At 29.3% G+C, this 230,686-nt stretch carries 261 protein-coding genes, 13 tRNA genes and 1 riboswitch (1 of these 275 cut by a window edge); of the genes, 126 read left to right on the top strand and 148 right to left on the bottom strand.

From position 1 onward, the window contains the following. The 8 genes from trkA to VP90_RS01335 form a co-directional block, all read left to right on the top strand. Positions 1-753 carry the 3' portion of a Trk system potassium transporter TrkA gene (gene trkA / locus VP90_RS01370; RefSeq protein WP_262589257.1) on the top strand. It extends 639 nt beyond the left edge of the window, so 753 of the gene's 1,392 nt are visible here — the last part of the coding sequence; its start codon lies off the left edge, out of view; its stop codon occupies positions 751-753. 4 nt (positions 754-757) lie between these two features. Further along, positions 758-2,161 carry a potassium transporter TrkG gene (locus VP90_RS01365; RefSeq protein WP_262589256.1) on the top strand — a complete coding sequence of 468 codons (1,404 nt, stop codon included), beginning with the start codon at positions 758-760 and terminating at the stop codon, positions 2,159-2,161. A gap of 29 nt (positions 2,162-2,190) precedes the next feature. Next, positions 2,191-2,267, top strand: a tRNA-Arg gene (locus tag VP90_RS01360). A gap of 125 nt (positions 2,268-2,392) precedes the next feature. Then, entirely contained in the window at positions 2,393-3,433 is a 1,041-nt protein-coding gene (locus VP90_RS01355) for an amino acid ABC transporter substrate-binding protein (protein WP_262589255.1), read from the top strand. A 63-nt stretch (positions 3,434-3,496) separates the two neighbouring features. Further along, complete coding sequence (locus VP90_RS01350; RefSeq protein ID WP_262589254.1) at positions 3,497-4,648, top strand: amino acid ABC transporter permease; 1,152 nt, start codon at positions 3,497-3,499, stop codon at positions 4,646-4,648. Continuing rightward, positions 4,649-6,091 (top strand): amino acid ABC transporter permease, encoded by a 1,443-nt coding sequence (locus VP90_RS01345; protein ID WP_262589253.1) that lies wholly within the window; start codon positions 4,649-4,651, stop codon positions 6,089-6,091. It abuts the gene before it with no gap. 2 nt (positions 6,092-6,093) lie between these two features. Next, positions 6,094-6,828 (top strand): amino acid ABC transporter ATP-binding protein, encoded by a 735-nt coding sequence (locus VP90_RS01340; protein WP_316963573.1) that lies wholly within the window; start codon positions 6,094-6,096, stop codon positions 6,826-6,828. A 146-nt stretch (positions 6,829-6,974) separates the two neighbouring features. Next, on the top strand, positions 6,975-7,346 hold the full coding sequence (locus tag VP90_RS01335; protein ID WP_262589252.1) for a helix-turn-helix domain-containing protein: 372 nt from the start codon (positions 6,975-6,977) through the stop codon (positions 7,344-7,346). Between the two features lie 65 nt (positions 7,347-7,411). Here VP90_RS01335 and VP90_RS01330 read toward each other — a convergent pair. Then, positions 7,412-7,487 (bottom strand) — tRNA-Asn (locus VP90_RS01330). A gap of 50 nt (positions 7,488-7,537) precedes the next feature. Continuing rightward, positions 7,538-7,611 (bottom strand) — tRNA-Cys (locus VP90_RS01325). A 122-nt stretch (positions 7,612-7,733) separates the two neighbouring features. Here VP90_RS01325 and VP90_RS01320 point away from each other — a divergent pair. From VP90_RS01320 to VP90_RS01305, 4 genes are read left to right on the top strand one after another with little or no spacing between them, the layout of a single operon-like run. After that, positions 7,734-10,361 carry a valine--tRNA ligase gene (locus VP90_RS01320; protein ID WP_262589251.1) on the top strand — a complete coding sequence of 876 codons (2,628 nt, stop codon included), beginning with the start codon at positions 7,734-7,736 and terminating at the stop codon, positions 10,359-10,361. After that, entirely contained in the window at positions 10,361-12,079 is a 1,719-nt protein-coding gene (ilvD, locus tag VP90_RS01315) for a dihydroxy-acid dehydratase (protein ID WP_262589250.1), read from the top strand. The genes VP90_RS01320 and ilvD overlap by 1 nt, the downstream gene beginning before the upstream one ends. After that, complete coding sequence (locus tag VP90_RS01310) at positions 12,079-13,284, top strand: sugar phosphate nucleotidyltransferase (RefSeq protein ID WP_262589249.1); 1,206 nt, start codon at positions 12,079-12,081, stop codon at positions 13,282-13,284. Before ilvD ends, VP90_RS01310 begins: the two co-directional genes overlap by 1 nt. 7 nt (positions 13,285-13,291) lie before the next feature. Beyond that, positions 13,292-14,134 (top strand): EamA family transporter, encoded by an 843-nt coding sequence (locus VP90_RS01305; RefSeq protein WP_262589248.1) that lies wholly within the window; start codon positions 13,292-13,294, stop codon positions 14,132-14,134. On the opposite strand, the gene VP90_RS01300 is transcribed toward VP90_RS01305, so the two are convergent. Continuing rightward, the gene (locus VP90_RS01300; protein WP_262589247.1) at positions 14,131-14,316 is read right to left on the bottom strand and encodes a hypothetical protein; all 186 of its coding nucleotides are present in this window, start codon (positions 14,314-14,316) and stop codon (positions 14,131-14,133) included. The two genes, VP90_RS01305 and VP90_RS01300, sit on opposite strands and share 4 nt — an antisense overlap. 84 nt (positions 14,317-14,400) lie before the next feature. Here VP90_RS01300 and VP90_RS01295 point away from each other — a divergent pair, with 84 nt between their 5' ends. The 7 genes from VP90_RS01295 (at position 14,401) to phoB (ending at position 21,593) form a co-directional block, all read left to right on the top strand. Then, positions 14,401-15,558, top strand: a complete 1,158-nt coding sequence (locus VP90_RS01295) for an ATP-binding protein (RefSeq protein ID WP_262589246.1) — start codon at positions 14,401-14,403, stop codon at positions 15,556-15,558. Positions 15,559-15,663: 105 nt separating this feature from the next. Beyond that, positions 15,664-16,683: a substrate-binding domain-containing protein gene (locus tag VP90_RS01290; protein WP_262589245.1), complete on the top strand. Its 1,020-nt coding sequence runs from the start codon at positions 15,664-15,666 to the stop codon at positions 16,681-16,683. 111 nt (positions 16,684-16,794) lie between these two features. Next, positions 16,795-18,198, top strand: a complete 1,404-nt coding sequence (gene pstC / locus VP90_RS01285) for a phosphate ABC transporter permease subunit PstC (RefSeq protein WP_262589244.1) — start codon at positions 16,795-16,797, stop codon at positions 18,196-18,198. Beyond that, positions 18,191-19,453, top strand: coding sequence for a phosphate ABC transporter permease PstA (gene pstA / locus VP90_RS01280; RefSeq protein ID WP_262589243.1), 1,263 nt, complete (start codon positions 18,191-18,193; stop codon positions 19,451-19,453). Before pstC ends, pstA begins: the two co-directional genes overlap by 8 nt. Then, positions 19,453-20,214: a phosphate ABC transporter ATP-binding protein PstB gene (pstB, locus tag VP90_RS01275; protein WP_316963572.1), complete on the top strand. Its 762-nt coding sequence runs from the start codon at positions 19,453-19,455 to the stop codon at positions 20,212-20,214. Before pstA ends, pstB begins: the two co-directional genes overlap by 1 nt. Before the next feature lie 3 nt (positions 20,215-20,217). Continuing rightward, the gene (gene phoU, locus VP90_RS01270; RefSeq protein ID WP_262589241.1) at positions 20,218-20,910 is read left to right on the top strand and encodes a phosphate signaling complex protein PhoU; all 693 of its coding nucleotides are present in this window, start codon (positions 20,218-20,220) and stop codon (positions 20,908-20,910) included. Between the two features lie 2 nt (positions 20,911-20,912). Next, positions 20,913-21,593 carry a phosphate regulon transcriptional regulator PhoB gene (gene phoB / locus VP90_RS01265; protein WP_262589240.1) on the top strand — a complete coding sequence of 227 codons (681 nt, stop codon included), beginning with the start codon at positions 20,913-20,915 and terminating at the stop codon, positions 21,591-21,593. Here the strand turns inward: phoB and VP90_RS01260 are convergent. The 5 genes from VP90_RS01260 to VP90_RS01240 all read right to left on the bottom strand — a co-directional run bounded on the left by VP90_RS01260 (position 21,582) and on the right by VP90_RS01240 (position 25,060). Continuing rightward, positions 21,582-22,238 carry an MIP/aquaporin family protein gene (locus VP90_RS01260; protein WP_262589239.1) on the bottom strand — a complete coding sequence of 219 codons (657 nt, stop codon included), beginning with the start codon at positions 22,236-22,238 and terminating at the stop codon, positions 21,582-21,584. The genes phoB and VP90_RS01260 overlap by 12 nt on opposite strands. Beyond that, positions 22,228-22,659 (bottom strand): arsenate reductase ArsC, encoded by a 432-nt coding sequence (locus VP90_RS01255; protein ID WP_262589238.1) that lies wholly within the window; start codon positions 22,657-22,659, stop codon positions 22,228-22,230. Before VP90_RS01255 ends, VP90_RS01260 begins: the two co-directional genes overlap by 11 nt. Further along, positions 22,659-22,883, bottom strand: a complete 225-nt coding sequence (locus VP90_RS01250) for a DUF6552 family protein (protein ID WP_075506507.1) — start codon at positions 22,881-22,883, stop codon at positions 22,659-22,661. The genes VP90_RS01255 and VP90_RS01250 overlap by 1 nt, the downstream gene beginning before the upstream one ends. Before the next feature lie 56 nt (positions 22,884-22,939). Then, complete coding sequence (locus tag VP90_RS01245) at positions 22,940-23,821, bottom strand: phytanoyl-CoA dioxygenase family protein (protein ID WP_262589237.1); 882 nt, start codon at positions 23,819-23,821, stop codon at positions 22,940-22,942. A 132-nt stretch (positions 23,822-23,953) separates the two neighbouring features. After that, a complete protein-coding gene (locus VP90_RS01240; protein ID WP_262589236.1) occupies positions 23,954-25,060 on the bottom strand; it encodes a zinc ABC transporter substrate-binding protein in 1,107 nt (368 codons plus the stop codon). A gap of 70 nt (positions 25,061-25,130) precedes the next feature. Here VP90_RS01240 and VP90_RS01235 point away from each other — a divergent pair, with 70 nt between their 5' ends. The 4 genes from VP90_RS01235 to VP90_RS01220 are packed head-to-tail and all read left to right on the top strand — an operon-like array spanning position 25,131 to position 28,103. Continuing rightward, positions 25,131-25,877: an ATP-binding cassette domain-containing protein gene (locus VP90_RS01235; RefSeq protein ID WP_262589235.1), complete on the top strand. Its 747-nt coding sequence runs from the start codon at positions 25,131-25,133 to the stop codon at positions 25,875-25,877. A gap of 1 nt (position 25,878) precedes the next feature. Further along, the gene (locus tag VP90_RS01230) at positions 25,879-26,682 is read left to right on the top strand and encodes a metal ABC transporter permease (protein ID WP_262589234.1); all 804 of its coding nucleotides are present in this window, start codon (positions 25,879-25,881) and stop codon (positions 26,680-26,682) included. 24 nt (positions 26,683-26,706) lie between these two features. Further along, positions 26,707-27,105 (top strand): Fur family transcriptional regulator, encoded by a 399-nt coding sequence (locus VP90_RS01225; protein ID WP_262589233.1) that lies wholly within the window; start codon positions 26,707-26,709, stop codon positions 27,103-27,105. Beyond that, positions 27,105-28,103 (top strand): Ldh family oxidoreductase, encoded by a 999-nt coding sequence (locus VP90_RS01220; RefSeq protein ID WP_262589232.1) that lies wholly within the window; start codon positions 27,105-27,107, stop codon positions 28,101-28,103. Before VP90_RS01225 ends, VP90_RS01220 begins: the two co-directional genes overlap by 1 nt. On the opposite strand, the gene xth is transcribed toward VP90_RS01220, so the two are convergent. Both xth and VP90_RS01210 read right to left on the bottom strand, forming a co-directional pair. Then, positions 28,095-28,871, bottom strand: a complete 777-nt coding sequence (gene xth, locus VP90_RS01215) for an exodeoxyribonuclease III (RefSeq protein WP_262589231.1) — start codon at positions 28,869-28,871, stop codon at positions 28,095-28,097. The two genes, VP90_RS01220 and xth, sit on opposite strands and share 9 nt — an antisense overlap. Further along, positions 28,871-29,188: a HesB/IscA family protein gene (locus VP90_RS01210; protein WP_262589230.1), complete on the bottom strand. Its 318-nt coding sequence runs from the start codon at positions 29,186-29,188 to the stop codon at positions 28,871-28,873. The genes xth and VP90_RS01210 overlap by 1 nt, the downstream gene beginning before the upstream one ends. Positions 29,189-29,238: 50 nt before the next feature. On the opposite strand from VP90_RS01210, the gene VP90_RS01205 reads away from it, so the two are divergent. The 13 genes from VP90_RS01205 to secF are packed head-to-tail and all read left to right on the top strand — an operon-like array spanning position 29,239 to position 40,031. Beyond that, positions 29,239-30,357, top strand: coding sequence for a deoxyguanosinetriphosphate triphosphohydrolase (locus VP90_RS01205; protein WP_262589229.1), 1,119 nt, complete (start codon positions 29,239-29,241; stop codon positions 30,355-30,357). Further along, a complete protein-coding gene (argS, locus tag VP90_RS01200; RefSeq protein WP_262589228.1) occupies positions 30,354-32,087 on the top strand; it encodes an arginine--tRNA ligase in 1,734 nt (577 codons plus the stop codon). The genes VP90_RS01205 and argS overlap by 4 nt, the downstream gene beginning before the upstream one ends. Continuing rightward, positions 32,087-32,350, top strand: coding sequence for a hypothetical protein (locus tag VP90_RS01195; protein ID WP_262589227.1), 264 nt, complete (start codon positions 32,087-32,089; stop codon positions 32,348-32,350). The genes argS and VP90_RS01195 overlap by 1 nt, the downstream gene beginning before the upstream one ends. Continuing rightward, positions 32,340-33,290, top strand: coding sequence for a glycoside hydrolase family 3 N-terminal domain-containing protein (locus tag VP90_RS01190; RefSeq protein WP_262589226.1), 951 nt, complete (start codon positions 32,340-32,342; stop codon positions 33,288-33,290). Before VP90_RS01195 ends, VP90_RS01190 begins: the two co-directional genes overlap by 11 nt. Positions 33,291-33,299: 9 nt before the next feature. Then, positions 33,300-34,043, top strand: a complete 744-nt coding sequence (locus VP90_RS01185; RefSeq protein WP_262589225.1) for a segregation and condensation protein A — start codon at positions 33,300-33,302, stop codon at positions 34,041-34,043. Next, positions 34,036-34,737: an SMC-Scp complex subunit ScpB gene (scpB, locus tag VP90_RS01180; protein ID WP_262589224.1), complete on the top strand. Its 702-nt coding sequence runs from the start codon at positions 34,036-34,038 to the stop codon at positions 34,735-34,737. The genes VP90_RS01185 and scpB overlap by 8 nt, the downstream gene beginning before the upstream one ends. Positions 34,738-34,784: 47 nt before the next feature. Next, positions 34,785-34,985 carry a twin-arginine translocase TatA/TatE family subunit gene (gene tatA, locus VP90_RS01175; protein WP_262589223.1) on the top strand — a complete coding sequence of 67 codons (201 nt, stop codon included), beginning with the start codon at positions 34,785-34,787 and terminating at the stop codon, positions 34,983-34,985. Between the two features lie 5 nt (positions 34,986-34,990). Further along, entirely contained in the window at positions 34,991-35,209 is a 219-nt protein-coding gene (gene tatB, locus VP90_RS01170; protein WP_262589222.1) for a Sec-independent protein translocase protein TatB, read from the top strand. Then, positions 35,202-35,972, top strand: a complete 771-nt coding sequence (gene tatC / locus VP90_RS01165) for a twin-arginine translocase subunit TatC (RefSeq protein ID WP_262589221.1) — start codon at positions 35,202-35,204, stop codon at positions 35,970-35,972. The genes tatB and tatC overlap by 8 nt, the downstream gene beginning before the upstream one ends. Then, complete coding sequence (gene serS / locus VP90_RS01160) at positions 35,965-37,224, top strand: serine--tRNA ligase (protein ID WP_262589220.1); 1,260 nt, start codon at positions 35,965-35,967, stop codon at positions 37,222-37,224. The genes tatC and serS overlap by 8 nt, the downstream gene beginning before the upstream one ends. Before the next feature lie 53 nt (positions 37,225-37,277). Next, on the top strand, positions 37,278-37,568 hold the full coding sequence (gene yajC / locus VP90_RS01155) for a preprotein translocase subunit YajC (RefSeq protein ID WP_262589219.1): 291 nt from the start codon (positions 37,278-37,280) through the stop codon (positions 37,566-37,568). A gap of 13 nt (positions 37,569-37,581) precedes the next feature. Continuing rightward, a complete protein-coding gene (gene secD / locus VP90_RS01150) occupies positions 37,582-39,135 on the top strand; it encodes a protein translocase subunit SecD (RefSeq protein ID WP_262589218.1) in 1,554 nt (517 codons plus the stop codon). Continuing rightward, positions 39,135-40,031, top strand: coding sequence for a protein translocase subunit SecF (gene secF, locus VP90_RS01145; protein WP_262589217.1), 897 nt, complete (start codon positions 39,135-39,137; stop codon positions 40,029-40,031). The genes secD and secF overlap by 1 nt, the downstream gene beginning before the upstream one ends. Here secF and VP90_RS01140 read toward each other — a convergent pair. Then, positions 40,028-40,630 carry a urate hydroxylase PuuD gene (locus VP90_RS01140; RefSeq protein WP_262589216.1) on the bottom strand — a complete coding sequence of 201 codons (603 nt, stop codon included), beginning with the start codon at positions 40,628-40,630 and terminating at the stop codon, positions 40,028-40,030. The genes secF and VP90_RS01140 overlap by 4 nt on opposite strands. A gap of 50 nt (positions 40,631-40,680) precedes the next feature. Then, entirely contained in the window at positions 40,681-43,533 is a 2,853-nt protein-coding gene (uvrA, locus tag VP90_RS01135) for an excinuclease ABC subunit UvrA (protein WP_262589215.1), read from the bottom strand. An 89-nt stretch (positions 43,534-43,622) separates the two neighbouring features. Here uvrA and ssb point away from each other — a divergent pair, with 89 nt between their 5' ends. From ssb to VP90_RS01105, 6 genes are all read left to right on the top strand, one after another. Then, the gene (gene ssb / locus VP90_RS01130) at positions 43,623-44,075 is read left to right on the top strand and encodes a single-stranded DNA-binding protein (protein ID WP_262589214.1); all 453 of its coding nucleotides are present in this window, start codon (positions 43,623-43,625) and stop codon (positions 44,073-44,075) included. Between the two features lie 5 nt (positions 44,076-44,080). Beyond that, positions 44,081-46,660: a DNA gyrase subunit A gene (gyrA, locus tag VP90_RS01125; protein WP_262589213.1), complete on the top strand. Its 2,580-nt coding sequence runs from the start codon at positions 44,081-44,083 to the stop codon at positions 46,658-46,660. Continuing rightward, positions 46,660-47,154 (top strand): pantetheine-phosphate adenylyltransferase, encoded by a 495-nt coding sequence (gene coaD, locus VP90_RS01120; RefSeq protein WP_262589212.1) that lies wholly within the window; start codon positions 46,660-46,662, stop codon positions 47,152-47,154. The genes gyrA and coaD overlap by 1 nt, the downstream gene beginning before the upstream one ends. Next, entirely contained in the window at positions 47,147-47,707 is a 561-nt protein-coding gene (locus VP90_RS01115; RefSeq protein ID WP_262589211.1) for a peptidylprolyl isomerase, read from the top strand. Before coaD ends, VP90_RS01115 begins: the two co-directional genes overlap by 8 nt. Positions 47,708-47,715: 8 nt before the next feature. Further along, a complete protein-coding gene (gene tgt / locus VP90_RS01110) occupies positions 47,716-48,828 on the top strand; it encodes a tRNA guanosine(34) transglycosylase Tgt (protein ID WP_262589209.1) in 1,113 nt (370 codons plus the stop codon). A gap of 152 nt (positions 48,829-48,980) precedes the next feature. Continuing rightward, a tRNA-Lys gene (locus VP90_RS01105) sits at positions 48,981-49,056 on the top strand. A gap of 10 nt (positions 49,057-49,066) precedes the next feature. Here the strand turns inward: VP90_RS01105 and VP90_RS01100 are convergent. Further along, entirely contained in the window at positions 49,067-49,894 is an 828-nt protein-coding gene (locus VP90_RS01100) for a M48 family metallopeptidase (RefSeq protein ID WP_262589208.1), read from the bottom strand. A gap of 112 nt (positions 49,895-50,006) precedes the next feature. Between VP90_RS01100 and VP90_RS01095 the strand changes: the two genes are divergently transcribed. Continuing rightward, positions 50,007-50,663, top strand: coding sequence for a DUF502 domain-containing protein (locus VP90_RS01095; RefSeq protein WP_262589207.1), 657 nt, complete (start codon positions 50,007-50,009; stop codon positions 50,661-50,663). On the opposite strand, the gene recG is transcribed toward VP90_RS01095, so the two are convergent. Then, positions 50,660-52,711, bottom strand: a complete 2,052-nt coding sequence (recG, locus tag VP90_RS01090; RefSeq protein ID WP_262589206.1) for an ATP-dependent DNA helicase RecG — start codon at positions 52,709-52,711, stop codon at positions 50,660-50,662. The two genes, VP90_RS01095 and recG, sit on opposite strands and share 4 nt — an antisense overlap. A 23-nt stretch (positions 52,712-52,734) precedes the next feature. On the opposite strand from recG, the gene VP90_RS01085 reads away from it, so the two are divergent. Then, complete coding sequence (locus tag VP90_RS01085) at positions 52,735-52,992, top strand: succinate dehydrogenase assembly factor 2 (RefSeq protein WP_262589205.1); 258 nt, start codon at positions 52,735-52,737, stop codon at positions 52,990-52,992. A gap of 5 nt (positions 52,993-52,997) precedes the next feature. On the opposite strand, the gene VP90_RS01080 is transcribed toward VP90_RS01085, so the two are convergent. Continuing rightward, positions 52,998-53,087 (bottom strand) — tRNA-Ser (locus tag VP90_RS01080). An 85-nt stretch (positions 53,088-53,172) separates the two neighbouring features. Between VP90_RS01080 and rarD the strand changes: the two genes are divergently transcribed. Genes rarD through VP90_RS01035 form a run of 9 tightly spaced genes read left to right on the top strand, consistent with a single transcriptional unit; the run spans position 53,173 to position 61,609 of the window. Beyond that, a complete protein-coding gene (gene rarD, locus VP90_RS01075; RefSeq protein ID WP_262589204.1) occupies positions 53,173-54,051 on the top strand; it encodes an EamA family transporter RarD in 879 nt (292 codons plus the stop codon). Beyond that, positions 54,038-55,039: a lytic murein transglycosylase gene (locus VP90_RS01070; RefSeq protein ID WP_262589203.1), complete on the top strand. Its 1,002-nt coding sequence runs from the start codon at positions 54,038-54,040 to the stop codon at positions 55,037-55,039. Before rarD ends, VP90_RS01070 begins: the two co-directional genes overlap by 14 nt. Continuing rightward, complete coding sequence (locus VP90_RS01065) at positions 55,029-55,868, top strand: SPOR domain-containing protein (protein ID WP_262589202.1); 840 nt, start codon at positions 55,029-55,031, stop codon at positions 55,866-55,868. The genes VP90_RS01070 and VP90_RS01065 overlap by 11 nt, the downstream gene beginning before the upstream one ends. Then, entirely contained in the window at positions 55,861-57,012 is a 1,152-nt protein-coding gene (locus VP90_RS01060; protein ID WP_262589200.1) for a D-alanyl-D-alanine carboxypeptidase family protein, read from the top strand. Before VP90_RS01065 ends, VP90_RS01060 begins: the two co-directional genes overlap by 8 nt. Then, positions 57,005-57,619, top strand: coding sequence for a dTMP kinase (gene tmk / locus VP90_RS01055; RefSeq protein ID WP_262589199.1), 615 nt, complete (start codon positions 57,005-57,007; stop codon positions 57,617-57,619). The genes VP90_RS01060 and tmk overlap by 8 nt, the downstream gene beginning before the upstream one ends. Then, entirely contained in the window at positions 57,616-58,545 is a 930-nt protein-coding gene (locus VP90_RS01050; protein ID WP_262589198.1) for a DNA polymerase III, read from the top strand. Before tmk ends, VP90_RS01050 begins: the two co-directional genes overlap by 4 nt. Continuing rightward, complete coding sequence (gene metG / locus VP90_RS01045; protein ID WP_262589197.1) at positions 58,538-60,079, top strand: methionine--tRNA ligase; 1,542 nt, start codon at positions 58,538-58,540, stop codon at positions 60,077-60,079. Before VP90_RS01050 ends, metG begins: the two co-directional genes overlap by 8 nt. Beyond that, the gene (locus VP90_RS01040) at positions 60,072-60,833 is read left to right on the top strand and encodes a TatD family hydrolase (RefSeq protein ID WP_262589196.1); all 762 of its coding nucleotides are present in this window, start codon (positions 60,072-60,074) and stop codon (positions 60,831-60,833) included. The genes metG and VP90_RS01040 overlap by 8 nt, the downstream gene beginning before the upstream one ends. Positions 60,834-60,838: 5 nt before the next feature. Next, positions 60,839-61,609, top strand: a complete 771-nt coding sequence (locus VP90_RS01035; protein WP_262589195.1) for an MBL fold metallo-hydrolase — start codon at positions 60,839-60,841, stop codon at positions 61,607-61,609. On the opposite strand, the gene VP90_RS01030 is transcribed toward VP90_RS01035, so the two are convergent. From VP90_RS01030 to VP90_RS01020, 3 genes are read right to left on the bottom strand one after another with little or no spacing between them, the layout of a single operon-like run. Continuing rightward, entirely contained in the window at positions 61,604-62,146 is a 543-nt protein-coding gene (locus VP90_RS01030; RefSeq protein WP_262589194.1) for a glutathione peroxidase, read from the bottom strand. The genes VP90_RS01035 and VP90_RS01030 overlap by 6 nt on opposite strands. After that, complete coding sequence (gene nhaA, locus VP90_RS01025; RefSeq protein ID WP_262589193.1) at positions 62,143-63,324, bottom strand: Na+/H+ antiporter NhaA; 1,182 nt, start codon at positions 63,322-63,324, stop codon at positions 62,143-62,145. Before nhaA ends, VP90_RS01030 begins: the two co-directional genes overlap by 4 nt. Positions 63,325-63,330: 6 nt before the next feature. After that, on the bottom strand, positions 63,331-63,804 hold the full coding sequence (locus VP90_RS01020; protein WP_262589192.1) for a zinc-ribbon domain-containing protein: 474 nt from the start codon (positions 63,802-63,804) through the stop codon (positions 63,331-63,333). A 94-nt stretch (positions 63,805-63,898) separates the two neighbouring features. On the opposite strand from VP90_RS01020, the gene VP90_RS01015 reads away from it, so the two are divergent. From VP90_RS01015 to VP90_RS00980, 8 genes are all read left to right on the top strand, one after another. Further along, positions 63,899-63,975: transfer RNA gene (locus VP90_RS01015), tRNA-Pro, on the top strand. Between the two features lie 5 nt (positions 63,976-63,980). Next, positions 63,981-64,262 (top strand): ETC complex I subunit, encoded by a 282-nt coding sequence (locus VP90_RS01010; protein WP_262589191.1) that lies wholly within the window; start codon positions 63,981-63,983, stop codon positions 64,260-64,262. A 3-nt stretch (positions 64,263-64,265) separates the two neighbouring features. After that, positions 64,266-65,258 (top strand): putative transporter, encoded by a 993-nt coding sequence (locus tag VP90_RS01005; RefSeq protein WP_262589190.1) that lies wholly within the window; start codon positions 64,266-64,268, stop codon positions 65,256-65,258. After that, on the top strand, positions 65,258-66,205 hold the full coding sequence (gene glpX / locus VP90_RS01000; RefSeq protein ID WP_262589189.1) for a class II fructose-bisphosphatase: 948 nt from the start codon (positions 65,258-65,260) through the stop codon (positions 66,203-66,205). The genes VP90_RS01005 and glpX overlap by 1 nt, the downstream gene beginning before the upstream one ends. A gap of 41 nt (positions 66,206-66,246) precedes the next feature. After that, a tRNA-Glu gene (locus tag VP90_RS00995) sits at positions 66,247-66,321 on the top strand. A gap of 18 nt (positions 66,322-66,339) precedes the next feature. Further along, entirely contained in the window at positions 66,340-66,603 is a 264-nt protein-coding gene (locus VP90_RS00990; protein WP_262589188.1) for a GIY-YIG nuclease family protein, read from the top strand. Next, the gene (locus VP90_RS00985; protein ID WP_262589187.1) at positions 66,578-68,701 is read left to right on the top strand and encodes a glycosyltransferase; all 2,124 of its coding nucleotides are present in this window, start codon (positions 66,578-66,580) and stop codon (positions 68,699-68,701) included. The genes VP90_RS00990 and VP90_RS00985 overlap by 26 nt, the downstream gene beginning before the upstream one ends. Positions 68,702-68,706: 5 nt before the next feature. Then, the gene (locus tag VP90_RS00980) at positions 68,707-69,561 is read left to right on the top strand and encodes a hypothetical protein (RefSeq protein ID WP_262589186.1); all 855 of its coding nucleotides are present in this window, start codon (positions 68,707-68,709) and stop codon (positions 69,559-69,561) included. A 1-nt stretch (position 69,562) separates the two neighbouring features. On the opposite strand, the gene VP90_RS00975 is transcribed toward VP90_RS00980, so the two are convergent. Further along, positions 69,563-70,519, bottom strand: a complete 957-nt coding sequence (locus VP90_RS00975) for a site-specific integrase (protein ID WP_262589185.1) — start codon at positions 70,517-70,519, stop codon at positions 69,563-69,565. A gap of 83 nt (positions 70,520-70,602) precedes the next feature. Here VP90_RS00975 and VP90_RS00970 point away from each other — a divergent pair, with 83 nt between their 5' ends. The 3 genes from VP90_RS00970 to VP90_RS00960 are packed head-to-tail and all read left to right on the top strand — an operon-like array spanning position 70,603 to position 71,532. Continuing rightward, positions 70,603-70,803, top strand: coding sequence for a DUF6356 family protein (locus tag VP90_RS00970; RefSeq protein WP_262589184.1), 201 nt, complete (start codon positions 70,603-70,605; stop codon positions 70,801-70,803). 35 nt (positions 70,804-70,838) lie between these two features. Next, positions 70,839-71,276, top strand: coding sequence for a GNAT family N-acetyltransferase (locus VP90_RS00965; RefSeq protein ID WP_262589183.1), 438 nt, complete (start codon positions 70,839-70,841; stop codon positions 71,274-71,276). After that, positions 71,257-71,532, top strand: a complete 276-nt coding sequence (locus VP90_RS00960; protein ID WP_262589182.1) for a methylated-DNA--[protein]-cysteine S-methyltransferase — start codon at positions 71,257-71,259, stop codon at positions 71,530-71,532. Before VP90_RS00965 ends, VP90_RS00960 begins: the two co-directional genes overlap by 20 nt. Before the next feature lie 543 nt (positions 71,533-72,075). On the opposite strand, the gene VP90_RS00955 is transcribed toward VP90_RS00960, so the two are convergent. Genes VP90_RS00955 through rplM form a run of 7 tightly spaced genes read right to left on the bottom strand, consistent with a single transcriptional unit; the run spans position 72,076 to position 77,309 of the window. After that, positions 72,076-72,927 carry a DMT family transporter gene (locus VP90_RS00955; RefSeq protein WP_262589181.1) on the bottom strand — a complete coding sequence of 284 codons (852 nt, stop codon included), beginning with the start codon at positions 72,925-72,927 and terminating at the stop codon, positions 72,076-72,078. 16 nt (positions 72,928-72,943) lie between these two features. Continuing rightward, on the bottom strand, positions 72,944-73,846 hold the full coding sequence (locus VP90_RS00950; protein WP_262589180.1) for an AEC family transporter: 903 nt from the start codon (positions 73,844-73,846) through the stop codon (positions 72,944-72,946). Continuing rightward, a complete protein-coding gene (locus VP90_RS00945; protein ID WP_262589178.1) occupies positions 73,846-75,138 on the bottom strand; it encodes a homoserine dehydrogenase in 1,293 nt (430 codons plus the stop codon). Before VP90_RS00945 ends, VP90_RS00950 begins: the two co-directional genes overlap by 1 nt. Beyond that, complete coding sequence (locus VP90_RS00940; protein ID WP_262589177.1) at positions 75,135-75,359, bottom strand: hypothetical protein; 225 nt, start codon at positions 75,357-75,359, stop codon at positions 75,135-75,137. The genes VP90_RS00945 and VP90_RS00940 overlap by 4 nt, the downstream gene beginning before the upstream one ends. After that, positions 75,356-76,378, bottom strand: a complete 1,023-nt coding sequence (argC, locus tag VP90_RS00935) for an N-acetyl-gamma-glutamyl-phosphate reductase (RefSeq protein WP_262589176.1) — start codon at positions 76,376-76,378, stop codon at positions 75,356-75,358. Before argC ends, VP90_RS00940 begins: the two co-directional genes overlap by 4 nt. A 33-nt stretch (positions 76,379-76,411) precedes the next feature. Further along, complete coding sequence (gene rpsI, locus VP90_RS00930; RefSeq protein WP_262589174.1) at positions 76,412-76,849, bottom strand: 30S ribosomal protein S9; 438 nt, start codon at positions 76,847-76,849, stop codon at positions 76,412-76,414. Between the two features lies 1 nt (position 76,850). Next, on the bottom strand, positions 76,851-77,309 hold the full coding sequence (rplM, locus tag VP90_RS00925; RefSeq protein WP_262589173.1) for a 50S ribosomal protein L13: 459 nt from the start codon (positions 77,307-77,309) through the stop codon (positions 76,851-76,853). A 141-nt stretch (positions 77,310-77,450) separates the two neighbouring features. After that, a riboswitch (SAM riboswitch) is annotated at positions 77,451-77,517 on the top strand. 2 nt (positions 77,518-77,519) lie between these two features. On the opposite strand from rplM, the gene VP90_RS00920 reads away from it, so the two are divergent. After that, entirely contained in the window at positions 77,520-78,848 is a 1,329-nt protein-coding gene (locus tag VP90_RS00920) for an O-acetylhomoserine aminocarboxypropyltransferase/cysteine synthase family protein (RefSeq protein WP_262589172.1), read from the top strand. A 27-nt stretch (positions 78,849-78,875) separates the two neighbouring features. Here the strand turns inward: VP90_RS00920 and VP90_RS00915 are convergent, their stop codons facing one another. Continuing rightward, complete coding sequence (locus tag VP90_RS00915) at positions 78,876-79,901, bottom strand: COX15/CtaA family protein (protein ID WP_262589171.1); 1,026 nt, start codon at positions 79,899-79,901, stop codon at positions 78,876-78,878. Between the two features lie 43 nt (positions 79,902-79,944). On the opposite strand from VP90_RS00915, the gene VP90_RS00910 reads away from it, so the two are divergent. Further along, entirely contained in the window at positions 79,945-80,235 is a 291-nt protein-coding gene (locus VP90_RS00910; RefSeq protein ID WP_075506733.1) for a chorismate mutase, read from the top strand. Position 80,236: 1 nt separating this feature from the next. Here VP90_RS00910 and VP90_RS00905 read toward each other — a convergent pair whose 3' ends face one another. The 6 genes from VP90_RS00905 to VP90_RS00880 are packed head-to-tail and all read right to left on the bottom strand — an operon-like array spanning position 80,237 to position 82,751. Then, the gene (locus VP90_RS00905; RefSeq protein ID WP_075503509.1) at positions 80,237-80,428 is read right to left on the bottom strand and encodes a 50S ribosomal protein L33; all 192 of its coding nucleotides are present in this window, start codon (positions 80,426-80,428) and stop codon (positions 80,237-80,239) included. Next, entirely contained in the window at positions 80,429-80,791 is a 363-nt protein-coding gene (locus VP90_RS00900; protein ID WP_262589170.1) for a MerR family transcriptional regulator, read from the bottom strand. Next, positions 80,784-81,083 (bottom strand): HU family DNA-binding protein, encoded by a 300-nt coding sequence (locus tag VP90_RS00895; protein WP_262589169.1) that lies wholly within the window; start codon positions 81,081-81,083, stop codon positions 80,784-80,786. The genes VP90_RS00900 and VP90_RS00895 overlap by 8 nt, the downstream gene beginning before the upstream one ends. Next, positions 81,084-82,085: a phosphate acyltransferase PlsX gene (plsX, locus tag VP90_RS00890; protein WP_262589168.1), complete on the bottom strand. Its 1,002-nt coding sequence runs from the start codon at positions 82,083-82,085 to the stop codon at positions 81,084-81,086. 13 nt (positions 82,086-82,098) lie between these two features. Continuing rightward, positions 82,099-82,281: a 50S ribosomal protein L32 gene (rpmF, locus tag VP90_RS00885; RefSeq protein WP_023853776.1), complete on the bottom strand. Its 183-nt coding sequence runs from the start codon at positions 82,279-82,281 to the stop codon at positions 82,099-82,101. A gap of 2 nt (positions 82,282-82,283) precedes the next feature. Then, entirely contained in the window at positions 82,284-82,751 is a 468-nt protein-coding gene (locus VP90_RS00880) for a ubiquinol-cytochrome C chaperone family protein (RefSeq protein ID WP_262589167.1), read from the bottom strand. Here VP90_RS00880 and bamE point away from each other — a divergent pair. After that, entirely contained in the window at positions 82,750-83,235 is a 486-nt protein-coding gene (bamE, locus tag VP90_RS00875; RefSeq protein ID WP_262589166.1) for an outer membrane protein assembly factor BamE domain-containing protein, read from the top strand. The two genes, VP90_RS00880 and bamE, sit on opposite strands and share 2 nt — an antisense overlap. Here the strand turns inward: bamE and VP90_RS00870 are convergent. The 11 genes from VP90_RS00870 to VP90_RS00820 form a co-directional block, all read right to left on the bottom strand. Continuing rightward, positions 83,222-85,327 carry a sodium-translocating pyrophosphatase gene (locus VP90_RS00870; RefSeq protein WP_262589165.1) on the bottom strand — a complete coding sequence of 702 codons (2,106 nt, stop codon included), beginning with the start codon at positions 85,325-85,327 and terminating at the stop codon, positions 83,222-83,224. The two genes, bamE and VP90_RS00870, sit on opposite strands and share 14 nt — an antisense overlap. 76 nt (positions 85,328-85,403) lie before the next feature. Next, on the bottom strand, positions 85,404-86,363 hold the full coding sequence (gene thiL, locus VP90_RS00865) for a thiamine-phosphate kinase (protein WP_262589164.1): 960 nt from the start codon (positions 86,361-86,363) through the stop codon (positions 85,404-85,406). Beyond that, the gene (locus VP90_RS00860; protein WP_262589163.1) at positions 86,356-86,757 is read right to left on the bottom strand and encodes a transcription antitermination factor NusB; all 402 of its coding nucleotides are present in this window, start codon (positions 86,755-86,757) and stop codon (positions 86,356-86,358) included. Before VP90_RS00860 ends, thiL begins: the two co-directional genes overlap by 8 nt. Beyond that, positions 86,754-87,143 carry a 6,7-dimethyl-8-ribityllumazine synthase gene (gene ribH / locus VP90_RS00855; RefSeq protein WP_075506742.1) on the bottom strand — a complete coding sequence of 130 codons (390 nt, stop codon included), beginning with the start codon at positions 87,141-87,143 and terminating at the stop codon, positions 86,754-86,756. The genes VP90_RS00860 and ribH overlap by 4 nt, the downstream gene beginning before the upstream one ends. After that, a complete protein-coding gene (gene ribB / locus VP90_RS00850) occupies positions 87,143-88,243 on the bottom strand; it encodes a 3,4-dihydroxy-2-butanone-4-phosphate synthase (protein WP_262589161.1) in 1,101 nt (366 codons plus the stop codon). The genes ribH and ribB overlap by 1 nt, the downstream gene beginning before the upstream one ends. After that, positions 88,230-88,823: a riboflavin synthase gene (locus VP90_RS00845; RefSeq protein ID WP_262589160.1), complete on the bottom strand. Its 594-nt coding sequence runs from the start codon at positions 88,821-88,823 to the stop codon at positions 88,230-88,232. Before VP90_RS00845 ends, ribB begins: the two co-directional genes overlap by 14 nt. Further along, positions 88,816-89,928 carry a bifunctional diaminohydroxyphosphoribosylaminopyrimidine deaminase/5-amino-6-(5-phosphoribosylamino)uracil reductase RibD gene (gene ribD, locus VP90_RS00840; protein ID WP_262589159.1) on the bottom strand — a complete coding sequence of 371 codons (1,113 nt, stop codon included), beginning with the start codon at positions 89,926-89,928 and terminating at the stop codon, positions 88,816-88,818. The genes VP90_RS00845 and ribD overlap by 8 nt, the downstream gene beginning before the upstream one ends. Beyond that, positions 89,909-90,367, bottom strand: a complete 459-nt coding sequence (nrdR, locus tag VP90_RS00835) for a transcriptional regulator NrdR (protein ID WP_075506746.1) — start codon at positions 90,365-90,367, stop codon at positions 89,909-89,911. The genes ribD and nrdR overlap by 20 nt, the downstream gene beginning before the upstream one ends. A 3-nt stretch (positions 90,368-90,370) precedes the next feature. Then, complete coding sequence (gene glyA / locus VP90_RS00830) at positions 90,371-91,678, bottom strand: serine hydroxymethyltransferase (protein WP_262589158.1); 1,308 nt, start codon at positions 91,676-91,678, stop codon at positions 90,371-90,373. 6 nt (positions 91,679-91,684) lie between these two features. Continuing rightward, positions 91,685-92,110, bottom strand: a complete 426-nt coding sequence (gene rpiB / locus VP90_RS00825; RefSeq protein WP_075506748.1) for a ribose 5-phosphate isomerase B — start codon at positions 92,108-92,110, stop codon at positions 91,685-91,687. Position 92,111: 1 nt separating this feature from the next. Then, complete coding sequence (locus tag VP90_RS00820) at positions 92,112-92,750, bottom strand: aspartyl/asparaginyl beta-hydroxylase domain-containing protein (RefSeq protein ID WP_262589157.1); 639 nt, start codon at positions 92,748-92,750, stop codon at positions 92,112-92,114. A gap of 73 nt (positions 92,751-92,823) precedes the next feature. Between VP90_RS00820 and hemB the strand changes: the two genes are divergently transcribed. Next, positions 92,824-93,813 carry a porphobilinogen synthase gene (hemB, locus tag VP90_RS00815; RefSeq protein ID WP_262589155.1) on the top strand — a complete coding sequence of 330 codons (990 nt, stop codon included), beginning with the start codon at positions 92,824-92,826 and terminating at the stop codon, positions 93,811-93,813. Here hemB and recO read toward each other — a convergent pair whose 3' ends face one another. From recO to dapA, 10 genes are read right to left on the bottom strand one after another with little or no spacing between them, the layout of a single operon-like run. After that, complete coding sequence (gene recO / locus VP90_RS00810; protein WP_262589154.1) at positions 93,814-94,494, bottom strand: DNA repair protein RecO; 681 nt, start codon at positions 94,492-94,494, stop codon at positions 93,814-93,816. Between the two features lies 1 nt (position 94,495). Next, on the bottom strand, positions 94,496-95,161 hold the full coding sequence (rnc, locus tag VP90_RS00805) for a ribonuclease III (protein WP_262589152.1): 666 nt from the start codon (positions 95,159-95,161) through the stop codon (positions 94,496-94,498). Further along, complete coding sequence (gene lepB / locus VP90_RS00800) at positions 95,161-95,898, bottom strand: signal peptidase I (protein ID WP_262589151.1); 738 nt, start codon at positions 95,896-95,898, stop codon at positions 95,161-95,163. Before lepB ends, rnc begins: the two co-directional genes overlap by 1 nt. Further along, on the bottom strand, positions 95,898-96,281 hold the full coding sequence (acpS, locus tag VP90_RS00795) for a holo-ACP synthase (protein ID WP_262589150.1): 384 nt from the start codon (positions 96,279-96,281) through the stop codon (positions 95,898-95,900). The genes lepB and acpS overlap by 1 nt, the downstream gene beginning before the upstream one ends. Next, positions 96,281-97,000 carry a pyridoxine 5'-phosphate synthase gene (locus VP90_RS00790; RefSeq protein ID WP_262589149.1) on the bottom strand — a complete coding sequence of 240 codons (720 nt, stop codon included), beginning with the start codon at positions 96,998-97,000 and terminating at the stop codon, positions 96,281-96,283. The genes acpS and VP90_RS00790 overlap by 1 nt, the downstream gene beginning before the upstream one ends. Further along, a complete protein-coding gene (gene pyrE / locus VP90_RS00785; protein WP_262589147.1) occupies positions 96,997-97,584 on the bottom strand; it encodes an orotate phosphoribosyltransferase in 588 nt (195 codons plus the stop codon). The genes VP90_RS00790 and pyrE overlap by 4 nt, the downstream gene beginning before the upstream one ends. Further along, a complete protein-coding gene (locus VP90_RS00780; protein WP_262589146.1) occupies positions 97,541-99,286 on the bottom strand; it encodes a RelA/SpoT family protein in 1,746 nt (581 codons plus the stop codon). The genes pyrE and VP90_RS00780 overlap by 44 nt, the downstream gene beginning before the upstream one ends. Positions 99,287-99,306: 20 nt before the next feature. Then, positions 99,307-99,825, bottom strand: a complete 519-nt coding sequence (gene folK / locus VP90_RS00775) for a 2-amino-4-hydroxy-6-hydroxymethyldihydropteridine diphosphokinase (RefSeq protein ID WP_262589144.1) — start codon at positions 99,823-99,825, stop codon at positions 99,307-99,309. Continuing rightward, a complete protein-coding gene (gene smpB, locus VP90_RS00770) occupies positions 99,791-100,261 on the bottom strand; it encodes an SsrA-binding protein SmpB (protein ID WP_262589143.1) in 471 nt (156 codons plus the stop codon). The genes folK and smpB overlap by 35 nt, the downstream gene beginning before the upstream one ends. Continuing rightward, a complete protein-coding gene (dapA, locus tag VP90_RS00765; protein ID WP_262589142.1) occupies positions 100,261-101,136 on the bottom strand; it encodes a 4-hydroxy-tetrahydrodipicolinate synthase in 876 nt (291 codons plus the stop codon). The genes smpB and dapA overlap by 1 nt, the downstream gene beginning before the upstream one ends. A 43-nt stretch (positions 101,137-101,179) precedes the next feature. On the opposite strand from dapA, the gene VP90_RS00760 reads away from it, so the two are divergent. Beyond that, positions 101,180-103,366: a lytic transglycosylase domain-containing protein gene (locus tag VP90_RS00760; RefSeq protein ID WP_262589141.1), complete on the top strand. Its 2,187-nt coding sequence runs from the start codon at positions 101,180-101,182 to the stop codon at positions 103,364-103,366. Here the strand turns inward: VP90_RS00760 and VP90_RS00755 are convergent. Next, a tRNA-Ser gene (locus VP90_RS00755) sits at positions 103,367-103,458 on the bottom strand. Between the two features lie 67 nt (positions 103,459-103,525). Between VP90_RS00755 and VP90_RS00750 the strand changes: the two genes are divergently transcribed. From VP90_RS00750 to VP90_RS00735, 4 genes are read left to right on the top strand one after another with little or no spacing between them, the layout of a single operon-like run. After that, a complete protein-coding gene (locus tag VP90_RS00750) occupies positions 103,526-104,779 on the top strand; it encodes a sarcosine oxidase subunit beta family protein (protein ID WP_262589139.1) in 1,254 nt (417 codons plus the stop codon). Then, positions 104,779-105,054, top strand: a complete 276-nt coding sequence (locus VP90_RS00745) for a sarcosine oxidase subunit delta (protein ID WP_262589138.1) — start codon at positions 104,779-104,781, stop codon at positions 105,052-105,054. The genes VP90_RS00750 and VP90_RS00745 overlap by 1 nt, the downstream gene beginning before the upstream one ends. A 5-nt stretch (positions 105,055-105,059) precedes the next feature. Next, the gene (locus tag VP90_RS00740) at positions 105,060-108,065 is read left to right on the top strand and encodes a sarcosine oxidase subunit alpha family protein (RefSeq protein ID WP_262589137.1); all 3,006 of its coding nucleotides are present in this window, start codon (positions 105,060-105,062) and stop codon (positions 108,063-108,065) included. Continuing rightward, positions 108,058-108,621 (top strand): sarcosine oxidase subunit gamma, encoded by a 564-nt coding sequence (locus VP90_RS00735; protein ID WP_262589136.1) that lies wholly within the window; start codon positions 108,058-108,060, stop codon positions 108,619-108,621. Before VP90_RS00740 ends, VP90_RS00735 begins: the two co-directional genes overlap by 8 nt. 3 nt (positions 108,622-108,624) lie before the next feature. On the opposite strand, the gene VP90_RS00730 is transcribed toward VP90_RS00735, so the two are convergent. Genes VP90_RS00730 through gatC form a run of 7 tightly spaced genes read right to left on the bottom strand, consistent with a single transcriptional unit; the run spans position 108,625 to position 115,273 of the window. Next, on the bottom strand, positions 108,625-109,152 hold the full coding sequence (locus tag VP90_RS00730; protein WP_262589135.1) for a thermonuclease family protein: 528 nt from the start codon (positions 109,150-109,152) through the stop codon (positions 108,625-108,627). Then, entirely contained in the window at positions 109,152-110,489 is a 1,338-nt protein-coding gene (locus tag VP90_RS00725) for an MATE family efflux transporter (RefSeq protein ID WP_262589134.1), read from the bottom strand. Before VP90_RS00725 ends, VP90_RS00730 begins: the two co-directional genes overlap by 1 nt. 19 nt (positions 110,490-110,508) lie before the next feature. Further along, positions 110,509-111,414 (bottom strand): rhodanese-related sulfurtransferase, encoded by a 906-nt coding sequence (locus tag VP90_RS00720; protein ID WP_262589133.1) that lies wholly within the window; start codon positions 111,412-111,414, stop codon positions 110,509-110,511. Next, the gene (locus tag VP90_RS00715) at positions 111,414-112,064 is read right to left on the bottom strand and encodes an O-methyltransferase (protein ID WP_262589132.1); all 651 of its coding nucleotides are present in this window, start codon (positions 112,062-112,064) and stop codon (positions 111,414-111,416) included. The genes VP90_RS00720 and VP90_RS00715 overlap by 1 nt, the downstream gene beginning before the upstream one ends. Before the next feature lie 4 nt (positions 112,065-112,068). Beyond that, entirely contained in the window at positions 112,069-113,532 is a 1,464-nt protein-coding gene (gatB, locus tag VP90_RS00710) for an Asp-tRNA(Asn)/Glu-tRNA(Gln) amidotransferase subunit GatB (protein WP_262589131.1), read from the bottom strand. Beyond that, positions 113,529-114,986, bottom strand: coding sequence for an Asp-tRNA(Asn)/Glu-tRNA(Gln) amidotransferase subunit GatA (gene gatA / locus VP90_RS00705; RefSeq protein ID WP_262589130.1), 1,458 nt, complete (start codon positions 114,984-114,986; stop codon positions 113,529-113,531). The genes gatB and gatA overlap by 4 nt, the downstream gene beginning before the upstream one ends. Beyond that, on the bottom strand, positions 114,986-115,273 hold the full coding sequence (gene gatC / locus VP90_RS00700; RefSeq protein WP_075506772.1) for an Asp-tRNA(Asn)/Glu-tRNA(Gln) amidotransferase subunit GatC: 288 nt from the start codon (positions 115,271-115,273) through the stop codon (positions 114,986-114,988). Before gatC ends, gatA begins: the two co-directional genes overlap by 1 nt. Positions 115,274-115,323: 50 nt before the next feature. On the opposite strand from gatC, the gene ruvX reads away from it, so the two are divergent. From ruvX to VP90_RS00665, 7 genes are read left to right on the top strand one after another with little or no spacing between them, the layout of a single operon-like run. Beyond that, on the top strand, positions 115,324-115,779 hold the full coding sequence (gene ruvX, locus VP90_RS00695) for a Holliday junction resolvase RuvX (RefSeq protein WP_262589129.1): 456 nt from the start codon (positions 115,324-115,326) through the stop codon (positions 115,777-115,779). A gap of 42 nt (positions 115,780-115,821) precedes the next feature. Further along, entirely contained in the window at positions 115,822-116,760 is a 939-nt protein-coding gene (locus VP90_RS00690; protein WP_262589128.1) for an aspartate carbamoyltransferase catalytic subunit, read from the top strand. Beyond that, a complete protein-coding gene (gene pyrC / locus VP90_RS00685; protein WP_262589127.1) occupies positions 116,761-118,047 on the top strand; it encodes a dihydroorotase in 1,287 nt (428 codons plus the stop codon). Positions 118,048-118,049: 2 nt separating this feature from the next. Continuing rightward, entirely contained in the window at positions 118,050-118,628 is a 579-nt protein-coding gene (plsY, locus tag VP90_RS00680; RefSeq protein WP_262589126.1) for a glycerol-3-phosphate 1-O-acyltransferase PlsY, read from the top strand. A 37-nt stretch (positions 118,629-118,665) separates the two neighbouring features. Continuing rightward, positions 118,666-121,251, top strand: a complete 2,586-nt coding sequence (gene topA / locus VP90_RS00675; protein WP_262589124.1) for a type I DNA topoisomerase — start codon at positions 118,666-118,668, stop codon at positions 121,249-121,251. Next, complete coding sequence (locus VP90_RS00670) at positions 121,248-121,568, top strand: hypothetical protein (RefSeq protein WP_262589123.1); 321 nt, start codon at positions 121,248-121,250, stop codon at positions 121,566-121,568. Before topA ends, VP90_RS00670 begins: the two co-directional genes overlap by 4 nt. A gap of 3 nt (positions 121,569-121,571) precedes the next feature. Then, positions 121,572-122,033 carry a RidA family protein gene (locus VP90_RS00665; RefSeq protein ID WP_262589122.1) on the top strand — a complete coding sequence of 154 codons (462 nt, stop codon included), beginning with the start codon at positions 121,572-121,574 and terminating at the stop codon, positions 122,031-122,033. Between the two features lies 1 nt (position 122,034). Here the strand turns inward: VP90_RS00665 and VP90_RS00660 are convergent, their stop codons facing one another. Continuing rightward, positions 122,035-123,330 (bottom strand): UDP-glucose dehydrogenase family protein, encoded by a 1,296-nt coding sequence (locus tag VP90_RS00660; protein WP_262589121.1) that lies wholly within the window; start codon positions 123,328-123,330, stop codon positions 122,035-122,037. Next, positions 123,327-124,142 carry a sugar phosphate nucleotidyltransferase gene (locus VP90_RS00655; RefSeq protein ID WP_262589120.1) on the bottom strand — a complete coding sequence of 272 codons (816 nt, stop codon included), beginning with the start codon at positions 124,140-124,142 and terminating at the stop codon, positions 123,327-123,329. The genes VP90_RS00660 and VP90_RS00655 overlap by 4 nt, the downstream gene beginning before the upstream one ends. A 4-nt stretch (positions 124,143-124,146) precedes the next feature. Here VP90_RS00655 and VP90_RS00650 point away from each other — a divergent pair, with 4 nt between their 5' ends. After that, the gene (locus VP90_RS00650; protein WP_316963568.1) at positions 124,147-124,992 is read left to right on the top strand and encodes a pantoate--beta-alanine ligase; all 846 of its coding nucleotides are present in this window, start codon (positions 124,147-124,149) and stop codon (positions 124,990-124,992) included. Here VP90_RS00650 and mgtE read toward each other — a convergent pair. Beyond that, positions 124,989-126,362, bottom strand: coding sequence for a magnesium transporter (gene mgtE, locus VP90_RS00645; protein ID WP_262589117.1), 1,374 nt, complete (start codon positions 126,360-126,362; stop codon positions 124,989-124,991). The genes VP90_RS00650 and mgtE overlap by 4 nt on opposite strands. Positions 126,363-126,423: 61 nt before the next feature. On the opposite strand from mgtE, the gene lipB reads away from it, so the two are divergent. Then, positions 126,424-127,041, top strand: coding sequence for a lipoyl(octanoyl) transferase LipB (gene lipB / locus VP90_RS00640; RefSeq protein ID WP_262589115.1), 618 nt, complete (start codon positions 126,424-126,426; stop codon positions 127,039-127,041). Here lipB and VP90_RS00635 read toward each other — a convergent pair. The 42 genes from VP90_RS00635 to VP90_RS00430 all read right to left on the bottom strand — a co-directional run bounded on the left by VP90_RS00635 (position 127,019) and on the right by VP90_RS00430 (position 156,569). Next, on the bottom strand, positions 127,019-127,936 hold the full coding sequence (locus VP90_RS00635) for an RluA family pseudouridine synthase (RefSeq protein WP_262589114.1): 918 nt from the start codon (positions 127,934-127,936) through the stop codon (positions 127,019-127,021). The two genes, lipB and VP90_RS00635, sit on opposite strands and share 23 nt — an antisense overlap. A 10-nt stretch (positions 127,937-127,946) precedes the next feature. Continuing rightward, the gene (gene rplQ / locus VP90_RS00630) at positions 127,947-128,390 is read right to left on the bottom strand and encodes a 50S ribosomal protein L17 (protein ID WP_262589113.1); all 444 of its coding nucleotides are present in this window, start codon (positions 128,388-128,390) and stop codon (positions 127,947-127,949) included. Further along, positions 128,390-129,418, bottom strand: a complete 1,029-nt coding sequence (locus VP90_RS00625) for a DNA-directed RNA polymerase subunit alpha (RefSeq protein WP_075506787.1) — start codon at positions 129,416-129,418, stop codon at positions 128,390-128,392. The genes rplQ and VP90_RS00625 overlap by 1 nt, the downstream gene beginning before the upstream one ends. Next, positions 129,418-129,867 (bottom strand): 30S ribosomal protein S11, encoded by a 450-nt coding sequence (gene rpsK / locus VP90_RS00620; protein WP_075506788.1) that lies wholly within the window; start codon positions 129,865-129,867, stop codon positions 129,418-129,420. Before rpsK ends, VP90_RS00625 begins: the two co-directional genes overlap by 1 nt. 2 nt (positions 129,868-129,869) lie before the next feature. Then, a complete protein-coding gene (gene rpsM / locus VP90_RS00615; protein WP_075506789.1) occupies positions 129,870-130,253 on the bottom strand; it encodes a 30S ribosomal protein S13 in 384 nt (127 codons plus the stop codon). A gap of 55 nt (positions 130,254-130,308) precedes the next feature. Beyond that, the gene (locus VP90_RS00610; RefSeq protein WP_262589112.1) at positions 130,309-130,872 is read right to left on the bottom strand and encodes an adenylate kinase; all 564 of its coding nucleotides are present in this window, start codon (positions 130,870-130,872) and stop codon (positions 130,309-130,311) included. Then, the gene (gene secY / locus VP90_RS00605; RefSeq protein WP_075506791.1) at positions 130,873-132,153 is read right to left on the bottom strand and encodes a preprotein translocase subunit SecY; all 1,281 of its coding nucleotides are present in this window, start codon (positions 132,151-132,153) and stop codon (positions 130,873-130,875) included. A gap of 9 nt (positions 132,154-132,162) precedes the next feature. Next, entirely contained in the window at positions 132,163-132,615 is a 453-nt protein-coding gene (gene rplO / locus VP90_RS00600; RefSeq protein WP_075506792.1) for a 50S ribosomal protein L15, read from the bottom strand. Next, positions 132,615-133,130, bottom strand: coding sequence for a 30S ribosomal protein S5 (rpsE, locus tag VP90_RS00595; RefSeq protein ID WP_262589110.1), 516 nt, complete (start codon positions 133,128-133,130; stop codon positions 132,615-132,617). The genes rplO and rpsE overlap by 1 nt, the downstream gene beginning before the upstream one ends. Positions 133,131-133,132: 2 nt before the next feature. Then, on the bottom strand, positions 133,133-133,489 hold the full coding sequence (gene rplR / locus VP90_RS00590) for a 50S ribosomal protein L18 (RefSeq protein WP_262589109.1): 357 nt from the start codon (positions 133,487-133,489) through the stop codon (positions 133,133-133,135). After that, positions 133,489-134,028 carry a 50S ribosomal protein L6 gene (rplF, locus tag VP90_RS00585; RefSeq protein WP_262589108.1) on the bottom strand — a complete coding sequence of 180 codons (540 nt, stop codon included), beginning with the start codon at positions 134,026-134,028 and terminating at the stop codon, positions 133,489-133,491. Before rplF ends, rplR begins: the two co-directional genes overlap by 1 nt. Next, on the bottom strand, positions 134,028-134,423 hold the full coding sequence (gene rpsH, locus VP90_RS00580) for a 30S ribosomal protein S8 (protein WP_262589107.1): 396 nt from the start codon (positions 134,421-134,423) through the stop codon (positions 134,028-134,030). Before rpsH ends, rplF begins: the two co-directional genes overlap by 1 nt. An 11-nt stretch (positions 134,424-134,434) precedes the next feature. Next, entirely contained in the window at positions 134,435-134,740 is a 306-nt protein-coding gene (gene rpsN / locus VP90_RS00575; protein WP_075506797.1) for a 30S ribosomal protein S14, read from the bottom strand. A 2-nt stretch (positions 134,741-134,742) separates the two neighbouring features. After that, positions 134,743-135,297 carry a 50S ribosomal protein L5 gene (gene rplE / locus VP90_RS00570; protein ID WP_262589106.1) on the bottom strand — a complete coding sequence of 185 codons (555 nt, stop codon included), beginning with the start codon at positions 135,295-135,297 and terminating at the stop codon, positions 134,743-134,745. Continuing rightward, on the bottom strand, positions 135,297-135,542 hold the full coding sequence (rplX, locus tag VP90_RS00565; protein WP_262589105.1) for a 50S ribosomal protein L24: 246 nt from the start codon (positions 135,540-135,542) through the stop codon (positions 135,297-135,299). Before rplX ends, rplE begins: the two co-directional genes overlap by 1 nt. Position 135,543: 1 nt before the next feature. Then, positions 135,544-135,912: a 50S ribosomal protein L14 gene (gene rplN, locus VP90_RS00560; protein WP_008544079.1), complete on the bottom strand. Its 369-nt coding sequence runs from the start codon at positions 135,910-135,912 to the stop codon at positions 135,544-135,546. After that, on the bottom strand, positions 135,912-136,148 hold the full coding sequence (rpsQ, locus tag VP90_RS00555; protein WP_262589104.1) for a 30S ribosomal protein S17: 237 nt from the start codon (positions 136,146-136,148) through the stop codon (positions 135,912-135,914). The genes rplN and rpsQ overlap by 1 nt, the downstream gene beginning before the upstream one ends. Further along, positions 136,141-136,332: a 50S ribosomal protein L29 gene (rpmC, locus tag VP90_RS00550; RefSeq protein WP_075506802.1), complete on the bottom strand. Its 192-nt coding sequence runs from the start codon at positions 136,330-136,332 to the stop codon at positions 136,141-136,143. The genes rpsQ and rpmC overlap by 8 nt, the downstream gene beginning before the upstream one ends. Next, entirely contained in the window at positions 136,333-136,743 is a 411-nt protein-coding gene (gene rplP / locus VP90_RS00545) for a 50S ribosomal protein L16 (protein ID WP_075506803.1), read from the bottom strand. Further along, positions 136,743-137,423 (bottom strand): 30S ribosomal protein S3, encoded by a 681-nt coding sequence (gene rpsC, locus VP90_RS00540; RefSeq protein WP_075506804.1) that lies wholly within the window; start codon positions 137,421-137,423, stop codon positions 136,743-136,745. The genes rplP and rpsC overlap by 1 nt, the downstream gene beginning before the upstream one ends. After that, positions 137,407-137,805, bottom strand: coding sequence for a 50S ribosomal protein L22 (gene rplV, locus VP90_RS00535; protein ID WP_262589102.1), 399 nt, complete (start codon positions 137,803-137,805; stop codon positions 137,407-137,409). The genes rpsC and rplV overlap by 17 nt, the downstream gene beginning before the upstream one ends. 2 nt (positions 137,806-137,807) lie before the next feature. Further along, positions 137,808-138,098 carry a 30S ribosomal protein S19 gene (gene rpsS / locus VP90_RS00530; RefSeq protein WP_075506806.1) on the bottom strand — a complete coding sequence of 97 codons (291 nt, stop codon included), beginning with the start codon at positions 138,096-138,098 and terminating at the stop codon, positions 137,808-137,810. Beyond that, entirely contained in the window at positions 138,098-138,937 is an 840-nt protein-coding gene (gene rplB / locus VP90_RS00525; protein ID WP_075506807.1) for a 50S ribosomal protein L2, read from the bottom strand. Before rplB ends, rpsS begins: the two co-directional genes overlap by 1 nt. A gap of 3 nt (positions 138,938-138,940) precedes the next feature. Beyond that, positions 138,941-139,234, bottom strand: coding sequence for a 50S ribosomal protein L23 (rplW, locus tag VP90_RS00520; protein ID WP_262589101.1), 294 nt, complete (start codon positions 139,232-139,234; stop codon positions 138,941-138,943). A gap of 1 nt (position 139,235) precedes the next feature. Beyond that, complete coding sequence (gene rplD, locus VP90_RS00515) at positions 139,236-139,859, bottom strand: 50S ribosomal protein L4 (RefSeq protein WP_262589100.1); 624 nt, start codon at positions 139,857-139,859, stop codon at positions 139,236-139,238. Then, the gene (gene rplC, locus VP90_RS00510) at positions 139,859-140,569 is read right to left on the bottom strand and encodes a 50S ribosomal protein L3 (RefSeq protein ID WP_262589099.1); all 711 of its coding nucleotides are present in this window, start codon (positions 140,567-140,569) and stop codon (positions 139,859-139,861) included. The genes rplD and rplC overlap by 1 nt, the downstream gene beginning before the upstream one ends. A 2-nt stretch (positions 140,570-140,571) precedes the next feature. Beyond that, a complete protein-coding gene (gene rpsJ / locus VP90_RS00505) occupies positions 140,572-140,880 on the bottom strand; it encodes a 30S ribosomal protein S10 (protein WP_023853699.1) in 309 nt (102 codons plus the stop codon). Beyond that, a complete protein-coding gene (gene fusA / locus VP90_RS00500) occupies positions 140,880-142,958 on the bottom strand; it encodes an elongation factor G (protein ID WP_262589097.1) in 2,079 nt (692 codons plus the stop codon). The genes rpsJ and fusA overlap by 1 nt, the downstream gene beginning before the upstream one ends. 6 nt (positions 142,959-142,964) lie before the next feature. Beyond that, positions 142,965-143,435, bottom strand: coding sequence for a 30S ribosomal protein S7 (gene rpsG, locus VP90_RS00495; protein ID WP_262589096.1), 471 nt, complete (start codon positions 143,433-143,435; stop codon positions 142,965-142,967). Next, entirely contained in the window at positions 143,435-143,806 is a 372-nt protein-coding gene (gene rpsL, locus VP90_RS00490; RefSeq protein ID WP_075506813.1) for a 30S ribosomal protein S12, read from the bottom strand. Before rpsL ends, rpsG begins: the two co-directional genes overlap by 1 nt. Before the next feature lie 169 nt (positions 143,807-143,975). Further along, the gene (rpoC, locus tag VP90_RS00485; RefSeq protein ID WP_262589094.1) at positions 143,976-148,148 is read right to left on the bottom strand and encodes a DNA-directed RNA polymerase subunit beta'; all 4,173 of its coding nucleotides are present in this window, start codon (positions 148,146-148,148) and stop codon (positions 143,976-143,978) included. Further along, on the bottom strand, positions 148,148-152,233 hold the full coding sequence (gene rpoB / locus VP90_RS00480) for a DNA-directed RNA polymerase subunit beta (protein ID WP_262589093.1): 4,086 nt from the start codon (positions 152,231-152,233) through the stop codon (positions 148,148-148,150). Before rpoB ends, rpoC begins: the two co-directional genes overlap by 1 nt. Before the next feature lie 56 nt (positions 152,234-152,289). Beyond that, complete coding sequence (rplL, locus tag VP90_RS00475; RefSeq protein ID WP_262589092.1) at positions 152,290-152,655, bottom strand: 50S ribosomal protein L7/L12; 366 nt, start codon at positions 152,653-152,655, stop codon at positions 152,290-152,292. A gap of 6 nt (positions 152,656-152,661) precedes the next feature. Next, entirely contained in the window at positions 152,662-153,180 is a 519-nt protein-coding gene (gene rplJ, locus VP90_RS00470; RefSeq protein WP_262590524.1) for a 50S ribosomal protein L10, read from the bottom strand. Between the two features lie 5 nt (positions 153,181-153,185). Then, a complete protein-coding gene (rplA, locus tag VP90_RS00465; protein ID WP_262589091.1) occupies positions 153,186-153,875 on the bottom strand; it encodes a 50S ribosomal protein L1 in 690 nt (229 codons plus the stop codon). Next, positions 153,875-154,300, bottom strand: a complete 426-nt coding sequence (gene rplK, locus VP90_RS00460) for a 50S ribosomal protein L11 (protein ID WP_262589090.1) — start codon at positions 154,298-154,300, stop codon at positions 153,875-153,877. Before rplK ends, rplA begins: the two co-directional genes overlap by 1 nt. After that, positions 154,300-154,830: a transcription termination/antitermination protein NusG gene (nusG, locus tag VP90_RS00455; RefSeq protein ID WP_262589089.1), complete on the bottom strand. Its 531-nt coding sequence runs from the start codon at positions 154,828-154,830 to the stop codon at positions 154,300-154,302. Before nusG ends, rplK begins: the two co-directional genes overlap by 1 nt. Then, the gene (secE, locus tag VP90_RS00450) at positions 154,830-155,021 is read right to left on the bottom strand and encodes a preprotein translocase subunit SecE (protein ID WP_262589088.1); all 192 of its coding nucleotides are present in this window, start codon (positions 155,019-155,021) and stop codon (positions 154,830-154,832) included. Before secE ends, nusG begins: the two co-directional genes overlap by 1 nt. Before the next feature lie 17 nt (positions 155,022-155,038). After that, positions 155,039-155,114, bottom strand: a tRNA-Trp gene (locus VP90_RS00445). Between the two features lie 10 nt (positions 155,115-155,124). Continuing rightward, entirely contained in the window at positions 155,125-156,315 is a 1,191-nt protein-coding gene (tuf, locus tag VP90_RS00440) for an elongation factor Tu (RefSeq protein WP_262589086.1), read from the bottom strand. A gap of 48 nt (positions 156,316-156,363) precedes the next feature. Further along, a tRNA-Gly gene (locus VP90_RS00435) sits at positions 156,364-156,437 on the bottom strand. A gap of 46 nt (positions 156,438-156,483) precedes the next feature. Next, positions 156,484-156,569: transfer RNA gene (locus tag VP90_RS00430), tRNA-Tyr, on the bottom strand. Positions 156,570-156,699: 130 nt separating this feature from the next. Here VP90_RS00430 and rlmB point away from each other — a divergent pair. Together rlmB and VP90_RS00420 are read left to right on the top strand one after the other, a co-directional pair. Further along, positions 156,700-157,443, top strand: coding sequence for a 23S rRNA (guanosine(2251)-2'-O)-methyltransferase RlmB (rlmB, locus tag VP90_RS00425; protein ID WP_262589085.1), 744 nt, complete (start codon positions 156,700-156,702; stop codon positions 157,441-157,443). Positions 157,444-157,476: 33 nt separating this feature from the next. Next, a tRNA-Thr gene (locus VP90_RS00420) sits at positions 157,477-157,552 on the top strand. Positions 157,553-157,704: 152 nt separating this feature from the next. Here VP90_RS00420 and VP90_RS00415 read toward each other — a convergent pair. The 5 genes from VP90_RS00415 to VP90_RS00395 all read right to left on the bottom strand — a co-directional run bounded on the left by VP90_RS00415 (position 157,705) and on the right by VP90_RS00395 (position 161,058). Beyond that, positions 157,705-158,475 carry an NAD kinase gene (locus VP90_RS00415; protein WP_262589083.1) on the bottom strand — a complete coding sequence of 257 codons (771 nt, stop codon included), beginning with the start codon at positions 158,473-158,475 and terminating at the stop codon, positions 157,705-157,707. 4 nt (positions 158,476-158,479) lie between these two features. Then, a tRNA-Leu gene (locus VP90_RS00410) sits at positions 158,480-158,565 on the bottom strand. 44 nt (positions 158,566-158,609) lie between these two features. Continuing rightward, positions 158,610-159,902 (bottom strand): NAD(P)H-dependent oxidoreductase, encoded by a 1,293-nt coding sequence (locus tag VP90_RS00405; protein ID WP_262589082.1) that lies wholly within the window; start codon positions 159,900-159,902, stop codon positions 158,610-158,612. A gap of 5 nt (positions 159,903-159,907) precedes the next feature. Next, on the bottom strand, positions 159,908-160,309 hold the full coding sequence (locus tag VP90_RS00400) for a gamma-glutamylcyclotransferase family protein (RefSeq protein WP_262589081.1): 402 nt from the start codon (positions 160,307-160,309) through the stop codon (positions 159,908-159,910). Continuing rightward, positions 160,309-161,058, bottom strand: a complete 750-nt coding sequence (locus tag VP90_RS00395; RefSeq protein ID WP_262589080.1) for a competence/damage-inducible protein A — start codon at positions 161,056-161,058, stop codon at positions 160,309-160,311. Before VP90_RS00395 ends, VP90_RS00400 begins: the two co-directional genes overlap by 1 nt. A 20-nt stretch (positions 161,059-161,078) precedes the next feature. On the opposite strand from VP90_RS00395, the gene sfsA reads away from it, so the two are divergent. From sfsA to grxD, 9 genes are read left to right on the top strand one after another with little or no spacing between them, the layout of a single operon-like run. After that, positions 161,079-161,777: a DNA/RNA nuclease SfsA gene (gene sfsA / locus VP90_RS00390; protein ID WP_262589079.1), complete on the top strand. Its 699-nt coding sequence runs from the start codon at positions 161,079-161,081 to the stop codon at positions 161,775-161,777. Continuing rightward, positions 161,770-162,540, top strand: coding sequence for a type I methionyl aminopeptidase (gene map / locus VP90_RS00385; protein ID WP_262589077.1), 771 nt, complete (start codon positions 161,770-161,772; stop codon positions 162,538-162,540). Before sfsA ends, map begins: the two co-directional genes overlap by 8 nt. A gap of 3 nt (positions 162,541-162,543) precedes the next feature. Further along, a complete protein-coding gene (gene purB, locus VP90_RS00380) occupies positions 162,544-163,836 on the top strand; it encodes an adenylosuccinate lyase (protein WP_262589076.1) in 1,293 nt (430 codons plus the stop codon). After that, positions 163,836-164,621: a phosphoribosylaminoimidazolesuccinocarboxamide synthase gene (gene purC / locus VP90_RS00375; protein ID WP_262589075.1), complete on the top strand. Its 786-nt coding sequence runs from the start codon at positions 163,836-163,838 to the stop codon at positions 164,619-164,621. Before purB ends, purC begins: the two co-directional genes overlap by 1 nt. Continuing rightward, a complete protein-coding gene (purS, locus tag VP90_RS00370; RefSeq protein ID WP_262589074.1) occupies positions 164,618-164,860 on the top strand; it encodes a phosphoribosylformylglycinamidine synthase subunit PurS in 243 nt (80 codons plus the stop codon). The genes purC and purS overlap by 4 nt, the downstream gene beginning before the upstream one ends. 3 nt (positions 164,861-164,863) lie before the next feature. Beyond that, positions 164,864-165,547: a phosphoribosylformylglycinamidine synthase I gene (gene purQ, locus VP90_RS00365; RefSeq protein ID WP_262589073.1), complete on the top strand. Its 684-nt coding sequence runs from the start codon at positions 164,864-164,866 to the stop codon at positions 165,545-165,547. Then, positions 165,544-167,736, top strand: coding sequence for a phosphoribosylformylglycinamidine synthase subunit PurL (purL, locus tag VP90_RS00360; RefSeq protein ID WP_262589072.1), 2,193 nt, complete (start codon positions 165,544-165,546; stop codon positions 167,734-167,736). Before purQ ends, purL begins: the two co-directional genes overlap by 4 nt. Further along, complete coding sequence (locus VP90_RS00355; RefSeq protein WP_262589071.1) at positions 167,736-167,966, top strand: BolA/IbaG family iron-sulfur metabolism protein; 231 nt, start codon at positions 167,736-167,738, stop codon at positions 167,964-167,966. The genes purL and VP90_RS00355 overlap by 1 nt, the downstream gene beginning before the upstream one ends. Continuing rightward, entirely contained in the window at positions 167,966-168,298 is a 333-nt protein-coding gene (gene grxD / locus VP90_RS00350) for a Grx4 family monothiol glutaredoxin (RefSeq protein WP_262589070.1), read from the top strand. The genes VP90_RS00355 and grxD overlap by 1 nt, the downstream gene beginning before the upstream one ends. Positions 168,299-168,306: 8 nt before the next feature. On the opposite strand, the gene rpsD is transcribed toward grxD, so the two are convergent. Genes rpsD through VP90_RS00305 form a run of 9 tightly spaced genes read right to left on the bottom strand, consistent with a single transcriptional unit; the run spans position 168,307 to position 178,182 of the window. Further along, complete coding sequence (gene rpsD, locus VP90_RS00345) at positions 168,307-168,924, bottom strand: 30S ribosomal protein S4 (protein ID WP_075506111.1); 618 nt, start codon at positions 168,922-168,924, stop codon at positions 168,307-168,309. A gap of 40 nt (positions 168,925-168,964) precedes the next feature. Next, the gene (locus VP90_RS00340) at positions 168,965-169,678 is read right to left on the bottom strand and encodes an RNA methyltransferase (RefSeq protein WP_262589069.1); all 714 of its coding nucleotides are present in this window, start codon (positions 169,676-169,678) and stop codon (positions 168,965-168,967) included. Continuing rightward, complete coding sequence (locus tag VP90_RS00335; RefSeq protein WP_262589068.1) at positions 169,678-170,541, bottom strand: urea carboxylase-associated family protein; 864 nt, start codon at positions 170,539-170,541, stop codon at positions 169,678-169,680. Before VP90_RS00335 ends, VP90_RS00340 begins: the two co-directional genes overlap by 1 nt. A gap of 2 nt (positions 170,542-170,543) precedes the next feature. Continuing rightward, positions 170,544-172,145 (bottom strand): citramalate synthase, encoded by a 1,602-nt coding sequence (cimA, locus tag VP90_RS00330; protein ID WP_262589067.1) that lies wholly within the window; start codon positions 172,143-172,145, stop codon positions 170,544-170,546. Further along, positions 172,142-173,497 (bottom strand): cysteine--tRNA ligase, encoded by a 1,356-nt coding sequence (gene cysS, locus VP90_RS00325; RefSeq protein ID WP_262589066.1) that lies wholly within the window; start codon positions 173,495-173,497, stop codon positions 172,142-172,144. The genes cimA and cysS overlap by 4 nt, the downstream gene beginning before the upstream one ends. Before the next feature lie 45 nt (positions 173,498-173,542). Further along, positions 173,543-174,280, bottom strand: a complete 738-nt coding sequence (nadE, locus tag VP90_RS00320; RefSeq protein WP_262589065.1) for an NAD(+) synthase — start codon at positions 174,278-174,280, stop codon at positions 173,543-173,545. Between the two features lie 39 nt (positions 174,281-174,319). After that, positions 174,320-175,699, bottom strand: a complete 1,380-nt coding sequence (locus VP90_RS00315) for a class II 3-deoxy-7-phosphoheptulonate synthase (RefSeq protein ID WP_262589063.1) — start codon at positions 175,697-175,699, stop codon at positions 174,320-174,322. 35 nt (positions 175,700-175,734) lie between these two features. Further along, positions 175,735-177,555: a glutamine--fructose-6-phosphate transaminase (isomerizing) gene (glmS, locus tag VP90_RS00310; protein WP_262589062.1), complete on the bottom strand. Its 1,821-nt coding sequence runs from the start codon at positions 177,553-177,555 to the stop codon at positions 175,735-175,737. 3 nt (positions 177,556-177,558) lie between these two features. Next, entirely contained in the window at positions 177,559-178,182 is a 624-nt protein-coding gene (locus VP90_RS00305) for a DapH/DapD/GlmU-related protein (RefSeq protein ID WP_262589061.1), read from the bottom strand. A gap of 69 nt (positions 178,183-178,251) precedes the next feature. Here VP90_RS00305 and VP90_RS00300 point away from each other — a divergent pair, with 69 nt between their 5' ends. The 4 genes from VP90_RS00300 to VP90_RS00285 are packed head-to-tail and all read left to right on the top strand — an operon-like array spanning position 178,252 to position 182,493. Then, a complete protein-coding gene (locus tag VP90_RS00300; RefSeq protein ID WP_262589060.1) occupies positions 178,252-178,917 on the top strand; it encodes an HAD family hydrolase in 666 nt (221 codons plus the stop codon). A 53-nt stretch (positions 178,918-178,970) separates the two neighbouring features. Beyond that, positions 178,971-180,473: an MmgE/PrpD family protein gene (locus VP90_RS00295; protein ID WP_262589059.1), complete on the top strand. Its 1,503-nt coding sequence runs from the start codon at positions 178,971-178,973 to the stop codon at positions 180,471-180,473. Next, complete coding sequence (gene prpB / locus VP90_RS00290) at positions 180,473-181,369, top strand: methylisocitrate lyase (RefSeq protein ID WP_262589058.1); 897 nt, start codon at positions 180,473-180,475, stop codon at positions 181,367-181,369. Before VP90_RS00295 ends, prpB begins: the two co-directional genes overlap by 1 nt. After that, complete coding sequence (locus VP90_RS00285) at positions 181,369-182,493, top strand: bifunctional 2-methylcitrate synthase/citrate synthase (protein WP_262589057.1); 1,125 nt, start codon at positions 181,369-181,371, stop codon at positions 182,491-182,493. Before prpB ends, VP90_RS00285 begins: the two co-directional genes overlap by 1 nt. A gap of 14 nt (positions 182,494-182,507) precedes the next feature. On the opposite strand, the gene VP90_RS00280 is transcribed toward VP90_RS00285, so the two are convergent. Both VP90_RS00280 and VP90_RS00275 read right to left on the bottom strand, forming a co-directional pair. Next, positions 182,508-183,521 (bottom strand): ribonucleotide-diphosphate reductase subunit beta, encoded by a 1,014-nt coding sequence (locus VP90_RS00280; RefSeq protein WP_262589056.1) that lies wholly within the window; start codon positions 183,519-183,521, stop codon positions 182,508-182,510. Beyond that, a complete protein-coding gene (locus VP90_RS00275; RefSeq protein WP_262589055.1) occupies positions 183,512-185,449 on the bottom strand; it encodes a ribonucleoside-diphosphate reductase subunit alpha in 1,938 nt (645 codons plus the stop codon). Before VP90_RS00275 ends, VP90_RS00280 begins: the two co-directional genes overlap by 10 nt. 179 nt (positions 185,450-185,628) lie before the next feature. Here VP90_RS00275 and VP90_RS00270 point away from each other — a divergent pair, with 179 nt between their 5' ends. Further along, positions 185,629-187,083, top strand: a complete 1,455-nt coding sequence (locus tag VP90_RS00270) for a phosphomannomutase/phosphoglucomutase (protein WP_262589054.1) — start codon at positions 185,629-185,631, stop codon at positions 187,081-187,083. A gap of 103 nt (positions 187,084-187,186) precedes the next feature. Here VP90_RS00270 and VP90_RS00265 read toward each other — a convergent pair whose 3' ends face one another. From VP90_RS00265 to VP90_RS00245, 5 genes are read right to left on the bottom strand one after another with little or no spacing between them, the layout of a single operon-like run. Beyond that, positions 187,187-187,588 (bottom strand): HIT domain-containing protein, encoded by a 402-nt coding sequence (locus VP90_RS00265; RefSeq protein ID WP_262589053.1) that lies wholly within the window; start codon positions 187,586-187,588, stop codon positions 187,187-187,189. Positions 187,589-187,590: 2 nt separating this feature from the next. Next, on the bottom strand, positions 187,591-188,376 hold the full coding sequence (locus VP90_RS00260; protein ID WP_262589052.1) for a sulfite exporter TauE/SafE family protein: 786 nt from the start codon (positions 188,374-188,376) through the stop codon (positions 187,591-187,593). A gap of 40 nt (positions 188,377-188,416) precedes the next feature. Continuing rightward, a complete protein-coding gene (gene dusA, locus VP90_RS00255; protein WP_262589051.1) occupies positions 188,417-189,409 on the bottom strand; it encodes a tRNA dihydrouridine(20/20a) synthase DusA in 993 nt (330 codons plus the stop codon). Positions 189,410-189,433: 24 nt separating this feature from the next. After that, entirely contained in the window at positions 189,434-189,970 is a 537-nt protein-coding gene (rpoZ, locus tag VP90_RS07705; protein WP_262589050.1) for a DNA-directed RNA polymerase subunit omega, read from the bottom strand. Positions 189,971-190,015: 45 nt separating this feature from the next. Next, on the bottom strand, positions 190,016-191,224 hold the full coding sequence (locus VP90_RS00245) for an MFS transporter (protein WP_262589049.1): 1,209 nt from the start codon (positions 191,222-191,224) through the stop codon (positions 190,016-190,018). 11 nt (positions 191,225-191,235) lie between these two features. Here VP90_RS00245 and VP90_RS00240 point away from each other — a divergent pair, with 11 nt between their 5' ends. The 4 genes from VP90_RS00240 to VP90_RS00225 all read left to right on the top strand — a co-directional run bounded on the left by VP90_RS00240 (position 191,236) and on the right by VP90_RS00225 (position 194,759). Next, entirely contained in the window at positions 191,236-192,111 is an 876-nt protein-coding gene (locus VP90_RS00240) for an NAD(P)-dependent oxidoreductase (protein ID WP_262589048.1), read from the top strand. A gap of 3 nt (positions 192,112-192,114) precedes the next feature. Beyond that, a complete protein-coding gene (locus VP90_RS00235; protein WP_262589047.1) occupies positions 192,115-192,744 on the top strand; it encodes a pyridoxamine 5'-phosphate oxidase family protein in 630 nt (209 codons plus the stop codon). Positions 192,745-192,916: 172 nt separating this feature from the next. Then, positions 192,917-193,741, top strand: coding sequence for an inositol monophosphatase family protein (locus VP90_RS00230; protein ID WP_262589046.1), 825 nt, complete (start codon positions 192,917-192,919; stop codon positions 193,739-193,741). A 103-nt stretch (positions 193,742-193,844) separates the two neighbouring features. Then, entirely contained in the window at positions 193,845-194,759 is a 915-nt protein-coding gene (locus tag VP90_RS00225; RefSeq protein WP_262589044.1) for an ROK family protein, read from the top strand. 8 nt (positions 194,760-194,767) lie between these two features. On the opposite strand, the gene VP90_RS00220 is transcribed toward VP90_RS00225, so the two are convergent. Next, on the bottom strand, positions 194,768-195,715 hold the full coding sequence (locus tag VP90_RS00220; RefSeq protein WP_262589042.1) for a sugar-binding transcriptional regulator: 948 nt from the start codon (positions 195,713-195,715) through the stop codon (positions 194,768-194,770). Positions 195,716-195,864: 149 nt separating this feature from the next. Between VP90_RS00220 and VP90_RS00215 the strand changes: the two genes are divergently transcribed. The 5 genes from VP90_RS00215 (at position 195,865) to VP90_RS00195 (ending at position 201,472) form a co-directional block, all read left to right on the top strand. Then, positions 195,865-197,172, top strand: a complete 1,308-nt coding sequence (locus VP90_RS00215; RefSeq protein ID WP_262589040.1) for an ABC transporter substrate-binding protein — start codon at positions 195,865-195,867, stop codon at positions 197,170-197,172. 77 nt (positions 197,173-197,249) lie between these two features. Beyond that, positions 197,250-198,110 carry a carbohydrate ABC transporter permease gene (locus VP90_RS00210; protein ID WP_262589039.1) on the top strand — a complete coding sequence of 287 codons (861 nt, stop codon included), beginning with the start codon at positions 197,250-197,252 and terminating at the stop codon, positions 198,108-198,110. Between the two features lie 2 nt (positions 198,111-198,112). After that, a complete protein-coding gene (locus VP90_RS00205) occupies positions 198,113-198,925 on the top strand; it encodes a carbohydrate ABC transporter permease (RefSeq protein ID WP_262589038.1) in 813 nt (270 codons plus the stop codon). Next, positions 198,926-200,350, top strand: a complete 1,425-nt coding sequence (locus VP90_RS00200) for a mannitol dehydrogenase family protein (RefSeq protein WP_262589037.1) — start codon at positions 198,926-198,928, stop codon at positions 200,348-200,350. A 9-nt stretch (positions 200,351-200,359) separates the two neighbouring features. Further along, positions 200,360-201,472: an ABC transporter ATP-binding protein gene (locus tag VP90_RS00195; protein ID WP_262589036.1), complete on the top strand. Its 1,113-nt coding sequence runs from the start codon at positions 200,360-200,362 to the stop codon at positions 201,470-201,472. 45 nt (positions 201,473-201,517) lie between these two features. Here the strand turns inward: VP90_RS00195 and VP90_RS00190 are convergent, their stop codons facing one another. Both VP90_RS00190 and VP90_RS00185 read right to left on the bottom strand, forming a co-directional pair. After that, complete coding sequence (locus VP90_RS00190) at positions 201,518-201,808, bottom strand: DUF1330 domain-containing protein (RefSeq protein ID WP_262589034.1); 291 nt, start codon at positions 201,806-201,808, stop codon at positions 201,518-201,520. Between the two features lie 11 nt (positions 201,809-201,819). Beyond that, positions 201,820-202,332: a gamma carbonic anhydrase family protein gene (locus VP90_RS00185; protein WP_262589033.1), complete on the bottom strand. Its 513-nt coding sequence runs from the start codon at positions 202,330-202,332 to the stop codon at positions 201,820-201,822. Between the two features lie 20 nt (positions 202,333-202,352). Between VP90_RS00185 and VP90_RS00180 the strand changes: the two genes are divergently transcribed. The 4 genes from VP90_RS00180 to VP90_RS00165 are packed head-to-tail and all read left to right on the top strand — an operon-like array spanning position 202,353 to position 205,722. After that, positions 202,353-202,907: a thioredoxin family protein gene (locus tag VP90_RS00180; RefSeq protein WP_262589032.1), complete on the top strand. Its 555-nt coding sequence runs from the start codon at positions 202,353-202,355 to the stop codon at positions 202,905-202,907. Then, complete coding sequence (locus tag VP90_RS00175) at positions 202,907-203,989, top strand: glycosyltransferase family 4 protein (RefSeq protein WP_262589031.1); 1,083 nt, start codon at positions 202,907-202,909, stop codon at positions 203,987-203,989. The genes VP90_RS00180 and VP90_RS00175 overlap by 1 nt, the downstream gene beginning before the upstream one ends. Then, positions 203,989-204,825, top strand: a complete 837-nt coding sequence (locus VP90_RS00170; RefSeq protein WP_262589030.1) for a class I SAM-dependent methyltransferase — start codon at positions 203,989-203,991, stop codon at positions 204,823-204,825. Before VP90_RS00175 ends, VP90_RS00170 begins: the two co-directional genes overlap by 1 nt. A 9-nt stretch (positions 204,826-204,834) precedes the next feature. Continuing rightward, the gene (locus VP90_RS00165; RefSeq protein WP_262589029.1) at positions 204,835-205,722 is read left to right on the top strand and encodes a DMT family transporter; all 888 of its coding nucleotides are present in this window, start codon (positions 204,835-204,837) and stop codon (positions 205,720-205,722) included. Here the strand turns inward: VP90_RS00165 and VP90_RS00160 are convergent. The 3 genes from VP90_RS00160 to VP90_RS00150 are packed head-to-tail and all read right to left on the bottom strand — an operon-like array spanning position 205,719 to position 208,694. After that, positions 205,719-207,218 carry a tripartite tricarboxylate transporter permease gene (locus tag VP90_RS00160; RefSeq protein WP_262589028.1) on the bottom strand — a complete coding sequence of 500 codons (1,500 nt, stop codon included), beginning with the start codon at positions 207,216-207,218 and terminating at the stop codon, positions 205,719-205,721. The two genes, VP90_RS00165 and VP90_RS00160, sit on opposite strands and share 4 nt — an antisense overlap. Then, positions 207,215-207,685, bottom strand: a complete 471-nt coding sequence (locus VP90_RS00155; RefSeq protein WP_262589026.1) for a tripartite tricarboxylate transporter TctB family protein — start codon at positions 207,683-207,685, stop codon at positions 207,215-207,217. The genes VP90_RS00160 and VP90_RS00155 overlap by 4 nt, the downstream gene beginning before the upstream one ends. A 28-nt stretch (positions 207,686-207,713) precedes the next feature. Then, complete coding sequence (locus VP90_RS00150) at positions 207,714-208,694, bottom strand: tripartite tricarboxylate transporter substrate binding protein (RefSeq protein WP_262589025.1); 981 nt, start codon at positions 208,692-208,694, stop codon at positions 207,714-207,716. 80 nt (positions 208,695-208,774) lie between these two features. On the opposite strand from VP90_RS00150, the gene VP90_RS00145 reads away from it, so the two are divergent. Further along, the gene (locus VP90_RS00145; RefSeq protein ID WP_262589024.1) at positions 208,775-209,848 is read left to right on the top strand and encodes an AbrB family transcriptional regulator; all 1,074 of its coding nucleotides are present in this window, start codon (positions 208,775-208,777) and stop codon (positions 209,846-209,848) included. Here the strand turns inward: VP90_RS00145 and VP90_RS00140 are convergent. Next, positions 209,838-210,779 carry a glycosyltransferase family 9 protein gene (locus tag VP90_RS00140; protein ID WP_262589023.1) on the bottom strand — a complete coding sequence of 314 codons (942 nt, stop codon included), beginning with the start codon at positions 210,777-210,779 and terminating at the stop codon, positions 209,838-209,840. The genes VP90_RS00145 and VP90_RS00140 overlap by 11 nt on opposite strands. 32 nt (positions 210,780-210,811) lie before the next feature. On the opposite strand from VP90_RS00140, the gene VP90_RS00135 reads away from it, so the two are divergent. Continuing rightward, on the top strand, positions 210,812-211,201 hold the full coding sequence (locus VP90_RS00135) for a DUF6165 family protein (RefSeq protein ID WP_262589022.1): 390 nt from the start codon (positions 210,812-210,814) through the stop codon (positions 211,199-211,201). Here the strand turns inward: VP90_RS00135 and VP90_RS00130 are convergent. The 8 genes from VP90_RS00130 to VP90_RS00095 are packed head-to-tail and all read right to left on the bottom strand — an operon-like array spanning position 211,191 to position 217,915. Continuing rightward, positions 211,191-211,979 carry a phytanoyl-CoA dioxygenase family protein gene (locus tag VP90_RS00130; RefSeq protein ID WP_262589021.1) on the bottom strand — a complete coding sequence of 263 codons (789 nt, stop codon included), beginning with the start codon at positions 211,977-211,979 and terminating at the stop codon, positions 211,191-211,193. The two genes, VP90_RS00135 and VP90_RS00130, sit on opposite strands and share 11 nt — an antisense overlap. Position 211,980: 1 nt before the next feature. Next, entirely contained in the window at positions 211,981-212,658 is a 678-nt protein-coding gene (locus tag VP90_RS00125) for an ABC transporter permease (RefSeq protein WP_262589020.1), read from the bottom strand. Then, entirely contained in the window at positions 212,658-213,350 is a 693-nt protein-coding gene (locus VP90_RS00120) for an ABC transporter permease (RefSeq protein ID WP_262589019.1), read from the bottom strand. The genes VP90_RS00125 and VP90_RS00120 overlap by 1 nt, the downstream gene beginning before the upstream one ends. A gap of 44 nt (positions 213,351-213,394) precedes the next feature. Next, positions 213,395-214,246, bottom strand: coding sequence for a transporter substrate-binding domain-containing protein (locus VP90_RS00115; RefSeq protein ID WP_262589018.1), 852 nt, complete (start codon positions 214,244-214,246; stop codon positions 213,395-213,397). A 57-nt stretch (positions 214,247-214,303) separates the two neighbouring features. Continuing rightward, positions 214,304-215,344 carry an adenosylmethionine decarboxylase gene (gene speD / locus VP90_RS00110; RefSeq protein WP_262589017.1) on the bottom strand — a complete coding sequence of 347 codons (1,041 nt, stop codon included), beginning with the start codon at positions 215,342-215,344 and terminating at the stop codon, positions 214,304-214,306. Continuing rightward, entirely contained in the window at positions 215,344-215,979 is a 636-nt protein-coding gene (locus VP90_RS00105) for a class II aldolase/adducin family protein (protein WP_262589016.1), read from the bottom strand. The genes speD and VP90_RS00105 overlap by 1 nt, the downstream gene beginning before the upstream one ends. Further along, positions 215,976-217,046, bottom strand: a complete 1,071-nt coding sequence (mtnA, locus tag VP90_RS00100; protein WP_262589015.1) for an S-methyl-5-thioribose-1-phosphate isomerase — start codon at positions 217,044-217,046, stop codon at positions 215,976-215,978. Before mtnA ends, VP90_RS00105 begins: the two co-directional genes overlap by 4 nt. Continuing rightward, positions 217,043-217,915, bottom strand: coding sequence for an S-methyl-5'-thioadenosine phosphorylase (locus VP90_RS00095; protein ID WP_262589014.1), 873 nt, complete (start codon positions 217,913-217,915; stop codon positions 217,043-217,045). Before VP90_RS00095 ends, mtnA begins: the two co-directional genes overlap by 4 nt. A gap of 33 nt (positions 217,916-217,948) precedes the next feature. Between VP90_RS00095 and VP90_RS00090 the strand changes: the two genes are divergently transcribed. The 3 genes from VP90_RS00090 (at position 217,949) to VP90_RS00080 (ending at position 220,071) form a co-directional block, all read left to right on the top strand. Then, positions 217,949-218,476: an adenine phosphoribosyltransferase gene (locus tag VP90_RS00090; protein ID WP_262589013.1), complete on the top strand. Its 528-nt coding sequence runs from the start codon at positions 217,949-217,951 to the stop codon at positions 218,474-218,476. 143 nt (positions 218,477-218,619) lie between these two features. Further along, the gene (locus tag VP90_RS00085) at positions 218,620-219,570 is read left to right on the top strand and encodes a site-specific integrase (RefSeq protein WP_262589012.1); all 951 of its coding nucleotides are present in this window, start codon (positions 218,620-218,622) and stop codon (positions 219,568-219,570) included. 108 nt (positions 219,571-219,678) lie between these two features. Further along, positions 219,679-220,071, top strand: a complete 393-nt coding sequence (locus VP90_RS00080; RefSeq protein ID WP_262589011.1) for a hypothetical protein — start codon at positions 219,679-219,681, stop codon at positions 220,069-220,071. Positions 220,072-220,115: 44 nt separating this feature from the next. Here VP90_RS00080 and VP90_RS00075 read toward each other — a convergent pair whose 3' ends face one another. From VP90_RS00075 to VP90_RS00065, 3 genes are all read right to left on the bottom strand, one after another. Further along, on the bottom strand, positions 220,116-221,537 hold the full coding sequence (locus VP90_RS00075) for a hypothetical protein (RefSeq protein WP_262589010.1): 1,422 nt from the start codon (positions 221,535-221,537) through the stop codon (positions 220,116-220,118). A gap of 319 nt (positions 221,538-221,856) precedes the next feature. Then, on the bottom strand, positions 221,857-222,024 hold the full coding sequence (locus VP90_RS00070; RefSeq protein WP_262589009.1) for a hypothetical protein: 168 nt from the start codon (positions 222,022-222,024) through the stop codon (positions 221,857-221,859). After that, a complete protein-coding gene (locus VP90_RS00065; RefSeq protein WP_262589008.1) occupies positions 222,008-222,208 on the bottom strand; it encodes a hypothetical protein in 201 nt (66 codons plus the stop codon). Before VP90_RS00065 ends, VP90_RS00070 begins: the two co-directional genes overlap by 17 nt. A 174-nt stretch (positions 222,209-222,382) precedes the next feature. Here VP90_RS00065 and VP90_RS00060 point away from each other — a divergent pair, with 174 nt between their 5' ends. The 10 genes from VP90_RS00060 to VP90_RS00015 all read left to right on the top strand — a co-directional run bounded on the left by VP90_RS00060 (position 222,383) and on the right by VP90_RS00015 (position 229,573). After that, complete coding sequence (locus VP90_RS00060; protein WP_262589007.1) at positions 222,383-222,727, top strand: hypothetical protein; 345 nt, start codon at positions 222,383-222,385, stop codon at positions 222,725-222,727. Further along, a complete protein-coding gene (locus VP90_RS00055; protein WP_262589006.1) occupies positions 222,705-223,055 on the top strand; it encodes a hypothetical protein in 351 nt (116 codons plus the stop codon). The genes VP90_RS00060 and VP90_RS00055 overlap by 23 nt, the downstream gene beginning before the upstream one ends. 72 nt (positions 223,056-223,127) lie before the next feature. Beyond that, positions 223,128-224,201, top strand: a complete 1,074-nt coding sequence (locus tag VP90_RS00050; protein ID WP_262589005.1) for a DNA cytosine methyltransferase — start codon at positions 223,128-223,130, stop codon at positions 224,199-224,201. Between the two features lie 5 nt (positions 224,202-224,206). Beyond that, entirely contained in the window at positions 224,207-225,214 is a 1,008-nt protein-coding gene (locus VP90_RS00045) for a restriction endonuclease PLD domain-containing protein (RefSeq protein ID WP_262589004.1), read from the top strand. Positions 225,215-225,242: 28 nt separating this feature from the next. Next, complete coding sequence (locus tag VP90_RS00040) at positions 225,243-226,235, top strand: HIT domain-containing protein (RefSeq protein WP_262589003.1); 993 nt, start codon at positions 225,243-225,245, stop codon at positions 226,233-226,235. Between the two features lie 19 nt (positions 226,236-226,254). Beyond that, positions 226,255-226,983 carry a hypothetical protein gene (locus VP90_RS00035; RefSeq protein WP_262589002.1) on the top strand — a complete coding sequence of 243 codons (729 nt, stop codon included), beginning with the start codon at positions 226,255-226,257 and terminating at the stop codon, positions 226,981-226,983. A 111-nt stretch (positions 226,984-227,094) separates the two neighbouring features. Further along, positions 227,095-227,346: a hypothetical protein gene (locus tag VP90_RS00030; RefSeq protein WP_262589001.1), complete on the top strand. Its 252-nt coding sequence runs from the start codon at positions 227,095-227,097 to the stop codon at positions 227,344-227,346. Further along, positions 227,334-227,507, top strand: a complete 174-nt coding sequence (locus VP90_RS00025; RefSeq protein WP_262589000.1) for a hypothetical protein — start codon at positions 227,334-227,336, stop codon at positions 227,505-227,507. Before VP90_RS00030 ends, VP90_RS00025 begins: the two co-directional genes overlap by 13 nt. Before the next feature lie 213 nt (positions 227,508-227,720). Continuing rightward, entirely contained in the window at positions 227,721-229,325 is a 1,605-nt protein-coding gene (locus tag VP90_RS00020) for a hypothetical protein (protein WP_262588999.1), read from the top strand. A 59-nt stretch (positions 229,326-229,384) separates the two neighbouring features. Further along, entirely contained in the window at positions 229,385-229,573 is a 189-nt protein-coding gene (locus tag VP90_RS00015; protein ID WP_262588998.1) for a hypothetical protein, read from the top strand. A 21-nt stretch (positions 229,574-229,594) separates the two neighbouring features. On the opposite strand, the gene VP90_RS00010 is transcribed toward VP90_RS00015, so the two are convergent. Both VP90_RS00010 and VP90_RS00005 read right to left on the bottom strand, forming a co-directional pair. Next, complete coding sequence (locus VP90_RS00010) at positions 229,595-230,137, bottom strand: hypothetical protein (RefSeq protein ID WP_262588997.1); 543 nt, start codon at positions 230,135-230,137, stop codon at positions 229,595-229,597. Positions 230,138-230,140: 3 nt separating this feature from the next. Further along, positions 230,141-230,629: a hypothetical protein gene (locus VP90_RS00005; protein WP_262588996.1), complete on the bottom strand. Its 489-nt coding sequence runs from the start codon at positions 230,627-230,629 to the stop codon at positions 230,141-230,143. Positions 230,630-230,686 lie beyond the last annotated feature (57 nt).

The raw sequence follows: 230,686 nt of genomic DNA, 5'->3' as shown, positions 1-230,686 counted from the left end.
ATAAATTCAATCCAAATGTCTGAAACAATGGAAGCATTTGGTCACAATGAAAAAGTTTCTAAAAAAATTCTTATAGTTGGTGGAGGTAATATTGGTTTTAATTTAGCCAAAAATATTGAAGAAAATTTAGATGCTGCAAGAGTAAAAATTATTGAAAAAAATAAAGATAGGGCTGAATTTCTTGCAAGTGAACTAAACAATACAATAGTTATCAATGGAGATGCGTTAGATGAGGAAGTTTTAGCTGAAGCAAACTTAGAAGAATCAGAGACTGTTCTAGCTCTTACAAATGATGATGAGGATAACTTAATGGTAAGTGTTTTAGTCGAAAAATTTGCAAAAGATGAAAAAGAAATTGATGACAAAAGAACAATGGCATTAATTAATAAGCCAAATTATTCATTATTACAGAACTCACTCAAAATTGACGATTTGATTGATCCTAGAATGAATACTGTTTCTAGTATTTTAAAACATATACACAAAGGAACAATTGAAACAGCATATACAATAATGAATGGGGAATATGAGGTTATAGAGGCTGAGATTATTGAGACATCCGAATTAATCAACAAGGAATTAAAAAATTCCAACCTTCCTGAGGAAATTCGAATAGGTGCTGTACTTAGAGATGCTAAAGTAATTATACCTAGATCTGACTTTGTATTTCAAAAAGATGATAAAGTAGTTTTTTTAGCTAAAAAAGACTCAATCTCAGTTGTTGAAAACATTTTTAGAATTAGCTCAATTTAATTAAATGCCAATGCTTCGGGTAAAATATTTAAGTTTTTTCTTTCTATTAATTTCAGCTTTTTCATTTTTAAATATTATCTACTCTTATTATTTCAACTTATACTTAAACTTAAATACATATTACTTTAGCTTAGTAATATCTGGTTTAATTAGTTTTTTGTTCTATAAAATTGATACCTCGAATAAAAAACCTACAATATTTGAAAAAATATTAACTGTGCTTTTGGGATACTTTGTTATGCCATTAGTATTATCCATACCATTTTATTTTAGTATTTATAATTTAACATTTTTAAATGCATTATTTGAAGCAGTCTCTGGTTTTACTTCAACTGGATTTACAATATTTGAAAATATAAAACATATTGATCAGGGTTTAGTAATATGGAGATCATCAATTCAATGGATAGGGGGTTTATACTTTTTATTTTCAATAATTTTTTTGATTGATATTTACGATGAAAGCTTAAAAAAATCTCTCACAAATTTTTTATCATTTAATACAACTGAAATTTTAAAACAAACAATTAAAATATTTATTTTATATTTAAGCTTAACTTTAGCTATTTTTATAATTCTTAATATATTTGGAATTAGATCATTTAATTCATTAAATTTAGCAATGACGATTATTTCATCAGGTGGTTTTTTACCTGTAAACGATCTCACAACTATACTTGTACAAAATTCACAGATAATAATTTTTTCTTTATTAATGCTAGTTTCTTTTTTTAGTATTTTCTTTGTATATAATTTAATATTTTTAAGAAAAAATATTAATTTTTTTCACGAGGATATTCACCTATTTTTATACTTAGTAATAACTATCGGAATATTTTTTATATTTTTTAGTTATGATAACACTTTTTCTTATAGTTTTTTATCTTTAGTGAGTAGTATTTCTAACATTGGAATTTCATTGAATGTTGAACAAACAAAACTTCAATTTTTGTATTTACTTTTGGTTATAATTGGAGGTTCATTTATTTCAACAAGTTCAGGATTAAGATTTTTAAAAATTTACTCTTTAACAAAATATTCTTTAAATCAAATACTTTCTTTTAGTAGACCCAAAAATGTTTTTATGAATAAGCTAGTATTTTCTAAAATTAATTTTGCAACTCAAGATATTAATAAGTATTTCCTTACAATTGTGATTTTTATAATTTCACTTTTTTCATTAACGATTTTTTTATCTTTGAGTGAGATCAATTTTGAATATTCATTTAAACTAGCAATATTAACATTAATGAATACCGTTAACTCTGCAGCTTACGGAATAAGTGATTTTGATTTCCAAAGTTTACATTTTATTACTAAATATATTCTTATTTTCTTTATGATTATTGGTAGAATTGAATTGTTATCTTTATTATTGATAGCTAAAAAATTTCTGTTTAAATATTAAATTTGTAATATATATGTATTTCAAATATTGCGCCCTTAGCTCAGCTGGATAGAGCATCGGTTTTCTAAACCGAGGGTCGTAGGTTCGAATCCTTCAGGGCGCGCCATTCTTTAGTCTTTTGACCATAATTTCCTCTTGAAGTAGTTTTTCTAAAGTGGTTTAATCCTGCAAATTCAAAATAAAGTTTTGAATTATTTGTTAACAAATAAAAATAACTAAAAAGGAAGAATAATGTTTAAATACTTAAAACAATTAACTTCTTTAGTAGCAATGGTTGCAGTGTTGTTTACTTTTACAACAGAAACTATGGCTGCTAAAAAATCTAAAACACTTAAAAACACTCAAAAGAAGGGTTTTGTAAGATGTGGAGTATCTCAAGGTCTTCCAGGATTTTCTAATGCTGATGCAGCAGGAAATTGGACTGGTATCGATGTTGATGTATGTAGAGCGGTAGCTGCTGCAGTATTAGGTGATGCAAACAAAGTTAAGTTTACACCATTAAGTGCTAAAGAAAGATTTACAGCTTTAACTTCTGGTGAGATTGATATCTTATCAAGAAACACAACTTGGACTCTTTCAAGAGATGCGGATATCGGACTAACTTTCGTTGGAGTAAACTTCTACGATGGTCAAGGTTTCATGGTTAGAAAAAGTTCTGGTATTACTTCAACAAGCCAATTCAAAGATGGTATCTCAGCTTGTACAAACATTGGTACAACAACTGAGTTAAACATGAGAGACTTCTTTAATTCTAAAGGAATTTCTTATGAGCCAGTTGCTTTTGAAAAAGCTGACGAAGTCGTAGCTGCTTATGATGCAGGTAGATGTGATACTTACACTACTGATAAATCAGGTCTTGCCGCACAAAGAACTAAAATGACTAACCCAGATGATCACATTGTATTACCTGAAACTGTTTCTAAAGAGCCTTTAGGACCAGTTGTTAGACAAGGTGACTCAGTATGGGAAGATATCGTTAGATGGTCTTTAAATGCTATGATCGAAGCTGAGGAGTATGGAATTACTTCAGCTAATGCAGATATGATGAAATCTTCAGACAATCCAGCTGTTAAAAGATTAGTTGGTGCTGAAGGTGAATTAGGTGCTGCTTTTGGTCTAGATAATGAGTGGAGCTTAAGAATTATCAAGCAAGTTGGTAATTACGGTGAAAGCTACAAAAGAAATATAGCTGACACTGGAATTTTACCAGACAGAGGTCCAAATGAATTATGGACTAAAGGTGGAATTCTTTACGTACCACCTGCAAGATAATTGCATATTTAACTAATTAAAAAGGGCTAGATTTTTCTAGCCCTTTTTTTTATAAGCTCTTAAATGAACTTCAAATTACAAAAAATAGTTCCCCAGTTAGTTACAGTTTTAGCAGTTATACTAGTTTTTGGTTTCTTTAGCTATAACGCCCAAGTCAATATGGAAAATAGAGGTATTGATTTTGGATATGGTTTTTTATCTCAAGAATCTTCATTTGATGTTCAATTTTCTTTAATTGAATATGACGGATCACATTCTTATTTTAGAGCTTACTTAGTTGGATTATTAAATACTATTTTAGTTTCTGTAATTGGGATTATATTTGCAACAATGCTTGGAGTAATTGTTGGGGTTGCTAGACTTTCTCCAAACTACCTTATTAATAAATTTGCAGCATTTTATGTAGAATTTTTCAGAAATATTCCATTACTTTTACAAATATTTTTTTGGTATTTTGCTGCTTTAAGAGCATTACCACTACCTCAAGATGCCGATGCAATGTTTGGTGTTTTCTTTTTAACTATTAAAGGCCTGTATGTTCCGGCTTTTGTTTGGGAAAACTTTAATGTTTTCTTTTATTCAATAGTTGCAGCAATAATTGCTATTGTAGTTATCAGAATTCATGCGAGAAAAGTTCAAGAAACGCAAGGTAAACAGTTACCAGTTTTATGGATATCTATAGCATTAATTTTTATATTACCTTTATTAGGTTTTGTTATTGGTGGGGTAAGTCTATCGTTTGAAATTCCAAAATTAAAACAACTTGCAACAACATCGTTTATTTATGAAGGTGGCGTAAGTTTACCTCCTGAATTAATAGCATTAACTTTATCTTTAGCATTATATACAGCAACTTTTATTGCAGAGTGTGTAAGAGCTGGAATTCAAGGTGTTGGAAAAGGACAAAAGGAAGCCGCTGCATCGATTGGTTTAAACCCAAATCAAGTTTTAAAATTAGTAGTAATGCCTCAAGCTTTAAGAATTATAATCCCACCTACTACTAACCAATATTTAAATTTAACTAAAAATTCATCATTAGCAGCTGCAATTGCTTATCCAGATTTAGTTTTAGTATTTGCAGGTACAGCTTTAATGCAAACAGGAAAAGCTATTGAAATCGTTTCTATTACAATGCTTACTTACTTAAGTTTGAGCATATCAATTTCTATATTGATGAATTGGTACAATAAAAAAATTGCTATTAAGGAAAAATAAATGTCAAAAATTAATTTTTTAAGACCAGATAAAGAAAATTTAAATACATTTCTGTATTTAGGTTCTTTGTTGTTTTTTATTAGTGTTTTAGATGTATTTTTGAATTCTTTTTTTAATGTTAATATTACGGGTTTCTTACCAACTTTGTTTAGTTTTCTGATACCTTTAGTGATTGGATTTATAGGTCTTCATTTTATTAGGATTGAACATAGCGGTTATAAATTTTTAGATAGTTTAAACAAAAATATTAATACCAATAGTTTTAATGCTGTTCTTTCATTGTTAATTATTTTTGTAATCATTAAAGCGACACCACCAATACTAAGTTGGTTTTTTGTTGATGCTAGTTTTGCAGGAGATAGTAAAGATGTTTGCTCGGGATCTGGTGCATGCTGGACATATATCAAAGTTTGGTTTAACAGATTTATGTATGGAATGTATCCAAATGCTGAGCAATGGAGAATAAATTTATCTTTTATTTCTTTAGCTTTACTTGGATCAGTTGGATATTTTGCGACAGAGAAATTTAAAAAGTATTTAACTTTATACTATGTAGTTATTTATCCCTTTATAGCTTTCTTATTTATTTTCTTTTTTATATCAGGTGGGCCGGTGTTTTTTGATTTCTCTTACGGTATAATTGCTGCGGTTGTTTCAATCATTCTTGGATTTTTTATTCCAAGCAGATTTAAATTTTATTATTTTTTAATTGTTCCATTGACCATCTATATAGTTCTTAAATACTTTGTTTTTTATGAGGAGTTAATAGAGCTTGGTAAACTTGATGGTTTAAATTGGGTTGAAACTGGTGCATGGGGAGGATTATCTCTAACATTTATCATCTCATTCTTTTGTTTAATTTTCTGTTTTCCTATAGGAATGGCTTTTGCACTTGGAAGAAGATCTGAATTACCGTTGATTAGATATATATCAGTAGGCTTTATTGAATTTTGGAGAGGTGTACCCTTAATCACAGTTCTATTTATGTCTGCTGTAATGTTTCCAATGTTTTTACCGGAAGATTTTTTCATAGACAAATTAGTTAGAGCAATTATTGCTATTTCATTATTTGAAGCTGCATATGTTGCAGAAGTTATAAGAGGGGGCTTACAAGCTTTACCAAGAGGTCAATACGAGGCAGCAAAATCACTAGGTATGGGATATTGGAAGATGCACATATTTGTGATTTTACCTCAAGCACTTAAATTAGTAATTCCAGGTATTGCTAATACCTTCTTAGCTTTAGTAAAAGATACACCTTTAATATTTGTCGTTGGATTATTAGAGATAGTTGGAATGTTAAATTTAGCAAAAACTAATCCAGAATGGTTAGGATTTGCAATGGAAGGCTACGTATTTGCAGCAATAATTTTCTGGATTATTTGTTATGCAATGAGTAAGTATAGCTATAATCTAGAACAAAAATATAAAACAGAGCGATAATTATGTCTGACAGTATTATTCAAATTAAAAATGTAAATAAATGGTTTGGAGATTTCCAAGTATTAAAAGACATAAATTTAGAAGTTAAACCAAAAGAAAAAATTGTAGTTTGTGGACCATCTGGTTCTGGTAAATCTACATTAATTAGATGCATAAACAGATTAGAAGAGCACCAGCAAGGAGATATTATTGTTGATGGTAATACTTTAACTGAAGATACAAAAAATATAGAACAAATTAGAGCTGAAGTTGGAATGGTATTCCAGCAATTTAACTTATTCCCACATTTATCTATTGTAGATAACTGTACGCTTGCTCCAATTTGGGTAAAAAAAATGCCTAAAAAAGAAGCTGAAGAATTAGCACTAAAACATTTAGAAAGAGTTCAAATTCTTGATCAAGCTCAGAAATTTCCAGGTCAATTATCAGGTGGTCAGCAACAAAGAGTTGCAATTGCGAGAGCACTATGCATGGAACCAAAGATAATGTTATTTGATGAGCCAACATCCGCACTTGATCCTGAAATGATTAAAGAAGTTCTTGATGTAATGGTTGATTTAGCCAATCAAGGTATGACGATGATCGTTGTTACACACGAGATGGGCTTTGCTAAAGAAGTTGCAGATAAAATGATCTTTATGGATGAGGGCATGATAGTAGAGAAAGCTGATACAAAAGAGTTTTTTGCCAATCCAAAGAGTGATCGTACTAAGCTTTTTTTAAGCCAAATTTTGTAAAATTTTTTTAAATTCCAATCTTAACAATTGCTTGACAAGTTTTCAGTTTTTATGTGTTTTTTTGAAAAATAAATAAATTTTTCTATTGCAGTAGTTGAAATAAATTTGTTCAATAGACTTTTAAAATTTAATTAAGAGGGGTCTTAATGGAAGATAATTTCAACAAACATTTAGGGAACAAGCTTAAGTTAAGAAGATTGGCTTTAGGTTTAACCCAAACAAAAGTAGCAAAAGCAATTAACGTAACATTTCAACAAATTCAAAAATATGAAAAAGGAACCAACGGAGTAAGTTCAATAAGATTACTTCAACTTTCAAATTATTTAAAAGTGCCGATCAATTATTTCTTCGAAGATTTTTCAGAATATTTAGTTAATTTAGAAAAATCACAAGAAGGACATATGAATGTTAATTATAATTTTTTAGCAAAAGTTTATTCAGAACTTAATGCTGATCAAAAATTAAAATTTAACAAAACACTACAAATTTCAGGATCTAATATTTCCAAAGCAGTTTAATAATAACCAAAATGGGACCCCTTTGGTTATTTGTTTATTCTTAATATTTTAGATTAATTTTTTTTTGGCTCCTCGGGCAGGACTCGAACCTGCGACCAATTGATTAACAGTCAACTGCTCTACCAACTGAGCTACCGAGGAATGTAAAAATCACAACTTACTTTTTTTTAAAACTAAAACAAGAATTTTTTTGGAGGCAACGCCCGGAATCGAACCGGGATACAAGGATTTGCAATCCTCTGCGTAACCATTCCGCCACGTTGCCTTCTTGTTTTAGACGAATAGCTTCAGGCCTTTTTATATTAAATTTTTTATATTAGTCTATTAAATAACGTTCCAAATTGATTATTGTTAAATAAGATTATTAAATTATAAACTTTAAAATCAATGAGTAACGATAAATATATCCATTCTGAAGTTGAAAATAAGATTTATTCATATTGGGAAAAAAATGAATTATTTAAACCAAAAGAAAATTCTAAAAAATTTTCAATAGTAATTCCTCCACCAAATGTAACTGGAAGTCTTCATATGGGTCATGCATTAAATAATTCTATTCAGGATTTATTAGTTCGTTATCACCGGATGAATAACTATGAAACTTTATGGCAACCAGGAACAGACCACGCTGGTATTGCAACGCAAGCATTGGTAGAGAAAAAACTCACTTCAGAAAAAATAGATAAGAATGAGATTGGGAGAGATAAATTTATTGAAAAAGTTTGGGAGTGGAAAGAGCAATATGGTGACATAATAATTAATCAATTAAAAAAACTTGGTTGTTCTTGTGACTGGTCAAGAAATGCATTCACAATGGATGAAAACTTATCTAAATCAGTTATTAAGGTTTTTGTAGAACTTTATAATAAAGGTTTAATTTACAAAGATAAGAAATTAGTTAACTGGGATACTGTTCTTAAGACAGCTATTTCAGATTTAGAAGTAGATCAAAGAGAGGTAAATTCAAAAATTTACTACATTAAATATCCTATAGATGGAACCAGTGAATTTATAACTATAGCAACTACAAGACCTGAAACAATGTTTGGTGATACAGCTATAGCTGTTAATCCAAAAGATGAAAGGTTTAAATCATTCGTTGGTAAAACAGTAACAATACCAATTGTTGGTAGAAACATAAAAATTATAGAAGATGATTATGCTGATCCTGAACAAGGTACAGGTGCATTGAAAATAACTCCTGCACATGATTTTAATGATTATGATGTTGGTCAAAGAAACAACCTTGAAATCATAAATATTTTTACTGAAGAAGGCAAGATAAATGAAAATGCACCTGAACACTATAAAGGTCTTGATAGATTTGAAGCTAGAAAAAGAATTTTAAAAGAACTCAAAGAAAAAGAATTTTTTGTAAAAGAAGAAAATATAAAAAATAAAGTTCCATATGGAGATAGATCTAATTCTATAATTGAACCTTTTCTTACAGAACAATGGTTTGCTGATGCTGGTAAATTATCTGTTAAAGCTAAAGAAGTTGTTAATTTAAAAAAAACAAATTTCTTTCCTGAAAATTGGTCAAAGACATATTTTCAATGGATGAATAATATCGAGCCTTGGTGTATCTCTAGACAGTTGTGGTGGGGACATCAAATACCAGCATGGTACGGGCCAGATAATAAAATTTTTGTAGCTATAAATGAAGAAGAAGCAAAATCACAAGCAAAAAAATATTACAAAAAAGAGGTAGAATTAAATAGAGATCCTGATGTTTTGGATACTTGGTTTTCATCTGGCTTATGGCCTTTTGCTACTTTAGGGTGGCCAAAAGATGATGATTATTTAAAGAAATTTTATCCAACCTCAGTATTGGTAACTGGTTTTGATATTATCTTTTTCTGGGTTGCTAGAATGATAATGTTTGGAACAGAGTTTTTAGATAAAGAACCGTTTAAAGATATATATGTTCACGCACTTGTAAGAGATGAAAAAGGACAGAAAATGTCTAAATCAAAAGGAAACGTAATTGATCCTTTGGACTTAATTGAAAAATATAGTGCTGATGCATTGAGATTTACCTTGCTTTCAATGGCTTCACCTGGAACAGATGTAAAATTATCAGAAGATAGAGTTAAAGGTTATAGAAATTTTCTAAATAAATTGTGGAATGCTAATAACTTTTTAATAACAAACGAATGTGATTTTAAAGATATTGATGATTTACCTAATTTAAACGTAAATATTAATAAGTGGATATATTCAGAGCTAATAGAGACAAAGAATAAAATTCAAAAAAATCTTGAGGATTATAGATTTGATGAAGCTGCAAAAAACGCTTATCAGTTTGCATGGCATTCGTATTGTGATTGGTATCTAGAGTTATCTAAAACTATCTTATTTTCAGATGATAATGATGCAAAAGCTGAGGTTAAAAAAGTATCATCTTATGTATTCAAACAAATATTAATCTTACTTCATCCATTTATTCCGTTTGTAACAGAGGAAATATGGCTAAAAGACCAATTTGATAAGAATGGTAGTGATTATTTAATGCATAAAAATTGGGTAATTGGAGAGACTAAGAAAGATGATAGCACTGAGCAGGTAGAAAATATCATTAATATTATTTCAGGGCTTAGATCCTTTAAAAATGAGCTTAATGTTAGCCCAGGGTCATTTATTGATGTTTCAGTTAAAGGTATTAACGATAATCAAAAAGAATTTATTAACAAAAATGAGGTTATTTTAAAAAAACTTGGAAGAATAAATAACATACTTGATGATGATTTAGAAAAACCTGCTGCAACAATGGTTGTCTCGGGTGACTTATTTAAAATTTATTTTGATAAAGATGTGGATTTAAAACTAATCAAAGAAAATTTAACAACTAAACAAATTAAATTAGAACAGGAAATGAATAAAATTTCTCAAAGATTAGAGAATAAAAGTTTTATAGATCGTGCACCAAAAGAGATTGTTGAACAAGAAAAAACTAATTATAATAATTTAAAGAATGATATTGAAAAAATATCAGTAACAATAAAGGGTATATAATGGCAAAATTTAATAAAAAGAAACTTCCAAGTAGACATACATCATTAGGACCAGATAGAGCACCACATAGATCTTTTTACTATGCAATGGGTGAAACCGAAAAAGATGTAGCAAAACCTTTTGTTGGAGTAGTTTCAACTTGGAATGAAGCGGCGCCTTGTAACATTGCTTTAATGAGACAAGCACAATCTGTTAAAAAAGGTGTCAGAGCAAATGGTGGAACTCCAAGAGAATTTTGTACAATTACTGTTACTGATGGGATTGCAATGGGTCATGAAGGAATGAAATCTTCATTAATATCAAGAGAAGTTATTGCAGACTCTGCAGAACTTACTGTTAGAGGACATTGTTACGATGCATTAGTTGGTATTGCTGGTTGTGATAAATCTTTACCAGGTTTAATGATGTCAATGGTTAGACTTAATGTACCAAGTGTATTTATTTATGGTGGATCTATTCTTCCAGGAACTTACAAAGGAAAAGATGTAACTGTAGTAGATGTATTTGAAGCCGTCGGAAAACATTCATCAGGTCAAATGTCTGCAGCAGAACTTAGAAAATTGGAATTAGTTGCTTGTCCGAGTGCAGGTGCTTGTGGAGGGCAATTTACTGCAAATACAATGGCATGTGTATCAGAAGCAATTGGTTTAGCATTACCTTATTCTGCAGGAACTCCAGCTCCTTATGAGGAAAGAGATAAGTACGCAAAAGAAAGCGGTAAAATGGTTATGAACCTTTTGCAAAAAAAAATTAAACCAAGAGATATTGTAACAAGAAAAGCTTTAGAAAATGCTGCAACTATTGTTGCTGCAACAGGTGGATCTACAAATGCAGGTCTTCATTTACCAGCTATTGCTAATGAAGCAGGAATTAAATTTGATTTAATGGATGTTGCTAAAATATTTAAAAGAACCCCTTATCTTGCAGATTTAAAACCAGGTGGAAAATATGTTGCTAAAGATATGTGGTTAGCAGGTGGTGTACCAATGTTATTAAAAACTTTATACGAAGGTGGATATATTCATGGTGATTGTATGACAGTTACAGGTAAAACTATGAAAGAAAATCTAAAATATATTAAGTTTAATCCTAAACAAAAAGTAATGAGATCTTACAAAGATCCATTGTCACCAACAGGTGGTGTTGTTGGATTAAAAGGAAACTTAGCTCCAGAGGGAGCAATTGTTAAAGTTGCAGGACTTAAGAAATTACAATTTACTGGAATAGCAAGATGCTTTGATAATGAAGAAAGCGCTATGAAAGCTGTTCAAAGTAGAAAGTATAATGATGGCGATGTTATTATAATTAGATACGAAGGACCAGTTGGTGGTCCAGGTATGAGAGAAATGCTATCTACAACTGGTGCAATTTATGGTCAGGGAAAAGGGGAGAAAGTAGCCCTTATAACTGATGGAAGGTTCTCTGGCGCTACAAGAGGCTTTTGTGTGGGTCATGTGGGCCCTGAGGCCGCTCTAGGGGGTCCTATAGGTCTATTAAAGAACGGAGATATCATAGATATTGACGCTAAAAAAGGAACTATCAATGTAAGACTTTCTAAAAAAGAATTAACATCAAGAAGAAGAAAATGGAAAGCTAAAAAATCTGACTTTGGATCAGGAACTTTGTGGAAATATGCGCAAACTGTTGGACCAGCATATTTAGGTGCTCCAACTCATCCAGGTAAGAAAAAGGAAGTTAAAGACTACTCAGAGATTTAATGAAAATAAGACCAGTTATTTTATGTGGCGGTGCTGGTACTCGTCTTTGGCCAAATTCTAAAAATCATCAAGCTAAACAGTTTATTGATTTTGGTAATTGGACTTTACTTGGAAAAACCTTAGAGAGAACAAAAGCATCAATTTATGATGCGCCTATAATAAGTACGAACAAAAAATATCTAAGTAAAGTTAAGCAACATTTAAGAAAAAATAAAATTAATAAATACAAAATTGTTGTAGAGCCAGCTAAAAGAAATACAGCCCCAGCTATTTTAAGCACAGCTTTAATAAAAGATATTCCTGATAATCAGCCACTTATGTTTTTTACAGCTGATCATCTGATTGAGAAAATGAGCATTTTTAACAAAGCTATCAATAAAAATAAGTCCAATCTTAATGAAAATAATATATTTGTGTTTGGTATTAAACCAAAATCTCCAACAAGTGATTATGGTTATTTCTTAACCAAAAAAATTAAAGGAAACATAAATAAAGTAATTAGATTTATTGAAAAACCTAAAGAAGCAAAAGCAAAAGAAATCATTCGAAAAAGTGGATATTGGAACTCAGGAATGTTTTATCTTAGAAAAGATTCAATCATCAATAATTTTAAAAAATATAACCCAACTATATATAGAAATTGTGTAACAGCAGTTAATAAGGCAAAATATAAATCAAATATTTATCATTTAAATAAAGCCTCATTTATAAAAGCAACTGCTAAATCTTTTGATTATGCAATCCTTGAAAAAACAAAAGAAATTAATGCAATTAAATTAGACATACCTTGGTCAGATCTTGGAAGCTGGAAAGAAATTTTAAAAATGTATGACAAAAATAAAAACAAATACATTAAGAAGAAAAATGTTTATTACAGACCATGGGGTAGATACACAAACCTATTTGAAGGTAAAGAGTTTTTAATTAAAGAACTTTATGTAAAACCAAAAGGCATTTTAAGTTTGCAAAAACATCATCACCGTGCTGAACATTGGTTGGTTACTCAAGGAAATGCTAAAATAACGCTTAATAAAGATATAATTACTAAAAAACCTGGAGAGCATATATTTATTCCATTAGAAGCAATTCACAGAGTTCAAAATCCTGGAAAAAAACCAGTTAAGATTGTTGAAGCTCAAGTAGGTTCAATTTTAAAAGAAACTGACATTGTAAGATTTCAAGACGTTTACGGTAGAGTAAAATAAATAAATAATGGACACCACAGTCTTTTTTGTAATTTTATTGGCAACTATTATGCATGCCATTTGGAATGCAATGGTTAAACATCATCCAGATAAGGCTATAGCGGTTCTAGCTATTGTTTTAGGTCATATACCTTTAGCTTTAATTTGTATCTTTTATTTTCCTTTACCCGGAAAAGAGTCACTTCCATATATAATAGCCAGCGTATTAGCTCATCAAGGTTATCAATGGTATATGCTTAATTCTTACAAGGTAGGGGATTACACTAATGTCTATCCAATATTTAGAGGCTTTGGTCCTTTATTAGCTACATTAATCTCCATAATATTTCTTGGTGTTGTATTTAAAATAGCAACTCTAGTTTCAATATTATTGATTTGTGCAGGAATAATGTTTCTTGGGTTATTTGGTTCTAAAAACCAAAATCAAATTGAGATCATTAAATACTCACTACTTACTGGATCATTTATAGGGCTTTATTCATTGATAGATGGATATGGTGCAAGAGTAAGTACATCAGCAATGTCCTATATTAGTTTTTCCTTTTTATTTAGTGCTTTAGTTTTTCCTATCATTTTAAAACTTAACAAACATGAGAATATTTTTTTAAAGGTTTTTAAAGATGCCAAAATGATATTTTGGGTAGGAGGATCTATATCTTTTATTATCTATGTAATCGTTGTTTGGGGTTTCACAAAAGCTCCAATTCCTCTAGTTGCAGCTCTAAGAGAAACAAGTATTTTTTTCTCAATATTTATTGGTTATTTCTTCTTAAAAGAAACTATCAATCTTAAAAAAATAATCTCTATTTTGCTTATAGTTATTGGGGTGATTGGTATTAAGCTATTTTAAATATAGTTGAATAATTTAAGAATAATTATTGTATTCAAAAGCAACAACATTATTGGAACAATGGTTCTTATTAGTTCCATAATATGATTTACTCTATCAAGTTTTCTCTCCAATTTTCTAATTGGACTCATGTTATTCCATTCTTTTTTAGTAAATCCGTATTTATTTTGATTGTTTTTCATGACAAAAAAATGTTTTAACGATTTTTTACAAAAAATCAAATTTTTGATTATTTACTAATAGTATTTACGTAATACTATAATCTTATGGATCTTTTATTAATAATTTTAGTCTTAATTATTGTTATATTAACATTTTTGTTATTAAAAAAAGAAAGAGTATTTGGAATTAATACTGAAGATAATTCTGAAAAAGAAAAAGTAAAAATTATTGAAAGCAAAGATTATAGAAAGAATTTATATGATTTGCTAAATTACATTCCTGAAGCTGTATTAATTTTAGATAAAAGTAAAAAAATAATTTTTAGCAATAATTCCTCGAATAAACTTTTTCAAATAAAATTAAATGAAAATATAAGTGGATTTTTACGTAATCCAGATCTTTTAAATTCTATTGATAAAGCTTTTCAAGGTACAAATGTTACTGATTTGGAAATTGAAATCAGAAATCAAGCACCTCAAAGATTAAATATAACCGCTTATTTAGATCATAATAATATTTTCTTTGATGAACAATCATGTGTTTTATTAATTAGAGATTTAACTGAATTCCATAAATTTCAGCAGCTAAAATCAGATTTTGTAGCCAATGTTTCTCATGAACTTAGAACACCATTACAGTCAATTAAAATGGGTCTCGAGACCTTTGATAATAACTCAGAATTAAAAAATAACTCTGCAATGAATGATTTATTACCTGTGATGATATCTCAATCAGAAAGAATGGAAAATTTAATTAGAGATTTATTATCATTATCAAAAATTGAGCTTCAAGAACACATAAGACCAACTCATGAAATAGATTTAATAGAATTGTTAGATTATGTAATTAAAACATATGAAAAAATAATCAGTAAAAATAATATTCAAATTAAATTTAATAAAATTGAAAATTTTAAAATAATTGGTGATAGAGATAAATTAATTGAAATTTTTACAAACCTTATTGATAACTCAATTAAATATAGTGACAAAAATAAAGAAATTACAATTTCAGCAAAAAAAGATGGTGAACTTAATATTGTTTCAATAGCAGATCAGGGAATAGGTATACCAAAAGAATCTTTGCATAGAATCACAGAGAGATTTTTTACAGTTGATCCTAGCAAAAGTCGTAGTGTTGGAGGAACTGGGCTTGGTTTAGCTATTGTTAAACATTTAGTTTCGCAACATAGAGCTGAAATGGATATTAATAGTGTAGAAAATCAAGGGACAACTATAGATATCAAATTCAACTCACTATAATACAACTAAAAAGTTAGTGGTTGTAACAAAAGTTTAACCTTCCTTTAATAAAATATTTAAGAATCAAATCTATTTAGTTCGCATATGAAACTAAAAAGGAGAATTATGAAAAAAGTAATAAGTGTAATATTTGGATTTCTTTTAGTATTAAGTTTTACAACAACTAGTTACTCAAGAGATCAAATCAAAATTGTAGGATCTTCGACTGTATATCCTTACGCAACAGTGGTTGCAGAAAAATTCGGTAAAAGTGGGAAGTTTAAAACCCCTGTAATCGAAAGTACAGGTACTGGTGGTGGAATGAAATTGTTCTGTGCTGGTGTAGGTGTTAACCACCCAGATGTAACAAATGCATCAAGAGCAATTAAACCAAAAGAAAAAGCATTATGTGAAAAAAATGGTGTATCTAAAATTATTGAAATTGTAGTAGGTAATGATGGTATTTCTTTCGCTCATGCAGTAAGTGCACCAGATGCTAATTTTTCAAAAGAACAATTATGGAGAGCATTAGCAGCTAAAGTTGATGTTGATGGTAAACTTGTTGAAAATCCTTATAAAAAATGGAGTGATATTGATGCAAGTCTTCCTAACAAAAAAATTGAAATTTTAATTGCACCCCCAACTTCAGGAACGAGAGATGCTTGGAATTCATTAGTGATGGGTAAAGGTTGCTCTAAAACAGCAAAATCTTTATTTGGTGATAAAGCTAAAAAAGAATGTGCAAAAATGAGAGAAGATGGTTATGCAGTTGAGGCTGGTGAAAATGACACTCTTATTGTACAAAAATTAACATCAAACCCTGATGCTTATGGTTTCTTTGGTTACAGTTACCTTGTGGCAAATAAAGATAAGGTAAAAGCAGCTTCTATTGAAGGTGTACAACCATCTCTGGAAGGTATTCAAGATTACTCATACCCAATTGCAAGACCATTATTCTTTTACGTTAAAAAAGCACATATTGGTGTTGTTCCTGGTATTGAGGAATACTTAAAAGAGTTTACTTCTAAAAAAGCTATGGGTAACAGAGGATACTTGGGAAAAATTGGATTAGTTCCTTTAGCATCTGACAAGTACAAAGTTACTCGAACTGCAGCATTAGATTTAAACACAATAAGTATTAATTAATTAAAATCTTATTTTCAAAAAAAGGCCAGTTTATCTGGCCTTTTTTTTTATTCAATCTAGAATTTAATTTGTAACAAAACTGTAACATTTAAAAGATAAACATCATTTCGAATGAACTTCGTCTTAATATTCTTAATATCAATATTTTCATTATCTTTATTTTTTTACGGTAAATCAAAAACTAAAAGTATCTCAATAAACAAAAATATTAAATTAAACGCACTTCCAAAATTTTATGGATACTACCTGGTATTATGGTGCTCGATACCTTCTTTAGTGTTCTTGGTTATCTGGACATTATTCGAACCAGTAATTATTAAATCAATAATTATTGAAACTGCTGCAAATAAGGGAGCTATTTTTAATGATAAGAATGAAGCAAATTTAGTTTATGAAAAAATTAAAGCTATTTATGCTGGTACTTTTTTTGGAGATATAGATATTATTTTAAAAGAAAGTGCAATTTCATATGCAAAATTTATTAATATTTTTACTAATTCAAAAATAGTATTAATTTTTACTATTGTCATTGCTTCAGTAATTTATTCGTTAAAAAAAATTAAAAATAACAATAAAGCAAGAGATGATGTTGAAAAAATTTTAAAAGGATTATTATTTGCTTCATCTCTAATTGCAATTTTAACCACTTTAGGAATAATTTTTTCACTTTTATTTGAAAGTATAAAGTTTTTCTCAGTGATAAATATTTTCGATTATTTATTTGGGACTAATTGGAGTCCTCAGAGAGCTTTTGTTAGTGATGCCTCTGCAATCACAGCAGCCGAATACGAAGAGCTTAAAGATGCATTTGGATTTATTCCATTGATTGCAGGAACCTCATTTATTGCTTTAATTGCCATGTTAGTTGCAGTTCCAATTGGGTTATTTTCTGGAATTTATATGGCAGAATACGCTTCACTAAAAATAAGGAGAATATCAAAACCAATAATTGAAATCTTAGCTGGTATTCCAACAGTTGTTTATGGATTTTTTGCAGCCCTAACAGTTGGTCCTTTTTTTAGACAAATTGGTGAAAATTTAGGATTAACCGTATCATCTGAAAGTGCTCTCGCAGCGGGATTAATAATGGGTATTATGATTATTCCTTACGTGTCATCGTTGTCTGATGATGTTATTAATTCGGTGCCACAATCTTTAAGAGATGGTTCTTATGCAATAGGTGCAACAAAGTCAGAAACGATAAAAAAAGTTGTTATACCCGCTGCATTGCCAGGTATCATTGGCTCAGTTTTACTTGCAGTATCAAGAGCAATTGGTGAAACAATGATTGTTGTTATGGCAGCTGGTCTTGCAGCAAATCTAACTATTAATCCATTAGAATCCACAACAACTATAACCACTCAGATTGTAATGATTTTAGTTGGTGACCAAGAGTTTGATAGTCCAAAAACTCAATCTGCTTTTGCTTTAGGATTAACTTTGTTCATAGCAACCCTTGTCCTTAATTATATAGCACAAAGAGCTGTTAAAAAATATCGAGAGAAATATGACTAAAGAACAAAGATTAAAAAAAAGACATAATGCTGAAAAAAGATTTAGATTTTATGGTCTAGCATCAATTTTTGTAGCATTGTTGTTTGTTATTATTTTGGTTCACAATATTTTTTCAAAAGGAAGTTCTGCATTCATGAAAACTGCAATAAATGTTGAAGTTTTTTTTGATCAAGAACTTTTAGAAATTCAAAATGGAGCTACAGAGAATGAGATTTTAGATGCTGATTTTTATGATGTTACTATTGAGAGTTTGTTAAAAGTTTATCCTGCTAAGGATTTAGATCAAGAAAATCAATTGATTGACTTATTCACAACAGATGCTGAGATTGAAATTAAAAGAGCTTTTTTAGAAAATAATAATTTAATTGGAAAAACATTCAATGTAGAGATTACAGCATCAGATGATATTGATCAGTTACATAAAGGAAATTATCCAAGAGATTTACCAGAAGACAGAAGAAGAATATCTGATTTCCAATTAGTTATTTATGATACGTTAGTTGAAAATAAAAAAATTATTAAGAATTTTAATAATTATTTTTTTAAAAATGGAGATTCTCGTGATCCTGAACTTGCTGGTATTGGTGGTGCTTTAGTTGGATCTTTTTACAGTATAATTATCTGTTTACTATTAGCTTTTCCTGTTGCAGTGTTAGCTTCAATTTATTTAGAGGAATTTGCTCCCAAAAATAAGATTACTGATTTTATAGAAATTAATATCAATAATTTAGCTGCTGTTCCCTCAATAGTTTATGGTTTATTAGCTTTACAAATATTATTAGCCACAATCCAATTGCCAAGATCCACACCATTAGTTGCTGGAATAACTTTAGCTTTAATGACATTGCCTAGAATTATTATTCCATGCAGAGCATCCTTAAAAGCTGTTCCACCATCTATTAGAGAAGGAGCTTTAGCCGTAGGTGCTTCTAAATTTCAATCCGTATTTCATCATGTTGTTCCTTTAGCGTTGCCAGGAACTTTGTCAGGAACAATTATAGGATTAGCACAAGCTTTAGGAGAAACAGCTCCATTAATTTTAATTGGTATGGTTGCATTTGTAGTTGATATCCCCTCTACACCAATAGATCCTTCAGCCTCTCTGCCTGTCCAAGTTTATTTGTGGTCTGAGTCTGCTGAAAGGGGATTTGTAGAGAAAACATCTGCTACTATCATGATGTTATTAAGTTTTTTAATTGTAATGAATTTCTTAGCGGTATATTTAAGACAGAAATTCGAGAAAAGATGGAATTAATGAACGAAGTAAAAATTAAATCAACTAACTTAAATGTTTATTACGGTGAGAAGCAAGCGTTGTTTGATGTTAATTTAGATTTAAATGAAAAAGAGGTTACAGCTTTAATTGGTCCATCTGGTTGTGGAAAATCTACTTTTATTCGATGTCTGAATAGAATGAACGATGTAATTGATATCTGTAAAGTTACTGGAAATATTGAAATTGATGGTATTGAAATTAATGACAAAAATTTAGATGTAGTATCTTTAAGGGAGAGAGTAGGAATGGTCTTTCAAAAACCAAATCCATTTCCTAAAAGTATTTATGACAACATTTCATATGGTCCAAAAATTCATGGCAAGGGTGAAACCAAAAGTGAGTTAGATGAAATTGTTGAGAGTAGCTTAAAAAAAGCTGCTTTGTGGGAAGAAGTAAAGGATAGACTTGACGAACCAGGTACAGGACTTTCTGGGGGTCAACAACAACGACTTTGTATAGCAAGAGCAATCTCTGTAAATCCTGAAGTTATATTAATGGACGAACCTTGTTCAGCATTAGATCCTATAGCAACAGCAAAAATTGAAGAATTAATTGATGAACTTAAAAAAACATATACAATTGTGATTGTAACACACTCAATGGCCCAAGCAGTTAGAGTTTCACAAAAAACAGGCTTTTTCCATCTAGGTAAGTTAATTGAGGTAGGTAAAACAGAGAAAATTTTTAAAAATCCTGACAATAAAATGACACAAGACTATATTACAGGTAGATTTGGATAAATTATGAGTAATGAGCACACAGTAAAATCATACGAAGAAGAATTAAGATACTTAATTGATTCAGTAATTAAAATGGGAAGTTTAACCGAGTCTCAAATGGTTGACTCTATGGATGCTGTAATCAAAGTTGATAAAGACTCAATTGATAAAATTATTAAAAGTGATGAAGAAATAAATAAATTCAGATCCAAAATAGATACTCAGATTATGACATTACTAGTCAAAAGAGCACCTATGGCTATTGATTTAAGAGAAACAATCAGTTCTTTAAAAATATCTCAAGACTTGGAAAGAATAGGTGATCTATCTAAAAGTAACGCAAAAAAAGTCAAACCATTACCATTAGATTTACCTGAGGAGTTATTGGGAAATTTAAAGAGATTAGGAGATTTAGTAATTAAACAATTAAATGATGTACTAGATAGTTATGTAAATAAAAATTATGACAAAGCTAAAGAGGTATGGGAAAAAGATGAACAAGTTGATGATTTGACCTATATAGCCATGGAAAGTGTTATTGATTTTCTCTCAAAAGATAAAAAGAATTTAGATTTTTCAACTCATTTGATTTTTGCAACAAAAAATCTTGAAAGAGCTGGAGATCATATAACTAATATAGCAGAAACAATTTGTTTTTTAATTAAAGGTGAATACTTAAAAGGTAGCAGACCTAAAGGAAAAGTTATTCAACAATAAAAATGAATGGTAAGATATTTATTATTGAAGACGAACCTTCAATAATTCAATTAGTTCAACATAATCTAGAAAAAAACGGTTTTATTGTATCATCATCATTAAATGGCAATGATGGTTTAAAAGAATTAAAAAAATTTCAACCTGATCTACTATTATTAGATTGGATGTTACCTGATCTTTCAGGGGTAGAAATCTGTAAAAGTATAAGAAAAGATAATATTTTTAAAAGTTTACCAGTGATTATGCTAACCGCTAAAGGTGAAGAGGAAGACAAAATAAAAGGTCTAGATAGTGGTGTAGATGACTATTTAACTAAACCATTCAGCTTTAATGAATTAATGGCAAGAATGAAGGCTGTGTTAAGACGATCTAATCCAAATATAGTATCTGACAGTTTAGAGTATGAAGATCTAAGCTTAGATAGAATTGAAAAAAGAGTGTTTAGAGATCAACAAGAAATTAAGCTTGGACCAACAGAATTTAGATTGTTGGAATTTTTTTTAACTAATCCTAAGAGAGTTTATTCAAGAGATCAAATTTTAGAAAATGTTTGGCCAAATAATGTGAATGTTGAAAGCAGAACTATTGATGTCCATATCAGAAGATTAAGACAATCTGTTAATTTAAAAAATAAAAAAGAATTAATTAGAACTGTAAGATCTTCTGGTTATTCACTTATTTAAAAAAACTTTTTTTACTAGATAAACAGCTATTATCATTCCAATCAATTCAGCCATTATATAAAATGGTGTATTTAAATAATTTATACCGGTAAATGATTCTGTAAAAGTTCTAGCTATTGCAACTGCAGGATTTGCAAATGATGTTGATGAAGTAAACCAGTAACCAGCTGTAATATATAAACCAACTGAAGCAGCTACAGAAATTTTACCTGATTTCATTGAACCAAAAATTATCATTATAAGACCTAAAGTAGCTACTATTTCTGATACAAATATATAAACGCCATCTCTTGATTTTGTTGATAGCTCAAATATTTGATGTTCAAAAAAGAAGTTAGCTAAAGCAACCCCCAACATACACCCTAAGATTTGAGCAGAAATATAAAAGGGAAGTAATCTTTTTTTTAATTTTCCAGTAAATGTCATTGCAATACTAACAAATGGATTAAAATGAGCACCAGATACATCAGCAAATACTGTAATTAATACAAATAAACCGGCACCTGTTGCTATAGTATTGGCTATTAGCATTACAGCTATATCGTTAGTCAGATTTTCTGCCATTAAGCCTGATCCAACTATGATCATTACTAGAAAACAACTTCCAATAAATTCTGAAAGAAAATATCTATTTTTATTTTTCATTTACCCAATCTTTAATTTTACTACTAATAATATTAAATGTGCTTCTAATAATTATTTGTTTTTCTTCATTATTTGCATTTTGAAGTTTAGATACAGGATCTTCTATATCCCAATGTGTTATTTGTTCCTTTTGAGGCCAGATAGGGCACACCTCATTATTTGCGTTATTGCAAACGGTAAATACGTGGTCCATTTTTATTTCATTATTTATAAATTCTTCAAAGTTTTTAGAACTATAATTGCTTAGATCGTAATTTTTGTTTTTCTCTAAAAAATTTTTTACATCTTCATTGATTTTTCCAGAAGGATTACTTCCAGCACTAAAAGCTTTAAATTTGTTTGAGTATTCGTAATTTACAATACTCTCAGCTATAATACTTCTTGCAGAATTACCAGTGCATACAAATAATATATTTTTCATTAAAAAATAATTTTATAAATACCAATTACAAATAGTGGAATTTGTAATCCAAAATTAGTTAAGATAGCCTTATCCTTTAATAAAAACCCTGAAATTGTCCATCCAACAACACCAAGTCCATGAAAATATATATTCAGTGGATAAATATTAAGATTTGTAAGTAAAATACCAGTTAATACTAAAAATGTACTTATCCATTTAAGATATTTTTTTAAAAATAACATTCAAAATTTATATGAATGTTATGTTAAAGATTTATTACAAAGAACTTTAATGTAATTTAATTTTTTTGGAGTTCATAGATTGAAACGTAGTGTTTCTTTTTAGGTAGTGGGATTATTGTTGGAACTTTAGTTAATCTTGGTTTTATTGATTTATTTCCTACAATAATATTTTTATCATAATTTTCTAAATTGACTTCAGGATGAGGGTTTCCATCATTGATTAATGGCCAAGCATCACAAGCTCTATAACCAAATAAAATTAAGGGTCTTGAGTTATTCATAAGATTATGTCCAGACCCATGAACTGATCTACAATGAAAAAAAACAACTGTTCCAGCAGCTCCAGTTATAGAAACACTATCTTTAGTTCCTATTTTATTTTTTTTAGTATCTATTTTTCCAACAAAATAATTATCTTTGCTGTGGTGGCTGTATAATTTCTTTTTGTGTGAATTTTTTATTATTTTAAGAGGCCCATTTTTCTCATAGCAATCATCTAAATATATACCAACTGTGATTAAATCATCGTTAGTATGAGGGTAAAAAGCCCAATCTTGGTGCCATCCAATTTCACTTCCTTTTTTCTTATTTGGAAGTTTAAAGTTTAATTTACCAAGATGAAATCTAACTGTTCCACCTAACAATTTTTTAGCTATGGATATAATCTTTTTATCTCTAGATAATTCATAGAAGATTTTATGCCTATTCTGAGGGTTATTTAGTCTTAATATTTCTTTATTCCTTGATGAGTCTGAATTGTAAACAAAATGGTAATTATTATAGGATTGAGTTCCATTTGCACCATTACCATTTTTTTTCTTTTTCTCTTTTGAAATTACTTCATTAACAATTTTATTTATTTTGTTTATCTTTGTTTGAGAAATTAAATTTTCTTTAACAAGAAAGCCATTTTTTTTAAATAAATTTAAATCCTTCATAAAATCAAATTATAAAGAAAATAAATCCTCTTAGAAAAAATTACAATGCTTATTGTATTATAAAAATATCAGTGAATGTTATATTTTAATCCGAGAATTTAAAAAAATTCCCAGATTAAACCTAATTTTTAATTAACAACCTTTGAAAGATGCAGACATATTTCTAATTAAATTGAAATATAGATCTTTACCTGGATCTAATGTTGCACCTAGAGGATCCAGAACACCAGTTTTAATCTTCATATCTTTTGCAACTGCATTGATAATATCAGGATTAAATTGAGGCTCTGAGAACACACAAGCTACTTTATCATGCTCGATAATTTCTCTAATTTCAGCTAATTGTTCTGCTCCAGGCATTACATCTGTATTAACAGTAAATGCACCTAATACTTTAACGTTAAATCTTTCCTCAAAATATTGATAAGCATCATGAAATACAATTGAAGAAACACTGTTACTTAAGTCTGTCATTACGTCAATTGTAAGTTTATCGATTTCTTGTAAAGCTTTAGCTAAATTACTTTTATAGTTAGCTTCATTTTTTGGATCATTTTCAATTAAATGTTCTGCCATTTCATTTAACATAGCTTTTGCGTTAATTGGGTCCAACCAAATGTGTGGATCAAATTCACCATGTGCATGTCCATCATGATCATCATGTCCATGGTCGTCATGATCATCTTCTTTTTTACCATGATCGTCGTGATCGTGGTCGTGATCATCTTCTTTTTTACCGTGGTCATCATCATGTCCATGGTCGTCATGATCATCTTCTTTTTTACCATGATCGTCGTGATCGTGGTCGTGATCATCTTCTTTTTTACCGTGGTCATCATCATGTCCATGGTCGTCATGATCATGTTCGTCAAAAATATTTCTTTCTCTAAATTTTAATACTTGTAATCCTTTGATTTCTATTAGTTCAATTTTTTCAGCTTTTTTTGCGATTGAACTTAACGGTTTTTCTAAAAAATTTTCTAAATCTTCTCCTACCCAAAACACAAGATCAGCATTTTGAAGCATTTTTGCATGAGAGGGCTTCATTGCAAATCCATGAGGTGAGCTATAACCATCCACTATTAGATCTGGTTTACCTACATCATCCATTAAATAACTTGCTAATGAATGTATTGGTTTAATAGAAGCAACTACTTTGATTTCAGCATTTGCTGATGAAAATATAGTTAAAAAGGATATTAATGAAAAGATTATTGGTAATTTTTTTAGATTTATCATAAGTAATTATTTAAAAGTTGTTATATTATAACATTATGTAATAATATAACATTTACAAGTCAAGGAATAAATGAACTCTGAGAATAAAACTTTGGTTCAACTAAATAATGCAGGCTTTCGACAAAATGGAAAGTGGTTGGTAGAAGGTGTTTCGTTAAAAGTTGAAAAAGGAAAAATTGTAACTTTAATTGGTCCTAACGGATCAGGAAAAAGTACAACTGCGAAAATTGCTTTAGGAATTTATAAAAATATAGAAGGGAATGTTGAAAAATATACTAACAAGATTGGATATGTTCCTCAAAAAATATCTATAGATTGGACATTACCTCTTCGTGTTTATGATTTTATGCTGTTAACAGAAAATATTGATGAGGAAGTGATAGATGAAGCTTTAAATTTAACTGGTGTCATTCACTTAAAAAATAAAAATTTAGGAAATTTATCTGGTGGTGAGTTTCAAAGAGTTTTAATAGCAAGGGCTATTTCAAAAAAACCAGAATTATTAGTTTTAGATGAACCTGTTCAGGGTGTAGATTACACAGGTGAAATTGCTCTTTATGAATTGATTAAAAAAATTTCAGACACTCTTAATTGTGGAATTTTATTAATTTCACATGATTTACACACTGTCATGACAGCTACTGATCATGTTGTTTGTCTAAATGGTCACGTTTGTTGTTCTGGTACACCAATGGATGTGGCAAAAAATAACGAATATAAAACCTTATTTGGTGAAAAAGCATCTCAAATTCTTTCTGTATATGAACATAAACATGATCATGTTCATTCAGAGGAAGGAGAAATAGAGAAAAATTAATATGTTTGATGATTTTTTTATTAGAGCTTTAGTTGCGGGAATAGGTGTGGCTTTAGTTACTGGCCCCTTGGGTTGTTTTGTAATTTGGAGAAGATTATCTTATTTTGGTGATACACTCTCTCACTCAGCTTTATTAGGAGTAACCATGGCTTATTCTTTAGAGTTAAATATAGCTTTATCTGTTTTTGTAATTTCATCTGTAGTTGCTTTAATTCTTATTCAACTTCAAAAAAAAACTAATCTACCTGGTGATGCTTTGCTAGGTTTGTTAGCCCATTCTTCTCTAGCAGTAGGCTTGGTTGTGATAGGATTTTTAACATTTATTAGATTTGATATAATGGGTCTATTGTTTGGCGACATATTAGCCGTTACTACAAATGACATACTAATAATTTGGATAGGTGGCGCTTTCATTTTGCTGATTTTAAAATTGATATGGAAACCTTTATTTGCTTCGACTGTTAATTATGAATTAGCAGAGGCAGAAGGATTAAATCCTGAGCGAGCTAAAGCCGTATTCACAATTTTAATGGCAGCGATCATCGCAATTTCAATAAAAATGGTAGGATTATTGTTAATAACCGGAATGCTAATCATTCCAGCAGCTATGGCTAGAAACATCTCAGACAGCCCTCAGAAAATGATATTCTTCTCAATTATAGGTGGTTTATTATCTGTAATACTAGGACTGTTTTCCTCACTTGAGTTTAATACAGCCTCAGGACCATCAATAATTGCTGCATCATTATTTTTATTCATTTTGTCTTTATTTAAAATAAAGCAATCCATTCAATTGAAAAACTAATGACTAATTGATAAGAATTTATAAATGCAAAAAGAACACAATCTTTCTAAAAACCAAAAAATAATTTTTGATCTTATTGATAAATCTGGCGAACCCATGAAGGCTTATTCAATTCTTTTTAATGTTCAAAAAAAAGGGATTAAAGCACCATTACAAGTTTATAGAGCTTTAGATAAATTAGTTGAAATTGGAAAAATCCATAAGATCGAAAGTAGAAATGCTTTTATTGTATGTCAAAATTCTAGTTGCCAAATTTCGAAAGCAACAGCTTTTTCTATTTGTGAAAGCTGTGAAAAAGTTTCAGAGATAAATAATTCAAAACTTTCAAAATATTTATCAAATTTTGAAGATGACTCAGGAATGAGATACAACAAATATAATTTAGAATTTTTTGGTTTATGTAAAAAGTGTAAATCGAAGTAATGAGCACAGTACCTTTAACCTTAGATGAAATATTTGAACTTGCCAAAAAAACTCTTTTGGTTAATGGCTGCGATGATGAAACAGCATCAATTTTATCAGATTTAATAAGAAATGCAGAAAGAGATGGTTCAGTATCACATGGTTTATTTAGATTGCCTGCATACGTAACTGGTCTTAAAAGTGGAAAAATTAATGGAAAAGGTAAACCTGAAGTTAAAAAAATATCTCCATCAGTAATTAAAGTTGAAGGAAATAATTGTTTAGCACCTGTTGTTTTAAATAAAGGTTTGCCAGAATTAGCTAAAGCTGCAAAAGAAAATGGTGTTGCAGTATTAGCAATAAACAATTCACATCATATGGCTGCTATGTGGCCTGAAACAGAAAAGTTAGCTGAAGATGGTTTAGTTGCTTTTGCATGTACGTCTTACAAGCCTGCTGTTGCACCAGCAGGAGCAATAAAACCATTATTTGGAACTAACCCAATTTCATTTGCTTGGCCAAGACCTGGCAAAACTCCAGTTGTTTACGATATGGCAACTGCATCGATGGCAATGGGTGAAGTTCAGGTTGCTAAAAGAGAAGGGCACAAAGTTCCACTTGGAACTGGTTTGACTAAAGATGGAAAAGAAACAACTGATCCAGGTGAAATTGCTGATGGTGGAGTATTATTACCTTTTGGTGGTTACAAAGGTTCTGCAATTGCTATGATGGTTGAATTATTAGCAGGAGCTTTAGTTGGTGATAATTTTAGTTATGAAACAGCTGCTAAAGATAATAATGATGGGGGTCCTCCAAGTGGCGGTGAATTTATATTAGCAATAAGTCCAGATAAAACTTCAGGAACTGATTGGCAAAAACATGCAGAAGAATTTTTTGAGAAGATGAAATCAATGGGTGAAGTAAGATTACCTGGCGAAAGACGTCATAAAAATAGATTGGACACTGGCCCAAGAAATATAAACGAAGAGTTAGTTAATAAAATAAAATCTTTAAGTTAAAGTAATTTCAATAGGAGTGTGGTCAGAGGGTTTTTCTCTTCCACGAGGGTCTTTATTGATATTTATATCCTTAATTTGATCAATTAATGAATTAGACACTAAAAAATGATCAATTCTCATGCCATTATTTTTTTGCCAGGCACCTCTCATGTAATCCCAAAATGTATATCCTTCTTTCTCTTCATTAAAATATCTATACACATCATTGAAACCTAGATTTATCATCTCTCTAAATTTTTTTCTGATTTCCAACCTATATAAAGCGTCATCCTCAAAACTTTTTACATTATAAACATCTTCTGCTGAAGGAATAATATTAAAATCACCTGCAAGAATTAAATTTGGATTTTTCTTAGATAAAGTTTTTAGTTGTTTGATTAATTGATCTAGCCAATTTTTTTTGTAGTCATATTTTTCAGTATCAACAGGGTTTCCATTTGGAGTGTATATGTTTATTATTTGAATAGTTTTTTTTTTATGTTCAAATTCAGCAGAAATTATTCTTGATTGTTTTAATTTATCTTTAATTAAATCAGTTCTAATATTTTTTAATTTATTTTTAGAAATAATTGCTACACCATTATAACTTTTTTGACCAAATACGTGGCTTTCATAATCCATTGAAGAAAAATCATCATAAGGAAAATTGATATCTTCGGTTTTGATTTCCTGCATCATTAAAATATCTGGTTTATATTTTAATAAATAACTTTTGATATTTTCAATTCGTGCTCTTACAGAATTGACATTCCAGGATGAAATCAGCATTAAAGTGAGAAAGAAACACCACAACCACAAGAGGATTTTGTTTGTGGATTAGATATTTTAAATTGTTCACCTATTAACTCAGAAACATAATCAACTTCAGATCCTTTAAGTAAATCTGCAGAAGTTTTATCAATTAAAATATTTTGATAATTTAAATCGTCGTCTTGTTTTGATTTATCAAAAGTGAATTCGTATTGAAATCCTGAACAACCACCACCTTTAATAGCGATTCTAAAAAATGAACCTTTGTCTTTTTTTGCTAACAAACTTTCTATTTGTTTTAACGCATTATCTGTAAATTTAATTTCTTTAATCATGTCTCAACACTGATATTACTAATATAATACTTAATTATTTTAATTAAAGGATGAAAAAAGACGCTTTGTTAGGGGTATACAAAAGTAAAGGGAGACTAATTAAGGAAGCTAACTCAAAATATCGATCTCCTTTTCAAAGAGATAGAGATCGTATTATTCACAGCGCATCATTTAGAAGGTTAAAACACAAAACCCAAGTATTTGTTAATACTGAGGGGGATCATTTTAGAACAAGGATTACTCACTCAATAGAAGTTGCTCAAATTGCAAGATCAATAGCTAAATATTTAAAATTAAATGAGGATTTAGCCGAAACTTTAAGTTTAGCACATGATTTAGGCCACACGCCGTTTGGTCATGCTGGAGAGGATGCCTTACATGAATGCATGGAGGATTATGGTGGTTTTGATCACAACCTTCAAACTTTAAGAATAGTTATGTTTTTAGAAAACAAGTATTTTAAGTTTAAGGGATTAAACTTAACTATAGAAACGTTAGAAGGCCTTCTTAAACATAACGGACCTGTAGAGGATATTGCTTTAGTTAATAAGTTAATAGGGATAAAAACTTTTAAAGGTAAAATTAAATATAATTCATTTCCCTCTCTTGAAGCTCAAATTTCAGCAATTTCAGATGATATTGCATATAACAATCACGATATTCAAGACGGTATAAAAGCCAATCTTTTTAAAATGGAGGAATTGGTCGAAATAGATTTTTTTAAAAATATTCATAAAAAATATAAAAATAAAATTACTAATAAAAATTATAAAATTGCAATTTATCAAATAATAAGAGACTCAATTGATCTCATGGTTAGAGATTTATTGATCAATACCCAAAAAAATATTCAAAAACTTAAGGTAAAATCCTCAAGAGATGTATCTAAATCTAATGAGTTAATCGTTTGTTTTTCTAACCAAATTAAGAATGCAGAAAAAGAAATTAAATCTTTCTTAAGAGACAAAATGTATGACAACAAGTCAGTATTGAAAAAAAATCATAAAGGTAAATTAATAATTAAGAAATTGTTTAAAATGATTAAATCAAATCCAAGAAAATTTTTGTCCAAAGATCAATTGACTAAAGACAAATATAGAGCTATTTCAGATTTTATATCCGGTATGACTGATAGATATGCTATTAACCTTTATAACGATAATAAATGAATATTTTTGAATTATATTTAGATAAAATTAAATCTGTTATTGTTGATTTGAATAAAAATAATAAACTAGAAATTCCAGAGAATTTTAATGGAATTAATGCAGAAATACCTCCACCAAAATTTGATTGTGATATTTCAACAAATGTTGCGATGGTTTTATCAAAAATCAATAAAACCTCACCATTACAGCTCGCAGAAAAACTTACTCCCGAAATTAAAAATAATGACAGTGAAATTGAAACAATATCTGTAGCCAAACCAGGATTTATTAATATTAAATTTAAACCATCTTATTGGTCAAATTTTATTAAAAATATCACAGATAATGCAGATAGTTTTGGAATAAATGACAAGGAGAAAAAAAATAATTATTTAGTAGAGTTTGTTTCAGCAAACCCAACAGGTCCTTTACATGTAGGACACTGCAGAGGTGCTATTCTAGGAGATGTTATCTCTAATGTTTTAATTTTTAATAAACACAAAGTTACAAAAGAATATTATGTTAATGATTATGGTAACCAAATTATAAATTTTACTAAATCAGTATATTATAGAATTAGAGAAGTTCATTTTAAAGAAACATTTCCTGAAGATAATCCTGATTTGTATCCTGGGGATTATCTAATTGATTTTGCAAAAAATATAATTTCAAATAATTCAGATCTTAAATTTGATAATTTTGATGAAATTAGAGATAAATTAACAGTCTTATCAATAGAGCAGGCGCTTCTGCTTATCAAAAACAATCTTAATAGCTTGGGTATTAAACATGATAATTTTGTTAGTGAAAAAAATATCGTATTAAACAATGAAGTTGAAAGTGTAATAGATTTTTTAGAAAAAAATAACTTTATTTATAAAGGAAAAATCAAAGCCCCAGCTGGTGAAGATAACAAAGATTGGGTTGAAAGAGAGCAATTATTATTTAAATCAACAGAATTTGGTGACGATAAAGATCGTGCACTTCAAAAATCTGATGGCACATGGACTTATTTTGCAAGTGACGTTGCTTATCATAAAAATAAAGTTGATCGAAATTTTGATTACTTAATCAATATACTTGGAGCAGATCATGCAGGTTACATAAAACGTATTACCTCCTCAGTTGAAGCACTGTCAGGAAAAAAAGATACATTAATTTGTAAAATTAGTCAGTTGGTAAAGTTAATTAAAGAAAACAAGCCTTTCAAAATGTCTAAAAGAAAAGGAGATTATATTACCGTAGATGACTTGATTGAAGAAGTTGGAAGAGATGCAACAAGATTTATTATGCTTAACAGAAGTAGTGATGTTGAATTGGATTTTGATTTCGATGCAGTCAAAGAAAAATCTAAGGACAATCCATTATATTATGTCCAATATTGTTACGCTAGAATTTCATCTGTATTTAGACATATAGATAAAGACTTAAATTCAAAAATTGAATTAAATGATTTTAATTTTGAATATTCTAATGATGAAATTAAAATTTTAAAAAAATTATCTGAATGGCCAAAATGTATTGACGCAGCTAGTACAAAATTAGAACCACATAGAATACCTGTTTACTTATACGATCTTGCATCTGAATTTCACTCGTATTGGAATTTAGGAAAACAATTTCCAGAAAAAAGGTTCATTAATGATCAAAAAACAGTCTCACCAGATAAATTGATCTTTTTGAAGGCTATTTCTAATGTAATAAAAACAGGAATGGATATTGTTGGTGTTGATACACCAAATCAAATGTAATGCTTAAAGAAATAAAGTACTTAATATTTGTTTTGGTAATACTTTTATTTATTTTTTTTACAGGAAAATATTATTTTTCAGATGAACACAAAAAAAAATCATACAGATCTCATCAAAATATTGATGAGAAAATAAAATTATATTCAAAAAATTTACCAGTTTTAGAGAATGATACTCAAAATGTAATTGAGTATGTTAAGCAAACAAACAAAAAGAAAAAGAAAAAGTTTAATTTTTGGAAATTATTAGACAATGATAAGTAAAAGAAAATCTTTTATAGTTGGTTTAAAATCAACAAAATTATCTAAAAATGAAATTTTATTTCTAAAAAAATATAAACCATGGGGAATTATCCTATTTACTAGAAATATTAAATCTTTTGATCAAGTTAAAAAATTAACCTCTAGCATTAGAAAAATTTTTAAGGATAAAAAATATCCAATTATGATTGATCAAGAAGGAGGAAGAGTAAACAGATTAAGAAATTTAATTTCCTTTGATAATATGACATCTGAATATTTTGGAGATTTGTTTAATAAAGATAAAAAAAAATTTGAAATCGTTTATAAGTTATTTGTAGATAAGACTTCTTATTTATTGAATTTAATTGGTGTGAATATTAACACTGTTCCAGTTTTAGACCTTAGAGTTAATGGTGCAAGCAAGGTAATTGGTGATCGATCTTATTCAAAAAATAAAAAAATTGTCTCTAAATTAGGGGATATTTGTATCGAATTATTTCAAAATAACTCAATAGGAACTGTAATGAAGCACATACCCGGTCATGGTTTAGCAAAAGTCGACAGTCATTATTCAACACCGATTATTAACAAAACATATGTATATCTTCTTAAAAACGATTTTTGGACATTTAAAAAGAAGAAATGTTTATTTGCAATGACAGGTCATGTTGTTTATTCAAAAATTGATAAAAATAACACTGCCACTCACTCTAAAAAAATAATTAATATTATTAGGAAAAATATAGGATTTAAGAATATTTTAATTTCAGATGACTTATCAATGAAGAGTTTAAGTGATGATTTAAAACTTAATACTATTAATTTATTCAGCGCAGGTTGTAATATAGCACTTCATTGCAATGGAAATATGAAAGAAATGAAGATAGTCGCAGAAAATTCACCTCAAGTGAATAGTTTTATTCTTAAAAAAACATCTCAATTTTATAAAATTTTAAGTTAATATCTTTCCATGTCCACTAATGATTCTGAATTATTTAATGTCGATATAAATAATTATAATGGACCATTAGATGTACTTTTAGATTTAGCAAAAGCTCAAAAAGTTGATCTAGAAGAAATATCTATAACTAAGTTAGCAGATCAATTTCATGAGTATATTACTAATGAAAAAAACTTAAATTTAGAAATTGCTTCTGAATATCTTTTAATGGCTACATGGTTAGCCTATTTAAAATCAAAATTACTTTTACCTGGTACTCCAGAAGAGGAATTTAAAGTACAAGAAGTTGCAGAAAAGTTAAAATTACAGCTAAAAAAATTAGAATTAATTAGATTATTATCTGAACAAATGCTTAAGAGAAAAAGATTAGGTAGAGAGATAAGAACTAGAGGCATGAAAGGAAGTATTAGATCAATTTATAGTACTGAATATAATTTAAGCTTATTTGAACTAATGAAAGCTTACTCAACAATAATAATGACTAAAGATTTTCAAAAAATGAATATTCCAAAACTTCCTGTGTTCACAACTGAAGATGGGATTAAAACAATTAGAGAATTTTTTGGCAAACTATTTGAATGGAAAAAACTTGATGAATTAATCCCAAGTAATTTTAAAAGTGGTTCAAAATACAAGAAAACTGGTAAGGCTGGAATTTTTGCTGGATCATTAGAATTAGTTAAAGAAGGAAATTTATCAATCAAACAAGATAAATTGTTTGATGAAATATATGTAAAGGAAATAAATGATTAAAAAAGCAAAATCTTCAAAAGATAATGTTTTAAAGTTTCCATCAAAATTGTCAGATTTAGACAAAGAGATAGAAGCAATTATTTTTGTGGCAGCTGAGCCTTTAGATGTAGACACTATAGAAAGTAAAGTTTCTAAAAAAGGTAACGTTCCAGAGTCTTTAGAAAAATTAAAACAAGAATATTCCAACAGGGGAATTAATTTAATTTGTATAAAAGATAAGTGGTCTTTTAGAACATCACCAAATTTATCAAGTTTGATGTCCCAAGAGAAAACTGTTGAAAAGAAACTGTCTAGAGCTGCAGTAGAGACATTGGCTATAATTGTTTATCATCAACCGGTTACGAGAGCTGAGATAGAGGAAATAAGAGGAGTTGCTTTTGGTACTAATACTTTAGAGATATTAATGGAATTAAATTGGGTAAAACCAGGTGGTCGAAAAGATGTTCCAGGTAGACCAATTCAGTACATAACTACTGATGATTTTTTAAGTCATTTTAACATACAAAAATTATCTGATCTTCCAACAATTGATGAATTAGGAGCTGCTGGTTTAATTGATAGTTCAAGCGTTGATAATGCTATTTTTGGAACTGGAAAGTTTTACAAAGAAAAGCAAGAAGAGAAAAAAGATGATATTTATTCCAATATAGATGAAATGCTTAATAGCACTCTAGAACCTGAAGAGAAAGATTAATAAAAAAGTAACTTTCAAAATAACCTTAAAAAGGTTATAAGTTTTTCATGAGTATAGGAATTTGGCAAATAGCTATTGTAGTTATATTGGTTGTTTTATTGTTTGGAAGAGGAAAAATTTCAAGCTTAATGGGTGATGTAGCTAAAGGTATTAAAAGTTTCAAAAAAGGAATGGCGTCAGACGTAACTGACGATACAGAGCCAAAAAATATATCTGACGATAACAAAGACTCGGATAACAAAAATTAATTTAAATGCCTACTATCGGTTGGTTTGAAATTTTAATTGTTGTTGCTATTGCTATAATAGTTCTTGGTCCAAAGGATTTTCCAGTAATGTTAAAAAAAGCAGGCTCGTGGATCGGGTCAGCAAAAAGATACGTTAACAATATTCAAAATGAAGTATCAAATCTAGAGATAGATGAAGAAAAAATTGATAACGAAATAAAAAAAGAAATTAAAAAAGATGAGTAATGAAGATCAGGAAGGTGGATTTGTAAGTCACCTTACAGAATTAAGAAAAAGATTGATAAATAGCTTTATCTTTTTATTTATCTTTTTTGTGATTTGTTACTTATTTGCAGAACATATCTATGGTTTTCTTGTTGATCCATTTGCAAGAGCTGTAAAAGAAGACGGTTCTGATAGAAGATTGATATTTACAGCTTTACAAGAGACCTTTTTAACATACCTTAAAGTATCATTCTTCACAGCTTTTTTTGTTACATGTCCTTTTATCTTGATGCAAATTTGGAAATTTATTGCACCTGGTTTGTACAAACATGAAAAGGTGGCAATTCTGCCTTACCTTATATTAACACCAATATTATTTTTTTTAGGAGGTATGCTGGTTTATTATTTGATAATGCCCCTTGCGATTAAATTTTTTCTTTCATTTGAAAGCACAGGTCTTTCTACAAATTTACCAATCCAATTAGAGGCTAAAGTTAATGAATATTTATCACTAGTTATGAAATTAATTTTTGCTTTTGGTATCAGTTTTCAGCTACCAGTCGTTTTAAGTTTATTAGCTAGAATCGGAATAGTTGATAGTCAATTTTTAAAAGAGAGAAGAAAATATGTAGTTGTTATTATATTTGCAGCAGCTGCATTGTTAACACCACCAGATCCAATAACTCAAATAGGTTTAGCAATACCTTTATTAATTCTGTATGAATTATCAATATTTTCAGTAAAATTTATAGAAAATAAAAATTTACAAAAAGAAGATGCATAACATTAAAGAAATACGAAAAGATTTTTCTAAATTTCAAAAATCTCTTGAAAAAAGAAACTTAGAAGTAGATTTTGAAAAAATACAAAAATTGGATGAACAAAATAGAAATTTAATTCAAAAAAAAGAAAGTTTAGAAAAAGAAAAAAAAGATATTTCTAAATCAAAAGATGAGAGCTTGTTTAAGAAATCTAAAGAAATCAGCAAGGAACTCGACAAAATTGTAGAAGATCAAAAACAAATTAAGTCTGATTTAGATAGTATTCTGTCTAGCATACCTAATATACCGCATGAAGATGTTCCAAATGGTAAAGACGAAAATGATAATAAAGAAATATTAAAATCAGGAGAGATACCTAATTTAGAATTTAAACCTAAAACACATTACGAATTAGGTGAAAAACTAAATATGCTTGATTTTGATTTAGCTACAAAAACTACTGGTTCAAGATTTGTATTTGTAAAAGATAAATTGGCTCTTTTAGAAAGAGCAATATCAAATTTTATGCTTGATACACATATTCATCAAAATGGTTATCAGGAGATATCACCACCATTAATGGCATCAGAAAGCACTATGTACGGTACCGGACAGTTGCCAAAATTTGAAAATGATCAGTTTGAAATTAAATTTGACGAAGGTTCAGATAGAAAATTTTTGATACCAACAGCAGAGGTCATTTTAACCAATATTGTTAAAGATAAAATGATTGATCTTAATAATTTACCAATGAGATTTGTAGCTTCAACTCCTTGTTTTAGAAAAGAGGCTGGAAGCTATGGAAAGGATACAAGGGGTATGATTAGACAGCATCAATTTTACAAAGTTGAAATGGTAAGCATTGTTGAGAATGAAAAATGTTTAGAAGAATTAGAGAGAATGACAGATTGTGCAACTGACATACTAGATAAATTAGAGTTACCTTATCGGAAAGTAATTTTATGTTCAGGTGATATGGGTTTTAGCGCAGAGAAGACCTATGATATTGAGGTATGGTTGCCATCAGAAAATAAATATAGAGAAATATCATCATGTTCATCTTGTTCAACGTTTCAAGCACAGCGTATGAAGGCAAGATACAAAAACAATAATAAGGAAAATGTTTTTGCAGGTACGTTGAATGGAAGTGGTTTAGCTGTTGGAAGAACTCTGATTGCAATTATGGAAAACTATCAGCAAAAAGATGGTTCTATTATAATTCCTAAAGTTCTAAGACCTTATATGAACAATATGGAATTGATTTCTAACAATTAAAGTTGTTTTAATTAGTGAGATGGTATAAGAATGCCATAATTTAAAGGAGATTTATGGAAGGTTCAGGAATAGGTCAATTTATACCGCTAATTTTAATTTTTGTTATTTTTTATTTTTTCTTAATCAGACCACAGCAAAAAAAAGTTAAAGAGCATAAAGCAATGGTCGAAGGTTTAAAGAGAGGAGATAAAGTAGTCACTTCAGGTGGTATAACAGGAAGAGTAGAAAGATTAATCGATAACGACAAAGTAGAAGTTGAAATAGCTGAAAATGTTAAAGTAGAAATCGTTAAAGCTACAGGTATTCAAAGTCTCTTAAACAATACTCCAGAAGTTAAAAAATAATCAATTAAGATAAGTGCTTTATTTTTCTAAACTAAGAATCTTATTTGTAACTTTATTTTCTTTATTATTTATTTTAATTGCGTCATCAAATTTATTTAAGTTCGATGATAGTTTTTTTAATAAGAAAATAAACCTTGGTTTAGATTTACAAGGTGGTTCTTACCTTTTACTTGAAATTGATAATGAGCCTGTAATTGAACAAAAATTACAAAATTTAACAACCACTATTAGAAATTATTTCAAAGAGAAAAACATCAAAATTAATAATATTAAAATTGATAATCAAAATATTTTTTTCAATGTTGCTGATTTAGACAAACAAGCAGTACTAGATGTGTTTCAAGATGAAAATAGTGATCTAAATCCTTATTACCCAAGATTTAAATCACACCAACTTGATATCGAAGATAATGGTATCAATTTAAAAGTAAGTTTTTCAAGACAAGGCATAATCAATCTTAAAACTTCATCGCAAGATCAAGCAATAGAAATTGTAAGAAGAAGGGTAGATGAAGTCGGTACTAATGAACCAAATATTTTAAAAAGAGGTAATGATAGAATACTTGTTGAACTTCCTGGGTTAGATGATCCTCAAAGAATTAAATCACTATTGGGAAAAACTGCAAATCTTACATTTAGATTTGTAACCAATGATGAAAGTGACAGATTTGGTGTTGAAAAGTTAAAATTTGAAGATGGCTTGGAAGAGGCAACAGTAAGCAAAAGAATAATCATCAGTGGTGAAAATCTATTAGATGCACAGCCAAAAATGGACACTCAAAACAATCAAACTATTGTTTCATTTACATTAGATAGAGTAGGTGCCAAAAGATTTGGTAAAGCAACATCTACTGGTATTGGAAAACAATTGGCCATTGTTTTAGATGGAAAAATAATTAGTGCACCTGTTGTTAGAGATACAATAGCAAGTGGGTCTGGACAGATCAGTGGTGGATTTACTTTCCAAAGTGCAACAGATTTAGCTTTATTATTAAGGTCTGGAGCATTACCTGCTCCATTAGAAATTATAGAGGAAAGGACTGTAGGTCCTGATCTAGGACAAGATTCGATTAATGCAGGAATGATTGCGTTAGCTATAGGTTTTTTATTAGTTATTATTTTTATGTTTGTTAAATACAAAGTTTTTGGATTAATCACTAACGTAACATTAATAATTAATTTATTTTTATTACTTGGTATTTTAACTTTATTTGAGGCAACACTAACTCTTCCAGGTATAGCAGGGATAATTTTAACCGTTGGTATGGCTGTTGATGCAAATGTTTTAATCTTTGAAAGAATTAAAGAAGAACTTAAGGATGAAAGTAATAATATTTTAGCTTTTGATGGAGGTTACACAAAATCAAGAACAGCAATTATTGATGCAAATATTACTACTTTATTAGCAGCTATAATTTTATTTTTTATGGGGTCTGGTCCAGTAAAAGGATTTGCTGTTACTCTAGGTGTAGGAATATTTACAACTCTATTTTCAGTATATTTTATAGCAAGATTGTTCACTAGTCTTTATGTGACAAGAAATAAAAATAAGGAAAAACTAATCTAATGATAGCTTTTAATAAATACTATAATCACTTTAACATACTATCTATATTCTTAATTACAGCATCACTTTTATTACTAATTTTTAAAGGTTTAAATTACGGTATAGACTTTAAAGGTGGAACATTAATTGAACTAAGGTCATCAGATAGCAAAATTAGCGTAAGTTCGTTGAGAGATAAATTTAATCAAATGGATTTAGGAGATGTTTCTGTTAAAAAATTTGGAAATGATACTGATTTTCTAATTAAATTTGAAAATAAAGATAATAAAAAAAACATTATTGAAGAAATTAAAAAGGATTTAGATAGTTCTTTTGGAAATAACTATGACTTTAGAAGAGTTGAGAACGTAGGTCCTAAAGTTAGTGCTGAATTGCTTAAAGCTGGCGTGATAGCAATTTCTTTATCTCTAGCTGTAATGCTTATTTATATTTGGATACGTTTCGAGTGGCAATTTAGTTTGGGTGCAATTTTGGCATTATTTCACGATGTAATAGTTACATTGGGAATTTTTTCATTATTTAGTCTTGAAATTAATTTATCAATTATTGCAGCTGTTCTAACTATTGTTGGTTATTCTATGAACGACACAGTTGTAATTTTTGATCGTGTTAGAGAAAATTTGAGAAAATATTCAGACATTAAAATTTTTGAATTAACAAACATTTCAATTAATGAAACTTTATCTAGAACAATAATAACCTCAGCTACAACTTTGTTAGCTTTATTGGCGATATTCTTTTTTGGTGGCGAAATTTTAAAAGGTTTTTCTTTAGCAATGATACTTGGTGTTGTGTTTGGAACTTATTCTTCGATTTATATAGCTAATACAGTTTTAGTGAGATTAAGAGTATCACAAAAAACAGTCTTAAGAGAAGACGATAATAAAACTGTTTAATATAAGTTTTGAGCAGCTACCATTGAAAGTAACATTGGTAGAGATAAAAGTGTATTTGTTCTTGAAAATAACATCGCAGTTTTAGCAGATTTAGCTTTAGTTTCCGGATCAGCTTCAACTATTCCTAAAGCTCTTTTTTGGTTTGGCCAAATTACAAACCAAACATTAAAAGCCATTACAATACCTAACCACATACCAATTCCTATTGCTGTATGTTTTGGAACACCAGATCCAATGCTAAAAGTCATAGCATCATGTAAATATCCATTTAACAGAGCTAGAATTAATCCTGAAAGAACAGTAAACGCAGCTGCCCATCTAAAATAAAATAATGCAGCAGGAGCAATTACTTTTCCAATAGCAGGTTTTTGTTCATCAGGTATTTTTCCCATATTTGGAATTTGAACAAAATTAAAATACCACAATAATCCTATCCACATTATTGCAACAACAACATGAATGTATCTAAATAACCAGCTCCAAAAAAGAGTATCGAATGCAATACCATCATTTAAATAGGAAAGACCTAAAAACAATATAATTGCTAACGCAAGCGATGCATGAATTGTTTTAGATAGTGATGATAATAAACTGCTCATGATTCTTAATTAATATACACTAAATTTAGATTTTTTATAAGTTTTTATATTTAGTACAAAAGAGGTTTTAAAAACTGGCCTGTGTAGCTTTCTTTTACTTTGCAAACTTCTTCAGGTTTACCTTCTGCAACAATTTTACCACCTTTAACACCGCCTTCAGGACCCATATCAACTATATGATCAGCTGTTTTTATAACATCTAAGTTATGCTCTATTACAACTACGGTGTTTCCTAATTTCACGAAGGTGTGAAGAATTTCTAGTAATTTTTTAATATCGTGCTGATGTAGTCCAGTTGTTGGTTCGTCTAATATGTACATGGTTCTACCAGTAGATCTTTTTGATAATTCTTTAGCTAGTTTAATCCTTTGTGCTTCACCACCTGATAGTGTAGTGGCTTGTTGTCCAATTTTAATGTAACCAAGTCCAACTTTTTTTAGGGTTAATAATTTAGATTTAATATTTGAAATGTTTTCAAAATATTCACAACCTTCATCAACAGACATATCTAAAACATCGGCTATACTTTTTCCTTTAAACTTAATCTCTAAAGTTTCTCTGTTGTATCTCGTTCCTTTACACTCATCACACTGAATATAAACATCAGGCAAAAAGTGCATTTCATAAGTAATAACTCCATCACCTTCACAGGCTTCACATCTACCGCCCTTAACATTAAATGAGAATCTTCCTGGTTTATAACCTCTAGTTTTAGACTCGGGTAAACTAGTAAACCAATCTCTTATAGGACCAAAAGCTCCAGTATATGTGGCTGGGTTAGATCTTGGAGTTCTACCAATAGGGGATTGATCTATATCAATAATCTTATCAATTAATTCGACACCCTTATAACCTTTAAATGCTTTTGGAGTTTTTCTAGCTTTATTATTAAGTGTTAAGTTTAATGCATGAAATAATGTTTGTAATACTAATGTAGATTTACCACTACCTGAAACACCTGTTACACAAGTGAATGTGCCTGTAGGAATTTTAAGATTAACATTATTTAAATTATTCCCACTAGCACCATTTATTTCTACAAATCTTCCATTTTTGGCTAATCGTCTAGTTTTAGGAATTTCAATCTTTTGTTTATTTGCAAGATACTGTCCAGTTATGCTCTTCTTATCCTTTTTAAGTTCTTCATAAGTTCCTTGAGCTGTTATTTGACCACCATTCGTACCTGCTTCAGGTCCAAGATCAATAATATGATCTGCGTTTTCCATAGTTTCAGTATCATGTTCAACAACAATTACTGTATTCCCAAGATCTCTTAGTCTTTTTAATGCATTTATTAATTTAACATTATCTTTTTGATGCAAACCAATTGATGGTTCATCTAAAACATATAATACTCCTGTTAAACCAGATCCAATTTGTGATGCTAATCTAATTCTTTGAGCTTCTCCTCCTGATAAAGTTCCAGACTCTCTCGAAAGTGTTAAGTAATCTAAACCAACATTAAGTAAGAAATTTAATCTTTCATTTATTTCTTTTAGGACATGTTCTGCAATTTTAAATTGTCTTTTGTCTAAATTATTTTCTAAGCTTTTAAACCATTCAGCGGCATCATGAATTGATTTTTTAGTAACCTCACTAATATTTAAATCATTAATCTTAACACATAATGCTTCTTCTTTAAGTCTATCACCATTACAAGCTTCACATGCAGTATCAGATTGATATTCGGCTATTGCTTCTCTTTTCCACTCACTATCAGATTCCAAGAAACGTCTTTCAAGATTATTAATCACTCCTTCAAAGGTTTTTTTATATGAATATTTTTCATATCCATCATCATAATTAAATTTAATTTCGTCCTCATCTGAACCATATAAAATTATATCTTTTATTTTTTTTGGAAGCTTTTTCCATTTTTCATCAAGAGAAAATTCATAATGTTTTGCAAGAGAAGCCAAAGTTTGCGCATAATATAAAGTTGTCGATTTAGCCCATGGTTCAATTGCTCCATCCGCTAAACTTTTACGATCATCTGGAACTACTAAATTTGGATCTACGTTTAATTTCATTCCTATACCTTCACATTCTTCACAAGCACCATAGGGACTATTAAATGAAAACAATCTTGGTTCTATTTCTTCGATAGTAAAACCACTTTCTGGACAAGCAAACTTTGTGGAGTAAATTAATTTTTCAATTTTTCTAAATTTTTGAGGAAGAGTTTCATCTTCGTATTCAACAAAAACCAATCCATTAGCTAAATTTACAGCTGTTTCTACGCTTTCAGCTAATCTGTTTCCAAGTTTTGAATTAAGTACAATTCTATCAACTAGAATTGAAATGTCGTGTTTTAATTTTTTATCTAGGTTAGGAGATTTTTCTATATCGTATAATACATTATCAATTTTTATTTTTCTAAATCCACGTCTCTTATAGCTTAAAATATCTTTTTTATATTCACCCTTACGACCCCTAACTACTGGAGCATAAATATAAATTGTAGATTTTTTTGGTAATTTTTTAATTAAATCAACAATTTGAGTAATTGTTTGAGAGGTTATTGGCTTACCTGTAAAAGGAGAATAGGGTATGCCTGCTCTTGCATAAAGAACCCTCATATAATCATAAATTTCTGTAACAGTTGCAACAGTCGATCTGGGATTTTTTGAAGTGTTTTTTTGTTCGATTGCTATGGCTGGACTTAAGCCTTCAATTAAATCAACATTAGGCTTTTTCATTTTATCTAAAAATTGACGAGCATAAGCAGATAAGCTCTCGACATATCTTCTTTGACCTTCTGCATAAATGGTATCAAAAGCTAATGAAGATTTTCCTGACCCAGACAAACCTGTTATCACTACAAATTTATCTTTTGGAATTTCTACAGTCACATTCTTCAAATTGTGTTCTTTAGCGCCCTTAATAACTATCTTTTTCATCATATTTTTAGTTGCTTTGAGTCAATAAAATTAATATTCAGAAGAATTGTGATATAAATCTTATTAATTAATTTAACAAATATTAAAATATTATGGCTGGAAGTTTAAATAAAGTATTATTAATTGGTCGTTTGGGCGCAGACCCTGAAATTAAACAAATGGTAAACGGAAAGAGTGTAGCTAGACTAAGTCTTGCAACCAGTCAAACATGGAAAGATAAAAATACTGGTGAAAGAAAAGAAAAAACTGAATGGCACCGTATAGTTGTATTCAATGAAGGATTGGTAAATGTTGTTCAACAATATTTAAAAAAGGGCGCACAAGTTTATGTAGAGGGACAACTGACAACACGTAAATGGAAAGATGAACAATCTGGCCAGGATAAGTATTCAACAGAAATTGTTATACAAGGTTACAATTCTTCACTTACAATGTTAGGTGGAGGAAATACAGGTGGTGGAATTCAGAATGACACAACTCAACAAAACAATATTGAGGATTCTTCTCAAGTGTCAAATGATATGGATGACGAAATACCATTTTAATTTCTATGCAAAAAACTGAAGAACCAAAAGATAAGAATATTAATCTAATCTCTATGCATGACGAGATGAGCTCGTCTTATTTGTCTTATGCTATGAGTGTTATTGTAAGTCGTGCATTACCTGATGTAAGAGATGGATTAAAACCAGTTCATAGAAGAATTCTTTATGCAATGCACAAAGGTGGTTATGATTGGTCTAAACAATTCAGAAAATCAGCAAGAATAGTCGGGGATGTAATTGGTAAATATCATCCTCATGGTGATCAATCAGTATATGATGCTTTAGTTAGGATGGTGCAAGATTTTTCAATGAGCTTACCTTTAGTTCAAGGACAAGGTAATTTTGGATCCATAGATGGTGATCCAGCTGCTGCTATGAGGTATACCGAAACAAGATTATCAAAAGTTTCACAATATTTGATTGATGATATCGAAAAAAATACGATTAGTTTTAAAAGTAATTATGATGAAACAGAGAAAGAACCTAGCGTATTACCTGCGCAATTTCCAAATTTGTTAGTTAATGGGGCTGGAGGTATAGCTGTTGGAATGGCAACTAGTATTCCTCCTCATAATCTAGGTGAGATAATTGATGGTACTTTAGCTTTAATAGACAATAAAGATATTAAAATAAAAGAGCTAATGAAACATATTCCAGGACCAGATTTTCCGACTGGAGGAGTAATAATCGGCAAAGATATAATTAAACAAGGTTACAACAATGGTAGAGGCTCATTTAAAATTAGAGGTGAAGTATCAGTTGAAAGCTTAAAGAATGGTAGAGATAGATTAGTAATTACTTCAATTCCATACCAAGTAAATAAAGCTGTACTAAATGAAAGAATTGCACAATTAGTTAGAGAAAAGAAAATTGAAGGTATTAAAGACATAAGAGATGAGTCTAACAGAGAAGGTATAAGAGTTGCTATTGATTTAAGAAACGGTGTTGAGCCAGAAACAATTAAAAGACAGCTTTACAAAAATACTCAAATAGAGAGCTCTTTTGGTTTTAACACTTTAGCAATAGTAGAAGGGAAACCAAAAACATGTACATTAAAAGAATTTCTTTCTAATTTTTTATCTTTTAGAGAAGATGTAGTAATCAAAAAAACAAAATTTGATCTTCAAAAAGCAGAGGAAAGAGCTCATATCTTAATTGGTCTATCTGTTGCAGTAGAAAATTTAGATAAAATTATAAAAATCATTAGATCTTCCAAAACACCTGAGGATGCAAAAAATGCTATTCTTAAAACTAAATGGAAAATAAACAAATCACAAAAGCTAATTTCTTTAGTAGAGGGAAAAAAAGGTAAAAATATTTATTCTTTATCTGAGCCACAAGTTTTAGCTATCTTAGAATTAAGATTACAGAAGTTAACAGCTCTTGGTATAAACGAAATTGAAGTTGAGATTAAAAAATTAGCTGAATTAATTGCAAAATATAAAAAAATTATATCCTCTAAAAAAGAGCTTTTGAGAGTAATAAGCGAAGAATTAAAAAATATTAAAGAAAAATTTGCTGTTCCTAGAAGAACTAAAATTATTGATGCGGTATTAAATTACGACATCGAGGAAACAATCCAAAAACAATCTGTAATTATTACAGTAACTTTACAAGGGTATATTAAAAGAGGATCATTAAATAATGTGAAGCAACAAAAAAGGGGTGGAAAAGGTAAATCTGGAATTACTACCAGAGATCAAGACTCTGTAATACAAACTCTTTCGGTAAATACTCATACATCAGTTTTATTTTTTTCAACAGAGGGGCTTGTTTATAAAATTAAAGCTTGGAAAATACCTGAGGGATCATCGGCTTCAAAAGGTAAATCCTTATTTAATATTCTTCCGCTAAAGAGTCATCAATCCATTAGTTCAATTATGCCAATGCCTGATGAAGATACAGACTCAAAAAATTATCAAATTATTTTTGCAACATCACAAGGTAAAGTTAGAAAGAATAGTTTAGAGGATTTTTCATCCATTAATGCTTCAGGAAAAATTGCAATGAAACTTGACAACAACGATAAAATTGTTGGAGTTAAAATTTGTAAAGATGATCAAGACATAATTCTAAGTACTAAATTTGGAAAATGTATCCGTTTTGAAGCTAGAAAATTAAGAGTATTTAAGGGAAGGTCTTCTAAAGGAATAAAAGGTATTGAACTTGCTTCTGGAGATCAAATTGTTTCATTATCAGTAATTGATAATGATAAATTGAGTAAAAATGGAAAAAAATCAAAAGATGAAAAATCAGAATTAAAAGCAAAAGAAAAATTTGTTTTAGCAATAAGTGAAAACGGTTATGGTAAAAAGACTTCTCATATTGACTACAGAGTTACTAATAGAGGAGGAAAGGGCATTATTGGAATTATAAATTCACCAAGAAATGGAAATATAACATCATCTTTTCCTGTATTTGAAGGTGATGAAATTCTAATATCTACAAATAAAGGAAGAGTTATTAGAGTGGCGGTTAAAGAAATAAGAACTGCTAGTAGAAATACCCAAGGTGTAAGAATAATAAAATTATCTGGTGATGAAAAAGTTGTTTCTGCAATTAAGATTGATGATAATTTAATTTAATGAGTAAAATTGCTATTTATCCAGGAACTTTTGATCCAATTACTTATGGTCATATAGATGTTATTAAAAAAGCACTAAAGCTTTTTGATAAAATAGTAGTTGGGGTTTCGGATGTAAGTAATAAAAATTATTTATTCTCTTCTGAAGAAAGAATAGAAATTGTAAATAAAGCTTTATTCAAGGATTTAAAATTAAATAAAAAAAAAATTATCGTTGTTTCCTTTGGTTCACTAACTACAGATTTGTGCAAAAAATATAAATCAAATATCATATTGCGTGGCTTAAGAGCCGTATCTGATTTTGAATATGAATTTCAACTTGCAGGAATGAATAGAAAGCTTAACCAAAATATTGAAACAATTTTTTTAATGTCAGATGTAGAAAATCAAATTATATCTTCTAGATTTGTTAAAGAAATTGTAAAATTGAATGGAAATATTAAAAAATTTACTACCAAAAGCACAATAAAATCTTTAAAAGAAAAATATGAATAGAATTTTATCGTACATATTTATTTTATTTTTTATTAGTGCAAATCAATTAATAGCTGAGGAGAATATAATGATTTTAAAACTTAAAGATGGTGATGTAAAAATTGAATTATTTGAGGACGTGGCACCAAACCATGTCAAAAGAATTAAAGAATTAGCTAACAGTGGAAAATATGACAACGTTGTATTTCATAGAGTGATAGATGGTTTCATGGCTCAAACAGGTGATGTTAAATTTGGAAATTCAGAGTCTAAGGAATTTGACTTAAGAAGAGCAGGTATGGGTGGATCTGATATGCCTGATTTAGAGCAAGAGTTTAATAGTTTACCTCATGACAGAGGCACATTATCTATGGCTAGAGCTCAAGATCCAAATAGTGCAAACAGTCAGTTTTTCATTTGTTTTCAACCAGCTCCTTTTTTAGACAGACAGTATACTGTTTTTGGTAAAGTTGTTGAAGGAATGGAGTTTGTAGATAAAATTAAAAGAGGTGACCAAAATAATAATGGCGCTGTAACAGATCCTGATAAAATTATAAGCTTTAAATCTTTGTAAAATATTAAATGGCATTAAAAAATTTTGCCTTTAAAGTTTTAAACAAAGATAAATTTGCAAGACGTGGTGTTATAGAAACTCATAGAGGTGAGGTTAATACACCAGCATTTATGCCTGTTGGTACACAAGCAACAGTTAAAGCTTGTACAATCGATGATATAAAGAAAACTGGATCAGAAATAATACTATCTAACACATATCATTTAATGATCCGTCCTGGAGTGGAAAGAGTTGAGTCAGCAGGTGGTTTACATGAGTTCATGAATTGTGATTTACCAATACTTACAGACTCAGGTGGTTTTCAAGTAATGTCTCTATCAAAGTTAAATAAAATAGATCGCGAAAAAGGGGCCATATTTAATTCACACGTCGATGGAAAAAAATTTTATTTAAGTCCTGAAGAAAGTATTAGGATTCAATTGGGTTTAAACTCAGATATTGTAATGATAATGGATGAGTGTCCAAAAAAAACTGAAGATTATAATTTAATAAAAAAATCTATGGATCTATCTTTGTATTGGGCTGAAAGATCTAAAAAAGCATTTGGAAACAATCCTCACAAAGCTTTATTTGGAATTATTCAAGGAGGATTATTTAAAGATTTAAGATTAAAATCACTTGAAGGTCTTACAAACATCGGATTTGATGGCTATGCAGTCGGAGGATTAGCTGTAGGTGAAACTCAAGATGAAATGTTTACTACTTTAGATGGTATTAAAGAACATTTACCAGATGAAAAACCTCATTATTTAATGGGTGTTGGTACACCATCAGATATTTTAGGTGCTGTAAAAAGGGGTATAGATATGTTTGATTGTGTTCTTCCAACCAGATCAGGTAGAACAGGTCTTGCTTTTACTTGGAATGGACGGGTAAATATTAAAAATAATAAATATCAATATGATAACACACCGTTAGATCCTAATTGTGAAAATTTAAATTTAAATAAATATTCAAAAAACTATTTAAATCATTTGTTTAATACCAATGAAATATTAGCATCAATGCTATTAACACTTCATAATATAAATTTTTATCAAGAATTAATGTCTGAAATCAGAAAAAATATTATGAATAATACCTTCGATGATTTTCATGATAAATACATTGATAAGTTGTAGTTTTATTAACTGTGCTATTATGTGTACAACTTTGTAATGAAAATCCTTAATTTATAACGAATTCTTTTTATAAAAATTACATTGAACGAATTGAAATATTAAAATTTATCTGTATACAAACCATATTCATTTTCATAAAAATGAATCTTTGTGGGCCGTTAGCTCAGTTGGTAGAGCAATTCCCTTTTAAGGAATGGGTCGATGGTTCGAGTCCATCACGGCTCACCACTATTTGAATTTAACTTATTTCAATCGGTGGATAATCAAGAATTACCTCATTCATCCAATCATTTAACTGTTTAATTCTAGTGTCAGATGAAGGGTGAGTACTCATAAATTGGGGAGGTTCTTTTCCTTTATTAAATTCTTTCATTCTTTCCCAAATTTTAACTGTTTCTCTAATATCATATCCAGATAAAGATGAGAAAATCATACCAAGATAATCAGCTTCGCTTTCTTGTTTTCTACTAAATGGATTCATAATTCCAAGTTGTGCCAACAAACCAACTGTATCCATTCCAGTTGTTCTGTTGATATCTGATAAAACTCCTCCACTAGCGATATCTATAATTCTTGCACTAGTATTCAGCAAAACTCCTCTACTTGCTCTTTCAACTGAATGTTTTGCAACTGCATGAGCAACCTCATGTCCCATTACTGCAGCCAGACCATTAGTATTTTTTGTAACATCTAGTATACCTGTATACACTGCAATTTTTCCACCTGGCATACACCAAGCATTTCTAACTTTTTTATTATCTATTAGTATATATTCCCAATCAAAGTTCGAAGTTGGGTCATTTAAATTAGATCTATAAAAATATTCGCTTATTGAATCTTCCATTTTTTTTCCAATTTCTTTTATTTCATTTAAAGTTTTTGTATCATCGCTCATTTTCTCTTTTTCTTTAACTTTCTCATAAATTTGAGCAGCTTGAGCATTTAATTTAGCTTCAGGTATTAATTTTAATTGTTTTCTGTCAGTAATTGGAGCACTGGTGCAAGAAGTTAGAAGTAAGCTTCCACAACCACATCCAACATATGTTAAAAATTTTCTTCTATTCATTTCATTCTAAAATTGGTAATAATTTATCATTATGAATCTTAATAATAAAATTTTAGTTGTATTATTTATCATTGCAATAATTTTTGTTACATATTCTAGTTATAGTTAATAAATGAAAGAAACCAAAAAGAAACCTATAAAAAAAAGAGAAATTATAGGTCTATGGTTTTATATATTATCTTTAAAAATTAGGAATTATTTTTTTACAGGTGTTGTCGTTTTAATACCAATAGGACTAACTATTTATTTAAGTAAATTTTTAATAAATACGTCTTCAAAAATTTTACCGTCTCAAATAAATCCAAATTATTATTTGCCATTTAATATACCTGGACTTGAGATAATTATTTCAATTATTTTCATAACAATCATTGGATTTATATCTTTATCTTATTTAGGAAAAAAATTTCTTCAATTAATAGACAGTTTATTCAAAAAAATACCACTCCTTGGAACTTTTTGGTCTGCAATTAAACAAATGTCACAATCATTTAAAGAAAGTGGCAGTAAAAGTAAGAGTGTTGTTCTTGTTGAATATCCAAGAAAAGGTGTATGGGCTGTAGGTTTTGCTACTAAAGAAAATTCTGGAGAAATTTCTGAAAAAACAAATCAAAAATTAATAAACGTATTTGTTCCAACAACTCCAAATCCAACAAGTGGTTTTTTGCTAATGTTCCCAAAAGACGAAGTTATATTTTTAAACATGACTTTTGAAGAAGCTTCTAAATTTATTGTATCAGCTGGAACAACAACAACAGAAAAAAATTAAGCGATATCGTTAATTATATCTGCTCTATCGTACAATTTAATTAATGGTTTAAACTTACTTAAATTTTCATTTTCAAGTTCAATTCTTTTTATTTCTTTTTCAGCTAATTCAAATAAGTCACTATTCTGTATTGGGTCTGCTAATTTGAAATTTTTAACACCACTTTGTTTAAAACCCAATATATCACCAAAACCCCTGATCTTCATATCTTCCTCGGAAATAACAAATCCATCATTGGTCTCTTTTAATATGTTTATTCTTTTTTTAGCATTTTCACTCAAATTTGATTTGAACATCAAAATACAAGTTGCTTCCTTCTCTCCACGACCAACTCTACCTCTTAATTGGTGGAGTTGAGATAAGCCAAACTTATTTGCATTTTCAATTACAATTACATTGGCATTTGGAAAGTCTATTCCAACCTCAATAATAGTTGTAGATACTAATATTTTAAATTCTTTATTTAAAAATTTTTTTAAAATATCATCTTTTTCATTTATATCTGTTTTTCCATGAAGAATAGAAACTTGTTTTGGGAATAATTTTTTTAAATATTCAAATTTTTGAATTGCAGAAGTGTGATCTAATTTTTTAGACTCTTCAATTAATGGACAGACCCAAAATATTTGATTACCTGAATTAATTTCTTTTTTTATAAACTTAATTACATCATCAATTTTACTTTCTAATTTACTGTAAGTTTTTATCATTTTACGGTTTTTTGGTTTTTCTCTAATAATTGACAAATCCATATCGCCATAAATTGTCATTGTTAAAGTTCGTGGAATAGGTGTGGCAGTCATTAATAATACATCACAATCATTCCCACCTTTGTCAGATAATCTTTTTCTTTGATTAACACCAAACTTATGTTGTTCATCAATAATAATTAATCCTAATTTTTTAAATCTAACTGTTTTTTGAAAAATAGCATGAGTACCAAAAATTATATTAATCTTATTATTTATTAGTTCATTGAGGATAAATTTTTTTTCTTTGTAGCTAGACTTACCAGAAATTAACTCTGTTGATATGTTTGATGGAAAAATTTTTTTTGCTAAATTATAATGTTGTCTTGCTAATATTTCAGTAGGGGCCATAACAGCTACTTGGAAACCAGAATTGATAGTATTAAATGCAGCTAATAATGAGACAATTGTTTTTCCACTTCCAACATCGCCTTGCAATAATCTAAACATTTTAGTTGAGGATGATAAATCTTCATTAATTTCGTTAATCGATTTAATTTGATCGTCAGTTAATAAAAACTCTAATTTATTAATGAGTTGTTTTTGTTTATTTAAATTAATAATTTTATTTTTTTTTTTAACTTTCTTAATTTTTTTTCTTATTTCTGAATTAACTAAAAATGTTGCAAATATTTCATCAAAGGCAAGTCTTTGATAAAAATGATCTTTGTATTTTCCTATATTCTCATGTTTGTGCAATTCTTTAATTGCATCATTCCAATTGATATTATTGAATTTATTTAAAATTTTGCTCGAGTGCCATTCTTTTAAATTAGGTAATTTATCTATTATTTGTTTTATAATTTTATTATAAATTTTCTCAGATATTCCCTCAGTTAATGAATATTTATTATGAACTTGTTTAATTAAACTTGAGTCCTCAGATACATACTTAGGGTTGGTAATTTGATATTTATTTTTAAAGTAGCCAATTTTGCCACTTACCGTTATTTCTTTTCCTAATGGTAGTATTTTTTTAATATATCCCTCATAACTATTAAAAAAGACACAATCTAACTCACCTGTTTCATCTGAACATTTAACTCTATTTGGTAATTTTCTAATTCTTGGAAACAAATATTTATTTGCTACAACGGTAACAGTTTGATTTTCACCGATCTTTAAATCTTTTACTTTTGTTGATAAACTTCTATCTGTATAAGCTTTTGGAAGTTTCCAAAGTAAATCAAAAATATTATTTATATTCTTTTTCTTGAGTAAATTTGTTGTTTTTATACCAACACCATTTAAAGCTGTTAGATCAGATAATAAATATTCAAAATTAGTTTTATTATCCATAATAAATTAATTATATTCTAATAATGAGGCTCAATATAGATGAATTAAAAAAAAAAATTATTTATCGTTCCAATTATCGAGGTACCAAGGAAATGGATAAGCTCTTAGGTAAATTTGTAAAAAAATACATTGATGATTTGCAAAAAGAGGATTTAATTGATTTAGATAAATTTCTTAATATTGATGACACAAATTTATATAATTTCTATAATGGTTTTGATACTGAATTTGAAATAGAAAAAAACAATATTAGCTTGTTGTTTAAAAATTTTAAATATTAAGATGATGGCGGAGAGACTGGGATTCGAACCCAGGAAAGAGTTGCCCCTTTGCCGGTTTTCAAGACCGGTGCTTTCAACCGCTCAGCCATCTCTCCGTGAGCAAGGTTTTATAATTATAATTATTTAATTCAACCATAAAATAGTCGAAAAAAACTCATTAACGACTAATATCAAAGCCTCATGAACAAAGAATTTAATAAAGGGCTTTTACTTGCTGGATTTGGATCTTTTTGGTGGGGTTTTTTTGGAGTTTTATATTTTAAATATATTACTTTTATTGGTTATATTGAACTAGTAGTTCACAGATGTTTATGGACAACTTTGACTTTAATATTAACAACTTTCTTTTTTTCAAAGTGGGATATTTTTTTTAAGATAATTAAAAGTAAACAAAATCTTGTTTATCTTTTTATGTCAGGGTTTTTGATTTTTATGAATTGGGGTGTATGGATTTATGCAATCGCCACCAACAGAATAATAGATGCGAGTTTTGGTTATTTTATAATGCCAATATTAAGTGTTCTTCTTGGTTATATTTTTTTTAAAGAAAAATTAAATAATAAAAGAATTTTTTCAATTACTTTAGTTATTTTATCAATTTTATATTTAATTTTTGTAAGTCTAAAATCACTTCCTTGGGTTGGTATACTTGTAGCACTAAGCTGGGGCTTTTATAATTTAGTAAGAAAAAAGGTTAATGTTGATACTGATATTGGACTTTTAATAGAAAGTTTATTTATATTACCAATTGCAATTGTTGCATTTTATCTTATTGCAGTTAATGGTTACAATGATTTCTCGTTATCCAACCCTTCAATGATGTTAGTAATATTGTTGGCAGGTCCAATGACAGTAATACCTTTATTTTTATATGTAAGAGGAGTTGAATTATGTGGATTAGGACCGACTGGGATGATTTTCTATATCACTCCAACTCTTCAATTTTTACTAGGTTTTTTTTATTACGATGAAGTTTTCTCATTTAATAAACTAGTAAGTTTCATTTTAATCTGGATTGCGGTAATAATATATTTGAGAGATTTATATGAAACTAATTAAACTTATACTTATTTTGTTTCTTTTTTTTCATTCAAACACATTAGCAGATATCAATATAGAATTCGAAAAATGGAAAAATAATTTCAAAAAAATTGCTCTAGAAAATAATATTTCTGAAGAAACATTTGATCTAGTTATGTCTAATACTAAGTTTTTACCCAATGTAATTAAATATGATAGATATCAACCAGAATTTTATGAAGATACAAAAACTTACATATCAAAAAGAACCTCTGACCAAAAAGTAAAAAAAGGAAAAAAACTTTATATAGATAATTTAAATTTAATTACCTCTGTTGAAAATGAATTTAACATAGAAAAAGAACTTCTCTTATCATTAATGGGTATAGAAACAAATTTTGGAACCTATGTTGGCAAAATGGACATTCTTTCTTCACTAGCTACATTAAGTTTTGACAAAAGAAGATCAGAATTTTTTACCAAAGAACTTTTAATACTTTTAAATTTAATTGAGAAAAATCAAATTGATTATAAAACATTATATGGTTCTTGGGCGGGTGCTTTTGGTTACTTCCAATTTATGCCTTCTACTATGAAAAATTATGCAACAGATTATGATGGCAATGGTTCAATAAATTTAAAAAGTAACCCTGATGCCTATGCTTCAGCGAGTAATTATTTAAAGAAAATAGGTTGGAAATCTAATGAACCATGTTTTTATAGAATTGATCTGAATAATGATATTCCAAAAAAATATTTAAATATTTCTGCAAAAAAATTACATGATAAGAAACAATTAAAGTTTTTTAGACAATACATTCAGAACAATTCAATTATATCAAATAATTATGATGAATTAGAAGTTGCAATAATAACACCAGATAAAGATATAATTCCTGATGCGGAAACTTTAAATCCAGCTTATGTGGTATTTAGTAATTATGAAATAATTTTACAATGGAATAGATCTTTAAGATTTGCTTTAGCAGTCTGCACATTAAAGGATAAATTCAAAAATGAACTTTAAAAAAGTATTACCATTATTGTTGTTTATTTTTTTTGTGGGATGCAAACAATTAGAAACAACTCAAAAAAAAACTATTAAAACAGAACCTGATATATCAACAGCAGAAACAACTTTAAAATCTTCAAATGAAAATGATGAAGATAGTTCTAAATATATTTTTGATAGAGAGTATACCAACCAAGGCTTTGCATTAATTTATGACGAAAATCTCTTTAATGAAAAAAGTATTTCAAAAAAATTAGATAACAGAGGTTTGTTTATTTTTCATACCAAAATTATAAAAAATTCTTTTGTGAAAATTACTAACCCTGAAAATACAAAAACTGTTATTGCACAAGTGATATCTAATAAAGCAATTTTTTCAAATTTTTATAATTCAGTAATCACCAAAAGAATTGTTGATGAATTGTTGCTTGATGAAAATGAACCTTATGTTGAATTATCTCTAATTTCTAATGAATCAACTTTTGTAGCCAAAAAAGCTAAAACATTTGATGAAGAAAAAAAAGTAGCTCAAAAAGCTCCTGTAGATGGAATAACCATAGATAATTTAGGAAACGTAGAGAAAAAGGAATTGCCAAAGACTACTCAAAGTAATTTTCTATATTCAATAAAAATTGCAGATTTTTATTATAAAGATTCAGCTGAAAATATGATCCAAAGAATTAAAGACGAAACAAAGATAACAAATCCTATTATAAAAAAATTATCTCAAACAAAATATAGGGTATTATTAGGTCCATTTAATGATATAAAAAAAATTCAAGAGTCATTTGACGAAATAGAAAAGCTAAATTTTGAAAACCTAAAAATTATTAAAGATGTTTAAAAAATTAAATTTAATTATTTTAATATTCATTTTATTTGCATCTAAATCATTTGCAAATTTTGATGTGAAAGCAAAAACTGCAATAATTCAAGATTATCATTCTGGAGAAATTCTTTTTGAGAAAGAAGCGGACTTATCAATTTATCCTGCATCCATGACGAAAATCATGACTTCAATCATTGCCTTCGACTTAATTAAGTCAGGAGATTTAAGTATGGACGAAAAATTTATTATTTCAGAAAAAGCTTGGCGATTATCTACAGCTGGTTATTCCTCAATGTTTATAATGGTAGGGGATGAGGTCTCGGTTGAAAATTTACTAAAAGGTATAATCATAGCATCTGGTAATGATGCTTGTATTGCATTAGCAGAAGGCATAGCGGGTACAGAGGAAGAGTTTTCAATCTTAATGACAGCAAAAGCTAAAGAATTAGGAATGGACAATACAAATTTTTCTAATTCATCAGGAATTAATCATCCCGATAACAATTCAACAGTTAGAGACATAATGATCATGTCTAGATACCTAATTAAAGAACATCCAGAATTTTATAAAATGTTTGCAGAAAAAGAATTTACTTGGGATAGAACGGGTGGAGATCCAATAACACAAGGTAATAGAAATCCTTTGTTGTATAAAAATCTTGGAGCAGATGGTATCAAAACTGGTTATTTGGCTGTAGAAAAATATTCATTAGCTTCATCTATAGAGAGAAATGGAAGAAGATTAATTGCTGTTGGTAGTGGTTTTAATTCCAAAAATGCCAGATCAAAAGAAAGTACTAAAATGTTAACTTATGGACTTACAAATTTTGATTTAGTTAAAATTACTGAAGCTAATAAACCTTTTCAAAAAATAGAAGTATGGTTGGGAAAAGAAGATACAGTTGATGTTTATACAAATGAAGACATTTACAAAACTATTAAAAAAGCCAAAAAAAAATTGTTAAAGGTTTCTGTAAATTATGATGGTCCTGTAGAAGCACCAATAAATAAAGATCAAAAAGTTGCAACATTAAAAGTAGTTTATGACCAAGAATTAGTAGGTGAGTATGATTTGCTTGCTTTAAAAGAAATTAAAAAAGTAAATTTCTTTTCTAGATTGCTTAAATCATTAAACTACTTAATTTGGGGCGATGTCTAAGAAGCCAATAATTGTTTTTGAAGGTATAGAAGGCAGTGGCAAAAGTCATCATATTAAAATTGTTTCAAGGTATTTCGACAAAAATAAAGTTAAATATTTAAAAATAAGAGAACCTGGAGGGAGTTTAAATTCTGAAAAAATTAGACAATTAATTTTAAATAAGAAATCGAATTTTAATGTAAAAACTGACTTACTTTTATATCTAGCTGCCAGAAGTGAAAATATTAATCTTATTAAAAAATATTATAAAAAAAGAGTTATCTTAATTGATAGATTCATCGACTCTACAATAGCTTATCAGCATTACGGCATGGGTGTTGATGTTAAAATTATAAATATAATTAATAAATATTTATTAAAAAATATTAAGGTTAATTTTACATTTCTTAATGTTGTAAATAAAAAAAATCTTTTCTTAAGATTAAAAATGAGAAAATCTTTGAATAGATATGATCAATTTAATAGCAGTTTCTATAATAAAGTTCAAAATGGATTTCTTAAGTTATCAAAACTAAATAAGAAAAAATATAAGATAATTGATTCAAATTCAGATATTAAGATAAATGAAAAATTAATTATCAATCAAGTTAAAAAGTTAATTAAATGAATCTAAATTCATCTACACAACAGAATTTGTATAAACATCAAGAGATTTTTAAACATTTATCCAAATTATATTTAAATAATAAATTGCCGAATAAAATACTTTTATCTGGTGAAAAAGGTATAGGTAAAGCAACATTAGGTTATCATCTAATAAATTTTGTATTATCAGTAGATGAAGAGCATTCTTATGATGTTGAAAATAATAAAATTAATTTAGAAAATAAATCATTCAAACTTATACAAAATAAATCTAATCCAAATTTTAATCTTATTGACGTTGCTGAAAACAAAAAAAACATTGATATAAATCAAATAAGAGAATTAATTGTTAACCTAAATAAATCTTCATTTAATAATAAAAAAAGATTTGTTTTAATAGACAATATAGAATTATTAAATTTGAATTCTATTAATGCATTACTAAAGGTGTTGGAAGAACCTAATAAAAATATTAATTTTATCTTAATTAATAATAACAAAAGAGTTTTACCAACTCTTAAATCTAGATGTTTAAATTTCAAAATTTTTTTAACGAATGCTCAATCTATTGAAATTGTTAATAAATTAATAAACGATGATGTTTATAATTTTATAAATCAAGATTTAGTAAATTACTTTACAACACCAGGCAAATTATATGAATTATTAAAACTTGCAGAAAACTTTGATTTAGATCTTAAGGATTATAATTTAGACACTTTTTTGCAAAGTCTAATATCAAGTAAGAATTACAAAAAAAACAAACCAATTATTCAATTAATATATTCTTTTATTGAAGTTTATTTTAGAAACAATATATCTACGAAAAATATTAAATTATTTCACCTTTATCATTATTTTTTAAAAAAAATAAATGATACTAAAATTTATAATTTAGATGAAGAGACATTATTTATGGAATTTGAAGATAAAGTTTTAAATGGATAAAAATTTTTATATTACTACACCTATTTATTATCCATCAGCTAAACCTCATATGGGTCACGCCTACTCAAGTATAGCTGCTGATTTTTTTGCAAGATTTAAAATCATTGATGATTATGTAGTACATTTTTTAACCGGTACAGATGAGCATGGTTTAAAAATTCAAAGATCAGCTGAACGAGCAGGGGCGACTCCTCAAAAATTTTGTGATCAAATAAGCAAAACTTTTCGAGATCTTTCAGATATTCTAAATTTATGCAACACTGATTTTATTAGAACAACCGAAGAGAGGCATAAAAAAACAGTGCAATATCTTTGGTCTGAACTTGAAAAGAATGATGATATTTATCTATCAAATTATTCTGGTTGGTATTCAGTATCAGATGAAGCTTTTTATAGCGAAGATGAGATAGAAGAAATAGATGGTAAAAAAATAGCTATATCATCAAAATCACCTGTCGAATGGATTGAAGAAGAGTCGTATTTTTTTAGACTTTCAAAATGGGAAAAACCTCTTTTAAAATATTATGAAGATAATCCTGATTTTATTTATCCAGTGTCTCGACGAAATGAAGTTATTAGTTTTGTAAAAAGTGGTCTAAAAGATCTATCAGTTAGTAGGAAAAGTTTTTCATGGGGTATACCAGTTCCAAGTAATAAAAATCATGTAATTTACGTTTGGCTAGATGCACTTACAAATTATTTAAGCGCACTAAATTACCCAAATAAAGATGATGAATTATTCAAAAAATTTTGGCCTGCATCAATACATTTAATTGGCAAAGATATACTTAGATTTCATGCTGTTTATTGGCCAGCTTTTTTATTAGCTGCCAAGATTGAAGTGCCAAAAAGAGTTTATGGTCATGGTTGGATTTTATCCGGAGAGGAAAAAATGTCCAAATCTAAAGGGAATATTTTGGATCCATTAGAAATAATTAATGAGTATGGGTTAGATCCATTAAGATATTATCTAATCAAAGAAGTTTCTTTTGGAAATGATGGTAATATTTCTCAAGAAAGATTGGAAGATTGTATAAACAGTGATTTAGCAAATAACTATGGTAATTTATGTCAAAGAGTTACCGCTTTTGCGATCAAAAATTGTGATGGAAAAATTCCTTCTGAAATTAAATTTCTAGATGAAGATTTGTTAATTTTAGACAAGTATAAAAAAAATTTAGATAATATTAGATCTAAAATTGATCATCAAAATATTAACTTTTATATAGACTACATTGTTAATTCACTATTTGAGGCAAATAAATATTTTAATGATCAAGAACCGTGGAAAAAAAAAGATGACCAAATCAGATTAAACACAATTGTCTATACTACATTAGAAATTGTTCGAAAAATAAGTTTCTTATTATATCCAATTATTCCAGAGTCTTCTTTAAAAGCACTAAAAATTTTTGATATCAATGAAGCTCAAATAAAATTAAATTCCCTTACAGATAATGAGTATTTAACTAAAGGAAATAATATTAATAAAATTGATATATTATTTAAAAAAATAGAAAAAAATAATGATTGATTCTCATTGTCACTTAGATCACGAACCTTTGTTGAGTGATTTAACAAATGTTTTACAAAGATCAAAAGATGTGGGTATTAAAAAACTATTAACAATATCAACCTCCTTTGAAAGTTTCTCTAGAGTTAAGGAACTAGTTAATAGAGATGAGATGATTTATGGTACAATTGGAATTCATCCACATGAAAGTTCTACCAACACAATTACTGCCAATCAAATTATTGACAACTTAAAAAATAATAAAAAAATTATAGGTGTTGGTGAAACTGGATTAGATTTTTATTATAATAATAGTGAAAAAAATAAACAAATTGTAAGTTTTAAAGAACATATTCAAGCATCAATAAAAACTAATGTTCCTTTAATTGTTCATTCAAGAAATGCTGAAGATGAAACATTTGAAATTCTAAATCAATATAAAGATGAGAATATTAAAATTTTAATGCATTGTTTTACTGGTTCAAAAGAATTTTCAGAAAAATTATTATCTTTAAATTCTTACTTTTCTGCTAGTGGAATAATTACTTTTAAAAATTCAGTAGATTTACAAGAGACATTTAAATCAATCCCAAATGAAAATATTTTAATTGAAACCGATAGTCCCTTTTTGGCGCCAGTGCCAAATAGAGGGAAAAAAAATGAACCATCATTTATCGATTTTACAGCTGCAAAATTAGCAGAAATAAAGAACATTTCTAAAAATGAACTAATAGAACTAACAACTAATAATTTTAATAAACTTTTTTTTAATTAAAAAATATGAAATTTATTATCTTAGGCTGTGGTAGTTCAATGGGTGTACCAAGACCAGATGGTTTTTTTGGAAATTGTGACCCAAATAATAAAAAGAATTACAGAACAAGATGCTCAGCTTTATTGAAAACTACTAATGAAAATATACTAATAGATACTTCACCAGATTTAAGAGAACAACTTTTAAGACATAAAATTAAAAAAATAAATAAAGTTCTTTTTTCTCATATGCATGGAGATCAAACTCATGGAATTAATGATTTAAGATCTTTTTATATAAATAGCAGAAAACAAATTGATGTTTATGCGGATAGTGATACTTCAAAATATCTTAAAAATTCATTTTCATACATTTTCAAAAGTTACTCAAAAGAATATCCAGCAACATTAAATTTAAATAAATTGCCAAAAAATATTTATACAAGAAATAAGAATAAAAAAATCAATATTCAATCTATTAAAGTTGAGCATGGCAAAGTAAATTCAAATTGTTTTATTATTGATAAAAAATTAGCTTATATCAGTGATGTTAGCAAAATTTATGAAAAGGATTTTAAATATTTTAAAAACTTGAAATATTTAATAATTGATTGTTTGTGGTACAATTTTCATCCATCGCATTTCAACTTAGAAAATTCACTTAATATAATCAAAATATTTAAACCCAAAAAAGCTATTCTAACAAATTTATCACCAGTTTTAGATTATAAAGTACTTAAAAAGTTATTACCTAAAAATATTATACCTGCTCATGATGGTTTAACTTTAGAACTATAAAATATTTTCAATTGATTTAATCAACTTTTTTGACAGTGGCTTAGTAAAAGATGCAAATGTATCTTCAACTTTTCCTTCTTTGTTAATTAAAATTTTATGAAAATTCCATTTTGGAATTGCAGATTTACCATGATTATCTTTTGCCCACTTGAAAAGTTCATGAGCATTTTCTCCTTTAACTTCTGTGATTGATGTTAGTGGAAAATTAATATTGAAATTTACTTCACAGAATTCTTTTACATCAGCATTATTTTTTTTTTCTTGATTAAAGGAGTTTGAAGGGACTCCAAGAACAATTAAACCTTTATTTTTATATAAATCCCATAATTCCTGTAATTCATCATATTGTTTGGTAAAACCACAAAAACTAGCTGTATTGACTACCAGAATAACTTTATCTTTGTAATCTTTTAGATTTATTGTTTCACCTGTAATGCTTTCAATTGTGAAATCATAAAACTTTTTTTCATAGTTTGCTGTTGCTGAGGTTTTAAAAAAAAACATAACTATAGAAAGTACAAATATTACTTTTCTCATTTTTTGGGTTTATTTGGAGTAAGCAATATTAAAAAATAACCAAATAAAGTTGATAGTAATGAACCAGTCAAAACACCTATTTTTACACCATCCATATATTGCATGTTTTCAACGAAAGCTAAATTTCCTACAAACAAACTCATTGTAAAACCAATACCAGTAAGAACTCCAACTCCATAAAAATTATACCAACTTGTATCGTTTGGCATTTGAGCAACTTTTAATTTTATTGATACATATGAGAATACAAAAACACCAAGTTGTTTACCCAAGAATAGACCAAGCACAATGCCTAGCGGAACCTTATCCAACAAAGAAGCAAAAGATAAACCCTCAAGAGAAACACCTGCATTTGCAAATGCAAATAAAGGCATTATCCCAAAAGCAACATAAGGACTAATTGCGTGTTCTATTTTTATTAATAAAGAAAAATCTTTATCCTTTTTTCTATGTGGGATTGTCATAGCCAATAAAACACCAGCAATTGTGGCGTGGATGCCTGAGTTGTGGGTAAAATCCCACAGGAAAAGTCCAACAACTAAATAAGGTAAGAATTTTTTAATATTAAATTTATTTATTAACAACAAAACGATGAAAGCTAAAAGCATTAAGGTTAAATACTTAATGCTCAAATCTCCAGAGTAGAATAGTGCAATAATTACTATTGCTCCTAAATCATCAATTATAGCTAGTGCTGTTAAAAATACTTTTAATGATAGAGGTACTCTTTTTCCAAGCAACGACAAAACCCCTAAAGAAAAAGCTATATCTGTTGCTGATGGAATTGCCCATCCATTTAACGTTTCGCTATCGCCTAAATTAATGAAAACATAAAATAATGCAGGAACTAACATTCCTCCTACAGCAGCTATGATTGGTAGTAAAGCCTGTTTAATATTTGAAAGTTCACCTTGTAGAAATTCTCTTTTTATTTCTAAAGTGACAAAGAAAAAAAATATTGCCATCAAGGCATCATTTATCCAATGCAGTACTGATAATTTTAGTCCAAAATTATTAATACCTATAAATAAGTATTTATTTAATGTAGCAAAATATAAATCAGCTAATCCTGAGTTACTTATAAATAATGCAATTATTGCAGCAAATAAAAGAACAAGTCCACTTGCAGCTTCTAATTTAAAAAACCATCTAAAAGGTTTTGATATATAATTAATCATAAAATATTAATTTTGGTCTATAATAAATAGTTTTATATCTTGCAATGTTTCAAAAAGGTTGAATAATATTATTTCTAGCCCAGGAAATACATTAATTAGTGCGGTTTTAAGTGTGTCAACCAGTATTATTAAAGCAACAAAAGATATAATAAAAACTATCAAATAAGAAAATAATTTAGATTTTTTACCTTCTGATTTTTCAACTGTTTTTACGTTTTCTTTTTCTATTTCAGACTCAATTATTTTTTCTTGTTGCAATGTTTTGCTAATATCTAAATTTTTTTTTTTTAACTCAATATTTTGTTCTGTTTTATTTATAAAAACATTATTGTTTAATGTTAATGGAGCTTCGCTTTCATTTTGTGGTTTGTAAAACCAGACTCTTTCGCAAGATCCACATTGTAGTTCACGTCCTTCGCTGGGAATTAACGAACTATCAATTTTAAATTTTTTCTTTTCGCAAGGACAAGTAATTATCATGCCTCGTTATATAACAGATTTTACTCAAAATTCTTTTAATTTAGGCTTCTTTATACATTGAAATTATCAATAACTACTGTATTAGTACTTCGATCGGAGTGTAGCGCAGCCTGGTAGCGCATCTGGTTTGGGACCAGAGGGTCGCAGGTTCGAATCCTGCCACTCCGACCATCTTTATGAAAAAAGCAATTATTTACATTCCAAACAAAAACCCAATGCAATCAGGTTTAGCTAAAAATGACAAATGGATATTAGAATTTAAAACCAATAACCCAACAAAGAACCCATTGATGGGTTGGGAAAGTTCATCAGATACTTATTCAGAATTAAAATTAGAGTTTTCATCAAAAGAACTAGCAATCAATTATGCAAAAAAAAAGAAAATAGATTTTGAAATAATTGAACCTAGGAAAAGAAAAACAGTAAAAAAATCTTACGCTGATAATTTTTTAAAATAAAAAATGTTTAGGTTTTTCACTCAAAAACATTGGTTGCTATGGTCATGGATTGGTTCAGCAATAATTTTATCATCACTTTGGATACAGGTAAAAATTGATGTAAAAATCAATGAATGGTTTGGTCAATTTTACGATATGATTCAAAAAGCCTTAGGTGCACCAAATTCTATTACTATAGAAGAATATTGGGCAAGCTTATTATCTTTCATAACTTTGGCTGCTATGTACGTAGGTGTAGCAGTTGTTGTTAGTTTTTTTACTTCGCACTATTTGTTTAGATGGAGAACTGCTATGGTTGAATGGTATCATAGCGTATATGATAAAGCTCGTAAAATAGAAGGAGCTGCACAAAGGGTTCAGGAAGATACCATTAAATTCTCAAGAATAATGGAGTCACTTGGTACAAGTTTAATTGAAGCATTAATGATACTAATTGAATTTATGCCAATTTTATTTGGCTTAAGTGTTGGAATTCCAATTTTTTTCTTTGGTGACTGGGATTATGGATTAATAGTTGGTGCTTTAATTTGGTCAGTTGGTGGAACAATATTTTTAATTTTGCTTGGGTTGATTTTAAGGTTAGTGGGCGTTGAGTATGATCTCCAAAAAAAAGAGGCAGCTTATAGAAAAATACTTGTAATAGCAGAGGATGATGGAACCATTCGACCAAAAACTATAGAAGAATTATTTGACGGTGTTAGAAATATTCATTTCTTAAGTTATATTAGATACTTATACTTTAATATTGGTAGAATTGCATACTTACAAGCAAATGTATTGTCTGCATATGTTTTTTTAGCGCCAGCAATTGTAGCTGGAGCAGTTACCCTTGGTGTGATGCAACAAATAATTAGAGCATTTGGTAGAGTTGAGGGCTCTATGCAATATATATTAAAAGCTTGGCCCACTATAATTGAACTTGCTAGTGTATATAAACGTTTAAGAGAATTTGAATCCAAAATTATACAAGAAGAAATAATTGATAAAAAAGCTTAATGGCTATCGATAAAAAATTTATTGATCAATTTGTAAATGTAGCCTCAAAAGCAGCTATAGCTTCATCATATTTTGTTGGCAAAAAGGATAAAATAGCAGCAGATAAAGCAGCTGTGGATTCTATGAGAAAAGAGTTAAATAATATGGATATAAAAGCTGAAATAGTAATAGGTGAGGGTGAGTTAGATGAAGCGCCAATGTTATATATTGGTGAAAAAATTGGCACAGGAAATGGTCCAGAACTTGATATAGCTGTAGATCCATTGGAAGGAACTAATTTTGCAGCTAACAATCTTCCTGGAGCCTTATCAGTAATTGCAATTGCAGAAAAAGACAATCTATTTAAGGCACCTGAAACTTACATGGAAAAAATCTCAACTAAAGTAAGGGAGAGAAACGTTGTTGATTTAGATTATTCAGTTAAAAAAAATATTTTTAATTTAAGCGAATACTTAAATAAAAAACCAGAGAATTTAACTGCATGTATTTTGGAAAGGCCTAGACATAATAAAATTATTTCTGAATTAAGAGATTTAAATGTAAAAATTAAATTTATATCTGATGGAGATGTTTCTGGAGCACTATTGGTAACTGATGAAAAATACTCTGTTGATATTTTTTTAGGGACAGGAGGGGGACCAGAAGGAGTCTTAGCGGCTGCTGCATTAGATGCTTTTGATTGTGGTTTTCAAGGTAGATTTTTATTTGAAACAGATAAAGACAAGAAAAGAGCCAAAGATATGGGTATTACAGATTTTACAAAAAAATATGATTTGAATGAAATTATCAAAGGTGACTCAATCTTTTGCGCAACTGGTATAACCTCTGGTGAATTAGTTTCGGGCATAAAAACTAATAAAGATAAATTTATTTCTGAAACTTTAGTGACACATAAACACTCAAGCCTTAAAAAGGTTGTAAAATTAAATCAAAAATTAATACGATAAGCTTGATTAATCGTCTTTTTTACAATAAAAAGCAGCAATTCGGTCCCTTCGTCTATCGGTTAGGACACGTGGTTTTCATCCTCGAAAGAGGGGTTCGATTCCCCTAGGGACCGCCAGTTATGATATAAGCCTTAATGGTTTATTACGTTTATTTAATCAAAACTTTAGAAGATTATCCAAAAAAGACATACGTTGGCTATACAAATGACATAAATAAAAGACTATTAAATCATAATACTAATAGAGGTGCTAAATCTACAAGAGGTTATAAATGGAAATTAATTTATAAAAAAAGATTTTATTCGAAATCAAAAGCGCTTTCATTTGAATATAAGTTAAAAAAAGATAGAAAAGAAAGATCAAAAATTATTTATGATTTTACCAAAAAAAAATCTTAAGATTGCAACAATATTACCTTACAAAGAAAATTATTCTTACAAAAAAGCTTCGGCTGCATCACTTTGGGTTTCAGAATTTTTTAAAAAATCAAAATATAAAAAAGGGAATATAATTTATGGTCATACTACGTATCAGGATTATTTAACAGTTAATTATAAAAATATAAAATTAAATAATATAAAAAATAAGTTTAAAAGCACAACAAATGAATATGCCTATAAATTATCTAAAGAAATAAATAATCACTTTTTTGACCTTATAGAGATTCATAATAGACCTCAGTTATTATTTAAATTAACAAATTTAATTAAAAATAAATTCATTTTTTATTTTCATAATGATCCATTATCTATGAAAGGATCTAAAACTATAAAAGAAAGATTAAAGTTATTAGACTCTGTTGAAAAAATTATTTTTGTAAGTGAGTGGGTGCGAGAAAGATTTTTTTTAAATTTAGACAAAAAATTACAAACCAAAACAGAAACAGTTTATCCAAGTGTAAATAAGCAAAAAAAAAGCAAAAAAAGAAAAAATATAATATTTGTTGGAAGATTAAATTATTCTAAAGGCTATGATATATTTAAAACAGCAATTATAAAAATACTTGATGAATATCCTGATTGGAATGCATGCTCATTAGGTGATGAAGATAGAAGAAATATTTATATTAATCATAATAGACATAAAGAACTTGGTTTTCTTAACCATAAAAAAACCTTAAATATTTTAAACCAATCTGAAATAGCTGTTGTTCCATCAAGATGGGAAGAACCTTTTGGAAGAACATCACTTGAAGCTTCTTCAAGGGGATGTGCTACAATCATAAGTAATAGAGGGGGTCTGACTGAGACAACTGATGCGGCTATAATTTTAAAAAATCTTAATTCTAAAGAACTTTATTTAGAAATTAAAAATTTAATTAAAAACAAAAAAAAAAGGAAATCTTTACAATTAAAAGGTCGAAATAACATAAAACATTTAATTAGTGAAAATACTAAATTAATAGACCAGCTTCGTGAAAGTTGCATTCCTTTTTTTAAAATTAATTTTAATAAAAAAAAATTAAAAATAATAAATTTATACAATCAAGGTCAGAAACTTAATCATAGGCTTTTTAATATTTCTTTAGGGAAAAAATTTACTAACGGTTTTATAAGAAATGGTCATGATGTATTAGAAATTAGTGATAGAGATTTTTTAAGAAACAACAAATCGTTTAGTTTAATTCCTAACAAAAATAATTTTCAAAAATTCTTAATTGAAACTTTTAAAAATTATAATCCAGATATTGTTTTTTTTGGTCATACTAAAAATATCGATCTCAGCACACTTGATGAATTTAAATCAATTAATAAAAATCTTATTTTGTCACAATGGAATGAAGACCCAGTAATGCCTAGTCTTAACTATTCGAAACAAAACATTTCTAACATCAAACTATATTCAAATTTTGTTGATCATAACTTCGTTACAACAGATCCATCTGTATTAAAAAAAGAAATAAAAAATAATAATTTTCATTTTTTCTTTGTGCCTGTTGATAAAAATATTGAGAGTTTTGAGGTATACAAAATGCGTCCTAAAAAAGATTTATTTTATGCAATGAGTCATGGAGTGAATAGAGCTACTTTAAAAGAAGGAACGGAAGATGAAAGAATTAACTTTTTAGACAAACTTGTTAAAAAAATTCCTGATATCAAATATGATTTTTATGGATTTTCAAATAAACAACCTATTTGGGGAAATGAATTTAACAATGCACTTATAAATTCAAAAATGGGACTTAATCTTAGTAGAGGTAATCCTACTAAATATTATTCTAGTAACAGAATTGCTTCAATAATGGGAAATGGTTTACTTACATTTATTGATGAAAAAGTACAAATGAGAGATTTTTTTAATAAAAAAGAAATTGTTTTTTATAAAAATATAAATGATTTAGCTGAAAAAATTAAATTCTATTCTAAAAAGGATAAGATAAGACAGAAGATTGCCAGATCTGGTCAGAAAAAATATTTTAAATTGTTTAATGAAACTAAAATATCTAAATATTTTATAAATATAAGCCTTGGTGATAAAGCATCTTTATTTAAATAAATACAATGAATATCAAAACCTTAGTAATATTAATGGGTAATGCCAGAGGTGGTGAAGATACATGGAATTCTATGTATAAATATTTATTGAAACCTTATTCAGCAGATCTTGCTTTATTGTTTGGTAAAACATCAAATAAATCTAATTCGTTATATGCTAAAGCAAAATTTGTATGGGAAATAGATGAATATGCTAACTGGTGGGATTATTATAAAAATTACTTTTCAAATAGATTATATAATATCTATAAAAATAATGAAATTGAAGGTCTTGGTGGTGGTATAGAAAATTTTAGAGGGTCGGGTGCAATCATTTTTGCCTTAAGACATTTTTTAAAAAATAATTATAAAAATGAATTAATTAAATATGATAGAATAATACTTACCAGATCTGATTTTTACTATATTGACTATCATCCAATATTGAAAAATGATTCTTTCTACATATTGGAAGGTGAAAAATATGGAGGTGTAACAGATAGACATCATATATTTCCTTCATTTATATTAGAAGATACATTGGGTATAAATGAATATTTGGATAATAAAAATAATTATAAATACTTAATTTCTAAAAAACTTAATCCTGAGAGAGCCTTGCTAGAATATTTTAAAGATAATGAAGTGATCAAAAAAATTAAATTTTGTAAAAGAGTTCAATTTATTGTTTCAAAAAAAAATGAAAGCAAGAGGTGGTCATATACTAAAGGTTATATGTTTAATAGTAATAAACTTCTAATTAAATACCAAAAAGAATATTACAGAGCCTTAAGAAATAAATATGGAATAATTATTGGATTTATTTTAAGAATAATTTTTCATTTTTTTAAAAAAAAAAATGAGAAACCTGCAGGTTTGTAATTTAAATAATTTTAATCTTATTTAATGCGTTATTTTTAAACAAATTTGCTTCCTTGATGTATCTTCTTACCATTTGCGTTGTTTTATGACCAGTCATTGCCATAATACTCCGCTCATCTGCACCTGAATCAGCCGCAACAGTAGCAAAACCAGATCTTAAACTATGACCTGCAAAGTTTTTGTTTTCTATTCCTGCTAATCTTAAATATTCTTTAATCATCAAAACTACAGATTGGTCAGTTAATCGATTGTTAGTTAAAACTGAACCTTTTGAAAATCTTCTAAAAATAGGACCAGATTTAATGTCGGAAATTTCTAACCAGTTTTTAAGATTAATTACAGGACAATAGTTTTTATCATTAAAGTAGGGTAGACCTTTAATCATTCCTTCGCCAAATTGATCAGTTTTTGATTTTTTAAGAGTTATTTTCAGACCTTCAGGTACAAATTCTAAATCTTCATAATCAATTGATATTAACTCTGTTCGTCTAAAACCGCCTCCAAAACCAATTAGAATTATCGCTTTATCTCTAAGCTTCTTAGTTTCATTTGTCTTTTGCTCATTTATTGAATTAATTATTAATTTTAAATGATTGATTAATATAGGTTTTTTACCTTTTTGAATGCTGCCTTTAACTCTTCTAATTCCCATTAAATTTTCAACAATTATTGGGTGTTTAGTATCCAAATAATGACCTTTAAGTTTATGAACCATGCTAATAGACACGAGACGTCTTCTTAAAGTACTGAATTTTGAATTTTTAGAAAGATGGGTCAAATATAATGAAACTATTTTAGGCTCAGTTGGTAATGAGTTTAATCCATGCCTGGAACAAAAAGATCCAAAGTCTTTAAAATCAGATTTATAAGCTCTTAATGTATTATTTGCCTTAGAGTTTTTTAAATTTTCTAATGTAGCCTCATGAAGAATTTTCAAATCTGTAGTTAACTCACTCATATTATTACTATTGATAACAATTAATTATCATTAGTAATATATTAATAGATTTTAATAGTCAATACTAATAATTAATAAATATTATGATCAAAAAATCACAAGAACATCTTAATTCAGTTAATGAAAGTTATGCAGAACATATGAGCGTAGCGTTCAAAGTAGGCTCAAAAATGATTACTGGTGGATTTATGGCTTTAATTCATGGATTAATACCTGCAATCTTCCAAAGAAATGCGAGTAATGGAATAAAAGAACTGTATTATTTTATAAACCAAAAAAGATAATTATTACAATAATTTAAGACAAATAACTAATGTAAATGATTAGAGAAATTAAAAGAAAAGATAAGGAAAATTGGATAAAATTATATTGCGGTTACGCAAAATTTTACAAAGTTCCTATGAAACAAGAGATTTTAGATACTTTATGGAGTTGGATACACGATGAAAATCATGTTGTGAATGGAATATGTTACGAAATTGAAGATAAAATTGTTGGAATTGCACATTACAGAACAATGCCAAGACCAATTAAAGGTCAATATATTGGATTTTTAGATGATTTATTTGTAGATGAACATTTTAGAGGCCAGAAAATAGCTCAAAAACTTATAAAATACATAGAATCTTTATCTAAAGAGAATAATTGGGATGGAATTCGTTGGATAACCCACTCTTCCAATGAGACAGCGAGAAAATTATATGATAAAATTGCAAAAAATACAAGATTTGAATTATATGAACTTAAAAGGGACTAAATTTCAGTTAAAAGTTTGGAATTATTTGAAAAAAATACCTAAAGGAGAAGTAAGAACTTACCTTCAGGTGGCAAAAGCTATTGGGAAGCCTAAAGCTCATAGAGCGGTAGCAAATGCAGTTGGGAAAAACCCATATCCTCCGAAAATACCTTGTCACAGGGTAATTATGACTGACGGATCTCTTGGAGGATACTCAGGAAAAGGCGGAATTAAGACTAAGCTGCGCTTACTTAGATCTGAAAAAATTGACATTTAAGGTTAAAAAAGTGTTGAAATTAAAGACTTTTAGACGATTTTCATGAATAATCATGTAAATAGCACTATTCACCCTTCAGTTGTACTATATATTCTAATATAACTAAATAAATACCCTCTATGGGCGATTAAAGAGCATATTCTATTACTGCATTGCTCTATTATTCAATGATATCAACCCTTTTTTAATGTCTTAAATTTGCTTTATTTTACAGCTTTTTAAAGCCACCTGCCCTACAATTTTTGATGCAAAGATAAATTTAGAATTTTATTAGTAAAAAAATGTTGCAATTAAACACTTCTAGCAATTTAAATTATTTGTCAACGTTTTAGCTAAAATTAGTATTTTTTTCTAAATCAATGTGATCCAAAAAAGCTATTAATATTTATGATTTTAGTTAAAAAACCAAAATATTACTTTACTTCAACAAATATTAATGCATTTTAATTATATTTATATATAAATAATTTATTCAATAATTACAATAATTTAATAAAATATATTAATGTAAAACATTAATAATTAGTATACAAATAAATACTATTAATTACTTCTTTTTAAAATGTATTCTCTTCTGGTTATATAGAGACCACTTAAGACAATTATAAAAAGACCTAAATAAGTCCAATTATCCGGTAATTCATGAAAGAAATAATAGCTAATTAATATGTTTGTTATGATTTCTGTATAGCCCAAAGGAGCTAATTTTGAGGCATCAGCATATTTGAGCGATAAAATTAAGAAAAGATGGGCTACAGAGGCTATAAGGCCGATTAAAGCCATTAAAATCCACTGATTTGTAGAAGGATTTACCCATACAGAAGGCATAAATAAGCTAATAATGACCGTTCCTATTAAACCTGAAAGCAAAAGCGTTAAAAGAGGGTTATCTGAAGTACTAAGTTTTCTTGTTATAATAAGGTAAAATCCATAACAAATTCCATTACCTAAAGCAGCTAAAGTAGCTAAATTAAGTTCAATAAATCCAGGTCTAATAACAATCAAAGTACCAACAAATCCTAACGATACAGCAGTCCATCTTTTCATTCCTACTTTCTCATTTAAAAAAAATGGAGATAAAGCTGTGACACAAATTGGTGCTACAAATGCTAAAGTTAAAGCTTTAGGGAGTGAAATTTCAGAAATCGCATAAAAGAATAAATACGTAGAAAAAACAAATATCAAACCTCTTATTAGTTGAAGAGCCGGTTTTTTAGTCCAAACTAATGACTTTCTATAAAATATAAGCATTAAAGACAGAGTAAAAACTACTGTAAAAAAATATCTAGCCCATGTTATTTGCAAAACATCCATTGATGAGCTTAAATATTTAGCAAACGCATCCATAACAGGGACAATCATCCAAGCAGATGCATTTAAAATTATAGCCTTCACAACTGAAAGATATATCTTAATAGAAGTATTTTAAAGCAAAGAATACGACTATTGGAACTGTAATAAATGACATTAATGTAGAAACAACAATCGTGCTAGCTATGTTATCTACTATTTCCTTTGGTGAGTACATTGATCCAATTAAATAATTTAAAATAGCGCTTGGCATAGCAGATTGAACTAAAATTACACCAGCACCAAATCCTGAAAGATCGAAAAAAATTATAATTAAAAAACCAATTATAGGTCCAATGATTACCCTTCCAATAGAGGCAATTATTGAATTAGTTAAAGAAAAAACTTTTAATTTTGTTAATGCAATTCCTAACGACATTAATATTAAAACAATTGCAGTATATGTTAACAATTCAGTTAAATTAATAATTGCCTTGGGCATTTCCAAGTCAAAATAAATAAAGGTAACAGAAAATATAATTGCGTAAAAAGGTGGATTTTTAATTAAAATATTAAAGTCAAATTTTCTGTCGGCTAGAAACACTCCTAAGGTAAAGTGAAGTAAAATTATAAGTGAAGATATTGATGCAGCTATTCCTAAACCTTGTGAACCGTAAGCAAAAAGACAAATAGGAATACCCATATTTCCATTATTAGGAAGAAGAAAAACTGGGATTTCTCTAATGATATCTTTAGTTTTTAATAGATATAAAATAATTATGCCTGTTAAACCAAAACCAGCAATGGCAATTAAATAATAAATAAAATAACTGGTATATTGTTCAAATGTTATACCTGTAGAAGTAATAGAATATATAACCATTGCAGGTGTACCAACATTTGAGGCAAAAGTAGTTATAAAAGAATTATCAAAATCTGGTTTTTTCTTACCAAGATAATATCCAATCCCAACAACAAAAAATACTGGAAATAATACTTCAATAAGTTTGAAATATATTTCCATTAATCAAGCAATCTAATTAACATAGGGGATTTTAAGATATTCTTATTTTTTTTAAATATAGATAAACAGCTATTACAATTTAATTCTGTGGTTTTATGAGTAACTATTACGATTGTAGCTTTATTATTTTTTTTATCTGGGGTTTGGATTAATCTTTTGACAGAAATTTTATATTTAGCTAAACGATTGGTTATTTGAGATAAAACGCCTGGTTTATCTTTAACTTCAAATCTTAAATATAAAGAATTAACATAATTATTTACGTTGTAAGTCTTTAAAGTTTTAAGCTTATTTACACTTACGCCAAATGGCTTTTTAATGTTTCCTCTTAAAATAGATAATAAGTCAGATAATAAAGATGATGAAGTGGGACCTGGTCCAGCACCCTCCCCTTGTAATACACTTTCTCCTACTGGTTTGCCATTAAGGATAACAGCATTCATTACTCCATTTACATTACCAATATATGATTTTTTACTTACAAGACATGGATGAACAGTTTCAAAAAGTTGATTATTTTTGAGTTCAGAGATACCCAGTAGTTTAATTCTTAAATCTAATTGATTTGCAATTTTAATATCTTTTAAATCAATCTTTTCTATTCCTTCCATTAAACATTTTTTATTTGATATTTTACTATTAAAAGCCAAAGCGGATAAAATTCTCACTTTTGCAAATGCGTCAAAACCATTTAAATCTAATTTTGGATTTCCTGGCTCAGCATATCCAAGTATTTGAGCTTTTTTCAAAACATCAGCAAAATTTTGCTCAGAATTTTCCATCTCTGACAATATATAATTTGAAGTACCGTTTAAAATTCCATAAACTTTAGATAATTTATTTGTAGCTAATCCCTCTTTAATAGATCTCAATATCGGTATCCCACCAGCAACAGATGCCTCGAATTCTAGATTAACATTATTTTTTTCAGCTAGTTTTGCTAAATTGTTTCCATGTTTTGAAATTAAAGCTTTATTTGGAGTAATTACATGAATTTTATTCTTTAAAGCAGTTTCAACTAATTTTTTAGAAACCCCATCAGATTGTCCAATTACTTCAAATAATATATCAACTTTTTCTTTTTTAAAAATTTCAAAAGGGTTTTTATAAAAAATTTTTCTATTAATTTTATATTTTCTTTTTTTATTTATATTTTTGGCAGAAATAGCTACTACGTTAACTCTTTTTCCTGTTTTAAGTTCAATATCTTTTTTTTTAACAATTAGTTCATTAAATAGATAATTACCAACTTGACCAAGTCCAACAACTGCAACATTTACTATATTATTCATTTGCTTATATCTGGATATTTACTTTTTTTAGTATAGTCATCTATATAAATCTCATATTCTTCTAATGTCATTTTTGTTATGTCGTCTAACTTTTTAAGTATTTCAGTTATTTTTTTTTGTTTTTTTTTATTTTCAGCTGGATGTTGTGTCCAATACTGAGAATCTTTATTTAAAGAACAATTACATAAAAAAATTAGAAAAATAATTAACAAATATTTCATTTTAAAGCAGTTCTTTCGGGAAAATTAAATTTATTATTTAAATTTTGAACAGCCTGACCTGCTCCACCTTTGATTAAATTATCTATTGCAGAAATAATGATTATTTTGTTTTTATATTTTGATTTACACACTGTGATAAAGCAATTGTTTGTATTGATAACATCATTTGTGCTCAAAAGTTTATCAGAGTCTAATATTTTAACAAAATTTTCTCCCTTATAAGAGACCTTAAGTGTTTTGATGATTTTTGATTGATTAACATTTTTTTCTAATTCTAAATAAATTGTACTTAATATGCCTCTAAACATTGGAGATAAATGTGGAGTAAAACTAAATTGAAAATTTTTATTTGTAAATTTGCTTAAAAATTGATGAATTTCAGAATTATGTCTATGAAAACCAATACCATAAGCACTTAAAGACTCGTATAAATTCTTATCTTTATATTTTTTATGAACTCCTCTCCCAGCACCAGAATATCCAGATTTTGAATCAATAATTATATTGTCTAATTTAACTAATTTTTTTTTAATTAGCGGGACAAGAGGTAATAATATTGATGTTGGATAACATCCTGGACATGAAATAATATTGTGATTTTTTAATTCATCACGATTTATTTCGGGTAAACAATAAATGCTTTTCTTCTGTAGTTTTGGAGCACGATGTTTTTGTTTATACCATTTTAAATAATCATTAACTTTTTTTAATCTAAAATCTGCTGCTAAATCAATTAGAGTAATATTATCATTAAGTTTTTTTGCTATATCTTGAGCTTCACCATTTGGCAGAGCTGTAAAGACAACATCGATACCATTTAACAATTTAGGATTAAATTTTACGATTTTAGGTAATTTTTTTTTTGATAGAGATTTATCATAATAAGAAATATTTTTTCCAACAGACGAATTTCCACATAGATATTTAATATTAATATATTTGTGGTTAATTAATAACTTGATCAATTGAACACCAATATATCCTGTGGATCCGGCAACTAATGCATTAAGCTTAGGCATTTTTTATTATAGCAGTTTAAATTGTAAAAAAAATTATCTTTTAGAAAACTGGAAGCTTCTTCTAGCTTTTCTTCTACCAGGTTTTTTTCTCTCAACAGCTCTAGAATCTCTGGTTGTAAGCTTTTCAGTTTTCAATGTTGCTTTTAAATTTTCATCAAAGAGAACCAAAGCTTTAGAAATACCATGAACCATTGCTCCAGCTTGACCTGTAGGTCCACCACCTTTTACGCTACATCTAACATCATAATCTGTAGCTTGATTTATAATCTCAAAAGGTCTTGTAATTTGCATTTTGTGAATTTCATCAGCAAAATATTCATTATATAATTTGCCATTTACATAAATTTTACCAGAACCTTTTTTTAACCAAACTTTCGCTATTGAAGTTTTTCTTCTACCTGTCGCGTACTTACTATCTTTAAAATCTAACTTTAATTTTGGAGTTTTTGTGTTTGATTGTACGTTTTCCATATTAATTTCTTGAAATGTTTTTATTGTTTAGTTTATCTAATTCAATAACTTTTGGATTTTGTGCAGCATGAGGATGTTCACTTCCTGAATAAATTTTTAATTTTGTTAATTGTTTTCTACCCAAAACACCACCTGGTAACATTCTTTTAACTGCTAGTTTCAAAGTTTCTCCAGGTTTTTTTTCATGAAGTTTTTCTGGTGTAGTAACTTTAATTCCACCAGGATGTCCTGTATGTCTATAGTACTTTTTATTTTGAAACTTCTTACCAGTAAATTTTGCTTGCTCGATATTTTTTACCACAACAAAATCACCATCATCCATGTGAGGTGTATAAGTAGTCTTATTTTTACCTCTAATAATATTAGATACAACGGTCGCTAATCTTCCGACAACTGCATTTTTAGCATCTATCTCGTACCAAGATGATGTAACTTGATCTTTTTTTGTGAATTTTGTCATTGTGCGAGGATTAATACTATTAAATTATTCAAAGTCAATTTTATATTTAGCTTGTAAAACATAACTAATATGCTATTTATCACTTGCCGATTTGATCCTATTGCGGGCATAAAACTGCTAAAATGGAATTTTCATAAAATTATAATCGGTAGGCATTTGAACTGTATTGTGCGCCTTGCATAAAGCAGAAGCACTAAAAAAGGAGTAAAAATGAGTACAAAAAGAAATAATCCAGAAACTATTGCGATACATGGTGGAGATTACAGAAGTGATCCAGCTACAAATTCAGTAGCAGTTCCAATTTATAGAACAACCTCGTATCAATTTAATAACACTGAACACGCAGCTAATTTATTTGCGTTAAAAGAGTTTGGAAATATCTATACACGAATAATGAATCCAACTAACGATGTGTTGGAAAAGAGAATCGCTGCTCTTGAAGGTGGTCTTGCAAGTTTAACTGTAGCGTCTGGTCAAACTGCATCTACTTTTGCAATATTAAACGTTGCTCAAGCTGGAGACAATATTGTTAGTTCAACAGATCTATATGGTGGAACAGTTTCGTTGTTTACACATACTTTAAGTAAGCTTGGTATAGAAGTAAGGTATGCAGATCCATCTGATCCAAAAAACTTTGAAAAAGCAATAGACGATAAAACTAGAGCTTTTTACGGAGAAACATTGCCAAACCCATATTTAAGAGTTTTTCCAATTAAAGAAGTTTCAGATATTGGTAGAAAATATAACATTCCATTAATCTTGGATAACACTGCTGCACCAGTGATTTGTAAACCAATTGAACATGGTGCTGCTGTGGTTGTTTATTCTTTAACAAAATATATAGCAGGTCATGGAACAGTAGTTGGAGGCGCACTAGTAGATGGTGGGAATTTTGATTGGACAGCAGATCCAAAAAGACAGCCACTATTTAATGAACCTGATGCAAGTTATGGAGGAGTTGTTTGGGGTAAAGCTGTGCCTGAATTAACAGGAGCAAATGTTGCTTTTGCAGTAAGAGCAAGAGTAACTTTGTTAAGAGATTTAGGATCAGCACTTTCTCCAGATAATGCATTCGGCGTTATACAGGGACTTGAAACAGTTGCTTTAAGAATGAAACAACACTGTGATAATGCTGCAAAAGTTGTAGAGTACTTAAAAAATCATAAAGCAGTTAAAAGGGTTATTTATGCTACTGAACATAATGAAGAGATATCAAGTCGAGCAAAAAAATATCTTAAAAATGGTAATGGTGCTTTAGTTGGTATTGAATTAGCTGGTGGTATCGAAGCTGGTACAAGGTTCATTGAGGCTTTAAAAATGTTTTATCACGTTGCTAATATAGGTGATGCTAGAAGTTTAGCAATACACCCAGCAACAACTACTCACAGTCAATTAAATGAGGATGAATTAGCTGCTTCAGGTGTAACCCCTGGATATGTTAGACTTTGTATTGGTTTAGAACATATTGATGATATCATTGATGATTTAGATCAAGCTTTAGACAAATCATCAAAAGATAATTTAAAAGCAGTTAGTTAATTTTATTAATATGTCTACAAATAGAAATTAATTATTTTGTATTTTATATTTTAAGATAAATATAAAATACAAAGTTGAAAGTATTATCAAAATAGAATTTATCTGGTGTAAAGATGCAAATAACATTTTTACACCAGATAAAATAGTTATCACTCCAAGAAAAATTTGAAATGCCAAAGCCAAACCAATTACTGTGATAGGTTTGTATAATTTTTTGTTTCCAGTATTAATTACCTTAAAGAGGATTAAGGCATAAGAGACAATAATTAAGTATGCTAAATTTCTATGTATAAATTGAACAATAGAGGGATTATCAAAAACTTTTAAATTCAAAAACTCTTTAAAACTACTATCATCAGGAAAATAATTAACTCCCATCAATGGCCAAGTGTTATAGATTTTACCAGCATCCATACCAGATACAAAAGCACCTATAATTAGTTGCAAAAATAATAAAACTAAAAAAATTTTTACTATAAAAAGATTAATTGAAATTGTTTGATTTGAAGAGGATGATAACTTTAAAAATTGCCAATATACAATTGATAAAATGATAAATGCTGTAACTAAATGTATTGCTAGTCTATAATGGCTGACATCAATTCTTTCAACTAATCCACTTGATACCATGTACCAACCTAAAAATCCTTGAAAACAAACCAGTAAAAAAATAAGTCCATATTTCTTTATAATCCAAACTCCATGTTTTACTGAAAAATAAACCATTGGGAGCAATACAGTTAAACCAATTATTCTCCCTAACTGCCTGTGTCCCCACTCCCACCAGAATATAACTTTAAATTCATCAAGTGTCATATTGAAGTTTTGTTGGCTGTATTCAGGAATTGTTTTATATAAACTAAAGTATTCCAACCATTTATCATTTGTAAAAGGAGGATAAAAACCAACAAATAATTCCCAAGTAGTAATTGATAGACCAGAGTCAGTTAATCTAGTCAAGCCTCCAACTAATATTATTAAAGAAACTAAAACTAATAATGACAGCATCCACAATTTAAGTTGATTATTTAAATGATTATTCTCACTGTACATGCTCAGATAAATATAATAATTATTAAGTATTCCAATAAATTAAATGTCGCCAAATAATAAAAAAAAACTAGATTTAATAAGAGTTAAGCTAGATAAATTAGATAATAAACTGTTATCACTTATAAAATATAGAACAAAACTAGTCGAGGAAGTTTTAAAGCTTAAAGAATTTAAAAAAGAAATCGTAGATAAGAAAAGAATTAATTTTATTTTAAAAAAAATTAAAGCAAAATCCTTAAAACAAGGCATAGATCCAAAGATAACTAATCGTATTTGGAAAAATATGATTTGGTCTTATATTGATTACGAAAGAAGAAATTTTAAAAAAAAATAGTTTATTTACTATGTGGTGGAAGCTTTTTCTCCACAAACATTTCGTGTTTTCTAGTATCAGGATTATATTTTTTTGCAGATAATTTCACTTTTGCTTTCTCACCACCTGCTGGTTTTTTTAAATAATAAAAGTAAGGACTATCTGGTTTAGCTTCAGGTACCATTCTAACTTTTACGTGTGTTTTTTTTGCCATTTATTTTAGTGTTTTTAAAATATTTGATATTTTAGTTAACTTATTTTTTAATTTTTCAGCTTTTATAGATTTATCTGCCATTTCGTCAAGCTTTAAAGTATCTTCATTATCAAGGATCTTTTTAACTCCATTAATTGTCATTCCTCGGTCTTTAAGCAAATATTTAATCTTCTTAAGAAGATCAATATTTTTTTCATCGTAATATCTTCTATTTGAATTAAGAATTTTTGGCTTGATTTGTTTAAACTGTGTTTCCCAAAATCTTATTATGTGAGTAGGCAAAGAACCTTTCTTATTGACTTTTAAGTCTAAAATTTTAGCAACTTCACCAATAGTTTTATAAGCTTGATCAGCTTTATCCATAATCTTTAAGATTTATAAACTCTTTAAATTCTTTTGAAGGTTTAAATAAAACAACATCCCTACTAGTTATTACTTTAGTTTCCTTAGTTTTTGGGTTTCTACCAATTCTACTTTTTTTTTGTCTTATGGAAAAAGTTCCAAATTTAGATAATTTTAGCTTTTTCTCAGATTTAATGTTGGAAACAATTGTTGATAAAAAATCATCAATTAAATTTTCTGAAATCTGTTTAGAAAAACCTAGTTGCATATAAACTAAATTAACTAAATCTTTTTTAGTTAAATTTATTCTCATTTAAAGATTCTTTTTAATCTTTTCTATCAAATTACCTTTAACAATTCTATGGCAAACATCTAATGAGTTAGCAAAGCCAACGTAATCAGTACCACCATGACTTTTTACTACTGGAGAATCTAAACCTATAAAAATTGCACCATTGTACAGTCTTGGATCTAATCTTTTTTTAAATTTTTTTAAATTTGAAATGTTTAAAAGAGAAGATAGTTTTCCTATCCAATTACCAGTCATCGCTTTTTTTAATTCACTTGTAATAAAATTTGCCGTCCCTTCAGCTGTTTTTAATGCTACATTTCCTGTAAATCCATCTGATACAATTACATCAACTTCACCATCCATAATGTGGTTACCTTCGATGTAGCCTGAGAAATTAAAATTTTCAGATTTTTTGTCATTAAGAATTTGATATGTTTCTTTTATTACTTCATTACCTTTTAATTCTTCTGAACCAATATTCAATAAAGCAACATTGGCTATTTCATCTGGGTATAATGAATTATAAAGAGCAGCTCCCATAGAAGAAAAATCACTTAAATTTTTTGAACTACACTCAATATTAGCTCCGAGATCTAATACAACACTCATGCCTTTTTTATTTGGCCAAAGCGCAGATAGAGCTGGTTTATCTATATTTTCAATCATTTTAAGATTTAATTTTGATACAACTAATAGAGCGCCAGTATTGCCAGCAGATATTACTATATCAGCCTGTTTTTCTTTAACGCTTTGAATAGCAAGCCACATGCTTGTGTCTTTTCCTCTTTTTGCGCCTTCTAAAGGACTATCTGTACTTTTAATTGCATTCTCTGTATGGAAAATTTCATAGAACTCTTTATTAATTTTATTTTCAATTAATGGAGAAATTTTATTCTTATCTCCAAATATTTTGTAAAAAATTTTTTTATTTGATTGATGGTTGTAAATAATACCATCTATAACTTTTTTTGGTGAACCGTCACCTCCCATTGCATCAACTGCAATTTTAATTTTTTCGGACATTAAGATAAATTTACTATTCTTTTGGGTCTAAAACTTGTCTACCCTTATACATACCAGTTTTTAAATCTAAGTGATGAGAAAGTCTGTATTCGCCTGATTTTTTATCCTCAACTATATTTTTGGTTGAAAATTTCATTGTTTGTGCCCTTCTCATTCCAGTTCTGGATGGGGTTTGTTTTCGTTTAGGTACAGCCATAATTATGGGTTACTTACACTTTTTAAATAATAATTCAAAGTTTTTTTTGATAAATTTAAGTTAAATTCATCAAAATATTCAAGTAAATTATCAATATTGTTAAAATCCTCTAAAAATATTGATAATTTTTCAATTTTATCTGATTTTGATAAATCGTCCCAAAAATGAATCTCTGAAACCATAGAATGAAACAAATTAATATAATCTTTCATTTTTTTGTTTATAGATTGATCTCCATATCCAATTTCTCTAATACTCAATTCTAATTGCCTGAAGTTGAAGTCGTAAATTTCTTGTAATACTTTTTTATTTTCTTCATTTTTATAATTTTTGAGGAAAAATGAAAAATGAAGTAAAAATAAAGTTAATCTATCAGAAAAACTATCTTCTCTATTTAAATACTTATATAAATCTTTATTTCTAGTGAAATTAATCAAATTATTATAAATATATATGTATTTAGTATTCATGAATAAAATATTATATATAACTTTTTTTCTTTTAATAGTTTCAAATTGTTCTACTAAACCTGTCATAAAGCATCATGGAATACATTTTTTGGAGAAAAAACAAAATGATTTAAAGGTTAAAACATCAAACACAAATGACATATTAAAAATTTTAGGCAATCCATCAACTAGAAGCAAGTTTGACAACGATGTATGGATATATATTGAAAGAAAAAAAACTCAATCAAGAATCAAAAATCTAGGAAGAATGAAAATTATTGAAAACAATGTTTTGGTTCTTGAAATCAACAAATACGGTATATTGGAAAAAAAAATTTTTTACGATAAAAACAAAATGGAAGAATTAAAAATAGCTGAATATTCTACAAAATCAGGTTTTGACAAGGAAACTTTTATTTATAGCTTTATGTCTAGCATGAGACAAAAGTTAAATGACCCTCTTGGAACGAGGGCCAAAAAACGAGAAAGTATTAGCCAGCGATAACAGCTAATAATAGTAAAGCTACTATGTTTGTGATTTTAATCATTGGATTAACAGCTGGGCCAGCAGTATCTTTGTAAGGATCTCCAACAGTGTCACCTGTTACAGCTGCTTTATGTGCTTCTGAACCTTTTCCACCGTGATTTCCATCTTCGATATATTTTTTTGCATTATCCCAAGCTCCACCACCAGCAGTCATGGAAACAGCAACAAATAATCCAGTAATAATAACTCCTAAAAGCATAGCTCCAACTGCAGCTAATGCAGCTACCTGCCCACCTATTGATAGAATTATAAAATATAAAACTACAGGAGATAGTACTGGTAATAAAGATGGAATTATCATTTCTTTAATCGCAGCAACAGTCAACAAGTCAACTAATTTTGCATAATCAGGTTTTTGTTTTCTTTTCATGATACCTGGAAATTTTTTAAACTGTCTTCTAACTTCTACAACAACGGCACCACCTGCTCTTCCAACAGCTTGCATTCCCATAGAACCAAACAAGTAAGGTAACATTCCACCAATTAATAAACCAACAACAACATATGGATTTGATAAATCAAAAGTTACAACGATACCTTCAAGAGCAGAACCTGCTTCTTTAGAAAAATGTTTGATATCTTCAGTGTAAGCTGCAAATAAAACTAGTGCACCTAAACCTGCAGAACCAATCGCATATCCTTTTGTTACAGCTTTTGTAGTGTTACCAACGGCATCTAAAGCATCAGTTGTTTTTCTAACTTTTTTATCCAAGTTAGACATTTCCGCGATCCCTCCAGCATTGTCAGTTACTGGGCCGTAAGCATCTAACGCAACAACCATTCCAGCTAACGCTAACATCGTTGTAACTGCAATTGCAATACCAAATAGTCCAGCAATAGAATTTGTAATTAAGATACCTGCAACAATGATTAACGCAGGTATTGCTGTTGCTTCCATTGATACAGCCAAACCTTGGATAACGTTAGTTCCGTGACCAGTTGTTGATGATAAAGCTACAGATTTAACAGGTCTATAATTTGTTCCTGTATAATATTCTGTAATCCATATTAATAAACCAGTAATAACTAAACCAATTACTCCACAATAATATAAATCCATTCCATTAAATGTATTTCCATTAACAGTGTATTCATTTGTAAAACCAATTACATGATCAGTTACAGGCCAAAGAATAGCTAATGATGCAACGGCAGATACAATAAATCCTTTGTATAAAGCGTTCATCACATTGTTATCTTTTCCAAGTTTAACAAAGAATGTACCTATAATGGATGTTAATAAACAAGCAGCACCAATTGTAAGAGGATAGATCATCATATTAAGATCACCTACGAAGAAAATTGATGATAAAACCATAGTTGCAACAATAGTAACAGCATATGTTTCAAATAAATCTGCTGCCATTCCAGCACAGTCACCAACGTTGTCTCCAACGTTGTCAGCAATTACTGCTGGGTTTCTTGGGTCATCCTCAGGAATACCAGCTTCAACCTTACCAACAAGGTCAGCTCCAACATCTGCACCCTTAGTAAAAATACCCCCACCTAATCTTGCAAAAATTGAAATCAAAGAAGCACCAAACCCTAATGCAACTAGTGCATTCACTATTTCTCTTTCATCAACTTCAAATTTTAATAATAAAAAATAATAAACTGCTATTGCCAACAATGCTAAACCAGCAACCAACATACCAGTTACAGCACCAGATTTAAAAGCCACTGAAAGGCCTTGAGCTAGACCTTTTCTTGAAGCTTCAGCAGTTCTCACATTGGCTTCTACAGAAACTAACATGCCGACATATCCTGCGATACCGGATAATGCTGCACCTATTAAATAACCTAGGCCAACTAATGGGCTAAATGCAATACTAACTATTACAAGAACAGCTGCACCAACAATTGCAATTGTTTTGTATTGTCTTGCTAGATAAGCCTTTGCTCCGATTTGAATAGCTGAAGCAATATCTTGCATTTTTGCATTTCCTGCACTTGAATTTAAAATATTTTTTCCAGTTAAAAATCCATATACAATAGATAAAAAACCAGCTCCGATTGTGTATAATAATATAGTTTCGACAGTTGCGCTCATATAACCCTTAGTTGTTGGTTGTTAATTTTTTAAGCCCGGACAATACAAAAAAAGTCAAAAAAGACAATAATTAACTTCAAAATTGATGGATATAGCCACCTGTATTATTGGCGATTTCTCTATCTTTTTGATCTAAAATTAAAGACTTGTTTTTACCAGATAAAATAGTTCCTATTTTAGAAATTTTTACACCAAGAGATTTACTTAATTTATTTATGATTCTGGCATTGTTAGGTCTAGCAGTAAACAAAATTTGATAATCATCTCCATTAGAAACTAGATCAATTTTATTTAAATTCTTGCTATTAATTAGGTTGTTAAGATTTCTTGATACAGGAATAAATTTTTCATAAATTTTATAAGAAACATTTTGCTTGTTTATTAATTTATTCAAGTCTGCGATTAAACCATCAGATATATCCATAGAACTTGTTGCTAGAGAAAGTAAATTTTTAGAAAACTTATTTTGGATATCGGGCATATAATATTTATTTATAAAATACTTCGTTTTAGATTTATTCAACTTAATTTTATTTTTTAAAATCTGTAGCCCGATAAAACTATCACCTAAATTTCCTGTAACATATATATCATTATTTACATTAGATTGATTTCTATAGATTATTTTTTTTGAGTAACCAACTGAGGTTATTGTAAAGCTAAGTTTATTAGAAAAAGTTGTATCCCCTCCTCCTAATAATAAATCATATTTTTTCTGCTCTTCCTTTAAAGAATTAGATATTTTTTTAAGATTGTTTTTTGTAAAGTTTTTTTTGTTCCCTGAACCAGCAATAAAATAATATTTTGGCTTAACTCCTTTACAAATCAAATCAGAAATTGAAGATCTTAAAATTTTTTTAATAACTAAATCTGGTCTTTTAAAATCTATAAAATGTGTACCTATGCTATATGTGTCTACTGAAATGACTAATCCTTTTTTTTTATCAAAAAAAACATCATCATTTAAACTTAAAGCAGCTTTATTTTTTTTAGAAATATTAGAAAAATAATTATTTATTAATTCAAATTCATGCATTTGTTCTTAATTTTTTTCCAACATTATCAAGCAAAGCATTTAGGTACTTAGTTTGTGAATTTTCTAAGAAATAATTTGATGAATTTAAATACTCTTTAATAATGATGTTTAAGGATAAATTAGGTTTGTACATTAATTCATATGTGGCAGCTTTTAAAATAGTTTGAAAAACCTTATCTAAATTTTCAAAGACAAATTCATCACCTAATTTATTTTTTAATTCATCTATAATTAGATCATTTCTTTCGATAGTTCCTAGTACAATATCTTTAATAAATTTTTTAAATCTGTGTTTTGGAAACTGTAATTCATCATCTTCGTTATAAAATTTACCATAGAGTTTTTGAATTATTATAACCCTAGGATTATTTTTTGGATTAAAATGTGTTCTCATTTTTGAGATAGAACAGAAATTACTGCTTCAGCTGCTTCCGCACCTTTTTTCTTTCTCGCTTTAGCTTGAGACATATTCAAACAAGTAATTATTCCATTCCCAATTGGTTTTTTACTTGAAATTGATAATTCCATAATACCATTAGTTGCTGCTTGAGAAATAAAATCAAAGTGAGGAGTTTGACCCTTAATAACACAGCCTAAAGCTAAAAAGGCATCATGCTTATTTATGTTTTTTGAAATAGTTACTGGGATTTCAAAAGCTCCTGGAACATTAATGACTTTTATATTATTTTTTTTTGAGATTAATTTTAAAGCACTTTTAAGTAGTCCATCTGCAATATCTTTGTAATAATCAGCTATAACAATCAAAATTTTTTTCTTCATTATATCAATTCCTGTTTAGTAATTTTTATACCATAACCATCTAAACCAATAACTTTTTTTGGAGATTTTGTGATTAATATCATATTTTTAATTTTCAAATCTTTTATAATTTGAGCTCCAATTCCGTAATTTCTTATTAATTTATCATTACCCTTTTTATAAAAATCTTTATTTTTATAATCTTTTAGAGTTTGTGTTACAGATTTTAAATTAGAGTCTTTAATAAAGATTAATACACAATTGTTATATTTTTTAAAATAATTCAAAGTTTTGTTAAATGAGTTTGGTAATTGTTGATTAATTAAATAATTTTGAACTACATTTGAAGAGATCACTCTTACCCTTGGGGTAATACCTTTTTTTATTTTTCCTTTAATTAAAGCAAAATGTTCTGCACCATCAATTAAATTTTCATAAATTCGAATATTATACTTTTGATCTTTTACAATTATGGAGCTTTGTTTTTTTAATTTAATTAATTTTTCTTTTTTAAGTCTATAAGCAATCAAATCTTCAATCTTACCTATTTTAAGTTTATGCTTATTTGCAAAATTAAATAAATCGTTACCTTTGGCCATTGTTCCATCTTCGTTCATAATTTCACAAATAACAGCTGAATTATTTTTTTTTGCTAATTTTGAGATATCAACTGAAGCTTCTGTATGCCCAGCTCTAACAAGTACACCTCCATCTTTTGCTATTATTGGAAAAACATGACCTGGAGATACAATTTCATTTTTGTTAGCATTTTTCTTTGAAGCAACTTTAATTGTTTTGGCTCTATCCTTCGCTGAAATTCCAGTTGTAATTCCCTTTTTAGCTTCGATAGAAATGGTAAATGCAGTTTTATTTCTTGATTGATTAATTGGTGACATTAATGAAAGGTTTAATTTTTTTGCTTGAACACTATCTAGAGCTAAACAAATTAAACCTCTGCCATACTTGGCCATAAAATTTATATTTTTTGAATTAGTATCTGATGTGGATATTACCAAATCGCCTTCATTTTCTCTTTTTTCATCATCAACTAAAATGAACATTCCACCTTTTCTAGCAATACTGATAATAGTTTCTATTGATGCAAAATTATTTTTTGTCATTAAAATAATTTCTTACATATTTAGACAAGATATCAATCTCAATATTTACCAAACTAGATTTTTTTAAAGTAGATAAATTGGTCTCTTTATAAGTATGGGGAATAATCCAAATTTGAAAACCTTTTTTTGTAATTTTTGAAATTGTAAGAGAGATGCCATTTACACATATTGACGCCTTCTCTATTAAATGTTTTCTTTCTTTTTTTGGAATCTCAAAATCAAAAAGATAGGATTTATCTATTTTATTAATACTATTGACTATTCCAACCGTATCAACATGACCTTGGCAGATATGACCAGAAATTTTAGTTCCATATTTCAAAGGTAATTCTAAGTTCAAAACATCATTTGTTTTGAGAAATTTAAATTTGGACCTAATTAAAGTTTCATTAGATAAATAAAATTCCATTATTTTTGACTTATAGGAAATTAGTGTGAGACATACCCCATCACATGCAACTGACAAACCCATATCTTTTGATGAAACTTTTAAGTTACTTTTAACAAATATATTGATGCCTTTTGGTCTTTTAGTAATTCTTTTGACAGTACCTTGGTTATATATAATTCCGTTAAACATAGTTTTTGTAAAATTCTATTTTATCCTTTTTTAATTTAAGGTTTAGTTTTGACTTATATCTATATTTTGATTTTAAAGTATTTAAACTGTTAAATTCAACAAATTCGGAATTTTTAGACAAATTTTTGGAACTTTTAAACAAATAAAATTTATTAAAAATTTTATTATTTATGAATGATTTTGTAAGTTTATCTCCACCTTCAACTAATAAATTTCTACTTCCTAAAGAATAAATTTTTTTTAATATCTCTTTTAAATTGAATTCTTTATTTTTATTAATTTTAGATTTTATTAATAAGACTTTTTTAGATTTAAATAATGAGATTTTTGATTTTGTTGCTTCATTATAAAAAATAATTGTTTTTATTTTAATTGCAGATTTTATTAAGTAGGAATTTGGATTAGAATTTAGCTTATTATCTAAAATGACTCTTATAGGTGAAAAATTATTTTTGTTTTTAAGTCTACAATTGAGTTTTGGATTATCCTTATTTAAGGTTTTGTGTGAAATTAATATCGTATCATTTTTATATCTTAAAAAATGTGAAAACTTATCAGAATAAATATTAGTAATTTTTTGCATTTCTTTACTATAAATTAAATTGTTCTTTGAAACTGCAATTTTACCTGTAACAAAAGGTATTTTATTTTTTCTGTTAAAAAAATAAGGATAGTAAAACCGACTGATTTCTTTTTTTAAAAGATTTTTTCTAACTTTTATTTTACTTGATTTTAAAACTTTAAAAGATTTTCCACTAACACGTTCGTCAATATCAGAATTTGAGTAAATAACTTCTGATATTTTTGATTTAATTATTAAATTTGTACAAGGTGGTGTTTTTCCTTTATGGCAACACGGTTCTAATGTGACGTACATCTTTGAACCAGCAACATTTTCAATAGAGTCTTTAATTGCATTTCGTTCAGCATGAGGCCTTCCATCATGTGAAGTCTGTCCTATAGATATAATTTTATTATTTTTAACAATTACACATCCAACAGATGGATTTGTGCCGGTTAAACCTTCGCGAGCAATTGCCAAATTAAGGGCAATTTGCATGAATTGTTTATCTTTACTGGTAAATTTATCTTTTTTTGTAGACATCTAATCTGTCCACGAATTGCACAAAGTCTTTTTCTTCTCTAAAATTTCTATAAACGGAAGCAAAACGAACGTATGCTACAGGATCAAGCTCTTTTAATCCTTCCATAACCATTGTTCCAATTGTACTAGTTGATATTTCTGTTTGTCCAAGTTCTTCTAATGATCTTGAGATTTTACTTATAAATTTCTCAGCAGTTTCCGTATCAATTGGTCTCTTTTTTAATGCTATATAGATTGATTTAGATAATTTATCTCTGTCAAAAGAAGATTTTCTTCCATTTTTTTTAACAACCATTAATTCTCTAAATTGAATTCTTTCAAAGGTAGTAAATCTTTCGCCACATATACATAATCGTCTTCTTCTTATTGCAGTTCCATCTTCAGTTGGTCTAGAATCTACAACTGACGTATCACCTTTTTTCTCACAAGGACAAATCATTATTTATAAATTTTTATATATTGGAAATGACGAAGTTAGATTAATAACTTCATTTCTTACTTCGTTTTCAACTTTACTGTTATCATCAGGATTTTCAGATAAACCTTTAATAGTTTTTGTTATCAATTCACCTACAGTTTTAAATTCATTTAATCCAAATCCACGTGTTGTAGCAGCTTGAGTACCCAATCTAATTCCCGATGTAATCATTGGTTTCTCTGTATCAAAAGGTATTCCATTTTTATTACATGTTATGTTGGCTCTTGATAGACTTTCCGCTGCAAGATTTCCCTTAACATTAAAAGGTCTTAAATCAACAAGCATTAAATGAGTATCAGTTCCATCTGAATAAATTTTAAATCCATTGTTTTTTAAAGTTTCGGCTAAGATTTTTGCATTAGCTAAAACAGATTTTATATAATCTTGAAAATCTGGTTGAAGAGCTTCTAGAAAACCAGCAGCTTTAGCAGCAATAATATGCATCAAAGGTCCACCTTGATAACCAGGGAAAACAGCTGTGTTAAACTTTTTACCAAGCTCCTCGTCATTAGACAAAATTATTCCACCTCTTGCACTTCTAAAAACTTTATGTGTAGTTGAGGTTACAACATGAGCGTAATCACATGGATTTGGATAACCTTTACCAGCCACAAGTCCTGAGAAATGTGCCATATCAACCATTAAATAGGCTCCTACTTTATCAGCTATTTCTCTAAATCTTTTAAAATCTATTACTCGAGAATAAGCACTGCCGCCTGCTATTATTAATTTAGGCTTGTGTTCTAAAGCAAGTTTTTCAACATTATCATAATCAATAAGTTCAGACTCTTTATCAACGTCATAACCTATAGCGTTAAACCATTTACCTGACATAGATATTTTCAATCCGTGTGTTATGTGTCCACCTGAATTTAAACTCATTCCCATAAATGTATCTCCAGGATTTAATAAAGCTAAAAATACAGCTCCATTTGCTTGGGCTCCAGAGTGAGGTTGTGCATTTGCATATTTACAATTAAATAATTTTTTTAATCTCTCAATTGCAAGACTTTCTGCAACATCGACATGTTCGCAACCATTATAGTATCTTTTTCCAGGATATCCTTCGGCATACTTATTAGTTAAAACTGATCCTTGAGCTTCAAGAACTGCTTGAGAAACTATATTTTCTGATGCAATTAATTCTATATGTTGTTGTTGTCTTAAGAGTTCGTCCTTTATAGCTTTATATAATTCAGGGTCCTTGCTAGACAAACCATCTTCGAAGAAACTCTTATAACTATCGTTTAAATAACTTTTTTCACTAGACATAATTAATTATATTTTTTTTACTCTTTTTAAGTGTCTCCCACCTTCGAACTTTGTATTTAAAAAAATGCTAATAAATTTTAATGCATTTTTTTTAGTTAGTAATCTAGATCCTAATGTAATGATATTTGCATCATTATGCAATCTAGATAATTTAGTAGATTTTTCATTAAAGCATTGAGCGGCTCTAACATTTTTATGTTTATTTGCTGCAATATTCATTCCAGTTCCTGATCCACATACCAAAATACCAATATTTTTTTTAGATGAATTTACTTTTCTTGCAACTTTATGTGCATAATCTGGGTAATCAACGCTATTCTCATTTGAAGGACCAAAATCTTGGAAATTAATTTTTTTCTTTTCTAAATAAATTTTAATTGCTTCTTTAAGTTTAAAACCAGCGTGATCTGAAGAGATAAATATCTTTTTCAAATTAATTGAATTTATAATCTAGCACACAAGCAACAAGGTGGACTCTATTTTCTTCACCACCATTAAATGCATTATGATATTTTGTGTTATTAGTCACCCAAACAGAACCATCTGCAGGCATATGTTTTGCAACATTATCTATAACCATTAAGCATCCAGGATTAGTTACGATTGGAATATGCAATCTTGGTTCTGGATCTCTATGCCAACTTAAAGTTGATCTTGGTTCTTTTAATAAAATTCTTACTCTGCCCAATTTATATTTACTTGATAAAACATCATAAACCTCTTTAAAATAAGTATTCTCATAATCTTTTATAAATTCAGAATAAGCTGCTTCATCAATTTCTACATCTCTAGAAACCTCTTTTCCAGTTTTATCAGGTTTAGTCCAATAAACACCTCTAGCTTTATTGCCTTTGATTGAATCAGGATCACCAGGAATTTGAGTTAATGAAATAGCTCCAAAGTGTGTTATCCCAGCATCTTCAAATTTTTTTGTCTTAATAATTTGGTTATAAGCCTCTTGAAGTTTATTTATATCAAATTTCAAGTTTTGTTTTTGAAAATCACTAAAATCTAAAATTCTTTCTTCTTTTTTTAGGTTTAGGTTTACAACTTTTGTGTTATCAATGCTCATAAAAATGGTTTTGTACTTAATTTAAAAGATATTTGTATAATACATTTGTCGCATTAATAAAGTAAATTTAAACATGATTGTAGGAAAATATCCAAGCCTAAGATTAAGAAGAAACAGAAAATCTTCCTGGACTAGAAAACTAATACAGGAAAATACCCTAAGTCCTAATGATTTTATTCTTCCAATTTTTCTTATTGATGGAGTAAATAAAAAACAACATATAAAATCGATGCCTGGCGTCTACAGATATTCAGTAGATAGAATCAGTCAAATTATCGACAAAGCGATAAGCAAAGGAATTCCAATGGTTGCTCTTTTCCCAAATACAAAAAAATCATTGAAAAATGAACTTGGATCAGAAGCACTCAATGAAAATAATCTTGTTTGTAGAGCATCAAGAATGATAAAAAAAAAATACAAAAATCAAATTGGAATTATGTGTGATGTTGCATTGGACCCTTATACCTCTCATGGACATGACGGATTAATCAAATCTGATAAAATTTTAAATGATGAAACAATTCAAGTTTTAATAAACCAATCTTTACTTCAAGCTGAAATGGGTTGCGATGTCTTAGCTCCATCAGATATGATGGATGGTAGGATTGGTAAAATTAGAAAAGCAATCGATCAAAACAATTTCCAAGAAGTTCAGATTTTATCTTATGCAGCAAAATATGCATCCAGCTTTTATGGTCCCTTTAGGGATGCCGTAGGGTCAAAAAGTTCATTAAAAGGAGATAAAAAAACATATCAAATGGATTTTAGAAATTCTGATGAAGCATTAAGAGAAGTTGCTTTAGATATAAAAGAAGGAGCTGATATGGTTATGGTTAAACCAGGAATGCCATATTTAGATATAATTAAATCAATTAAAGAAAAATTCAAAATCCCAGTTTTTGCTTATCAAGTATCTGGAGAATACAGCTTAATAGAAAATGCTATTAATAAAAACCTTGTAAATAAAGATGCAGTGTATGAAAGTTTAGTGGCTTTCAAAAGAGCTGGTGCAAATGCAATTGTAAGTTATTACGCTGATCGAATTGACAAAATAATAAAGTAATCACCTTAAAGTATTAAGAAATAACAATCTATTATTTGGAAAATTAATATTGTTTGGTTTTAAAATCGTTTTATCTAGATAATCATTAACTAACTTCAAACCTTTTAATAAAATTTTAATATCTTCAACCTCTTTATCTTTTTCAATAAGGAAGTTTGGAACATATTTTTTTTCATTTAATGATGAAACATAATAAACAGTTTCGTTATTTTCAGTATCTTTCTCTACTAAGTTTTGTAATTCTAAATCATAACCTAATATTTTGAGTAATTCTAATTCCCAAAAAATATATTTTTTTAACCAATTTTTATCTTGTAAAATTAAAAAGAAATTATGAATTATGAAAAAAACTTTTTCATTTGATTGTGCGTCTGCTGTTAAAATTTTAATCAAATTCATTGCAGAGGTTAAGCATGATAATTTTTGCCTATCATCAAAATACAAAGGACTGTAAGCATTTAAAATTTCAACTTTAAAATAGCCAATCCTATTTTCATTTTTTGAGTTATAATTAACATGCAATTTATTTCCTATTTGTAGATAATTTTTAATTTTTTTTGATGTTCCGCCAAATATAATGCCTGATACTTTGCCTTTTTCTTTGGTGAAAATTTCTACAATCAAGGAGTTTTCGTTATATCTATTTTTACTTAACAAAAAACCTTCATCAGACCAATTCATATTATTTATTGAAACTATTTAAACACTCTGTGGCAGCACTTTGTTCGGCATTTTTTTTGGAATTTCCAATGCCAATAAAGTATTTTGTATTAGGTAATTTTACTCCTACTTTAAATACAGGTTTGTGTCTTGGTCCAGTGTTTGAGATTAATTTGTATTTAGGAAGACTTTTAAATTTTTTTAATGTTTGTTCTTGTAACTTGGTTTTGGCGTCAATTTCGGTAACAACGCTATCACTAATTTTTGCTTCCCACTGCTTTAAAATAAATTTTTCAACAATATTAAAACCTTTATCGAGATAAATTGCTCCTATTAAAGCTTCACAACTATCTGCAATAATTTTATCTTCAATTTTTATTTTTTTATTTCTTGGATTAAAAGTTTTTATATATTTTTCTAAATTAATTGATTTTGCAATTTCAAGACAAGATTTTTTATTAACAAGTGAAGCAAATTTCTTATCAAGTATTCCCTCTTTTTCGTTAGGATAAATTTCTAATAATTTTTTAGCCATGACCAGTCCTAGTACACGATCACCTAAAAATTCAATTTTCTCATTATTTTTTGAGGAATTAAAACTTTTATGAGTAAGAGATTGGCCTAATAAATTTTTGTTTTTAAAAACTATATTTATTTTTTTTTCTAGTTCTTGATACTTTATTTTCATCAATTAATAACATTAAAGGTTCTTTTAAATCTTATAGATTTATGCCATTTCCAAAATTCAATAAAACTTCCTATTTTTTTATCAGATGAGAAAAAAATAAATTGAGCCTTACCAACCAAGTTATCTTTATGAACATAACCAACACTTGAAAGAAATCTGCTATCTTTAGAACAATCTCTATTATCACCTAAAAAGAAATAATGATCTTCTGGAACTGTAAAAATATCTGAATTTTGATAGGTGTAATTTTTTAAATAAACTGTATGAAATTTTTTACCATTAGGTAATTTTTCCTCAAACTTTAAAACGTCTATTGTTGTGTCACCACAATAAATTTTAGTTTTAAGTGGAATTTTAGATTTAAGTATTTCGCTACTATTTAAATATAGATTGGCATCAATAAACTGGATTTTATCTCCTGGCAGCCCAATTAAACGTTTTATATAATCTGTTCTATTGTCAGCTGGTGTTTTAAATACAATTACATCGCCTCTTTCAGGACTTTTAAACATTATTCTTTTACTAAGTATTGGCGGACTAAAAGGGAAAGAATGTTTACTATACCCATATGAATATTTCGTAACAAATAATCTGTCACCTACAAGTAATGTGGGTTCCATCGAAGAAGAAGGTATATAAAAAGGTTGCACTAAAAGTGATCTAATTATTACTGCAATTATCAAAGCATAAAATAAAGTTTTTATATTTTCTGAAAAAAAGTTTTTATCTAGTTTCATTATGATTGAATAATAGCAAATGCTGTTGAATATTTTTTTTCATCTGAAATGGATAGAAAACAATTATATTTTTTAATTTTAAATTTATTTTGGATTATTTTGGTGATTTTTTTGTTTGTAACATAATTTGGTTTACCCATTTTATCGTTAACTACTTCTATATCCTTAAAGTTCAATTTCATTCTAAATCCAGTACCCAAAGCTTTTGCAAATGCTTCTTTTGCTGCAAATCTTTTTGAAAAAAAGGATACTTTATTCTTTATTAAGTTTGATTGTCTTTGTTCTCTCACACTATAAACTCGATTAATAAAAGATTTACTTTTTATAGCTTCTTTAATTCTTTTATTTTCAATTACATCAACTCCAATACCTAAAATTTTCATTAATTTTTAATAATTTTTTTAAAATCTTTAATTACTTTGGGTAGCCCATAAAATATCGACTCTCCAATAATAAAATGTCCTATGTTGAATTCCTCGATTTCTTTAATTTTTGTTAAAATTTTGGTCGTTTTGTAATCTAAACCATGACCCGCATGTACTTCTAAGTCTAGCTTAGATGCAAGTTTTGAGCTTTTTTTAATTCTATTTAATTCGTTTGAAAAATTATTATGCGATTTAACATAATTAGCTAGTTTTCCAGTGTGAATTTCAACACAATCCACATTTAATTTTTTTGAAAGTTTAATATCTTTTAAATTGGGGTTGATAAATAAACTAGTTCTAATATTTGACTTTTTAAATTTAAAAATGATTTCTTTTAATTTTTTATAATTATCTTTTACATTTAAACCACCTTCTGTAGTTATTTCTTTTCTGTTTTCTGGAACAATACAAATGTAATTTGGTTTATATCTTAAAGCTTTTTTAATTATTTCATTATTCATTGAGACTTCAAGATTCACTAACACTTTGTTCAAAGCACAAATCTCTTTTGTATCTAAATCATTTATGTGCCTTCTGTCTTCTCTCAAATGAATAGTTACGGAGTCTGCACCCAATTTTATAACTTTTTTTGCTGCAAAAACTGGATTGGGATGTTTTTCACCACGTGCATTACGTAGGGTTGCAATATGATCTATATTTACACCTAGTCTTTTCACTTAATAAATCTACTTCCTGGAGTGGTAATGGGAATTGATTTTAGAGATTTAGGTATATTTTTAAGGTTATAGCTAGGCACATCTATTTTTAAATGAGAAACAATTTTATTTTTTATCTTCAAAGATTTTTTTGTTGATCTGTCAATTATAGAGGCAAATCCAACAAGTTTTGCGTTTGATTTTTTAATTAGTTTCACACATTCCAAACTGGATTTACCAGTCGTAATAACATCTTCTATAATCAAAACATTTGCTCCCTTTTTTATACTAAAACCTCTTCTGAGAGTAAATTTTCCATTCACCCTTTCACAAAAAATTGTTTCTTTTTTTAAAATTTTACCAATTTCATAACCTATGATCACACCACCCATTGCAGGAGCAAGTATTAAATCTATTTTTTTAAAATTTTTTTTAATTTTATTTGCTAATGATTTGCAAATTTTGTCAGCTAAATTAGGAAAGCTTAAAAGTTTAGCACATTGAATATACTTTGGAGAGTGTAGTCCTGAGGATAAAACAAAATGTCCTTCTAATAACGCATCAGTCTTTTTTAAAATATTTAAGGATTTTTTGAGTGAAAGCATTTCTTTTTTCTTCGTGTCTAATTATCTTAAATTTTATACCTTTTTGCTTTAGCTCTGCAATAAAATTTGTAAAATTCTTAAGATTTCTAATTATTAATCTAAATTTAAAATTAATATAATTTGGGTTTTTACCTGCCATCTCTAAATTAGAAATGTTAAGTTTATGACTTCCAATTAAAGAACTTATATCACCAAGTTGACCAGGTTTATCTGGTAGTGAAATCCATAGTGTAGTGTTATATTTTTTTGTTTTTTCCTCTTTTTGCTCACCTTTATCATGCCAATATCTTCTAATAGCAGCTCTTGCTTTACCTGTTTTGGTAGCAGGTATCCAATGCAAAGATGGTGAACTATTTTTAGATGTGAGAATGTTAACCCTATCACCATTTCTTAATATTGTTTGTAATTCACTGTTATTTCCATTTACTTCACATCCAATTGCAGAATTACCAATTTTAGTGTGAACAGCATAAGCAAAATCGATTGCTGTTGCATCTTTTGGTAATTTAATTACAGATCCTTTTGGTGTAAAGCAAAAGACATTTTCCTGAAACATTTGAAGCTTTGTATACTCATACGAGTCCTCAGGATTTTCGTTTTTTTCAATAATTTCAACCAAATCTTTTAACCAATCATACTCTTTCCAACTTAATGAATTAAATTTTTCAGAAGATTTATACTGCCAATGCGATGCAACACCTCTTTGTGCAAAGTCATGCATTTCTTTTGTTCTAATTTGAATCTCTATAGGCTTTTTATTTGAACCAATAACAGAAGTATGAATTGACTTATATCCATTTATTTTGGGTGAAGAGATGTAATCTTTAAATTTGCCAGGAATACAGTTCCATTTCTTATGAAATATACCAAGAGTTTTATAACAGTCATCAATAGTATCTAATATAATTCTAAAGCCAATGATGTCTGTTATCTGCTCTAAAGAAACTCTTTTTTTTTGAACTTTTCTCCATATTGAAAATGGAGTTTTTTCTCTTCCATATATTTCAGCATTAATTCTATGATCATTCAATATTTCGCTAAGTTCATATGATTGTTCTTCAAAAATATCTTTTCTATCTAATTTTATTTCATCAAGTCTTTTTTTTATTAATTTCCTCGCATCATAATTTAAAATTTCAAATGACAAATCTTCAAGCTCATCACGTATTCTGTGCATGCCCATTCTATCTGCCAGTGGAGCATAAATTTCCATTGTTTCTTGTGCAATCCTTTGTCTTTTTTCCTCTTTTGTAATTGCTTTAATCGTTCTCATGTTATGTAATCTGTCTGCAATTTTTACTAACAAAACTCTAATATCTTTTGATGTTGCTAAAATTAATTTTCTAAAGTTTTCTACTTTAGAATTTGATCCAGCTGTATTTTCAAAAACAGATATTTTAGTAACACCATCTACAAGATCAGCAACCTCATCACCAAATTCAGCTTTTATTGTTTCGTAGGTTGCAAAGGTATCTTCAATAGTATCATGTAACAACCCAGTAGCAATTGTGGCACTGTCTAATTTTAACTCCGTTAAAATATTTGCAACTTCAATTGGATGTACAGAGTAAGGATCACCAGAAGCTCTCTTTTGACTCTTATGGGCCTTTACAGCAAAATTATAAGCTTTATCTAATTTTTCAGGATTTAAAAATTTATTATAATTTTTAACTTTATTAATTAGTTCATTAGAATTCAGCATAACTTTATTATAACATTAATTTAAATTTGTTTAATAGACCTAATGTCTGCTTCAGGGAGTGAAGAAATCAAGCTTTTAATATCTTTTTTAATAATTGGATGATGCCATTTTTTTTGAATTTCAAAAAAAGGGATAAGTACAAAATTTCTTTTGTGCATAAGCTTATGGGGCAAAGTTAATTTGTTTTTTATTTTTAAAACCTTTTTATGAAAGTCGATTATGTCAATATCACAAACTCGAGGATCATTTTTTTTACTCTTTTTTCTTCCTAATAAAATTTCAATTTTCTTACATATTTTAAGAAGACTTTCTGGATCAAAACAAAACTTTGCCTTGATAACTACATTTAAAAATTTAGGTTTTTTGGGGTCCGGCCATGAAAGTGTTTCATAAAAACTTGAGATAGATAAAAAATCCAGATTATTTTCGCTTAAGTGAGATTTTGCAATTTCTATATTTTTTTTTCTGTCCCCTAAATTAGAGCCAATACCTAAGTAAACAATTTTAGCTTGATTTTCTAATATATCTCGCCTTTTCACGGTTCCAGTCCCTACTTTTTTTTGTTGCTCTTTTATCGTATTGCTTCTTTCCTTTAGCAACTGCTAATTCAATTTTAGCCTTCCCTTTTTTAAAATACATTTTTGTTGGAACAATAGTAAATCCATCTCTTTGCATTTTTCCAATTAATTTATTTATTTCTCTTTTATTAAGCAGTAACTTTCTTTCATCGGTTGGGTTATGATTGGAATAACTTGCTTGTTTGTAAGGTGAAATGTGAGAATTAATTAAAATTATTTCTCCTTTTTTTTCAACTGCATAAGAATCTGCTATATTAACTTTTCCATCTCTTACTGATTTAATTTCAGAACCTTTAAGAACAATTCCTGCTTCTAAAATATCTTCAAAAAAATAATTAAAACTAGCTTTCCTATTTAAACAAATTATTTTTAAACCAGAATTGGTTTTTTTGTTCATTAAATCAATTTTGCTGACTGAAGGGACTTTTTAACAATTTCCTTAGTTTGTTCAGTAACTTTTACCAGAGGCAATCTAACATCATCTTCGCACAGATTTAATAATTTAGCAGCATATTTTACTGGACTAGGATTACTTTCAACAAACATTGAATGATGAATTGGCTGTAAAATTTTATCTAATTTTTCAGCTTCACTAATATCATTTTCAGATTTAGAAAATTTTTGAAAATCTGAACAAAGTTTTGGTGCTATGTTTGCTGTTACACTTATTGCACCTACTCCACCTCTTTTATTAAATTCTAGCGCATTGTCATCATTACCAGTCAATTGAACAAATTCTTTACCCATTTTTTTTAACTGTTGATCAACCCTGTCCAAATCACCAGTGGCATCTTTTACACCAACTATGTTTTTCAACTCGAACAGTCTTGCCATCGTATCAACATTCATATCAATAACTGATCTACCCGGAATATTATAAATTATTATTGGTATCCCACATTTGTCATTTATAGCTTTATAATGCTGGTACAAACCTTCTTGAGTAGGTTTATTATAATAAGGAGTTACGATTAGCGCACCATTAGCACCTGCTTTTTCAGCGTGTGAAGTTAAAGAAATAGCTTCCTCAGTAGAATTTGAACCTGTTCCAGCTATAACTGGAATTTTTCCATTACTTTCTTTTATGCATAGATCAATTACTTTTTGATGTTCATCATGACTTAAAGTTGGAGATTCTCCAGTTGTACCAGCAGGTACAAGCCCACTAGTTCCATTTTCAATATGAAAATGTATTAATTTAATATATGCCTCCTCATCTAAGAGATTGTTTTTAAACGGCGTAATTAAAGCAACATTTGATCCTTTGAACATAAATACTTATAACATAGTTTAAAGATTCATATACCAAAAGATTATGATTAAAAAATTATTATTTTTAATAATAACTTCCTTGATTAGCTTTAATTTCAGTTGGGCACAGATAGTACCTTTAAAAAAACCCTCACTATCCTCTGAAGAATTAAACAAAAAAATAATATTAAATACAATCAAACCTCTAAAAAAACCGTCAAAAGTTATAGTTGAGAAAAAGGTAACTAAAAAAGAAACTAAACTTAGTTTTCTTTTACCTAAAAAAAAGCCAGTTATAAGTGGGTTAATCAACTCAGAAACAGTAAAAATTTCTAAATTTTATAATAAAAAAGATTTTGGGATTGCAAAAAAAGCTATTGGCGAGATGCAAAAGGGCCAGTGGAAATCTGCAGTTAAAATCTCAAAAAAAGCTAAAGATAGATCTATATATAATTTTATAAAGTGGAGATATTTGTTAACAACAGGTAATCAAGAGTCATTTTTTGATTACCAAGTTTTTATTGAGGAAAATTCAGATTATCCAAGAATAGATAGATTGAGATATTTGGCTGAGCATAAACTTTCGACAGAAAGAGTTTCTCCAAGAAAAATAATTAATTGGTTTTCAAAAAATGAACCTTTAAGTGGATATGGTAAGATGATTTTAGGTGAAAGTCATATTTTATCAGGAGATAAAGCAAAAGGTATTGCTCTGATTAAAAATGGATGGATTTCCGCAGATTTATCAAAAAGTGAGTTGAGGTTTTTCAGAAAAAAATACAAAAAATATCTTGATGCAAATGACTATATTAAAAGAGCTGATCATCTAGCATGGAATAGTGATCATTGGGATTTAAAAAGATTAATCAGATATTTACCTAAAGACTATGAATTGCTCTATACTGCAAGACATATTTTGATGACCAAAGGATATGGGGTAGATCAAGCAATCAAAAATGTTCCAAATAAATTTAAAAATGATGCTGGATTAAACTATGATCGTTTAAAGTGGAGGAGAAAAAAAGGACGATTGGAGTCTTCTACTGAAATTTTACTCAAGATAAGAAATGATAAAGATTATTTAGTTAGACCTGACAAATGGTGGAAAGAAAGAGAAATTATATCTCGAAAGTTAATTTATAAAAAACAATATGAACTAGCTTATAAAATTAGTAGCAATCACGGAATGTCTGAAGGGTCTGAATTTGCAGAGGCAGAATGGATGAGTGGTTGGATAGCACTAAGTTTTTTAAATGATCCACTTCTTGCTAAAGATCATTTTAAAAACTTTTTTGATAATGTTAATTATCCAATAAGTGTTTCTAGGGGCGCATATTGGTTAGGTAGATCATATGAAAAACTTAAAGATAAGGATCAATCGGAAAAATGGTATAAAGAGGCTACAAAATATTTAACTACATATTACGGACAACTAGCATTTTTAAAAATTAATCCTAATGCAAAATTTGAACTTGATAAAACAATGTTGGTTGAAGATGAATACAGAAAAGCTTTTTTTAATAAAGAATTAGTAAAAATCACACATCTTTTACATGAGTTAAAGAAAGACAAGTATACAAAATTTATCTTAAGACATCTTGCTAATGATAGCGTTTCTGAAGGCAGTGAACTTTTAGCTGCTGAACTTGCTACAAGTATCAGTAGATATGATTTTGCAATACAAGTATCAAAAATTGCCTCTTATCAAAAAAGATTTCACAACAAATACAATTATCCATTAATAAGCACACCTAAATACATTAATGGAAGAAAGATTCCTGAAAGTGCATTAATTTTATCAATTATAAGACAAGAAAGTGAATTTGACTTAAAAGCAAATAGTCATGCAGGTGCAAAAGGGTTAATGCAATTAATGCCTTACACAGCAAAATTAGTTGCTAAACAAGCAAAGCTTCCTTATGCAAAATCTCGATTAACAACCGATCCAGAGTACAATATAAATTTAGGGTCTCATTATATTGCTGGTTTAATTCAGCAATATGATGGTGCTTATCCATTTGCAATAGCTGCGTACAATGCTGGTCCAAATAGAGTTAAATATTGGAAAAAATTAAATAAGGATCCACAAAAAAAACAAATAAATTATGTTGATTGGGTTGAGCTAATTAAATTTAGAGAAACTAGAAACTATGTTCAGCGTGTATTGGAAAATTATAATGTGTACAGATATGTACTGGAACAAAATCCAATAGTAATGAAAGATTTTTTTAAAGATCAGCCTTTATATTAGTGGCGGAGAGAGAGGGATTCGAACCCTCGGTACAAGTTTCCTCGCACGGTCATTTAGCAAACGACTGGTTTCAGCCTCTCACCCATCTCTCCGTATGACATTGTGTAATAAGTGATTTTATTGAAAATTCAATATTTATAAAGTAATTATTCAATTATTATGGGAAATAAATACTCAGTATTTTCGTTAATCAAAAACGCTCTTTCATACCATGAGAATTGGCAAAGAGCATGGAAAGACCCTACTCCAAAAAAAGAGTATGATGCTGTCATAGTTGGTGGAGGTGGTCATGGTTTAGCGACAGCATACTATTTAGCAAAAAAACACAATATGAAAAATATTGCCGTTGTTGAAAAAGGATGGATTGGTGGAGGAAACACTGGTCGTAACACCACAATTATTAGATCGAATTATTTATGGGATGCTAGTGCTGGACTTTATGATCATGCACTAAAAATTTGGGAGGGATTATCTCAAGAATTAAACTACAATGTAATGTTTAGTCAAAGAGGTGTAATGAATCTTGCTCACAATTTGCAAGATGTAAGAGATTTAAAAAGAAGAACACACGCAAATAGACTAAATGGTATTGATGCCGTTTATTTGAGTACAGAAGAAGTTAAAAAGTTTTGTCCAATTATAAATACATCTCAAGATATAAGATATCCTGTACTTGGTGGTACATTACAAAGAAGAGCTGGTACAGCAAGACATGATGCTGTTGCCTGGGGTTATGCTAGAGGTGCTGATGAAATGGGTGTTGATATAATTCAAAATTGTGAAGTAAAAGGTATAAAAAGAAATGGTGATAGTGTTGAAGGTATAGAAACAACAAAAGGATTTATTAAAACAAAAAAAATTGGAGTTGTAGCAGCTGGACACTCAAGTGTGATAGCTAATATGGCTGGAATAAGACTTCCTCTAGAAAGCAAACCTCTTCAAGCACTTGTGTCAGAACCGGTGAAACCAATTATTGATACAGTTGTTATGTCAAACGCTGTGCACGCTTACGTAAGTCAATCTGATAAAGGCGAATTAGTTATTGGCGCTGGAACAGATGATTATGTTTCATATACTCAAAAAGGAAGTCATAAAATAGTTGAAGGTACTCTAAATGCTATTTTAGAATTGTATCCAATTTTTAGTCGCATGAGAATGTTAAGACAGTGGGGAGGAATTGTGGATATTTGTCCTGATGCAAGTCCAATATTAAGTAAAACTTCTATCAAAGGACTCTATTTTAATTGTGGTTGGGGTACAGGAGGTTTTAAAGCTACACCTGGATCAGGAGATTTGTTTGCACACACCATTGCTAATGATGAGCCACATAAACTTAATGCAGCATTTAATTTAAATAGATTTGTAAGTGGAGACCTTGTTGATGAACATGGTGCTGCAGCAGTTGCTCACTAATGTTTGTTATTAATTGTCCATATTGTGGTGAGAGAGATCAGCAAGAATTTAAAGCTGGTGGTGAAGCCCATATAGAAAGACCTAAACAACCGACAGAACTTAGTGATGATGAATGGGCAGAATATTTATTTATGAGAAAAAATATTAAAGGTGTTCAATATGAAAGATGGAACCACGCTCACGGTTGTCGTAAATGGTTTAATATGGTTAGAGACACTTCGAACGATGAGATTAAAGCAATCTATAAAATGGGAGAAAAACCCCCTTCGATATAAAACAAATGTCAGAAAATTTAAGAGTTAAATCTAGTCAATATATTGATGAAACAACAAGAGTTTCGTTTAAATTTAATGGTACAACTTATTATGGATTTAAAGGAGACACACTTGCTTCTGCTTTATTGGCAAATAATGTTCATTTAGTAGGTAGAAGTTTTAAATACCATAGACCAAGAGGTATTATGACATCAGGTTCTGAGGAGCCCAATGCAATTGTTCAAATCAATCCCAATACTAATAGAACTGAACCAAATGTTAGGGCAACTGAAGTTGAAATATATGAAGGAATGGAGGCATCGAGTCAAAATTGCTGGCCAAGTGTAAACTTTGATATTGGTGGAATAAATAATTTTTTATCACCCCTACTTCCTGCAGGATTTTATTACAAAACATTTATGTGGCCTGCAAGCTTCTGGGAAAAATATGAATACTTTATAAGACACTCAGCAGGACTGGGGAAATCACCAACATCAAACGATCCTGACATTTACGATCACAGAAATATTCATTGTGATGTTCTTGTTGTTGGTGCAGGTATATCTGGAATTCTAGCAGCTAAAAATGCTGCAAAGAATAACTACAAAACTTTACTTTTAGATGAAAAAAATGAATTGGGAGGATCAACTATTTATGAAAACAATGAAAGTAATAAAATTGATAACAAAATTTCATCTGAATGGTTAAAAAAAGAAATTGAAGAACTTAAAATTATTAAAAATTTAGAAATAAAAACTAGAACAAGTGTTGCTGCCTACCATCAATATAATTATTTGCTAGCAAGAGAGAACTTAACAGATCATTTAGAAAAAAAAGATAAGTCAAATAAAATTAGACAAAGATTACTCAAAATAAGAGCAAAGAAGGTAATTTTGGCAACAGGTGCTTTGGAAAGACCGATGGTATTTAATAATAATGATAGACCTGGAATAATGCTTTCTTCTGCAATTAAAAAATATAGTAATTTTTATGGTGTTGCCTGTGGTAGGAAGATTGTATTTTTTACAAATAATGACAGTGCATATGAAAGTGCACTTTCATTAAACGATAAAGGTATCAAAGTTGAAGCAATAGTTGATATTAGAAAGCAATCCGAAACAAATTTAGAAAAAAGAGTTATTGATGCAGGTGTAAAAATATACTGGGAACATACAGTTGTTGATACCTCTGGTTATAAAAGATTAAACAATGTCTCAATAATGAAATTATCAAATGATGGAACTTCAGTAACCGGAAATAAAATTTCTATTTCATGTGATTGTTTAGGGGTTGCCGGTGGATGGACTCCGGCTGTTCACCTATATACTCAGTCAGGTAGCAAACTTGCTTTTGATGAGGATAAAAAAATATTTATTCCAAATAAAAATAATTCAGATCAAATAAGTGTTGGATCTTGTTGTGGTGATTTTAAACTTGATGAAATACTTAAAAACTTAAATGAAAAACTAAAAGATTTTTTAGATATAAATAAAACAGATTTTGAAAATATTACTGTTAATAACGACCAAGAGATTTCAAAAAGAAATATATGGTTATTACCGTCTGATAAAGCTTTAGGCAAAACTAAGCCTTTTGTTGATTATCAAAATGATGCAACTGCAAAAGATATAAAATTAGCACTAAGAGAGGGTTTCAGATCTATCGAACATGTCAAAAGATATACAACAACTGGAATGGGAACTGATCAAGGAAAATTAGGAAATATGCATGCTTTGGGAATAATAGCAGATACAGCAGGTGTTAAGATGGGAGAACTTGGAACGACTACTTTTAGACCTCCTTATACTCCTTTAACATTTGGAACAATTGTAGGACGTAATGTTGGTAAGTTTTTTGATATTTTTAGAAGAACACCTATGAATGATTGGCATGTTGAAAAAAAAGCAGAATTTGAAAATGTTGGTCAATGGAAAAGAGCTTGGTACTACCCAATCAATGGCGAAACTATGCACCAAGCAGTTCAAAGAGAAAGCAAAGCCGCAAGAGAAAGTTCAGGAATATTGGATGCGTCCACACTTGGTAAGATTGATATACAAGGAAGTGATGCCTCAGAGTTTTTAAATAGAGTTTATACAAATGCATGGTCAAAACTTGGCATTGGCAAATGTAGATATGGTTTAATGTTAAATGAAGATGGTATGGTATATGATGATGGTGTTACTACAAGATTAGGTGAAAATCACTATCTAATGACAACAACAACTGGTGGTGCAGCAAATGTTCTTGGAAAATTAGAGGATTACCTTCAAACTGAATGGCCAGAATTAGATGTATATTTAACTTCAGTTACAGATCAATTTGCTACAGCAAGTTTGTGTGGCCCTAATAGCAAAAAAATTCTTAAAAAAATTATTCCTGATTTAGATTTGTCTGATGAAAAATTTCCACACATGTCTTTTAAAGAAGCAAAAATCGGAAGTATTGTTTGCAGAATTATGAGAATAAGTTTCACAGGTGAGCAAAGTTTTGAAATTAATGTGCAGGCAAGTTATGGAAAAGATCTATGGCAGAAATGTATAGAGGCTGGTAAAGAATTTAATATTACTCCTTATGGTACAGAAACTATGCACTTATTAAGAGCTGAAAAAGGTTTTATTATTGTTGGCCAAGATACAGACGGAACAATGACACCAATAGATTTACAAATGGATTGGATTGTTAGTAAAAAGAAATATGATTTTATTGGCAAAAGATCTCTTTACAGATCAGATACTATGAGAGAAGACAGAAAACAATTGGTGGGATTATTAACAGATGACCCTAAAGTTGTATTAGAGGAAGGAGCACAAATTGTTTCTGAACTAAACAAAAGTCCTATTGAAATGCTTGGTCATGTTACATCAAGTTACTTTAGCCCTAATTTAAATAAATCTATAGCCCTAGCTGTTGTCAGAGGTGGGAAAGATATGATGGGTAAAAAACTATTTATCCCTATGGAAGATAAAACAATTAATGTAACTGTTTCAAATCCAGTATTTTTTGATCAAACTAATGAAAGATTAAATGCTTAGTTATAATCAAGTAACAAATAGTGAAATTAATAACAACGGTGTTTCTGTAAAAGAAATTGCACCAATAATGAAATTAAATTTAAGAGGCAAAACAAGAGAATTTTTTACAAATGTAGGAAAAAGTTTAAATATGATTTTGCCAACAGAAGCAAATACATCCTCAATTAGTGATAAACTTACTGCAATATGGTTAAGTCCAGATGAATGGATGATTGTATCAAATGAGACTACTAGCAAGGAAACCAATACATACCAATTAAATGATATATTATTTAACAATATTTCAAAAACATCATTAGGAGCAGTAACTGATGTAACTGACCAATTTGTTCAATTAGAGATAAAAGGTGAAAAAATATATGAACTTTTTTCCTCAGGATGTCCTTTTAATTTTAACTTATTTCGTGAAAAAAAAGGGTCAACAACTCAAACTTTGCTAAATCATATAGATGTTATTTTTCACAATAAGGACGAAAATATTGTTAATTTATTTGTTAGAAGATCATTTGCTAAACACCTTTGGGAATGGATGGAAGATAGCTCTTCAAGATTATAAAGATTAATTTTTACGCCTATAATCCCACGGCATTTCAAATTTACCTTGCCAAATACCTAATTTGTTATTTTTGGCATTAATTTCATCAGAAACATATTTTTTAGAATACTTTCTATATGCTACTGCATAACCATTAGAAACCATCCAAGAATTTAAATTTATATTTCTTTTAAAACACTCACCTATTAACCTATTATACCTATCAACGTCTATAATATTACAATTCAATTTTTGATTATTAATCTTTTTAATTAACTTTTGAGTAGATACTTCTCCACACATATAATCTTTAGTGAAAGACATAAAAGATATTGTTAAATAAGTTTTTTTACATTTTTGTTTTTTTTCAGGTGCATCAATACCGTATAATCGAATTTTTTTTGAATTAATCTTGATTGTATCTCCATCAACAACTTTAGCAAAACCTGAGATTTTATTTATATTTTCAGATCTTACATCGTTATGTGTAAGTATAAAAAATATAGACGAAATAATTATCAAAATTATTAATTTCTTTTTTGTATAAAACATTAACCGATAGTTAATTTATTGTTAATATAATATTTAACATAAAAGAATAGTAAGATTGATATTAACCATTGCAATATTGCCCAGATATAAAAGAAAGTTGTAAAGTCTGCATCAATAGAACGTGCTATATAATAAGATAAAAATGGAACCAAAACGTTCCTTAATATATTGTTAATCATTGCTTTCTCAGATTTTTTTAAAGCCATAAAGAAACCATTTGATAGAAAAAAAATTGGGTATGCTGGTAAGATAAATGCAGAAATTTTTAAATACATTGACCCATATTCAATAACTTCCGTGTTAGATGAGAAAAATTTTGGCATTGAATCTGCAGTTACAAACACCAATACTCCAGACGCTAACATTATAATCAAGCCGTATTTTACTGATGTAAAATAAGATTGCTTTACTCTATCATAATATTTGGCACCTATATTCTGTGCAATAATTGATATTATTGCTGTATTTATCCCTAATACAGGCAGTAAGACAACCTGCTCTATCCTTGTTGCTGCTCCATAACCAGCAACGGCATATTCTCCTGTAAATGCAACATAAGTAAATACAATCGTTGCAGCAATTGAGTACCCAAGAATAGCTATTGTGATTGGCATTGATTGGAAGAAAATGTTTTTAATGTAGAAAAATTTAATCTTAAAATTTTGAATAGTGATCTCTTTAATACGTTTATTTTTTAACAATTTAATTAAAACGATTATTAGAGAAAGAAATTGTGCAATCAAAGTTGCATAACCTATACCCGCAACACCAAAAGCTGGGATAAATAAAAATCCAAATATAAATATTGGATTTAATAAAATGTTTAAAAAAAAAGATAATATAAGAGCATTTCTATATGTAACTGTATCTCCCTCAGCATGAAGAAATGAATTTAAAGCAACAACCAGAATAAAGAGAATAGTTCCATAAAATATTACATTAGTATACTCAAGGCCAAGAGTAATTACCTCTATGGATGAATTCATTGTTAAAAATAATTTTTCAGAAAAACTAAATCCAATTATCGATACAATTATTGAAATTATTACTGAATAAAGAATGATATTTGTAAAATAACCTAATACATTTTTTTCATTTTTTTCTCCAATACTACTACCAATTAATGAAGTTCCAGCAACAGTGACACCAATAGACGTGGCGATAATTAGAAAGTAGATTGGAAAGGATTTACTTAATGCAGATAAAGCTTCAGGCGAAATTTTCCCAGCATAAAAAGTATCAACTAGAGTGTATAATGTTTGAAATAATGTCCCAACACTTGCTGGTATTGCAAGTTTTTTTATAAGTTGAGAGACGTCATCTTTTAATAAATTCATTTCTTTAAACTAAAATATTTTAATATTCTTTTTGAAAGATATGACTTTTTCCAGTTTTTTTGGCAAGGTTAATTTGTTTTTGTCTCATTCTAAATCTTGATTTTTGATCATTTGTTAAATTATCGTGACAATTTGGACAAGAAACACCTTCTTCATATTTTTTAGATTTTTTATCTTTTGGAGAAATAGGTTTTCTACAACCACTACACATTGAGTAAGAACCTATTTTCAAACCATGCTTTAAACTAATTCTGTTGTCAAAGACGAAGCACTCACCTTTCCATAAGCTTTTTTTTGGGTCTGTTTTTTTTAAATAATTTAAAATACCGCCCTTTAATTGGTAGACATTATTGTAGCCTTTGTTTTCCAAAAAAACTGACGCTTTTTCACACCTAATGCCTCCAGTACAAAACATAGCAATAGGTTGATTTTTTTTTAATTTTTTAAGATATTTTGGAAAATCTCGAAAATTATCCACATCTGGATTAATTGAACCTTTAAAAGTTCCAACTTTATACTCAAAAGGTTTTCTAGCATCAATTAAGACTGTTTTTTTGTCTTTAATTAATGAGTTCCACTTTTGAGGGTTAACATGACTATCTTTTTTTTTAATTCTGTTTTTTAAACTCAAATTCATTGGAACCACTTCTTTTTTAATTTTTACTTTTGGTTTATGAAACGGTTGAAAAATACTTTTTGAATTATTGATGCTATCAAATTTTTCAAATTTAAATAATTTGTACAAATAATCTTTAATCAATTTAATATCTTTATTTTTTCCAGAAATAGTTCCATTTAACCCTTCATTTGAAATAATAATTGTTCCACGTATGTTTTTATTTAATAATTGATTGTGAAGTTTTTTCTGATTTTTCTTTAAATAAGAAATTTTAATAAACTTATAAAATCCAAATACTTCAAACATTATAATTTTCTACAAACTGTCATACCATCACCTAATGGGACTATAATTTTTTCAACTCTCTTATCTTTAGAAACATAATTATTAAAATCTTTAATAGTTAAAGTGATTTTATCATCACAATTTTCATCAACAACTTGACCGTACCACAGAACATTATCAATTATTATTAAGCCATGTTTCTTTAATAATATTAAAGATTTTTCATAATATTCTTTATAATTTTTTTTATCAGCATCGATAAAAATTAAATCAAAATCATTTTCTTTTATTTCGTTCAAACTTTCTAAAGCAGGTTTAATTATTGTTTGAATTTTATGATTTTGTTTTGCTTTCTCAAAAAATTTTATTGCAATTTCGTTAGTTTCTTGATTTTTATCTAACGCAATAATTCTACCATCTTCTGGTAAAGCAAGAGACATTGACAAAGTACTTAAACCAGTAAAAGTTCCAATCTCTAGTATTTTTTTTACATTAGATGTTTTTACTATTAAGTGTAAAAATTGAGATTGTGAAACAGATATTTGCATCCTTTTAATATCTCCCAAGGACTCATTATAAGAAATAATTTCTTTTTGAACTTTATGAAGATCTAGTCCATTATTTAAAATGTACTCTTGAATATTGGTGCTAATTTTTAGGTCTGAGCCCATGAACCTAAAGTTTTTTCTTTAAAATCTCATTTACTAACTGAGGGTTAGCTTTTCCACCTGAAACTTTCATCACTTGTCCAACAAAGAAGCCAAATAATTTAACTTTACCAGATTTATATTCGGTAGCTTTATCTCTATTGTTATCAATTACTTTATCTATTAAAGCTTCTAAAGCTTTTGGATCGCTTTCTTGTTTTAAACCTTTTTCTTCAACAATTTTTTTAGGATCCTTGTCCCCTTCCATCATTTGTTCAAAAAGAGTTTTTGCAATTTTTCCAGAAATTGTTCCATCCTTAATTAAATTTATTAATTTTGATAAATTACCAGCACTAATTGGACTATCAGTTATTTCTAAATTTTTTTCATTAAGTGCAGCAAATAATTCACCTATGATCCAGTTTGTTGCTAATTTAACGTCAGATTTTTTAACAACATCTTCAAAATAATTTGAGGTTTCAATGTCTGAAACCATGATATTTGCTTCATATGAGGTTAATTTAAATTGATCTATAAATCTTTTTTTCTTTTCATCGGGTAACTCTGGTATTTCTGATTGTAATTGATCGATAAATTCATCAGAAACTTCTAGTGGTAATAAATCTGGATCTGGGAAATATCTGTAATCATGAGCATCTTCTTTTGATCTCATAGATCTTGTTTCATTTTTTTTAGTATCAAAAAGTCTTGTTTCTTGATCAACAGATTGTCCATCTTCAATTAAATCAACTTGTCTATTCGCTTCATATTCAATTGCCATTTGCATGAATTTAATAGAATTAACGTTTTTAATTTCACATCTAGTACCAAAATCTTTTGTTCCTTTTTTTCTTACAGAAACATTAACATCTGCTCTCAAAGATCCTTCCTGCATATTACCATCACAAGTTCCTAAATATCTCATTATTGATCTTAATTTCTTAATATAAGCATTAACTTCCTCTGGTGATCTTAAATCAGGTTTGCTAACAATTTCCATTAAAGCTACACCTGACCTATTTAAATCAACAAAGGTGTTTTTTGGATCTAAATCATGAATACTTTTACCCGCATCTTGTTCTAAGTGTAATCTTTCAATACCAACCTCTTTTTGACCATCCGGCATATCTAAAATAACTTTACCTTCACCAACTATTGGGTCCTTAAATTGAGAGATTTGGTATCCTTGTGGTAAATCAGCATAAAAATAATTTTTTCTATCGAATACTGATCTTTTGTTAATTTTAGCTTTTAATCCTATTCCAGTTTTAATTGCTTGCTTAACACAAAATTCATTAATCACTGGAAGCATTCCAGGAAAAGCAGCGTCTACTAAACTTACCTGCGTGTTTGGTTCAGCGCCAAATTTAGTAGCTGACGTAGAAAATAACTTTGATTGTGAAAGTACTTGAGCATGAACCTCTAAACCAATGACAACTTCATATTGATTATTATTTCTATTAATTAAATATTCTGACTTTTCTTTACTCACTTAATCCACCAATCAGTAATTTTATTTTTAAAATTAATTTTTTCTTCCATTGCATAGGCAATGTTTAAGATATTTTGTTCATCAAATGCTTTTCCAATAATTTGTAAACCTAAAGGGTAACCTTTGCTGTCATGACCAGCTGGAATAGAAATTCCTGGTAAACCTGCTAAATTTACAGGAACAGTAAAAATATCGTTTAAGTACATTGAAACCGGGTCATTTGTTTTTTCACCAATTTTAAAAGCAGAACTTGGCGTTGATGGAGTTAATATTGCATCTACTTTTTTATACGCTTCATCAAAATCATTTTTAATTAGTTTTCTAACTTTTTGAGCTTTCAAATAATATGCATCGTAATAACCTGAAGATAAAACATATGTACCTATCATTATTCTTCTTTGAACTTCGGCTCCAAATCCCTCTGATCTAGTTTTTTCATACATATCAATAAGGTTTTCTCCATCAGCTCTAAAGCCATATTTAACACCATCATATCTTGCAAGATTAGAAGATGCTTCAGCTGGTGCCACTATATAGTAAGTTGGTAAAGCATAATTTGTGTGTGGAAGAGAAATATCAATTATTTCCGCACCACAATCTTTAGCATACTCAATACCTTTCTGCCAAAGATCATCAATTTCTTTTGGCATTCCATCAACTCTATATTCTTTTGGTATACCTATTTTTTTTCCTTTAATGTCTTTTGTTAATTCTTTGCTGTACTGGTTTCTTTTAAAATCAATAGAAGTTGAGTCTTTTTGATCGTATGAGCTAATTACCTCTTGCAACAAAGCACAATCTTGAACATTTTGAGCCATTGGACCAGCTTGATCAAGAGAAGATGCAAAAGCAACTATTCCGTATCTTGAACAACTACCATAAGTTGGTTTTAAACCCACTGTACCTGTAAATGACGCCGGTTGTCTAATAGATCCACCTGTGTCAGTTCCAATTGTAATTGGAGTTAATTGTGCTGCTACAGCAGAAGATGAACCACCAGATGAACCACCTGGAACTAAATTTTTATCAATCGGATTTTGAACATTGCCAAAAAAACTTGTTTCATTTGATGATCCCATTGCAAATTCATCACAATTTAATTTACCAATAAGAATTGCTCCCTCATTCCAGATATTCTGAGTAACAGTAGACTCATAAGTAGGTACAAAATTGTTTAATATTTTGCTACCAGCTGTTGTTCTTACATTAGCTGTACAAAATAAATCTTTTACAGCCATTGGTATTCCCGGTAATTTTAAATCCAATTTTGGGTAGTCGTCAAATTTTTTAGCTTTTTCTAAAGCATTACTATAATCTTCAGTAATATAAGTGTTTAATTCTTTTGATTTTTCTGATCTATCAACAAAAGCTTGGGTAACTTCTGAAGAAGAAAGTTTTTTTTCTTTAATATTATTAACTAATTCAGAAAGTGTTTGCTTGGTTATATCAGACATTATTCTATAACTTTTGGTACAACAAAATAATCTTCATTATCTTTTGGAGAATTTTTTATTATTTGTTCCCTTAAATTTTTACTTTTAACTTCATCGGGTCTTAATTTTAAAGTCGTTTCAGCCACTGATGTAAGTGGTTCAACATTTTCAGTTTTAAGTTCATTGAGTTTTTCAATGAAATCAAAAATTGAATTCAAATCACTAGCAAGTTTTTCAGCTTTTTTTTCATCTACTGAAATTCTTGATAATTTAGATATATGCTTTATGGTTTTAAGATCGATGCTCATATGATATTTAAATATGACGCAAACTATCACTATAGTTTAAAATATACAACATGATCACAATAGAAGAATTTAAAAAAAAACAGTCAGAAAAATGTCGTTTGATAGGTTTAGATTTGGGCTCAAAAAGAATTGGTGTATCAATTTGTGACGAAAAGCAATTAATTGCTACCCCTTATAAAACTATACATAAATCAAAAAATAATGAATTAATTGAAGAGTTAAAAAACATTATTCAAGAGAATAACATCAAGGCAATTATCATTGGTTATCCTTTAAATATGGATGGATCTTCAGGCTCTTCAGCACAGTCAGTCTATGATGTATCTAAAAATATAGATAAAGAGATAGATGTTGATGTGTGTCACTGGGATGAGAGATTGTCAACTGTTGGGGCTTTTAATTTATCAAGCCAATTAGATGTTAATGTATCTAAAAGAGAAAAGAATATAGATCAGAACGCAGCAGCTTTTATTCTTCAGGGAGCCATAGACTATTTAAATAATTAATCCTTGCCATTCTATAGCTTTATAGTTATAGAGTTAATTTTAATGGCAAAAAACATCAAGGCTATTAAAATTTCTCAAAAACATTTGTTAGGTATCCAAGATCTATCAGTTAGTGATATTAACTACATTTTAGATGAATCTGAAACTTTCATTAAATTAAATCAGAGTAAGAACAAGAAAATTGATGTTCTTAGAGGCAAAACTCAAATTAATCTATTTTTTGAACCATCAACAAGAACACAAAGTTCATTTGAGTTAGCTGGAAAAAGACTTGGTGCTGATGTGATGTCAATGAATATGAATAATTCAGCAATTAAAAAAGGTGAAACTTTAATTGATACAGCAATGACTTTAAATGCGATGCATCCTGACATTATTGTAATAAGGCATCAAGATTCTGGAGCATGCAATTTATTATCTCAGAAAGTAAATTGTGTAGTACTAAATGCTGGTGATGGCAGACGTGAACACCCTACTCAAGCATTACTAGATGCTTTAACAATAAGAAATAGAAAGAAAAAAATTGAAGGATTAAAAATTGCTATATGTGGAGATATTCTTCATTCCAGAGTCGCAAGATCAAATATTTATTTACTAACAATGCTTGGTGCTGAAGTAAATATTGTTGCCCCAACAAATTTGATGCCAAAAGAAATTGAAAAGTTTGGTGTTAATACTTTTACCGATATGAAAAAAGGATTGAAAGATTGTGACATTGTAATGATGCTAAGATTACAAAATGAGAGAATGACAAGTTCTTATTTATCATCAAATAGAGAGTATTATGAATATTACGGTTTAACACCTGATAAATTAGATCATGCAAAACCTGATGCACTAATAATGCATCCTGGCCCAATGAATAGAGGTATCGAAATAGATACTAGATTGGCAGACGATATAAATAAAAGTGTAATCAAAGAGCAAGTTGAACTTGGAGTTGCTGTAAGGATGGCCTGTTTAAAAATATTTTGTGAATAAATGAAAAAACAATACTTTATTAACGCAAATATAATTGATCCTCAAAATTCAATTAATGAAAATGGAGGACTTATTGTTGGAGAAGAAGGTAAAATTGAAGCAATAGGGAAAAAAGTAAATACAAATAATTTACCGTCCAGAGAAAAACCAATTGATTTAAAAGGAAAATATATATTCCCTGGTTTAGTCGATATGAGAGTTTTTGTTGGAGAGCCTGGGTATGAGTATAAAGAAAATTTTAGAACTTTAAGTAATGCAGCTCTATCTGGAGGAGTAACATCTGTAGTAACAATGCCTAATACAGATCCTGTAATTGATAATGTTTCAATAGTAGATTTTTTAAAACGAAGAGGACGAGATAAATCTAAGATTAATATATTTCCATGCGCATCTCTTACACAAAATGTAGAGGGAACAAACATGACGGAATTTGGATTGTTAGCTAGTAAAGGAATTGTAGCTTTTACAGATGGTGTAAAGACAATTCAAAATACTAGATTAATGTCAAGAATAATGAATTCCGCAAAGGATCTAGGATGCCTAATAATGCAACATGCTGAGGATTATGAGTTAGCAAAAAACGGTATGATAAATTCGGGTATAATCGCCACAAAACTTGGATTATCAAGTATACCAGACGTGGCTGAGAGAATAATTATTGAAAGAGATTTAACATTGTTAGAAAAAGCAAAGTGTCGATATCACATATCTCAACTATCATCAGGCAAATCAGTAGAAATAATTAAACAGAGGAAAAATGATATTAAATTTTCTTGTGGAGTTTCAATAAATAACCTTTCCTTAAATGAAAATGATATTGGAGATTTTAAAACATTTTTAAAATTATCTCCGCCATTGAGAAAAGAAGAGGATAGATTGGCTTTAGTCCAAGGATTAAAAGATAAAACAATTGATGTCATTGTTTCAGATCATAAACCTGAAGATGAAGAATCAAAACGATTGACATTTTCGCAAGCAGCAACAGGTGCTTCTGGTATTGAAACTTTATTGTCTTTAAGTTTGGAACTATTTCATAATGGATCTGTAAAACTTGAAACAATAATCCAAGCACTAACATCTAATCCAGCTAAAATTTTAAATATCAATAAAGGAAATCTTTCAATTGGTAATGATGCTGACTTTTGTATAGTTGATATAAATAAACCTTGGATTGTAAAAAAAGAAAATTTAATTTCTAAATCCAAAAATACGTCTATTGAGGACAAAAAACTTCAAGGAAAAGTAACCAATACGTTTGTAAAAGGTAAAGAATTATTTAAGATATAAAAATGGAATTATTGACAATAGGTATTGTCTCGTACCTAATGGGTTCTATCCCTTTTGGATTGATATTAACTAAAATATTTTTAAAAAAAGATATTAGAGAAATTGGATCAGGTAACATTGGTGCAACAAACGCTCTAAGAACTGGAAATAAACTTATTGGTTATTCAACTTTAATACTTGATATAGTTAAAGCTGTTATCTCAGTTTTGTATGTAAAAGTAAATTTTCCTGATTTAATTTATGTATCGGCTTTATGTGCTTTTCTAGGTCATGTTTTTCCAGTTTGGTTAAGGTTTAAAGGTGGTAAGGGAGTAGCAACTTATGTTGGTATATTATGTAGTATAAACATAATATTTGGGATAATTTTTGGCATTTGTTGGCTTATAACTTTTTTTATTTCTAAATTTTCGTCATTAGCATCACTGATTGGATCATTCTCAGTTCCTATTTATTTATTACTTTTTGATTCAATAGAAAATGAATTATTTTTTGGAATAATGTTTATTTTAATTTTCTATACTCATAGAGAAAATATTAAACGACTGATAAATAAAGAGGAAAACAAGACTAAAATTTATTAATTTGACTATCAAAGACTTTTAAGTAGTTTGTTAAATTATGAATCTAGTCATAGTTGAAAGTCCTGCAAAAGCTAAAACTATAAACAAATATCTTGGAGATGATTATACTGTTTTAGCAAGTTATGGACATATAAGAGATTTACCATCAAAAAATGGATCTGTTGATACTGATCACGATTTTAAAATGGAATGGGAAGTTGATAGTTTTTCAAAAAAATATTTAAAAGAAATAACTGATGTTGCAAAAGAATCCTCTAAAATAATACTTGCCACTGACCCTGACCGTGAAGGTGAAGCTATAGCATGGCATGTTAAAGAATATCTGGATGAAAAAAAACTTTTAAAAGGTAAAGAAATTGAAAGAGTTGTTTTTAATGAGATAACCAAAAAAGCAGTAATGCATGGTATTGAAAATCCACGACAAATCGAACCTTTGTTGGTGGATGCTTATATGGCAAGAAGAGCTCTTGATTATTTGGTTGGTTTTAATATCTCTCCAATACTTTGGACTAAACTACCTGGATCAAAATCAGCTGGAAGAGTTCAGTCTGTAGCTTTAAAATTGATTACTGAAAGAGAACATGAAATAGAATTATTTAATCCAGAGGAATTTTGGACACTTACCCTTAAATTTGGAGATGATAATAAAAACACTATTACTGCAAGCATCTCTCAATTAAATGGTAAAAAAATAGAAAAATTTACTTTTAGAGACAAGAATAGCATTGAAAAAGCAATCAAAGAAATAAAAGAGAAAAAATTTCAAATAACAGATATTTCATCAAAAGTTGTAAAAAGAAACCCCTCAGGTCCATTTACAACTTCGACATTACAACAAGTAGCATCTAGTAGATTGGGTTTTGGAGCTTCAAGAACAATGCAAATTGCACAAAAACTATATCAAGGTGTTGAGATTGATGGGGATACTGTGGGATTGATTACTTATATGAGAACAGATGGAACTAATTTATCAGCTGATGCAGTAAATGATTTTAGAAATTTTATTAAAAATGAGTATGGTAATGAATATTTGCCTGCTTCCGCAAACAATTATTCTGGTAAAAAAGCTAAAAATGCACAAGAAGCTCATGAGGCTATTAGACCGACAGATATAAATAGAGCACCCGACACTCTAAAAAAATATTTAAGTAGTGATCAACAAAAACTATACAATTTAATTTGGTCCAGAGCTTTATCCTCACAAATGGAAGTTGCCCAATTTGATAGAAATACCATAACAATAGAGTCAGAGGATAATCAGACAATATGTAAGGCAAGTGGCTCTGTATTAAAATTTGATGGTTTTTTAAAAGTCTACTCAAATACAAGCAAAGATGATGATGAAGAAATTTTACCAGAAATGTCTAAAGGACCAATTAATATTGAAGCATTAATAGATGAACAACATTTTACACAACCACCTCCAAGATATTCTGAGGCAAGTTTAGTCAAAAAATTAGAAGAATTGGGAATTGGTAGACCTTCTACTTACGCAAGTATAATTTCCACAATAGCTAATCGAGGTTATGCAGAAATAGTAAATAAAAGGTTTTTCCCCACAGATCGTGGTAAACTTATCTCTGCATTTTTAGAAAAATTGTTTTCTAAATATGTTGATTATAACTTTACTGCAGGTTTGGAAAATCAATTAGACGATATTACATCTGGTAAAGAAAGCTGGATAAAAGTTTTAGAGATGTTTTGGAAAGATTTTAATAATAATGTTTCTGAAGTTAAGGAGAAAAGAACTAGAGAAGTGTTAGATCTTTTAAATGAAAGCCTTGGTGCTTTAATTTTTGATACTGATAAAGATGGAAATATTGCTCGAAAGTGCCAACTGTGTGATACGGGTTCACTAAGTCTTAAAAATAGTTTTAGAGGTGGAGCTTTTATTGGATGTTCAAATTATCCAGAGTGTAAATTCACTAGACCCTTGTCTAAAGCAAAGGCAGCAGCTCAATCGCAGTTAGCAGAACCTAAATTTCTAGGAAAACATGAAAATGGTAATGATATATATCTGAAAAATGGAAGATTTGGTCCCTATCTTCAATATGAAAAACTTCAGGAAGAGGAATTAGAAGAGACAAAAACTAAAAAAAAGAAAAAAACCAAAAAATCTAAACCAGATGTTAATGAATTAATTAAAAATGTTTCTATACCAAAAGGGTTAGAGTTAGAAAGTATAGACTTAGAAAAAGCTCAGTTTTTATGTTCTCTACCAAAATCAATTGGTGTTAATCCTGATAATCAAAAAGAAATCATTTTAAATACTGGAAGATTTGGTCCTTATCTTAAGTGTGAAAATAAATCTGCTAGAATAGAGAATATTGATGAAATTTTCTCTATAGGATTAAATCGAGCAATTACTCTCATTGCTGAAGCGAAACCAGGCAGAATGTCTTCTTCAATTATTAAGGATTTAGGAGAACATCCGGAAGACAAAAAACCAGTTAGAGTTATGAAGGGACAATATGGTCCTTATATTAAATATAAATCTTTAAATGCAACAATTCCTGAGGAAAAAGATCCAACAGAGCTTACAATGGAAGAAGCTTTAATCTTAATTGAAAAAAGAAGAGAATACGACAAAAATAAAAAAGGCAAAAATAAAAAGAAAAAATGAGAAAACTATATATAATTTTCATAGTTTTTTTTTTCAAAAGCACCTTTTCATTTGCAGAAGAAAATAAATGTAGTGAATATAAAAAATTATCAAAAGAGTACATAGAATGTAATGCAAAAAAATTAAAGGAAGCGAGTTCAAAAAAAGCTCAAGAATTAAAGGATGGAACATCAAAAAAAGCTAAAGAATTAAAGGATGGGACATCAAAAAAAACTCAAGAACTAAAAGAAGGAACATCTAAAAAAGCCAAAGAACTAAAAGAAAATCTTGTAGAAATTGGAGATAAAGTTAAAAATAAGATTAAAAAAAAAGAATAGTTAATGAATTTTGATAAAAAAATAGAAGAATTAAAAATAGAACTTCCAGAAGCGAAGGCTCCTGTTGGATCTTATGTGGCAACAAAAAAAACAGGAAATTTACTTTTTATTTCTGGTCAAATTTCGATTAATGAAAATGGAGAATTAATTAAGGGAAAAGTTGGAAAAGATTTAAGTACAGAACAAGGTTATGAAGCTGCAAAAAGATGTGGATTAAGTTTAGTTGCTCAAGCAAAAGCTGCTTGTGCTGGAGATTTGTCTAAAATAAAATCATGTATCAAATTAACTGGATTTGTTAACTCAACAAATGACTTTACTGAACAGCCAAAAGTAATTAATGGAGCTTCAGATTTAATTGCATCAATATTCGGAGATGCTGGCATGCATACAAGAGCTGCGGTAAGTACTAATAGTTTGCCACTAGGAGTTTCCGTAGAAGTTGATGCTATATTTGAGTTAAACTAAACTATCTTCCTATACCAAAATATTTTATACCTAGTTTCTCTATTTTAGTTGGTGAGAATATATTTCTCATATCGTAAATAATAAGTTTTTTATTTTTAGAAATTTTTTTAAAATTAATTGATTTAAAATCATTCCATTCAGTATGAATAATTATAAGGTCTGAACCAGAAATGCAGTTTTGAATTGAATTAGCATATTCAACATTTTTTAGATTATCGAATTCTTTTTTTGAACCGGTAGGATCATAATATTTAATCTTTGCACCTTTTTTGGATAGATAAGGAATTAATTTTAAACTTGAGGACTCTCTCATATCATCAGTGTTTGCTTTAAATGTAACTCCCAAAAAAGAAACTTTTTTATTATTAAATTTTTTAATTATTGAATGAAGCCTTTTAAGTAATAAATCTGATCTATTCTGATTAGATTTAATAACACTTTTGATTACAGACAAATTAGATTTAAATTTATCAGCTGTAGATACAATAGCTTTTGTATCTTTTGGAAAACAAGAGCCTCCATATGCAGGACCAGCTCTTAAAAATCTACTTCCTATTCTGTTATCAAGTCCAATTCCTATAGATATATCTTCAACATCTATTCCAGTTTTTTCGCATAAATTTGCAATTTCATTTATAAATGTAATTTTAGTTGCTAAAAAAGCATTAGAAGCATATTTAATTAATTCAGCAGCTCGTCTATTTGTAGAAACATATTTTGCACCTTTGGAAATTAATGGGGAATATAAATTTCTAAGTATTTTTTTTGATTTTTCTTCGTTTGAACCAACCACTACTCTATCGGGGTAAATAAAGTCTCTAATTGCCTCACCTTCTCTTAAAAATTCAGGATTAGATACTACTGAAAACAATCTTTTATTTACTTTTTTTGATATAATTTTTTCTAATTCGTCACCTGTAGTAACAGGAACAGTTGATTTTGTTAAAATTATTTTAAATTTATTAATTGATTTAGATATTTCTTTTCCAACTGAATAAACCTGAGAAAGGTCAGCACTATTACTATTTTTTTTAGTTGGTGTTCCTACGCATATAAAAATTATGTCAGATTTTCTTACAGCTTCATTTAAATTTGTTGAAAAATTTAATCTATTATTTTTTAAGTTTTTTTTAACTAATTCTTCTAAACCTGGTTCATAAAATGGTATTTTGCCATTTTTTAAATTATTAATTTTATTATTATCTTTATCTACACAAATAACATCATTACCTAAGTCTGAAAAACAAACACCACTGACCAAACCAACATATCCGGTACCTATCATACAAAGTTTCATATTTTTCCTATTTCTTTATTTGAATTAATAAATCCTTGCATAGTCCCACAATCTAAATATTTGCCTGAAAAATTATGAGCAATAAATTTTTCACCTTCTTTAATTAAAGTTTGAATAGCATCAGTTATATGAATTTCACCTCCTTTACTTGGTTTTTGCTTAGCTAATTTATTAAATACAATTTTAGGGAGAATGTATCTTCCTATTACTGCTTTATTAGAGGGAGCATTTTTAATTGAAGGCTTTTCAACCACTCCATCAATGAAATAATCATTTTTGGAAATTTTTTTGTTTAAACTATAGATGCCCCATCTTGAAACTGTTTTGGAATTAACTTCCATGCTAGCCATTACAGAAGATTTGTGCTTATGATGTACTTTAATCATATCCTTAGAACAGTTTTTTTTTATTATCAAATCATCTGGTAGCAACATTAAAAAATATTTATCTTTTATATATTTTCTTGTTTTAAATACAGCATCGCCTGTTCCTTTTGGTATATTTTGATATACAAATTTTATTATTTTTTTATATTTTAATATTTTTTTATATTCAGCAATTATTCTGGGATCTTTTTTCTTTTTAATAATTTTTTTATAAAAAGCGTCACTATAAAAATAATTTTTAATCATCTTTTTTTTATTTGATATTATAAAAATAATTTCTTTAATTCCTGCCTCAATACATTCATCTAAAATATATTCAATTCCTGGCTTTCCATTTATTGGAAGAAGTTCTTTAGCAAAAACACTTGTCAAAGGCAAAAGTCTGGTTCCTTGACCTGCTAGAGGAATAATTGCTTGTTTAATCATATAAATGTTTTACTTATCTAAATTTCTAATACAAATGAAAATTATATTAAACAATAATTCATTATTAAAAGCTTTAAGGCCATTTAATGATATTGGCTTTGTTCCCACAATGGGGAGTATACATGAGGGTCATTTATCACTTATAGAAAGATCAAATCGAACTTGCAAAAAGACAATAGTAAGTATTTTCGTTAATCCCAAACAATTTAACAATAAAAAAGATTTCAAGAACTATCCAACAAATATTAAAGAGGATATTAAAATTTTAAAAAAAACTAAAAAGGTAGATTTCTTATACATTCCAAAATTCAAAGATATCTACAATCATAATAAAAAATCAGACATAAAAATCGCAAATAAAGATAAAATTTTATGCGCTAAATATAGAAAAGGCCATTTCGAAGGAGTACTAGATGTTATGGAAAGATTAACTAGCTTAGTAAATCCAAAAAAAATATTTATGGGCAAAAAAGATTATCAACAATATTACTTAATAAAAAATTATCTGAAATATAAATATAAAACTTCTATCATTCCATGCAAAACGATTAGAAATAAAAGCAAAATAGCTTTGTCTTCAAGAAATAGTCATTTAGACTTAAATGGAATTAAAAAAGCAAGTTTTTTGAGCAAAAATTTAATTAAATTAAAAAGAAATTTAGCAAATAGTAAAAAAATAAAACAAAATTTAAAAATTCAAATGAAATATTTTGAGAAGTTTTTAAAAATTAAAATTGAATACTTGGAATTAAGATCTATTAAAAATCTTAAAATATCTAATACTGTTAAAGGCTCACGTTTATTTGTTGCTTACTATATTGATAACGTTAGATTAATTGATAACTTTTAAAGAAAGTAAGCCCCAACACCTAAAAATGACACAAAACCTATTACATCAGTAATGGTCGTAACAAAAACACTAGATGCAATTGCGGGATCAATATTCATTTTTTTTAATGTAAAAGGAACAAGTATACCAAACAGTCCAGCTATAATCATCGTTAGTACCATTGATATTGAAATAATTATTGAAAGAATACTATCTTGAAACCAAATTTGAACAATTAAAGCACTTATAGCGGCAAATATAATTCCATTTAATATACCAATTGAAAATTCTTTAAAAACATTTGATGAAAAATTATTTTGGGTTAAGTCATTTGTTGCAATTGTTCTGACTGTAACAGCTAATGTTTGCATTCCTGCATTTCCGCCCATTGAAGCAACAATTGGCATTAGGAAAGCAAGAACAACCATTTGCTCAATAGTTGCTCCAAACAGACTAATACACCAAGTAGCTAAAAAAGCGGTAAATAAATTAAGTAAAAGCCAGTTAAATCTTCTTTTAGTTTTTGTAACAACACCGTCTGTAATTTCCTCATCACCTACACCTGCAAGTCTTAATGCATCTTCCTCAGCCTCTTCTTTTAAAACTGTAAGAACATCATCGTTCATTATCATTCCTACCAATTTATTATTTTTATCAACTACAGCTGCTGAGTTAAGATTATAATTTTCAAAAAGGTTAGCCACCTCTTCTTTATCCATATCTACAGGCACTAATAGTTGAGATTCAGACATAATGCTTGCCATCTTTGTGTCTCTCGGTGAAGTAAGAACTCTTGATGATGGAACTGTTCCAATAGGTTTAAATTCTTCATTAACAATAAAAATTTCCAAAAATTCCTCAGGCAGATCTTTATTTTCTCTTAGGTAGTCAATTGTTTGACCTACAGACCAGTTGCTTGGTATAGCTGTAAACTCACGCTGCATAAGTCTAGCAGCAGTATCTTCAGGATAGCTTAAGCTTTCTAACAGAGCAAATCTGTCTTTAGGTGGTAATGAGCTTAATATAGTGTTCTTGTCTTCTTCGGGTACATTTTCTAAAATCGAAATAGCATCATCTGACTCAAGGTTAGTAAGAATAGTAACAATTGAGTCTGAAGATAAATATTTAATTATTTCAGTTTGTATAGACTCATTTAATTCTACAAAAACCTCTGCATCAATATTAAAATTATTTAATTTAATTAAACTTTCTCTATCACTAATGCTTAAGTGTTCAATTATGTCTGCTGCATCAGCAGGGTGCATTTCATTGAATGAGTCATTAATAAATTTTGCATCACTGTTAGCTATTTTAGAGGTAACAACTCTCAAATATTCTTTATTAAATTCAAAATTTACTTTTTTATCTTTAGTTTTTTTAATTAAAGACATAAATGTACCTATAATTTAGTTGTGCACTATTAATACATAATTAAAATATTACAAATTTTAAATGGATATAGAGATCAAAAAGTCAATAAAACCGGTAAATTATTTTGAGGCAATTGATCTATTAGAGTCTAGATTAAAAAATATTTCAGCTAATAAAGAAAAAGAGTTAATTTGGACTTTAGAGCATCCTGAAATTTTTACTGCAGGTACATCGTATAAAGAAAATGAAATAATTGATAAATCAATTGATCTATTAAAAACAAACAGAGGTGGAAAAATTACGTATCATGGTCCTGGTCAATTAATTTGTTATTTTGTTATTGATCTAAGAGAAAAAAAAGACATTAGAAAATTTATTACAATCATTGAAAATACAATTATTCAAAGTTTAAAAAAATATAATATTGAAACCTTTCCTGATAAAGAAAATATTGGAATATGGTATAAAGACAAAAATGAAATTCAAAAAATTGCTGCAATAGGTATTCGAGTGAGTAAGTGGATTGCATATCATGGATTTGCAATAAATGTTGATAACAACCTAGAAAATTATAAAAAAATAGTACCTTGTGGAATTTCAGACAAAGGTATTACAAATTTAAAAAAAATTTCAAATCAAGATTATTCTAACTTAAATAATGAAATTATCGAAAATTTTATTTCAAATTTGAAAAACTAAGTCTTTTTGATTTTAACAACTTTTTAAAATATTCTGGTAATAAGGCTGAATAAGTATGCTTCATATCATTAATTTTAAATTTAATTTGATAAGAGTGCAGCATAAGATTTTTATTTATACCTTTATCTGACTTAGATAGTTTATATTTGGTATCACCAAATATAGGATTTCCAATTGCAAAAAGTTGTTTACGTAACTGATGTTTTCTTCCTGTTATTGGTTTTAACTCCAATAAAGATGCTTCAGAATTTTTATCTATTACCTTGAATATAGTTTTTGCTTTTTCAACTAACTTTTTATCTCCATCATATCTTATTAAGTCATCATCCCAAACACCTGTATTTTTATTTATTTCTCCTTGGCATATGGCAAGATAAGTTTTGTGAACTTTTCTTAATCTAAATAATGATGTTAGTAACTGTGCGCTCTCTCTATTTTTCGCCATTATAAATACACCAGACGTATCTTTGTCTAATCTATGAACAGAATAAGGTTTTGTTCCTTTAAAAATTTCACTCTTTGCGAAAATATCAACTAAGTTTTTTTTAGATTTTGTACCACCTTGTACTGATATTCCTGATGCTTTATTTAATACAACAAAATTATCATTATCATCAATTATTTGATCTTCGTTTGATTTTATTATTTCTTTAGTTGGTAAAAATTTTATTTTTTTTTGTTCTACTCTTTCTTTAAATTCAATATTAAAGATATTTATTTGATCTCCTTTTTTTATTTTGTGAGAACTTTTAACTTTTTTTTTGTTAATTTTGATTTTTCCTGTCCTAAGATATTTTTCAATTAAACCTTGAGGTATTTTTCCAATATTTAATCTCATCCATCTATCAATACGCATATCATTACACGTTGAATCAACGATGTATGACTTATTCATGACTTAGGATTTAAGCTGTAGCTTGTTTATTTTCTTCTGTTTTTGGAGCTTCTTTTGACGTATCTTTTTTCTTCTTATCTACTCTTTTGGCCTCAACATCTCTATCTACAAATTCTATGATTGCCATTGGAGCATTATCACCATATCTAAAACCTGCTTTAATAATTCTAGTATAGCCACCTTTTCTATTTGAATATCTTTTAGAAAGAGTTTTTTTTACTTTATTAGCTGATTTAATATCCTGCAATTGAGACACAAGCATCTTAGTTGTTTGCAATGTATCTTTTTTACCTAGAGTAATAATTTTGTCAGCTTGAGGTCTTAAAAACTTTGCTTTCGGTAATGTAGTTTTAATCTGTTCATATTTTATTAAAGAATTTAACATATTCTTTAACAGAGCTTTTCTGTGCTCAGAAGTTCTATTCAACTTTTTATTGGCTAAGCCGTGTCTCATTAAATTGCTTCCTCTAATTTTTTAGACATTTCTGCAATATTATCTGGTGGCCAGTTAGGTATTTCCATACCTAAATACAGAGACATTCCAGTTAGAACTTCTTTAATCTCATTTAAAGATTTTCTACCAAAATTTGGTGTTCTTAACATTTCACCCTCAGATTTTTGAACTAAATCACCAATATAAATTATGTTGTCATTTTTTAAGCAATTCATTGATCTAACAGATAGCTCTAGTTCATCAACTTTTCTTAATAAATTCTTATTAAACTCAGGTTCAGATGAGACTTCTTTTACTGGAGCCTCAACTGGTTCATCAAAATTAACAAACATTTTCAACTGGTCTTGAAAAATCCTAGCAGAATACGCAACAGCATCTTCTGCAGAAATTGAACCATTAGTCTCCACTTCCATTGTTAATTTATCATAATCAAGAGCTTTACCCTCTCTTGCTGTGCTAACAGAATAAGAAACTTTTTTTACAGGGCTATACAAAGAGTCAATGGCAATTAAACCTAATGGTGGCTCCTCTGGTTTATTTAGCTCAGCCGGAACATAACCTTTTCCAGTGTTTACATTCATTTCCATATGAAAAGTAGTATTTTCATCTAAGTTACAAATTACTAATTCAGGATTTAATATTTCTACATCAGTCACAGGAGCAATGTCAGAAGCTTTTATTTCACCTGGACCTTTTGCATCTAAAACTAATTTTTTTGTACCTTCAGAATTACATTTTAATGCTAGTGATTTAACATTTAATACTATGTCTGTTACATCTTCTCTTACACCTTTAATTGATGTAAATTCATGTAGAACACCATCTATTTGTATCGAAGTAACTGCAGCTCCTCTGATTGAAGAAAGCAAAATTCTTCTTAGGGAGTTTCCTAAAGTTAATCCATAACCTTTTTCTAAAGGCTCAGCTATAATCTTAGCATGTGTTAAGTCATCACTAATTTGAACATCTAATTTAGATGGTTTAATCAAAGATTTCCAATTTTTTACATTAACGTTTTCTACTTCCATTAAACTCTCCTTTTTTTTGGTGGTCTAGTTCCGTTGTGAGGCATAGGTGTTGTATCTTTAATTGACAAAATTTTAAAACCTCTTGCTTGTAAAGCTCTTAATGCTGTTTCTCTTCCTGAACCAGGTCCTTTTACCTCAACCGATAAAGTTTTCATTCCATACTCTAATGCTTTTGATGCTGCGGAGTCAGCTGCTATTTGAGCTGCATAAGGCGTAGATTTTCTTGATCCTTTAAATCCTTTCTGTCCAGCAGATGCCCAGGATATTACATTTCCATTTGTATCAGCAATTGAAATTATTGTGTTATTAAATGTTGATTGCACATAAGCAATTCCATTTAAAATATTTTTTTTTATCTTTTTCTTTTTTGAATAAGAACTCTTAGCACTTTTTTTAGAAGATTTTTCTACCTTCTGATCTTTATTGTCAGTTTTTTCTGTTTTTGCCATTATTATTTTTTAGTTGGTGTTAATTTCTTCCCTGCAATAGCGATTGCTTTCCCTTTTCTTGTTCTTGCATTACATCTTGTTCTTTGACCTCTTACAGGTAATTTTTTTCTATGTCTTGTTCCTCGATAACATGCAAGATCTATTAATCTTTTAATACTTAAAGAATAATCTCTTCTAAGATCACCTTCGACTTTAAAATTTTGATCAATGTATTCTCTTATTTTTAAAATTTCATCATCAGTTAACTCATTCACTCTTTTGGCTCTTGGAATTTCTAGAGAAGAACAAATTTGTTGTGAGAATTTATCTCCAATTCCATAAATATAAGTAAGTCCAATGTGGACAAGTTTATTTTGTGGAATGTTTATACCTGCGATACGAGCCATAATTTTTGTGATAAATTGTGCCTTTTATATAAGAAGATTAATCAAAGTCAACGTCTTAAACATTTATAAAAGTGTCTATTTTCCTTGTTATTTCGTCTATTTCTAAGCTTCCATCAATTTCCTTAAATTTAGGATTCTCTGAGTAGTAATTCAGTACTGGCTCTGTTGTGTTCATGTATGTATCAAAACGTTTTAGAATAGTACTTGTTTCATCGTCTGATCTATTTTCAATAATTTTTCTTTTCTCTAGTCTTTTTACCACTGTATCTTTATCAACTTTGAGATATAAAATTAAATCTATCTTTTGACTTGATGCCTCCAGTAAAATATCTAAATTTTTGGCTTGGCTCAAAGATCTAGGGTATCCATCAAATATTAATCTATTTTTTTTTTGAGGGTCAGAAACTAAATTTTCAATAAGTTTATTTACAATTTCATCACTTACAAATTTACCATTTTTCATGTCATTGGTTATTGTCTTACCAATGTCTGAATTTTTATATATTTCTTCTCTTAAAAGTTCACCAGTTGAGATTTGAAAGGAATTTAATTTCTTTACTAAATATTTAGCTTGAGTACCTTTACCAGCACCAGGCGGTCCAAACAAAACTATATTCACTTACTTTCCAAATTTAGTTTTCTTAATTAATTGTTCGTATTGCGAGCTCATTAATCTTGTTTGAATTTGAGTTACAGTATCAATGGCTACAACAACAACAATAAGAATAGATGCACCACCCAAATAAAAAGGAATTGGGTAATTAGCTATTAAAAATTCTGGCATTAAACATACAAGTGTCAAATATAGAGCACCTATTGTAGTAAGTTTAGTTAAAATATTTTCAATATATAATGCTGTACTTTCACCAGGTCTAATTCCTGGTACAAAGCCACCATATTTTCTTAAGTTTTCTGCAGTCTCAGTTGGGTTAAATGTAATTGAAGTATAGAAAAATGTGAAAAATATTATACCAGATGCATATAGCAACATGTACAAAGGCTGACCTTGAGTGAAATAAGAACTTAAGTTTAAAAAAGTTTCATTGTTTGAAAAAGAAAAATTAGAAAAAGTAACTGGTAACAATAATAAAGCAGAGGCAAAAATTGCTGGTATTACTCCTGCTTGATTAATTTTTAGTGGTAAATGAGAAGACTCTCCACCATACATTTTGTTTCCCATTTGTCTTTTAGGGTAATTGATAAGAATTTTTCTTAAAGCTCTCTCCATAAAAACAACAAATAAAATAGTTAATATTAAAAGAACAAAAATTGCTAAGATCATGAAAGTTGATACAGCGCCTGTTCTACCTAATTCAAAAGTTGTAACTAAAGCTCTAGGTATTTCAGCAACGATACCGGCAAAAATAATTAAAGAAATTCCATTTCCAATTCCTCTTTGAGTGATTTGTTCTCCCAACCACATAAGAAAAATTGTACCAGCTACAATGGTTGTTACTGTTGTAATTTTAAAAAATGCTCCTGGATTAATTACTAAATCTGCAGAAGACTCTAAACCTACCGACAAACCATAACCTTGAACTGTAGCGAGTAAAACTGTTCCATATCTTGTAATTTGAGTAATCTTTGCTCTGCCAGTTTCTCCCTGAGCCTTTAAATTCTTAAAATAATCAGAAACCCCTGTTAACAACTGAACTATAATAGCTGATGATATGTATGGCATTATACCAAGCGCGAAAATTGCCATTCTACTGACGGCACCACCAGCAAAAACATTAAACATACCAAGTAAACCTTTTTGATTACCATCCATCATGATTTTTAATTGTTCTGGATCAATTCCTGGTAAAGGAACAAACGTACCAAATCTATATACCGCAAGGATTGCTATGGTAAAAATTATTCTATTTCTTAGATCATTTGTTGAAGATGATGCGCTCATTTAAACAAATTATTTTTTTAATTGAATAGATCCACCAATTTTTTCTAGTTTTTCTATTGCTGATTTTGATGCCAAGTCAGCCTCAATATTAATTTTATCTTTTAACTCTCCAGTACCTAATATTTTTAACTTTGTAGAGTTTTTATTAATTAACTTTAATTTCTTTAAAGATGAAGAATTTAATACTTCATTAGGATTAATATTTTTTTTATCGATATAAGACTGAATTTTTTCCAAGTTTAAAATTGCAATGTTTTCTCTTGAAATTGGATTAAAACCTCTTTTAGGTAATCTTCTGTATAAAGGCATTTGACCACCTTCAAAACTTTTTATTGCAACACCAGATCTAGATTTTTGACCTTTAACACCTCTACCAGATGTCTTACCTTTTCCAGAACCAATACCTCTTCCTACTCTAATTTTAGGTTTATTAATTTTCTGTCTTGTATTTAATGTAATCATTATCCTCTTTTTTCAATAATTTCTGATATTTTTTTATTTCTTATTGCTGAAATTTGTTTTGGTGAATTTTGCTTCATTAAAGCTTTAATAGTAGCTCTAATCACATTGTGTGCATTTGATGTGCCCATTGATTTAGCAACAATATCTTTTACACCCAATACCTCGCATACTGCTCTAACTGGACCACCTGCAATAATACCTGTACCTTTTGATGCTGCTCTTAAAACTATTCTACCAGAGCCATCTTTAGCTTTAACATCGTGATGAATTGTTCTTCCTTCTCTCAAAGGTATATGTGTTAATTTTCTTCTCGCCATTTCATTAGCTTTTTTAATTGCATCTGGAACTTGTTTTGCTTTAGCGTGTGCTATTCCAATTTTTCCAGCCTGATTTCCTACCACTACAAGAGCTGAAAAACCAAATCTTCTTCCACCTTTTACAACTTTTGTAATTCTGTTGATATGAACTAACTTTTCTAAAATATCGTCTGTTTTTTTGTCTTTGTTATTTTCCATAATTAAAATTCCATCCCATTTTCTCTTAACGTGTCTGCAAATGCTTTGATTCTACCATGATATTTATAAGATCCTCTATCAAAATAAATTTTTGTAATATTTTTTTCCTGAGCTTTTTTTGCAAGTTTTTGGGCAACTAATTTTGAAAGCTCTGTTTTGTTAATTTTATCAGATGATTTTAAATCTTTCTCAATGGATGAAGCTGATAACAAAGTTACTTTTTTTGTATCATCAATGATTTGAGCTGAAATATTTTTGGCAGATCTTGAAATACTTAATCTAAATCTATCTTTTGGAGCAACTTTTTTTACTTTGTTGCTAACTCTAAATCTTTTTCTAATACTAGTGTTTAGTTTCATTATTTTTTCTTACCTTCTTTTTTAAGAACATATTGGCCTTTTTCCCTAACACCTTTGCCCTTATATGGTTCAATTTTTCTAAATGTTTTAATTTTTGATGCAACTTCACCAACTAATTGTTTGTCAGATCCAGTGATCTTAAGTGTAGTTTGTTTTTCTACAGCAATTTTAATTCCCTCTGGAATATCAAAATCAATATCATGACTGTAGCCCAATTGTAAATTTAGCTGATTTCCTTTTAATGCCGCCCTATATCCAACACCTACAAGCTCTAACACTTTTTCGTAGCCAGTACTTGAGCCAATCACGGCATTATTAATTAGACTTCTGTTCATGCCCCAAAGTCGTTTAGAATTTTGGTCAATTTTTTTTGGTTTTATTGAAATTTCTTTTCCTTCTTTAATATCCAAATTAAACATATCCAAATCAATATTTATTGATTTCTTTCCTAATGGCCCTTCTATATTTATAATATTGCCAGCTAAAGCCACTTTAACTTTTTCAGGGATTGATATATTTATTTTTCCAATTTTAGACATTAAAATACCTTACAAATAATTTCGCCACCAACACGTTGTTTTCTGGCGTCAATATCAGTCATTACACCTTTTGGTGTAGAAACTATTGCAATACCAAGACCGTTATTAATTTTAGGTAAACCCTCGGCACTAGAAAAAATTCTTCTTCCTGGTTTTGAAACTCTTTCAAATGCACTGATAACTGGGCTACCAGAGTGATATTTAAGTTCTAAAGACAATGTTGGTTTACTATCCTCTGAACTAATTTTAAAGTCTTTTATAAAACCTTCGTTTTTAAGTATATCTGCAATTTTTGATTTAAAGTTTGATGATGGCAGATCTACTTTTTTATGATTTCTCGCTTGAGCATTCTTAACTCTAGCTATCATATCTCCTATTGGGTCACTTAAACTCATAATTTTCCTTCCTACCAGCTAGACTTAACTAAGCCAGGTATTTTTCCTTGTAATCCTAATTGTCTAAGAGCAATTCTTGATATTTTTAATTTTCTATAAACACCATGTGGTCTACCTGTTATCTCACATCTATTCATCACTCTTGTTTTAGCTGAATTTCTTGGCAACTTTGATAATTTTTGCTGTGCCTTAAACCTTTCCTCTAATGGTAGTTTTTTATCCATTATTATTTTTTTCAAATTTTGTCTTTTCTTGAACATTTTGTCTGAAAGTTTAATTCTTTTTTTGTTTTTATTTACAGCACTAAGTTTAGCCATTTTTAATTGTCTCCTTTTTTAATAAATGGAAAATTCATTTTTTCTAATAATGCAAAGCTGTGCTCTTTGTTAATTGCTTTTATAACAATAACGATATCTAGGCCTCTAACTTTATCAGCTCTATCAAAACTAACTTCGGGAAAGATGATATGTTCTTTTATGCCAAAAGTATAATTTCCGAATTTATCAAAACCTTTTGGCGACAATCCTCTGAAATCTTTAATTCTAGGAAGAGCAATATTTACTAATCTATCTAAAAATTCATACATTTTGTTTTTTCTTAAAGTTACTTTTAAGCCCGCATTAGATCCTTTTCTTGTCTTAAAATTAGCTACAGATTTTTTAAATTTTGTAGTTACAGGTTTTTGGCCTGTTATCTTAGCCATATCCTCTTCACATGATTTAAGAATTTTAGAATCTGAACCATCTAAACCAAGACCCATATTTAAAACAATTTTTTCAATTCTTGGCGCCATATAAATATTTTTGAAGCCAAATTGGTCTTTTAAAGCTGGTTGTATTTCTTTATTAAAAATTTCTTTTAATCTTGGAGTCATTATTTCTTAGCCTCTTTTTTCTTTTCTGCTTTTTCATCTATTAATTTTAAGTTTGATAAATGAATAAAACCTTCTTTTGAAAAAATACCACCTTTTTTCTCTTTTGTTGTTTTAACGTGTTTTTTAACCATATTAATTTCTTTTACTTTGGCTCTATTATTCGCTCTGTCGATTTCGATAACTTCACCTTCTTTTTTTTTGTCTTTTCCAGTTAGCACTCTTACTTTTAGACCTTTTTTAATCATCTTATAAAACCTCCGGTGCTAGTGAAATTATTTTCATTTGCCCTCTACTTCTTAATTCTCTAGTAACAGGGCCAAATATTCTAGTACCAACTGGTTCACCCTTATCGTCAACTAATACTGCTGCATTATTATCAAATTTTACTTTTGATCCATCGTTTCTATGAATTCCTTTTTTAACTCTTACTACTACAGCTTTATGAACGGTTCCTTTCTTTACTTTGCCCTTAGGGATAGCCTCTTTCACAGCAATTACAATTGTATCTCCAATGCTGGCATATCTTCTTTTAGATCCACCCAATACTTTGATGCACTCTATTCTTTTTGCACCAGTATTGTCAGCAACTTGTAATTCTGTCTGTACACCAATCATTATTTATTATTCTCCATAACTTGAAACTTTTTATTTTTTGAAAATGGTTTGCTTTCAATAATTGAAACTTTATCACCTTTTTTAAATGTATTATTTTCATCATGAGCATTGTAATTTTTTCTCACTCTAATTACTTTTTTCAATACAGGGTGTGAATATTTTCTCTCTACCATAACTGTAATTGTTTTATTGGGTTTATCGCTTATCACCACTCCTGTTAATATTTTTTTAGGCATTTGATTTTCCTTTTAAAATTGTTTTCAATCTTGCAATTGTTTTTCTTGTTTCTCCAATTTTTGCAGGATTAGTTATTTGAGAATTCATTTTTTGAAATCGAAAATTAAATAAATCTTTTTTAAGCTTATCAATATTTTTGATAACCTCATCTTTGCTTAATTTTTTAATCTCTTGTTTTTTCATTTATGCAAATCTCTTTATTGTCTTTGTTTTTATTGGCAACTTTGCTGAAGCTTTATAAAGTGCCTCTTTGGCAATTTGTTCAGAAACACCATCAACTTCAAATAAAATTCTTCCAGGTTTCACTCTACAAGCAAAATATTCTGGTGACCCTTTTCCTTTACCCATTCTAACTTCTATTGGTTTTTTAGAAACTGGAATATTTGGAAAAACTCTTGTCCATACTCTTCCTTGTCTTTTCATGTGTCTAGTTAAAGCAACCCTAGCAGCTTCAATTTGTTTTCCAGTAACTCTCTCAGGCTGTAATGCCTTCAGGGCATACGCACCGTAATTAATAGTACTTGCTCTAGTAGCATTACCGTGAATTCTTCCTTTATGAGCTTTTCTCCATTTAGTTCTTACTGGCTGAAGCATTATTGTTTACCTTCCTTTGGAGTGACTTTGTTTGTTTCCTGGCTAAATTCTCTTGCAAAAACTTCACCTTTATAGATCCAAACCTTAATTCCAATAATTCCATATGTTGTAAGAGCTTCCGCTTCTGCATAATCTATATCTGCTCTTAAAGTGTGTGATGGTATACTACCATCTCTTAACCATTCAGTTCTAGCGATCTCATTACCACCTAATCTTCCACTTACTGAAACTTTAATCCCTTTTGCACCTAGTCTAATACATGATTGCATAGCTCTTTTCATGGCTCTTCTGTATGAAATTCTTTTGACTAACTGTTGTGCAATGTTTTCAGCAACTAAATATGCATTTGTTTCAGGTTTTTTAACCTCTTTGATATTTAAGTTGACTTCATTTGTCGTAAATTTTGATAAGTTATTTTTAATTTTATCAATATCACTACCTTTTTTACCAATTACAAATCCAGGTCTAGATGTGTAAATTGTAACGTAGCATTTGTTTGATGTTCTCTCTATCATCACTTTAGATACACCTGAATTAATTACATTCTTCTTGATGTATTCTCTTATTTTAAAATCTTCAATTAGATAGTTGCCAAAATCTTTTTTCTTAGCATACCAAACAGAGTCCCAACCTCTGTTTACACCTAATCTAAAACCTACAGGATTAACCTTTTGTCCCATGTTTCTCCATTTGTTTTGCCTCTGATAAAATTATAGTTACTGTTGACCAAGGTTTTAAAATTGGTGCTGCTCTACCTTTTGCTCTTGGTCTAAATCTTTTCATAATAATTTTTTTTCCACAATACGCTTCCTTGACAATTAAATTGTCAATATCATATTGAAAGTTATTTTCAGCGTTTGCAACAGCTGAGCTAATTGTCTTTCTTATATCTCTTGTAACTCTTTTTTCTGAAAACTGCAGATCTCTAATAGCCACATCAACCTTTTTACCAACAATACTTTTTAAAATTGGATTAATTTTTCTTACGCTTGATCTAATTCCATTGTTTATAGACTTTACAGTCTTATCGTTGTTTTTATCAATTTTCTTTTTCTTACCCATAATTATTTTTTCTCTGCTGGTTTAGCTTTCTTATCAGCTGGTGTGTGTCCAAAGAAAGTTCTTGTTGGCGCAAACTCTCCTAATTTATGACCAACCATATCCTCTGATACTGTTATTGGAATAAATTTTTTACCATTATATATTTGAAAAGCTACCCCTACAAAATCTGGAAGAATAGTAGATTTTCTAGACCAAGTTTTAATTGGAATTTTCTTCGGATCATCTTTGTACTTGTCAACTTTTTTCATCAAGCTTTCTTCAACAAATGGTCCTTTCCATACAGCTCTAGCCATTACTTAGTATCCTTCCTTTTATTTCTTCTCTTAACTATAAATTTATCTGTTCTCTTATTATCTCTAGTTTTTAAACCTTTTGCTGATTGTCCTGTTGGAGAGACTGGATGCCTTCCTCCTGCTGACTTACCTTCACCACCTCCATGTGGGTGATCAACTGGATTTTTAACAACACCTCTAGTATGAGGTCTTCTTCCTAACCATCTTGATCTACCAGCTTTTCCAATTTTAATATTTTTTTGATCAGGATTACTTAAAATTCCAATAGTAGCTAAAGCTCTAGAGTCTATTTTACGTACTTCACCTGACGCTAATTTAATTAAACTATAATTTCCATCTAATCCACTAATTGTAACTGAAGAACCAGCGGCTCTAGCTATTTTACCACCACCACCTGGTTGAATTTCAACGTTATGAATATTGATGCCAACAGGTATATCTTGTAACGGCATGCAATTTCCAATTTTAATTTCTTTTTTCGATCCACTCTCAATCTTATCTCCGACTTTAATTTTTTGAGGAGCTAAAAAATACGAATGAGTTCCATCTTCAAATTTAACCAACATTATGTAGCAAGATCTATTCGGATCATATTCTATTCTTTCAACAGTAGCCTCCATGTCAAATTTCTTTCTATAAAAATCAACATGTCTATACATTTTCTTATGACCACCTGCTCTGTTAATCGAAGTGATGTGTCCATTGTTATTTCTGCCCTTCATGGCATTTTTTGGAGAAACAAGAGTTTTAAAAGGTTTGCCTTTCCATAGACCTGTTCTATCTACTAAGATAGTACCTCTAGTAGATTTTGTGTATGGTTTAAAAGTTTTTAATGCCATTTCTTAAATTCCTGTTGTTAGATCAATGCTTTGACCTTTTTTTAGAGTTATAATTGCTTTTTTGTATCCTGAAACTTTCACTTTTTTACCTCTAGTGAGCTTAGTTCTATTTTGTTTATTGATGATGTTGATTTTAGTGACATTAACCTTAAAAATTTTTTCAATATTTTTTTTTAGGTTTTTTTTATTAGCACCATCAGGAACCTTAAAAGTAATTTTATTCAATTCTGATAGGTTTGTTGATTTCTCAGTAACAACTGGAAAAAGAATTTTGTCGTATAAATGAATTTTATCCATATTAAGAATACCTTTTCTCCAATTCTTTTACTGAACTTTCAGTAAAAACAACTTTCTTAAATTTTATAATATCATAAGCACTAAAATGATTTACGTCAGTAACTTTTACGTTTGGAATATTTCTTACAGATTTTTCTATCTTATCTTTAGAATTTTTATCAAGTATAATTAATGAATTAGAAATCTCTAGTTTATTAATTATTGAATTCATTTCTTTTGTTTTTTTAATTTCAGAATTAAAATCGTTTAAAATTAATAAGTTCTTGTTATTATTTTTTTCAGTAATTAAAGAAGCAACACTTTGTTTCTTTTCATTTTTATTTAACTTTCTTTTTTTGTAAGCTAATTCACCTTTTGGACCATGAGCTATACCACCACCAACAAAAATAGGAGCTTTTCTACTAGCGTGTCTCGCTCCACCAGTTCCTTTTTGTGCATAAATTTTTGATGTTGGACCTTTTACTTCATTTTGTTGTTTAGTTTTTGCGTGTCTACCTTTGTAGTTAGCATTTGTTTTATATAAAACACTAGCAACTAACTTTTGATTAATTTTTGCAGAAAATATTTTATCTAATACTTCAATAGTATCTTTTTTTCCGTCTATGCTAATTTTATCTAATTTCATTATTTTTTCTTTTTATCTGGTGTTTTTTTTGCTTCCTCAGCAGCAGCTTGTTTTTCACTGATTGTCATTTTGTTTATATTTTTTACTGATTTTTTAACCATCACTTCAGCATTTTTTGATCCTGGAATAGATCCCTTTAAATACAGTAACTCATTTTCTAAATCTGTTTTTATTATTTCGATATTTTGCATTGTTCTTAACTTATCACCCATATGACCAGCCATTTTTTTTCCTTTAAAAACTTTACCTGGATCTTGACTGTGTCCTGTTGAACCATGAGCTCTATGAGAAATAGAAACACCGTGGCTGGCTCTTAAGCCCCCAAAATTATGTCTCTTCATTGCACCAGCAAAACCTTTACCAATCGTTTTTGATCTTGTGTCTACAAATTTTATATCTTTAAAAATTTCTAAACCAAATTCATTTCCTTCTTTGTAAGCAGAAATATCGTTTACTCTAAATTCTTTTAATTTTTTCTTAGCTTCAGTGTTTTTCTTTGCAAAAACACCTTTCATTGCTTTTGTTAATTTTGAATTTTTTATTTTTCCATATCCAAGTTGAACAGCTTTGTAACCTCTTTTTTCTTCCTCAATTACTTGAATAACCCTAGCTTTTTCAACTTTAAGAACTGTAACAGGCACTAACTGACCAGATTTATAAAATTCTCTAGTCATGCCAATTTTCTTACCTAATAAAGCTATCTCGCTCATAATTAAATTTTTATCTCCACATCTACGCCTGAGGCCAAGTCTAATTTCATTAAAGCTTCTACCGTTTGTGGTGTTGGTTCTATAATGTCGATTAATCTTTTGTGAGTTCTAGACTCGAATTGCTCTCTACTTTTTTTATCAATGTGTGGAGATCTTAAAACTGTATATCTTTCAATTCTAGTAGGAAGTGGTATTGGTCCTTTTATAGTAGCTCCAGTTCTTTTAACTGTATTTACTATTTCTTCGGTAGAAGCATCTAAAACTTTATTGTCGTATGCTCTTAATTTAATTCTAATATTTTGTTTTTCCATTAACCTGCTACCTTTTTAGTTACTTCGTCTTGAACATTTTGTGGAACTTTAGAATAATGATCAAAGAACATTGAATATTGTGCTCTTCCTTGAGACATTGATCTTAGATTGTTTATGTAACCAAACATATTTGCTAAAGGAACCATTGCCGTGATTACAGTTGCATTACCTCTTTGCTCTTGAGTGCTAATTTGGCCTCTTCTACTGTTTAAATCACCAATTACATCGCCCATATAATCTTCTGGAGTAACAACTTCCACTCTCATAATAGGCTCTAAAAGCTTTAATCCACCTTGTGTACAAGCTTCTTTAAAACATGCTCTGCTAGCAAGTTCAAATGCTAGAACACTTGAGTCTACATCATGATGTAAACCGTCAACAATCGTTACTTTGTAATCAATCATAGGAAACCCTGCTAATATCCCACTATCTGAAACTGTCTCAATACCTTTTTCAACACCAGGTATAAATTCTTTTGGAATAGCTCCACCTTTAATAGCACTTTCTACCTCTCTACCTTTACCTGGATCCTGAGGTTCAACAAATAATTTTACTTTAGCGAATTGGCCAGCACCACCACTTTGTTTTTTATGTATATATTCAAATTCAGCTGATTTTTCTATTGTCTCCCTGTAAGCAACTTGTGGAGCACCAACATTTGCTTCAACTTTAAATTCTCTTTTCATACGATCAACAATAATATCTAAATGAAGCTCACCCATTCCTTTGATGATTGTCTGACCAGATTCCTCATCAGATGAAACTCTAAATGAAGGATCTTCTTTAGCTAATCTTGCTAAAGCTTCACCCATTTTTTCTTGGTCACCTTTTGTTTTAGGCTCAACAGCAATTTCAATTACTGGTTCAGGAAATTCCATTGGTTCTAATAAAACAGGATTTTCTTTGTCACACAAAGTATGACCTGTCATAGTATTTTTTAAACCTGCCAAAGAAACAATATCACCTGCATTTGCTTCTTTAATATCTTCTCTAGAATTTGCATGCATTAAAAGCATACGACCAACTCTTTCTTCTTTATCTGATGAAGAATTGTACACAGCAGTACCTGATTTAATTGTACCAGAATAAATTCTAACAAATGTTAATGAACCAACAAATGGATCATTCGCAACTTTAAATGCTAAACCTGAAAAAGATGATCCATCCTCGAATTTCATTTCAATTTCATCATCTGAACCAAGTTTAGTTCCTTTGATAGATCCAATATCCACTGGACTTGGAAGGTAATTAATAACTGCATCTAATAAAGGCTGAACACCTTTATTTTTAAAAGCTGAACCAGTTAAAACAGGAACAAAGCTAAAATTTAAAGTTCCTTTTCTAATGCACTTAACTAAATCTTCCTCTTTAATTTCATCGCCATTTAAATACGCTTCCATTAACTTTTCGTCTTGCTCAACTGCAGACTCAATTAATTCAGTTCTGTATTTTTCTGAAATTTCTTTTAAATCATCAGGTATATCTTTATATTCCCACTCAGCACCTAATGCTTCATTTTTCCATACTTGAGCTTTCATTTTAACTAGGTCAACAACACCAGTTAAAGAAGCTTCAATTCCAATAGGTACTTGTAAAACTAATGGTTTAGCACCCAATCTATCTCTGATCATATCAACACATCTAAAGAAATCTGCACCAGTTCTATCAAGTTTATTTACAAAACAAATTCTCGGAACTTTATATTTGTCTGCTTGTCTCCATACTGTCTCAGATTGAGGTTCTACACCAGCAACTCCATCAAATACAGCCACAGCACCATCTAATACTTTTAAAGATCTTTCTACTTCAATTGTAAAATCTACGTGGCCTGGAGTATCAATTATATTAACTCTGTGGTCATTCCAGAAACAAGTTGTTGCTGCAGAAGTAATTGTGATACCTCTTTCTTGTTCCTGCTCCATCCAGTCCATTGTTGCTGCACCATCATGTACTTCACCAATTTTATGGCTTTTTCCTGTATAATATAAAATTCTTTCTGTAGTAGTTGTTTTACCAGCGTCTATGTGGGCCATGATCCCAATGTTTCTATATTTATCTAATGTATGAGTTCTAGCCATAATTCTTTACCATCTAAAATGTGCAAATGCCTTATTAGACTCTGCCATTTTATGAACATCCTCTCTTTTTTTTACTGCAGCACCTTTTTTTTCATAAGCATCATACAGTTCGTTAAAAATTTTATCTGCCATGTGTTTGTCTTTTCTTTTTCTTGCTGAATCAACTAACCATCTTATTGCAAGTGCTTGAGCTCTTTTACTTTTTACCTCAACTGGCACTTGGTATGTTGCACCACCTACTCTTCGTGATCTAACTTCTACAGTTGGTTTGATATTGTTAATCGCTTCATTGAAAATATTTATTGGTTCATCTTTAGTTTTTGTTTTGATTTTATCTATTGCTTCATAAACTATTTTTGCAGCAATACCTCTTTTGCCATCATACATAATGTTGTTTATTAATTTTGGAATTATAGTTGAATTAAACTTTGGATCAGGAACTATATTTTTTTTGGGTTGAGTTTTTTTTCTAGACATTATTTACCTTTTTTTGTTCCGTATAAAGATCTTCTCTGTTTTCTATTTGCAACACCTTGAGTATCTAAATTTCCTCTTAAGATATGATATCTAACACCAGGTAAATCTTTAACCCTTCCACCTCTAATTAGAACTACTGAGTGTTCTTGTAAGTTATGTCCCTCGCCTGGAATATAAGCAGTTACTTCAAAACCGTTTGACAATCTAACTCTAGCAACTTTTCTTAATGCAGAGTTTGGTTTTTTTGGAGTGGTTGTATAAACTTTAACACAAACACCTCTTTTTAAAGGTTGCTTTTGTAAAGCAGGAACTTTGTTCCTTGAAACTTGTTTAACTCTTTTTTTTCTTAACAACTGATTAATAGTTGGCATAATTTTTTTTTAAAATTAATTAATTTATTTTTGAGATGAAAATAACTGACAGGTTATTTTGTGGCAGCGTTTAGTACCTCAAGAGCACTACATTCCAACCAAAAACATCGCCAAAATACTTATTAATGAGCTATTGTCAAACTAAAACTGCAATTTTTAGGTGATTTTTTTATTGATTTACTTGTGTTTCTTCAGGCTCAGAAGCTTCAAGTTTATCCTGTTCTGCTAAGAAGCTATTATCATCTTCCAAGGCCTTGTTGTTCCATCTGTTCTTGATATTACCCGTACCAGCAGGAACTAATCTTCCAACAATTACGTTCTCTTTTAAACCGTTTAATGGATCAACCTTCCCTTTAATTGCAGCATCTGTTAATACTCTTGTTGTCTCTTGGAAAGATGCAGCAGAAATGAATGATTCTGTTTGAAGTGAAGCTTTAGTAATACCCATTAAAACTCTTTCTCCAACTGCAGGAGTTTTGCCTTCAGCAACTAATTTTTCATTAGTATTATCAAACTTGATTCTATCAACCACTTCTCCTGGTAAATAACTTGAATCTCCAGATACCTTAACTTCAACTTTCTTAAGCATTTGTCTTAGAATTGTTTCAATATGTTTATCGTTAATAATTACACCTTGTAATCGATATACTTCTTGAACTTGATTAACAAAATATTCTGTTAATTCTTTAATGCCTAAAATTCTTAAAATATCATGCGGTAATGGCTGTCCATCTAAAAGATATTCACCTTTTTGAATTTTTTCACCAGGATTAAAGTTAATGTGTTTTCCTTTTGGAATTAAATAATTTGATGGTTCTGATCCGTCTTCAGGAACAATCGAAATTCTTTGTTTACCTCTAACTTCTTTTCCAAAAACAACACTTCCATCATTTTCAGCAATAATAGCACTGTCCTTAGCTTTTCTAGCTTCAAAAAGTTCAGCTACTCTTGGTAGACCTCCAGTAATATCTTTAGTTTTTGTTGTCTCTTTAGGCAATCTTGCAATAACATCACCGGCATAAACTTTTTGACCATCTTTAATTGATAAAATCGAATCTGGTACTAAGTAATATCTAGCTTCATTATCATCAGCTTTTTTAATTACATTTCCTTTTTCATCTCTTAAAGTAATTCTTGGTTTTAAATCTGTACTTTTAGATTGACCTCTCCAATCAATCACAGATTTTGATGATATACCAGTTGCATCATCAGTAGTTTCTTGAATTGAAACACCATCTATCAAATCAACATAACTTGCAATACCACTCTTTTCAGCAATAACTGGAGTTGTATATGGATCCCACTCACAAATTTTTGTATTTGCTTTAACTTTATCTCCATTATTAAAAAACAATCTTGATCCATAAGCAACTTTATAAACTGCTATTTGAACTCCTTTATCATCCTCAATAGAAAGTTGTGTATTTCTTCCCATAACAATTAAATTCTTTTTAGAATCTTCTAAAATATTTGAGTTAATAATTTTCAATGTTCCATCGCTTTTGCTGATAATTTGGTTATCTTGTTTAACTGAAGCTGTTCCCCCAACGTGGAATGTTCTCATCGTTAACTGCGTACCCGGTTCTCCAATTGATTGAGCTGAAATCATACCAATTGCTTCACCTACATGTACCATTTTACCTCTAGATAAGTCTCTTCCGTAACAAGTAGCACAAACACCTTCTTTAGAACTACAAGTCATTACTGAATAAACTTTTATAGATTTAACACCTGCTGCATCAATTTTATCACAACCTGCTTCGTCAATCATTTCTGACTTTTTAATTATTACCTCACCGCTTAAAGGATTTTTCACTTCAGCAGCTGTAACTCTACCTAGTGCTCTTTCTGCTAAACTAACAACTACATTACCACCTTCTAAGATCTCTGATAGTTCAATAAAGCCTGGTTCTTCACATTTAATTTTTGTTACTGTTAAATCTTGAGCAACATCACACAATCTTCTTGTTAAATATCCAGAGCTTGCTGTTTTAAGCGCAGTATCTGCTAATCCTTTTCTTGCTCCGTGTGTAGAATTAAAATACTCTAAAGCTGTTAGACCTTCTTTAAAGTTAGAGATAATTGGACTTTCAATAATTTCACCTGAAGGTTTTGCAATTAATCCTCTCATACCAGCTAATTGTTTCATTTGCGCTGCTGAACCTCTAGCACCGCTATCAGCCATCATAAATACTGAATTTATTTTTAAACCCTCTTCTGTTTTTTCAGTTGCAGAAATTCTTTTCATCATTTCACCCGCAACTTTATCAGTACATTTAGACCATGCGTCGACAACCTTGTTGTACTTTTCGCCTCTTGTAATCAAACCTTCGGCATATTGAGTTTCATAATCTGCAATTAATTTTTTAGTATCATCAATTAATTGAGTTTTATTTTCAGGAATAATTAAATCATCTTTTCCAAATGAAATTCCTGCTTTAAATGCATGCTTAAATCCTAAATCTTTAAGTTTATCACAGAAAATAACTGTCGTTTTCTGACCACAGAATCTAAAAACCACATCAATTATTTCAGAAACAACTTTTTTTGGTAGCAATCTATCAACTAATGAAAATTTAATATTGCTATTTTTTGGTAATAGGTTGGCTAATAAAAATCTTCCCGCAGTTGATGTATATTTTTCAATCTTCTTATTTCCTTGTTCGTCAACAGTTTCATATCTTGAAATAATAGTGCTATGAACGTTAATTTCGCCTGAAGATAATGCAAACTCTATTTGATCAGAATTAGTAAAGTATCCAGATGGTTTATCCGTTACTGGTTCCTGTGAAAGATAATATATTCCTAAAATCATATCCTGACTTGGAACGATTATAGGTTTACCATTTGAAGGAGATAGAATATTGTTCGTTGATAGCATTAATATTCTTGCTTCCAACTGAGCTTCTAAACTTAAAGGTACATGAACAGCCATTTGGTCACCATCAAAATCAGCATTAAAAGCTGCACAAGTTAAAGGGTGTAGCTCAATTGCATCACCTTCAATTAATTTTGGTTCAAAAGCTTGAACACCAAGTCTATGAAGTGTTGGTGCTCTGTTTAATAAAACAGGGTGTTCTCTTACGATTAACTCTAATGCATCCCATACAGCATTAGTTTCTTTCTCTACTAATTTTTTTGCTTGTTTAATTGTAGATGCTAAACCTAATTTATTTAATCTTGCGTATAAAAATGGTTTAAATAATTCCAAAGCCATTTTTTTTGGTAATCCACACTCATGTAATTTTAAGTCTGGACCAACAACGATTACTGATCTTCCAGAGTAATCTACCCTTTTTCCTAATAAGTTTTGTCTAAATCTACCCTGCTTACCTTTAAGCATTTCTGCAAGAGATTTAAGTGGTCTTTTACCTGTTCCAGTAATAACACGACCTCTTCTTCCATTATCAAAAAGAGCATCAACAGACTCTTGAAGCATTCTTTTTTCATTTCTAACAATGATGTCAGGAGCTTTAAGATCCATTAATCTTTTTAATCTATTATTTCTGTTAATAACTCTTCTGTATAGGTCGTTAAGATCTGAAGTAGCAAATCTACCACCATCTAACGGAACCAAAGGTCTTAATTCTGGTGGAATAACTGGAACCACTGTCATAATCATCCACTCCGGTTTTTGACCAGTTTCGATAAATGACTCTATTAATTTTAGTCTCTTAATTGCTCTTTCTTCATTAACTTTAGATTTAGTCTCTTTAATAAAGCTAACAAGATTTTTTCTTTCTAATTCTAAGTCAAGACTTTTTAACATCTCAAGAACAGCTTCTGCTCCAATACCTGCGGTAAAGCTTTCTTCTCCAAATTCATCTTGATATTTAGCTAATTCTTCTTCATTTAAAAGTTGGTTTTTTTGCAAACCAGTTAATCCCGGTTCGATTACTATAAAGTTTTCAAAATAAAGAACTCTCTCGATCTCTTTCAACTTCATATCTACCGCAAGTGCAATTCTACTTGGTAATGATTTCAAGAACCAAATATGTGCCACAGGAGTTGCAAGATTAATGTGGCCCATTCTCTCTCTTCTTACATTAGATTTTGTTACTTCAACGCCACATTTTTCGCAGATAATACCTCTAAATTTCATTCGTTTATACTTTCCGCATAAACATTCGTAATCTTTGATTGGTCCAAAAATTCTTGCGCAGAATAGACCATCTTTCTCGGGTCTAAAAGTTCTATAATTTATAGTTTCTGGTTTTTTAATTTCACCAAATGTCCAAGATTTAATTTTCTCAGGACTAGCTAAAGAAATTTTTATACTATTAAAATTCTGTGCTTCAGAAATTTCACTACCTTTAAATAAATCAGTTAATTCTTTTTTCATTAATTAAGCTCCACGTTTAATGCTAATGATTTAATTTCTTTAACTAAGACGTTAAATGACTCTGGAATACCAGACTCGAAATTCTCTTCACCTTTAACTATAGTTTCGTAAACTTTAACTCTCCCAGCAACATCATCGGATTTTACAGTCAAAATTTCTTGTAAAGTATAAGAGGCTCCGTAAGCTTCAAGAGCCCACACTTCCATTTCTCCAAATCTTTGACCACCTAATTGTGCTTTACCACCAAGAGGTTGTTGTGTAACCAAACTGTAAGGACCTGTAGATCTTGCATGAATTTTATCTTCAACCAAGTGATGAAGTTTCAACATATAAATTATTCCAACAGTAACTGGTCTATCAAATTTTTCTCCGGTTCTTCCATCCCACAAATAAGTTTGACCAGATCCAGGCAGGTTAGCTAACTCTAACATGTCAGTTACATTTTTCTCTTTAGCCCCATCAAAAACAGGTGTTGATATTGCAATACCATTTTGTAGATTTTCACACAGGTCTTTAAATTCGTTCTTACTTAATTTGTCTACTTTTTCATTGAAAGTATCTTCTCCATAAACAGATTTTAAAAACTTTTCTATTTTTTCAGTTCTTTCTATTTTTTTGTTATTTTCATTAACTAAATTTTTAATCTGTTCACCAAATTCTTTACAAGCCCAACCTAGGTGAGTTTCTAAAATTTGACCTACATTCATCCTGCTTGGAACACCTAGAGGATTTAAAACAATATCTACTGGTCTACCATCTTCTCTGTATGGCATATCTTCAACCGGAACTATTTTACTAACAACACCCTTATTACCATGTCTTCCTGACATTTTATCACCTGGTCTTAATCTTCTCTTAATTGCTACAAAAACTTTTACCATTTTCATAACACTTGGTAATAAATCATCACCACTTCTAATTTTTAAAACTTTATCTTCGAATCTTTCAGTAATGTCTTGTTTTGCTTTGTTGTATTGATCTTTAAGTTGTGCCAACGTTGCTTCATCATTTACATTTCCAACTGTTATTTTAAATACATCATTTATAGAAAGATTATTAATTATATCAAAATCAAGTTTTGTTCCTTCAGATAAATCTTTTACTTTTTTAGTTAATGATGATCCTGATAAAATTTGTGAAGCTCTTTGTTTAATGCTTCTCTCTAAAATTTCTTCCTCTACTAATTTATCTTGCTGAACTTGTTCAATTTCAGCTCTTTCAATAGTTATTGATCTTTCGTCTTTTTCAATACCATGTCTGTTAAATACTCTTACATCAACAACTGTACCACTAGCACCTCGTGACATTCTCAAAGATGTATCAGTAACATCAATAGCTTTTTCTCCAAAAATTGATCTTAATAGTTTTTCTTCTGGTCCAGATGCTGAATCACCTTTTGGTGTAACTTTTCCAACTAAAATATCACCAGCGTTTACTTCAGCTCCAATGTAAACTATTCCTGATTCATCAAGATTTTTTAAAGCTTCCTCGTTAACATTAGGAATATCTCTGGTAATTTCTTCTTCTCCAAGTTTTGTGTCTCTTGCCATTATTTCGTATTCTTCAATATGTACCGAAGTAAATACATCGTCTGTTACACATCTTTCTGAAATCAAAATTGAGTCTTCAAAATTGTAACCTTGCCATGGCATAAATGCTACTGTTACATTTTTTCCAAGTGCTAATTCACCTAATTTTGTTGATGGACCATCTGCAATAATATCACCAGATTTAACTTTATCACCAACTCTAACAAGTGGTCTTTGGTTAATACATGTGTTTTGGTTTGATCTTTTAAATTTTTGCAAGTTATAGATATCTACACCTGATTCAGTAAAATCAGTTTCTTCTGTTACTTTAATAACAATTCTCTTACCATCAATTTTATCTACAACTCCATCTCTCTTAGCAACAATCGTTACACCAGAGTCTAAAGCCACATCACTTTCAATTCCAGTACCAACCAATGGAGATTCTGGTTTTAAAAGAGGAACTGCTTGTCTCATCATGTTAGAACCCATTAGAGCTCTGTTAGCATCATCATTTTCTAAAAAGGGTATTAAAGATGCTGCAACAGAAACAAGTTGTTTTGGTGAAACATCGATATAATCAATTGCATCTGGTTTTGATAAAAGGAAGTTTAAATTTTGTCTGCAAGAAACAAGCTCCTCAATTATCTTTCCATTTTTATCTAACTTTGTATTTGCTTGAGCAATTGTAAATTTGGTTTCCTCCATTGCAGATAAATACTCAACTTTATCCTGCACAACTCCATCTTTTACTTTTTTATATGGGCTTTCAATAAAGCCATATTTATTTATTTTTGCATAAGTTGATAAACTATTTATCAAACCGATGTTTGGTCCTTCTGGAGTCTCAATTGGGCAAATTCTTCCATAATGAGTTGGGTGAACGTCTCGAACTTCAAATCCTGCTCTTTCTCTTGTTAGTCCACCTGGTCCAAGAGCAGAAACTCTTCTTTTATGTGTAATTTCTGACAATGGATTCGTTTGATCCATAAACTGTGAAAGTTGAGAGCTAGCAAAAAAATCTTTCAATGAAACAGTTAGTGGTTTTGCGTTAATTAAATCCTGTGGCATCGCAGACTCAACATCTAAAGTAGTCATTTTTTCTTTAATAGCCCTTTCCATTCTGTAAACACCAATTCTCGCTTGGTTTTCAACCAATTCACCTACAGAACGTACTCTTCTATTTCCTAAATGATCAATATCATCAACATCATCCTTACCATCTCGCAAATCTAACATTTTGTGAATAATTGCAATAATGTCATCATTTCTTAAGATCGTAATTTTATCAGAGCACTCTTGGTTTAGTCTTGAATTCATTTTTACTCTACCAACATCAGATAGATCGTATCTGTCTGAGCTAAAGAAAAGATTATTAAATATTTGAGTAGCTATCTCTATTGTTGGTGGCTCACCAGGTCTTAGCATTTTATATATTTCAGTTATAGCTTCGTCTTTAGAGTTGTTTTTATCTGCTAAAACAGTTGTTAATAAATAAGGTCCTTTATTTATGGAATTTGTTACTGATATTTGCAAAGAGTGAATATTTCCATCCAATATTTGTTGAATAATTGTATCATTTAGTTCAGTACCAATTTTAAAAGTACCTTCTTCTTCATCACTTACTTTAACATCTCTATGTAAGAATTTTCCAAAAAGAGATTCTCTTGAAACTAAAATATCTTTAAGTCCATCGTTAGCTAATTTTTTTGCATTTAAAAAGTTTATTTTATCACCTAATTTTATTACTACTTCACCAGTTTTTGCATCAATTACTTCTTCTGAAAAGTTTTTAGCTTTATAATTCTCAGGGTTAAATTTAGTTTTCCATTTTTCTGTCTTAGGATCAAAAGTGTATTGCTCACTATCATAAAACTCATCAACAATTTCTGATTTAGAAAAACCTAAAGCTAAAAGTAATGTTGAAGCAAATATTTTCTTTTTTCTATCAATTTTAAAATATAAAAAATCTTTAACATCATATTCAAAATCTAACCAAGACCCCCTGTTAGGTATTACTCTACAATTAAATAATAATTTTCCACTTGCGTGTGTTTTTCCTTTGTCATGATCAAAGAAAACACCTGGGCTTCTATGCATTTGGTTCACAACAACACGTTGAACACCATTGGTGATAAATGTCCCACTATTAGTCATCATAGGAACTTCGCCCATGTAAACTTCTTGTTCTTTTGCTGATAAAATATCTTTAGTATTGTTCTCTTGATCTATTTCGTAAACAACTAATCTTAAAGTACATTTAAGAGCTGAAGAATAAGTTAAACCTCTTGTTATACATTCTTCAACATCAAATTTAGGTTTTTCTAACCTGTATGAAACATATTCAAGAGTTGCTTTATCGTTTAAATCTTCAATTGGAAAAATACTTTTAAATACTCTATCAAAACCTTTTGTTAATTCAGTTTCGGCGTAGAATTCAGTTAATTCTTTGTAAGAATTTTTTTGAACTTCAATAAGATTTGGTATTGATAAGCTTTCTTTTAGTTTACCAAAACTTTTTCTAATGTTTTTCTTTTCAGTAAAAGATAATTGCATCTATATTTGTTAATACTGATTAAAAATAATCAGTATCTGAATTCTTTCTAATTAATTTATTTAAGTTCTACTTTTGCGCCAGCAGCTTCTAATTTAGCTTTGATCTCTTCAGCATCTTTTTTGTTAACACCTGATTTAACTTCTTTTGGTGCTCCCTCAACAAGATCTTTTGCTTCTTTTAAACCTAATGAAGTAGCTGCTCTTACTTCTTTTATAACATTAATTTTTTTATCACCTGCAGAAACTAGCATGATTGTGAAATCATCTTTTTCTTCAGCTGGAGCTGCACCACCTGCTGCTGCTGGAGCTGCTGCTGCCATTGGAGTTACACCCCACTTTTCTTCTAACTGTTTTGAAAGTTCAGCTGCCTCAGCAACAGTCAAACTTGATAAGTCTTCTATAATTTTATTTAGGTCAGGCATATTTTTCTACTCTTTGGGTTGTGTTTCAGAATTTTCTGCGGACAAACTACTCATTTTTTCCGAATGTGCAAGCAAAATACTAATTAATTTTGAAGCTGGAGCGTTTAAAATACCTACAATATTGGCTCTTGCTTCATCGAGTGTAGGTAAACTAGCAACATTTTGGACACCAGCTTGATCCAAAACCTCATCATCCATTATTCCACCAATTAATTTAAGATTCTCATTATCTTTAGCAAATTTAGACAATATTCTTGCAGACATTATTGCATCTTCAGCAAAAGCAACGGCTGTTGGACCTGTGAAAAGATTAGATAAATCTTTACACTTAGTCTTTTCCAACGCTAATTTTGTAATTCTGTTTTTAGTGATCTTAAAGACAATTCCATGCTCTCTCATTTTTGCTCTTAAATCATCTAATTGAGTCATTGTTAAGCCTTGATAATGTGTAACCATCACAGCTTTACTACTCTCAAATTTAGAAGTCATTTCTTCAATATAATTTTTCTTTTGTTCTTTGTTCATCATAACTATATCGATTTTCCTAATTTAACTTTGTATGAAACACCCATAGTAGAAGTTGCAAAAACACTTTTTATTAAATCACCTTTGAGTGTGTTGTTGGATTTTTCTTTTTCTAATGCATCTATTATTGCATTATAATTTTTTAATAACTGATCATCACTGAATGATTTTTTTCCAATACTTACTCCAATATTTCCATCTTTATCATTTCTAATTTCAACTTGTCCTGATTTTGCATCAGTTACTGCCTGTTTAATATTTTCAGATACTGAACCAAGTTTGGGATTTGGCATTAATCCTTTTGGACCTAAAACTTTTCCTAATTTCGAAAGTTTGATCATCATTCCTGGTGTGCAAATCAATTTTTCAAAATTTAAATCTCCACCTTTGATTTGTTCAACAAACTCATCTCCACCAACAATATCAGCACCCGCATCTTTTGCTTCTTGTGCTTTATTATCTTCACAAACAACAGCAACTTTTACTTTTTTACCTGTTCCTCCTGGAAGATTTACTACAGTTCTAATGTTGACTTCACTTTTCTTTTGTTTGTTATTTATTTGAAAACTTAAATCTAAAGACTCATCAAATTTTGTTGTGCAGTTTTTTTTAAGCTCGGGTAATAATTTTTCAATAGACTCTGCATTTAAGTCTTTAGTTTTTTCTGGCAATTTTTTATATCTTTTTGAAGCCATTATTCTTTAACCTCTATACCCATTGATCTAGCTGAACCTGCAATAATTTTTACTGCCTCATTTATATCGTGAGCATTTAAATCATTCATTTTTTCTTTGGCAATATCTTCTAATTGTTTTTTAGAAATTGAAGCTACAATGTTTCTTCCTGGTTCTTTTGATCCACCTTTTAATTTAACAGCTTCTTTAATATAAAAAGATGCTGGTGGTGATTTAATTTTAAAATCAAATTTTTTATCTTTATAAACAGTAATTTCAACTGGAACAGGTTTGCCAGCCATAGATTTTGTTTTGTCATTAAATGCTTTACAAAATTCCATTATATTAACGCCACGTTGACCTAAAGCAGGACCAACAGGAGGAGCAGGATTGGCTTGTCCCCCTTTAATTTGTAACTTTATAAATCCACTTATTTCTTTTGCCATTAACTTACTTTCTCAACTTGGTTATATTCTAAATCTACCGGTGTTGGACGACCAAATATAGAAACTGACACCTTAAGTCTAGCTTTTTCTTCATCAATTTCTTCAATCATTCCATTAAATGATGCAAATGGACCATCAACAACCTGAACTTTTTCACCAACGCTGTAATCTATACCAGATTTTGGCTGAGCCACACCATCTTTAATTTGACCTAAAATCTTCTCAACTTCTTTATCTGAAACAGGTACTGGGATTCCTTTTGATCCAAGGAAACCACTAACTCTCTTTATTCCTTTGATCATATGATAAATATTGTTATCCATTTCACTCTTAATTAGTACGTATCCAGGAAAATATTTCTTTTTTCTTTGTATTCTCTTACCTCTTTTAACTTCTGTGACATCGTGAGTTGGAACTATAATTTCCTCAAATTTCTCACTTATTTTAGCCTTATCCGCTTCTTCTTTAATTAATGAAGCAACTTTATTCTCAAAACTGGAGTGTGATTGAACAATGTACCAATTTTTCATTAAATACTCACCTTTAACAATAATTCTAAGAAGAATTTAAGAACCTGATCTAATAAAAGGAAGAATAAAGACATTACAACCGCCATAACAAATACCATTAAAGCACCTTGTAAAGTTTCTTTCCAAGTAGGCCAAGTAACTTTGAAAGCCTCTTGTTTTACTTCCTGAATAAATTTAATCGGGTTCTTCATAATTCTTTAGCTCAAATTGGCAGGAGCGGAGGGACTCGAACCCTCAGCCTCCGGTTTTGGAGACCGGCGCTCTACCAATTGAGCTACACTCCTATTTATAGAGTTACTCTATAATTTTAGTTACTACTCCTGCTCCAACAGTTCTACCACCTTCTCTAATAGCAAAGTTTAATTTTTCTGCCATTGCAATAGGTGTAATCAGTTTAACAGTGAATTTAGCATCATCACCTGGCATAACCATTTCAGTACCTGCTGGTAATTCTACTTCTCCTGTAACGTCTGTTGTTCTAAAATAAAACTGCGGTCTATATTTTGTAAAGAAAGGAGTGTGTCTTCCACCCTCGTCTTTTTTAAGAATATAGGCTTGAGCTTCAAATTTAGTATGAGGAGTTATTGATCCAGGCTTACAAAGAACTTGACCTCTTTCAATGTCAGTTCTTTCAATACCTCTCAACAAAATTCCTACGTTATCACCAGCTTCACCAGAGTCTAAAAGTTTTCTAAACATTTCTACTCCAGTACAAACTGATTTTTTTGTTTCTTTAATTCCAACGATTTCAACTTCCTCACCAGTTTTAATTACACCAGATTCAACTCTTCCAGTTGCAACTGTTCCTCTTCCTGAAATTGAAAATACGTCCTCAACTGGCATCAAGAATGGTTTGTCAACTTCTCTAGCTGGTTGCGGGATATGTTCATCAACAGCTTTCATTAATTCTAAAATTGAATTTTTTCCAATTTCATCATCTCTTTTTTCAACTGCTGCTAAAGCCGAACCTTTAACGATTGGAGTTGTATCTCCAGGATATTTGTATGAAGTTAAAAGTTCTCTAATTTCTTCTTCTACAAGTTCAATCATATCTTTATCATCAACTTGGTCTACTTTATTTAAGTAAACAACAATTGCTGGAATACCAACTTGTCTTCCTAAAAGAATATGTTCTCTTGTTTGTGGCATAGGACCATCAGCTGCATTAACAACTAATATTGCTCCATCCATTTGTGCTGCACCAGTAATCATATTTTTTACATAGTCAGCGTGACCAGGACAGTCTACGTGAGCATAGTGTCTTTTTTCAGTTTCATATTCAACGTGTGCTGTTGAAATTGTAATTCCTCTTTCTTTTTCCTCTGGAGCTTTATCGATTTGATCGTATGCTACAGCTGTTCCACCACCAGCTTCTGCTAATACATTTGTTATAGCTGCAGTAAGAGTTGTTTTACCATGGTCGACATGACCAATAGTCCCAATGTTACAGTGGGGTTTACTTCGTACGAATTTTTCTTTTGACATTTCTTTTTAACCTCAGTTTTTTTTTTTTTGTTTCTTACTTTAATTTCTTGGAGCGGGTAAAGGGAATCGAACCCTTACATCCAGCTTGGAAGGCTAGCGTTCTACCATTGAACTACACCCGCACAACCCCAAGAGTAACACTCCATTGTTATTTAAAATTATATTAAATGGTGGAGGGGGAAAGATTCGAACTTTCGAAGACCGAAGTCAACGGGTTTACAGCCCGCCCCATTTGACCGCTCTGGAACCCCTCCTTTGGGGAAGTGTCCCCTTGTTCAATATAGCTTCAAATAACATGCGTTTTATATATTTTATTTATCCAAATGCAACACGTGATTTATTAAGAAAAACTATTAAAAAACGTGTAAAACACAACATAATTTTATGAATAAATCATCTTTTTTTATTGTTGGTCAACATGCGGTAATGGAAGCATTACGTAATCCAAATAGGAAAGTTTTAAGAGTGTTTTTAACAGAGGATGCTAAAAAAAATATTCATAGAAAAAATCCAAATAAAAATCTTCTTGAAGAGGTAAAAGTCTATTTCAAATCAAAAAAAGAGTTAGACAAATACTCATCAAAAGAACAATTAATGCATAATGGATATGTTGCTGAGATTGAACATTTAGATCAACCAGAATTAAAAGAATTTATTAAAGAAAAAAATAATTTAACCTTTGTATGTTTGGATGAAGTTACTGATGCAAGAAATATAGGTTCACTCATTAGAAGTGCAGCATCATTTAAAATTGATGGTATAATAATTAAAGAGAGACATTTTCCAAAGGATAGTAAATTAATGTATAAATCAGCGAGCGGATGTATGGAGCATGTAAATATTTTTGAAGTTTCAAATATTAATTCTACCTTAAAAAATTTAAGAGAAAAAAATTTTTGGGTTTATGGTTTTGATTCAAAGGGCCAAAAAGATTTTACTGATGTCAAATGGGAGGGAAATAATATTTTACTTTTTGGATCAGAAGGATTTGGAATGAGGCAACATACTGGAAAATATGCAGATTTTTTTGTCAAAATTGACATCAATGAAGAAATAGAAAGTTTGAATATATCAAATAGTGCAGCAATAGTATTTCATCATTTAAGTTATTTAAAAAAAAAGAGTTGATTATTTAACAAATAATTAATAGTTATTGCGCATGCCCTTGTAGCTCAGTTGGTAGAGCAATTGATTTGTAATCAATAGGTCCGCGGTTCGAATCCGTGCGGGGGCACCACTTCTTTCTTTACCAAGCAGTTAACTTCAATCACTTGTCAAAATTCTCGATACGAAAATAGCAACCGAAGAATGACATTAATTTAAATACAAAAAATCCTGCAAATAAAACTAAAGCAACTATTATAATTGGAATAAATTTATTCATTAAATCTAACTTGTTTCTTTTCTTATTTGTTCAATTTTAATTTTTTTTTGTAAACTTCTATTTTTATCATAGAGAAGATTAAACTTAATTTTATTATTTATTTTAACAGTAATAGATTTTGCATTTCTTACTTCTAAATTATCTGCAACTGCACTAATGGGTCTCTTAGATGGATTGAGATTTGTGATAACAATTTTAGATTTATCATTAACTATTTTACCCTTCCACCTTCTTGGTCTAAATGCGCTAATTGGAGATATGGATAATTTTTTTGAATGAAGACTTAATATAGGTCCATGAACAGATAAGTTGTAAGCAGTGCTTCCAGCAGGTGTAGACACCAAAACTCCATCAGAAACTAATTTTTTTATAATCTGTCTAGAACCTTGTTTAATTGATAATGACGCTGCTTGTCTGCTCTGTCTTAATACAGAAACTTCATTAATAGCTATAGATTTTTTAATTTGATTGTTTTTATTTCTTACAATCATCTCTAAAGGAGAAATTGAAACCATATTTGCCTTGGAAAGGTTTTTTATAATATCTTTTGAAGAGAATTTATTCATTAGAAATCCGTAGTTTCCAGAGTTAATCCCATAAAAAAATTTATTTGAATTTTTGTTTCTTTTAAGAGTTTGGAGCATAAAACCATCTCCTCCGATAACAATAGTTAAATTTTTTTTTTGAAAATTATTAGAAATAATTTTTTTTAATAAAACATTTTTTATATTTAAGGACTTCTTATTTTTATCAGAAATAATTTGTGGTTTGTTCATTTAATGGTGCCCTCGGCCAGACTCGAACTGGCACTCCGCAAGCGGCAAGGATTTTAAGTCCTTTGTGTCTACCAATTTCACCACGAGGGCATTAATGAATTTCACTGTTATATCCACAATTATTTATAACTCAACTATATTAAATTGTATTGGTAATCTCTAGCTTCTATTACCTCTTTTGGCAAATTAAGCTCAACATCACCAATTTTTATTATTTCATCTTTGTTGATATTTTTTTTCAATATTGCATTATCTGTTAAACCAAGTGGTAGGGTCATTTCATTTTTCGAATTTTGAGATGTAATTAATTTACCTCTTGCACAAAACCCTCCCTCTCCGTCAAGCTTTTCGCCAACTTTTAAATTTTTTTTTGCAACACTTGCAACATCTGCATTATATTTCTTCGTATAACCTGTTGCTCTATTATCAAGCGCTATAGAATATATGGACTGAGCAAGTTCTAAACCAATATAATGATAAGGTCTCCATATTGCCGAATAGTTTCCAGAAGAATCTGTAACCATACCATAATCTTTAAAACAATTTTTTACATATTCATTTTGAGCTTTAATAACAACGTATACGCCCCATCTCAAGTCATTAGGAATATCTTTTTTATTTAAATCAATACTTGAAATAACTTCAACTTGACCTTCAAAATCAATTAATCCACCATCTTTTTTTGGTATTAATTTTTTTGCTATATCGTAAACCCCAACTGGAGGAAAAGTTAATCCGTTAGAAGGACATTTAAGATTTGCAGCATTGCTTACTGCGCACATTTCAATTGCAGATTTGTCACCACATAAAAAACTATTGAACATTTTTGGATTCATTCCTGACTCATTCTCTGCTCTTTCTTTAGTTAAGCCATAATGACCCCAAACTGTATCAGGTGTAGAATATTCAAAACTTGGATGGTATTTTGTTCCTTTTCCAGCACAAATTACTTCAAAACCATTAAGTCTAGCCCATTCAATTTGCTCTAGAACTAAAGAAGGTTGGTCACCATAAGCCATCGAACAAATAACTCCATTTTCTTTAGCTAAATCTGATAAATATTTTCCACATGTAATATCTGCTTCTACATTAACTAAAATCAAATGTTTTTTTTCTTTTAAAATCCTTGTTGAATGGACGGTACCCACAATAGGGTTTCCTGTTGCTTCAATAAAGATTTCAATATTTCTATCAATAATTTGATCAAGAGAAGTTGAAAAATTAATTTTAGATACCTCTTCTTTACTTACTCCACTTTTTAAACAATTTTTTTTTGCTTGATCAATATTGAGGTCAACTATGCTATCAATTTTAATTTTATTTAAGTTGGAATATTGAGATAAAAACATACTTACAAATTTTCCACATCCAACAAAAGCTACTCTTATTGGATGTTTTCGATCCTCTAATTTTGTGTGTAAAAACATTTCAATTAAAATTGTAAAGCTTTTTTGAGAAATTTTTTATCTAACTTGCAATCTTTATATCCTCTTTTAACTATGTTTAGATATCTTTCTGTAGGAAACTTAAAAGGAGATTTTTTGACCATTGTATAAGTCATAACTTTTTTTCCATAATAATAAAAATAGTGTTTTTTATATAAAATTGGAAAATCTTCATAAACATCCAACTTTTTCTCATCACTTTTTGAAATTTCAAATAATCCACCTGGTACGATAGAATTTTTTTTTGGCTCAATGTCTGCTGCTCTGTATTTGCTTCTAAATGTTAATTTAAAATCTTTTAAATTTATTTTTTTTAAAAAAACACTATCTTTGCATCTTCGTTTCATTTGAAAATGATGAAGGTTGCTACCGTAAGCAAAATACAACATTAGCGCTCAACTACCTCAATTTTTTTTTCATATACAAATTTTAAAATCTGCGAATTACAATCATCAATTTTATTTTGATCTTCTGATCTAATAACTATCGATACACCAAGCTTACCAGCATGAAAAAATGGGTAACTGCCAATCTCTACGTCCAAATTATTATTTTGTACTTTTGTTAATGAACTTGCTATTTCACTTTCAACTGTTCTTAAACTTATAGTTAAACTTTTGATTGGTTCACCTCCAACTATATTATTTGTTAATCCACCTAACATGGATTTTAATATAGAAGGAACTCCTGGTAGTGAGTAAACATTCTCAACATTAAATCCTGGAGCACCACTTGTTGGATTTAAAATAAGATTTGCATTTTCAGGCATCCATGCCATTTTTTGTCTTCCCTCATTAAATTCTCCAGGTTGATAGTATTCTTCTAGAATTTTGAAAGCTTCCTTGTGAACTTCGTATTTTATCCCAAATGCTTTTGAAACTGATTGAGCTGTTATATCATCGTGAGTAGGTCCAATACCACCAGTTGTAAAAACATAATCATATTTTAATCTAAGTAAATTTAGTGTTTCAACTATAATATTTTCTACATCAGGAATTACTCTAACCTCCTCAACCTTTACCCCTATAGAATTTAACCAAGTTGCTAATGTTGAGGTATTAGTGTCTTGTGTTCTTCCAGATAAAATTTCATTACCAATAATTAAAATTGAAGCTTTAAATTTTGCTTTTTTATCCATATGAAATATATAATTTACTCATGGAATTTACCAAGTCTTTAGTAAAAGGCAAACTAATCAAACGTTACAAAAGGTTTTTTACCGACATAAAACTTGGTAAAGAAATTGTCACAGCTCATTGTCCTAACACAGGATCTATGAAAGGTTTATTAAATGAAGGTAATGAAGTTTATTTACTACCAAATAATGATCCTAAGCGAAAACTAAAGTTTGGACTTGAAATAATTAAATCAAGAAAAAATTTAGTAGGTGTTAACACTCATATGGCTAACAAGATAGTAAATCATGCTATCGAAAACAATTTAATCAAAGAATTAAAAAATAACGATAAAATAAAACCAGAGGTATTCTTTAATAGGGAAACTAGATTTGATTTTTTGCTAGAAAAAAAAAATAAAAAAAGCTTCGTAGAGGTCAAGAACGTTACTTTATTTAGAGATAAAGAAACTGCTGAGTTTCCAGATGCGATTACAACAAGAGGTTCTAAGCATTTATTAACTCTTATTGATGCCATAAATAAAGGTTATAAAGGTTATTTGATCTTTTTAGTTCAAATTCAAAATATGAAATATTTTAAAATAGCTAAAGATATAGACGAAGAATATTATGAGAATTATAAAAAAGCTAAAAAAGCTGGAGTAAATTTTCTAGCTTATAGATGTGATATAAGTTCAAAAAAAATTATTATAGATAAAAAACTTAAAATTTTAGATGAGTGATTATAAAGAAAAATTTGAAAAAATGAGAATTGCTGGTGATTTAGCAGCAAGGACACTTGATATGTTAACAGACAACATTAAGGAAGGTGTCTCAACAGACTATATAGATAAATTGGGATATGAATTTATAAGAGATAATGGAGGACACTCTGCTCCACTTTACTATAGAGGTTTTACAAAATCTTTATGTACTTCATTAAATCATGTTGTGTGCCATGGAATTCCCTCAGATAGAGTCTTAAGAGATGGTGATGCAGTAAATGTAGATGTTACTGCAATTGTAGATGAACATTATGGTGATACCAGTAGAATGTTTTGTATTGGAAAAACACCAATTAAATTAAACAATCTAATAGATGCTACTTACGAATCTATGATGAGAGCAATTAGAATTTTAAAACCAGGAATTAAATTAGGCGATATTGGTTACGAAATTCAGTCATTTGTTGAAGAAAAAGGATACTCTGTGGTTAGAGATTTTTGTGGTCATGGTATAAGTACAACATTTCATGAGCCACCAAACATTTTACATTATGGAAGTAAAAACTCAGGACCAGATTTAAAACCTGGCATGACTTTTACAATAGAGCCTATGATAAATTCAGGTAAATATGATGTTAAAATGTTAAATGATGGTTGGACTGCTGTCACAAAAGATAAATCTTTATCTGCTCAATTTGAACATACGTTAGGAATTACTGAAAATGGTTATGAAATCTTTACAGAATCTGCTAAAGGTTATTCAAAGCCTCCATACTTATAATTAATGATTAAAAGATACTCTCGAAAAGAATTAACTGATATTTGGTCAGAGGAAAATAAATATAAAATTTGGCTAGATGTAGAAGTTGCAGCTGCTGAGGCTATGGAAAAACTTGGTCAAATACCAAAAGGAGTAGCTTCAATTGTTAGAAAAAAAGCAGTTATCAATGTAAATAGAATACATAAAATTGAATCTGAAGTTAAGCATGATGTTATAGCATTTCTTACCTCTGTTACAGAAAAAGCAGGAATTAAAGCAAGATATTTACATCAAGGTATGACTTCATCAGATGTACTTGATACCAGTTTTAATATTCAATTAGTTCAATCCGGAAAAATAATTCTTAAAGATATCGATCAAATTTTAAAAGTACTTAAGAAGCAGGCAAAAAAATATAAAATGACTCCATGTATGGGAAGAAGTCATGGAATTCATGCTGAACCAGTTACTTTTGGATTAAAATTAGCATCTTTTTATGAGGAATTTAAGAGAAACAGAAAAAGACTTAAAGATGCAATAGATGAGGTATCAACTTGTGCTATATCAGGAGCTGTTGGAACTTTTGCAAATATAAGCCCTAATGTAGAAAAACATGTTGCAAAAAAATTAGGTTTAAAAGTTGAACCCATTTCAACACAAGTAATTCCAAGAGATCGACATGCATTTTATTTTTCAGTTTTAGGTATTATTGCAGGTTCAATTGAGAGAGTTGCAATTGAGATAAGGCATTTACAAAGAACAGAAGTTTATGAATTACAAGAGTACTTTTCAAAAAAACAAAAAGGATCATCTGCAATGCCTCACAAGAAAAATCCAATTTTAAGTGAAAACTTAACTGGTTTGGCAAGAATGGTTAGAAGTGCTGTGATACCTGCTTTAGAAAATATAGCGCTGTGGCATGAAAGAGACATTTCACACTCAAGTGTTGAAAGAAACATTGGTCCTGATGCAAATATTACAACAGACTTTGCATTAGTTAGATTAACAAATATTTTAGACAACATGATTGTTTACCCTAAAAAAATGTTAGAAAACTTGAATATAACAAAAGGGCTAATTTTCTCTCAAGAAGTAATGCTAGAATTAACTAAATCTGGTTTAAGTAGAGAAAAATCTTACAAAATGGTTCAATCGTATGCAAAAAAATGTTTTGCAGAAAACCTAAATTTATTTGATGTGATATCTAATGATAAGTTTATTATGAGCAAAATTACAACTAAAAGGCTTAAATCAATATTTAGTTACGCAAAACACTTTAAAAATGTGAATTTGATCTTTAGAAGAGTTTTTAAATAATGAAAAAAGGAAAAAAACTATACGAAGGTAAAGCAAAGATTATTTATGCAACAAATGATAAAAATATAGTTATTCAATATTTTAAAGACGATGCGACAGCATTCAATAATCAAAAAAAAACTACAATTGAAGGAAAAGGTGTTTTAAATAATAGAATATCTGAACATATTCTTTCAAACTTATCCCAAATAGGAATTAAAAATCATTTAGTAAAAAGATTAAATATGCGTGAACAAATAATAAAACTAGTTGAGATAATTCCAATTGAATTTATTGTTAGAAATGTTGCAACAGGATCTATCACTAAAAGACTAGGTATTGAAGATGGAACTGTTTTAAAAGAACCATTAATTGAATACTGCTTAAAAGATGACAAATTAGGTGACCCTCTAATTGCAGAAGAGCACATAATTGCCTTTGATTGGGCTACTAAAAATGAAATTGATAAAGTTAAAAAAATGATCTTGAGAATTAATGACTTTATGATTGGTATGTTTAGAGGTGTTGGAATTAAGTTGATTGATTTTAAACTAGAATTTGGAAGATTAAAATCTAATGGCAAGCAAGAAGTAATACTGGCAGATGAAATTAGCCCAGATACATGCAGACTTTGGGACAGTATTACTGATAAAAAACTCGATAAAGACAGATTTAGAAAAGATTTAGGTGATTTAATTCCAGCCTACACAGAAGTTGCTAAAAGATTAGGTATTTTGCATGAACAATCAAATGTAAGTGCCGTGAATGTAACAAAATTATCATCTGTTAAGAGAAAAAAGAAATGAAAATATCAGTAGTAATCACTCTAAAAAAAGATGTACTAGATCCACAAGGTAAAGTTATTCATCAAACTTTAGATGGTATGGGCTTTGATGACGTTAATGAAGTTAGACAAGGTAAATATTTTGAAATTGATACAAAAGAAAATGATCCAAAAAAAGCTAAAGATAAAGTTGAAGAAATGTGTAAAAAACTTTTAGCCAATCTTGTAATTGAAAACTATAAAATTATTGATCTAAAGTAATTAATGAAATCATCTGTCATTACTTTTCCTGGATCCAATTGTGATAGAGATATGGATGTTGCTCTAAAAAAATTTGGATTTAAGAATAAAATGGTTTGGCATGATGATGCTGACCTTCCAAAAAGTGATTTAATTGTATTACCAGGAGGATTTTCATATGGTGACTATTTAAGATGTGGGAGTATGGCATCTAAGTCTAAAATTATGAAGTCAGTAATTAATTTTGCCAACTCTGGTGGTATGGTAATGGGAATTTGTAATGGATTTCAAATATTAGTTGAAACTGGACTAGTTCCTGGCGTGTTATTAAGAAATAAATATTTAGAATTTATTTGCAAAAATGTATTCGTAAAAATTAATAATAAAACAAATAATTATTTTAATAATATTAAAAATGATGTTTTGGAATTTCATATTGCTCACAATGAAGGAAATTATTTTTGTACCAAAGATCAATTAAAAGAAATTGAAGATAATGAACAAGTTGCAATAAATTATTGCGATGAAAATGGAAAAATAGAAGAACAATTCAATCCAAACGGTTCAATTAAAAATATTGCTGGTGTTTTTAATAAAGAAAAAAATGTTTTAGGTATGATGCCTCATCCTGAAAGAATGATTGATAGTTGTTTATCAGGAGAAGATGGTTCAATTTTTTTTAATAATTTAATTAATAATTTAAAATGATAGTAGACGAACAAGTAGCAATTGATCATGGTTTAAAAAAAGATGAATATACTAAAATTTGTGAATTATTAAAAAGAACACCAAATATTACTGAACTTGGTATTTTTTCTGCAATGTGGAATGAGCATTGCTCATATAAATCTTCAAGACTTCATTTAAAAAAACTTCCAACAAAAGGAAAAAAAGTTATTCAAGGTCCTGGAGAAAACGCTGGTGTTATTGATATTGAAGATAATGATGCCATTGTTTTTAAAATTGAAAGCCATAACCACCCATCTTTTATTGAGCCCTATCAAGGTGCAGCAACTGGTGTTGGTGGGATTATGAGAGATGTATTTACAATGGGTGCTAGACCTATTGCAAATTTAAACTCAATTCATTTTGGTTCCCCACAGCACAAAAAAACAAAAAATCTGCTAAGAGGTGTAGTTCATGGAATTGGAGGATATGGAAATTGTATGGGTGTTCCAACTGTTGCAGGACAAACAAGTTTTGATAGTTCATATAATGGAAATATCTTGGTTAATGCAATGACCCTGGGTTTGGTTAAAAAAGATAAGATTTTTTACTCAAAAGCAGCTGGTTTAAACAAGCCAGTTATATATGTTGGTTCAAAAACAGGTAGAGACGGAATTCATGGAGCCAGCATGGCTTCAGCAAGTTTTGATGATAAAATAGAGGAAAAGAAACCCACTGTTCAAGTTGGAGATCCATTTACTGAAAAACTTTTACTGGAAGCTTGTTTAGAATTAATGGCTGGAGACTCAATTATAGCCATACAAGATATGGGAGCTGCTGGATTAACATCATCAAGTATAGAAATGGCATCAAAAGGAAATCTTGGAATTGAAATAAATCTAAACAAAGTTCCTTGCAGAGAAACTAAGATGACACCTTATGAAATTATGCTCTCTGAAAGCCAAGAAAGAATGTTGATTGTTTTAGAAAATGGAAAAGAAAAACAAGCAAAAAAAATATTTGATAAATGGAATTTAGATTTTGCAGTAATTGGTAAAACTACCAATTCAAAAAAAATACAACTTTACTTTGACAATGAAAAGGTAGCAGACATTCCTGTAAATACATTGGTCGAAAATTCACCTATGTACGATCGTAAATGGAAAAAAGCAAAGCTACCAAAAAAGAATAAAATTAAAAAAGAAGATTTAAAAAATTTCAAAATTATAGATGTTCTGAAAAAAGTTTTAGCTAACCCAAATATTTGTAGCAAAGATTGGATTTGGCAGCAGTATGATCATACGGTTATGGGGGATACTATTCAAAAACCAGGTGGAGATGCTGGAGTTGTGAGAGTGCATGGAACAAATAAAGCTGTAGCTGCTTCAGTCGACAGTTCTGCTGTATATTGTTGGGCTCACCCTCTTACCGGTGGAAAACAAGTTGTTTGTGAAAGTTTTAGAAATTTAATTGCTGTTGGTGCAAAACCTATAGCTATTACTAATTGTTTAAATTTTGGAAGCCCTGAAAATGAAGAGAATATGGGTGAGTTTGTCGAATGTGTTCAAGGAATTGGTGAAGCAAGTGAATATTTAAAATTCCCAGTAGTTTCAGGAAATGTTTCTTTTTACAATCAAACTAAAGATGAAGGTATAAAGCCAACTCCTGCTATTGGAGGTGTGGGTTTGATAAAGGATTATAATAAAATGATCACTATGGATTTTAAAGAGATTGATAATGTGGTTTTAGTTATTGGAAAAACAGAGGGACATTTAGATCAAACTTTATTTGCAAGGAATATATTAGATGAAAAAAATGGTCCTCCTCCTGAAATAAATTTATTTAATGAAAAAAATAATGGAGAAACTTTATTGAAACTTATCGAAAGTAATCTAATCAAAAGTGCTCATGATGTTTCTTTGGGTGGAATTATTACAGCGGTAGCCAAAATGTGCATCAAAGGTAAAAAAGGAATAAATTTAAATAAACCAAAATATTTAATCAATGAATTGGGGTATTTCTTTGGTGAAGATCAAGGGCGTTACATTATTGAGGTTAGTAAAAAAGATTTAAAAAAAGTCACAGATATATTGAATAAAAATGCTGTTCATTTTGACGAACTTGGTACAATCAGTGAAAATGAACTATATTTTGATGATAAGACAAAAGTTACAATTGACGAATTAACAAGTTCAAATAAAAAGTGGCTTACAGATTATATGAGTAACTAATGGCAATGGATTTAAAAGAAATTGAGAGTTTAATTAAAGAAGCAATGCCTGATGCTGTTGTAGAGATTCAAGATTTAGCAGGTGATGGAAATCATTATTCAGCGACTGTGACTTCTTCTCAGTTTTCAGGAAAAAGTAAAATTGAACAACATAAAATGGTATATAATTCTCTAAAAGGACGTATGGGAAATGAATTACATGCCCTAGCAATTAAAACAAAGGAGCAATAATGGACGATAATACAAAAAATATAATTCAAAATCATATAGACAACAATGATGTTTGTTTGTTTATGAAAGGAACTCCAGATGCTCCACAGTGTGGTTTTTCAATGGCTGTTTCAAACATGTTAAAAATTCTTGAAGTAAATTTTAAAGGAGTAAATGTTTTAGAAGATCAAAACATCAGAGAAGGTATTAAAGTTTACAGTGATTGGCCAACAATTCCTCAATTGTATATTAAAAAAGAATTTGTTGGTGGATGTGATATCGTAAAAGAAATGTACGAAAACGGAGAACTTAAAAAAGTTCTTGAGGATAAGGGTATTAATTTTAAAAATTAAATTAGAAATTATCTTGAATAATATTCAATTACAAGATTGGGTTCCATTATTACTGGATAAGGCACTTCTTCAAATTTAGGAACTCTTACAAATTTTAATTTTTTATTTTTCTCATCCATTTGGATGTATTCTGGTGTTTCTCTTTCTTTATTTGCTAGAGCGATATCAATGATTGCTAATTGTTTAGATTTATCTCTAATTTCAATTGTGTCCTCTTCTTTTACTGAATAGCTTCCAATATTAACTTTCTTGCCATTTACTCTAACATGACCGTGATTGATTAATTGTCTAGCTGAAAAAATTGTAGTTGCAAACTTTGCTCTATAAATAATAGCGTCTAGTCTTCTCTCTAAAAGACCGATTAAATTTTCACCTGTATCACCCTTAAGCATAACTGCTTTTTTGTAAATATTTCTAAACTGTTTTTCGTTAATATTTCCGTAATATGCTTTTAATTTCTGCTTAGCTTGTAGCTGAATTCCATAATCTGAAGGCTTAGAAGTTTTTGTTTGACCATGTTGACCAGGTCCATATGCTCTAGTATTAAAAGGACTTTTTGGTCTACCCCATAGGTTAACCTTTAATCTTCTATCTACTTTATGTTTAGAGTTTAATCTTTTTGTCATTTAATAGTGGGCTTTATAAACTTACTCTTACTTTTGTCAATCAACGTTTTTTGCCTAAACTTGCAAATACACCAGATAAAATACGCGATTCTTTTGATGATAATTCCATCCGGTAAAAGATATTTCTTAGGTTTTCTAGCATTATTGGCTTCTTCTCTTTTGATTTGAAGAAATTAATCTCTTCTAGATTCTGGATACATAAATTAGCCATATCAACAATTTCTTTTTTAGAGGCAGATTTTACTTTATTTGATTTATTAAAAGAGGACACTTTTGAATTAAGAATACTTGATACATATTGAGCAATAATTATGAGACTATGAGATAGGTTTAATGACTTGAAATCAGGATTTGTTGGAATTTGAAGAGTGTAATTGGCATAACTAATTTCATTATTGGATAAACCTGATGCTTCTGATCCAAACAGAAAAGCTACCTTTTTTTTATAATTAATTTTATTTAAATCTTCTAATTGAATATGCTTAATATTTTTATTTCTAAATCTCGCGGATGTTGCAATAACAATATCGATATTCTTTAAAGATCTTTCTAAATTTTCATAATTCTTTGTTTTATTAATAATATTCTTAGCACCAACAGAAGTTGCTAAAATTTTATCGTTAGGAAATATTGGTTTAGGATCTACAACAACTAGTTTCTGAAAATTGAAATTTTTCATTCCTCTTGCGCAAGCTCCAATATTTTCTGAAAGCTGAGGCTTGTGTAAAATGAAAGAAATATTATTAACTGACATTAATCAATGCCATGATTTCTGTTATAACTAGAAACAGCAGATGGTTTAATGTCTGTTAAATACTTGTGATCTACAGACCAAATAGAAACTTTTAATGGATAACATTTTGCAACATCAGAAGAGTGTTCAGATCCACAATCTCCTCCAGGACAAGCTGAAAGAGCGCCCAACAAATCTGTTTCAGCAAAAAACTCTAGATAATCCCCTGGTCTAACAGGACTAGCTTTCATGAAGTATTGTTTGGTGTCATTAGTAAAACCAGTTAACATAAATACATTTAATACATCATGAACTATTGTTTCTGCATTATCTAGTTGAATATTTTTTTCTTTAACTAATGCTCTAGTTAAATTTGAATGGCAACAATAGTGATAATCATTGTCACTCAAAAGTTTTGAAGTATAAGGATCACACCTGGTTCCAATTACATCATGAACAGAACCACCATCCTTATCATAATCATACCAATCCAAAGTATCCCAAGTTATTGTAGCCAAAGATCTTAGATATGGAAAACTACTAAACATTTTGTCTCCAACAGAAAGATGCGTTCCATATAAAGCTCTTGTTTTTCCTGAATAAAATTTTTCCTCTAGATTATTTAAATTAAATAAATTTAGATCTCCCACTTGTGGTCCATCTACACTTTCAATTCTGAAAAACTCTCCAAATTTAACCTCAAATGTTTTCGCGTCTCTTGGAGGTATGATTACTTCGTCTTTTTTTACCAAATGTTCTCTTGCGGAATGTAGAGTGTTTAAATTTTTATCCTCAATAGTATTATTTGGATAACAAACGATAGGTTTTGCCCCTATTCTACTATTAATATTTGACGGTTTTTCTGAAAATTTTTTAATTTTCATTTTTATAAACTTCCAGGTGCTTTATCCTTAAATAATTTATAATCTAAACTATCCACTAAAGCTTTGAATGAAGCATCAATTATGTTGGGTGATACTCCAATTGTGAACCAGTTCACTCCTTTAGAGTCTGTGCTTTCAATACTAACTCTAGTAACTGCTTCTGTACCTGTATTTAAAATTCTAACTTTATAGTCAACAAGTCTTAAATCTTTCAAATACTCAGAATATTTAGCAAGCTTATTAACATTTTTTCTAATTGCATTATCTAAAGCATTAACAGGTCCATTTCCTTGTCCCTCACATAAAATTTTATCTCCATCTACTTCTAATTGTGCTTTAGCATAAGATATAATTTCTCCTGTTTTATCTTTCTTTACAGAAACGTCGTATTCATTAATTGAAATATATCTTGGTATCTCTCCCATCAATCTTCTCGCAAGTAATTCAAAAGATGCATCTGCGCCATCATAGCTATAACCAATGAACTCTCTATCTTTTACTTCATCTAAAAGTTTTTTTATTTTTGGATCACTTTTTTGAACATTGATCCCAATTGAATTTAATCTAGACATTATATTTGATTGACCTGATTGATCTGAAACTACAATATTTCGAGAATTTCCAACCTCTTCAGGATTGATGTGCTCATAAGTTTTTGGATCTTTTTGAACTGCAGATACATGCATTCCACCTTTGTGTGAAAAAGCTGATGCGCCAACATAAGGTAAATGTTTGTTGGGTTTTCTATTTAATATTTCATCTAGTAATCTTGAGCATTGAGTTAAATTTTTCAAATTTTCTCTCTTAATACTAAGCTCAAATTTATCAGAAAAATCTTTCTTTAAAAAAAATGAAGGGATTAATGACATCAAATTTGCATTACCGCATCTTTCGCCCAATCCATTTATAGTGCCTTGAACCTGTCTTACTCCAGCTTGAACTGCTGCAAGACTATTAGCAACAGCATTTTCAGTATCATTATGAGCATGTATTCCTAAATTTTTTCCTGGAATATGTTTACTTACTTCATTTACAATTTTAGAAATTTCATGTGGGAGTGTCCCACCATTAGTATCACATAAAACAATCCATCTTGCTCCATTATCAAATGCAGATTTTAAACAAGACAAAGCGTATTCTGGATTAGATTTATAACCATCAAAGAAATGTTCAGCATCAAACATGAATTCCTTACCTGATTTTACTATGTGTTTTGCACTTTCACTTATATTCGTTAAATTTTGCTCATTAGTAATTCCTAACGCAACTTTCACTTGAAAATCCCAAGATTTACCGAACAAACAAATAGATGAGCTTTTTGAATTAATTAATGATGACAACATTGGATCATTTTCAGCACTATGCTCTGATTTTTTTGTCATCCCAAATGCAGTTAATTTAGTTGATTTAAAATTGTGATCTTTATTAAAAAATTCTGTATCTGTTGGATTGGCACCTGGCCAACCTCCTTCAACATAATCTACCCCTAACAAATCAAGTGCAGATGAAATTTTTTCTTTATCATCGATAGAAAAATCTACTCCTTGTGTCTGTGCACCATCACGCAATGTTGTATCAAAAATATAAAGTTGTTCTTTACTCATTTAAATTTCCAAATCGTTTTACCATCTTTATCTTCTATTAAAACACCTTTGTCTGAGAGTTCATTTCTAATTTTATCAGCTTCTTCATAATTTTTGTTCTCTCTTGCTTTGTTTCTTTCGTCTATTTTCTGCAAAATTTCTTTTTCTGAAATAGAAGCTTTGCTCATTTTGAAGCTTAACCACTCATCTTTATTTTGGTTTAAAAGTCCTACGAACTGACAAGCAGAAACAAATACAGCTTTGTCATTGTCATCACCTTTTTGTGCTTTTTCATATAATTTGTGTAAATTTGCTATGTAACCTGGTGTGTTTAAATCATCATACAGAGGTTGAAGAATTTCATCCGAGATCTCTGCATTATTTTTACTATCTACATAAACATTGTACCATTTGTTAATAGTATTTTGACAATCTTCTAAAAGTTTATCATTCCAATCTAATGGTTGTTTATAATGCGCACTCATTAAAGCTAATCTTAAAATCTGGCCACTAATATTATTTCTAAAATCTTTTATTTTTAAAATGTTACCCTGAGACTTTGCCATCTTTTCATTGGACATAGTAATAAATGCATTGTGCAACCAATAATTAGCAAATACTTTTGTACCATTAGCGCATCTTGATTGTGCTATTTCATTTTCATGGTGGGGAAATATTAAATCTATACCGCCCCCATGAACATCAAACTCATCTCCTAAAAATTTTTTTGACATTGCTGAACATTCTAAATGCCATCCAGGTCTTCCTTTTCCCCATGGAGAATCCCAAGAAGGTTCGTCACTTGCTGATGGCTTCCATAAAACAAAATCTTCTGAATTTTTTTTATTTTCACTTATTTCAATTCTTGATCCAGCAATTAAGTCTTCTAGTTTTTTGTTTGATAGCTGACCATAATCATTAAACTTTTTAACCTCAAAATAAACATGGTTGTTATTCTCATAAGCAAAACCTTTTTTGATTAATTCAGAAACCATTTCAATCATCAAATCAATATTTTCAGTTGCTTTAGGTTGATGAGTTGGTGTTTCACAATTTAAATAATTACAATCTTCACCAAAACTTTCAGTAACTTTATTTGTTAGCTCTGAAATTGAAATATTATTTTCTTTTGAAGATTTAATAATTTTATCATCTACATCTGTAATATTTCTAACATAAGTAACTTTTAAATATTTTTTTTTAAAAATTTTATAAAGGATATCAAAAACAACTATTGGTCTTGCATTTCCAATATGAGGATCATCATAAACTGTTGGTCCACAAACATACATTCTTATATTTTGTTCATCTATTGGTACAAATTTTTCTTTTTTGTTTGTAAGATTATTTGTTAAAAAAATATCATTACTCATAATTTTAGAAATATACTTAAATTATAGATTTGTGAATCTATTTGATTAATTTGGAATTTTGCATACTGGAATAGGCTCCATTTTATGCAAATTTTGTTTTCTAATGGTTTCGTATTTTGCTCTGTTGGAAGATTTAGGATTATTCATAGCTTCTTCAAGTTCTTCATATTTTAACCCTAGTTGGCCTTCATCTGTTCTACCATCATCCCACAAACCATCAGTAGGTGCTGCTTCAATAATTTCTTTTAAAATACCAAGTTCTTTCCCTAGTTCCCAAACTTGGGTTTTATTACAATCCGCTATAGGGGAAATGTCTACTCCTCCATCTCCATATTTTGTATAAAATCCAACTCCAAAGTCTTCTACTTTGTTTCCAGTTCCAACTACTATTCCTTTATTAGCTGCAGCAACTTGGTAAAGAGTAGTCATTCTTAATCTTGCTCTAGAATTTGCCATTCCATGCTCGTTGTCAAATTTAGATAAGCTTGAACTAAATGTCAAAAACAGTTCATCTAAATTAATTGTATGTGCTTCAACATTTTTAAAATTTTTTACTAACCATTCCTGATGTTTTAAACTTAGATCATGTTGATGTGATTTTTGTTTAATTGGCATCGACAAAACTATTGTTTTCAAACCCGTCATAGCACTTAAGGTGCTAGAAACAGATGAATCAATACCTCCAGATATTCCAATAACAAGAGACTGAGCCTTTGAAGGCATATTGTCAACATAGTTTTTAATCCAATTAGATATAAACTTAACTTTTTCTGAGGCGTTCATAATTTATAAAATATTTTATTATAGAGATTTTACAATGTCTTAAGATGCCGCTCTATCTGCATTTTTAGAATATGAGCTATTCTTTTTAATCTCATCTGAAATCATAAAAGCTAATTCTAAAGCTTGGTTGGCATTCAACCTAGGATCACAATGAGTGTGGTATCTTGAAGAAAGATCTTCTTCAGAAATTTTTTGTGCTCCACCAATGCATTCAGTTACATCTTGTCCGGTTAACTCAATATGGAGACCTCCTGCATAACTTCCTTCACTTTGGTGACATGCAAAAACATTTTTTACTTCATTCAACACACTGTTGAATGGTCTAGTTTTGAAACCTGTTGCAGCTTTAATTGTATTTCCATGACATGGGTCACAAGACCAAATTACATTCAATCCTTCTTTTTTAATTGCTCTAATTAATTTTGGTAAAAATTTTGAAACATTATCTGCTCCAAATCTTGAGATTAAAGTTATCTTACCTTTTTCATTTTTTGGATTAATTCGGTTACAAAGATTTATCAAATCATCTGGTTTTAAAGTTGGTCCACATTTAATACCTATAGGATTTTCAATTCCTCTACAAAATTCTACATGTCCACCATCAAGCTGTCTTGTTCTATCACCTATCCAAACAAAATGAGCTGAGGTATCATGGTTCTCACCTGTAGTGGAGTCTGTTCTTGTCATTGCTTCTTCAAAAGGTAATAGTAACGCTTCATGTGATGTCCAAAAATTCACAGTGTATAATCTATTGTTAAAATCTGATGTAATTCCACACGCTCTCATAAATGCTATCGCATCTGCAATTTTATCCTCTAGATCTTTAAATTTTTTGGCTTCTGGACTTTTTTTAATATAGCCTAAATTCCATAAATGAACTTTGTTTAAGTCTGCAAAACCTCCTTTTGAAAACGCTCTTATAAGATTTAGAGTTGCAGCTGATTGAGAATAAGCTTTGAATAATCTTTTTGGATCTGGAATTCGAGCTTTTTCTGTAAATTCCATTCCATTAATGTTGTCACCTAAATAACTTGGAAGCTCCACGCCATCAATATTTTCAACAGGAGAACTTCTCGGTTTTGAAAATTGACCAGCAATTCTTCCAACTTTTACAACTGGTAAAGAAGCTGAATAAGTTAAAACTAAAGACATTTGCAAAATTAGTTTAAATGTATCTCTTAAATTATCAGGGTTAAATTCAGCAAAACTCTCTGCACAATCTCCACCCTGAAGTAAAAATGCTTTTCCATCTACAACATCAGCTAATTGATCTTTTAGGTGTCTAGTCTCACCTGCAAACACTAAAGGAGGAAAAGTTCCAATTTTATCTAAAACTTTATTCAGTTCTTTTTTATCTGGATATTCCGGTATGTGTTTAACCGGATATTTTCTCCAACTATTTTTTTTCCAATTTTTCATATTCAACCAGGGGGTGTTTTAGCAGAGTTTAAACTTTATTCAACTGTGACTGATTTGGCTAAGTTTCTTGGCTTATCTATATCATAACCCATTTTCAAAGCTGAATAATATGCAAGCTTTTGAAGTGGAATTGTTAAAAGGAATGGTAATAAATCATCATTGGTATTTTCAACCTCAATAGTTTCCCAAATATTCTCCGAAAAAATTTCATCCTTGCTTTTGTTTGTAATTAAAAGAACTTTAGCACCTCTTGCTATTACTTCCTGCATGTTAGAAATTGTTTTTTTATAGTAACTGTCTCTTGGTGCTAGAACAACAACTGGCATACCCTCTTCAATTAAAGCAAGTGGTCCATGTTTCATTTCACCAGCTGGATAACCCTCCGCATGAACATAAGATAATTCTTTCAATTTCAATGCACCTTCCAAAGCTATGGGGAAAGAGAAACCTCTTCCAAGGAACATAGATCCTTTAGCCTCATTGAATGTTGAAGAGATTGCTTGAATATCATTATCTATTAATAAAGTTTTTTCTATTAAGCTTGGTAAGTTTTTAAGATCTTTAATTTTTACCTGATAATTTTTTTTATCTATTTGACCAGACAAAGATCCAATTTTTAAAGCTAAAATATATAAAACAAGTATTTGACCTAAGAACGCTTTTGTAGATGCAACCCCTATTTCGGGTCCACAGTGAATTGGTAATACAAAATTTGAGTCTCTTGCTATTGAGCTTTCAATTACATTAACTACAGCACATGTTTTCATATTATTTTTGTTACAAAGATCCAAAGCTGCATAAGTATCTGCAGTTTCACCAGACTGAGAAACAAAAATATATAAACTATCCTTTTTAAATCTATTTTTTCTATATCTAAACTCTGAGGCTATATCGATATTAACATCTAAAGAAGTTAATTCTTCAAACCAATATTTTGCCATTAAACAAGAATGATAAGCAGTACCACACCCAATTAAAGTAACTGATTTAATTTCATTGATTTTCCACGGAAAATTGAAAATGTTTATCTCATTATTTACATTATCTAAATATTCTTTAATTCCAGTTTTTACTGTTAGAGGCTGCTCCTCTATTTCTTTAGCCATGAAATGTTTAAAGTCACCTTTGTCATAATTTGACTCATTAGATGATAATTCTAAAATTTTTTTGTTAATTTTTTTTCCCTCTTGATTGTAAAAATGAACTTGATCTTTTTTAACAATACAAAACTCTCCATCATCAAGATAAGTAATTTTATTTGTCATGGATTTTAAAGCATAAGAGTCTGACCCTAGGTAATTTTCATTAGGACCATAACCGACAGCTAGTGGTGATCCTCTTCTTGCACCTACAATTAAATCTGGAATATCTTTAAAAATTATACCTAATGCAAAACTTCCATGAAGTTGTTTTAAAGTTTTGGTTATTGCCTCTTCTAGTTCCATAGTTTTTAAATTTTCTGTAATTAAATGGACTATTACCTCAGTATCAGTCTGAGATTTGAAAGTATGACCCTTATTAATTAAATGTTTTTTTAAAATTGTTGAGTTCTCTATTATTCCATTATGGACGACTGAAACATTATCTGATGAGTGTGGGTGAGCATTAATACTATTTGGAATTCCATGAGTAGCCCATCTTACATGGCCTATCCCAATATTTCCTTTTAAAGATTTTAGATCAAAGTTTTGTTCTAAATTATCAACTCTTCCTTCGGATTTTACTTCATTAATTTCACCATCAAATAAAGTTGCAACCCCAGCAGAGTCATAACCTCTATATTCAAGTTTTTTTAAAGAATTTATTATATTTGCAGAAACAGATTTATTGCTAGATATTCCTATAATTCCACACATAATTTATTTTGTCTTTCTTTTATAATTTTTAATTTCCACTTGTGCAGATCTGGTTAGTGCTAGAGATTTTTTTTTAACATTTTTTGTTATTACAGATCCTGCACCAACAATACTTTCTTTGTCAATTTTTACAGGTGCTACTAGAGATGAATTTGATCCTATAAATACTTTATCTTCAATTATCGTCTTACTTTTTTTTACACCGTCATAATTACAAGTAATTGTTCCTGCACCAATATTTGCCATCTTACCGATATCACTGTCTCCAACATAAGATAAATGATTAATTTTTGATTTGTTTCCAACAGTTGATTTTTTAATCTCTACAAAATTACCTACTTTTGAACCTTCTTTAAGAATTGTGTCTGGTCTAATTCTTGCATAAGGACCTATCTCAACTTTATTTTCTACCTTACAAGACTCTAAATGTGAAAATGATTTTATAATTACATTATCTCCAATTTTAACTTTAGATCCAATTACTACATATGGTTCAATTATAACTCCTTTTCCAATTTTTGTATCATTTGAAAAAAAAATAGTTTCTGGACCTGTCATTTTAACACCGGCTTTTAAAAATTTATTTCGAAGTTTATTTTGATTATTATGATTTATTGGTTGTTTCATCTAGATTTTCTTTACATTAAGTATATATCTTTATTAATTCACAAATTATTTCTTTAAAATACTTTTGATATGAAACAAAAATTTACAGTATTGTTTGATTTAGATGGCACTCTAGTAGATACAGCACCAGATTTAATACTTGCTCATAATCATGTGATGAAAAAGTTTGGTTATCCAACAAAATCTATTGTTGAATTAAAAAATGCAGTTGGACAAGGGGCTAAGGCGATGATGCAAAAATCATATGGAAAATGGAAATGGTTTGATGAAAAAATTCAAAACGAAATGACTGATGAATTTTTGTCTTTCTATGGAAAAAATATTTATAATAAAAGTACTTTAATAAATGGGGTAAAAGATTTTTTAAATTGGTGTAAAAATGAAAAAATCTCTATGGCTGTTTGCACTAACAAAACTGAGCATCTTGCTGTTGATCTTTTAAAAAAAATTGGGATTTATGATTATTTTGAATATGTAGCGGGATATAACACATTTGATTATTGTAAGCCTGATCCTAGACATTTAACGACAGTGATAGAAATATTGGATGGAGATTTAAAAAAATCAATTATGATTGGAGATAGTGAAACTGATGCAAACTCTGCAAAAGCAGCAGATATTCCAATGATATTGTTAAAATATGGATATACTGAAAAAAGATCTGATGAAATCTACCATAATCACTTAATAAAAGATTTTGTTGGAATTGAAAAAATCATATCTGAATATCTTTAATATTGATTAATTTATTTTAGCTATTAAAACAAAATTACTTATAAGGAGTTATTTTGTTACTACATACAGTTAAAGTTTTTCCATCTAAAATTCATTTACCAAAGAAAAAACAACTTGCCTGGAAAATTGCAGAAATTGCAAGTGATAACGCTAAACTAAATAAAGAGGCAATTGAAATGGTAATTAATAGAATTATTGACAATGCTTCAGTTGCTATTGCTTCTTTAAATAGAAAGCCTGTTATTTCATCAAGAGAGATGGCTTTGAAGCATTCAAGAAAGAATGGAGCAACTCTTTTTGGAGTTAACTCAAAACTAAAATTTGATTGTGAATGGGCAGCCTGGTCAAATGGAACCGCTGTAAGAGAACTTGATTTTCATGATACTTTTTTAGCAGCAGATTACAGTCACCCTGGTGATAATATTCCCCCACTTTTAAGTGTAGCCCAACAAAATAAAAAGAGTGGTTTAGATCTATTAAGAGGAATTATAACTGCTTACGAAGTTCAGGTAAATTTAGTTAAAGGGATTTGTTTACATAAACATAAAGTAGATCACATTGCACACCTTGGTCCAAGTGTTGCTGCTGGATTGGGATCAATGTTAAAATTAAATACTGAAACAATTTACCAAGCAGTTCAGCAAGCACTACACACAACTATTTCTACAAGACAATCTAGAAAAGGAGAGATATCTAGTTGGAAAGCATATGCACCTGCACATGCTGGGAAACTAGCAATAGAAGCTGTCGATAGAGTTATGAGAGGTGAAGGCGCCCCAAGTCCAATTTATGAAGGTGAAGATAGTGTAATTGCAAGAATACTTGATGGAAAAAAAGCAAAATATAAAGTCCCATTACCTAAAAAAGGAGAAAGTAAAAAAGCTATATTAGAAACTTATACAAAAGAATATTCTGCGGAGTATCAATCTCAGGCTTTAATAGATCTTGCAAAGAAATTAAAAAACAAAGTATCAAATTTAAATCAAATCAAAAAAATAGATATTTATACAAGTCATCATACGCATTATGTAATTGGAACAGGTGCAAATGATCCACAAAAAATGGATCCAAATGCAAGTAGAGAAACATTGGATCACTCTATTATGTATATTTTTGCAGTCGCACTAGAAGATGGTGATTGGCATCATGTAAAATCTTACACAAAATCAAGAGCTAATAGAAAAAGTACTATTAAAATATGGAATTCAATAACAACCTATGAAGATAAAAAATGGACAAAAAAATATCATGATCCAGATCCAAAAAAGAAATCTTTTGGAGCAAAAGTTGTTGTTACATTGAACAGTGGGAAAAAAGTAACTGAGGAACTAGATAGAGCTGATGCTCATCCATATGGAGCAAGACCATTTAAAAGAGAAAATTATATAAATAAATTTTTAACTCTAACATATGGCATTTTAGATAAAAAAGAGAGTGATCGTTTTTTAAGAAATGTTCAAAATTTAAAAAACTTAAAAGCTGGTCAATTAGATAAACTAAATATTGAGATTAAAAAAAGTAAGTTAAAAAGAAATTTGAAAAAAGGAATTTTTTAATGCACTTTGTTGAAAAAGAACCGAGTCAAAAAAGAATAGATTTTGAACAAAAACTTAAATCAAATAAAATTCTGAGAGTTCCTGGAGCTTACAATCCTCTAACAGCGAAATTAATTGAGGAAATTGGTTATGATGCAGTTTACGTATCAGGAGGTGTTATGGCTAATGATCTTGGTTTTCCTGATATTGGTTTAACAACACTTCAAGATGTGAGTACCAGATCTTATTTAATATCTAGGGTAACAAATCTTCCAACAATAGTTGATATAGATACAGGATTTAAATCTTGTAAAGAAACTATAGAAACTTTTGAAGAGTTTGGGTTAACTGGTGTTCATTTGGAAGACCAGATTGAAAGAAAAAGATGCGGGCATCTAGATAATAAAGAACTAGTCTCAACAGAGAATATGGTTTCAAAAATAAAAGAATGTGTAGCTGCAAAAAAAGATCAACATTTTAAAATTATAGCACGCTCAGACGCAAAAAGTGTTGAGGGAATTGATAAAATGATTGATAGATGTAAAGCTTATATTGATGCTGGAGCAGAAATTGTATTTCCTGAAGCTTTACATGATGAAAAAGATTTTGAAAAAGTAAGAAAAGAACTTTCATGTTATTTGTTAGCTAATATGACAGAATTTGGTAAATCCAAGTTATTCAACTATAAGGAGTTAGAAAACCTTGGCTATAATATTGTTATATATCCAGTGACTACACAAAGACTAGCAATGAAAAACGTTGAAGATGGATTAAGAGACATTTATGCAAATGGACATCAAAATAATATAATAGATAAAATGCAGACAAGAAAAAGATTGTATGAATTAGTAGAATACGAAAAATATAATTCTTTAGATGAAAAAATTTATAATTTTAGTACAGAAGGACATGAATAATGAGTGATGATATTAAAAAAGGTTTGCTTGGAATTGTTGTAGATGAAACTGAAGTTTCAAAAGTTATGCCGGAGATTAACTCTCTGACATATAGAGGTTATGCTGCTCAAGATTTATGTGAATACTGCAGATTTGAAGAAGTTGCTTATTTAATCTTAAACAAAGATCTACCTAACACTATCCAATTAAGACAGTTTGAAAAAGAAGAGAGAAACAATAGAGAGCTTACTAAAAATTTATATGAAATTATAAAACACATGCCCAAAAAATCCCATCCAATGGATGTTGCAAGAACAGCTGTTAGTGTAATGGGATTAGAAGATAAAGAAACCTCCAACTCTACTCCAGAAGCTAATATGCGAAAAGCATTAAGAATTTTTGCAAAAACACCCACTGCTCTTGCTGCATTTTACAGAATTAGAAGTGGTAAAAAAATAATCAAACCTAAAAAAAATTTAACTTTTGCTGAAAACTTTTTCTATATGTGCTTTGGAAAAGTACCTCAAAAAGAAATTGTTAAAGCATTTGATGTTTCTCTAATATTGTACGCTGAGCACAGTTTTAATGTTTCAACTTTTACTGCTAGAACAATTACAAGTAGTTTATCTGATATTCATGGAGCAATTACAGGTGCAATTGCTAGTTTAAAAGGACCGTTACATGGTGGTGCAAATGAAGAAGTGATGCACATGATGAACAGAATAAAAAAACCAGAAAATGCATTAAAATGGATTAATAACGCTCTTAAAAATAAAGAAGTGGTTATGGGCTTTGGTCATAGAGTATATAAATCAGGAGACTCTAGAGTTCCAACTATGAGAAATTATTTTGGTAAAGTTGCAAAACTTAAAAAAGATAAAAAGTTTGAAAAAATTTACGATATTGTTGAAAAAGTTATGATCAAAAAGAAAAATATTCACCCCAATGTGGACTACCCTACTGGTCCAATGTATCATTTAATGGGATTTGATACTGATTTTTTCACGCCTATATTTGTTATTTCTAGAATCACAGGTTGGTCAGCACATATTATGGAACAACACGCTGCTAACAAACTTATTCGACCACTTGCTAAATATAAAGGTAGCAAGCATCGAAAAGTAATGGAATTAAATTACAGATAATACAATTATATTTATTAACTAAATGCTTCTGCCCAAGTTCCTTGGGTTGACGCTTTAGAATATTCTGTAGCTCTTCCTTCAAAGAAATTCATGTGCTCTACAGCATTTAACATTGTATCTAACCAAGTTAATGGATTTTTATCAATGTCATAGATCGCTTCTAATCCTAATTGATCTAATCTTCTATTTGCAATAAATCGAATATATTTTTTAATATCTTCTGCAGTTAAACCTTCCATTGGACCCATTTGAAAAGCTAAATCAATAAAAGCATCTTCATGCTCAACAATTGTTCTGCAAGCTTCATAAATTTCTTTTTTCAATTGTGGTGTCCATGTTTCAGGATTTTCTTTAATGAAATCTTTAAATAATCTGATCATCGAATTGCAATGCAACGTCTCATCTCTTACAGACCAAGTAACAATCTGACCCATTCCTTTCATCTTGTTATGTCTTGGGAAGTTTAACAAAATTGCAAAACTTGCAAACAACTGAAGACCTTCTGTGAAAGCACTAAATACAGCAATTGTTTTTGCAATATCATGATTTGATTTAACATCGAAACCTTGCATGTAATCGTATTTATCTTTCATTTCTTTGTATTTCATGAATGCTGAATACTCAGACTCTGGCATACCAATTGTATCTAACAAATGTGAGTAAGCAGCAATGTGAACAGTTTCCATTGAAGCAAAAGAAGACATCATCATTAATACTTCAGTTGGTTTAAATACATTCATGTAATGTCTTATATAACAGTTGCTAACTTCAACATCTGCTTGCGTAAAAAATCTAAAAATTTGTGTTAATAGATTTTTTTCTGAAGTTGAAAGATTTTTTTGCCAATCTCTTACATCATCTCCAAGTGGAACCTCTTCCGGTAACCAGTGAATTCTTTGTTGAGTTAACCATGCATCATAACACCATGGATATCTAAAAGGTTTGTAAACTGGATTTGCAACAAGCAATCCGTTATTGTTTTTTTGTGGTTGAATAATTTCTGACTTAACTTTTTCTGCTACTGACATGACAAACACTCCTCGTACTCTGGTTCACTATTTTCGGTTGATTTATTTTTATATACATTAGCCATGATGTCTGTTGACTTAGAGTCGTTAACATTCTCAGCTCTTTGAATTGATTTTGATCTACAATAGTAAAGGCTCTTTAAACCTTTCTTCCACGCATCAAAATGAATTTTATGTAATTCTTTTTTATGAACATCTGCAGGTAAAAATAAGTTAACTGATTGAGCTTGTGAAATAAAAGGAGTTCTGTCTCCGCTCAATTCAATTATCCAGCTTTGATTAAGTTCAAATGCAGTTTTAAATACATCTTTTTCTAAATCAGTTAAAAAATCTAAATGGTTAACTGAGCCTTGGTTTGTAGTAATACTAGACCAAGTTTCCTCATCATTTTTACTATGACTTTCAAGAATTTCTTCAAGATATCTGTTTCTCACATTAAATGAACCAGATAAAGTTTTGTGAGTATAACTGTTTGCTGCAATGGGCTCTACTCCTGGAGAAGCTCCTCCACAAATAATAGAAATTGATGCTGTTGGTGCAATTGCAGTTTTGTTAGAAAATCTTTCTTGATAACCATACTCTGCAGCATCAGGACACGCTCCTCTTTCTTCAGCTAAATCTTTAGAAGCTTGATTAACTTTTTCATGAATATTTTTAAATATTTTTTTATTCCATGATTTTGCCATTACAGACTCAAGTGGAATTCTATTTTTCTGTAAGAAAGAATGGAAGCCCATAACACCCAAACCAACACTTCTCTCTCTTTCAGCAGAGTATTTAGCATCTTTAAATTGTTCTGGAGCTTTGTTAATGAAATCAGATAACACATTATCCAAAAATCTCATTACATCACTAATCATATCTGGATCATCTTTCCATTCTTCATATTTTTCTAAATTTAAAGATGATAAACAGCACACCGCTGTTCTATCTCTACCATCTTTATCAATTCCTGTAGGAAGAGTTATCTCACTGCATAAGTTAGAAGTTTTAACAGTAAGATTTGCTAACTTATGATGTTGAGGAATTTGTCGATTAACTGTGTCTATATAAATTATATAAGGCTCACCAGTTTCAATTCTAGCGGTCAATAATCTTATCCATAAATTTCTTGCAGAAATAGTTTGTTGCACAGTTCCGTCTGCTGGACTTTTTAATGCCCACTGTTCATCTGTTTCAACTGCTCTCATGAAAGCATCTGAAACTAAAACACCATGATGTAAATTTAATGCTTTTCTATTTGGATCTCCACCAGTTGGTCTTCTCATTTCAATAAACTCTTCTATTTCAGGATGATCGATAGGAAGATAACAAGCTGCAGAGCCTCTTCTTAATGAGCCTTGGCTAATTGCCATTGTCAAAGAATCCATTACTTTAATAAAAGGAATTATTCCTGAAGTTTTTCCAACTCTGCCAATTTTTTCTCCAATAGATCTTAGGTTACCCCAGTAGCTTCCAATTCCTCCACCCTTCGCAGCAAGCCAAACATTCTCACTCCAAAGATCTAAAATTCCACCTAAGCTATCAGATGCTTCATTTAAAAAACATGAAATAGGTAAACCTCTTTTAGTTCCACCGTTTGATAAAACGGGTGTTGCTGGCATAAACCAAAGATTGCTTATGTAATTATAAATTCTTTGTGCATGTAGATTGTCATCAGCATAAGTGCTTGCTACTCTTGCAAATAAATCTTGATAAGATTCGTTTAAACCAAGATATCTATCTTTTAAAGTTGCTTTACCAAAATCTGTAAGTTTCGAATCTTTAGAACGATCAATTTTAATTATTATACCTTTGTCGTTTTGAAATAATTCTGTTTCATTATTTAAAGAAAATAAATCAGGCTTATTTGCTTTTGAAACTTCTTTAACTTCTGGGCTATATTCGGAGACAGCTTTCTTGAGGGCTTGAGATAGAATCTTGTTCATATTTATTATTATATTATTTTAGTTTTGCGAAAACAACTATATGTTGTAGGCGCTTTGATTAAATATACTAAATAAACGTCTAATCAATGGAACATTTATAGAACGCGACAATATGATTATCAATAAAAAAATAAAATTTTTTTAAAGAAATTAACATAAAAAGAGTAAGTAGTGGATAAATGAGTGAAAATTTAAAAATAGATCCTTATGGTTTTAGAGAATATGACGCCCGTTGGTTGTATGAGAAAGACATAAACTCAGCAGGAATAGAGAATCTCGGCAAAGGACTTGGAACACAAATAAAAAATCACACCAAAAAAGATCATCCTAGAATTATTGTTGGACATGATTATCGATCTTACAGTGAGGAGATAAAAACCTCACTTAAAAGAGGATTAAGGTCAACAGGATGTCATATAGAAGATATTGGTTTGTCATTATCTCCAATGGTTTATTTTGCACAATTTAATTTAGATGCAGATGCAGTTGCTATGGTTACAGCAAGTCATAATGAAAATGGTTGGACTGGTGTAAAAATGGGTATCAAAAAAGGCTTAACTCATGCACCTGAAGAGATGAGAGAATTAAAAGAAATAACATTGAGTGAAAAGTTTTCAAAAGGTGATGGAAATGAAAAAGAAATAAAAGATTTCGATAAAATTTATAAAAATGACCTAATTAATAAAAACAAAATAAATAAAAAAATTAAAGCTGTAGTTGCTTGTGGCAATGGAACTGCAGGTGTTTTTGCACCAGATATCTTAAGGGGTATTGGGTGTGAAGTGATTGAGTTAGATTGTAACTTAGATTGGAATTTTCCAAAATATAATCCAAATCCAGAAGATTTAGAAATGCTTCATGAAATTGCTAAAGTAGTTAAAGAAAATAATGCTGATATAGGTTTCGGCTTTGATGGTGATGGAGATCGAGTTGGTGTTATTGATAATGAAGGTAACGAAATATTCTCTGATAAAATTGGTTTAGTAATAGCAAGAAATTTATCTACTAAACATAAAAATTCTAAATTTGTAGTAGATGTAAAATCAACAGGTTTATACTCAAAAGACAAAATTTTATTAGAAAACAATTGTGAAACAATTTATTGGAAAACAGGTCATTCCCATATTAAACGTAAAGTTAACACTGAAAAGGCATTAGCAGGCTTTGAAAAAAGTGGACATTTCTTTTTCAATCAGCCTTTGGGATATGGTTACGATGACGGAATAAATTCAGCCATACATGTCTGTCATTTATTAGATAATAAAAATAAAAAAATGAGTGAAATAATTAATGAATTACCAAATACTTTTCAAACACCTACGATGGCGCCACACTGTAAAGATGAAGAAAAATATCAAGTAGTTGAAGAATTAGTTAAAAAAGTAGAACAATTAAAAAATAATAAAACTAAAATTGATGATCAAGTAATCACTGAAGTTCTTACAGTTAATGGAGTAAGATTTTCTTTTGAAGATGGATCTTGGGGATTGATAAGAGCATCATCTAATAAACCTTCATTGGTAATTGTAACTGAAAGCCCAACCTCAGATAATAGAAAGAAGAAAATCTTTGATTTTATTGACGATTTACTTCAAAAAACTGGGAAAATAGGCGAATACGATCAAAAAATTTAGTACTTAATAAAGTTAATTTTCAACTAATAAGTGTTCATAAAACTGTAAAGAATCATTTAAAAAATTAATTGAGGTGATGGAGGGAGACTGAAGTCACCTCTTTTTATTTTAGAGCTTTTCTTAATTTATCTACTATTACTTTCAGAGCTGTTTTTGAGTAATTTTTTCCTTTAACAACCCATACAGATAATGGCCATGAACTATCTTTTTTACTTCTAGCAATAATATGTATGTGCAACTGAGGAACAATATTTCCAATTTTTTCTACATTGAGTTTTGAAGTTTTAAATAATTTTTTCATTATTTTACTTACATAAACAATTTCACTCATTAGCAGAGTTTGATCTTTAGAATTAAGGTCGCTTATGTCGGTAATCTTTTTTCTTTTGGGAATTAGAATTATCCATGGAAATTTAGAATTATTGTTTAGCCTAATAGTGCATAATTTAAGATCGATAAGATGATGTGAAGTCTTTAAAAATTTCCTATTTAACTTAAACAACATGCTTATAATTTAATATATTCGTAAAAAAACTTAACTGCTACGATTAGTAAGAAAATAGCAAGTAATTTACTAATTTTATTTTTATCTATTTTATGAACTGTTCTTGCACCTAGTCTTGCCATAAAAGTTGTAATCGGAATAAAGATTAAAAAAGCTGGTACATTTAAAAATCCAATACTAAATGGTAAATTTGTTTTTAAATAACTTCCTGAAATAAAAAAACCTGTAGCACCAAACAGTGCAATTAAAAAACCAATCGCTGCAGCGCTACCAATTGCTTTATTAATTGAATAACCGAAAAATTTAAGAATTGGTACATTCATAACAGCACCACCTATACCTGTTATAGCTGAAATAAATCCAACAATCGCACCAAGTATTATTTTTAAATACAATTTCATTTCAGATATTACATTTTGTTCTTTTTCTTTTATCGTAAGTAAATAAATTCCTAAAAGAAAGATTACGATTGCAAAAAAAAGTACTAATGATTTTGTTTTGAAAGTTGCAGCAAATATTGTTCCCAAAACAACTCCTGCAACTACAAAAAAACCATAGCTTTTAACTACATTAAAATCGACTGAATTAAATTTATGATGGGTTAAAACTGAAACTATTGATGTTGGAATTATTATTGCAAAAGAAGTTCCTACCGCTAAGTGCATTATATAAGCTTGATCTATGCTAAGTTTGCCAAATATGTAATACAGAAACGGGACAGTTATTAAACCGCCACCAATACCAAAAAGGCCAGCTACAAATCCAACTGGAATTGCAGTCAAAACCATTAATAAAACTATATAGATATATTCATTTGCGAAGATTGAACTAAGCAGATTGACCTTCTCTCATATCAACATTATTGTATTTAATTTTATCCATTAAGTGATCAATTTTTTTTACATCAGCATCTCTCACGCACATATTTTCACTTAAATATCTTTTCCAATAACTAGCACCAGATTGACCATGAAATAAACCTAATGTGTGTCTCATGATTTGGTTTAACCGAGTTCCTTTTTTTAGCTCATCTTTTACATAAAGAATTAACTGTTCAATAACGTCTTGCCTGCTAGGAATATCTTCATTATTAAAAATTTCTCTCTCAATATCTGCCAATAAATAAGGTGTATGATAAGCGGCTCTTCCAATCATAACGCCATCTGTTTTTTCTAAATGAGGTTTGATTTGATCAACAGAGGTTATTCCTCCATTGATTATTATTTCATCATTTGGAAAATCTTCTTTTAACTTATAAACAAACTCATACTTTAAAGGTGGAATATTTAGATTTTGTTTGGGTGTAAACTTACCAAGCATAGCCTTTCTTGCGTGAATAATAAAAGTTTCAACACCTGTAGATTTTAGAGTAGATATAAAATTGTGTAAGTTTTCGTAATCTTCGACATTGTCATATCCAATTCTAGTTTTTATGGTTACAGGTAATTTAGTTTTTGATTTCATCTCTGTTAAACAATCTGCAACTAAGTTTGGCTCTTTCATTAAACAAGCACCAAATCTATTTTTCTCTACTTTTCTACTTGGGCAGCCTAAGTTTAAATTAATTTCATCGTAACCAAAGTCTTCTCCAACTTTTGATGCCTCCGCAAGTAACTTAGGTGAAGATCCACCTAATTGGAGTGCAACTGGCTTTTCATTGATATTGAATTCTAGTAATTTTTTTTTATCACCTCTATTGATTGCTTCATCGACAACCATTTCAGTATAAAGAAGTATATTTTTGGATATTAGTCTTAAAAAATATCGTTCATGACGATCTGTACAGTCCATCATAGGAGCAACTGATACTAACCTATTCATAAACTGAGACTTTATATTATTTTTTTATGAGTTTGAAGCTTCTGGATCTTCAGAAGCAACATCTGCTTCTTGATTTTCTGATTCTGAAACTTCATCTAATGAAACTTCACCCTGTTCATTCATAGTTTCTTGGCCAACTGAAGCGTCTACTTCAGGTGTAGCTGTTTCAGATAATTCAGCTAAATCTTCCTTTGATACTTGGATTTTTTCTGGAGTTTTTCTTGCTCTTTTAGATGGTAAAATTGGAGTTCCACTTTTTGAAATTTCTCCTTTGTAAAGATTTTCAAAATCATCACCAATATCTTCATCATCCTCTACCCCGTCATCAACTTGTTCAACGTGTTTTCTGAGTTTATAAACAGCGCTTTCAGTTAAATCTGATACTTTGATTTTATCTTCAGCAATTTCTCTTAAAGATATCACTGTATTTTTATCATTATCCCTATCTATTGTTGGTTCTAAACCAGCATTAAGTTGAGTAGCTCTCTCTTTAGCTACTAAAACTAATTCATAAGGACTTTCTACTTTATCTATACAGTCTTCAACGGTAACTCTAGCCATGCGCAGTATCTATACAGTGAACCTTAAAAAATCAAGGAGTATTTTTTATAAATATTGAGGATTTAGCTTATTTTTTATAAGGAATAAAAGCACTAGCATAAATCCAACATATATTGCCGAAAAAGTAGCAATTTGTTCTATTGTAAAATTTTTATCTATTAAAAAACCATACAAAGCAGTTCCAAAAGCAGTAGAGAAAACCATTAAAGCAGAGGTCATAGCCTTTATTCCTCCAATAAATCTTACACCATATAATTCTGCCCATGTAGATGTGCCTAAAACATTTGCAAAACCATTTGTTATCCCCATCAATCCTAAGAAAATAAATGAAACAATTGGGTGATCAAAAACTATCAATATTAAAGCTGCAATCAACATGGGAATATTTGTAAAAATTAATAATTTCCTGCTTGAAAACTTATCTATTAAAATACCAGTTATAAATAAAGTCAAAACAGAACAAATCGAATAGACCATAAAAGATTGAGCTATCACATATGGACCCCATCCCTTAGAAATTTGAACAAATGATTGAAAAACTGCAAAGCCTGTAAAAATCCATGGCATTGCTAATAAGTTCCCACAAATAATATAAAACTTATAATCTTTTAACACTTCTCCTCTGGACCATTGTTTAATTGCATCCTCTTGAGAATTATTATTACTGTCAGACTCTCTAGAATTAATATTTAAATTATTTATTAAAAAGATAGAAGCAACAGGTAGAATTAAAATAATAAGCAAAGAAAATCCTACCCATAACTCCCTCCAATGTATGAAAGTTAAAAAATATACTATTAAAACTGGTAAAATAAATTCTGCTAACGACAAACCTAACCAAGAAGTACTTAATGCTTTTCCTCTTGATTTATCAAAATATCTTGAAACTGTAGTACTAGCAGTATGAGACATTAACCCTTGACCAAATAACCTCATTAAAAAAATTGCTAAAAATAAAAAAACTATTGAATTGATTTTAGAAAATATAAATGAAGATATGCTTAATGATATAATTACAAAATATGCAAATTTAATTGCACTAAAATCATCTATTTTTTTTCCAACCCATATTAAAATAAAACTACTGCATAAAGTTGCAGAAGCATAAATTGAACCAAATTGTCCATGAGATATAGAAAGAGCTTCTCTAATACTAGTGTTAAACAAACCAAGAAAATAACTCTGTCCAAAACTTGAAAAAAATGTAAAAATAAAACCAAATAAAATTACTTTTAAACTTAAACTTTTAAACATAGATAAAAATTATGACTTGTAATGTTGCTTTCATAGGGCTTGGGGTTATGGGCTACCCTATGGCTGGTTATATATCAAAAGCCGGACACAATGTAACTGTTTTTAATAGAACAAAATCAAAAGCTGAAAAATGGATTGGTGAATACAAAGGTAAAATGGCTGACACTCCTGCTCAGGCAGCAGAAGGTGCAGATTTTATTTTTACATGTGTGGGTAACGATAATGATTTAAGAGAAGTAGCTACAGGAGAGAATGGATTATTTAACACAGCAAAAGCTGGATCAATATTTATTGATAACTCAACTGTGTCTGCGGAAGTGTCTAGAGAATTATATAGAGCTGCAAAAGATAAAGGTTTTGATTTTTTAGATGCACCTATATCTGGAGGTCAGTCTGGTGCGGAGGGTGGAATACTAACTGTCATGGTTGGTGGTGATGAAGAAGTTTTTAAAAAAGCAGAGCCAGTAATTGATTGCTACAGTAAAAAAGTAAAATTAATTGGATCTTGTGGAAGCGGTCAACTGACTAAAATGATGAACCAAATGTGTATAGCTGGTGCAGTGCAAGGTTTATCAGAAGCAATTAATTTTGGAATAAACGCAGGTTTAGATATGGATAAAGTAATGGAAACTATATCTAAAGGTGCAGCACAGTCTTGGCAGATGGAAAATAGATATCGAACTATGACAGATGATAAGTTTGATTATGGGTTTGCTATTGATTGGATGAGAAAAGATTTAAAAATTGCAATTGAAGAAGCAAAAAGAAATGGTTCGCCTGTGCCAATTACAGAAATCATAGATGGTTACTATGCCGAAGTACAAGAAATGGGTGGTAATCGTTGGGATAGCTCTGCACTTATTGCTCGATTAAAAAAGAAAAAATAATTTGTGACTAATACTGTTCCTTATTATGAGGACTTTAAGGAGATCAAAAAGAAAATTTGGTCTATGTTAAATAATGCTATCAAAGACAGAAGCTCGCCTTTCAGAATACCTGTATTTATATGTGGTAGCCAATCTGATTTAGATGGTAGAATTGTAGTTCTTCGAAAATCAGATCAATCTAATAACTTAGTTCAGTTTCATAGTGACATTCGTTCAGATAAAATTGAAAAATTAAAATCTAACAAAAATGCAGCAATGCTATTTTATGATAAAGATGAAAAAATTCAGGTTAGATTGAAAGTAGAGTGTACTATTAATCATAATAACGAAGTTACTAAAGAATCTTGGTCAAAAACCCAACACATATCTAGAAAATGTTATCTAGTTGATAATGGACCAGGAACTGAGTCTGATATTCCTACATCTGGACTGAAACCTGAGCTTGATAATTTTGATTATACAAAAGAACAAAGTGAAGAAGGTTATAAAAACTTTACGGTTATTCAGTGCAAAATAAAATCAATAGAATGGTTATATTTGGCTGCTAAAGGTCACCGACGAGCTAGATTTGATTTTGAAAACAACCTTGGTTCAGAAAACACAATCTCAAGAGATTATTGGCTTGTACCTTAAAGAACATATTATTTTAAATTAATTATCAATTTTAGAATAAAAGATCAAATTTTACTAAATTTGATAAGTTAATTTTTCAATTTATAGCCTATTATGAGTAATTACTCGTTAATGAGCAAAAGTACAATTTTATTGATCAATATAGTTTTATGCTGTATTTGTGAATGTAAATATGAATAGCAATAAAACACATGAAATATATCCTAAGTTTTTGAACCAATTAGCTGTTGATTTAAATTTATTTTATAAAAAAATAATTAATTCAAATATAAATGTTAAAAACAAAAATAAATCAGGAAAATTTAATCCTGTAACCAGTTTCGATAAAGCATTTGAAAAATTTATTAGGAATAAAATAAATAAAAGATTTCCTGGTCACAGCATTGTAGGTGAAGAATTTAAAACAAAAAATAAAAAAAGTGATTATTCTTGGATTATAGATCCCATTGATGGTACCAAATCATTTGTTGTTGGAAATCCAACGTGGTCAAATTTAATTTCATTAAATTATAAAGGAAACCCACAATTTGGTTTGGCTAATTTTCCTGAGTTAAATAAATACTATTTTAATCAAAGCGCAAACACGGCTTATGTTGTAAAAAATGGAAAAAAAAGAAAACTTAGAGCAAATAAAAAATCAACATTTAACCAAATGAAATTAGCAGGAGAATTTCATGGTTGGTTATCTTTAGATCAACAACTAAAAATTCTTAAAGTTTTAGATTTAATGCAATTTCCATCGTCAGATGCCTTGAGTTATGTGAATTTTTGTGAGGGAAAAATAGATTCTGTTATTCAATGTGTAAATAAAATTTGGGATATTCATGCTTTAATACCAATAATTAAAGCTTCAGGAGGGATTGCCTCGACTTGGAGTAACAAGGATCCAAAGGAAGCAGGAACTATTTTAGTAAGTTCAAATAAAATTATTCATAATAAAATGCTCGGTTATTTAAAACCGTTATCTGAATTTATTCCTGGAGGAATAAATAATTAAGTGATGCTTGGATTGTTTTTTTTACCCTTAAATTTTCTCTCCCAAGCATCACTTTAATTAATTACTAATTCAAAAATCCAAATTTTAGTTTATTAATATCTATATGTCTAAAAAATTTAAGATCGGTATTGACTATGGTGGTACAAAAATAGAGGGCATTCTTTTGGATCAAGATGGGAAACAAATTGAGAGAAAAAGATATTTGTATGACAAAAATTATATTTCAGGAATCGAAACTGTAAAAAAACTAGTAAGTGAATTTGATGCAATTAGTGAACAAACTTGTTCAGTGGGTCTAGGAATACCTGGTTTTTCATCAAAAGAGACTGGATTAATCACTAATGCTAATTCCTTATGGTTAAATGACAAACCATTTGAAAAAGATTTAGAAATTGCATTACAAAGAAAAGTAAAGTTGATGAATGATGCCAATTGTTTAACTTTATCAGAAGCTATAGATGGTGCTGGTAAAGATTATCAGTCAGTATTTGGTGTCATAATTGGAACTGGTTTTGGAGGAGGTTTATCTTATAAAAAAGAAATTATTGAGGGATCAAATCAAATTGCTGGAGATTGGGGTCATCAACCATTACCCTATCCAACTGACGAAGAAAATAAACTAAATGTTAAATGCCCTTCTGGAAATTGTGGAAGACCCTTGTGTGCAGAGCAATTCATCTCAGGAACAGGTTTCACTGAAATTTTTAATAAAAAACATAATACAAATTTTACGACAACAGAAATTGTTGAACTTGATAAAAATAACGATGATCGTGCTAATTTAGAATTTTCTTTATATGAGGATAGAATGGCAAGATTAATGGCTGTAATGGTAGGTATCTTTGATCCAGACGTAATTATTTTGGGTGGAGGAATGTCAAATATTGAAAGATTGTACGAAAATATTCCTCCATTAATCCCCAAATATACTTTTGCAAAAAAAATAGAAACCAAAGTTTTAAAAAACTTACATGGTGATTCCAGTGGAGTAAGAGGAGCTGCTTGGTTGTGGAAATAATTTTTAATTTATAATAGTTTTTCTGCTGTCACTTCATCTGTAATTAAACCATTTACAAGCCTACCATTTAATGCTGCTTTTATTGCAAGAACCCTATCTGATCCTCCTGCAAATGCAATTACTGGTTTCTTTAAATTTGCATCTGGAAGAATAGACATTGGAATATAATTATCAATATTTTTTATTATTTTTCCATTTTCATCGAAACACACACCATTAATTTGTCCCACTACACCTTTCGATTTCATTAAATGATATTTGTCATCATCTATCAAAGAGTCTCTTAATAAGCCTGCTGTTTTTTTGGATCCAAATCCACCTATAGATAAAAAACAAGCATCAAAATTTTTAATTAATTTTACTGTTTTTTTAACAGGTAAATAATTCAAAAAAAATTTTTGAACTTCTTTGCTAGATGAATAGATAGGAACTGTGAAAGGAAAAAAATTAGACTCTACATTTTGACTGATTCTACCTAGTACAAAATAAGGTGGTTCAAGACCATCTGGACCATGATTGCCAATATTTGATACTATTTTATGCTGTAAGCAAGTGACTGGTGAAAGTTTATCAGCTACTTTTGAAAGAATTAATCCAGAACCAAAAATTAAATTCATAGACTTTTTTGCCATCAAAAAAGTATCTATAGTTTTTGATGCCAAATTCACTATCCCATCTAATTTGTCTATTTTATTAGAAACATTTGGGGCAACTTCAACATTCATTAGGTAAAATTTTTTTTTTAATTCCAAAGATAATTCTTGGCATGAAACTATTGGGTGATTTATCTTAAAATTAACCAAATTTTCATTGACTGCTAAGGAAATTAATCTTTGAGCTCTTTGTCTTGAAATTCCCATGGTCTTTGCTATTTCATCTTGGTTCATTTTATAAATATAATACATCCAGGCAGCTCTCGCTGCGTTATCGTTTTTGTGTATTTTTGATATATTCATTATAGAATTCTTATATCGTTTAAAAAGCTTTTTCAATTAATAGTTGCACTAATTTACTCATTTTGAGTATTTGATCGAACTTGAGCAAATATATTGATTTTCATAACCAACTGTGATTAGGTTTCATTAATAAACTAACAAGGAGAAATATGAATATAATTAGAACTGCTATTGCTTCTATCATCACACTATTCGTTTCGACTATTGCTATTGCTGAAACAATTAAAGTAGCAACAGTAAACAACGGTGACATGATTAGAATGCAAGGGTTAACAAATGAATTCACTTCTAAAACAGGAATAAATGTTGAGTGGGTTACATTAGAAGAAAACGTTCTACGTCAAAAAGTTACAACTGACATTACTACTAAAGGTGGTCAGTTTGATGTACTTACAATTGGTACTTATGAAGTTCCAATTTGGGGAGGCAAAGGTTGGTTAAATGAACTTAACTTTAGCGCTTCGTATGATGTAGATGATCTTTTACCAGCAATCAGAAGTGGTCTGTCTATAGATGGAAAACTTTATGCAGCTCCTTTCTATGGTGAGTCATCAATGATTATGTATAGAAAAGATTTAGTTGCTAAAGCTGGAATGACTATGCCTCAAAGACCAACATGGGGAGAAGTTTATGATATTGCTAAAGCAATCACTGAAGGCAACGACGGTGTATACGGCGCTTGTTTAAGAGGTAAACCTGGTTGGGGTGAAGGTGGAGCTTTCATAACAACTGTAGCTAATGCATTTGGTGGTAGATGGTTTGATGAAAACTGGAACCCACAAATGGATAGTCCAGAGTGGAATGCTGCGGTATCGTTTTATGTAGATTTACTTCAAAACTATGGGCCTCCAGGTGCATCATCAAATGGTTTCAATGAAAACTTAGCATTGATGAACGAAGGTAAATGTGGAATGTGGATTGATGCGACAGTTGCAGCAAGTTTTGTAACAAATCCTGATCAATCAAAAGTACATGACAAAATGGCATTTGCTCAGGCACCATGTGCTGTAACTTGTAAAGGTTCAAACTGGTTATGGGCTTGGTCTTTAGCTATTCCTGGTGGATCAAAAAAAGTTGATGCAGCAACTAAGTTTATCGATTGGGCAACTTCCAAAGATTACTTAGAGCTTGTAGCTTCTAAAGAAGGTTGGGCAAATGTACCTCCTGGTACTCGAACGTCGTTATATCAAAACCCAACTTATTTAAGTGAAGCACCATTTGCTGAGATGACTTTAAATGCCATTAACACAGCAGACCCTTCATTTAATGGTACTTTGAAGAAAAAACCTTACATGGGTGTACAGTTTGCTGCTATTCCTGAGTTTCAAGGAATTGCAACTTCAGTATCTCAACAAATCTCTTCAGCTTTAGCAGGAAAAATCACTGTAGAAAGAGCATTGAAAAATGCGCAGAAGATTGCTGCAAAAGAAATGAAGAAAGCTGGTTATACTAAATAATAACTAAGCTTTAATTATATTTAAAGGCCACTATGAAATTAGTGGCCTTTATAATAAAACCTTAATCATCAACATCTATGAGAAGTAATTTAGTTCCCAAATTAACCTCTTATCCAACTATTACTTTGTTATTTATTTGGATGGCAGTGCCTCTAGGGATGACCATTTATTTTTCTTTTTTAAGATACAGCTTGATGTATCCAGATGTAAGAGAGTTTACTGGTTTATTAAATTATGAATATTTTTTAACAGATTTTGCCTTTTTGGAGGCTTTGTGGAACACTTTTGTTTTAGTTTTTTCTGTATTAATTTTTTCAATATTATTCGGCACAGGATTTGCAGTTTTATTGAACCAAAATTTCTTTGGTAGAGGTTTAGCGAGAGTTTTGGCAATAGCACCTTTCTTCATTATGCCAACAGTAAGTGCATTAATTTGGAAAAACTTATTTATGAATCCTGTATCAGGATTGTTTGCGTGGCTATTATCTTTATTTGGTCTTGGGCCTATAGATTGGTTCACTCATGTTCCAATGATTTCAATAATAATAATTGTTTCATGGCAATGGACTCCTTTTGCAACACTAATTTTATTAACAAGCTTACAATCAGTTGATAAAGATCAGCTTGAGGCTGTTAAACTAGATGGAGCAAATAACTTCCAAGCTTTTAGGTATGTTATACTGCCCCATTTATCAAGACCGATTGCGATAATCATATTAATAGAAACTATTTTTTTATTAACAATATTTGCAGAAATATTTGTTACTACAACAGGTGGGCCAGGTTTAGCTACTACAAATTTAGCATTCTTAGTATTTACCGAAGCCTTGTTAAAATTTGATATTGGTATTGCTTCAGCAGGTGGTGTTGTTGTTGTTATACTCGCAAATATCGCAGCATTCTTTTTAGTTAAAATGATTGGAAAAAATTTACAATAAATATGAAAAAAAAAATTATTATTACTTTTTTTGCTTGGTTGTTTTCTCTGTTAATTTTCTTTCCTATTTTATGGATGATAATTACATCATTTAAAACTGAAATAGATGCGGTAGCAATACCACCTTTATTTTTTTCATTTGAGCCAACGTTAGAAAACTACGGGATTGTTCAAGAAAGAAGTAATTATCTAAAGTTTGCACAAAACTCTGTAATAATTTCATTTGGTTCATCAATTTTAGGTTTAGTGTTATCAATACCGATAGCCTGGTCAATGGCTTTTCATCCAACTAAGAGAACTAAAGGAACTCTTCTGTGGATTTTGTCAACAAAGATGATGCCACCAGTTGGAGTGTTAATCCCAATTTATTTAATATTTAGAGACTTTTCTCTTTTAGATACTCAATTGGGAATTGTTATTGTTTTATGTTTTGTCAATTTGCCAATCATGATCTGGCTTTTATATTCGTATTTCAAAGAAATACCTAATGAGATTTTAGAAGCTGTGAGGATAGATGGTGCTAGTACACTTCAAGAAATACTTTATGTTTTGGTTCCACTTTCGTTACCTGGAATAGCATCAACATCTTTGTTATGCATTGTGTTAGCTTGGAATGAAGCGTTTTGGACTTTAAATCTTACATCTATTGATGCTGCTCCTTTAACAACATTTATTGCATCTTATTCCAGTCCAGAAGGTTTATTTTATGCAAAACTTTCGGCTGCCTCTACCTTATCAGTATTACCAGTTTTATTTTTAGGATGGTTTACTCAAAAACAATTAGTCAGAGGATTAACTTTTGGAGCTGTTAAATAAATGTCTTTGGAAATAAAAAATCTAACAGATAATCCTAAATTAATTAAAGGTAATTTTGATAAAAGTTCTATTCAAGCTGGAATATTGCATATAGGTGTAGGAAATTTTCATAGATCACATCAAGCAAATATTATTGATCAATTTATGGAAAACACAGGTAATTACAGCTGGGGAATTGTAGGTTTAAATTTACTATCCGAAACTACTAACTTTCTAACAAATCTAAAAAAACGAAATGGAAATTATGTTTTAAAAACAATTTCACCAAATGAAGAGATTGTATTTAGAGAAATAAAATCAATTGTTGAATTATTAGATTGGAATTCAGATAAGGAAAAATCAGAAAAAATTCTTTTAAATAAAAATATACATTTAGTCACCATTACTGTTACAGAGACAGGATATTTTTTAACTGATAACGCTGAATTAGATATTAATCATGAGGTTATTAAAAATGAAATAATGGGTAAAATTACTAATTCACTTTACTCTTATTTAAGAATTGCTCTAAATAAACGAAAAAATTCAATTAATAAACCAATTACAATTTTATGTTGTGATAATTTAAGAGAGAATGGAAAGATATTAAAAAAAGCTTTTTTAAAATATTTAGAACTCTTTAATGAAAAAGATTTAATAAACTGGGTTAAAAAAAATGTTTCTTTCCCAGCATGTGTAGTTGATAGAATTACACCAAGATCACCGGAAAAATTATCAAAAGAAATTGAAGATCATTTTGATATTAAAGAAGATTGCACTGTTTTATCTGAAGATTTCATTCAATGGATAATAGAAAAAGACTTTGCGGCACCATTTCCTGATCTTGATAAAATTGAAAATGTTAATTTTACAGAAAATGTATTTGATTATGAGGAAACTAAAATTAGAATTTTAAATGGAGGCCATACTTGTTTGGCATATCTAGGAGCACTCAAAGGTTTAAAAACTTTTGATGAATGTTTTAATCATGAGGATCTAAAATCTTTTTTCGATAATTTACAAAATAAAGAGATAATCCCAGCATTGGGTAATATAAAGCCAATAAATTTAAATAAATATTTAGAAACAATATCTCATAGATTTCAGAATAGTCATATTAGTGATGCGTTAGAGAGAATTTGCATGGATGGTTCAAGTAAATTTTTAATTTTTATAATACCCACTATAAAAAAATGTTTTGAAAATAATATTGAACCTATAAATTCAATTACAGCTATTGCTAGTTGGTATATCTTTATGAAAAAAATTTATAATAAAGAATTAGAATTTAATTATATTGATCCAAAATGGGATTGGTTAAAAAACTTCCTTGAAGATGATATGATTGACGAGTTTTGCACTAACAAAGATTTATGGGGAGACCTACCTACTCAGTTTCCTAAATTTAAGGAAATATTAAAATTAAAAATTAAAAAAAAAAGATGAGATAATTAAATGGCTAATATTAAGATTAAAAACTTAAACAAATATTATGGTGATCTTCATATTATAAAAGATGTAGATATAGATATTGAAGACAAATCTTTTACAGTTTTAGTTGGGCCAAGCGGTAGTGGAAAATCAACAGTGCTTAGAATGATAGCTGGTTTAGAAGAAATAAACTCAGGTGAAATTTATATTGATAATAAAATTGTTAATAACTTAGATCCAAAAGATAGAGAGATTGCAATGGTATTTCAATCTTACGCCTTGTACCCTCATATGACAGTTTTCGAGAATATGGCTTTAGGTCTAAAATTAAGAAAAACACCTAAAGATCAAATAATTAAAAAAGTAAATGAAGCTGCAAAAATACTTAAATTAGAAGATTACCTTCAAAGATTACCAAAACAATTATCAGGAGGTCAACGACAACGAGTTGCTATAGGCCGTGCAATTACAAGAGATCCAAAGATTTTTTTATTTGATGAACCTTTGTCAAATCTAGATGCAAAGCTTAGAGTAGAAATGAGAAGAGAACTAAAAAAATTACATGAAGATCTACAAACTACAATGATTTATGTTACCCATGACCAAACAGAAGCTATGACTTTAGGAACAAAAATTGCATTAATGAATAATGGTAAAATAGAGCAATACGATACTCCGGATAAAATTTATAATAACCCAAAAAGTGTTTTTGTTGCAGATTTTGTGGGTTCTCCATCAATGAATTTTATCAGTGGTAAAATTATTAATAATGATAAAAATATAAGTTTTTTACCTACCAATGGCGATGATAATTCTAAATTTAATTTATCTGATGATTGGAAAAATAAAAATAATATAGAAAAAACATCCTTGCTTGGATTTAGACCAGAACACATTTTCTTTAAAAAAGAACATGCGATTAATAATATAAAAAAAAACTATTTTGCAGAGATTAAAGTAATACCAAAATTAGCTGAATATGTTGGTCACGAACAAATAATTACCTTTAATTTTGAAGATCAAGAGATTTTAGGTAAATTTCCATCTACTATAAATTTTGAAATAAAAAAAGAAATTACTTTGTATATAGATTTAAATAAAGTTTGTTTTTTTGATGAAGGAAAAAATAGAATTTAAATTTTATCTGATAATAAATTGATTGGTCAAAAAATACGTAATTTTTTATATACCTTTAACTATAATATTGCTTCCTTCAGAGTTTTGAAGACGAATGTCTTTAACTGGCTTATATTCATCAGAGTGATACCATTCTAAAGCTTTTTCATATGATGGAAATTTAATGATTACTAATCTTGGAAAATTATCTTCACCCTCTACTACTTGGTATTCACCATTTCTAACTAGATACTCTCCACCAAATTTTTTTACAACCTCTGTAACTTTAGCTACATATTCTTTATAGTTTTCTGGGTTTGTTACCTTTAATTGTGCAATCACATATCCTGCTGACATAATCTTCTCCTTTAAAATATTGATTTTGAATACTTCTTCCAGTTATCTTGATAGTGTTTAGTGTTTTCCTCTACAGCTTTTTTTTCTTCTTCAGTCACCTCTCTTACAATTTTTCCAGGTGATCCCACTACTAAAGAGTTATCGGGTATAACTTTATTTTCAGTTATTAGAGCTTTTGCTCCAATGATACAGTTTTTTCCTATATTTGCTTTATTCAAAATTACTGCACCAATTCCAATTAAACTATTATCTCCAATGGTACATCCATGAAGCATCACTAAATGACCTACAGTAACATTCTTTCCTACTTTTAAAGGACACCCGGGATCTGTATGTAAAACACTGCCATCTTGAATATTAGATCCCTCGCCTATGTGAATATTTTCTATATCGCCTCTTAAAACAGCATTAAACCAAATGCTTGTATTTTTCTCCAATGTAACATCTCCAATTATAGTTGCATTAGGAGCTACCCAATTTTCACCAGAGTTTTTTGGTTTTTTATCTTTTAAATCATAAAACATAATTTATATATTCTTACAGTATGCCAATACAAACTCCAATATGTGATTTTGGTCAAAAAGCTATTCCATTTGAATTAAAATCAACAGATAATAAAATTCTTTCGTTAGAGGATATCAAAGGAGAAAATGGAACTTTGATAATGTTTATTTGCAATCATTGTCCATATGTAAAAGCAGTTACAAAAGAAATAGTTGAAGATTGTAATGAATTAAAAAAAATTGGAATAAATTCAGTTGCAATCTGTGCAAACGATGCAGAAAATTATCCAGAAGACTCTTTTGAAAATATGATTAAATTTTCAAAAGATAATAATTTTAATTTTCCTTACTTAAACGACGAAACACAAAATATTGCAAAAGCATATGATGCTGTCTGTACACCAGATTTTTTTGGATATAACAAAAATTTAGAACTTCAATATCGTGGCAGATTAAGAGAGTTAAGAAATCTTATACCTGTTAAAGAAGGTGAAAGTGATTTGTTAAAAGCTATGAAACAAATTGCTAACACAGGTGAAGGTCCTAAAGACCAAATTCCTAGTGCTGGCTGCAGCATAAAGTGGAAAACTAATTAATGTATTTAATTGTTACTAGATCTTTTCCTCCTGAGCTTGGTGGTATGCAAAGCTTAATGTGGGGTTTATCAAGAGAGTTGTCTAAAAACTTTATGATAAAAGTTTTCGCTGATCATATTGATAATCATAAAGATTTTGATGAACAAGCATCGTTTTCAATTGAAAGAGTTGGTGGAATAAAACTTCTTAGAAAATATAGAAAAGCTCAATTAATTAATGAATTTATCAAAGAAAATAAGGTTGAAGGAATAATAGGAGATCATTGGAAAAGTTTAGAATTAATTAAAACTTCTAAAAAAAAATATTGTCTTATTCATAGCAAAGAGATCAATCATCCTAAAGGATCAAGTCAAAATAAAAGAGTTTTGAATGTTCTTAATAATGTAAAAAAAGTTATTGCTAATTCACAATATACCAAAAACCTTGCTATTGAATGTGGGGTTAATGAAAATAAAATTATTGTAATTAATCCTGGTGTTGATCCAGCTCAAGAATTAAACAAAAAATCATTAGAAAAAGTTGAAAGCTTACTAAAAGTTAAAACGCCAAGATTAATTACTGTTTCAAGATTTGATAAAAGAAAAAATCATGAAAAAGTAGTGATGGCTCTTAGAAATCTAAAACAAATATACCCAGATATTGTCTACATTTGTATTGGATACGGTGATGAAGAAGAAAATATTAAAAAATTAGCAAAAGAATTAAATTTAGATGAACAAGTAATGTTTTTTAAAGATATAAGTGATGATTTAAAAAATGCACTAATCGCTAAATCAAATTTATTTGTCATGCCTTCTATAATTCATAAAAAATCTGTTGAAGGGTTTGGAATTGCATATGTTGAAGCAGCACAATACGGTGTACCATCTATAGGCGGTAAAGATGGAGGCGCGGCTGATGCAATAGATCATGAAAAAACTGGTTTAATATGTGATGGAAATAATCTGGATGATATTTATTCTTCAATTAATTCAATGCTAGAAAATAAAAGATATTTGGAATTTGGAAAAAATGCAAAAGAATTTGTTAATAAATTTCAATGGTCTAAAATTATTAACGAATATAATAAAATTTTAGATTAATGGAAACTTGTATAATTTGTAAATCACAAATAAAAAAAATTAATAATTTTGTATATAAATGCACTAAGTGCTTATTTTTAAAATCAGATTTGCAATCAGGATACGGTAGGGAAATTGAAGGTATAAATGATCTTAGGATTCAAAACTTTAAAAAAATTATAAAAGTAATAAAGTCTTTAAATAAATCGGATGAAATTAAAATCTTAGAAATAGGCTCTGGAAGTGGTATTTTTTTAGAAGAATGTAAGCATGAAAATATTGATGTTTTAGGAACTGAAGCGGATAATGAGCAAATAAAAAATTTAAAAAAAAGATTCCGAAATGTATCGCAAATCAAATTACCACTCGAAAAAGTAGATAGTTTAGATTTCGGTAAATTTGACTATATAGTTTTTAATGATGTTTTTGAACATCTTGAAAAATTAGATCAAGTAATCCAGCAACTTGAATATTTTTTAAATGATGAAGGAAAAATATTAATAAATTTACCTTCATCTGACGGAATAATTTACAAATTTGCAAATATTTTGAATAAATTTGGCATAAGAAACTTTTACAATAGATTGTGGCAAAAAGGTTTGTCATCTCCTCATTTATCTTATTTTAATAATAATAATTTAAGTTGGCTTTTTAAAAATCACAATTTTGAGTTAGTTTATTCAAATTATTTAAACACCGTAAGTAGATATGGTAATTACAAAAGATTGAATTCTACTATTAATAATAAAATAATTTGTATGGGTTTAAATTTTTTTATTGTTATTTTTTTTTATATTCAAAAAATACTTCCTAAAGATATAATTTTCCATATTTATCAAAAAAAAAGACAGATTTAATTAAGGCAAATGTCAAAAAATAAATTTGCTATTTTCTTAATTATAATTTCAGTTTTTTTTGGAACATTAATGTTAACCTTTTTAAAATTAGCACAAGAGGAAGTTAATGTTTATGTAGCAGGTTTTTTTAGATTTTTATTTGGTTTCCTGATCATTTTTCCTTATATGTTAAAAACTAAATTTTCAGTTTTTAAATCAAATCATCATAAAAAACATTTTCTTAGAGCAGTTTTAAACTTGCCTTCAATGCTTTTATATTTCTCAGCTTTAACAATGATGCCAATTGAAAAAGCTACAGCAATATCTTTTGTTGTTCCTTTCATAGTAACCATTTTGGCTGTTTTGTTTCTTGGAGAAAAAATTTATATCTACAGAAGTTTTGCACTGGTTTTAGGATTTATTGGTATGCTGGTAATTTTAAGACCAGGTATTACTGACATCTCTATTGGGGTGTATATGGCACTGGCATCTTCTTTTATGTGGTCAATAGTGATTATAATTACAAAAACTATAACAAAAGACGATAGTTCGATTACAATTTTATCTTATGGATACTGTTATATGACTATTGTTAGTTTCATTATTGCATTGTTTTATTGGCAAACACCTAGTTTACAAACTTTGATTTATTTATTTTTTGCAGGTCTATCTGGCACATTGTTACATCTTTGTATTAATCATGCTTATAAACTAGTAGATGTGAGCATGACACAACCCTATTCTTTTCTAAGTTTAGTATTTGCATCTCTAATTGGATACTTTGTGTTTAGCGAAATCCCTGATCTCTTCACTTGGATTGGTGCGAGTATAATATTTTTAGGAGTTTTCATTATGTCTTATCGTGAAATGAAGCTTAATAAAGAAATAATTAGAAAACGAATAGATATTAAATCTTAATTTTTTCTCTTAAAAGTTTTGTAAATATGCCAAACTACAATTAAAATTGTAGTAGCAAGAATACATGCGGTTAATGTTCTATCCCACAAAAATTCCCACGAACCATTGCTTAATAATAAAGATCGTCTCAAATTTTCTTCCATCAATCCACCAAGTACAAATGCTAATATCAAGGGTGGCATAGGAAAATCATATAATCTTAAAAAAGTTGCAACTACTGCAATCCCAATCATTAAATAAATATCAAAATTATTAAATGACATTACATAAATACCAGTGACAGAGAAAAATAAAATTAGAGGAATTAAATAATTTTTGGGAACAGCAAGAATTCTAGCTATATAAGGTATGAGTGGTAGGTTTAATATAAGAAGAATTACCATTCCAATATACATAGACATTATTATTGACCAAAAAATCTCTGGATTGGTCATATAAAGTCTAGGACCAGGCTGAACACCAAAACCTAAAAGAGCCCCAAGCATTACTGCTGTGGTTCCACTCCCAGGAATTCCTAAAGTAAGCATTGGAACAAAAGAACCAGAGCAAGCAGCATTGTTTGCAGTTTCTGGTGCTGACAAACCATTTACGCTTCCCTTACCAAATTTTTCTTTTTCCTGATCACTAACTACGTTTCGTTCCATTCCATAAGCTAAAAAGGATGCAATTGTTGCGCCAGCTCCAGGTAAAACACCAATTAAAAAACCAATTACTGATGATCTTGGAATTGTTTTATACATTTTAGTTCGTTCTTCTTTATTAATCTTAATTGAGCCTAATTCAGTTAATGAAACTTGTTTAGCAGCAGTTGTTGGATCATTTCTCTTTAAAATAATTGTTAAAGCTTCACTCATCGCAAAAGTTGCCATCACAACTAATACAAAGCTAATACCATCAGTTAAGTTCATATTGTTAAATGTATATCTTGTAATATCAGACAAGCTATCTTGACCAACTGAAGCTAACATCAAACCTAGAACAACCATCATCATTGCTTTTAAAAATTGTCCCTTAGATGAAAAAGCTGCAATGGCTGTTAAACCTAAAATCATCAAAGCAAAATAATCAGGTGATCTAAAAGATAAACTTACTTTAGATAAACTTGGTGCCATAAATAATAAATAAATTGCAGATAATGTTCCACCAGCGAATGAACTCCATGCAGCTATTGCTAAAGCTTTTCCAGCCTTTCCTTGCTGTGCCATTGGATAACCATCAAATGAAGTTGCAACTGTTCCTGGAACACCGGGGGCATTTAATAATATTGAAGAAGTTGATCCACCAAAAACTGCTCCATAATAAACTCCAGCCATTAAAATTAATCCAGTTGCAGGTTCAAAACCATATGTAATAGGTATCATTAAAGCTATTGCAGTCATTGGACCAAGACCAGGAAGCATTCCAATGATTGTTCCAAAAAAACAACCAATCATTACCATTAATATGTTTTGGAATGTAAGTGCTGTTGTTAATCCAATTAGTATTCCTTCAATCATCCCATTACTCCAATTAATTGTAAAAATGGATCTCTTAAATAAATATCAAGAATACCATGAAGCAAATACATAAAGGCAGCAACAAATGGAAAGGATAATAAAAACATTAAAATCCATCTTCGCTCTCCTAAAAAATAATATGAAGCAAATAAAAATAAGGAAGTGGTTAAAAAATAACCAACTTTTAAAATTGTAGCTCCGTAAATAATTGCAATGATTATTAATATACCAGTTTTTTTATACTCTAAATTTTTATGCTCTACTTTAATTGTATTCGGGTCAGGTAAAATAAGTTTTAATCCAGAAAAAAACAATCCTGCATAACCTAAATAAATTGGAAATGTTCTAGCATTAAATGGAGCGTTTTCATCGAATGTGAAGACTTGAATTTGATAAGCTAAATATAAATAAAATGCAGAAAAAACAAAAAAGAGCAGTGATATAATTTTTGTAGTATTTATATTCACTGCTCTAATTTTAATTTCTAACCGAGGGTTAGATTACTCCTAGTTTTTTCATAAGAGCTGTCATTTCTTCAGTTTGTTTTTCTAAGAAAGAAACAAACTTTCCTTCAGGGTTATAAATATTAACCCAAGCATTTCTTGCTCTTACTGTTTCCCATTCAGGAGTTTTTTGTACATCACCAAGCATTTTTGCAATTGCTGCTTTATCAGCATTGCTCATACCTGGAGGGCCAAAGAAACCTCTCCAGTTAACAAATTGCACATCATAACCCTGTTCTTTAAGAGTTGGTGCATCTGGTGCATCAGAAACTCTTGAAGGAGCAGTAATACCAATAATTGTTACTTGATCTCTTGCACCCATCAATTCACCTAAACCAGTTGAAATGATTTGAGTTTCTCCAGATAAAAGTCCAGCTAAAGCTTTTCCACCAGCATCATAAGGTATGTATGCAACAGCATTTGGATCTGCACCTGCAGCTTGGAATGCTAAAGCACCAATTAAATGGTCCATACTTCCTCTTACTGATCCGCCAGCCATTTTAATTGAGCTTGGATCTTTTTTGTATGCATCAACTACATCTTTAAAGTTTTTGTAAGGTGAGTTTTTTGCAACTGCAATAGCACCGTAGTCACCAATTACACCAGCAATCGGCACAACATCTTTATAAGATAAAGTTCCGCTACCTTTTACGTAACCTTCGTGTCTAGTAATTGATCTTAATACTAATGGTGTAGATTGAACTAAAACTGTATTAGCAGGTTTAGTATTAATCATGTAAGCAAGTGCTTTACCACCACCACCGCCTGACATATTTTCAAATGATGCGCTTTTTAACATACCAGCTTTTGTTAAAGCTTCTCCAGTACCTCTAGCAGTTCCATCCCAACCACCACCAGCACCACCACCGATTACAAAGTGCAATTTATCAATTGCTACTGAGCTAGTAGTAGTTGCTGAGAATAGTAAGATTGCTGAGAATAATACTGAAAATAATTTTTTAAGATTACTCATAATACCTCTCTTCTTGTTTATTAATTAAATTATATTAAACATTTAATATAAAGTAGTGTCAATCATATAGAAATTTAAAGATGAATTCATCAACACAGAAAATTAAAGAAAATTTGTCTCAGTTATTTACATTAAAATTTATAACTGTTTTTTTGATAAGTGTACCAAGTGCAATAATTGCAGAACAATTCAATATTCCACTTGCTTGGTTTTTAGGCCCAATGATTATCACATCAATTGCTGCTTTATCAGGAATAAAAATCATTATGCCTAAAATTGTTTTGAGCTTTATTCTAATTATTTTAGGTTTGCATATTGGAAATTACATAGATCAAAATCTATTTAACCAAATAGTTAATTGGATTTGGACATCTCTGATTATGTTAATTTACATAATAATCTGTATTCTAGTTGTTGCTAAGTATCTGCAAAAATTTGCAAATTACGGTAACAAAGCCTCTATATTTTCTGCTGCTCCTGGTGCTTTAGGTCCATTAATGATTTTAGCAGAAAATGAAAAAACTGATTTATCTCAAGTTGCAATTTCTCACTTAATTAGATTGATCATTATTATAACTGTAATTCCACTTATTATCGTAAACAATACTGACAATGATGTTTTATTAAATGGTGAATTTAATTACTTGGCTCAAAATCATTTAAATTTAATTTTACTTATTATTGCATCTTTATTTTTTATTTTTGTTTTTGAGAAAATTAGAGTGCCAGCAGCCTTATTATCAGGAACATTATTTGCAAGTGGCGTATTACAAATTACAGATATAGCAACGTATAAATTGCCAGACGAAACAGTAAATTTTTGTCTGTTAATTCTTGGTTCTTCTGTTGGATGTAGATTTGCTGAAAAAACAGTAAAGGAAATTGCAAACAATTCACTACATAGTATTGTAGCGACAGTAATATTGGTGGTATTGGGCTTAATTGCTGCATACATTGCAACATTCTTTGTTGATACAAATATTTTAACTTTAATATTATCTTTCAGTCCGGGTGGAATTTATGAGGTAGCAGTTATAGCAATTGCCTTTGATCTAGATCCAGATTTTGTTGCTTTTCACCATATAATAAGATTGCTTTTTATACTTTTCACAGTTCCAATATTTTTGAGAGTTTTAGAAAAAATTAAGAAATAATTTCAGAAAGTCTTTCAAAAACTTTTTCTGCTGAGAGTTTTGATAATTCGGGGGCTTGTATTGCTTTAAAGTTATCTCTTTCAATACTTACTTTAAAAGGAGTTGTATGAGAACCAAATAAAGCAATTCCTTTTGATCCTAAGTGTGCTGTTATATGTGCAGGTCCAGTATCATTAGCAACGACAAACGAACTATCTTTAATAAATCCAGATAATTGTGAAATATTTAAAGCTTTACCATTATCTAGAACACATAAAGCATTTATATTTTTTGCATCTTCAATTTCATATGGTCCAGGTGCAGTAACCACTTTAAATTTATTTTGAAATTTGTCATTAATCATAGAGATTAGGTCGTTATAGTAAGGCCATTTCTTTGTAGTTAAATGGGGTGAGCAAAAAGGAAAAAGTATTATGTATTTATCTAGTTCATAACTTTTTTTTATTTCTGAAATATCAACTGTACTCCATGAAAAGTCTGGTTTCATTGTATGATTGGTATTAATTCCTGAGGACTTTAATTGATAATCAAATCTTGAAAGAACAGAATCTTTATCAAAATCTTTTTTGGTTGTTCCTTCTGGAAGAGTTGTTTCTGTTGAACACCAGATGGTTTTATCAGCTTTAGGAAATAATATATTTTTGTAAAATGATGTTCTACTAGAATTTTGAAGATCATAAACTTTTGAGAAATTATGTTTTTTAATCTCTCTCATAAGTAAATATAAATAAATTAAGTTAATCTTTGATAATCTCTTATCTAGAATAACATTTGAAATATGCGGGTTTTTTTTAAATAGCTCAAAATAAGGTTTTGTTGTTAATAAATGAATTTGATCTCCTTTATGATTTTCAGAAATATCTTGAATTGCCCCACATGCTTGAGCTATATCGCCTAAAGATCCATGTTTAATAATTAAAATATTAGACATAATTCTAACAACTTAACATAGTATAAAGTTTTATGAATAAAATTATAGTCGAGGTTTCTGTTGGTGAGCTTTTAGACAAGATTTCAATATTAGAAATCAAACAAGATAAAATTAAAGACCCAGAAAAATTAAATTTTATAAATAATGAACACTCTATTCTTAAAAATCAGTTAGAAAAAAATGTTAAGTCTGATGAGAAACTTGAAAAATTATTTCAAGACTTAAAAGATATAAATGCCAGACTTTGGGTTATTGAAGATGACAAAAGAGATTGTGAAAAAAATAAAGATTTTGGAGAAAAATTCATAAAACTTTCTAGAGATGTACATTTTTTAAATGATGATCGTGCAAAAATAAAATTAGAAATGAATAACCATACTGGTTCTGCAATTAAAGAAATTAAAGAGTATACTAGTTACTAAAAACTTTTGGAAACCAATCTTCTCTCATCTGATCTCCTGATTTTAAATTAATTCCATCGAATGGTGGTGATGTTGGGCCGCCTCTTTCAGCAAAAGTAACATCATCACCTATAAATCTCATGGAGAATGCTCTACGAGATTTAGAACTTTTATTTCCTGTAGAACAATGAACAGTTTTAAAATTAAACAAAACTGCATCACCTAATTTTAGTTCAGGAACTAATATATCTTCTTCAAATTCTTCTTTTTGAGGAAGATTCATAAATGAGCTATCATCTTGATACCAAGGTTGATCGTTAGACCATTTAGTAGGTTTTAAAAGTTTTTGCCACTTATGTGATCTTAAAATTAATTTAAGGTTATTTTCTTTATTTACTTCATCTAAAGGTATCCAAAAACTTCCTGTATCATTTCCATCAACACAGTAATACGGCATATCTTGATGCCAAGGTGTTTCTTTATTTGTTCCTGGATCTTTAATAAAAAGATGATCATGAAAAATTTGTATAGATTTTGAATTTGTAGCCTCAGCAACTATTTGAGCAGCAGGAGAATTAAACATACAATCTTTAAACTCTTTTACTCTTTCCCAATTGCAATAGTCCTCAAAAAACCTTCCTTCATTTTCTTTAACATTTTCTCTTCCATATTGGCTTGGGTTATTTAAAACTTTTTGAAAACCTATTCTTAGTGGTTCGATCCATTCTTTAAATGCATCTTTAATTATTATTGCACCAAGATTTTGATAATCATCAATCTGTTTTTGAGATAGATACATTTTATTGTTGGAAACTATATTTTTTTTCTAAATACTTAATCACATTATGAATAATAAAAGTCATAAATAAATATATTCCACCGGCTACTATAAATACTTCAATAGGTTTAAATGTTGTTGATATGATGTATTTTGCAACACCAGTTAAGTCCATTAATGTTACGGTGCTTGCTAATGAAGTACCTTTCATCATTAAAATAATTTCATTTCCATATGCAGGAAGTGATTGTCTGATCGCAATAGGTATTTGAATTTTATAAAATATAATTTTATTTGAAATACCTAAACTTTTTCCAGCTTCAATAATTCCTGGTTTTATAGTTTGGAATGCAGATCTCAATATCTCAGAAGTGTATGCACCTGTATTTAATGTAAAAGCTATAATTGCACACCAATAAGGTTCTTTTAAAACAACCCATAAAACTGTTGATCTTAAATATTCAATTTGTCCTAATCCAAAGTAAATTATAAAAATTTGAACTAATAAAGGAGTACCTCTGAAAACATATGAGTATCCATAGGCAAATTTATTAATAAATATATTTTTGTTTAATCTTAAAATTGCAAAAAATAATCCAAGAAATAATCCAAAAAATAAAGAAGCTGATAAAAGTTTTAAAGTAATAACAGTTGCTCCTAAGAGTTTTGGAAAACTAGTGATCATTAAATCAAAATCCATTAATAACCCCTACTATATTTGACTTCTAATTTATTAATTAACTTCATGCTTATGTAAGTGAGCAATAAATATAAAACTGCAGCAAAAGAATAAAAAAATAATGGATCTCTTGTAGATCCTGCAGCAATATAAGATTGTCTCATGATTTCAACTAGTCCTGTTACTGATATTAAAGAAGTGTCCTTTAAAGTAATTTGCCAAACATTACTTAAATTTGGAATGGCAAGTCTTAACATTTGAGGAAGAATTATTTTATAAAATTGACCAAACTTGCTTATTCCTAAAACTTTAGCAGCTTCGAACTGCCCTTTATCAATAGACTGAATGGCTCCTCTAAAAACTTCTGTTGAGTAAGCTCCTGAAATTATACCAATAGCAACTGCACCAGTAATGAATGCATTGATTTCTATATATTCGTAATAACCAAATATTGACGCAACATACATGATTGCACCGCTTCCACCAAAAAATAATAAATATATTACTAATAATTCAGGAACACCTCTTATTACTGTGGTGTAAAAATTACCAACAAAATTTAGTGTTTTGTATTTTGAAAGTTTAAGAGGAGTAAAAATTAAAGCAAAAAGAAAACCAACCAACATTGCAGTAACAGATACTGCAACAGTCATTAAGGTTGCGTAAAATAACTCATCCCCCCAACCTGTTTTTCCAAATGCAAGTAGTTCCATATAGACTGGCGACTATATATTATAGTCGCCAAATCCAAAATTAATTACATAGAAGCGTCGAAACCAAAATGTTTAATTGCAAGTTTGCTAATTATTCCTTGTTTTCTAGCTTTGTTAATTGCTTTATTGAAATCTTTTAAGATTTTAGCGTCTCTTTTTCCAATAGCACTATCACTAGCTTGTCTAATTCCAACTCCAACACCATTTCCAAATGCACCACCTGAAAAAGTTGGACCAACTAAAACAACTGGTTTACCAGATTTATCAGCATAGTCTGTAAATGCTACAGCTGCCGCAAGTGCAACATCACATCTTCCAGAAGTTAAATCTAAGTTAACCTCATCTTGAGTTTTGTAAGTTCTAACATTTACACTTCCAACGTCACCAGACTCTAAAAAGTTTTGGTGAATTGTACCTGTTTGAGTACAAACAGTTTTTCCAGCAAGAGCATCAGTTAGAGTTTTAAGTGCTTTTTTAACACTTGAACCACCTAAAGATAAGTTGATACCTTCTGGTGTGTCCATACCTTCTAAGCTTGAACCTTTCATTACAGCAAGAGATGCAACTTCATCAGCATAACCTTGTGAGAAAGTAATTGTTTTCTTTCTCTCGTCAGTGATTGACATCCCGGCCATGATTGCATCAAATTTTCTCATTACTAATGCAGGTATCATACCATCCCAATCTTGCTCAACGATTGTGCACTCATACTTCATAATTTTACAAAGTTCTTGAGCTAGCTCAACCTCAAACCCAATTAAATTGCCAGAAGCATCTTTTGAATTCCATGGAGGATAAGCACCTTCAGTTCCAATTTTAATTTTCTCAGCAGAAACATTTCCGATGATTAAAAAAGAAGCTAGAACTGTTAAAATAGTTTTTTTGAATATATTCATATTTTCTCCTTTAATTGGAATAATTATTTCACAATTTTTAGAAAGAAAAAAGAAAAATTAATGATTTATTGAAGATGAAAAGTTCCAAGCACAATCAAAACTTGGTATGTAAACTCTAGATAATTTAGCATTACCAAAATTTTGATTAAAAACATTTAACCAACTATCAACTTGCTTAGGTTTTTTATCCTGACTACCAACTTGAGCAGTAATCACCCCTTTTGGTTTTAATATTCTAACTAATGAGTCCATATTTTTTGCTGCAAGATCGATGCAAAACTGATCATCATTAAGATCAACAAAAATATGATCGTAAGTATCATCAGCTACTGATTTAATACTTTCAAATGCATCTCCCCATACGCATTTGACTGAATTTTTTTCCGTAGCTTTTTTTCCAATATCACCAAGATGTTTATTACAAACATCTACAACTTCTGGATCTAACTCATACCAATCAATAAAATTAAAATTTTTAGAAATACATTCTCTTGCAACTCCACCATCTCCACCTCCAATGATAGCTGCTCTTTCATTATCTTTATTTAAATTTAAACCTGAGCCAACAAATGTAGAGCTGTATAAGTGTTCGTCAGTTGCAGCAACTTGAATTTCACCATCTATAAATAATGATTTTCCAAATTGTTCAAGATCCAATATTTCAATATGTTGACCAACTTTTGATTTAAAATCTTCTAAAACATCATTTACAACATATGATTTTTGCAAACCTGGTGAGCTATATATGTCATGATAAAGCGATTTTGTGTCTCTATTAAATTCTTTTTTAACAATTCTTGTGTGTTCAAATTCTTTTTTAATTATATCAATTGCAACTGAAGGACTTACTTTCCCACAAGTAAAAAAATCAAAACTAATAATTCCTTTTTCAGGAAATGTATGAAAACTAATATGGCTTTCTGCTAAAAGAGCCAATATTGTAAAACCTTGAGGTTCAAATTTATATTTAGAAATATTTAGTATTGTTACTTTTGCAGCTTTTGCAATTTCATGAATTACTTTTTCATAAATAGAAGGATCGTACTCTTTTGTAGTTCCAATGATATCTAGAGTTATATGCTCTCCAACTTTGGTCATTAGCTATCCTTTTTATAATTTTTAGCTTTGGATAAAACTTTATTCATTTCTGCTATAGAAAGAATTTTAGGCTTACCCAATTTCAGGCTCGTTATATACTGAAGCGATATATTTTCAACCTCTTCAGCTAACTCAAAAGCTTTTGGTAAATTATCTTCAAATGCAATCTGACCGTGATTTGCAATTAAACAGGCTTTTCTACCTTTTAGAGCTCTCAAAATATTTTTGGATAACTCTCTTGTTCCAAAGGTAGCATATTTTGCACATTTAATGTCATGGCCACCAGCCATTGCAACCATGTAATGAAAAGGAGGTATTCCTTTATTATGAGTAGATACTGCAGTTGCATTTGTTGAATGAGCATGAACAATCGCTTTAGCTTCTTTTTTATTTTTATAAATATCTTGATGAAATTTCCATTCTGAAGATGGAATACCTTTTTTTTTGTCAAACTCACCATCTAATGAAACGAAAACTATATCTTTATTTTTTAAAGTTGAGTATTTTTTTCCAGACGGGGAAATTAAAAAACCATTTTTATACCTTACTGAAATATTCCCAGATCTTAAAGCTGATAATTTTTTTGTGTTCAGCATTTTTGAATATCGAATAATTTCAGAACTTAAATTTTTCATTTGAATAAGTTTTTTAGTCCATTGGCAGAAGCTTCACTTACTCCTCTCTCAGTAATCAATCCACTTACATATTTTGCAGGAGTTACATCAAAAGCTAAATTCATTGCTTTACTTTTCTTTGGGTAAATCAAAACTTTTTTAACTTCATTGTTTTCATCAATACCCTCTACATGAGATAATTCCTCAGAGTTTCTCTCCTCAATTGGAATGTCTCTTGCATCTTTAATATTCCAATCAATAGTTGAACTTGGGAGTGCAACATAAAAAGGAACTTTATTATCATGTGCAGCTAAAGCTTTTAAATAAGTTCCAATTTTATTACAAACGTCTCCATTTGATAAAGTTCTATCTGTTCCAACAATACACATGTCAACTTCGCCTCTTTGCATTAAAATACCACCAGTATTATCAGCTATAATTGTATTTGAAATTTGTTCCTCATTTAACTCATATGAAGTTAAATTTGCACCTTGGTTCCTTGGTCTTGTTTCATCTACCCATACATGAACCGGAATTCCTTTTTTATGAGCATGATAAATCGGTGAAGTTGCTGTGCCCCAATTAATTGTTGCTAACCAACCTGCATTGCAATGAGTTAAAATATTTACTGTACTTTTTTTCTTATTGTAAATTTCTTCAATTATTCTTAATCCATTAATACCTATATTCTCACAAAATTTTTCATCCTCATCACAAATTTCTTTAGCTTCTTTTAAAGCTACATCTAAAATTTGATTACTATTGATGCCAGATAATTTTTTCATCATACGATCAACTGCCCATTTTAAGTTTATCGCAGTAGGTCTTGATTTAATTAATTCTTCTGAACATTTGCTTATAAATTCTTGAGAGTTGTTCTCTTGAATAGCTAAAACTATTCCGTAAGCAGCTGTTGCCCCAATTAAAGGAGCACCTCTAACTTCCATAACTTTGATTGCATTTATTGCATCTTTAACTGATTTAAGATTTTTTATTATAAATTGATGTGGAAGCTTTGTTTGATCAATTATTTTTACTATCTTATCCTCGTACCATATTGTACGATATTCTTTTCCTTGAATTCTCATTTAATCAAAACTCTACCTGCAACAGTTTTTAACTTGTGTATTGTTTTTTGGGTTCGTTTTTCCGGAGCAGTAATGATAGCCACATCTAAGCAATTATTAGTTGGATCATTTGGATCTATATGGCTTTCAAAATTATCAATTAAATTTTTAATCATCACTTTTGCTTTTTCAGCATTTCCTAACAAAACTTTTATTACTTGTTGAACATCAACATTTTCATGATCTGGGTGCCAACAATCAAAATCTGTTACCATTGAAACTGATGCATATCTAATTTCTGCCTCTCTTGCGAGCTTTGCTTCAGGCATATTGGTCATACCAATTACATCAGCTTTCCAAGATCTATATAAATTAGATTCTGCCAATGTTGAAAATTGAGGACCCTCCATAACTACATAAGTTCCATTTCTTTGATATTCTATATTAGATTTTTTAATTGCATCTTCGCATGCATTCATTAATCCATTAGATGTAGGATGTGCCATAGATACATGAGCAACAATTTCATCATCAAAAAAAGTTTTTACTCTTGCAAAAGTTCTATCAATAAATTGATCAATAATAACAAATTTTCCAGGTTGCAACTCTTCTTTCAAAGATCCTACGGCTGAAACTGAAACAATATCAGTAACACCCAACTGTTTTAATGCATCAATATTTGCTTTAAAATTTATATTCGATGGAGAAACAAAATGCCCTCTTCCATGTCTAGGTAAAAAATATACTTCTTTATTTTTATAATTAGTTTTTAATATTTGATCAGATGGTTTGCCCCAGGGTGTATTAATTTCTAATAATTCTCTGTCAGTAAATTCTTCAACATCATAAAGACCACTTCCACCAATTATTGCTAATTTATTTGTTGTCATAATTTAAAATATATTTATTTATAATTGAGTATTATGAATTTAAAAGATCATATTAGATCAATTCCTGATTATCCTAAAAAAGGTATTCTATTTAGGGATATAACTACTCTAATTAAAAACGAGGAAGCTTTTGCTGAAACAATTAATCAAATTATTGAAAGATCTAAAAAATACAAAATTGATAAAATTGCTGCAATAGAATCAAGGGGTTTCGTGTTTGCCTCTGCTGTTTCTTATATACTTAAAAAACCTTTTATAATGTTGAGAAAAAAAAATAAATTACCAGCCGAAGTACATTCTGTAGATTTTGAATTAGAATATGGCACTGCAACTATTGAGGTTCATAAAGATTCTATTTTAAAAGATGAGTCTGTTTTAATTATTGATGACTTAATTGCAACAGGTGGTACCGCTGAAGCTGCTGCTAAATTAGTTGAAATGTGTGATGCAAAAGTATCTGCATTTGTTTTCGTTATTAATTTATTTGATTTAGGTGGATCAGATAATTTGGTAAATAAAAATTATAAAGTTGAAAATTTAATAGAATTTCCAGGACATTAAATGGTAGCGGGAAGTGGGATCGAACCACTGACCTCGGGCTTATGAGCCTGTGTTAAACCTACAGAAACCCTTTGGTTTACTTTGTGAAATCATTCACACAACCTCGCTTGTCACAACTCTGTCACAACAGAGGAGAAAATGCAATGGCATCAATAAGAAAAAGAAATGGTAAATACCAAGTGCAAGTAAGAAACCAAGGGTTTCAAAGAAGCAAAACTTTCTTTCATTTAAAAGATGCTCAAAGATGGGGCAAACTAATGGAAAGTAAAATTAACTTAGGTCAGGAATTTGAAGTTTTAGACAAAACTCTCTTACTGTCTGATTTATTGAATAGATACCTTAAAGAAGTTACACCTTTGAAAAAAGGTTTTGATAGAGAAGTCTTAAGAATAAAAAGATTGCTAAGAGAACCAATATCTCAAAGAAAAGTCTATCAATTAAAGACTAGGGATTTTGTTGAATTTAAAAATAAGCGTTTACCTGACGGAAATAGAGCGTGTAAATATGATTTAGCTTTACTTCATCATTTGTACAATGTTGCAATTAAACAGTGGAGCTACCCTATTCCATTTAATCCACTTGCAAACGTTCCTAAGCCTAGATGTAATCCACCTAGAGAAAGGCGATTATCGGATAATGAATTAAAATATATCCTAAATGAACCTTTTAGAAACCCACATATAATAAATATTATTGAGCTTGCTATTGAAACTGGATTAAGAAGAAGTGAAATATTAAAGATTAAGCCAGAGAATATAGAAACTGATATAATTTATCTTCCAGACTCGAAGAATGGTTTTCCTAGAAAAGTTCCATTAACTAACAAAGCTAAAGATATTCTCAATAGAAGTACTCTTCCCTATCCAGTAAGTGCTAATGCACTAAGATTATGTTGGAGTAGAATGTTAAAGAGAGGTGGAATAGAGAATTTACATTTTCATGATTTAAGACATGAGGCTATTTCTAGATTTTTTGAAAAAGGTCTATCTATACCTGAAGTTAGTATGATTTCAGGTCATAGAGATGTAAGGCAACTAATTAGATACACCCATCTTAAAATTGAGAATTTAGCACAAAAAATACAGAAGTTTTGAGATTAGGACACTTTAGATAAATAAGTTCCACTTTAGGGATAAAAAATAATTTATTCATTTGTCTTTCATTATCTGTTTTTAAAAACATTTTTGTATTAGTATGTTGACATGGTCTTTTTGCACTATGCTGTTTGGTTAATAACTTTCGTACTTCTTTTGACTTGGACTGTTGGTTCAATTTTTAAACCCAAGCAAATGGGAGGTCAGGAGTCCTGGGGAACAACTAATTTTAAAGCCATGGTGCTTTGGTGGATAGCTATTTTAAATGTAGTAATTTTAGACCTTAGTGTTTTATATATGATAGTCCTAATTCCTTCGGGAATGGTAATATCTGGGGCTATTTCTACTAGAGAATTAGTTAAATATTCTACCAAGAATAAATTAAAACCTGACAATGTTATGTTGGTAGACTTACCAAATACAGCGGGGATTTTACCTTGTATTATAATTCAATTGATAATAATTGCTATTTGCCACTACACCCAAGGCATCTTATCATAAAAGCGTTTCCGGTATTGAGGGAACAATAGATATAAAAAATAAAGTTAATTATTGAACTTTTCTTTCCAAGAAAAATAATACTTAAGGTACAAACTACTTTTTCTTCCTATATCAATCTCATAATTTCTTTTATTAAATCTATCTATTTTATCATTAGTATTTGTTAGCGAATTATAGAAATCAAGTCTCCACTTAGGTTCTGAAATATCAAACTTAGGGTTTTGTTTTAAGATTTTTTTAAAGGATTTGTTCATTTGCTTTGTTAATTCACCAACATACTTACGACCTACTATAAAACTATCATGTATAGGTAATACTAAGATTTTCTTCTTTAGTAGACTGAGAATAATATCTTCAGCAATTACAGAGTCCAGGTACATTAGTTTTAAACCAATTTCAGACTTAAGAAATTCAATTAAAGGAGGATGATGCTTTTTTATTAATTCTAAAAGTTGATTATGTTTAACTCCTAAAATCTTATATTGCTCATTAGACAGTCTAAATGTTCCTTTGATGTCATTTATAAGTGCATAAGCAAATTTTTTAATTATCTTTCTTTGTTCTTTAGTAGGTTTAAGTCCTAAATCAAAAGGGTCTTTAGAATCATCTAAAGGTTTATTTTTAAGACTATAAATCATTCTTAGTGCTAAAGTTGAGTAATCAACCTCCAATGTTTGTCTTCCATCTATAGTTATATGTTGTCTGTATCTCTCAGGTAATGACTGCCACCACCCACCATAAAATCTTCCATGTAGATTAAGTTTTTTATTAGAAAAAATTCTTACTAATTTAAATCTTGAATAGTTAATTGAAAAAGGTGTTTTCTCTGTCCAGTTATATTCTGACTTTCCTTTTCTTGTATGTTTTTTTAATTCTTTCTCTAAAAGGAGATAAGCATCATCATCAATATCTAATGCTAAACAGTGTTTTGAAAGTTCTTCATTAATTAAATTTAAGTTCTTTCTTAGTGTTCTTGCTGTTTTGTTGTTGGGTGTTTTGATTAATTTTTTATTCTTATTTTTATCTTTTTCTCTAACAATAATAACTTCATTGTTATCTATTTCGTATTTTCTCCATACATGCCCTATCTTTTTAAATAATATAATTAATCTTTTTGCTGGATAAATTCGTGTAACCTTAGAGGAATATTCATTACCAATTTTATAAATAATAAGTTTCTTTTGTACCAATGTATTAAATACTCTTCTTAAAGCTCTATAGCTTAAACCTGTTCCTGAATAATGTTTGGCTCTTAATGAAAGTGATACCCATGACTTAGGTATGGAAAAGTAAGATTGATATAAAGCATTTATAATTTTTCTTGTTATTGTTGCTTCACTCTTTTCATATGTTTTGTTGAGTTTATTTTTTCTATTATTTTTAAGTTCACCTAAAACTTCATCTATTATCTCATCAAGTAATTCATCATTAGAAACTAAAGAAAATATCAAAGAGAAATCTTGCACAAGAACTATTCGTTGTGACAGAGTTGTGACAAGCGAGGTTGTGTGAATGATTTCACAAAGTAAACCAAAGGGTTTCTGTAGGTTTAACACAGGCTCATAAGCCCGAGGTCAGTGGTTCGATTCCACTTCCCGCTACCAAAAACCTTTAGTTCCTCAATAAAACAAACCTGTCAGTTCTGTCGGTTCAAACCTAAAGTAGAACATATCATTACTATCATCAATCTATTTGTGACCCTAGTGTGACACATATTTTCTATTTAGAGTGGTAAGGGGGAAAATATTTTGGGTGACTATACGATTACCCTGAGAGATTTTTGTGTTAAATTATTTTTTTCTTTTTAGTCTTATATATTTTTTTATCCTTAAGGTTATGATTATTTGAATATTTTTGTTTATATTTTTTTGGATTAAAAACTTCATAAGTATTAAGTAAACCCATTGGGTCATTATCCTCTGTTGCTAGGATGGTTTTAATTATTTTTCCCATCAGAACCTCCTTTTTTTAAATAACTAATAATTATCTTTTTATCTTCAGGACTTGTTTCAATTGGTTTTTCCCATAAATCTACTAATGACTGAGTTATCGGTCCTACTGGTCCACCTTTTTCCATTATGGCATCGTACATAGTTTCTAAGATACCTTTTTTACTTTTAGATTGATTGTTTTGCATCTGTCTCCTTTAGCGTTAATGTTTAAGGTCCGAAGCAAGTAGAGTAATTTCTAAATCACGGACAAAATTAATATATCATATTAAAAATATTTTACCAGTCCTTGAAAAAAAAAAAATTGTTCCCAAATATAATATTGTTAACTTTCTTAAAAAATAAAAAACTCACTTACATTTATGAAAAAAAATAATCTGCCGGAAGGTTGGAAATACGAAGTATTTGATGAAATTGAAAATCCCATTGCGAAATACTATTCATCATTATCGGATTATGGAGATAGAATTAATTTTTCTGACATAACTCTTCCTAAAACTAGTAGTATCTTTGAAGAATTCGATGACTACATAAACATCAAAAAAGAAGACTTAAAAGGAATTACTTTTGAACAAATATTGTTTTATTTGAAAAATATCAAACCAAAAGAAAAGCAATCAAAAAAAGATTGCTTAATTGAATTATTAAAGAAAAAACAAATCAAATATGAGGAAGGACTTTGGGATGAACCTATTAAGTGTGGCTGATTCAAAGATAAAACAAAGCACAGATTTTAAAATATTAAAGCATGATAAAAATATAATCTGTATGTTAGTTGTCACAGATAAATCTTATGTTTACATAGAAAAATATTATTTTGATGGAAAAATTGTTTCTAGTCTGACAGTTGAAATATTTAAATCTCAAGAGAAAGCAATAATTAATTATGACTCTATAAAAGCGTTGTTATTTAAAAATATTGTAGAAAATTTAGAGTTTAAATTTAAAGAATTTGCGAAATCACTTAGAAAAGAAAGAATTTATTTTCATAAATGGTTCGAAAAAGATGGAGTTATCAACACTAACACTTATTAAATGTTAATCATCTTCAATAGTACTACTTTAAGCTTCGAGATAAATTTAACTTTTGTGATATAGATAGAATCAATGAAAAAAGTATTTAAATTAGGAGAGTTTTTCAGTGGTCCAGGTGGCTTAGGTTTAGGCGCTAAACTAGCTAATAATAAATTTAAAAATAAAGATATATCTTTAGAACATTCTTGGGCCTCTGATTATGACCAAGACTCCTGCGATACTTACAGCTACAATATTTCAGATAAGAATATCTACTGCACTCCAGTCGAAAAATTCTTCTCATTAATTGATAATAAAAAGATTAAACTTCCAAAATTTAATGCCTTTGCTTATGGCTTTCCATGCAATGATTTTAGCAACGTTGGTGAGCATAAAGGGTTTAAAGGAAAGTTTGGCCCACTCTACTCATATGGTGTGGAATTAATGAATAGATATAATCCTGATTGGTTTTTAGCTGAAAACGTATCAGGTATGTCTAGTGCAAATGAAGGAGAAGCCTTTAAAAAAATACTAAATGAATTAGGTAACTCAGGCGAAGGCTACAATTTAACAGTTCATAAATATAAATTTGAAGAATATGGAATACCTCAGGCACGTCACAGAATTATAATCGTTGGATTTAATAAAAAATTTGGAAATGATTTTTATTTTAAAGTACCAAAACCTTCTGAAAAGACTGTAACTGTGAGAGAAGTATTAACAAAACCTTTTAAAGCTAATGACCCCAATCATATTTTTACAAAAAATTCCAAACAAGTTATTGAAAGATTAAAATACATAAAACCTGGACAAAGTGCATTCACTGCAAAACTTCCTAAATCTCTAACTCTCAATGTTAAGGGTGCAAAAATAAGTCAAATTTATAAAAGACTTCACCCTGATAAACCAGCTTATACAGTTACTGGAAGTGGTGGTGGTGGAACGCACATGTATCATTGGTCAGAACATAGAGCGTTAACAAACAGAGAACGAGCAAGGCTACAAACTTTTCCTGATAGTTTTATTTTTAAAGGAAGTAAAGAAAGTCAAAGAAAACAAATAGGAATGGCTGTTCCAGTTGATGGTGCTAGAATAATATTTGAGGCAATACTTAATTGTTTTGAAAAAAATAACTATCAATATGTAGAACCTAATATTAAGATATAGTTCTTATGTTCACAAACCACAAAGATTTTGGTGGCCCTTTTGGAAAACAATTCATTAATGATATTAACAAGTACGAAGGTCTTGAAATTGCTAGTGGTTACTTTGGCGTATCTGCAATTGAAAAATATAAGAACAATTTATTAAATATTTCAAAGAGAGGATACTGTCGACTTCTTGTTGGAATGATTTACCATGAAGGTGTCAGCAAATCTCAAAAAAAAGCATTAGAAAATTTAAACGAAGACCTAAAAAATATTAATGATGAAAGTGGAGTTTTTATTTCCCTAAGACAATTTCATGGAAAAATTTACAAATTTAAAAAAAAAGAAGATGAGAAAATATATTTAGGCTCATCAAATTTTTCAGATAGTGGCTTTTTTGGAAATATAGAATGCACATCTATAATTGATGAAAAAAAAACAAAAAATGAAATCAATAAATTTTTAAATCATTTATACTATGGCAATGAATTTACAGCTCCACTAAATGAGGTAGAGCTTTTTATTAAAAATAGAAAAAAGAAAAAAACAAAAGATAAATTAAAGAATTACGAGATAAGACCAGAACTTTTCCCTACAGCTAAGATAACCTCAAACATAGACATTAAATTAAGGGTTGATGAACAGCCACGCTCATCTCTTAATCTTTATTTTGAGAAAGGTAGAAAGAATAGAACAACTGGTAAATATGCACCTAGACCTTGGTATGAGGTTGAAATAACAACTGAAGCCAAAGATAGAATTAAAGATTACCCTAAAGGAGAATTTACCGCATATGTAAAAGATGAAGATAAATTTTATGAATTAAAAATGATTACCGCCTCTGCAAATTACAAAGCAATAACCACTAAAGACAATAGAGAAATTTTAGGAGAACTAATAAAAGGAAAACTTGAAAGAGAAGGATACCTTGAAAGATACCAAAGAATTACTTTAGATACTTTAAGAAATTATGGAAGAGATTTTATTTCACTAAAAAAAATTAATGATAAAAAATATTATTTAGAATTTTAAATAAATAGCATTTATTAAAATTATTATTGTGTCAAAAAAATATTTAAAATTAAAAAACTATATTTCCAAGAAAATGTCTATGGCTCATATTTATCAGCCATTAATGTTAACTGAGTTAATTAAAGGTAATGGAAAAGCTTCAGCAAGGAATATTTCAAAATCATTTTTAAGTTATGATGAAACACAAATAGATTATTATAAAAAGATTACTAATTTAATGCCATTTAAGTATCTATCTAAACACTTAAATGAAATTAAGAAATCTAAAGATAATTACTTATTTGAGGATTTTGATTTAGATGAAAATCAAAAAGATGAGTTAATAAAACTATGCAATGAGAAACTACAAAACTATATTAAAAAAAGAGGTGTAAAGAAAATCTTTGGTCACAGAACTTTAGCAAGTGGGGTTATTTCGGGAAGTATTAGATACAAAGTTTTATTAAGAGCAAAGAATAGATGTGAAAGTTGTGGAATATCTTCAACAAAAAAAGCTTTAGAAGTTGACCATATAATACCTCGAAGTAAAGGTGGAAAGGATGAACTTAGTAACTTCCAGGCTCTTTGTTACACATGCAATTCCCAAAAAAGTAACAAGGACGATACCCACTTTAAAAAGATAATTGAGAGTTACAATGTCAGGAAAAAGGGATGTATTTTCTGTAACATATCTAAAGCTAAGATAATTAAATCAAATGAATTAGCCGTAGTAATTAAAGATAACTACCCTGTTACAAAACAGCATTGTTTAATAATTCCAAGGAGACACTGTAATGATTACTTTGATTTATACCAACCTGAGATTAATGCAATTTCACAACTTATTAATGAAATGAAAGATGAATTACAAAAAAAAGATAAGAGTATTAAAGGATTTAACATTGGTAATAATTCAGGTGATGTTGCTGGTCAAACAATATTCCATTGCCATGTACATTTTATTCCTAGAAGGAAGGGAGATACTGAAAATCCTAGAGGCGGTGTTAGAGGTGTGATAAAATCAAAGCAACAATATAATTAATAATTTATTTTACTTAAAAATGAAACAAACTCTAAAAAATGTAGAAGATTTAGAGAAATATCTTAATAAGAATAACATTCAATTTCCTAAGGAGTGGAAAAAAAAACTTACTATAAAGAAAAGAAAGATTAGAGATGACAGTGAATGGAAAGATTTTAGAATGTGCTACTATGCAATTAGCAGAGTTGTGGAAATATCTAATTTTATTTTTTATGAAGAAGTTAAAAATACAAAAAAAATTTTAGACAGAATTTTAAAAATACAAAAAAGTTACAAAGAAAATCAGAAAAAAGGTGATGAACTAAATAAAATAATTTTGTTAATGAAAGACAGAATTTACAGTTTAGAGGAGTATGTTTACAATCCAGAATGGAAAACAATTTATAAAAAAGGAGGAAAGCTCTATTATAAATTTGAATATAAAAAAGAACTATTAAGTTTATTAAAATTTTTTAAAATTAAAAAATCTGCATTGAATTTAAAATTACCAACGAAAAAAAAGACTATAATTAAAGCGATGGAGGATACACGATATTGGGAATCGCGTTATATATTTTTAGGTCTACCAAAAGAAGATAAGGATAATAAAAGTATTTTTAGAAAAGAAGCTCAGCAATATTTTAAGTCTGTATGTAATTATATTGTTAAAGAAGAAAAAAAATACAATATGAAATTTTTTCAAAAGCATCAAAAACCATTCGCTGAAATTTGGACAAAAAATTGGGAACTCTACAAGAAAGTTAGATGATTTAGATAAATCGTTCTTTGAATATTTGAAAGAACATTTTAAACGTTCTTTGAATTTTTAAAGAATTTAATTCAGATTTAAAAAATAAATTCAATACCTATAACTAATAACATGAACAAGGTTATTGAATTATTGAAGTTTAAAAAAAAATACAAACAAAAATATTCTGATAATTGGATAGCTAAGATAGATTGTGATTTAATCTCAAAATACATTCATAAAAAACATAACTATCAGATAAGTAGAAAAGCGTCTGTTGCGATAGCAAAAGCTGAAATTGCAATTGTTTACAGAGACCTTGTTCTTAAAGAAGAAAACGAAAACATTAAAGATGAAACAATGGAGGGTGAATGGAAAAGTTGAAAAAGGAAAATAAAGAACAAATAAAGTTGATTGATAAAATAACCGATAAAGCTCTTAAAAGAGTTGAGAAAGAGGCAAAGAAGCAACCTCGTAATTATATCAATGAATGGTTTAGATATGTTGAATTGGTTAATGAGGAGCTAAAAAAACACTTACACTAGGAGTAAAAATGATAGAGCAAAAGAAAGAAACGAAGTTAGAAAAATATGTTCGAAGAACCCACTGCTTTAACTGTAAACAAGATATTAACTCTCAACAGAATGATACTTGTGAAACTTGCAAAGGGATTGTTTGTGGTTGTGGGTCATGTTTTTGTGAATGGGAAGAACCTAGTTTTTTATACCAATAAAGTTTAGAATAAATAAATTAAGTCTATGCGAGCAACTTTAAAAAAAGTTAAAGATTATTTAAATTCTTCAATTAAATATTTAACAACACCCTCTGAATGGGTAAAAAGTTATGAGCTTGCAAAAGAATTTTTTCCTCACTTAAAAACTTTAATACTAGATGATATTGATATTGATAAAATTACTAAGTTTGTTTCTAAAAATAGAAAAGAAGAACAAGTATATAAAATTATTACTATCATAGCTTTAATCAATGGAGCTATAGCTTTTGTTCCAGGGCAAATGGGTATCGGAGTTGCTATTTGCAGAGCTCTAGAAGGTTATATGGCCTATGAAATTGCTAAGACAGTTGGAATTAAATTTGAATTAAAAAATTTTTACAAATTAATTATAGCGACTGGGATTACAACTGTCTCGGTATTTTGGCTAATGAAAACATTTTTAAGCTTTGCATTTTCATTTACTGGAGGGGTGTTTGTTGCAGCAGAAATACTTGCAACAAATTTTCTAGGATTATTTTTTTGGTTATCTTTTGAAGAGATAAATAAATTTGATACCATTAAAAGTTTATCTATAGTCAAAACTCTATCAATTGCTACACGAGCAGTTAGACACTCAATTAACTTAGTTAAAGCTCAAATCAAAGTAATTGGTGACATTGGAAGTAAACTGAAAAAACTTTCTCAAAACATTTGGGCTATAATTACTTTTAAAAAAAACCAAGAACAAATAATCAAGGGTGATTTATTATTCGCACTATGTTTAGCAAGACTACTTGAAAATAAAGAAGAGACTTTCGAAGGATTCTTTGGTTCTAAATACTTAGATGCATGGAGAATGTCTTACACTAAACAATTAGGTTCTGATGCTACTTTTGAGGATATAGCAAAATTTGTACAATCTTATGACAAAGAACAACTAGTAGGCTTGCAAAAACCTGTCCAAGGTAAGCTATTTGAAATCTTAGAAAATGCTCATGAGAATAGTGATAGTGATGAATATAAATCTGAAATATTTGAGACACCTAATCATCCAATGGTTGATATTAAAAAAACAGATATTCTATCCGGCAAAAGTTATGGCATCCAATTGAAAGCTTCAGAGAATATTAACTATATAGAGGATACTTTAAGAAAGTATCCTGACACTCCTATAATTGTTCCAAAGGGTGTAGCTGAAAAAGTAAATCACCCTTTGGTAATGGATGGAAACTATACAATGAATGAACTGACTGAAATAAACGAAACAAACTTTGATAAATTACTAGATGTTCACCACGGAGAATATCTTGCAAAAGGTGGTGTTGAAGCAGGGATATTGGTTTTAGCAATGAATTTAATGCCATTCATTTATGCTCGTCATCAAAGACAAATAAATAATGAACAATTCACAAGGGCATTAAAGAAATTTATTCCTGAATTAACAGCTAAAACTATTCATAGAGTAACACTTTTAAGTTTAATTGGACCACTTTATGCATTCTTCTTAATTTCAAAAGCTATTGGAAAAACTTTGTTGGAGGGAATAGATGAGGAAGAATTGGTATTAGACGAAGAAGAACAAAGTGATTTTAATAAAAAAAATATTAGTAGAAGAGAATTCTTTCTCCTGTTTTCACCTAAGAATATTTAAATGTTTGAATTAATTATAATTATAGAAGTATTATGAGCAATAAGTTATTTTGTTAATCAATGAGTAACCAGATATTTATAAGTTTAATTGTCCCTATTAAATTAGTTATTATTTATTTTATCTTTTCATATTTCAAAAAAAGAAGGCTTAGAAATATTCAAAAGTCTAATGAGGCAATTGAGAGAATTCAAATAAGAGAATATGGTAGAAAGATTAACGATGAAACCAGAAATAAAAAAAATAAATGATAAAAAATACTATCTGGGAATTTAATCAAGTAACTCGAAACATACCATCATTTGATTTTTAAAAATCTCTCTGAAATTAATACTTTTACTCATGTTTAATCCTTTATTTTGTACAAAGCCATTTATCAAAGTAGAATAAGTATCGACTATTTCTTCAGCTCTTTTATCTGTTTTGCCATCTTTAATTAATTTTAATACAATTTTGTTAGTGCTTTGATATTGGTCAATCCAGTAATCCTTGTTGAATTTTGTATTTAAAGAAAAAAAACCAAAAAAGGATTTAAATGACCAATTATTGTTAATATTTTTTCCTTCTCTTTTCAAATAACCTGAAATCAAAACACAAGTAAAGTGATGAAAAAAAGCAATTTTAGAAATTTTATTTTTATCGTTTAGTTCTAGATAGTTAATTTTATTATCTATGAGAGCTTCATTAGTTATTTTTGCAATCAACATTCCAACTTTGGTTTCAAAAGTTAACTCAGAAAACTTCTCTTGTTGCATGTGTTTGATTTTACTATCACCCATCAATAAGCTTGCATCAAAGTAATCATCACTAATCATTATTTAAAATTTCTTTTTTGCTTTATCACATTTTAATTCATATCTAAGCCACATTGGCTTTTTATTAAAACTTAAATCTGAATATTTATTTGCAAAGAAATTTCTACTAGTAATTCCTTCAATGAGTTTAAAAGTATATTCATCTTGTTGCACCATTTGATTTTGAGGAGTATTGTTATCTAATAATGGCTGTATTTCCTTTTTTTTAACCTCAGCTGATTCTTGAATAAAATCTCCAGTAAATCTATTTATTCTTACATAGCTAGTGTAATAGGTGTCTGAAAAATTGGATATCATATAATATTTTATTTCATTTTCGCTTACTATGTATGTCTTTGCATTCAAATCAAATTCATATAAAGTCTCGTCACCAATTTCGTTTGAAGGTCTTTTTTCATCAATGAATTTATAAACACATTTTAGGAGAATTGTCTCAGCATTTGCATTTAACGAAAAGCTAATGAAAATAAAATACAGAATTATCTTTTTCATCTCAAAAATAATTTAACACAAAAATCTCTCAGGGTAATCGTATAGTCACCCAAAATA

It is taken from the genome of Candidatus Pelagibacter ubique HIMB140 (genome assembly GCF_025558165.1).
GTDB classification, from domain to species: domain Bacteria; phylum Pseudomonadota; class Alphaproteobacteria; order Pelagibacterales; family Pelagibacteraceae; genus Pelagibacter; species Pelagibacter ubique_T.
The sequence above is the reverse complement of the archived record's forward strand: the minus strand, read 5'-3'. Positions and strand labels throughout refer to the sequence as shown.

Coding starts and splice junctions, on each gene's coding strand:
- VP90_RS01290 (WP_262589245.1), top strand. CDS start 15,664: ATGAAAAAAGTAATAAGTGTAATATTTGGATTTCTTTTAGTATTAAGT.
- VP90_RS00020 (WP_262588999.1), top strand. CDS start 227,721: ATGCGAGCAACTTTAAAAAAAGTTAAAGATTATTTAAATTCTTCAATT.
- VP90_RS01250 (WP_075506507.1), bottom strand. CDS start 22,883: ATGTTATTTTTAAAAAAATATCTTAAATGGATAAGTACATTTTTAGTA.
- VP90_RS00260 (WP_262589052.1), bottom strand. CDS start 188,376: ATGGTTTTGACTGCAATTCCAGTTGGATTTGTAGCTGGCCTTTTTGGT.
- VP90_RS00135 (WP_262589022.1), top strand. CDS start 210,812: ATGAATAAAATTATAGTCGAGGTTTCTGTTGGTGAGCTTTTAGACAAG.
- VP90_RS00015 (WP_262588998.1), top strand. CDS start 229,385: ATGAGTAACCAGATATTTATAAGTTTAATTGTCCCTATTAAATTAGTT.
- VP90_RS01225 (WP_262589233.1), top strand. CDS start 26,707: ATGCAAAAAGAACACAATCTTTCTAAAAACCAAAAAATAATTTTTGAT.
- VP90_RS01335 (WP_262589252.1), top strand. CDS start 6,975: ATGGAAGATAATTTCAACAAACATTTAGGGAACAAGCTTAAGTTAAGA.
- recG (WP_262589206.1), bottom strand. CDS start 52,711: ATGGATAATAAAACTAATTTTGAATATTTATTATCTGATCTAACAGCT.
- VP90_RS00150 (WP_262589025.1), bottom strand. CDS start 208,694: ATGAGTAATCTTAAAAAATTATTTTCAGTATTATTCTCAGCAATCTTA.
- VP90_RS00980 (WP_262589186.1), top strand. CDS start 68,707: ATGAATATCAAAACCTTAGTAATATTAATGGGTAATGCCAGAGGTGGT.
- rpsG (WP_262589096.1), bottom strand. CDS start 143,435: ATGTCTAGAAAAAAAACTCAACCCAAAAAAAATATAGTTCCTGATCCA.
- rplM (WP_262589173.1), bottom strand. CDS start 77,309: ATGACAAAATTCACAAAAAAAGATCAAGTTACATCATCTTGGTACGAG.
- VP90_RS00115 (WP_262589018.1), bottom strand. CDS start 214,246: ATGAATATATTCAAAAAAACTATTTTAACAGTTCTAGCTTCTTTTTTA.
- rplK (WP_262589090.1), bottom strand. CDS start 154,300: ATGGCAAAAGAAATAAGTGGATTTATAAAGTTACAAATTAAAGGGGGA.
- VP90_RS00085 (WP_262589012.1), top strand. CDS start 218,620: ATGGCATCAATAAGAAAAAGAAATGGTAAATACCAAGTGCAAGTAAGA.
- VP90_RS00400 (WP_262589081.1), bottom strand. CDS start 160,309: ATGTTGTATTTTGCTTACGGTAGCAACCTTCATCATTTTCAAATGAAA.
- rplC (WP_262589099.1), bottom strand. CDS start 140,569: ATGAGCGAGATAGCTTTATTAGGTAAGAAAATTGGCATGACTAGAGAA.
- secF (WP_262589217.1), top strand. CDS start 39,135: ATGATAGCTTTTAATAAATACTATAATCACTTTAACATACTATCTATA.
- argS (WP_262589228.1), top strand. CDS start 30,354: ATGAATATTTTTGAATTATATTTAGATAAAATTAAATCTGTTATTGTT.
- rplJ (WP_262590524.1), bottom strand. CDS start 153,180: ATGAACAAAGAACAAAAGAAAAATTATATTGAAGAAATGACTTCTAAA.
- serS (WP_262589220.1), top strand. CDS start 35,965: ATGCATAACATTAAAGAAATACGAAAAGATTTTTCTAAATTTCAAAAA.
- VP90_RS00415 (WP_262589083.1), bottom strand. CDS start 158,475: ATGAACAAACCACAAATTATTTCTGATAAAAATAAGAAGTCCTTAAAT.
- VP90_RS01060 (WP_262589200.1), top strand. CDS start 55,861: ATGTTTAAAAAATTAAATTTAATTATTTTAATATTCATTTTATTTGCA.
- rplW (WP_262589101.1), bottom strand. CDS start 139,234: ATGGATAAAATTCATTTATACGACAAAATTCTTTTTCCAGTTGTTACT.
- secY (WP_075506791.1), bottom strand. CDS start 132,153: ATGAGCGCATCATCTTCAACAAATGATCTAAGAAATAGAATAATTTTT.
- VP90_RS00405 (WP_262589082.1), bottom strand. CDS start 159,902: ATGTTTTTACACACAAAATTAGAGGATCGAAAACATCCAATAAGAGTA.
- VP90_RS01220 (WP_262589232.1), top strand. CDS start 27,105: ATGAGCACAGTACCTTTAACCTTAGATGAAATATTTGAACTTGCCAAA.
- cysS (WP_262589066.1), bottom strand. CDS start 173,497: ATGAGTAATGATATTTTTTTAACAAATAATCTTACAAACAAAAAAGAA.
- VP90_RS01320 (WP_262589251.1), top strand. CDS start 7,734: ATGAGTAACGATAAATATATCCATTCTGAAGTTGAAAATAAGATTTAT.
- VP90_RS01295 (WP_262589246.1), top strand. CDS start 14,401: ATGGATCTTTTATTAATAATTTTAGTCTTAATTATTGTTATATTAACA.
- VP90_RS00340 (WP_262589069.1), bottom strand. CDS start 169,678: ATGTCAGTTAATAATATTTCTTTCATTTTACACAAGCCTCAGCTTTCA.
- VP90_RS00715 (WP_262589132.1), bottom strand. CDS start 112,064: ATGGGCTCAGACCTAAAAATTAGCACCAATATTCAAGAGTACATTTTA.
- VP90_RS00970 (WP_262589184.1), top strand. CDS start 70,603: ATGATCAAAAAATCACAAGAACATCTTAATTCAGTTAATGAAAGTTAT.
- VP90_RS00655 (WP_262589120.1), bottom strand. CDS start 124,142: ATGATTAAACAAGCAATTATTCCTCTAGCAGGTCAAGGAACCAGACTT.
- VP90_RS00305 (WP_262589061.1), bottom strand. CDS start 178,182: ATGAAACAACCAATAAATCATAATAATCAAAATAAACTTCGAAATAAA.
- coaD (WP_262589212.1), top strand. CDS start 46,660: ATGAGTAAAATTGCTATTTATCCAGGAACTTTTGATCCAATTACTTAT.
- VP90_RS00740 (WP_262589137.1), top strand. CDS start 105,060: ATGTCAGAAAATTTAAGAGTTAAATCTAGTCAATATATTGATGAAACA.
- rplE (WP_262589106.1), bottom strand. CDS start 135,297: ATGACTCCAAGATTAAAAGAAATTTTTAATAAAGAAATACAACCAGCT.
- VP90_RS00285 (WP_262589057.1), top strand. CDS start 181,369: ATGAGTGATGATATTAAAAAAGGTTTGCTTGGAATTGTTGTAGATGAA.
- VP90_RS01085 (WP_262589205.1), top strand. CDS start 52,735: ATGAGGCTCAATATAGATGAATTAAAAAAAAAAATTATTTATCGTTCC.
- rpsC (WP_075506804.1), bottom strand. CDS start 137,423: ATGGGACAAAAGGTTAATCCTGTAGGTTTTAGATTAGGTGTAAACAGA.
- xth (WP_262589231.1), bottom strand. CDS start 28,871: ATGCTGATTTCATCCTGGAATGTCAATTCTGTAAGAGCACGAATTGAA.
- bamE (WP_262589166.1), top strand. CDS start 82,750: ATGAATAAAATATTATATATAACTTTTTTTCTTTTAATAGTTTCAAAT.
- prpB (WP_262589058.1), top strand. CDS start 180,473: ATGCACTTTGTTGAAAAAGAACCGAGTCAAAAAAGAATAGATTTTGAA.
- VP90_RS00760 (WP_262589141.1), top strand. CDS start 101,180: ATGATTAAAAAATTATTATTTTTAATAATAACTTCCTTGATTAGCTTT.
- VP90_RS01230 (WP_262589234.1), top strand. CDS start 25,879: ATGTTTGATGATTTTTTTATTAGAGCTTTAGTTGCGGGAATAGGTGTG.
- VP90_RS00910 (WP_075506733.1), top strand. CDS start 79,945: ATGTCGCCAAATAATAAAAAAAAACTAGATTTAATAAGAGTTAAGCTA.
- VP90_RS01255 (WP_262589238.1), bottom strand. CDS start 22,659: ATGAAAAATATATTATTTGTATGCACTGGTAATTCTGCAAGAAGTATT.
- VP90_RS00070 (WP_262589009.1), bottom strand. CDS start 222,024: ATGGGAAAAATAATTAAAACCATCCTAGCAACAGAGGATAATGACCCA.
- phoB (WP_262589240.1), top strand. CDS start 20,913: ATGAATGGTAAGATATTTATTATTGAAGACGAACCTTCAATAATTCAA.
- VP90_RS00635 (WP_262589114.1), bottom strand. CDS start 127,936: ATGAATAAGTCATACATCGTTGATTCAACGTGTAATGATATGCGTATT.
- purB (WP_262589076.1), top strand. CDS start 162,544: ATGATTAAAAGATACTCTCGAAAAGAATTAACTGATATTTGGTCAGAG.
- glyA (WP_262589158.1), bottom strand. CDS start 91,678: ATGTCTAGTGAAAAAAGTTATTTAAACGATAGTTATAAGAGTTTCTTC.
- acpS (WP_262589150.1), bottom strand. CDS start 96,281: ATGAAAATTTTAGGTATTGGAGTTGATGTAATTGAAAATAAAAGAATT.
- rpmF (WP_023853776.1), bottom strand. CDS start 82,281: ATGGCTGTACCTAAACGAAAACAAACCCCATCCAGAACTGGAATGAGA.
- VP90_RS01210 (WP_262589230.1), bottom strand. CDS start 29,188: ATGATTAAAGAAATTAAATTTACAGATAATGCGTTAAAACAAATAGAA.
- ssb (WP_262589214.1), top strand. CDS start 43,623: ATGGCTGGAAGTTTAAATAAAGTATTATTAATTGGTCGTTTGGGCGCA.
- VP90_RS00025 (WP_262589000.1), top strand. CDS start 227,334: ATGGAAAAGTTGAAAAAGGAAAATAAAGAACAAATAAAGTTGATTGAT.
- rpsL (WP_075506813.1), bottom strand. CDS start 143,806: ATGCCAACTATTAATCAGTTGTTAAGAAAAAAAAGAGTTAAACAAGTT.
- nhaA (WP_262589193.1), bottom strand. CDS start 63,324: ATGATTAATTATATATCAAAACCTTTTAGATGGTTTTTTAAATTAGAA.
- rpsQ (WP_262589104.1), bottom strand. CDS start 136,148: ATGCCTAAAAAAATATTAACAGGAGTGGTGATAAGCGATAAACCCAAT.
- rplA (WP_262589091.1), bottom strand. CDS start 153,875: ATGGCTTCAAAAAGATATAAAAAATTGCCAGAAAAAACTAAAGACTTA.
- VP90_RS00945 (WP_262589178.1), bottom strand. CDS start 75,138: ATGAATAATATAGTAAATGTTGCAGTTGTTGGACTTGGTCAAGTTGGT.
- tatC (WP_262589221.1), top strand. CDS start 35,202: ATGAGTAATGAAGATCAGGAAGGTGGATTTGTAAGTCACCTTACAGAA.
- VP90_RS01115 (WP_262589211.1), top strand. CDS start 47,147: ATGAATAGAATTTTATCGTACATATTTATTTTATTTTTTATTAGTGCA.
- VP90_RS00045 (WP_262589004.1), top strand. CDS start 224,207: ATGTTCACAAACCACAAAGATTTTGGTGGCCCTTTTGGAAAACAATTC.
- VP90_RS01020 (WP_262589192.1), bottom strand. CDS start 63,804: ATGATAATTACTTGTCCTTGCGAAAAGAAAAAATTTAAAATTGATAGT.
- VP90_RS01040 (WP_262589196.1), top strand. CDS start 60,072: ATGATTGATTCTCATTGTCACTTAGATCACGAACCTTTGTTGAGTGAT.
- VP90_RS00720 (WP_262589133.1), bottom strand. CDS start 111,414: ATGTTTGAAGTATTTGGATTTTATAAGTTTATTAAAATTTCTTATTTA.
- argC (WP_262589176.1), bottom strand. CDS start 76,378: ATGCCTAAGCTTAATGCATTAGTTGCCGGATCCACAGGATATATTGGT.
- VP90_RS00335 (WP_262589068.1), bottom strand. CDS start 170,541: ATGAAAATTAAAAAATTTTCAGAAAAACCGTCAAATATTAATAGTAGA.
- grxD (WP_262589070.1), top strand. CDS start 167,966: ATGGACGATAATACAAAAAATATAATTCAAAATCATATAGACAACAAT.
- VP90_RS00315 (WP_262589063.1), bottom strand. CDS start 175,699: ATGAAAAATTGGAAAAAAAATAGTTGGAGAAAATATCCGGTTAAACAC.
- nadE (WP_262589065.1), bottom strand. CDS start 174,280: ATGAACGCCTCAGAAAAAGTTAAGTTTATATCTAATTGGATTAAAAAC.
- VP90_RS00355 (WP_262589071.1), top strand. CDS start 167,736: ATGGCAATGGATTTAAAAGAAATTGAGAGTTTAATTAAAGAAGCAATG.
- gatA (WP_262589130.1), bottom strand. CDS start 114,986: ATGTCTGATATAACCAAGCAAACACTTTCTGAATTAGTTAATAATATT.
- VP90_RS00940 (WP_262589177.1), bottom strand. CDS start 75,359: ATGAAATATTTGTTAATTATTTTTCTAATTTTTTTATGTAATTGTTCT.
- VP90_RS01095 (WP_262589207.1), top strand. CDS start 50,007: ATGAAAGAAACCAAAAAGAAACCTATAAAAAAAAGAGAAATTATAGGT.
- VP90_RS01235 (WP_262589235.1), top strand. CDS start 25,131: ATGAACTCTGAGAATAAAACTTTGGTTCAACTAAATAATGCAGGCTTT.
- VP90_RS00140 (WP_262589023.1), bottom strand. CDS start 210,779: ATGTCTAATATTTTAATTATTAAACATGGATCTTTAGGCGATATAGCT.
- rpsJ (WP_023853699.1), bottom strand. CDS start 140,880: ATGGAAAAACAAAATATTAGAATTAAATTAAGAGCATACGACAATAAA.
- rplB (WP_075506807.1), bottom strand. CDS start 138,937: ATGGCATTAAAAACTTTTAAACCATACACAAAATCTACTAGAGGTACT.
- lepB (WP_262589151.1), bottom strand. CDS start 95,898: ATGAAACTAGATAAAAACTTTTTTTCAGAAAATATAAAAACTTTATTT.
- VP90_RS00920 (WP_262589172.1), top strand. CDS start 77,520: ATGAGTACAAAAAGAAATAATCCAGAAACTATTGCGATACATGGTGGA.
- VP90_RS00780 (WP_262589146.1), bottom strand. CDS start 99,286: ATGCTGAATTCTAATGAACTAATTAATAAAGTTAAAAATTATAATAAA.
- VP90_RS00120 (WP_262589019.1), bottom strand. CDS start 213,350: ATGGAACTACTTGCATTTGGAAAAACAGGTTGGGGGGATGAGTTATTT.
- VP90_RS00275 (WP_262589055.1), bottom strand. CDS start 185,449: ATGAACAAGATTCTATCTCAAGCCCTCAAGAAAGCTGTCTCCGAATAT.
- VP90_RS00625 (WP_075506787.1), bottom strand. CDS start 129,418: ATGGAAGTAGAAAACGTTAATGTAAAAAATTGGAAATCTTTGATTAAA.
- VP90_RS00845 (WP_262589160.1), bottom strand. CDS start 88,823: ATGTTTAACGGAATTATATATAACCAAGGTACTGTCAAAAGAATTACT.
- rpsK (WP_075506788.1), bottom strand. CDS start 129,867: ATGGCAAAAACAGAAAAAACTGACAATAAAGATCAGAAGGTAGAAAAA.
- VP90_RS00065 (WP_262589008.1), bottom strand. CDS start 222,208: ATGCAAAACAATCAATCTAAAAGTAAAAAAGGTATCTTAGAAACTATG.
- VP90_RS00240 (WP_262589048.1), top strand. CDS start 191,236: ATGACTTGTAATGTTGCTTTCATAGGGCTTGGGGTTATGGGCTACCCT.
- rpmC (WP_075506802.1), bottom strand. CDS start 136,332: ATGAAAAAACAAGAGATTAAAAAATTAAGCAAAGATGAGGTTATCAAA.
- VP90_RS01260 (WP_262589239.1), bottom strand. CDS start 22,238: ATGAAAAATAAAAATAGATATTTTCTTTCAGAATTTATTGGAAGTTGT.
- glmS (WP_262589062.1), bottom strand. CDS start 177,555: ATGTGTGGAATTATAGGAATATCTAGCAATAAATCTGTTTCTGCAAAT.
- VP90_RS00060 (WP_262589007.1), top strand. CDS start 222,383: ATGAAAAAAAATAATCTGCCGGAAGGTTGGAAATACGAAGTATTTGAT.
- topA (WP_262589124.1), top strand. CDS start 118,666: ATGAATCTAGTCATAGTTGAAAGTCCTGCAAAAGCTAAAACTATAAAC.
- rpsN (WP_075506797.1), bottom strand. CDS start 134,740: ATGGCTAAACTTAGTGCTGTAAATAAAAACAAAAAAAGAATTAAACTT.
- nusG (WP_262589089.1), bottom strand. CDS start 154,830: ATGAAAAATTGGTACATTGTTCAATCACACTCCAGTTTTGAGAATAAA.
- sfsA (WP_262589079.1), top strand. CDS start 161,079: ATGGAATTTACCAAGTCTTTAGTAAAAGGCAAACTAATCAAACGTTAC.
- scpB (WP_262589224.1), top strand. CDS start 34,036: ATGATTAAAAAAGCAAAATCTTCAAAAGATAATGTTTTAAAGTTTCCA.
- map (WP_262589077.1), top strand. CDS start 161,770: ATGAGTGATTATAAAGAAAAATTTGAAAAAATGAGAATTGCTGGTGAT.
- VP90_RS01140 (WP_262589216.1), bottom strand. CDS start 40,630: ATGAGCAGTTTATTATCATCACTATCTAAAACAATTCATGCATCGCTT.
- VP90_RS00895 (WP_262589169.1), bottom strand. CDS start 81,083: ATGAGAATAAATTTAACTAAAAAAGATTTAGTTAATTTAGTTTATATG.
- ribH (WP_075506742.1), bottom strand. CDS start 87,143: ATGAAGAAAAAAATTTTGATTGTTATAGCTGATTATTACAAAGATATT.
- rarD (WP_262589204.1), top strand. CDS start 53,173: ATGAACAAAGAATTTAATAAAGGGCTTTTACTTGCTGGATTTGGATCT.
- VP90_RS00090 (WP_262589013.1), top strand. CDS start 217,949: ATGAATTTAAAAGATCATATTAGATCAATTCCTGATTATCCTAAAAAA.
- VP90_RS00860 (WP_262589163.1), bottom strand. CDS start 86,757: ATGAGAACACATTTTAATCCAAAAAATAATCCTAGGGTTATAATAATT.
- VP90_RS00210 (WP_262589039.1), top strand. CDS start 197,250: ATGAGAAGTAATTTAGTTCCCAAATTAACCTCTTATCCAACTATTACT.
- VP90_RS01035 (WP_262589195.1), top strand. CDS start 60,839: ATGAAATTTATTATCTTAGGCTGTGGTAGTTCAATGGGTGTACCAAGA.
- VP90_RS00245 (WP_262589049.1), bottom strand. CDS start 191,224: ATGTTTAAAAGTTTAAGTTTAAAAGTAATTTTATTTGGTTTTATTTTT.
- VP90_RS01050 (WP_262589198.1), top strand. CDS start 57,616: ATGAATCTAAATTCATCTACACAACAGAATTTGTATAAACATCAAGAG.
- pyrC (WP_262589127.1), top strand. CDS start 116,761: ATGAAAAAACAATACTTTATTAACGCAAATATAATTGATCCTCAAAAT.
- rpoB (WP_262589093.1), bottom strand. CDS start 152,233: ATGCAATTATCTTTTACTGAAAAGAAAAACATTAGAAAAAGTTTTGGT.
- VP90_RS01195 (WP_262589227.1), top strand. CDS start 32,087: ATGCTTAAAGAAATAAAGTACTTAATATTTGTTTTGGTAATACTTTTA.
- VP90_RS00125 (WP_262589020.1), bottom strand. CDS start 212,658: ATGGATTTTGATTTAATGATCACTAGTTTTCCAAAACTCTTAGGAGCA.
- VP90_RS00915 (WP_262589171.1), bottom strand. CDS start 79,901: ATGTACAGTGAGAATAATCATTTAAATAATCAACTTAAATTGTGGATG.
- VP90_RS01185 (WP_262589225.1), top strand. CDS start 33,300: ATGTCCACTAATGATTCTGAATTATTTAATGTCGATATAAATAATTAT.
- VP90_RS00230 (WP_262589046.1), top strand. CDS start 192,917: ATGAATAGCAATAAAACACATGAAATATATCCTAAGTTTTTGAACCAA.
- rplR (WP_262589109.1), bottom strand. CDS start 133,489: ATGAAACTAAACACTAGTATTAGAAAAAGATTTAGAGTTAGCAACAAA.
- VP90_RS00265 (WP_262589053.1), bottom strand. CDS start 187,588: ATGTTGTTTAAGTTAAATAGGAAATTTTTAAAGACTTCACATCATCTT.
- rpoZ (WP_262589050.1), bottom strand. CDS start 189,970: ATGGCTAGAGTTACCGTTGAAGACTGTATAGATAAAGTAGAAAGTCCT.
- VP90_RS00990 (WP_262589188.1), top strand. CDS start 66,340: ATGGTTTATTACGTTTATTTAATCAAAACTTTAGAAGATTATCCAAAA.
- VP90_RS00095 (WP_262589014.1), bottom strand. CDS start 217,915: ATGACAACAAATAAATTAGCAATAATTGGTGGAAGTGGTCTTTATGAT.
- VP90_RS01365 (WP_262589256.1), top strand. CDS start 758: ATGCCAATGCTTCGGGTAAAATATTTAAGTTTTTTCTTTCTATTAATT.
- VP90_RS01030 (WP_262589194.1), bottom strand. CDS start 62,146: ATGAGAAAAGTAATATTTGTACTTTCTATAGTTATGTTTTTTTTTAAA.
- VP90_RS00105 (WP_262589016.1), bottom strand. CDS start 215,979: ATGAAAAATTTAAGTTCTGAAATTATTCGATATTCAAAAATGCTGAAC.
- rpsS (WP_075506806.1), bottom strand. CDS start 138,098: ATGGCTAGAGCTGTATGGAAAGGACCATTTGTTGAAGAAAGCTTGATG.
- VP90_RS00035 (WP_262589002.1), top strand. CDS start 226,255: ATGAAACAAACTCTAAAAAATGTAGAAGATTTAGAGAAATATCTTAAT.
- rplO (WP_075506792.1), bottom strand. CDS start 132,615: ATGATTACATTAAATACAAGACAGAAAATTAATAAACCTAAAATTAGA.
- rpsH (WP_262589107.1), bottom strand. CDS start 134,423: ATGAGTTTAAGTGACCCAATAGGAGATATGATAGCTAGAGTTAAGAAT.
- VP90_RS00820 (WP_262589157.1), bottom strand. CDS start 92,750: ATGAGCATTGATAACACAAAAGTTGTAAACCTAAACCTAAAAAAAGAA.
- purQ (WP_262589073.1), top strand. CDS start 164,864: ATGAAATCATCTGTCATTACTTTTCCTGGATCCAATTGTGATAGAGAT.
- VP90_RS01300 (WP_262589247.1), bottom strand. CDS start 14,316: ATGAAAAACAATCAAAATAAATACGGATTTACTAAAAAAGAATGGAAT.
- VP90_RS00200 (WP_262589037.1), top strand. CDS start 198,926: ATGTCTTTGGAAATAAAAAATCTAACAGATAATCCTAAATTAATTAAA.
- VP90_RS00300 (WP_262589060.1), top strand. CDS start 178,252: ATGAAACAAAAATTTACAGTATTGTTTGATTTAGATGGCACTCTAGTA.
- gatC (WP_075506772.1), bottom strand. CDS start 115,273: ATGAGCATCGATCTTAAAACCATAAAGCATATATCTAAATTATCAAGA.
- plsX (WP_262589168.1), bottom strand. CDS start 82,085: ATGTCCGAAAAAATTAAAATTGCAGTTGATGCAATGGGAGGTGACGGT.
- rpsM (WP_075506789.1), bottom strand. CDS start 130,253: ATGGCTCGTATCGCAGGTATAAACATTCCACAAAATAAACTTGTCCAC.
- pstC (WP_262589244.1), top strand. CDS start 16,795: ATGAACTTCGTCTTAATATTCTTAATATCAATATTTTCATTATCTTTA.
- dusA (WP_262589051.1), bottom strand. CDS start 189,409: ATGAATAGGTTAGTATCAGTTGCTCCTATGATGGACTGTACAGATCGT.
- VP90_RS00195 (WP_262589036.1), top strand. CDS start 200,360: ATGGCTAATATTAAGATTAAAAACTTAAACAAATATTATGGTGATCTT.
- VP90_RS01010 (WP_262589191.1), top strand. CDS start 63,981: ATGAAAAAAGCAATTATTTACATTCCAAACAAAAACCCAATGCAATCA.
- VP90_RS00160 (WP_262589028.1), bottom strand. CDS start 207,218: ATGATTGAAGGAATACTAATTGGATTAACAACAGCACTTACATTCCAA.
- VP90_RS00005 (WP_262588996.1), bottom strand. CDS start 230,629: ATGAAAAAGATAATTCTGTATTTTATTTTCATTAGCTTTTCGTTAAAT.
- ruvX (WP_262589129.1), top strand. CDS start 115,324: ATGATCACAATAGAAGAATTTAAAAAAAAACAGTCAGAAAAATGTCGT.
- VP90_RS01070 (WP_262589203.1), top strand. CDS start 54,038: ATGAAACTAATTAAACTTATACTTATTTTGTTTCTTTTTTTTCATTCA.
- ribD (WP_262589159.1), bottom strand. CDS start 89,928: ATGTCTACAAAAAAAGATAAATTTACCAGTAAAGATAAACAATTCATG.
- rlmB (WP_262589085.1), top strand. CDS start 156,700: ATGAATAAATCATCTTTTTTTATTGTTGGTCAACATGCGGTAATGGAA.
- VP90_RS00225 (WP_262589044.1), top strand. CDS start 193,845: ATGTCTAAAAAATTTAAGATCGGTATTGACTATGGTGGTACAAAAATA.
- VP90_RS00280 (WP_262589056.1), bottom strand. CDS start 183,521: ATGTCAGTAGCAGAAAAAGTTAAGTCAGAAATTATTCAACCACAAAAA.
- yajC (WP_262589219.1), top strand. CDS start 37,278: ATGGAAGGTTCAGGAATAGGTCAATTTATACCGCTAATTTTAATTTTT.
- purL (WP_262589072.1), top strand. CDS start 165,544: ATGATAGTAGACGAACAAGTAGCAATTGATCATGGTTTAAAAAAAGAT.
- VP90_RS00055 (WP_262589006.1), top strand. CDS start 222,705: ATGAACCTATTAAGTGTGGCTGATTCAAAGATAAAACAAAGCACAGAT.
- VP90_RS01205 (WP_262589229.1), top strand. CDS start 29,239: ATGAAAAAAGACGCTTTGTTAGGGGTATACAAAAGTAAAGGGAGACTA.
- VP90_RS01065 (WP_262589202.1), top strand. CDS start 55,029: ATGAACTTTAAAAAAGTATTACCATTATTGTTGTTTATTTTTTTTGTG.
- cimA (WP_262589067.1), bottom strand. CDS start 172,145: ATGAGTAAAGAACAACTTTATATTTTTGATACAACATTGCGTGATGGT.
- rplF (WP_262589108.1), bottom strand. CDS start 134,028: ATGTCTAAAATTGGAAAAATAAATATATCAATCCCTGAAAAAGTTAAA.
- VP90_RS00130 (WP_262589021.1), bottom strand. CDS start 211,979: ATGTATCTATCTCAAAAACAGATTGATGATTATCAAAATCTTGGTGCA.
- VP90_RS00010 (WP_262588997.1), bottom strand. CDS start 230,137: ATGATTAGTGATGATTACTTTGATGCAAGCTTATTGATGGGTGATAGT.
- rnc (WP_262589152.1), bottom strand. CDS start 95,161: ATGAAAATAAAGTATCAAGAACTAGAAAAAAAAATAAATATAGTTTTT.
- VP90_RS00950 (WP_262589180.1), bottom strand. CDS start 73,846: ATGGAAATATATTTCAAACTTATTGAAGTATTATTTCCAGTATTTTTT.
- mgtE (WP_262589117.1), bottom strand. CDS start 126,362: ATGTCTTTAATTAAAAAAACTAAAGATAAAAAAGTAAATTTTGAATTT.
- VP90_RS01240 (WP_262589236.1), bottom strand. CDS start 25,060: ATGATAAATCTAAAAAAATTACCAATAATCTTTTCATTAATATCCTTT.
- VP90_RS00730 (WP_262589135.1), bottom strand. CDS start 109,152: ATGTTTTATACAAAAAAGAAATTAATAATTTTGATAATTATTTCGTCT.
- VP90_RS00960 (WP_262589182.1), top strand. CDS start 71,257: ATGAACTTAAAAGGGACTAAATTTCAGTTAAAAGTTTGGAATTATTTG.
- glpX (WP_262589189.1), top strand. CDS start 65,258: ATGGCTATCGATAAAAAATTTATTGATCAATTTGTAAATGTAGCCTCA.
- gyrA (WP_262589213.1), top strand. CDS start 44,081: ATGCAAAAAACTGAAGAACCAAAAGATAAGAATATTAATCTAATCTCT.
- rplN (WP_008544079.1), bottom strand. CDS start 135,912: ATGATTGGTGTACAGACAGAATTACAAGTTGCTGACAATACTGGTGCA.
- tmk (WP_262589199.1), top strand. CDS start 57,005: ATGTCTAAGAAGCCAATAATTGTTTTTGAAGGTATAGAAGGCAGTGGC.
- VP90_RS00175 (WP_262589031.1), top strand. CDS start 202,907: ATGTATTTAATTGTTACTAGATCTTTTCCTCCTGAGCTTGGTGGTATG.
- speD (WP_262589017.1), bottom strand. CDS start 215,344: ATGACCAAAGTTGGAGAGCATATAACTCTAGATATCATTGGAACTACA.
- hemB (WP_262589155.1), top strand. CDS start 92,824: ATGATTGTAGGAAAATATCCAAGCCTAAGATTAAGAAGAAACAGAAAA.
- VP90_RS00975 (WP_262589185.1), bottom strand. CDS start 70,519: ATGAGTGAGTTAACTACAGATTTGAAAATTCTTCATGAGGCTACATTA.
- ilvD (WP_262589250.1), top strand. CDS start 10,361: ATGGCAAAATTTAATAAAAAGAAACTTCCAAGTAGACATACATCATTA.
- VP90_RS00205 (WP_262589038.1), top strand. CDS start 198,113: ATGAAAAAAAAAATTATTATTACTTTTTTTGCTTGGTTGTTTTCTCTG.
- tgt (WP_262589209.1), top strand. CDS start 47,716: ATGGCATTAAAAAATTTTGCCTTTAAAGTTTTAAACAAAGATAAATTT.
- VP90_RS00905 (WP_075503509.1), bottom strand. CDS start 80,428: ATGGCAAAAAAAACACACGTAAAAGTTAGAATGGTACCTGAAGCTAAA.
- rplX (WP_262589105.1), bottom strand. CDS start 135,542: ATGATTAAAAAAGGTCTAAAAGTAAGAGTGCTAACTGGAAAAGACAAA.
- VP90_RS00215 (WP_262589040.1), top strand. CDS start 195,865: ATGAATATAATTAGAACTGCTATTGCTTCTATCATCACACTATTCGTT.
- VP90_RS01100 (WP_262589208.1), bottom strand. CDS start 49,894: ATGAATAGAAGAAAATTTTTAACATATGTTGGATGTGGTTGTGGAAGC.
- lipB (WP_262589115.1), top strand. CDS start 126,424: ATGGATATAGAGATCAAAAAGTCAATAAAACCGGTAAATTATTTTGAG.
- rplL (WP_262589092.1), bottom strand. CDS start 152,655: ATGCCTGACCTAAATAAAATTATAGAAGACTTATCAAGTTTGACTGTT.
- VP90_RS00080 (WP_262589011.1), top strand. CDS start 219,679: ATGGTCTTTTTGCACTATGCTGTTTGGTTAATAACTTTCGTACTTCTT.
- VP90_RS00665 (WP_262589122.1), top strand. CDS start 121,572: ATGAATTTTGATAAAAAAATAGAAGAATTAAAAATAGAACTTCCAGAA.
- rpsI (WP_262589174.1), bottom strand. CDS start 76,849: ATGGAAAACGTACAATCAAACACAAAAACTCCAAAATTAAAGTTAGAT.
- tuf (WP_262589086.1), bottom strand. CDS start 156,315: ATGTCAAAAGAAAAATTCGTACGAAGTAAACCCCACTGTAACATTGGG.
- metG (WP_262589197.1), top strand. CDS start 58,538: ATGGATAAAAATTTTTATATTACTACACCTATTTATTATCCATCAGCT.
- VP90_RS00170 (WP_262589030.1), top strand. CDS start 203,989: ATGGAAACTTGTATAATTTGTAAATCACAAATAAAAAAAATTAATAAT.
- fusA (WP_262589097.1), bottom strand. CDS start 142,958: ATGGCTAGAACTCATACATTAGATAAATATAGAAACATTGGGATCATG.
- rplD (WP_262589100.1), bottom strand. CDS start 139,859: ATGAAATTAGATAAAATTAGCATAGACGGAAAAAAAGATACTATTGAA.
- mtnA (WP_262589015.1), bottom strand. CDS start 217,046: ATGAGAATTCAAGGAAAAGAATATCGTACAATATGGTACGAGGATAAG.
- VP90_RS01190 (WP_262589226.1), top strand. CDS start 32,340: ATGATAAGTAAAAGAAAATCTTTTATAGTTGGTTTAAAATCAACAAAA.
- dapA (WP_262589142.1), bottom strand. CDS start 101,136: ATGTTCAAAGGATCAAATGTTGCTTTAATTACGCCGTTTAAAAACAAT.
- thiL (WP_262589164.1), bottom strand. CDS start 86,363: ATGCATGAATTTGAATTAATAAATAATTATTTTTCTAATATTTCTAAA.
- VP90_RS00880 (WP_262589167.1), bottom strand. CDS start 82,751: ATGAATACTAAATACATATATATTTATAATAATTTGATTAATTTCACT.
- VP90_RS01350 (WP_262589254.1), top strand. CDS start 3,497: ATGAACTTCAAATTACAAAAAATAGTTCCCCAGTTAGTTACAGTTTTA.
- VP90_RS00220 (WP_262589042.1), bottom strand. CDS start 195,715: ATGAATATATCAAAAATACACAAAAACGATAACGCAGCGAGAGCTGCC.
- tatA (WP_262589223.1), top strand. CDS start 34,785: ATGAGTATAGGAATTTGGCAAATAGCTATTGTAGTTATATTGGTTGTT.
- smpB (WP_262589143.1), bottom strand. CDS start 100,261: ATGAACAAAAAAACCAATTCTGGTTTAAAAATAATTTGTTTAAATAGG.
- VP90_RS00965 (WP_262589183.1), top strand. CDS start 70,839: ATGATTAGAGAAATTAAAAGAAAAGATAAGGAAAATTGGATAAAATTA.
- rpsE (WP_262589110.1), bottom strand. CDS start 133,130: ATGGAAAATAACAAAGACAAAAAAACAGACGATATTTTAGAAAAGTTA.
- VP90_RS01340 (WP_316963573.1), top strand. CDS start 6,094: ATGTCTGACAGTATTATTCAAATTAAAAATGTAAATAAATGGTTTGGA.
- VP90_RS01355 (WP_262589255.1), top strand. CDS start 2,393: ATGTTTAAATACTTAAAACAATTAACTTCTTTAGTAGCAATGGTTGCA.
- purC (WP_262589075.1), top strand. CDS start 163,836: ATGAAAAAAGGAAAAAAACTATACGAAGGTAAAGCAAAGATTATTTAT.
- rpoC (WP_262589094.1), bottom strand. CDS start 148,148: ATGAAAAAAGAATTAACTGATTTATTTAAAGGTAGTGAAATTTCTGAA.
- rplP (WP_075506803.1), bottom strand. CDS start 136,743: ATGCTTCAGCCAGTAAGAACTAAATGGAGAAAAGCTCATAAAGGAAGA.
- secE (WP_262589088.1), bottom strand. CDS start 155,021: ATGAAGAACCCGATTAAATTTATTCAGGAAGTAAAACAAGAGGCTTTC.
- VP90_RS01345 (WP_262589253.1), top strand. CDS start 4,649: ATGTCAAAAATTAATTTTTTAAGACCAGATAAAGAAAATTTAAATACA.
- uvrA (WP_262589215.1), bottom strand. CDS start 43,533: ATGATGAAAAAGATAGTTATTAAGGGCGCTAAAGAACACAATTTGAAG.
- VP90_RS00395 (WP_262589080.1), bottom strand. CDS start 161,058: ATGGATAAAAAAGCAAAATTTAAAGCTTCAATTTTAATTATTGGTAAT.
- VP90_RS00870 (WP_262589165.1), bottom strand. CDS start 85,327: ATGAGCGCAACTGTCGAAACTATATTATTATACACAATCGGAGCTGGT.
- VP90_RS00745 (WP_262589138.1), top strand. CDS start 104,779: ATGTTTGTTATTAATTGTCCATATTGTGGTGAGAGAGATCAGCAAGAA.
- VP90_RS00985 (WP_262589187.1), top strand. CDS start 66,578: ATGATTTTACCAAAAAAAAATCTTAAGATTGCAACAATATTACCTTAC.
- rplQ (WP_262589113.1), bottom strand. CDS start 128,390: ATGAGACACGGCTTAGCCAATAAAAAGTTGAATAGAACTTCTGAGCAC.
- VP90_RS00030 (WP_262589001.1), top strand. CDS start 227,095: ATGAACAAGGTTATTGAATTATTGAAGTTTAAAAAAAAATACAAACAA.
- VP90_RS00690 (WP_262589128.1), top strand. CDS start 115,822: ATGGCAAAAAACATCAAGGCTATTAAAATTTCTCAAAAACATTTGTTA.
- recO (WP_262589154.1), bottom strand. CDS start 94,494: ATGAATTGGTCTGATGAAGGTTTTTTGTTAAGTAAAAATAGATATAAC.
- VP90_RS00725 (WP_262589134.1), bottom strand. CDS start 110,489: ATGAATTTATTAAAAGATGACGTCTCTCAACTTATAAAAAAACTTGCA.
- VP90_RS00145 (WP_262589024.1), top strand. CDS start 208,775: ATGAATTCATCAACACAGAAAATTAAAGAAAATTTGTCTCAGTTATTT.
- pstA (WP_262589243.1), top strand. CDS start 18,191: ATGACTAAAGAACAAAGATTAAAAAAAAGACATAATGCTGAAAAAAGA.
- VP90_RS00660 (WP_262589121.1), bottom strand. CDS start 123,330: ATGAAACTTTGTATGATAGGTACCGGATATGTTGGTTTGGTCAGTGGT.
- rplV (WP_262589102.1), bottom strand. CDS start 137,805: ATGGGTAAGAAAAAGAAAATTGATAAAAACAACGATAAGACTGTAAAG.
- VP90_RS00750 (WP_262589139.1), top strand. CDS start 103,526: ATGGGAAATAAATACTCAGTATTTTCGTTAATCAAAAACGCTCTTTCA.
- plsY (WP_262589126.1), top strand. CDS start 118,050: ATGGAATTATTGACAATAGGTATTGTCTCGTACCTAATGGGTTCTATC.
- VP90_RS00050 (WP_262589005.1), top strand. CDS start 223,128: ATGAAAAAAGTATTTAAATTAGGAGAGTTTTTCAGTGGTCCAGGTGGC.
- tatB (WP_262589222.1), top strand. CDS start 34,991: ATGCCTACTATCGGTTGGTTTGAAATTTTAATTGTTGTTGCTATTGCT.
- pstB (WP_316963572.1), top strand. CDS start 19,453: ATGAACGAAGTAAAAATTAAATCAACTAACTTAAATGTTTATTACGGT.
- ribB (WP_262589161.1), bottom strand. CDS start 88,243: ATGACAAAAAATAATTTTGCATCAATAGAAACTATTATCAGTATTGCT.
- phoU (WP_262589241.1), top strand. CDS start 20,218: ATGAGTAATGAGCACACAGTAAAATCATACGAAGAAGAATTAAGATAC.
- nrdR (WP_075506746.1), bottom strand. CDS start 90,367: ATGATTTGTCCTTGTGAGAAAAAAGGTGATACGTCAGTTGTAGATTCT.
- VP90_RS01310 (WP_262589249.1), top strand. CDS start 12,079: ATGAAAATAAGACCAGTTATTTTATGTGGCGGTGCTGGTACTCGTCTT.
- VP90_RS00190 (WP_262589034.1), bottom strand. CDS start 201,808: ATGTCAGCAGGATATGTGATTGCACAATTAAAGGTAACAAACCCAGAA.
- purS (WP_262589074.1), top strand. CDS start 164,618: ATGAAAATATCAGTAGTAATCACTCTAAAAAAAGATGTACTAGATCCA.
- VP90_RS00650 (WP_316963568.1), top strand. CDS start 124,147: ATGTTTTACTTATCTAAATTTCTAATACAAATGAAAATTATATTAAAC.
- VP90_RS00165 (WP_262589029.1), top strand. CDS start 204,835: ATGTCAAAAAATAAATTTGCTATTTTCTTAATTATAATTTCAGTTTTT.
- rpsD (WP_075506111.1), bottom strand. CDS start 168,924: ATGACAAAAAGATTAAACTCTAAACATAAAGTAGATAGAAGATTAAAG.
- VP90_RS00270 (WP_262589054.1), top strand. CDS start 185,629: ATGAGTGAAAATTTAAAAATAGATCCTTATGGTTTTAGAGAATATGAC.
- pyrE (WP_262589147.1), bottom strand. CDS start 97,584: ATGCTTTCACTCAAAAAATCCTTAAATATTTTAAAAAAGACTGATGCG.
- VP90_RS00185 (WP_262589033.1), bottom strand. CDS start 202,332: ATGTTTTATGATTTAAAAGATAAAAAACCAAAAAACTCTGGTGAAAAT.
- VP90_RS00180 (WP_262589032.1), top strand. CDS start 202,353: ATGCCAATACAAACTCCAATATGTGATTTTGGTCAAAAAGCTATTCCA.
- VP90_RS00900 (WP_262589170.1), bottom strand. CDS start 80,791: ATGGATAAAGCTGATCAAGCTTATAAAACTATTGGTGAAGTTGCTAAA.
- VP90_RS00735 (WP_262589136.1), top strand. CDS start 108,058: ATGCTTAGTTATAATCAAGTAACAAATAGTGAAATTAATAACAACGGT.
- VP90_RS01005 (WP_262589190.1), top strand. CDS start 64,266: ATGTTTAGGTTTTTCACTCAAAAACATTGGTTGCTATGGTCATGGATT.
- VP90_RS01305 (WP_262589248.1), top strand. CDS start 13,292: ATGGACACCACAGTCTTTTTTGTAATTTTATTGGCAACTATTATGCAT.
- VP90_RS01245 (WP_262589237.1), bottom strand. CDS start 23,821: ATGAAGGATTTAAATTTATTTAAAAAAAATGGCTTTCTTGTTAAAGAA.
- VP90_RS00670 (WP_262589123.1), top strand. CDS start 121,248: ATGAGAAAACTATATATAATTTTCATAGTTTTTTTTTTCAAAAGCACC.